The sequence below is a fragment of the Streptomyces tuirus genome, from assembly GCF_014701095.1.
In the GTDB taxonomy this organism is placed as follows: domain Bacteria; phylum Actinomycetota; class Actinomycetes; order Streptomycetales; family Streptomycetaceae; genus Streptomyces; species Streptomyces tuirus.
The window spans coordinates 7,075,415-7,301,859 of the sequence record NZ_AP023439.1; the positions used below are offsets into that span (position 1 = coordinate 7,075,415).

General features: G+C 72.6%; 207 protein-coding genes and 7 pseudogenes (2 of these 214 running past the window's edge). 100 read left to right on the forward strand and 114 right to left on the reverse strand.

Annotated elements, in window-relative coordinates; all coding sequences use genetic code 11:
- The 4 genes from IGS69_RS32135 to IGS69_RS32150 form a co-directional block, all read left to right on the forward strand.
- Positions 1–305 carry the 3' portion of an Hsp20/alpha crystallin family protein gene (locus tag IGS69_RS32135; protein ID WP_190903956.1) on the forward strand. Its footprint begins 193 nt before the window's first position, so the window shows 305 of its 498 coding nt (coding positions 194–498); the start codon falls outside the window, past its left edge; the stop codon is at positions 303–305.
- Positions 306–773: 468 nt separating this feature from the next.
- A complete protein-coding gene (locus tag IGS69_RS32140) occupies positions 774–2,705 on the forward strand; it encodes an MFS transporter (protein WP_190903957.1) in 1,932 nt (643 codons plus the stop codon).
- Positions 2,706–2,726: 21 nt separating this feature from the next.
- A complete protein-coding gene (locus IGS69_RS32145) occupies positions 2,727–3,119 on the forward strand; it encodes a DUF2267 domain-containing protein (RefSeq protein WP_190903958.1) in 393 nt (130 codons plus the stop codon).
- Positions 3,120–3,154: 35 nt separating this feature from the next.
- Complete coding sequence (locus IGS69_RS32150) at positions 3,155–3,583, forward strand: DUF2267 domain-containing protein (RefSeq protein WP_190903959.1); 429 nt, start codon at positions 3,155–3,157, stop codon at positions 3,581–3,583.
- A gap of 80 nt (positions 3,584–3,663) precedes the next feature.
- On the opposite strand, the gene IGS69_RS32155 is transcribed toward IGS69_RS32150, so the two are convergent.
- Positions 3,664–4,113, reverse strand: a complete 450-nt coding sequence (locus IGS69_RS32155) for a DUF1931 family protein (RefSeq protein ID WP_190903960.1) — start codon at positions 4,111–4,113, stop codon at positions 3,664–3,666.
- A gap of 297 nt (positions 4,114–4,410) precedes the next feature.
- Between IGS69_RS32155 and IGS69_RS32160 the strand changes: the two genes are divergently transcribed.
- From IGS69_RS32160 to IGS69_RS32170, 3 genes are all read left to right on the forward strand, one after another.
- Positions 4,411–5,502 carry a hypothetical protein gene (locus tag IGS69_RS32160; RefSeq protein WP_232543699.1) on the forward strand — a complete coding sequence of 364 codons (1,092 nt, stop codon included), beginning with the start codon at positions 4,411–4,413 and terminating at the stop codon, positions 5,500–5,502.
- Between the two features lie 319 nt (positions 5,503–5,821).
- The gene (locus IGS69_RS32165) at positions 5,822–6,997 is read left to right on the forward strand and encodes a glutathione-independent formaldehyde dehydrogenase (RefSeq protein ID WP_190903962.1); all 1,176 of its coding nucleotides are present in this window, start codon (positions 5,822–5,824) and stop codon (positions 6,995–6,997) included.
- Between the two features lie 230 nt (positions 6,998–7,227).
- Positions 7,228–9,402, forward strand: a complete 2,175-nt coding sequence (locus IGS69_RS32170; protein WP_190903963.1) for an FUSC family protein — start codon at positions 7,228–7,230, stop codon at positions 9,400–9,402.
- Here IGS69_RS32170 and IGS69_RS32175 read toward each other — a convergent pair.
- On the reverse strand, positions 9,376–9,912 hold the full coding sequence (locus IGS69_RS32175; RefSeq protein WP_190903964.1) for a phosphate-starvation-inducible PsiE family protein: 537 nt from the start codon (positions 9,910–9,912) through the stop codon (positions 9,376–9,378). The two genes, IGS69_RS32170 and IGS69_RS32175, sit on opposite strands and share 27 nt — an antisense overlap.
- 322 nt (positions 9,913–10,234) lie before the next feature.
- On the opposite strand from IGS69_RS32175, the gene IGS69_RS32180 reads away from it, so the two are divergent.
- Both IGS69_RS32180 and IGS69_RS32185 read left to right on the forward strand, forming a co-directional pair.
- Positions 10,235–11,287, forward strand: a complete 1,053-nt coding sequence (locus IGS69_RS32180; RefSeq protein ID WP_232543700.1) for an acetate/propionate family kinase — start codon at positions 10,235–10,237, stop codon at positions 11,285–11,287.
- An 87-nt stretch (positions 11,288–11,374) separates the two neighbouring features.
- Positions 11,375–13,105 (forward strand): GAF domain-containing sensor histidine kinase, encoded by a 1,731-nt coding sequence (locus tag IGS69_RS32185; RefSeq protein WP_190903966.1) that lies wholly within the window; start codon positions 11,375–11,377, stop codon positions 13,103–13,105.
- A gap of 21 nt (positions 13,106–13,126) precedes the next feature.
- Here the strand turns inward: IGS69_RS32185 and IGS69_RS32190 are convergent, their stop codons facing one another.
- Positions 13,127–13,828 (reverse strand): response regulator, encoded by a 702-nt coding sequence (locus IGS69_RS32190; RefSeq protein ID WP_190903967.1) that lies wholly within the window; start codon positions 13,826–13,828, stop codon positions 13,127–13,129.
- 284 nt (positions 13,829–14,112) lie between these two features.
- On the opposite strand from IGS69_RS32190, the gene IGS69_RS32195 reads away from it, so the two are divergent.
- The 3 genes from IGS69_RS32195 to IGS69_RS32205 all read left to right on the forward strand — a co-directional run bounded on the left by IGS69_RS32195 (position 14,113) and on the right by IGS69_RS32205 (position 16,384).
- The gene (locus IGS69_RS32195) at positions 14,113–15,018 is read left to right on the forward strand and encodes a universal stress protein (RefSeq protein WP_190903968.1); all 906 of its coding nucleotides are present in this window, start codon (positions 14,113–14,115) and stop codon (positions 15,016–15,018) included.
- A gap of 109 nt (positions 15,019–15,127) precedes the next feature.
- Positions 15,128–15,859, forward strand: a complete 732-nt coding sequence (locus tag IGS69_RS32200) for a CBS domain-containing protein (protein ID WP_190903969.1) — start codon at positions 15,128–15,130, stop codon at positions 15,857–15,859.
- A gap of 15 nt (positions 15,860–15,874) precedes the next feature.
- A complete protein-coding gene (locus IGS69_RS32205) occupies positions 15,875–16,384 on the forward strand; it encodes a flavodoxin domain-containing protein (RefSeq protein WP_190903970.1) in 510 nt (169 codons plus the stop codon).
- A 19-nt stretch (positions 16,385–16,403) separates the two neighbouring features.
- On the opposite strand, the gene IGS69_RS32210 is transcribed toward IGS69_RS32205, so the two are convergent.
- Complete coding sequence (locus IGS69_RS32210; protein WP_190903971.1) at positions 16,404–16,799, reverse strand: STAS domain-containing protein; 396 nt, start codon at positions 16,797–16,799, stop codon at positions 16,404–16,406.
- Positions 16,800–16,992: 193 nt separating this feature from the next.
- Here IGS69_RS32210 and IGS69_RS32215 point away from each other — a divergent pair, with 193 nt between their 5' ends.
- The gene (locus tag IGS69_RS32215; RefSeq protein ID WP_190903972.1) at positions 16,993–18,066 is read left to right on the forward strand and encodes a zinc-dependent alcohol dehydrogenase family protein; all 1,074 of its coding nucleotides are present in this window, start codon (positions 16,993–16,995) and stop codon (positions 18,064–18,066) included.
- Positions 18,067–18,089: 23 nt separating this feature from the next.
- Positions 18,090–18,767 (forward strand): helix-turn-helix domain-containing protein, encoded by a 678-nt coding sequence (locus IGS69_RS32220; protein ID WP_190903973.1) that lies wholly within the window; start codon positions 18,090–18,092, stop codon positions 18,765–18,767.
- Positions 18,768–18,942: 175 nt separating this feature from the next.
- Here the strand turns inward: IGS69_RS32220 and IGS69_RS32225 are convergent, their stop codons facing one another.
- Entirely contained in the window at positions 18,943–19,401 is a 459-nt protein-coding gene (locus IGS69_RS32225; protein ID WP_190903974.1) for a Crp/Fnr family transcriptional regulator, read from the reverse strand.
- Positions 19,402–19,652: 251 nt separating this feature from the next.
- On the opposite strand from IGS69_RS32225, the gene IGS69_RS32230 reads away from it, so the two are divergent.
- Together IGS69_RS32230 and IGS69_RS32235 are read left to right on the forward strand one after the other, a co-directional pair.
- Complete coding sequence (locus tag IGS69_RS32230) at positions 19,653–20,528, forward strand: universal stress protein (RefSeq protein ID WP_190904740.1); 876 nt, start codon at positions 19,653–19,655, stop codon at positions 20,526–20,528.
- A pseudogene (locus IGS69_RS32235) lies at positions 20,525–20,910 on the forward strand (glycoside hydrolase family 65 protein); the annotation flags it as partial. The gene IGS69_RS32230 and the pseudogene IGS69_RS32235, both read left to right, overlap by 4 nt.
- A 42-nt stretch (positions 20,911–20,952) precedes the next feature.
- On the opposite strand, the gene IGS69_RS32240 reads toward IGS69_RS32235, so the two are convergent.
- Positions 20,953–21,555, reverse strand: a complete 603-nt coding sequence (locus IGS69_RS32240) for a 3'-5' exonuclease (RefSeq protein WP_190903975.1) — start codon at positions 21,553–21,555, stop codon at positions 20,953–20,955.
- A gap of 101 nt (positions 21,556–21,656) precedes the next feature.
- Between IGS69_RS32240 and IGS69_RS32245 the strand changes: the two genes are divergently transcribed.
- From IGS69_RS32245 to IGS69_RS32260, 4 genes are all read left to right on the forward strand, one after another.
- A complete protein-coding gene (locus IGS69_RS32245; RefSeq protein ID WP_190903976.1) occupies positions 21,657–22,505 on the forward strand; it encodes an oxygenase MpaB family protein in 849 nt (282 codons plus the stop codon).
- A gap of 60 nt (positions 22,506–22,565) precedes the next feature.
- Entirely contained in the window at positions 22,566–24,797 is a 2,232-nt protein-coding gene (locus IGS69_RS32250) for a serine/threonine-protein kinase (protein ID WP_190903977.1), read from the forward strand.
- Between the two features lie 62 nt (positions 24,798–24,859).
- Positions 24,860–26,437, forward strand: coding sequence for a phytoene desaturase family protein (locus IGS69_RS32255; protein WP_190903978.1), 1,578 nt, complete (start codon positions 24,860–24,862; stop codon positions 26,435–26,437).
- A 92-nt stretch (positions 26,438–26,529) separates the two neighbouring features.
- On the forward strand, positions 26,530–26,721 hold the full coding sequence (locus IGS69_RS32260) for a DUF2795 domain-containing protein (protein WP_190903979.1): 192 nt from the start codon (positions 26,530–26,532) through the stop codon (positions 26,719–26,721).
- An 82-nt stretch (positions 26,722–26,803) separates the two neighbouring features.
- On the opposite strand, the gene IGS69_RS32265 is transcribed toward IGS69_RS32260, so the two are convergent.
- Complete coding sequence (locus tag IGS69_RS32265) at positions 26,804–28,582, reverse strand: serine hydrolase domain-containing protein (RefSeq protein ID WP_232543701.1); 1,779 nt, start codon at positions 28,580–28,582, stop codon at positions 26,804–26,806.
- 159 nt (positions 28,583–28,741) lie between these two features.
- Here IGS69_RS32265 and IGS69_RS32270 point away from each other — a divergent pair, with 159 nt between their 5' ends.
- Positions 28,742–29,854 carry an NAD(P)H-dependent flavin oxidoreductase gene (locus IGS69_RS32270; protein WP_190903981.1) on the forward strand — a complete coding sequence of 371 codons (1,113 nt, stop codon included), beginning with the start codon at positions 28,742–28,744 and terminating at the stop codon, positions 29,852–29,854.
- Positions 29,851–31,401 (forward strand): acyl-CoA synthetase, encoded by a 1,551-nt coding sequence (locus IGS69_RS32275; protein WP_190903982.1) that lies wholly within the window; start codon positions 29,851–29,853, stop codon positions 31,399–31,401. Before IGS69_RS32270 ends, IGS69_RS32275 begins: the two co-directional genes overlap by 4 nt.
- Positions 31,402–31,478: 77 nt before the next feature.
- Here the strand turns inward: IGS69_RS32275 and IGS69_RS32280 are convergent, their stop codons facing one another.
- Positions 31,479–33,905, reverse strand: a complete 2,427-nt coding sequence (locus tag IGS69_RS32280; RefSeq protein ID WP_190903983.1) for a penicillin acylase family protein — start codon at positions 33,903–33,905, stop codon at positions 31,479–31,481.
- Between the two features lie 212 nt (positions 33,906–34,117).
- On the opposite strand from IGS69_RS32280, the gene IGS69_RS32285 reads away from it, so the two are divergent.
- The gene (locus tag IGS69_RS32285) at positions 34,118–35,620 is read left to right on the forward strand and encodes an acyl-CoA synthetase (RefSeq protein ID WP_190903984.1); all 1,503 of its coding nucleotides are present in this window, start codon (positions 34,118–34,120) and stop codon (positions 35,618–35,620) included.
- Between the two features lie 104 nt (positions 35,621–35,724).
- Here IGS69_RS32285 and IGS69_RS32290 read toward each other — a convergent pair whose 3' ends face one another.
- A complete protein-coding gene (locus tag IGS69_RS32290) occupies positions 35,725–37,533 on the reverse strand; it encodes an alkaline phosphatase family protein (protein ID WP_190903985.1) in 1,809 nt (602 codons plus the stop codon).
- Positions 37,534–37,647: 114 nt separating this feature from the next.
- Complete coding sequence (locus IGS69_RS32295; protein WP_190903986.1) at positions 37,648–39,267, reverse strand: acyl-CoA synthetase; 1,620 nt, start codon at positions 39,265–39,267, stop codon at positions 37,648–37,650.
- Positions 39,268–39,442: 175 nt separating this feature from the next.
- Between IGS69_RS32295 and IGS69_RS32300 the strand changes: the two genes are divergently transcribed.
- From IGS69_RS32300 to IGS69_RS32335, 7 genes are all read left to right on the forward strand, one after another.
- Positions 39,443–40,243: a crotonase/enoyl-CoA hydratase family protein gene (locus tag IGS69_RS32300; RefSeq protein WP_190903987.1), complete on the forward strand. Its 801-nt coding sequence runs from the start codon at positions 39,443–39,445 to the stop codon at positions 40,241–40,243.
- A gap of 118 nt (positions 40,244–40,361) precedes the next feature.
- Positions 40,362–41,312 carry a Zn-ribbon domain-containing OB-fold protein gene (locus tag IGS69_RS32305; RefSeq protein WP_190903988.1) on the forward strand — a complete coding sequence of 317 codons (951 nt, stop codon included), beginning with the start codon at positions 40,362–40,364 and terminating at the stop codon, positions 41,310–41,312.
- Positions 41,309–42,373, forward strand: coding sequence for a thiolase domain-containing protein (locus IGS69_RS32310; protein ID WP_190903989.1), 1,065 nt, complete (start codon positions 41,309–41,311; stop codon positions 42,371–42,373). The genes IGS69_RS32305 and IGS69_RS32310 overlap by 4 nt, the downstream gene beginning before the upstream one ends.
- Positions 42,370–43,536, forward strand: coding sequence for a thiolase domain-containing protein (locus IGS69_RS32315; RefSeq protein WP_190903990.1), 1,167 nt, complete (start codon positions 42,370–42,372; stop codon positions 43,534–43,536). The genes IGS69_RS32310 and IGS69_RS32315 overlap by 4 nt, the downstream gene beginning before the upstream one ends.
- Before the next feature lie 82 nt (positions 43,537–43,618).
- On the forward strand, positions 43,619–43,861 hold the full coding sequence (locus tag IGS69_RS32320) for a DUF397 domain-containing protein (RefSeq protein ID WP_010033039.1): 243 nt from the start codon (positions 43,619–43,621) through the stop codon (positions 43,859–43,861).
- Between the two features lie 163 nt (positions 43,862–44,024).
- Positions 44,025–44,927 (forward strand): universal stress protein, encoded by a 903-nt coding sequence (locus IGS69_RS32325; protein WP_190903991.1) that lies wholly within the window; start codon positions 44,025–44,027, stop codon positions 44,925–44,927.
- 484 nt (positions 44,928–45,411) lie between these two features.
- Positions 45,412–45,909 (forward strand): glycosyltransferase family protein, encoded by a 498-nt coding sequence (locus IGS69_RS32335; RefSeq protein ID WP_142166004.1) that lies wholly within the window; start codon positions 45,412–45,414, stop codon positions 45,907–45,909.
- 69 nt (positions 45,910–45,978) lie between these two features.
- On the opposite strand, the gene IGS69_RS32340 is transcribed toward IGS69_RS32335, so the two are convergent.
- The gene (locus tag IGS69_RS32340) at positions 45,979–47,118 is read right to left on the reverse strand and encodes an aminoglycoside phosphotransferase family protein (RefSeq protein ID WP_190903992.1); all 1,140 of its coding nucleotides are present in this window, start codon (positions 47,116–47,118) and stop codon (positions 45,979–45,981) included.
- 232 nt (positions 47,119–47,350) lie between these two features.
- Between IGS69_RS32340 and IGS69_RS32345 the strand changes: the two genes are divergently transcribed.
- The gene (locus IGS69_RS32345) at positions 47,351–48,844 is read left to right on the forward strand and encodes a DNA-binding protein NsdB (RefSeq protein WP_190903993.1); all 1,494 of its coding nucleotides are present in this window, start codon (positions 47,351–47,353) and stop codon (positions 48,842–48,844) included.
- A 5-nt stretch (positions 48,845–48,849) separates the two neighbouring features.
- On the opposite strand, the gene IGS69_RS32350 is transcribed toward IGS69_RS32345, so the two are convergent.
- From IGS69_RS32350 to IGS69_RS32360, 3 genes are all read right to left on the reverse strand, one after another.
- A complete protein-coding gene (locus IGS69_RS32350; protein WP_190903994.1) occupies positions 48,850–50,250 on the reverse strand; it encodes a PP2C family protein-serine/threonine phosphatase in 1,401 nt (466 codons plus the stop codon).
- 328 nt (positions 50,251–50,578) lie between these two features.
- Complete coding sequence (locus IGS69_RS32355; RefSeq protein WP_190903995.1) at positions 50,579–51,673, reverse strand: baeRF3 domain-containing protein; 1,095 nt, start codon at positions 51,671–51,673, stop codon at positions 50,579–50,581.
- A gap of 50 nt (positions 51,674–51,723) precedes the next feature.
- Positions 51,724–53,295, reverse strand: coding sequence for an alpha/beta hydrolase (locus IGS69_RS32360; RefSeq protein ID WP_190903996.1), 1,572 nt, complete (start codon positions 53,293–53,295; stop codon positions 51,724–51,726).
- 256 nt (positions 53,296–53,551) lie between these two features.
- On the opposite strand from IGS69_RS32360, the gene IGS69_RS32365 reads away from it, so the two are divergent.
- On the forward strand, positions 53,552–54,217 hold the full coding sequence (locus tag IGS69_RS32365) for a chaplin (RefSeq protein WP_190903997.1): 666 nt from the start codon (positions 53,552–53,554) through the stop codon (positions 54,215–54,217).
- Positions 54,218–54,226: 9 nt separating this feature from the next.
- Here IGS69_RS32365 and IGS69_RS32370 read toward each other — a convergent pair whose 3' ends face one another.
- From IGS69_RS32370 to IGS69_RS32380, 3 genes are all read right to left on the reverse strand, one after another.
- A complete protein-coding gene (locus IGS69_RS32370; protein ID WP_190903998.1) occupies positions 54,227–54,961 on the reverse strand; it encodes a class I SAM-dependent methyltransferase in 735 nt (244 codons plus the stop codon).
- A 6-nt stretch (positions 54,962–54,967) separates the two neighbouring features.
- Complete coding sequence (locus IGS69_RS32375; protein WP_190904741.1) at positions 54,968–59,248, reverse strand: aminotransferase class I/II-fold pyridoxal phosphate-dependent enzyme; 4,281 nt, start codon at positions 59,246–59,248, stop codon at positions 54,968–54,970.
- Between the two features lie 169 nt (positions 59,249–59,417).
- Positions 59,418–59,903, reverse strand: a complete 486-nt coding sequence (locus IGS69_RS32380; RefSeq protein ID WP_190903999.1) for a nucleoside deaminase — start codon at positions 59,901–59,903, stop codon at positions 59,418–59,420.
- Positions 59,904–60,051: 148 nt separating this feature from the next.
- Here IGS69_RS32380 and IGS69_RS32385 point away from each other — a divergent pair, with 148 nt between their 5' ends.
- Complete coding sequence (locus IGS69_RS32385) at positions 60,052–60,825, forward strand: GNAT family N-acetyltransferase (protein WP_190904000.1); 774 nt, start codon at positions 60,052–60,054, stop codon at positions 60,823–60,825.
- A gap of 197 nt (positions 60,826–61,022) precedes the next feature.
- Here IGS69_RS32385 and IGS69_RS32390 read toward each other — a convergent pair whose 3' ends face one another.
- A complete protein-coding gene (locus IGS69_RS32390; protein WP_190904001.1) occupies positions 61,023–61,463 on the reverse strand; it encodes an SPW repeat protein in 441 nt (146 codons plus the stop codon).
- Positions 61,464–61,692: 229 nt separating this feature from the next.
- Here IGS69_RS32390 and IGS69_RS32395 point away from each other — a divergent pair, with 229 nt between their 5' ends.
- The 3 genes from IGS69_RS32395 (at position 61,693) to ssuE (ending at position 62,905) form a co-directional block, all read left to right on the forward strand.
- Complete coding sequence (locus IGS69_RS32395) at positions 61,693–61,869, forward strand: hypothetical protein (RefSeq protein ID WP_179878739.1); 177 nt, start codon at positions 61,693–61,695, stop codon at positions 61,867–61,869.
- A 214-nt stretch (positions 61,870–62,083) separates the two neighbouring features.
- Positions 62,084–62,161 carry a putative leader peptide gene (locus IGS69_RS35280; RefSeq protein ID WP_351405193.1) on the forward strand — a complete coding sequence of 26 codons (78 nt, stop codon included), beginning with the start codon at positions 62,084–62,086 and terminating at the stop codon, positions 62,159–62,161.
- A gap of 189 nt (positions 62,162–62,350) precedes the next feature.
- Positions 62,351–62,905 carry an NADPH-dependent FMN reductase gene (gene ssuE / locus IGS69_RS32400; protein ID WP_190904002.1) on the forward strand — a complete coding sequence of 185 codons (555 nt, stop codon included), beginning with the start codon at positions 62,351–62,353 and terminating at the stop codon, positions 62,903–62,905.
- Between the two features lie 103 nt (positions 62,906–63,008).
- On the opposite strand, the gene IGS69_RS32405 is transcribed toward ssuE, so the two are convergent.
- Both IGS69_RS32405 and IGS69_RS32410 read right to left on the reverse strand, forming a co-directional pair.
- Complete coding sequence (locus IGS69_RS32405) at positions 63,009–64,058, reverse strand: acyl-CoA dehydrogenase family protein (protein WP_190904003.1); 1,050 nt, start codon at positions 64,056–64,058, stop codon at positions 63,009–63,011.
- 70 nt (positions 64,059–64,128) lie between these two features.
- Positions 64,129–65,238: a substrate-binding domain-containing protein gene (locus tag IGS69_RS32410; RefSeq protein WP_190904742.1), complete on the reverse strand. Its 1,110-nt coding sequence runs from the start codon at positions 65,236–65,238 to the stop codon at positions 64,129–64,131.
- Between the two features lie 81 nt (positions 65,239–65,319).
- Between IGS69_RS32410 and IGS69_RS32415 the strand changes: the two genes are divergently transcribed.
- The 4 genes from IGS69_RS32415 to IGS69_RS32430 all read left to right on the forward strand — a co-directional run bounded on the left by IGS69_RS32415 (position 65,320) and on the right by IGS69_RS32430 (position 69,314).
- Positions 65,320–65,760, forward strand: a complete 441-nt coding sequence (locus IGS69_RS32415) for a MarR family winged helix-turn-helix transcriptional regulator (protein WP_190904004.1) — start codon at positions 65,320–65,322, stop codon at positions 65,758–65,760.
- A gap of 275 nt (positions 65,761–66,035) precedes the next feature.
- Positions 66,036–66,926 carry a glycoside hydrolase family 19 protein gene (locus tag IGS69_RS32420; RefSeq protein ID WP_190904005.1) on the forward strand — a complete coding sequence of 297 codons (891 nt, stop codon included), beginning with the start codon at positions 66,036–66,038 and terminating at the stop codon, positions 66,924–66,926.
- Between the two features lie 69 nt (positions 66,927–66,995).
- Positions 66,996–68,363: a phospholipase gene (locus IGS69_RS32425; protein ID WP_190904006.1), complete on the forward strand. Its 1,368-nt coding sequence runs from the start codon at positions 66,996–66,998 to the stop codon at positions 68,361–68,363.
- A 42-nt stretch (positions 68,364–68,405) separates the two neighbouring features.
- The gene (locus IGS69_RS32430) at positions 68,406–69,314 is read left to right on the forward strand and encodes an oxidoreductase (protein ID WP_190904007.1); all 909 of its coding nucleotides are present in this window, start codon (positions 68,406–68,408) and stop codon (positions 69,312–69,314) included.
- Between the two features lie 6 nt (positions 69,315–69,320).
- Here IGS69_RS32430 and IGS69_RS32435 read toward each other — a convergent pair whose 3' ends face one another.
- Positions 69,321–69,779, reverse strand: coding sequence for a pyridoxamine 5'-phosphate oxidase family protein (locus IGS69_RS32435; protein WP_190904008.1), 459 nt, complete (start codon positions 69,777–69,779; stop codon positions 69,321–69,323).
- Positions 69,780–70,024: 245 nt separating this feature from the next.
- Here IGS69_RS32435 and IGS69_RS32440 point away from each other — a divergent pair, with 245 nt between their 5' ends.
- Together IGS69_RS32440 and IGS69_RS32445 are read left to right on the forward strand one after the other, a co-directional pair.
- On the forward strand, positions 70,025–70,417 hold the full coding sequence (locus IGS69_RS32440; RefSeq protein WP_190904009.1) for a VOC family protein: 393 nt from the start codon (positions 70,025–70,027) through the stop codon (positions 70,415–70,417).
- A 45-nt stretch (positions 70,418–70,462) separates the two neighbouring features.
- The gene (locus tag IGS69_RS32445) at positions 70,463–71,542 is read left to right on the forward strand and encodes an adenosine deaminase (protein ID WP_190904010.1); all 1,080 of its coding nucleotides are present in this window, start codon (positions 70,463–70,465) and stop codon (positions 71,540–71,542) included.
- Here IGS69_RS32445 and IGS69_RS32450 read toward each other — a convergent pair.
- Genes IGS69_RS32450 through IGS69_RS32460 form a run of 3 tightly spaced genes read right to left on the reverse strand, consistent with a single transcriptional unit; the run spans position 71,524 to position 73,231 of the window.
- Complete coding sequence (locus tag IGS69_RS32450) at positions 71,524–72,039, reverse strand: mycothiol transferase (protein WP_190904011.1); 516 nt, start codon at positions 72,037–72,039, stop codon at positions 71,524–71,526. The genes IGS69_RS32445 and IGS69_RS32450 overlap by 19 nt on opposite strands.
- Positions 72,040–72,066: 27 nt before the next feature.
- Positions 72,067–72,231 (reverse strand): carotenoid oxygenase family protein, encoded by a 165-nt coding sequence (locus tag IGS69_RS32455; protein WP_332836582.1) that lies wholly within the window; start codon positions 72,229–72,231, stop codon positions 72,067–72,069.
- The gene (locus IGS69_RS32460) at positions 72,215–73,231 is read right to left on the reverse strand and encodes a LysR family transcriptional regulator (protein WP_232543702.1); all 1,017 of its coding nucleotides are present in this window, start codon (positions 73,229–73,231) and stop codon (positions 72,215–72,217) included. The genes IGS69_RS32455 and IGS69_RS32460 overlap by 17 nt, the downstream gene beginning before the upstream one ends.
- A gap of 117 nt (positions 73,232–73,348) precedes the next feature.
- On the opposite strand from IGS69_RS32460, the gene mgrA reads away from it, so the two are divergent.
- Complete coding sequence (gene mgrA / locus IGS69_RS32465; protein WP_190904012.1) at positions 73,349–74,341, forward strand: L-glyceraldehyde 3-phosphate reductase; 993 nt, start codon at positions 73,349–73,351, stop codon at positions 74,339–74,341.
- Between the two features lie 41 nt (positions 74,342–74,382).
- Here mgrA and IGS69_RS32470 read toward each other — a convergent pair whose 3' ends face one another.
- Positions 74,383–74,670: a DUF1905 domain-containing protein gene (locus tag IGS69_RS32470; protein WP_190904013.1), complete on the reverse strand. Its 288-nt coding sequence runs from the start codon at positions 74,668–74,670 to the stop codon at positions 74,383–74,385.
- A gap of 332 nt (positions 74,671–75,002) precedes the next feature.
- Here IGS69_RS32470 and IGS69_RS32475 point away from each other — a divergent pair, with 332 nt between their 5' ends.
- From IGS69_RS32475 to IGS69_RS32490, 4 genes and pseudogenes are all read left to right on the forward strand, one after another.
- Entirely contained in the window at positions 75,003–75,413 is a 411-nt protein-coding gene (locus IGS69_RS32475; protein ID WP_190904014.1) for a hypothetical protein, read from the forward strand.
- A 90-nt stretch (positions 75,414–75,503) separates the two neighbouring features.
- Positions 75,504–77,843, forward strand: coding sequence for an FHA domain-containing protein (locus tag IGS69_RS32480; RefSeq protein WP_190904015.1), 2,340 nt, complete (start codon positions 75,504–75,506; stop codon positions 77,841–77,843).
- Between the two features lie 9 nt (positions 77,844–77,852).
- Positions 77,853–78,407, forward strand: a pseudogene (locus IGS69_RS32485) (hypothetical protein); the annotation flags it as partial.
- Between the two features lie 773 nt (positions 78,408–79,180).
- Positions 79,181–80,176, forward strand: coding sequence for a serine/threonine-protein kinase (locus IGS69_RS32490; protein WP_190904016.1), 996 nt, complete (start codon positions 79,181–79,183; stop codon positions 80,174–80,176).
- A gap of 18 nt (positions 80,177–80,194) precedes the next feature.
- On the opposite strand, the gene IGS69_RS32495 is transcribed toward IGS69_RS32490, so the two are convergent.
- A complete protein-coding gene (locus tag IGS69_RS32495; RefSeq protein WP_190904017.1) occupies positions 80,195–81,493 on the reverse strand; it encodes a streptophobe family protein in 1,299 nt (432 codons plus the stop codon).
- A 179-nt stretch (positions 81,494–81,672) separates the two neighbouring features.
- Between IGS69_RS32495 and IGS69_RS32500 the strand changes: the two genes are divergently transcribed.
- Positions 81,673–82,872 carry a DUF6777 domain-containing protein gene (locus IGS69_RS32500; protein WP_232543703.1) on the forward strand — a complete coding sequence of 400 codons (1,200 nt, stop codon included), beginning with the start codon at positions 81,673–81,675 and terminating at the stop codon, positions 82,870–82,872.
- 56 nt (positions 82,873–82,928) lie between these two features.
- On the opposite strand, the gene IGS69_RS32505 is transcribed toward IGS69_RS32500, so the two are convergent.
- The 3 genes from IGS69_RS32505 to IGS69_RS32515 are packed head-to-tail and all read right to left on the reverse strand — an operon-like array spanning position 82,929 to position 84,063.
- Entirely contained in the window at positions 82,929–83,345 is a 417-nt protein-coding gene (locus IGS69_RS32505) for a PRC-barrel domain-containing protein (RefSeq protein WP_190904019.1), read from the reverse strand.
- Complete coding sequence (locus tag IGS69_RS32510; protein ID WP_190904020.1) at positions 83,342–83,926, reverse strand: PRC-barrel domain-containing protein; 585 nt, start codon at positions 83,924–83,926, stop codon at positions 83,342–83,344. Before IGS69_RS32510 ends, IGS69_RS32505 begins: the two co-directional genes overlap by 4 nt.
- A complete protein-coding gene (locus tag IGS69_RS32515; RefSeq protein WP_190904021.1) occupies positions 83,923–84,063 on the reverse strand; it encodes a hypothetical protein in 141 nt (46 codons plus the stop codon). Before IGS69_RS32515 ends, IGS69_RS32510 begins: the two co-directional genes overlap by 4 nt.
- A 186-nt stretch (positions 84,064–84,249) precedes the next feature.
- On the opposite strand from IGS69_RS32515, the gene IGS69_RS32520 reads away from it, so the two are divergent.
- Positions 84,250–84,714 carry an ATP-binding protein gene (locus IGS69_RS32520; RefSeq protein ID WP_190904022.1) on the forward strand — a complete coding sequence of 155 codons (465 nt, stop codon included), beginning with the start codon at positions 84,250–84,252 and terminating at the stop codon, positions 84,712–84,714.
- Positions 84,715–84,813: 99 nt separating this feature from the next.
- On the opposite strand, the gene IGS69_RS32525 is transcribed toward IGS69_RS32520, so the two are convergent.
- Positions 84,814–85,701, reverse strand: a complete 888-nt coding sequence (locus tag IGS69_RS32525; RefSeq protein WP_190904743.1) for an RNA polymerase sigma factor SigF — start codon at positions 85,699–85,701, stop codon at positions 84,814–84,816.
- 204 nt (positions 85,702–85,905) lie between these two features.
- Here IGS69_RS32525 and IGS69_RS32530 point away from each other — a divergent pair, with 204 nt between their 5' ends.
- Positions 85,906–86,319, forward strand: coding sequence for a helix-turn-helix domain-containing protein (locus IGS69_RS32530; protein WP_190904023.1), 414 nt, complete (start codon positions 85,906–85,908; stop codon positions 86,317–86,319).
- A 21-nt stretch (positions 86,320–86,340) separates the two neighbouring features.
- Here IGS69_RS32530 and IGS69_RS32535 read toward each other — a convergent pair whose 3' ends face one another.
- The 3 genes from IGS69_RS32535 to IGS69_RS32545 all read right to left on the reverse strand — a co-directional run bounded on the left by IGS69_RS32535 (position 86,341) and on the right by IGS69_RS32545 (position 88,925).
- A complete protein-coding gene (locus IGS69_RS32535) occupies positions 86,341–86,943 on the reverse strand; it encodes a ClpP family protease (protein ID WP_190904024.1) in 603 nt (200 codons plus the stop codon).
- Positions 86,943–87,584, reverse strand: a complete 642-nt coding sequence (locus IGS69_RS32540) for an ATP-dependent Clp protease proteolytic subunit (protein WP_190904025.1) — start codon at positions 87,582–87,584, stop codon at positions 86,943–86,945. Before IGS69_RS32540 ends, IGS69_RS32535 begins: the two co-directional genes overlap by 1 nt.
- Positions 87,585–87,719: 135 nt before the next feature.
- A complete protein-coding gene (locus tag IGS69_RS32545; RefSeq protein ID WP_190904026.1) occupies positions 87,720–88,925 on the reverse strand; it encodes an epoxide hydrolase family protein in 1,206 nt (401 codons plus the stop codon).
- A 124-nt stretch (positions 88,926–89,049) separates the two neighbouring features.
- Here IGS69_RS32545 and IGS69_RS32550 point away from each other — a divergent pair, with 124 nt between their 5' ends.
- Positions 89,050–89,532, forward strand: coding sequence for a VOC family protein (locus IGS69_RS32550; RefSeq protein WP_190904027.1), 483 nt, complete (start codon positions 89,050–89,052; stop codon positions 89,530–89,532).
- A gap of 78 nt (positions 89,533–89,610) precedes the next feature.
- Here IGS69_RS32550 and IGS69_RS32555 read toward each other — a convergent pair whose 3' ends face one another.
- Positions 89,611–90,501, reverse strand: a complete 891-nt coding sequence (locus IGS69_RS32555) for an aminoglycoside phosphotransferase family protein (RefSeq protein ID WP_190904028.1) — start codon at positions 90,499–90,501, stop codon at positions 89,611–89,613.
- 17 nt (positions 90,502–90,518) lie between these two features.
- Positions 90,519–91,418: an SGNH/GDSL hydrolase family protein gene (locus IGS69_RS32560; protein ID WP_190904029.1), complete on the reverse strand. Its 900-nt coding sequence runs from the start codon at positions 91,416–91,418 to the stop codon at positions 90,519–90,521.
- 186 nt (positions 91,419–91,604) lie between these two features.
- Between IGS69_RS32560 and IGS69_RS32565 the strand changes: the two genes are divergently transcribed.
- Together IGS69_RS32565 and IGS69_RS32570 are read left to right on the forward strand one after the other, a co-directional pair.
- Positions 91,605–92,402 (forward strand): VOC family protein, encoded by a 798-nt coding sequence (locus IGS69_RS32565; protein WP_190904030.1) that lies wholly within the window; start codon positions 91,605–91,607, stop codon positions 92,400–92,402.
- Between the two features lie 39 nt (positions 92,403–92,441).
- Positions 92,442–93,155, forward strand: coding sequence for a ribonuclease H family protein (locus IGS69_RS32570; RefSeq protein WP_190904031.1), 714 nt, complete (start codon positions 92,442–92,444; stop codon positions 93,153–93,155).
- Here the strand turns inward: IGS69_RS32570 and melC2 are convergent, their stop codons facing one another.
- Together melC2 and melC1 are read right to left on the reverse strand one after the other, a co-directional pair.
- A complete protein-coding gene (gene melC2 / locus IGS69_RS32575; protein WP_190904032.1) occupies positions 93,156–93,977 on the reverse strand; it encodes a tyrosinase MelC2 in 822 nt (273 codons plus the stop codon).
- A 32-nt stretch (positions 93,978–94,009) separates the two neighbouring features.
- Positions 94,010–94,378 (reverse strand): apotyrosinase chaperone MelC1, encoded by a 369-nt coding sequence (gene melC1, locus IGS69_RS32580; protein WP_190904033.1) that lies wholly within the window; start codon positions 94,376–94,378, stop codon positions 94,010–94,012.
- Positions 94,379–94,719: 341 nt separating this feature from the next.
- On the opposite strand from melC1, the gene IGS69_RS32585 reads away from it, so the two are divergent.
- From IGS69_RS32585 to IGS69_RS32595, 3 genes and pseudogenes are all read left to right on the forward strand, one after another.
- The gene (locus IGS69_RS32585) at positions 94,720–95,931 is read left to right on the forward strand and encodes an FAD-dependent monooxygenase (RefSeq protein WP_190904034.1); all 1,212 of its coding nucleotides are present in this window, start codon (positions 94,720–94,722) and stop codon (positions 95,929–95,931) included.
- Positions 95,932–96,021: 90 nt separating this feature from the next.
- A pseudogene (locus IGS69_RS32590) lies at positions 96,022–97,511 on the forward strand (MFS transporter).
- Positions 97,508–98,092, forward strand: a complete 585-nt coding sequence (locus tag IGS69_RS32595) for a TetR/AcrR family transcriptional regulator (RefSeq protein WP_190904035.1) — start codon at positions 97,508–97,510, stop codon at positions 98,090–98,092. The pseudogene IGS69_RS32590 and the gene IGS69_RS32595 overlap by 4 nt, the downstream one beginning before the upstream one ends.
- Before the next feature lie 4 nt (positions 98,093–98,096).
- Here IGS69_RS32595 and IGS69_RS32600 read toward each other — a convergent pair whose 3' ends face one another.
- Complete coding sequence (locus IGS69_RS32600) at positions 98,097–99,821, reverse strand: cholesterol oxidase substrate-binding domain-containing protein (protein WP_190904036.1); 1,725 nt, start codon at positions 99,819–99,821, stop codon at positions 98,097–98,099.
- 139 nt (positions 99,822–99,960) lie between these two features.
- On the opposite strand from IGS69_RS32600, the gene IGS69_RS32605 reads away from it, so the two are divergent.
- Entirely contained in the window at positions 99,961–100,944 is a 984-nt protein-coding gene (locus IGS69_RS32605; RefSeq protein WP_190904037.1) for an aldo/keto reductase, read from the forward strand.
- Positions 100,945–100,953: 9 nt separating this feature from the next.
- On the opposite strand, the gene IGS69_RS32610 is transcribed toward IGS69_RS32605, so the two are convergent.
- The 5 genes and pseudogenes from IGS69_RS32610 to IGS69_RS32630 form a co-directional block, all read right to left on the reverse strand.
- Positions 100,954–101,301: a hypothetical protein gene (locus IGS69_RS32610; RefSeq protein ID WP_190904038.1), complete on the reverse strand. Its 348-nt coding sequence runs from the start codon at positions 101,299–101,301 to the stop codon at positions 100,954–100,956.
- 570 nt (positions 101,302–101,871) lie between these two features.
- Positions 101,872–102,584, reverse strand: a pseudogene (locus IGS69_RS32615) (DUF2238 domain-containing protein); the annotation flags it as partial.
- An 82-nt stretch (positions 102,585–102,666) separates the two neighbouring features.
- Complete coding sequence (locus tag IGS69_RS32620) at positions 102,667–103,092, reverse strand: SsgA family sporulation/cell division regulator (RefSeq protein ID WP_190904040.1); 426 nt, start codon at positions 103,090–103,092, stop codon at positions 102,667–102,669.
- A 62-nt stretch (positions 103,093–103,154) separates the two neighbouring features.
- Positions 103,155–104,192: a hypothetical protein gene (locus IGS69_RS32625; protein WP_190904041.1), complete on the reverse strand. Its 1,038-nt coding sequence runs from the start codon at positions 104,190–104,192 to the stop codon at positions 103,155–103,157.
- Between the two features lie 146 nt (positions 104,193–104,338).
- On the reverse strand, positions 104,339–105,310 hold the full coding sequence (locus IGS69_RS32630) for an LLM class F420-dependent oxidoreductase (RefSeq protein ID WP_190904042.1): 972 nt from the start codon (positions 105,308–105,310) through the stop codon (positions 104,339–104,341).
- A gap of 72 nt (positions 105,311–105,382) precedes the next feature.
- On the opposite strand from IGS69_RS32630, the gene IGS69_RS32635 reads away from it, so the two are divergent.
- Complete coding sequence (locus tag IGS69_RS32635) at positions 105,383–106,834, forward strand: serine hydrolase domain-containing protein (protein ID WP_190904043.1); 1,452 nt, start codon at positions 105,383–105,385, stop codon at positions 106,832–106,834.
- On the opposite strand, the gene IGS69_RS32640 is transcribed toward IGS69_RS32635, so the two are convergent.
- The 5 genes from IGS69_RS32640 to IGS69_RS32660 all read right to left on the reverse strand — a co-directional run bounded on the left by IGS69_RS32640 (position 106,826) and on the right by IGS69_RS32660 (position 113,057).
- Positions 106,826–108,454: a serine/threonine protein kinase gene (locus tag IGS69_RS32640; protein ID WP_190904044.1), complete on the reverse strand. Its 1,629-nt coding sequence runs from the start codon at positions 108,452–108,454 to the stop codon at positions 106,826–106,828. The genes IGS69_RS32635 and IGS69_RS32640 overlap by 9 nt on opposite strands.
- 349 nt (positions 108,455–108,803) lie before the next feature.
- Positions 108,804–109,763 (reverse strand): threonine/serine dehydratase, encoded by a 960-nt coding sequence (locus tag IGS69_RS32645; RefSeq protein ID WP_190904045.1) that lies wholly within the window; start codon positions 109,761–109,763, stop codon positions 108,804–108,806.
- 123 nt (positions 109,764–109,886) lie between these two features.
- Complete coding sequence (locus IGS69_RS32650; RefSeq protein ID WP_190904046.1) at positions 109,887–110,912, reverse strand: polyprenyl synthetase family protein; 1,026 nt, start codon at positions 110,910–110,912, stop codon at positions 109,887–109,889.
- Positions 110,913–111,148: 236 nt separating this feature from the next.
- Positions 111,149–112,207, reverse strand: coding sequence for a tetratricopeptide repeat protein (locus IGS69_RS32655; RefSeq protein WP_190904047.1), 1,059 nt, complete (start codon positions 112,205–112,207; stop codon positions 111,149–111,151).
- Positions 112,208–112,379: 172 nt separating this feature from the next.
- Positions 112,380–113,057: an AIM24 family protein gene (locus tag IGS69_RS32660; RefSeq protein WP_190904048.1), complete on the reverse strand. Its 678-nt coding sequence runs from the start codon at positions 113,055–113,057 to the stop codon at positions 112,380–112,382.
- Positions 113,058–113,370: 313 nt separating this feature from the next.
- Between IGS69_RS32660 and IGS69_RS32665 the strand changes: the two genes are divergently transcribed.
- Complete coding sequence (locus IGS69_RS32665; protein WP_190904049.1) at positions 113,371–114,606, forward strand: SGNH/GDSL hydrolase family protein; 1,236 nt, start codon at positions 113,371–113,373, stop codon at positions 114,604–114,606.
- A 4-nt stretch (positions 114,607–114,610) separates the two neighbouring features.
- On the opposite strand, the gene IGS69_RS32670 is transcribed toward IGS69_RS32665, so the two are convergent.
- The 5 genes from IGS69_RS32670 to IGS69_RS32690 form a co-directional block, all read right to left on the reverse strand.
- Entirely contained in the window at positions 114,611–117,547 is a 2,937-nt protein-coding gene (locus IGS69_RS32670) for a helix-turn-helix transcriptional regulator (RefSeq protein WP_190904050.1), read from the reverse strand.
- Between the two features lie 91 nt (positions 117,548–117,638).
- Entirely contained in the window at positions 117,639–117,992 is a 354-nt protein-coding gene (locus tag IGS69_RS32675; protein ID WP_190904051.1) for a UBP-type zinc finger domain-containing protein, read from the reverse strand.
- On the reverse strand, positions 117,989–119,434 hold the full coding sequence (locus IGS69_RS32680) for an ATP-binding protein (RefSeq protein WP_190904052.1): 1,446 nt from the start codon (positions 119,432–119,434) through the stop codon (positions 117,989–117,991). The genes IGS69_RS32675 and IGS69_RS32680 overlap by 4 nt, the downstream gene beginning before the upstream one ends.
- A complete protein-coding gene (locus IGS69_RS32685; protein ID WP_190904053.1) occupies positions 119,431–121,107 on the reverse strand; it encodes an FAD-dependent oxidoreductase in 1,677 nt (558 codons plus the stop codon). The genes IGS69_RS32680 and IGS69_RS32685 overlap by 4 nt, the downstream gene beginning before the upstream one ends.
- Positions 121,108–121,214: 107 nt before the next feature.
- Positions 121,215–121,568, reverse strand: a complete 354-nt coding sequence (locus IGS69_RS32690; RefSeq protein ID WP_190904054.1) for a VOC family protein — start codon at positions 121,566–121,568, stop codon at positions 121,215–121,217.
- 63 nt (positions 121,569–121,631) lie between these two features.
- On the opposite strand from IGS69_RS32690, the gene IGS69_RS32695 reads away from it, so the two are divergent.
- Positions 121,632–122,513 carry a universal stress protein gene (locus IGS69_RS32695; RefSeq protein WP_190904055.1) on the forward strand — a complete coding sequence of 294 codons (882 nt, stop codon included), beginning with the start codon at positions 121,632–121,634 and terminating at the stop codon, positions 122,511–122,513.
- 13 nt (positions 122,514–122,526) lie between these two features.
- Here IGS69_RS32695 and IGS69_RS32700 read toward each other — a convergent pair whose 3' ends face one another.
- The 3 genes from IGS69_RS32700 to IGS69_RS32710 all read right to left on the reverse strand — a co-directional run bounded on the left by IGS69_RS32700 (position 122,527) and on the right by IGS69_RS32710 (position 125,335).
- The gene (locus IGS69_RS32700; RefSeq protein ID WP_190904056.1) at positions 122,527–123,798 is read right to left on the reverse strand and encodes a DUF4032 domain-containing protein; all 1,272 of its coding nucleotides are present in this window, start codon (positions 123,796–123,798) and stop codon (positions 122,527–122,529) included.
- Positions 123,799–123,839: 41 nt separating this feature from the next.
- On the reverse strand, positions 123,840–124,586 hold the full coding sequence (locus IGS69_RS32705) for an MBL fold metallo-hydrolase (RefSeq protein ID WP_190904057.1): 747 nt from the start codon (positions 124,584–124,586) through the stop codon (positions 123,840–123,842).
- A 122-nt stretch (positions 124,587–124,708) separates the two neighbouring features.
- Entirely contained in the window at positions 124,709–125,335 is a 627-nt protein-coding gene (locus IGS69_RS32710) for an alpha-ketoglutarate-dependent dioxygenase AlkB (protein WP_190904058.1), read from the reverse strand.
- Positions 125,336–125,444: 109 nt separating this feature from the next.
- Between IGS69_RS32710 and IGS69_RS32715 the strand changes: the two genes are divergently transcribed.
- On the forward strand, positions 125,445–126,083 hold the full coding sequence (locus tag IGS69_RS32715) for a TetR/AcrR family transcriptional regulator (protein WP_190904059.1): 639 nt from the start codon (positions 125,445–125,447) through the stop codon (positions 126,081–126,083).
- A gap of 17 nt (positions 126,084–126,100) precedes the next feature.
- Positions 126,101–127,774, forward strand: a complete 1,674-nt coding sequence (locus tag IGS69_RS32720) for an FAD-binding dehydrogenase (protein WP_190904060.1) — start codon at positions 126,101–126,103, stop codon at positions 127,772–127,774.
- A 19-nt stretch (positions 127,775–127,793) separates the two neighbouring features.
- Here IGS69_RS32720 and IGS69_RS32725 read toward each other — a convergent pair whose 3' ends face one another.
- The 3 genes from IGS69_RS32725 to IGS69_RS32735 form a co-directional block, all read right to left on the reverse strand.
- Positions 127,794–128,144: a DUF488 domain-containing protein gene (locus tag IGS69_RS32725; protein ID WP_190904061.1), complete on the reverse strand. Its 351-nt coding sequence runs from the start codon at positions 128,142–128,144 to the stop codon at positions 127,794–127,796.
- 118 nt (positions 128,145–128,262) lie between these two features.
- Positions 128,263–128,517 carry a WhiB family transcriptional regulator gene (locus IGS69_RS32730; RefSeq protein ID WP_030844076.1) on the reverse strand — a complete coding sequence of 85 codons (255 nt, stop codon included), beginning with the start codon at positions 128,515–128,517 and terminating at the stop codon, positions 128,263–128,265.
- Between the two features lie 103 nt (positions 128,518–128,620).
- Positions 128,621–129,838 (reverse strand): saccharopine dehydrogenase family protein, encoded by a 1,218-nt coding sequence (locus tag IGS69_RS32735; RefSeq protein ID WP_190904062.1) that lies wholly within the window; start codon positions 129,836–129,838, stop codon positions 128,621–128,623.
- 103 nt (positions 129,839–129,941) lie between these two features.
- Between IGS69_RS32735 and IGS69_RS32740 the strand changes: the two genes are divergently transcribed.
- On the forward strand, positions 129,942–130,649 hold the full coding sequence (locus IGS69_RS32740; protein WP_190904063.1) for a TetR/AcrR family transcriptional regulator: 708 nt from the start codon (positions 129,942–129,944) through the stop codon (positions 130,647–130,649).
- A gap of 4 nt (positions 130,650–130,653) precedes the next feature.
- Here IGS69_RS32740 and IGS69_RS32745 read toward each other — a convergent pair whose 3' ends face one another.
- Positions 130,654–131,553, reverse strand: a complete 900-nt coding sequence (locus IGS69_RS32745; RefSeq protein WP_190904744.1) for a LysR family transcriptional regulator ArgP — start codon at positions 131,551–131,553, stop codon at positions 130,654–130,656.
- A 69-nt stretch (positions 131,554–131,622) separates the two neighbouring features.
- Between IGS69_RS32745 and IGS69_RS32750 the strand changes: the two genes are divergently transcribed.
- Both IGS69_RS32750 and IGS69_RS32755 read left to right on the forward strand, forming a co-directional pair.
- Positions 131,623–132,240, forward strand: coding sequence for a LysE/ArgO family amino acid transporter (locus tag IGS69_RS32750; RefSeq protein ID WP_190904064.1), 618 nt, complete (start codon positions 131,623–131,625; stop codon positions 132,238–132,240).
- An 83-nt stretch (positions 132,241–132,323) separates the two neighbouring features.
- Complete coding sequence (locus tag IGS69_RS32755; RefSeq protein ID WP_190904065.1) at positions 132,324–133,616, forward strand: MFS transporter; 1,293 nt, start codon at positions 132,324–132,326, stop codon at positions 133,614–133,616.
- A gap of 4 nt (positions 133,617–133,620) precedes the next feature.
- On the opposite strand, the gene IGS69_RS32760 is transcribed toward IGS69_RS32755, so the two are convergent.
- The 3 genes from IGS69_RS32760 to IGS69_RS32770 all read right to left on the reverse strand — a co-directional run bounded on the left by IGS69_RS32760 (position 133,621) and on the right by IGS69_RS32770 (position 136,150).
- The gene (locus tag IGS69_RS32760; RefSeq protein ID WP_190904066.1) at positions 133,621–134,076 is read right to left on the reverse strand and encodes a cyclic nucleotide-binding domain-containing protein; all 456 of its coding nucleotides are present in this window, start codon (positions 134,074–134,076) and stop codon (positions 133,621–133,623) included.
- Positions 134,077–134,352: 276 nt separating this feature from the next.
- Positions 134,353–135,822, reverse strand: coding sequence for an aminotransferase class I/II-fold pyridoxal phosphate-dependent enzyme (locus tag IGS69_RS32765; RefSeq protein ID WP_190904067.1), 1,470 nt, complete (start codon positions 135,820–135,822; stop codon positions 134,353–134,355).
- 106 nt (positions 135,823–135,928) lie between these two features.
- A complete protein-coding gene (locus tag IGS69_RS32770) occupies positions 135,929–136,150 on the reverse strand; it encodes a hypothetical protein (protein ID WP_190904068.1) in 222 nt (73 codons plus the stop codon).
- Between the two features lie 278 nt (positions 136,151–136,428).
- On the opposite strand from IGS69_RS32770, the gene IGS69_RS32775 reads away from it, so the two are divergent.
- The 5 genes from IGS69_RS32775 (at position 136,429) to IGS69_RS32795 (ending at position 139,764) form a co-directional block, all read left to right on the forward strand.
- On the forward strand, positions 136,429–136,857 hold the full coding sequence (locus IGS69_RS32775) for an ATP-binding protein (protein WP_190904069.1): 429 nt from the start codon (positions 136,429–136,431) through the stop codon (positions 136,855–136,857).
- 199 nt (positions 136,858–137,056) lie between these two features.
- Positions 137,057–137,920, forward strand: coding sequence for an RNA polymerase sigma factor SigF (locus IGS69_RS32780; RefSeq protein ID WP_190904070.1), 864 nt, complete (start codon positions 137,057–137,059; stop codon positions 137,918–137,920).
- 29 nt (positions 137,921–137,949) lie between these two features.
- Positions 137,950–138,213 carry a DUF5133 domain-containing protein gene (locus tag IGS69_RS32785; RefSeq protein WP_190904071.1) on the forward strand — a complete coding sequence of 88 codons (264 nt, stop codon included), beginning with the start codon at positions 137,950–137,952 and terminating at the stop codon, positions 138,211–138,213.
- A 251-nt stretch (positions 138,214–138,464) separates the two neighbouring features.
- Entirely contained in the window at positions 138,465–139,301 is an 837-nt protein-coding gene (locus IGS69_RS32790; protein ID WP_190904072.1) for a DUF1206 domain-containing protein, read from the forward strand.
- Between the two features lie 28 nt (positions 139,302–139,329).
- Entirely contained in the window at positions 139,330–139,764 is a 435-nt protein-coding gene (locus IGS69_RS32795; RefSeq protein WP_190904073.1) for a hypothetical protein, read from the forward strand.
- Positions 139,765–139,795: 31 nt separating this feature from the next.
- Here IGS69_RS32795 and IGS69_RS32800 read toward each other — a convergent pair whose 3' ends face one another.
- From IGS69_RS32800 to IGS69_RS32840, 9 genes and pseudogenes are all read right to left on the reverse strand, one after another.
- Positions 139,796–142,039 (reverse strand): FUSC family protein, encoded by a 2,244-nt coding sequence (locus IGS69_RS32800; protein ID WP_190904074.1) that lies wholly within the window; start codon positions 142,037–142,039, stop codon positions 139,796–139,798.
- Between the two features lie 84 nt (positions 142,040–142,123).
- Entirely contained in the window at positions 142,124–143,491 is a 1,368-nt protein-coding gene (locus IGS69_RS32805) for an NAD(P)/FAD-dependent oxidoreductase (RefSeq protein ID WP_190904075.1), read from the reverse strand.
- A gap of 217 nt (positions 143,492–143,708) precedes the next feature.
- The gene (locus tag IGS69_RS32810; RefSeq protein ID WP_190904076.1) at positions 143,709–145,436 is read right to left on the reverse strand and encodes a PP2C family protein-serine/threonine phosphatase; all 1,728 of its coding nucleotides are present in this window, start codon (positions 145,434–145,436) and stop codon (positions 143,709–143,711) included.
- Positions 145,433–146,038: pseudogene (locus IGS69_RS32815) on the reverse strand (SpoIIE family protein phosphatase); the annotation flags it as partial. The pseudogene IGS69_RS32815 and the gene IGS69_RS32810, both read right to left, overlap by 4 nt.
- A 624-nt stretch (positions 146,039–146,662) precedes the next feature.
- Positions 146,663–147,166: pseudogene (locus IGS69_RS32820) on the reverse strand (ATP-binding protein); the annotation flags it as partial.
- Positions 147,166–147,606 (reverse strand): anti-sigma regulatory factor, encoded by a 441-nt coding sequence (locus tag IGS69_RS32825; protein ID WP_190904746.1) that lies wholly within the window; start codon positions 147,604–147,606, stop codon positions 147,166–147,168. The pseudogene IGS69_RS32820 and the gene IGS69_RS32825, both read right to left, overlap by 1 nt.
- The gene (locus IGS69_RS32830) at positions 147,606–148,025 is read right to left on the reverse strand and encodes an STAS domain-containing protein (protein ID WP_190904077.1); all 420 of its coding nucleotides are present in this window, start codon (positions 148,023–148,025) and stop codon (positions 147,606–147,608) included. Before IGS69_RS32830 ends, IGS69_RS32825 begins: the two co-directional genes overlap by 1 nt.
- A complete protein-coding gene (locus IGS69_RS32835) occupies positions 148,022–148,909 on the reverse strand; it encodes an STAS domain-containing protein (protein WP_190904078.1) in 888 nt (295 codons plus the stop codon). The genes IGS69_RS32830 and IGS69_RS32835 overlap by 4 nt, the downstream gene beginning before the upstream one ends.
- Positions 148,910–149,173: 264 nt before the next feature.
- The gene (locus IGS69_RS32840) at positions 149,174–149,566 is read right to left on the reverse strand and encodes an STAS domain-containing protein (protein WP_190904079.1); all 393 of its coding nucleotides are present in this window, start codon (positions 149,564–149,566) and stop codon (positions 149,174–149,176) included.
- Positions 149,567–149,914: 348 nt separating this feature from the next.
- Here IGS69_RS32840 and IGS69_RS32845 point away from each other — a divergent pair, with 348 nt between their 5' ends.
- Entirely contained in the window at positions 149,915–150,286 is a 372-nt protein-coding gene (locus tag IGS69_RS32845) for a PRC-barrel domain containing protein (RefSeq protein WP_190904080.1), read from the forward strand.
- A gap of 55 nt (positions 150,287–150,341) precedes the next feature.
- On the opposite strand, the gene IGS69_RS32850 is transcribed toward IGS69_RS32845, so the two are convergent.
- The gene (locus IGS69_RS32850; protein WP_003987862.1) at positions 150,342–150,776 is read right to left on the reverse strand and encodes an ATP-binding protein; all 435 of its coding nucleotides are present in this window, start codon (positions 150,774–150,776) and stop codon (positions 150,342–150,344) included.
- Between the two features lie 117 nt (positions 150,777–150,893).
- Entirely contained in the window at positions 150,894–152,792 is a 1,899-nt protein-coding gene (locus tag IGS69_RS32855; RefSeq protein ID WP_190904081.1) for an AMP-dependent synthetase/ligase, read from the reverse strand.
- A gap of 151 nt (positions 152,793–152,943) precedes the next feature.
- On the opposite strand from IGS69_RS32855, the gene IGS69_RS32860 reads away from it, so the two are divergent.
- Entirely contained in the window at positions 152,944–153,177 is a 234-nt protein-coding gene (locus tag IGS69_RS32860; protein WP_190904082.1) for a DUF6480 family protein, read from the forward strand.
- 27 nt (positions 153,178–153,204) lie between these two features.
- Here the strand turns inward: IGS69_RS32860 and IGS69_RS32865 are convergent, their stop codons facing one another.
- The 6 genes from IGS69_RS32865 to IGS69_RS32890 all read right to left on the reverse strand — a co-directional run bounded on the left by IGS69_RS32865 (position 153,205) and on the right by IGS69_RS32890 (position 162,170).
- Positions 153,205–154,293, reverse strand: a complete 1,089-nt coding sequence (locus IGS69_RS32865) for a glutamate--cysteine ligase 2 (protein ID WP_190904083.1) — start codon at positions 154,291–154,293, stop codon at positions 153,205–153,207.
- A gap of 111 nt (positions 154,294–154,404) precedes the next feature.
- Positions 154,405–156,612: a 1,4-alpha-glucan branching enzyme gene (glgB, locus tag IGS69_RS32870; RefSeq protein WP_190904084.1), complete on the reverse strand. Its 2,208-nt coding sequence runs from the start codon at positions 156,610–156,612 to the stop codon at positions 154,405–154,407.
- A gap of 3 nt (positions 156,613–156,615) precedes the next feature.
- Complete coding sequence (locus tag IGS69_RS32875; protein ID WP_190904085.1) at positions 156,616–157,986, reverse strand: maltokinase N-terminal cap-like domain-containing protein; 1,371 nt, start codon at positions 157,984–157,986, stop codon at positions 156,616–156,618.
- A gap of 28 nt (positions 157,987–158,014) precedes the next feature.
- On the reverse strand, positions 158,015–159,733 hold the full coding sequence (gene treS, locus IGS69_RS32880; RefSeq protein ID WP_190904086.1) for a maltose alpha-D-glucosyltransferase: 1,719 nt from the start codon (positions 159,731–159,733) through the stop codon (positions 158,015–158,017).
- Positions 159,730–161,727 (reverse strand): alpha-1,4-glucan--maltose-1-phosphate maltosyltransferase, encoded by a 1,998-nt coding sequence (locus IGS69_RS32885; RefSeq protein WP_190904087.1) that lies wholly within the window; start codon positions 161,725–161,727, stop codon positions 159,730–159,732. Before IGS69_RS32885 ends, treS begins: the two co-directional genes overlap by 4 nt.
- A 74-nt stretch (positions 161,728–161,801) precedes the next feature.
- The gene (locus IGS69_RS32890; RefSeq protein ID WP_190904088.1) at positions 161,802–162,170 is read right to left on the reverse strand and encodes a DUF5133 domain-containing protein; all 369 of its coding nucleotides are present in this window, start codon (positions 162,168–162,170) and stop codon (positions 161,802–161,804) included.
- A 361-nt stretch (positions 162,171–162,531) separates the two neighbouring features.
- Here IGS69_RS32890 and IGS69_RS32895 point away from each other — a divergent pair, with 361 nt between their 5' ends.
- Together IGS69_RS32895 and glgX are read left to right on the forward strand one after the other, a co-directional pair.
- On the forward strand, positions 162,532–163,044 hold the full coding sequence (locus IGS69_RS32895) for a pep a2 (RefSeq protein ID WP_190904089.1): 513 nt from the start codon (positions 162,532–162,534) through the stop codon (positions 163,042–163,044).
- Positions 163,041–165,194 carry a glycogen debranching protein GlgX gene (gene glgX / locus IGS69_RS32900; protein WP_190904090.1) on the forward strand — a complete coding sequence of 718 codons (2,154 nt, stop codon included), beginning with the start codon at positions 163,041–163,043 and terminating at the stop codon, positions 165,192–165,194. The genes IGS69_RS32895 and glgX overlap by 4 nt, the downstream gene beginning before the upstream one ends.
- 40 nt (positions 165,195–165,234) lie before the next feature.
- Here glgX and IGS69_RS32905 read toward each other — a convergent pair whose 3' ends face one another.
- Complete coding sequence (locus IGS69_RS32905) at positions 165,235–166,038, reverse strand: VOC family protein (RefSeq protein ID WP_190904091.1); 804 nt, start codon at positions 166,036–166,038, stop codon at positions 165,235–165,237.
- A gap of 246 nt (positions 166,039–166,284) precedes the next feature.
- Between IGS69_RS32905 and IGS69_RS32910 the strand changes: the two genes are divergently transcribed.
- Positions 166,285–166,605: an ANTAR domain-containing protein gene (locus tag IGS69_RS32910; RefSeq protein WP_190904092.1), complete on the forward strand. Its 321-nt coding sequence runs from the start codon at positions 166,285–166,287 to the stop codon at positions 166,603–166,605.
- A 19-nt stretch (positions 166,606–166,624) separates the two neighbouring features.
- On the opposite strand, the gene IGS69_RS32915 is transcribed toward IGS69_RS32910, so the two are convergent.
- A complete protein-coding gene (locus IGS69_RS32915) occupies positions 166,625–167,416 on the reverse strand; it encodes an RNA polymerase sigma factor SigF (RefSeq protein ID WP_190904093.1) in 792 nt (263 codons plus the stop codon).
- A 678-nt stretch (positions 167,417–168,094) separates the two neighbouring features.
- Between IGS69_RS32915 and IGS69_RS32920 the strand changes: the two genes are divergently transcribed.
- A complete protein-coding gene (locus IGS69_RS32920; RefSeq protein WP_190904094.1) occupies positions 168,095–168,616 on the forward strand; it encodes a hypothetical protein in 522 nt (173 codons plus the stop codon).
- Between the two features lie 24 nt (positions 168,617–168,640).
- Here the strand turns inward: IGS69_RS32920 and hemC are convergent, their stop codons facing one another.
- The 3 genes from hemC to ligD form a co-directional block, all read right to left on the reverse strand.
- Positions 168,641–169,576 (reverse strand): hydroxymethylbilane synthase, encoded by a 936-nt coding sequence (gene hemC, locus IGS69_RS32925; RefSeq protein WP_190904095.1) that lies wholly within the window; start codon positions 169,574–169,576, stop codon positions 168,641–168,643.
- Between the two features lie 139 nt (positions 169,577–169,715).
- Entirely contained in the window at positions 169,716–170,492 is a 777-nt protein-coding gene (locus IGS69_RS32930) for an NPP1 family protein (RefSeq protein WP_190904096.1), read from the reverse strand.
- A 142-nt stretch (positions 170,493–170,634) separates the two neighbouring features.
- Positions 170,635–171,615 (reverse strand): non-homologous end-joining DNA ligase, encoded by a 981-nt coding sequence (ligD, locus tag IGS69_RS32935; protein ID WP_190904747.1) that lies wholly within the window; start codon positions 171,613–171,615, stop codon positions 170,635–170,637.
- A gap of 115 nt (positions 171,616–171,730) precedes the next feature.
- On the opposite strand from ligD, the gene IGS69_RS32940 reads away from it, so the two are divergent.
- A complete protein-coding gene (locus IGS69_RS32940) occupies positions 171,731–172,246 on the forward strand; it encodes a MarR family winged helix-turn-helix transcriptional regulator (protein WP_190904097.1) in 516 nt (171 codons plus the stop codon).
- A 107-nt stretch (positions 172,247–172,353) separates the two neighbouring features.
- Here the strand turns inward: IGS69_RS32940 and IGS69_RS32945 are convergent, their stop codons facing one another.
- Positions 172,354–173,502: an MFS transporter gene (locus IGS69_RS32945; RefSeq protein ID WP_190904748.1), complete on the reverse strand. Its 1,149-nt coding sequence runs from the start codon at positions 173,500–173,502 to the stop codon at positions 172,354–172,356.
- Between the two features lie 90 nt (positions 173,503–173,592).
- Here IGS69_RS32945 and IGS69_RS32950 point away from each other — a divergent pair, with 90 nt between their 5' ends.
- From IGS69_RS32950 to IGS69_RS32965, 4 genes and pseudogenes are all read left to right on the forward strand, one after another.
- The gene (locus tag IGS69_RS32950) at positions 173,593–174,354 is read left to right on the forward strand and encodes an AraC family transcriptional regulator (RefSeq protein ID WP_190904098.1); all 762 of its coding nucleotides are present in this window, start codon (positions 173,593–173,595) and stop codon (positions 174,352–174,354) included.
- A 50-nt stretch (positions 174,355–174,404) separates the two neighbouring features.
- The gene (locus IGS69_RS32955) at positions 174,405–174,785 is read left to right on the forward strand and encodes a DoxX family protein (RefSeq protein WP_190904099.1); all 381 of its coding nucleotides are present in this window, start codon (positions 174,405–174,407) and stop codon (positions 174,783–174,785) included.
- Positions 174,782–175,249 carry a peroxiredoxin gene (locus IGS69_RS32960; RefSeq protein WP_269783198.1) on the forward strand — a complete coding sequence of 156 codons (468 nt, stop codon included), beginning with the start codon at positions 174,782–174,784 and terminating at the stop codon, positions 175,247–175,249. The genes IGS69_RS32955 and IGS69_RS32960 overlap by 4 nt, the downstream gene beginning before the upstream one ends.
- 363 nt (positions 175,250–175,612) lie before the next feature.
- Positions 175,613–176,303: pseudogene (locus IGS69_RS32965) on the forward strand (ATP-binding SpoIIE family protein phosphatase); the annotation flags it as partial.
- Between the two features lie 9 nt (positions 176,304–176,312).
- On the opposite strand, the gene IGS69_RS32970 reads toward IGS69_RS32965, so the two are convergent.
- On the reverse strand, positions 176,313–176,927 hold the full coding sequence (locus tag IGS69_RS32970; RefSeq protein ID WP_190904100.1) for a DNA polymerase ligase N-terminal domain-containing protein: 615 nt from the start codon (positions 176,925–176,927) through the stop codon (positions 176,313–176,315).
- A gap of 38 nt (positions 176,928–176,965) precedes the next feature.
- Positions 176,966–177,796, reverse strand: coding sequence for an aldo/keto reductase (locus tag IGS69_RS32975; RefSeq protein WP_190904101.1), 831 nt, complete (start codon positions 177,794–177,796; stop codon positions 176,966–176,968).
- Between the two features lie 98 nt (positions 177,797–177,894).
- Between IGS69_RS32975 and IGS69_RS32980 the strand changes: the two genes are divergently transcribed.
- Positions 177,895–178,959, forward strand: coding sequence for a LacI family DNA-binding transcriptional regulator (locus IGS69_RS32980; protein ID WP_190904750.1), 1,065 nt, complete (start codon positions 177,895–177,897; stop codon positions 178,957–178,959).
- On the opposite strand, the gene IGS69_RS32985 is transcribed toward IGS69_RS32980, so the two are convergent.
- Genes IGS69_RS32985 through IGS69_RS33000 form a run of 4 tightly spaced genes read right to left on the reverse strand, consistent with a single transcriptional unit; the run spans position 178,922 to position 183,529 of the window.
- Positions 178,922–180,298, reverse strand: coding sequence for a glycoside hydrolase family 32 protein (locus tag IGS69_RS32985; RefSeq protein WP_190904102.1), 1,377 nt, complete (start codon positions 180,296–180,298; stop codon positions 178,922–178,924). The two genes, IGS69_RS32980 and IGS69_RS32985, sit on opposite strands and share 38 nt — an antisense overlap.
- Positions 180,295–181,149 carry a carbohydrate ABC transporter permease gene (locus tag IGS69_RS32990; RefSeq protein ID WP_030853770.1) on the reverse strand — a complete coding sequence of 285 codons (855 nt, stop codon included), beginning with the start codon at positions 181,147–181,149 and terminating at the stop codon, positions 180,295–180,297. The genes IGS69_RS32985 and IGS69_RS32990 overlap by 4 nt, the downstream gene beginning before the upstream one ends.
- Positions 181,150–181,166: 17 nt before the next feature.
- Positions 181,167–182,123, reverse strand: coding sequence for a carbohydrate ABC transporter permease (locus tag IGS69_RS32995; protein ID WP_190904103.1), 957 nt, complete (start codon positions 182,121–182,123; stop codon positions 181,167–181,169).
- Positions 182,120–183,529, reverse strand: coding sequence for an extracellular solute-binding protein (locus IGS69_RS33000; protein WP_190904104.1), 1,410 nt, complete (start codon positions 183,527–183,529; stop codon positions 182,120–182,122). The genes IGS69_RS32995 and IGS69_RS33000 overlap by 4 nt, the downstream gene beginning before the upstream one ends.
- A 162-nt stretch (positions 183,530–183,691) precedes the next feature.
- Here IGS69_RS33000 and IGS69_RS33005 point away from each other — a divergent pair, with 162 nt between their 5' ends.
- Together IGS69_RS33005 and IGS69_RS33010 are read left to right on the forward strand one after the other, a co-directional pair.
- A complete protein-coding gene (locus IGS69_RS33005; RefSeq protein WP_190904105.1) occupies positions 183,692–185,233 on the forward strand; it encodes a glycoside hydrolase family 32 protein in 1,542 nt (513 codons plus the stop codon).
- A gap of 108 nt (positions 185,234–185,341) precedes the next feature.
- Positions 185,342–186,316, forward strand: coding sequence for a TauD/TfdA dioxygenase family protein (locus IGS69_RS33010; RefSeq protein WP_190904751.1), 975 nt, complete (start codon positions 185,342–185,344; stop codon positions 186,314–186,316).
- A gap of 19 nt (positions 186,317–186,335) precedes the next feature.
- Here the strand turns inward: IGS69_RS33010 and IGS69_RS33015 are convergent, their stop codons facing one another.
- From IGS69_RS33015 to IGS69_RS33030, 4 genes are all read right to left on the reverse strand, one after another.
- Entirely contained in the window at positions 186,336–187,364 is a 1,029-nt protein-coding gene (locus IGS69_RS33015) for an LLM class flavin-dependent oxidoreductase (RefSeq protein WP_190904106.1), read from the reverse strand.
- Positions 187,365–187,445: 81 nt separating this feature from the next.
- Positions 187,446–188,951, reverse strand: coding sequence for a metallophosphoesterase family protein (locus tag IGS69_RS33020; RefSeq protein ID WP_190904107.1), 1,506 nt, complete (start codon positions 188,949–188,951; stop codon positions 187,446–187,448).
- Positions 188,952–189,152: 201 nt separating this feature from the next.
- Positions 189,153–189,908 carry a dienelactone hydrolase family protein gene (locus IGS69_RS33025; protein ID WP_190904108.1) on the reverse strand — a complete coding sequence of 252 codons (756 nt, stop codon included), beginning with the start codon at positions 189,906–189,908 and terminating at the stop codon, positions 189,153–189,155.
- A gap of 158 nt (positions 189,909–190,066) precedes the next feature.
- On the reverse strand, positions 190,067–190,687 hold the full coding sequence (locus IGS69_RS33030) for an L-threonylcarbamoyladenylate synthase (RefSeq protein ID WP_190904109.1): 621 nt from the start codon (positions 190,685–190,687) through the stop codon (positions 190,067–190,069).
- A 173-nt stretch (positions 190,688–190,860) separates the two neighbouring features.
- Here IGS69_RS33030 and IGS69_RS33035 point away from each other — a divergent pair, with 173 nt between their 5' ends.
- Positions 190,861–192,354 (forward strand): helix-turn-helix domain-containing protein, encoded by a 1,494-nt coding sequence (locus IGS69_RS33035; RefSeq protein ID WP_190904110.1) that lies wholly within the window; start codon positions 190,861–190,863, stop codon positions 192,352–192,354.
- Positions 192,355–192,585: 231 nt separating this feature from the next.
- On the opposite strand, the gene IGS69_RS33040 is transcribed toward IGS69_RS33035, so the two are convergent.
- Genes IGS69_RS33040 through IGS69_RS33065 form a run of 6 tightly spaced genes read right to left on the reverse strand, consistent with a single transcriptional unit; the run spans position 192,586 to position 198,150 of the window.
- Positions 192,586–193,812: a cytochrome P450 family protein gene (locus tag IGS69_RS33040; protein WP_190904111.1), complete on the reverse strand. Its 1,227-nt coding sequence runs from the start codon at positions 193,810–193,812 to the stop codon at positions 192,586–192,588.
- Entirely contained in the window at positions 193,809–195,047 is a 1,239-nt protein-coding gene (locus tag IGS69_RS33045) for a cytochrome P450 (protein WP_190904112.1), read from the reverse strand. The genes IGS69_RS33040 and IGS69_RS33045 overlap by 4 nt, the downstream gene beginning before the upstream one ends.
- Positions 195,044–195,670: a GTP-binding protein gene (locus IGS69_RS33050; RefSeq protein WP_190904113.1), complete on the reverse strand. Its 627-nt coding sequence runs from the start codon at positions 195,668–195,670 to the stop codon at positions 195,044–195,046. The genes IGS69_RS33045 and IGS69_RS33050 overlap by 4 nt, the downstream gene beginning before the upstream one ends.
- Entirely contained in the window at positions 195,642–196,004 is a 363-nt protein-coding gene (locus IGS69_RS33055; protein WP_190904114.1) for a DUF742 domain-containing protein, read from the reverse strand. The genes IGS69_RS33050 and IGS69_RS33055 overlap by 29 nt, the downstream gene beginning before the upstream one ends.
- Positions 196,001–196,423: a roadblock/LC7 domain-containing protein gene (locus IGS69_RS33060; RefSeq protein WP_190904115.1), complete on the reverse strand. Its 423-nt coding sequence runs from the start codon at positions 196,421–196,423 to the stop codon at positions 196,001–196,003. The genes IGS69_RS33055 and IGS69_RS33060 overlap by 4 nt, the downstream gene beginning before the upstream one ends.
- Positions 196,420–198,150: an ATP-binding protein gene (locus tag IGS69_RS33065; protein ID WP_190904116.1), complete on the reverse strand. Its 1,731-nt coding sequence runs from the start codon at positions 198,148–198,150 to the stop codon at positions 196,420–196,422. Before IGS69_RS33065 ends, IGS69_RS33060 begins: the two co-directional genes overlap by 4 nt.
- Before the next feature lie 341 nt (positions 198,151–198,491).
- Between IGS69_RS33065 and IGS69_RS33070 the strand changes: the two genes are divergently transcribed.
- Positions 198,492–198,728, forward strand: a complete 237-nt coding sequence (locus IGS69_RS33070) for a hypothetical protein (protein WP_190904117.1) — start codon at positions 198,492–198,494, stop codon at positions 198,726–198,728.
- Positions 198,729–198,819: 91 nt separating this feature from the next.
- On the opposite strand, the gene IGS69_RS33075 is transcribed toward IGS69_RS33070, so the two are convergent.
- Positions 198,820–199,434: a hypothetical protein gene (locus IGS69_RS33075; protein WP_190904118.1), complete on the reverse strand. Its 615-nt coding sequence runs from the start codon at positions 199,432–199,434 to the stop codon at positions 198,820–198,822.
- 291 nt (positions 199,435–199,725) lie between these two features.
- Between IGS69_RS33075 and IGS69_RS33080 the strand changes: the two genes are divergently transcribed.
- On the forward strand, positions 199,726–201,384 hold the full coding sequence (locus IGS69_RS33080) for a catalase (protein ID WP_190904119.1): 1,659 nt from the start codon (positions 199,726–199,728) through the stop codon (positions 201,382–201,384).
- A gap of 4 nt (positions 201,385–201,388) precedes the next feature.
- On the opposite strand, the gene IGS69_RS33085 is transcribed toward IGS69_RS33080, so the two are convergent.
- Entirely contained in the window at positions 201,389–202,243 is an 855-nt protein-coding gene (locus IGS69_RS33085; RefSeq protein ID WP_190904120.1) for a fructosamine kinase family protein, read from the reverse strand.
- 234 nt (positions 202,244–202,477) lie between these two features.
- Between IGS69_RS33085 and IGS69_RS33090 the strand changes: the two genes are divergently transcribed.
- On the forward strand, positions 202,478–202,801 hold the full coding sequence (locus IGS69_RS33090) for a hypothetical protein (RefSeq protein ID WP_190904121.1): 324 nt from the start codon (positions 202,478–202,480) through the stop codon (positions 202,799–202,801).
- A gap of 15 nt (positions 202,802–202,816) precedes the next feature.
- Here IGS69_RS33090 and IGS69_RS33095 read toward each other — a convergent pair whose 3' ends face one another.
- On the reverse strand, positions 202,817–203,350 hold the full coding sequence (locus IGS69_RS33095; RefSeq protein ID WP_190904122.1) for a hypothetical protein: 534 nt from the start codon (positions 203,348–203,350) through the stop codon (positions 202,817–202,819).
- Positions 203,347–203,979, reverse strand: coding sequence for a hypothetical protein (locus tag IGS69_RS33100; RefSeq protein WP_190904123.1), 633 nt, complete (start codon positions 203,977–203,979; stop codon positions 203,347–203,349). The genes IGS69_RS33095 and IGS69_RS33100 overlap by 4 nt, the downstream gene beginning before the upstream one ends.
- A 644-nt stretch (positions 203,980–204,623) precedes the next feature.
- On the opposite strand from IGS69_RS33100, the gene IGS69_RS33105 reads away from it, so the two are divergent.
- From IGS69_RS33105 to IGS69_RS33115, 3 genes are all read left to right on the forward strand, one after another.
- Positions 204,624–205,151: a hypothetical protein gene (locus IGS69_RS33105; RefSeq protein WP_190904124.1), complete on the forward strand. Its 528-nt coding sequence runs from the start codon at positions 204,624–204,626 to the stop codon at positions 205,149–205,151.
- Between the two features lie 215 nt (positions 205,152–205,366).
- Entirely contained in the window at positions 205,367–206,332 is a 966-nt protein-coding gene (locus IGS69_RS33110; RefSeq protein WP_190904125.1) for an NAD-dependent epimerase/dehydratase family protein, read from the forward strand.
- Positions 206,333–206,511: 179 nt separating this feature from the next.
- The gene (locus IGS69_RS33115) at positions 206,512–207,585 is read left to right on the forward strand and encodes a glycosyltransferase family 2 protein (RefSeq protein WP_190904126.1); all 1,074 of its coding nucleotides are present in this window, start codon (positions 206,512–206,514) and stop codon (positions 207,583–207,585) included.
- A gap of 102 nt (positions 207,586–207,687) precedes the next feature.
- Here the strand turns inward: IGS69_RS33115 and IGS69_RS33120 are convergent, their stop codons facing one another.
- From IGS69_RS33120 to IGS69_RS33130, 3 genes are all read right to left on the reverse strand, one after another.
- Positions 207,688–208,251, reverse strand: a complete 564-nt coding sequence (locus IGS69_RS33120) for a hemerythrin domain-containing protein (RefSeq protein ID WP_190904127.1) — start codon at positions 208,249–208,251, stop codon at positions 207,688–207,690.
- 77 nt (positions 208,252–208,328) lie between these two features.
- On the reverse strand, positions 208,329–208,862 hold the full coding sequence (locus IGS69_RS33125; RefSeq protein ID WP_190904128.1) for a DoxX family protein: 534 nt from the start codon (positions 208,860–208,862) through the stop codon (positions 208,329–208,331).
- Between the two features lie 63 nt (positions 208,863–208,925).
- Positions 208,926–210,101: an amidohydrolase gene (locus IGS69_RS33130; RefSeq protein WP_190904129.1), complete on the reverse strand. Its 1,176-nt coding sequence runs from the start codon at positions 210,099–210,101 to the stop codon at positions 208,926–208,928.
- Positions 210,102–210,351: 250 nt separating this feature from the next.
- Here IGS69_RS33130 and IGS69_RS33135 point away from each other — a divergent pair, with 250 nt between their 5' ends.
- The 6 genes from IGS69_RS33135 (at position 210,352) to IGS69_RS33160 (ending at position 215,763) form a co-directional block, all read left to right on the forward strand.
- Entirely contained in the window at positions 210,352–211,830 is a 1,479-nt protein-coding gene (locus tag IGS69_RS33135; protein ID WP_190904130.1) for an aminotransferase class I/II-fold pyridoxal phosphate-dependent enzyme, read from the forward strand.
- A 107-nt stretch (positions 211,831–211,937) separates the two neighbouring features.
- The gene (locus IGS69_RS33140) at positions 211,938–212,126 is read left to right on the forward strand and encodes a hypothetical protein (protein WP_030853640.1); all 189 of its coding nucleotides are present in this window, start codon (positions 211,938–211,940) and stop codon (positions 212,124–212,126) included.
- Positions 212,127–212,142: 16 nt separating this feature from the next.
- Positions 212,143–212,844, forward strand: coding sequence for a hypothetical protein (locus tag IGS69_RS33145; RefSeq protein ID WP_190904131.1), 702 nt, complete (start codon positions 212,143–212,145; stop codon positions 212,842–212,844).
- Complete coding sequence (locus IGS69_RS33150) at positions 212,841–213,752, forward strand: DUF6895 family protein (RefSeq protein ID WP_232543705.1); 912 nt, start codon at positions 212,841–212,843, stop codon at positions 213,750–213,752. The genes IGS69_RS33145 and IGS69_RS33150 overlap by 4 nt, the downstream gene beginning before the upstream one ends.
- Complete coding sequence (locus tag IGS69_RS33155; protein WP_190904132.1) at positions 213,749–214,666, forward strand: DUF6895 family protein; 918 nt, start codon at positions 213,749–213,751, stop codon at positions 214,664–214,666. Before IGS69_RS33150 ends, IGS69_RS33155 begins: the two co-directional genes overlap by 4 nt.
- On the forward strand, positions 214,663–215,763 hold the full coding sequence (locus IGS69_RS33160) for a serine hydrolase domain-containing protein (RefSeq protein WP_190904133.1): 1,101 nt from the start codon (positions 214,663–214,665) through the stop codon (positions 215,761–215,763). Before IGS69_RS33155 ends, IGS69_RS33160 begins: the two co-directional genes overlap by 4 nt.
- 61 nt (positions 215,764–215,824) lie before the next feature.
- Here the strand turns inward: IGS69_RS33160 and IGS69_RS33165 are convergent, their stop codons facing one another.
- From IGS69_RS33165 to IGS69_RS33185, 5 genes are all read right to left on the reverse strand, one after another.
- On the reverse strand, positions 215,825–217,192 hold the full coding sequence (locus IGS69_RS33165) for an alpha-lytic protease prodomain-containing protein (RefSeq protein WP_190904134.1): 1,368 nt from the start codon (positions 217,190–217,192) through the stop codon (positions 215,825–215,827).
- Between the two features lie 156 nt (positions 217,193–217,348).
- Complete coding sequence (locus IGS69_RS33170; protein WP_190904135.1) at positions 217,349–219,013, reverse strand: alkaline phosphatase D family protein; 1,665 nt, start codon at positions 219,011–219,013, stop codon at positions 217,349–217,351.
- A gap of 225 nt (positions 219,014–219,238) precedes the next feature.
- Positions 219,239–220,003, reverse strand: coding sequence for a metallophosphoesterase family protein (locus tag IGS69_RS33175; RefSeq protein WP_190904136.1), 765 nt, complete (start codon positions 220,001–220,003; stop codon positions 219,239–219,241).
- On the reverse strand, positions 220,000–220,287 hold the full coding sequence (locus IGS69_RS33180; protein ID WP_190904137.1) for a BON domain-containing protein: 288 nt from the start codon (positions 220,285–220,287) through the stop codon (positions 220,000–220,002). Before IGS69_RS33180 ends, IGS69_RS33175 begins: the two co-directional genes overlap by 4 nt.
- A 10-nt stretch (positions 220,288–220,297) precedes the next feature.
- Complete coding sequence (locus IGS69_RS33185; protein WP_190904138.1) at positions 220,298–220,975, reverse strand: nucleotidyltransferase family protein; 678 nt, start codon at positions 220,973–220,975, stop codon at positions 220,298–220,300.
- Between the two features lie 263 nt (positions 220,976–221,238).
- Here IGS69_RS33185 and IGS69_RS33190 point away from each other — a divergent pair, with 263 nt between their 5' ends.
- From IGS69_RS33190 to IGS69_RS33200, 3 genes are all read left to right on the forward strand, one after another.
- Positions 221,239–221,448 (forward strand): hypothetical protein, encoded by a 210-nt coding sequence (locus IGS69_RS33190; protein ID WP_190904139.1) that lies wholly within the window; start codon positions 221,239–221,241, stop codon positions 221,446–221,448.
- A 107-nt stretch (positions 221,449–221,555) separates the two neighbouring features.
- Entirely contained in the window at positions 221,556–222,107 is a 552-nt protein-coding gene (locus tag IGS69_RS33195) for a hypothetical protein (protein WP_190904140.1), read from the forward strand.
- 16 nt (positions 222,108–222,123) lie between these two features.
- A protein-coding gene (locus IGS69_RS33200; RefSeq protein ID WP_190904141.1) for a cation-translocating P-type ATPase crosses the window boundary here: on the forward strand, positions 222,124–226,445 show its 5' portion. The gene runs 7 nt beyond the window's last position; only the first 4,322 of its 4,329 coding nucleotides appear in the window; it begins with the start codon at positions 222,124–222,126; its stop codon lies off the right edge, out of view.

Sequence of the window (226,445 nt, forward strand, 5' to 3'; positions counted from 1 at the left end):
TCCACATCGAGATCGAACTCCCCGGCGTCAAGAGCAAGGACATCGACGTCGAAGCCAACGGCCAGGAGCTCGTGGTCACCGGAGAGATCAAGGAGAAGGAACGCAAAGGTGTCCTGCGGCGGAGCACGCGCCGCACCGGAGCCTTCGAGTACCGGCTGCGGCTGCCCGGAGAGATCGACACCGACAAGATCAACGCGCAGATGTCGGACGGCGTGCTCACCATCACCGTCCCCAAGGCCGAGGTCGCAAAGCCCCGGCGCGTCGAGATCAGCGAGGCGAGTGAAGGCACCGGGAGCAGCGGCTGAGAAGCGACCGCGGTTCCGGACACACGTCCGGTTCCGCGGCCGGGCCGGCGAGGCCCGGCATCCGGGGTGACTCATGGACGACGTCCCGTATCACGACCCCTCACCGCGGCGGCTCGGCACCTGGCCCGCCACCGGCTTCCTTTCGGCGCCGCAGACGCCAGGCACGCAGCAGCCGAAGGGGGAGCAGCCCCAGCGGTGCTCGCCGGCCCAGGTCCGCCTGGTCCTCCCGGTCGAATGCCCGTGCGTAACGCTCGGCGTCCTGGGCCGTCGGATATCGCTTGCTTCCCCCCGCTCCGCACCCACGGGCACAGCGCCAGAGCATCGTGTCGCCCTCATGGCGGAAGCGGAAACGGTGTCCCAGAAGGTCGCAGCGCAGCACAGCACACCACCCTAGGCGGACCGGTTCATTCCGGCCTGTTCTGTCCCTCTCCAGGCAACAGCCCATGGCCCTGAACGAGGAGGCATGGCATGACCACCACCAGCGAGCTCGGTGTCGTCACCACCAAGGTCCCCGCTCGGCTCGACCGGCTGCCATGGTCCCGGTTCCACTGGCGGATCGTCATCGGTCTGGGAACCGTCTGGATTCTGGACGGACTCGAAGTGACGATCGTCGGGGCAGTTGCCGCCCGAATGACCGAGCCGGGCAGCGGCATCGACCTGACCAGCGCCGACATAGGCACCGCCGCCGCCATCTACGTGGCAGGCGCCTGCGTGGGCGCTCTGCTGTTCGGGAGGCTCACCGACCGCTACGGGCGCAAGAAGCTGTTCATGCTCACGCTCGGCATCTACATCCTCGCCACGGTCGCGACCGCGTTCGCCCACGACGCCTGGTATCTCTACCTCGCCCGCTTCATCACCGGTATGGGCATCGGCGGAGAGTACGCCGCGATCAACTCGGCCATCGACGAGCTGATTCCCGCCCGCAACCGCGGTCAGGTGGACCTGGCCATCAACGGCAGCTACTGGGTCGGTGCCGCGCTCGGCAGCCTGGTCGCCGTGCTGCTTCTCAACGAGAGTCTGCTGCCGGACAACCTCGGCTGGCGGCTGGCCTTCGGCCTGGGCGGCGTCCTGGGCCTGGGGATCATGCTGGTACGCCGCCATGTGCCGGAGAGTCCGCGCTGGCTGTTCATCCACGGGCATGAAGAGGAGGCTGAACGCATCGTCGACCGGATCGAGGCGGAGGTGCGCCAAGAGATCGGCCGAGAGCTGCCGGAACCGGGCGAGGCGGTCACCGTACGGCAGCGCGACGTCATCCCGTTCAGGGAGATCGCCAGCGTTGCTGTGCGGCGGTACCCGCGGCGCGCCATTCTCGGTCTGGCGCTCTTCGTCGGACAGGCGTTCCTGTACAACGCGATCGTCTTCGACCTGGGCACGATCCTGAACGGCTTCTTCGACATCGGCTCCGGCTCGATCCCCTACTTCATGGCCCTCTTCGCCATCGCCAACTTCCTCGGACCACTCCTTCTCGGCCGGCTGTTCGACACCGTGGGCAGAAAGCCGATGATCGCGGGCACCTACTTCGGCTCGGCGGTCGTGGCGGCAATCCTCGCCGTCCTGCTGGTCAACGGCTCCCTGACGACATGGTCGTTCTTCCTGCTGGTCTCGCTGACCTTCTTCGTGGCGTCCGCCGGAGCGAGCTCGGCCTACCTGACGGTGAGCGAGGTCTTCCCCATGGAGACCCGAGCCCTGTCCATCTCGCTGTTCTTCGCGATCGGCACGGCCGTGGGCGGAATCACCGGCCCGCTGCTGTTCGGCCACTTGATCCACAGTGGCGATGCGGACCTGGTGGCCATCGGCTTCCTCGTCGGAGCGGCGGCCATGGCGCTGGGCGGGCTGGCCGAGGTCTTCTTCGGTGTCCGGGCCGAACAGCAGTCGCTGGAGAACATCGCCCGGCCGCTCACCGCCGAGGAAGCCGAGGCAGCCTTGCGCAACGAGCCCGCGCCGCAGGACGCACGAGACAGCCGCCGGCCCGAGCACGTCCGGCGGGCGGCGGACGAGCGGGAACGGCGGATCGCCGACCGTACCGCCCGCCGCCGGGAGCGGGAGCGCACCGGAGCCCGCCGCTACCGCCCGGGCACCGGACAGGGCAGCAGGATGTACTCGCCGGGGATGGTGGGCACCGCGGGCACGGCAAGCCGTACCTCCGCCATGGCCGAACGACGCCTCGACGAGGAGATCGAACAGATCACCCACGCGCTCCGGGAAACCGGCCCGACGAGCCGCGACCGACTCGAACAGGCCGTGGACGGCCGTTCCTGGGGCCCCGGACGCTTCCGCCGTGCCCTGCGTGAGTCCGAGCAGGAGTCCAGGGTCAGGAGCCTCCCCGACGGCAGCTACGCGCCGGCGGACGGACACGGCCCGACCGGCAGCGCACCGGACGACCCCCGCGACCAGCGGTGACCGGGGCAGAAGGAGGCAGCGATGAAATACGACGGATTCCTCGCCCATGTACGCGAGCGAGGCGAGTACAAGGACCAGAAGGAAGCCGCGGAGGTCACGAACGCCGTGCTGGAAGTGCTGGCCCAGCGGATCAGTCCGGGAGAGGTCAAGGACCTCGCATCCCAGCTGCCCGGCCCGCTGCGTGAGGTTCTGGACCGTGCCACGCCGCAGCAGGCGGAGAGCTTCGGGATCGAGGAGTTCTACCGCCGGGTCGCCGAGCGCACCCAGGCCCGGCCACGTACGGCGCAGTGGGACGCGAGCGCGGTCCTGAGCACCGTTGCCGACGCTGTGACCGGCGGAGAGCTGAATCAGGTCATCAGTCAACTCCCCTCCAGCTACGCGGTCCTGTTCGGCAAGGCCGACCTCGCGGACTGAGCCCTCGAGGCGCCCGGAACGAAAGGCCCACGCAAATGGTTGATACAGGTTTCTCCTCGTTCGACACCATGGTGGACAAGGCCAACCGGCTCCTCAAGGACGTCGAGGAGGCTTTCGGGTGGCCCAAGGAACGGCGTAAGCAGTCGTACGCGGCAGTGCGGGCCGTGCTGCACCCGCTTCGGGACCGTCTCCCGGTGGAGACGGCCGTGCAGTTCGGCGCCCAACTGCCGACCCTCGTCAGAGGCGTCTACTACGACGGCTGGAAACCGGCCGACACGCCCGTGAAGATGAGCAACGAGGAGTTCTTCGCCCGGGTCCGCAGTGAATTCCCCTATGCGGTCGAGGGTGGCACCGAGCAGCTGGTGCGCACCGTGCTGAAAACGCTGGAGCGCCATGTGAGCGCCGGCGAATGGGAGCACCTCAAATCCCGGGTGCCGAACTCGTTTGCCGCGCTCCTGCCGTGACCCCGGTGGCTTGAGATGGCATGACAGCGGAGCGGCGCCGCCGTTGGGCAGCGCCGCTCCGCTTCGTCGGCCAGGGGCAGTCACAACAGGAGGTCGAAGACGGCTCGAGCCTCGTCCCAGTGCTGGGTCTGGGGGTTCTTCAGGTCGGGATGGAGGATTTTGAAGCTCTGAGCAAGGGCCAGGCTGAGTCCGCCGATGATGTCCGGATACGCCGCCTCGGTCTCCTCATCGGGCGTGCGGTCCAGGGGGGGATGGGTGGCGAGCTGCTCCAGGATCGGCTTGAGTTCCACTTCCTGGTCGAGCTTCCGGAAGTTGTGAATGCTCTCCTGCAGGCCTTTCGTGATCGGCAGGTCAGACGTCTGGATGATGTCGCGCCCGTTGGCTTTGGCGGTGGCCTGGGCGACGGTCAGCAGATCGTAGAGCTTGGCGTCCACGAAGTCGCTGTAGCGCTTGAGATCGTTCTTGTCCACGTCCAGCCCTGCGGCCGCGCGAAAGAACCTCTCGAACCTGGCGATGGACATCACGGTCATGACGGCAACCTCCGGCTGCGGGAGCCGGGTGGTTCCCGGCCCCTGGGCTTCGAAGGCCAGCCTGGCCGATGGGGGCGCGCGATCGCTTGCGCACGCCGGGCCCAATTGGCCTCCCTGTATTGCCCTGCCAGGCCCATGCGTCCGACTGCCCGGGTTGCCGTGCACCCGCCGCCGGCGGAGGCCGCCGTGTCACGTGGCGTGCACGTTACCGCTGCGGCGTCCGTGGGCACCCGGGACCGGCGGGGCAGCCGACGAGAGGGTCCGGTCATGCAGGGGTCGTCCGAGGGCGTTACGGTCGTGGCTCTCCTGGCGGATCCGGACGCACCGACGGAGATCGCGCGGCGCATGGCCCGGACACTTCCTGATCGGCTCACCGACAAGTCGGGCCAGGGGCGACGGTTCGAGGTCGAGGTGGTCAGTGAGCCCTTCACCTCGGGGACGGAGGACCCGCCCACCCTGATGCGCAGGATCAGGGACCGTGGCAGTACGCAGAACTGGGACATCGTGGTGGCCCTCACCGACCTGCCGCTGCACTCCGACGGGCGCAAGCTGGCCGTGAATCTGAATCACGAACACGGCCTGGTACTGCTCTCTCTTCCTTCACTGGGGGGCCTGCGGCTGCAGACGAGGGCAAGGCGGGCCGTCGAAGAGGCCGTGCTCGGCATGGCGGGTCCGCAAACGGACGGGGCTGAGGAAGCTCCGCCAAGTGAGCCACTCCCGGGGCCCTCCGCCGATCGCCCCGCCCCTTTTCATCCGGGCCGGACCGCTGAGAAGGAGAGCGACGATCTTCGCTACGTCGCCGGCGGGCCGCGCGGTTACCTGCGGGTCCTCGCCGGTATGGTCCGCGCCAACCGGCCGTGGCGGTTGGTGCCGGGCTTGTCGAAAGCCCTGGCGGCCGCACTCGCCACGGGAGCGGTCGCCACCGTGAACTCCACCGTCTGGACCCTCGCCGCGTCCCTCGGCACGCCACGCCTCGTGATTGCCACCATCGGATCTGTCGCGATCATGATCGGCTGGCTGATCATAGACGCGGATCTGTGGCACACGGCGACAGAGAGCTCTCCGGAGGCCAGGCAGAGGGCGCGGCTGTACAACGCCTCGACGGTCCTGACCGTGGGTATCGGCGTGCTCGTCTGCTACGCGGGTCTGATGGTCATCAACTTGGCGTGGGCGCTGTTCATCCTCAACGGCCAAGCCTTCAAAGCCGTGACGCGAATTCCACTGGACGCTGAGCAGTACTTGACGCTGTCCTGGTTCGTCGCTTCGGTCGCCACCGTGGGCGGCGCGCTGGGATCAGGCCTGGAGAGCGACGATGCGATCCGGGCAGCCGCCTACTCCAAGCGCGAACAGGAACGTCGCCAGTGGCTCCAGGACGACCACAAGGACTAGCCCGGCCCGAGCCGGAGACACGGCGGTGGTCGGTGGCCGTCCGGACGGGAGGGTTTCGCTGATCGGTGCGCGCGTGCCCGTTTCGCGTCGAGGCCGAAGGGGGACCCGGACGGCACGCCGCCGGGGCGCCGGCGCTCCGCATCGCAAGCCGCCGGCGGCCCCGTTGCACCTGACCCGGGTGAACGACCCGCAGAGGCATGCCGGAGCCACGGAGCGCGAACACCAACCCCACGCGTGCAACTCCCGGGAGTCAGGCTCCTCGCGCCGTCTCCATCACCGCCATGGTGCGGTCATGCCGCGACAACAAGGGATCGCCATCATGAAAGCAGCGGTATACGAAGGCCCGCGAACGGTCGCGGTGAAGGACGTACCGGACCCGAAGATCGAGCACCCCTGCGACATCATCGTCAAGATCACCACCACCAACATCTGCGGTTCGGACCTGCACATGTACGAGGGCCGCACCTCGTTCGAGTCCGGCCGCACGCTGGGACACGAGAACATGGGCCAGGTCGTGGAGGTCGGCTCGGCCGTGCGCAAGGTCCAGGTCGGCCAATACGTGGTTCTGCCCTTCAACATCGCCTGCGGCTTCTGCAAGCAGTGCGAACGGGGGCTGACCAACTACTGCCTGACCATGCAGCCGGAACCGGCCCTCGCCGGAGCCGCCTACGGGTTCGCCGACATGGGCCCCTACCAGGGCGGCCAGGCGGAACTGCTGCGCGTGCCCTACGGCGACTTCAACGCGCTGCGCCTGGGCGAGGACGCCGCCGAGCGGCAGACCGACTACGTGATGCTCGCCGACATCTTCCCCACCGGCTATCACGCCACCGAGATGGCCCACGTCAAACCGGGCGACCAGACCATCGTCTTCGGGGCCGGTCCGGTCGGGCTGATGGCCGCCTACTCCGCCGTGCTCAAGGGCGCCGGCCGTGTCTGGGTGGCCGATCACCAGCCCGACCGGCTGCGCAAGGCGGAGGAGATCGGGGCCATTGCGATCAACATCGCCGAGCAGGACCCGGCGGAGGTCGTCAAGGAGGCCACCCTCGGCCTGGGCGCCGACAACGGCTGCGAATGCGTCGGCTACCAGGCGCACGACCCCGAGGGACACGAGGACGCCAGTCTCACCGTCAACGGACTCATCGACACGGTCAGGTTCACGGGCCACATCGGCGTGGTGGGCGTGTTCCTGCCCGAGGACCCCGGAGGCGCGGAGGCACAGGGGGAGCTGGAAGCGCAGGGCAAGGTGCCGATCGACTTCGGCATGATGTGGTTCAAGGGCCAGGGCATGGGCACCGGGCAGGCGCCCGTGAAGAAGTACAACCGGGCACTTCGGGATCTGATCGCCGGCGGAAAGGCGAAGCCCAGCTTCGTCGTCTCGCACGAACTCGGCCTGGACGACGCCCCCACCGCCTATGAGCACTTCGATGCCCGCGACGAGGGCTGGACCAAGGTGGTCCTGCATCCCGACGGACACGGGAACGGCAGCAAGCGATAGCGACCCACGGCCGCCGCCCGTCCGCGGCCCCGCATGCCGGCCGGCCCGGAGGGGAACACCCCGCCCGGCATGCGCGCGTGGAAACCCTGGGACTGGGGAGGCCGCATGCTGATGTGCCGCGTACGCACCGACGCTCAGCTCTCGGCCCCTGCGGGAGGCTTCCTGACCCGGCGGCCGCACCTCGAGCAGCCCGTCGCGACCCGGCACGGCCATTCGACCGGGCTCACACCGTGACGTGGCTGCGGATCTTCCGGGAGATCGTGCGATCCGGGCTCACGATCGAGGAGACGCGGCTGGAGCCCCTGCTCGCGCTGCGTACGGCTGCCGGGGTGGCCCTTGTCATAGGGCCGGCGCTGTGGCTGGTCTCCCCCGAGTACGCCGCGTCCGCCGCCCTCGGCGCCTACTCCGCGGGCGCTGCCACCTTCCAGCGCACCTGGCGTCCGCGCAAGGTGATCGCGCTCGCCGCGGGCGCGGGTCTGGCGCTCAGCACCTTCGTGGGCTACCTGGCCGCCGGGCGACTCGTGACGTTCCTCCCGCTGCTGGCCGCATGGGCCTTCGCCGCGGGGATGGCATGGGCCCTCGGATCGACCGCCGGGATCGTCGCGGCCACGACGGTCGGCAGCATGCTGGTGACCATCACCCTGCCCACCAGCGTCGGGCGGGCCCTGGAACACGCCGGGGTCATCGCGCTCGGCGGCGTGGCGCAGGCCCTGCTGATCCTGCTGTTCCCGGTCCGCCGCTGGGGGGCCCACCGTGACGCGCTGGCCGACGCGCTGGCCGCCGTGGCCGACCACGCCCGCCGGCTGCGGCACGACCCGACCGCGCCGTTCGACCCGGAGCCGCTGATGACGGCCCGGGACGCGGCCGCCGTGACACCGTCACAGGCCCGCACCCGTCCCCCCGTCCTGCACGGCCCCCGGGGCCTCGCCGAGCGCATTCTGCCGGTCGTCGCCGCGCTCGCCGACCCGGACGTCGGCGCCCCGGCGGAGGGACCGGGGCGGGACCGCGCACGGGAGTTGCTCGGCGCGGCCGCCGACGTCCTGGACGCGGCCGCCCGTTCGATCCGCCGCGGAACTCCCGCCGAGGTGCCGCCCGGGAGCGCGGACGTCCTGCGCATCGACGAGGAGGACGAGGTGCTTCAGGGCCCCGCCCGGCAGGCCGCCGAACGGCTCGTGGAACTGCTCGCCGAGGCGCTGGAGATCGCCCGGAGCGGCGGGGCGCGCGACCAGGCGCCTACGCCGCCCGGCCCCGCGAACGCCCAGTTCCTGGTCCGCCCGACCATGCTCCGGCTGCTCCCGGTCGTCGTCCGGGCGGTCCGCCGTGAACTGTGCCGGGACTCGCCCGTGTTCCGGCACGCCGTCCGCCTGGCCGCGGTGGCCACCATCGGCTACCTCATCGCTTCCCGGCTGCCCGTGGGCCACGGCTACTGGGCGCCCATCGCCTCGGTGATGGTGATGCGGCCGGACTTCCACCGCACGTACGCGCGTGCGGTGGGCCGTCTCGCCGGCACCCTGGCGGGGGTCGCGCTCGCCACCGGGATCGTGCGTGCCCTGGGCCCGGACGCCCATGTCTTCGGCGCGCTGGCCGTGGTCTCGGCGGCCCTGGCGTACACAGTGCTCCGTACCGGCTACGCCTACTCCCAGTGCTTCACCGCCGCGTACGTCGTCTTCCTGCTCGGCATGGGCGGCCAGGCATGGGAGCAGACGGTCCCGGAGCGGGTGGTGCTCACCCTGCTCGGCGGGGTCCTGGCCATGCTGGCGTACGTGGTGTTCCCCGCCTGGGAGACCCCTCGGCTGCCGGATCGGCTCGCGGACTGGCTCGCCGCCGACGGTCGCTACGCGGCCGCAGTGCTCCGCAGCTACGCCGAACCGACCCGGGAGCACCGCGCCGACATGCGCAGGGCCCTGCTGGCGAGCAGGGAGGCACGCGCCGCCTGGCAGGACGCCTACGACCGGGCACGGCAGGAACCGGTCCGCCCCAGGGGGCTCACGTCGCGCGAGGCGGAGGATGCGCAGGAGGCGCTCAAGGGGTTCGACCGGGCGGCGATGCTCATGGAGAGTCACGTCCCGCGGGCCGACAGCCGTTCGGTCCCCGGGGCGGAGGAGTTCGCCGAGGCCCTGGAGGCGGACACCGCGCAGGCGGCGGACGCCGTACGCGAGCACAGGAATCCGGACTGGAGGCGCACGAGGAAGGCGCTCCACGCGTGGGAAGGCGCCACCGGGGACCGGAGCCCGGTGCTGCGGCGCGGTGTCGAACTGCAGAAGAGGGCCCTGGACGACCTCGCGACAGCCGTGAGCCGCACACCCCTCGAACGGGACGTCGGCTCTGCCCGCGAGGAGCAACGGGTGCGGGCTGCCGGGGCCGCGGAAGACGACGGATCAGGGCCCGCGCACGGGGGTGGGTGAGGGCTCCGGCGACGGTGGGCGCCGTGCCTCCTGGAGCGGGAAGTAGTCTCCCGGCCGTGTCGAGCGCCGCCACACGTACACCGCTGTCGCCATCACGAGGATCAGCCCCGCGAGGACCAGCAGTTCGATCCCCTGTACGTTCCACCGGAAGGACTTCTCCGCCTCGGCCGTCACGATGAGCACCTTGCGGATGCCGGCAATCAGGCCGACGACGAGGAACGGCTCCGCGTCCAGGGTCCGGTTCCTGATGGTGAGGCGGACGGTGTGGAGCAGCTCGGCCACGATGAACAGCACCAGGCCGCTGTCCAGGGCGGAGAGAACGACCGTCTCCTCGCGGTACGGCCCCTGGACCGACCGGATGACGTCATGGACGACCCCGACGGTCAGGATCCCCGCGAGCAGTACGAGGAGTGCCGCGACGACGAGGTGGATGCCGTCCTCGATGAGCTGCAGGAGGCCCTGTACCCGGCCGCCCTCGATCTTCGGGAGAATGGGTCGCACATTCAGCATGCTAGGGCTGCCGCGGCCCGCAGGCGCGGCGTGCTGCCGAACGAGTGGACGAGCGGACTCCTCCCTGCGGTGACAGCCTTGGGGAAGCGCCGACCCGGGATCTGCCCTCCCGTTCGGCCCGGGACCTGGCCTCCGGCCTGCGGGAAAACGGCGGCACCCGCCTGGAGGACGGCGACTGGGACATCAGTGTCGGACACGAGTGCGCTGGAGGTGTGTGATGGGTGCCGACCGCTCCCACGACAGCCGTGACGGTCACGTACTGGTCCTCGACGCCGGCTCTTCGAGCCTTCACATGACTCTGTTCGCGGCGGACGGTGAACGGGTGGCGGATCGAAGCGCCGCACAGCCCCCGGGGCCCGCTGCGGCGGCGGAACTGCGGGACCTTCTCAGCGAGGTGCCCGCTCCCGCGGCGGTCGGTCACCGCATCGTCCACAGCGGTCCCCACCTGACCGGACACACGCTGATCGACGCACGCGTACGGGCTCTGCTGGCGGACGTCGCCGATCTCGCGCCGCTGCACGTCACCCCTGCCCTGCGCATGGTCGACGCCGCACGAGAACTCCTGCCCGACGTTCCTCATGTCGCCTGCTTCGACACTGTCTTTCACAAGGATCTGCCGGCACCGGCGCGCACATACGCCGTGCCGGAGCGATGGCGAGCCGAGTACGGGCTGCGCCGGTACGGCTTCCACGGGCTTTCCTACGCGTGGGCACTGCAGAGGACGGCGCAGGCCCTGGGCCGGCCCGTCGACGACCTCCAGGTCGTGCTCGCGCACCTGGGAGGCGGCTGCTCGGCCTGCGCAGTCCGCAACGGACGCAGCGTGGACACCACCATGGGCTTCACTCCGCTGGAAGGCCTGGTGATGAGCCGGCGCAGTGGCAGCCTCGACCCGGGCGCGCTGCTGTGGCTGCGGCGGCGGCACGGTCTGAGCACGGACGAACTGGATGACACCCTCCACCGGCATTCCGGTCTGCTCGGCCTCTCCGGTACCTCGGGAGACACCCGGGACCTGGTGCGCGCCCGCGCGGAGGGCGACGCCGCGGCCGCGCTGGCGTTGGCGACGTTCACACTCAGCTGCCGCAGGGGCATCGCCTCGATGGCCGCCTCGCTGGACCGGCTGGACGCGCTGGTCTTCACCGGGGAGATCGGTGAGGACCAGCCCGAGGTACGCGAGGAGATCTGCTCGGACCTTGCCGTTCTCGGTGTGCGAGGCGGGCTGTTCGTCCCCGAACTGGACGATCTGATGCGGGAAGGCCTCCGACGCGTCGACCAGGCGGCGGGAGGTGTCCCGGTCCTCGTGGTCGCAACCGGCGAGACACAGCAGATCGCCGTCGAGACCAGGCGGGCGCTCGCCGACGCCGACGGGACGCGGTAGCTGTCACCACGTGGGCGTGACCCCACTATCGTGAGGCGAAGAAGGCGCCCTTCCGGGTGCGTCCGCAGGGACCGGTCGGAGGAGACGATGAGCGGGGAACGGCCCGGGCGGTCCGAGCAGCGGCTGCCCAAGCTGCGGCTGGACGAGCTGCTGGACGAACTCCAGGCGCGGATCGACGCGGCGCGCGGCACCCAGGACCGGGTGCACAACCTGCTCGAAGCGGTGCTGTCGGTCGGCCGTGAGCTGGATCTGCCGCAAGTGCTCCGGCGCATCGTCGAAGCGGCGGTGGTGCTGGTGGACGCCGAGTACGGGGCTCTGGGAGTCATCGGCGACGACCGCATGCTCTCCGAGTTCCACACCGTCGGCATCAGTGGCGAGCAACGGGCCCGGATCGGCGACCTGCCCAGCGGGCACGGCATCCTGGGCGAGCTGATCCGGCACCCGGAGCCGCTGCGGCTGGCGGAGATCTCCGAGCACTCGTCGTCGTACGGCTTCCCGGCCCACCACCCGCCGATGCACTCGTTCCTGGGGGTGCCCATCCGGGTGCGCGACCAGGTGTTCGGCAACCTCTACCTCACCGAGAAGCGCGGCGCGGCCGAGTTCGACGCCGAGGACGAGTCGGTGCTCTCCACGCTCGCGGTGGCGGCGGGCGTGGCGATCGAGAACGCCCGGCTGTACGAGGAAACACGGCTGCGCGAACGGTGGCTGGGAGCGAGCTCCGAGGTCACGCGGGCGCTGCTGTCGGGCGCGCCGAGCACGGACGTGCTCGAACTGATCGTGGAGCAGGCCCGGCAGATCACCGACGCCGATGTCGGGATGATCGCCGAGCGCGTGCCGGAGGAGAACGCGCTGCGGCCCCTGCTCGCCGTGGGGCTGGACGCGGACCGGCGCAGCGGTCTGGTGATGTCGGGCCAGGACGGGTTCGTGGCGGCCGTCCTGACCACCGCCGAACCGGTGGTGAGCACCGACATCCAGGAAGACGCGCGGACCAGCAGCGACGCCGCACAGTGGGCCGGGGTCGGGCCCGTGGTCGGGGTGCCGCTGGAGGCCGGCGGCAAGGCGGGAGGGGTGCTGCTGCTGGGGCGCGCGGTGGGCCGTACGCCCTTCACGGACGCCGACACGCGCCCCTTGCTGGGGTTCGCCGGGCAGGCGGCGCTGGCCCTGGAGCTGGCCGAGCGGCGGCGGGACGCCGAGCAGATCGCGCTGCTGAGGGACCGTGACCGGATCGCCCGGGACCTGCACGATCTGGCCATCCAGCGGCTGTTCGCGGCCGGGATGACCTTGCAGAGCGCCCAGCGCTTCATCGACCACCCGGAGGCCGAGGAGAGGCTGTCGCGGACCGTCGACGACCTGGACGAGACCATCAAGATCATCCGCTCCACGATCTTCGGACTGCGGGCCCAGAGCGGCACCCGGGAGGGCAGCGGCCTGCGCGCCCGGGTGTCGGACACGGTCACGGCGGCGACGTCGTCCCTCGGCTTCGCCCCCGCCGTACGGATCGAAGGGCTGGTCGACACGGACGTGCCGGGCGAGGTCGCCGATCACGCGCTCGCGGTGCTGGGCGAGGCCCTGAGCAACGCGGCCCGGCACGCCGGGGCACACTCCGTGGAGGTGCACCTGCGCTACGCCCAGGGCGAGTTGACCCTCACGGTGATCGACGACGGGCGCGGGATCCCCCGGGACGCCGTGCGCAGCGGACTCAAGAACATGGAGGAGCGGGCCACCGCGCTCGGCGGCGATCTCCTGCTCGGCGAGGGGCCTGACGGCGGCGGCACCCGGGTCGAGTGGCGGGTACCGGTGCGGCCGGCGAAAGACTGAAGTACCGCCCCGGCGCCCGGCCTAACGCCCGGGACGCTCGCTCGGCTCCGGCTGCTCGACCTGGGACGCCAGGACCGCGGCCTGGACGCGGCGCTGGACGCCGAGCTTGGCGAGCAGCCGGGAGATGTGGTTCTTGACGGTCTTCTCGGACAGATAGAGCCTCTTGCCGATCTCCCGGTTGGTCAGACCGTCCCCGATCAGGACGAGGATCTCCCGCTCGCGCGGCGACAGATTCGCCAGCTCCGGGGCGACGGCCGGTTGCTCGGCCGGGTCGGCGCGCAGCGAGCGCATCAGCCGGGCGGTGGTCTCCGGGTCGAGCATGGACTTCCCGGAGGCGACCGTGCGCACGGCCGAGATCAGGTCGGAGCCCTTGATCTGCTTGAGGACATAACCGGAGGCGCCGGCCATGATCGCGTCGAGGAGTGCCTCCTCGTCGTCGAACGAGGTCAGCATCAGGCAGGCCAGCCCGGGCATGCGGTCGCGCAGTTCGCGGCAGACGGTGATGCCGTCGCCGTCGGGCAGGCGCACGTCGAGCACCGCCACATCGGGGCGCAGCGCCGGGCCCCGGGCCAGCGCGTGCTCGGCGTTCTCGGCGTCCCCGACCACCGCGATGTCGGGTTCGGAGTCCAGCAGATCGGCCAGACCACGCCGGACGACCTCGTGGTCGTCGAGCAGGAAGACCCGGATCGGGTGCTCCTCGGTGAAGCTGCGCGGCTCGGTCATCAGGACCCCTCGTTTCCCGGAGCGCTGGAAGCACGGACTGCGGAACCGCCCGTGCTCACGATCATCACGGGCGGGGACCGGATGCACCAGGGCCGACCGGCCCCGGTCATACCGATGGCGCACCTCTCCCGCGCCTCCGCATGAACCGGCGGTCCCCGGGGCGCACCGCTCCGGAGCCCCGCGGTAGGGCCGGTCGGCCCCGGTACGGGACCTGTGGCATCTCCACGGCGGGGGCCGGTCGAGGCGACGCTGGAACCAGTAGAGCCGCTGCGGAGGTGGAGAGAATGTCCCGCACGATCACCGTGGGCCTCGATGGTTCGCCCGAGAGCCGGGCCGCCGCGGAGTGGGCGGCACGCGAGGCGAAACTGCGCGGTCTGGGTCTGAGGCTCCTCCACGTGTACGAGCCGGTGCCGGAACCCATGGCGCAGGCCCCGCTGCTCGGTGCCGAGACCCACCAGCACTGGAGCGAGAAGATCCCCCGCGAGACCGCCGGAGGGCTGCGGCTGCGGCACCCCGGGGTCGAGGTGAGGGCCGAGCTCGAGGCGGGCAGGCCGGCCGAGGTCCTCGGGGCGGCGGCCCGCACCACGGAGCTCCTGGTCCTGGGGTCGCGGGGGATGAGCGGCATCGGCGGATTCCTGGTGGGTTCGGTGGGTCTCGCCGTGGTGGCGCGCGCGGAGTGTCCGGTGGTCCTGGTCCGCGCCGGTGAGCAGGCCGCGGACGAGCACCAGAGGGACCCGGTCGGCATTCCGTCGGCCGCCACCGCGTACCGGCCCGTGGTGCTCGGTCTCGACACCGGCCATCCCGACGCGACCATGATCGAGTTCGCCTTCGACGCGGCCGCCCGGCGCGAGACGGCCCTGCGGGTCGTACACGGGTGGAGCCGGCCCTCGTACTACTCCTACGGCGGTGCCGCCGAACTGTGGCGGTACGAGGAGCTCGCACGAGGCGAGGCGATGGCTCTGGCCGACGTGCTGCGGCCGTGGCGGGAGAAGTACCCGGCAGTCGACGTGGCCGAGGCGTCCCGTCCGGGCAACCCGGCGGAACAGCTGATCAACGCCTCGCGCGAGGCCTCCCTGGTCGTGGTGGGGCGGCGGATCCGCCGCAAGCCGTTCGGCGTGCACATCGGCTCGGTGACGCACGCCGTACTGCACCACGCCACCGCCCCGGTCGCCGTCGTCGCACACGACTGACGCGGAAGGACGAGGGCGATGGACCGGCCCATGGTCGTCGGTGCGTCACGCACGCCGTGCCGCACCACGCCCTGGGCCCCGTCGCGGTCGTTCCCGAGGAGGAGGCGCCATGAAACACGACAAGGTCGGCTCCCTGATGGCGATGGACGTGGTGCGAGCCGAGTACGGCACGCCGGCCGAAGAGGTCGCGCGGCTGCTGGCCGACCACCGGATCGGCGGACTGCCCCTGTTGGACCAGGACGACCAGGTCATCGGCGTCGTCTCCGCGAGCGACCTCACGGCGCAGGAGGCCGAGAGGCCGGACCCGCGCCGCTCGCGGAGCCGCTTCGGGATCCCTGGGCTGTCTCCCGCAGCCCGCAGGCGCAGCGCTCGTGCGCCGGCCCGCACGGCCGGTGAGCTGATGAGCGCGCCGCCGGTCGCCGCGCACGCCGAGGACACCATCGTCGAGGCCGCACGGATCATGGCCCGGCGGGGTGTGAAGAGGCTGCCCGTGCTCGACGAGGAGGACCGGCTGGTCGGCATCGTCACCCGGCGGGACCTGCTCCGGGTCTTCCTGCGGCCCGACGCGGAGATCCGGGAGGAGGTGATCGAGGAGGTGCTGGTGCGTGTGCTGTGGCTGATGCCCCGCAGTATCGAGGTGGTCGCCGTGGACGGGGTGGTGACGCTCGCCGGACGGCTGGAACGCCGTAGTGAAGCGGAGATCGCCGTCGCCATGACCCGGCAGATCGACGGTGTGGTCGCGGTCGTCGGGGAGCTCACCTGGCGTCTGGACGACACGCGTGAGCGATCGGACGAGCAGGCGCTGCACGGCGTGGCCGACGACCGGCTGCGCAAACTGTGAAGGAGGCGGACCGGCATGCCGACGAACGTGCTCGTCGCCTACGGAACGACGAACGGATCGACCGCGGAGATCGCCGAGACCATCGCCGAGGTCCTGCGCAAGGAGGGGCTGACGGCCGAGGCCCTCCCGGCCGCCGCCGTGCCGGATGTGGCGGCGTACGACGCCGTCGTCGTGGGGGGCGGCCTGTACGCCGGCCACTGGCACAAGGACGCCCGGCGCTTCGTCCGGCGCCACGGCAAGGCCCTGGGGGAGCGCCCGCTGTGGTTTTTCAGCAGCGGTCCGCTGGACCCCTCGGCGTCGGAGCGGGACATCCCGCCCGTGCCCGGAGTGAAGAAGGCCGCCGACCGGCTCGACGCCAGGGAGCACGTCACCTTCGGCGGCTGCCTCCGGGAAGGTGCGAAGGGCTGGGTCGCCCGGATGATCCTGCGCAACGGGAAGGGCGGGGACTTCCGGGACTTCCCGCGGATCGAGGCATGGGCGGCGAAGATCGGCCACGAGCTGACCTCACGAGCTGACCTCGTGTGACGCGATCCCACGAGCCGACTCACCTTGACGCGATCGGAGCACCGCCGTCGGGGGCGTCCACCGCGGTCCTGCCGTCGACCCCCACCGGCATCCCGGGAAGCAGCTCGAAGACCCCCGCCATGCCGGTGTACCGCAGGACGCGCCGCAGGGACGTGCTGTCCGTCACCAGACGCAGCCGGCCCTGCCGCGCGCTGACGCGGTTCCGCACCCGGCACAGGACCCCCAGCCCCGAGCAGTCGATGAACGACACCGGGCGCAGATCCAGCACCAGATCGGGGCAGGGGCCGGCGCTCAGCATGTCGAGGCGGGCCCTGAGGGCCGGTGCCGCGAACAGATCGAGCTCGCCGCGCAGCGTCACGACGTGTGCCGTCCGCTCCTGGAGCGGCTGCGCGGACCTGTCGAGGATGTCGGACATGGTCCGAGCAAAGCGTGCCGGCGCGGCGTGCGGTAGGGCCGATCGGCCCTAGTCCGCGGGGAGGAAGGACCGTCGGGCCCCGGTCGGCCCGCGGACGGGACCGGCCGGCCCAAGCGCGTCGCACCGATCCGCGTCAAGCTGGAACTGCGGTGCGCACCGGTCACACCACCCGTCCCAGGAAGGTGGGGACTCCATGAAGGCCTACGTGTTCCACGGCCCTGGACAGTCCGCATGGGAGGACGTCCCGGACCCCGGCGTCAAGGAGCCGACCGACGCCATCGTCCGTGTCGACGCCGTCACCATCTGCGGAACGGACCTGCACATCCTCAAGGGCGACGTCCCCGAGGTGCGCCCCGGCACGGTGCTGGGGCACGAGGCGGTCGGCGAGGTCGTCGACGTCGGCGGTGACGTACGCACGGTGCGGCCGGGCGACCGGGTACTGGTCTCCTGCATCACCGCCTGCGGCCGCTGCGACTTCTGCCGGGAGGGGACGTACGGCCAGTGCCGGGGCGGTGGAGGCTGGATCCTGGGCCACCTGGTCGACGGCACCCAGGCCGAGTACGTCCGCGTGCCCTTCGCGGATCTCTCGGCGCACCCGCTGCCCAGCGCCCTGGAGAGCAAGGACGCCGTGCTGCTGGCCGACATCTTCCCGACCTCCTACGAGGTCGGCGTGCTCAACGGGAATGTACGGCCTGGAGACACCGTCGCCGTCGTGGGCGCCGGCCCCGTCGGGCTCGCCGCGGTCGCGACCGCGCGGCTGTTCGCTCCGGAACGCATCGTCGCGGTCGATATCGCCGCCGCGCGGCTGGAAGCGGCCCGGAACCTCGGCGCGGACGCCGTGGCGGACGCCCGGGAGGCCCCCGAACAGCTGGTCGAAGACCTCACCGACGGACTGGGTGCGGACGTGGTCGTCGAGGCGGTCGGCCTGCCGGAGACGTTCGAACTGTGCACGCGGATGGTGCGGCCCGGCGGCCACGTCGCCAACGTCGGCGTGCACGGCAAGCCCGTGACGCTCCATCTGGAAGACCTGTGGATCAAGGACGTCACCATCACCACGGGGCTGGTGGACACGTGTTCCACCCCCACCCTGCTCCGGATGGCGGCCGCGGGCCGCCTGCCCACCGGGGAGCTGGTCACGCACACGTTCCCGCTGACGCACATGGAGGAGGCGTACGACGTCTTCGCCCGGGGCGCCGACACCGGGGCGCTCAAGGTCGTCCTGGGCGAGGAGCCGCACGAGGAAGTCGTCCCGTACCGGGCGGCCTGACGAAGGAGAGAGGTGAAGGGGTCATGACCGAACGGGCCTCGTCGCATGCCGTCGAAGGACGCCCGATGGGTGACCTCGGGCGGCGGATCACCCGGCGGCGTACGGAACTCGGCCTGAGCCGGCAGGAGGCGGCCACCCGGGCGGGCATGGCGCCCGCCTACCTCCAGTACCTGGAGGAGCGGCCGACCGCCGACCCGGGCGCGGGCACCCTCCTGCGGCTGGCGGGAGCGCTGAAGACCACGGTGTGGCACCTGACCGGCGGCGACACCGAGCTGCCGCCCGGGCTCGGCCGGGCCGCCCGCACACCCCGGTTCACGGAGCTGACCGAGGCCGAGTGCCGCTCCCTGCTGTCGGCCCACGGAGTGGGACGCCTCGCCGTGCCCACGGATTCCGGACCGGTCGTCGTACCGGTCAACTACAGCGTCGTCGACGGCGGGATCGTCTTCCGCACCGAGCCCGGCACGATCCCGGCACAGGCGGACGGCCACCAGGTCGCCTTCGAAACCGACCGCATCGACGAGGCGTTCAGCGAGGGCTGGAGCGTGCTGGTGCGGGGCCCCGCGACGACGGTGACGGACCCGGACGAGGCCGCCCGTCTCGAGGAGCAGGCCTTCAGCACACCCTGGGCGGGAGGCCGGCGTGAACTGTGGCTGCGTGTCGAGCCCGTCGCCGTCACCGGGCGCCGGATCACGGTGGCCTGAGCGCGGTGGCCCGAGCGCGGTGGCCTGAGCGCGGGTGCCGCGAACCAACAGGCCGGCCGCGCAGCAACAGGCTGGCCGCGCAGCACCCGGCCGCCCGCGCAGCAACAGGCCGCCCGTCCAACCCGGCACCCGGCCGTGAAGCGGGCGCAGTGGGGCCGGACCGGCGGGCCGTCTCTCACATGTGGCTTCCGCTGCCGTAGGGGGCGTACAGGTCGAGCAACCGGACACGCGACGCGTGCAGCCGGTGGGCGACCACCCGGCCGACCCAGTCCGCGATCGCACGGCCGAATTCGGGGTCGCGCGCGCACATCCCCCGTACCGCCTCCGCGTCGAACTCCCAGGCCCGCACCGGACTCATGGCCTCCGCGCCCAGATGCCACACGTGCGGCGGGAAATGCCACGACCAGCCGATCAGCTCCCCGTGCCCCAGGGACTCGACGACGGCCGCCCGCCGGCCGGGGACACGCAGGTCGAGCGCGACCGTCCCGGTCCGCACGATCCAGAACCGGTCGGCGCGCCGCCCTTCCTCGAAGATGCGGGTGCCCGTGTCGAAGGACACCTCGCGGGCCACGCGCATCAGCCGCTCGCGATGCCCGGCTGTGAGGCCCGTGGACAGGTTGGTGGTGGAGGTCATCGCCCGGCTCCCTTCAGCTCCCGCCCGGTCGGACGGCGAGTCCGTCGCGCGGCGCCGTGCTCCTCCGTGTGCCGAGGCGCCCTGGGCCGCCGACTCCAGCCTGAGCCCGGTCCGTTCGGCGCACCACGGGCCGAACGGCCCCCGCGAGGGACCGATCGCCCCTCGCGGGCGGCAGCCGCGGGTGCGACGGTGAGAGTGGGCCCGCATTCTGCCCGCACCACGCCGTGCACGAGGCGGTGGGAACGATGACCATGGAACGTCCCCTGGTCGTGGGGGTCGACGGATCGGACGGCAGCCTGTCCGCGGTCGACTGGGCGGTGGACGAAGCGGCCCGGCACGGCCTGCCCCTGAGGCTGGTCCACGGCTCCCTCGGGCAGCGGTACGAGGGCCTCACCCCGTCGATCGGTCCGGACCGCCCCGCCGGGCAGGAGAGGGCCGATCACGTCGTCGCCGCCGCGGCGGAGCGGGCCGAACGGCGCAATCCCGGAGTGAAGGTGTCCACCGACGTCGTCCCCGCCGACGCGACGGAAGCCCTCCTGACGGAGAGCGACAACGCCACCGCCCTGATCACCGGTTCGCGGGGCCACGGCGAGCTGAGGGGACTGCTCCTCGGCTCCGTCGGCCTGGCCGTCGCGGCACGGGCCCACTGCCCGGTGATCGTGGTACGCGGTGACAAGGCCGGCCTGGCCGGTACCCACCAGCGGATCCTGCTCGGCGCCGGCAGCCCGGCCACCGGCGGCGAAGCGGCGCGCTTCGCCTTTCAGGAGACCGAGGTCCGCGGGTGCGCCCTGGACGCGGTCCGGGCCTGGCGCCGCCCCGTGCACGCATCCGCCGAGGCGTCCGACCGCGGCCACGAGGAGCGCGCCCGCACCGAGCTCGACGAACTGCTGCGCGACGCCTCGGCCGCCCACCCCGGTGTCCGGGTGAACCGCACCGCGGTCGAGGGCCCGGCCCGCAAGGTGCTGGTGCACCGCTCGGCCGCGGCCGATCTGGTCGTCGTCGGCGCCCGGCGCCGGCAGGGCCACTTCGGGCTCCAGCTCGGCACGGTGGCCCACACCCTGCTGCACCACGCCGAGTGCCCCGTGGCCGTCGTGCCGCAGGGCGTCCCGGCGGAGACGCTCCCGTGACGGACCGCACCTGGGCGTACGAGGGATACCGACCCGCGGAGGCACGGCTCCGGGAGTCGCTGTGCACCCTGGGCAACGGCTACTTCGCCACCTGCGGGGCCCTGCCCGAGTGCGCGGCGGACGACGTGCACCACCCGGGCACCTACGCGGCGGGCTGGTGCGACCGGCTCACCTCCGAGATCGCGGGACGCCGCGTCGAGAACGAGAACCTGGCGAACCACCCCAACTGGCTCCCGCTGCGCTTCCGCGTCCCGGCCGGGCCCTGGCTCACCCCCGACACGGCGACCGTCCTCAGCACCGCCAGACCCTCCACCTGGACCCGGGCCTGCTGGAGCGCCGCACCCGGTACGCCGCAGGTGCACCAGCCGCTGCTGCCGCACGGACAGCGTCCGCCCCTCGCCGAGGGGCCCGTGAGCGGATCCCCTCAGGGACGCGGCAGGCACCCCTCGGGCAGCACCGCTCCCGCGTGGCACAGGTGCGCGAGGGCCGCCGCGAAGGAACGGCAGTCGAAGAGCGCCGAGTGCTCCTGCCCGCCCGCGGGCCGGGGGAGGCCGAGCACCTGCCACAGGCGCCCGACGTTGGCCGTCGCCGTCGCCGGTGCCAGGGCGTTCAGCCACGGGCGGATGTTCAGGAAATGGGCGGGCAGGAAACCGTTGTTGACCTTCTCCCCACGGGCGCGCGCCCAGCCCAGGTTCTCCCCGAGCACGACCATGTCGTTGCCGTAGGACAGGACGGACTGTCCCCGGCAGAACCCCAGGAAGTCGCCCAGTGCCTCGGCCGGGGGGACTCCCTCCCGGTCCACCCGTTCCTGGTCGATGCCGGTGAGACCGGTGAAGTAGGCGGACAGCCGCGGATTGACCACGGGCCGCACCAGTGCCTCGAACTCCTCCGCGACGGAGAAGTCCTCGCGCAGCCGCAGCGCCCCGATCTGCACGATCTCGCGCAGCTGCCCCGGCGCCCCCCAGTCCTCCTCCAGCGCCCCCTGCCAGGACGTGAACTCGAGGTCGAACACGACGAACGTACGCAAGACGTCTCCCTGGGGCACGGTGGCCGCCAGGCTACTACCGCCTGCGTATCGACCGGCTGTCCGGCCTGTGCCATCGTGTCCGCCGGGCGGAGGTGAGGCGCATGACCGGCGCGGACCCGGGGCTGTTCGGTCCGGACTCGGTGACCTGGCAGGTGCACAGCGACCCGGTGATGTGGATAGCGGGCGTCCGTGCGCTCTACCTCCAGGCCCTGCACCCCCGTGCCGTCCGCGGGGTGATGCAGAACTCCGACTTCCGGCGGGACGCCTGGGGCCGGCTGCTGCGCACCGCGAGCTTCGTCGGGACGACGACGTACGGCACCACCGACGCCGCCGAGCGCGCCGGTGCCCGCGTCCGGAAGATCCACCGCATGCTGACCGCGACCGACCCGGACACCGGCGAGCGCTACGGCGTCGACGAACCCGCCCTCCTGATGTGGGTGCACTGCGCCGAGATCGACTCGTATCTGCACGTCGCACACCGTTCCGGACTCCGGCTCACCGGCGCCGAGGCCGACCGGTACGTCGCCGAACACCGGGAGAGCGCACGCCTGGTGGGCGTCGACCCCGACGCCGTACCGGCCAACCGGGCCGAGCTGGCCGAGTACTTCGAGAAGGTGCGCCCGGGCCTCGCCGCCGGACCCGAGGCACGCGCGGTGGACGACTTCCTGCTCCGCCCGCCGACGCACCCCCTCCTCGTACCGGCGCGCGACGTGCTGTGGCGGCGCGTGGCGCATCTGGCGTACGCCTCCCTGCCGCCGTACGCCCACGAGTTGTACGGCAGAGCGGCCCCCGACCCCGCCACCGTCACCCGCCAACTGCGCCTCGCGGGCCTCCTGCTGCGCCGCATCCCCGCACGTGTGCGCTGGCAACTCCCGCCCAAACACATTCTGCGGGCCATGGCGAGGCTCGGCCCCGACGCGCGCCCGGCACCGTACAAACTCGGACGATAGGCCGCCATACTGGGTGGGCCAGGGGCGGGCGGACAGCTACCGGGGGGAGCGTCGCGCGACATGGGGGACAGCAGGCTCATCCAGGGCCGGTACCGGCTGCTCGATCTGATCGGGCGCGGCGGCATGGGCGAGGTGTGGCGGGCCCGGGACGAGTCCCTGGGCCGGCACGTCGCCGTCAAGTGCCTCAAACCGCTGGGTCCGAACCACGACCACGCCTTCACGCGAGTGCTGCGGGAGCGGTTCCGCCGCGAGGCCCGGGTGGCCGCCGCGCTGCAGCACCGCGGCATCACCGTCGTGCACGACTTCGGCGAGTCCGACGGCGTCCTCTACCTCGTCATGGAACTGCTGGACGGCCGCAACCTCAGCCAGCTCCTGGAGGACAACAAGCAGCACCCGCTGCCGGTCGCGGACGTCGTGGAGATCGCCGAGCAGGTCGCCGCGGCCCTCGCCTACTGCCATGAACAGGGCATCGTCCACCGGGACCTCAAACCCGCGAACATCGTGCGGCTGGGCGACGGCACGGTGAAGATCTGCGACTTCGGCATAGCGCGACTCGGGCACGACATCGGCTTCACCTCCCGGCTGACCGGCACGGGCATCGCCATGGGCACCCCCCACTACATGTCCCCGGAGCAGATCAGCGGCACCGAGGTCGACCAGCGCAGCGACCTCTACTCGTTCGGGTGCGTGCTGTACGAGATCGCCACCGGCGTACCGCCGTTCGACCTCGGCGACGCCTGGGCGATCCTCGTCGGCCACCGCGACACCCCGCCCCGCCCGCCGCGCGAGCACCGCGCCGAACTGCCCGAGTACCTGGAGCGGGTCGTCCTCGACCTGCTCGCCAAGGAACCCGCGCAACGGCCCGACGACGCCCGCGAGCTGGCCCGCCGGATCAGCGCCCACCGGGGCGCGCCGGCGTACGTCACCGCCGTCGCCGCGGCCCGCCCGGCCCCCGGCGGGCGGGCCGGCCCGCCCCGGCTGCCGTCCTGGACCCGCGGCATGACCACCGGCCGCAAGGCGACCGGCACCGCACTGCGCACCACCCCACCGGACCCGGCGGCCGGGCTGTCCGGCGAGTGGATCGCCCGCCCCGCCACCGGTCCGGTCGTCGCCGAACCCGTCCCCGCCGAGCGGCCCGCCCCGCCCACGGAGGTCCTGACCGCCCTGGCCGGCCGGCACAACGCGGGCCTGAGCCTCGGCCGGCTCGGCCGCTGGACGGAGGCGGGCGAGGTGCACCGGGGGGTCGCCGCCGAACGCGAACACCTCCTCGGCCCCGACCACCCCGACACCCTCTCCAGCCGCTACGAGGTGGCGTTCACCCTCAGCCGCACCGGCCGCGCCGCGGACGCCCTGCGCGAGTACAAGCACGTCACCGAGGCCAGGATCCGCACCCTCGGCGCCGATCACCCCGACACCCTGGCCGCCCGCCAGGAGATGGCCTATGTGCTCGGCCAGCTGGGCCGCGCCTTCGACGCCCACCGCGTCTACACGTCGGTGCTCACCGCCCGCGAGCAGCTCATGGGCCCCGACCACCCCGACACCCTGCGCTGCCGCCACAACCTCGCCTTCAACCTGAGCCGCCTCGGCCGCCTGGAGGACTCGTACCGCATGGCGCGCGAGGTGGCCCGGGCCCGCTCCCGTGTGCTCGGCCCGGACCACCCCGACACCCTCGTCACCCGCTACGAAGTCGCCTACGCCCTGGGGCAGTTGGGCCGGTGGGCCGAAGCCCTGCAGACCTACCAGGAGGTCGCCGGGGCCCGCGCTCGCGCCCTCGGCCCCGACCACCCCGACACGCTCGCCGCCCGGCACGAGATCGGCATCAGCCTGGGCCGCCTCGGCCGCAGCGCGGAGGCCCTGGACCTCTACCGCGTCCTGGCCGGCGACCGCAGCCGCAGCCAGGGCCCCATGCACCCCGAGACCCTGCGCGCCCGCCACGGCCGCTGCGTCAACCTCGGGCGGCTCGGCCGCTGGGAGGAGGCCCTCGCGGAATCCCGTGAAGTGGCCGCCCAGCGCGAACAGGTCCTCGGCCCCGAGCACCCGGACACCCTCGTCAGCTGCCGCGAGGTCGCCGTCGGCCTCGGCTGGCTGGGCCACTGGGCCGACGCGCTGACCGAGTACCGGCGCGTGGCCGCCGCCCGCGAACGCGTTCTCGGCGCCGACCATCCCGACACCCTCGCCAGCCGCAACGACGAGGCCCACTGCCTGGAGCAGCTCGGCCGCGGCGCCGAGGCCGTGGCCCTGTACCGAAGAGTCGCGGCCCTGCGGGAGCAGCGGGCCGCGGCGGGGCACTGACCTCCGACGGAGCAGGCAGGCACCCTCTGGCCGATCCGGATCACCCCGTGTTACCAAGAACCATGACCGCACCCGAGGCACCCCGCGCACACCGGACCTACGACGCCGTCATCGTGGGCGGCGGCCACAACGGCCTGGTGGCCGCCGCCTATCTGGCCCGGGCCGGCCGCTCCGTGCTCGTCCTGGAGCGGCTGGACCACACGGGCGGCGCGGCGGTGTCCACCCGGCCCTTCGCCGGTGTCGACGCCCGGCTGTCCCGCTACTCGTACCTGGTCAGCCTGCTGCCCAGGAAGATCGTCCGGGACCTCGACCTGGACTTCCGGGTGCGCACCCGTACCGTCTCCTCCTACACCCCCGCCGAACGCGGCGGCAGGCCCACCGGACTCCTCGTCGGCGGCGGCGAACGGCGCACCCGGGAGGCGTTCGCCCGGCTCACCGGCTCCGACCGCGAGTTCCGGGCCTGGCAGGAGTTCTACGGCATGACCGGCCGCGCCGCCGAGCGGATCTTCCCGACCCTCACCGAACCGCTGCCCACCCGCGAGGCGCTGCGCCGCCGCCTCGACGACGAGGAAGCCTGGCGGGTGCTGTTCGAGGAACCGATCGGCGTCGCCGTCGAGGAGCGCTTCGCGGACGACCTGGTGCGCGGCGTCGTCCTCACCGACGCACTCATCGGCACCTTCGCCGACGCGCACGACTCCGCCCTGAGACAGAACCGCTGCTTCCTCTACCACGTGATCGGCGGCGGCACCGGCGACTGGGACGTGCCCGTCGGCGGCATGGGAGCCCTCACCGACGCCCTCGCCGACGCCGCCCGCGCGGCGGGCGCCGTCCTCGCGACCGGACACGAGGCGCTGCGCATCGCCACGGACGGCCGGACCGCCGAGGTCACCTACCGCACGGCCGACGGCGAAGGCATCGTCGCCGCCCGGCACGTCCTGGTGAACGCCTCCCCGCAGGCCCTGGCCGAGCTGACCGGCGACCCGGCCCCGCCTCCGGCCGAGGGCGCCCAGCTCAAGGTCAACATGCTGCTGAAGCGGCTGCCGCGGCTGCGCGACGACTCCGTCGACCCGCGCGAGGCCTTCGCCGGCACCTTCCACATCGCCGAGGGCTACGAGCAGCTGGCCACCGCCCACGCCCAGGCCGCCGCCGGTCACCTGCCGGCCGCGCCGCCGTCCGAGATCTACTGCCACTCGCTCACCGATCCGACCATCCTCGGACCCGACCTGGCCGAGCGGGGCTACCAGACGCTCACCCTCTTCGGCCTGCACACCCCGGCCCGGCTGTTCGAGCGGGACAACGACGGCGTGCGCGAGGACCTGCTGAAGGCGACCCTCGCCCAGCTCGACGCCCACCTGGCCGAGCCCCTCGCCGACTGCCTGGCCACCGACGCCGACGGACGCCCCTGCATCGAGGCCAGGACCCCGCTCGACCTGGAGCGGGATCTCGGCCTGCCCGGCGGCAACATCTTCCACCGCGAGCTGAGCTGGCCCTACGCCCAGGACGGCACCGGCCGCTGGGGCGTGGAGACCGGGCACGCCAACGTGCTGCTGTGCGGGGCGGGCGCGGTACGCGGGGGCGGCGTGAGCGGGGTGCCGGGACACAACGCGGCGATGGCGGTGCTGGAAAGCGGAAACGACTGAATCGCACGCCGATCCAGGGGCACTCCGACAGGACGAAGGATCCGTACCCGCGGCCGCCCCGCGCGGACGGTCGCACCACCCCGGGAGGCCCTATGGCCGAGCTCAGCCCGACCGATCTCCAGAAGGCCCTCAAGGGCATGGACTACCCCACGGACAAGCAGCACCTGGTGGAGCGTGCCCGCAGCAACCACGCCGACGAGAAGATCGTCAGGACCCTCGACGGCCTGAAGGAGAGCCGATTCGACGGCCCCAACGAGGTGCAGAAGGCCGTCTTCAACCAGTGACCCGGAGCCCGTGACCCGGAGCCCGTGACCCGGAGCCCGTGACCCGGTCCTGAACCGGGTCCCGGTCCCGGGTCCGTCCGTCTCAGTCGGCCGACGGCGTCCAGCCCACCGCTTCGATCCGCGCCGCGTCCGCCGGGTGTGCCTCGTCGAACAGGACGCCGCCGGCCGCCGTCACGCGCGGCGCGTCCACGTAGCAGCCGCGGCCCACGTACAGCCGGTCCGTCGTGTACCGCCAGCGCAGCGTCAGAGCCCGGGCGGCGGGGAGGCCGGCGGTGAGCCGGTGCCAGACGCGGCCGGACCAGCCGGTGACCGAGCCCGAGGGGTGCTGCTCGGGCTCCTGGCCGCGGCGGGAGGTCGTGAAGGGCACCGGCTGCCAGGTCGTGCCGCCGTCGGTGGTGGCCTCCAGGACCAGTACGTCGGCGTTCGGCTCGGTGTCCCACCACAGCGCGCAGCTCAGCCGCGCACCCCCGGAGGTGGTGTCGAGCGCGGGGAGGGTGAGCGTCGCCGTCGTGGCGACCGCCATTCCGGAGAACCAGGCCGTGCGGCCCCGCGCGGGACGCACCGGCACGGCCCGTGCCAGGTGGTTCGCGGCGGCCACCCGCGGTGCCGAGCCGGAACGCCAACTGCGCATCGGGTGCACGGAGTTGCCGAGCACCACGAGGAACGAGTCGGTCGTCGGATCGAGCACCAGCGAGGTGCCCGTGAAGCCGGTGTGCCCGGCGGTGCGCGGCGTGGCCATCGCGCCCATGTACCAGTGCTGGTAGAGCTCGAAGCCGAGGCCGTGCTCGTCACCGGGGAAGGCGGTGTTGAAGTCGGTGAACAGCAGCTCCACCGACTCCGGTTTCAGGATCCGCTCCCGTCCGTAGACACCGCCGTTGAGCAGCGTACGGCCGAGGACCGCCAGGTCCCACGCGTCGGAGAAGACGCCCGCGTGACCCGCGACGCCGCCCAGGCTGAAGGCGTTCTCGTCGTGCACCTCGCCCCACACCAGGCCCCGGTCCAGGCCGGACCACGGGGCCCGCGCGTCCTCGGTGGCCGCGACCTTGGGCCGCCAGGACGCGGGCGGGTTGTAGCGGGTGCGGCGCAGGCCGAGCGGCGCGGTGATCTCGTCCGGGAGCAGGACGTCCAGGGCGCGGCCCGTGATCCGTTCCAGCACGAGCTGGAGCGTGATGAGGTTCAGGTCCGAGTACAGATACGCCGTGCCGGGCGCGCTGACGGGCTGCTCGTTCCAGATGAGCTGGAGCTTCTCCTCGTACGTCGGCGCGCTGTACAGCGGGATCCAGGCGCGGAAGCCCGAGGTGTGGGTGAGCAGTTGACGGATCGTGATGTCCTGCTTGCCCGCGCGGGAGAAGTCCGGCAGGTACGAGGCGACCCTCGCCTCCAGCTCCAGCGCGCCCCGCTCGATCTGCTGCACGGCGAGGATCGAGGTGAACAGCTTCGACACCGACGCCAGGTCGAACACGGTGTCCTCGGCCATCGGGATCTGCTCGCCGGGCGGGAACTCGACGCCGGTGTCGGTCTTCTCGTCGTAGGCCCGGTAGCGCACCGCCATGCCGATGGGCCGGTGCAGGGCGACCGTGCCGCCGCGTCCGGCGAGCAGGACGGCGCCGGCGTACCAGGGGTGCTTGGGGGAGGGGGCGAGGAACGCCTCCGCGTCGGTGACGAGCCGGCGCAGGTGGGAGGAGAGCAGTCCGGCGCGTGCGGCGGAACCGTGCCGCAGGGTGGGGTGGTGGTTGGCCGCCGGGGAGGCCTCGGCGGGCCCGGCGGGCAGCGGGGCGAGTGCGAGCGCACCGCCCAGGGCCAGTCCCGCTCTGCCCAGTTGACGCCGGGTCAGTTCGCCGCTCGCCGCTTCGTCGGTCACCGGGTACCCCTTCGCCTCTGCCTGCTCGTCTGTCCCATGAAGTATGTCCGCCGGCGGCCTCCGCCCATAGACCGCACGCGTCAACCGACCGAGCCGTGAATCTGACGGAGCATCAGAGAAACCCTTCCGTCCTCCGGGGGACTCCGGCATCCTGCGCCCATGCAGACGGAGCTGAGCCGGCAACTGGGAATCGAGCACGCCGTCTTCGGCTTCACGCCGTTCCCGGCCGTCGCCGCGGCCATCAGCCGGGCCGGCGGCTTCGGCGTGCTCGGCGCGGTCCGCTACACCGACCCCGACGAGCTCACCCGCGACCTGGACTGGATCGAGGCACACGTCGGCGGCCGGCCGTACGGCCTGGACGTCGTGATGCCGGCGAAGAAGGTCGAGGGCGTGACGGAAGCCGATGTCGAGGCGATGATCCCCGAAGGGCACCGGCAGTTCGTCCGGGACACCCTCGCCAAGCACGGCGTGCCCGAACTCGCCGAGGGCGAGGCGGCCGGCTGGCGCATCACCGGCTGGATGGAGCAGGTCGCCCGGAGCCAGCTGGACGTCGCCTTCGACTACCCGATCCGGCTCCTCGCCAACGCCCTCGGCTCCCCGCCCGCCGACGTCATCGCCCGCGCCCACGACCGGAACGTCCTCGTCGCCGCACTCGCGGGCAGCGCCCGGCACGCCCGCAAGCACCGGGACGCCGGGATCGACATCGTCGTGGCGCAGGGCTACGAGGCGGGCGGCCACACCGGCGAGATCGCCTCCATGGTGCTCACCCCCGAGGTCGTCGACGCCGTCGCCCCGATGCCCGTCCTGGCCGCCGGCGGCATCGGCAGCGGCCAGCAGGTGGCCGCAGCGCTCACCCTAGGCGCCCAAGGGGTGTGGCTCGGCTCCATGTGGCTGACCACCACGGAAGCGGACCTCCACTCACCCGCCCTGACCCGCAAACTCCTCGCGGCCGGCTCCGGCGACACCGTCCGCTCCCGCGCCCTGACCGGCAAGCCGGCACGCCAGCTGCGCACCGAGTGGACCGATGCCTGGGACGACCCGGCCGGGCCCGGCACTCTGCCCATGCCCCTGCAAGGGCTGCTGGTCGCCGAGGCCGTCTCGCGCATCCAGAAGTACGAGGTCGGCCCGCTGCTCGGCACCCCGGTCGGGCAGATCGTCGGCCGGATGAACAGCGAACGCAGTGTCCAGGCCGTCTTCGACGACCTCACCCGCGGCTTCGAGCAGGCCGTGGACCGCGTCAACCGCATCGCCGGAAGGAGCGGACAGTCGTGAGCACACCCCCCGTGGGCTTCTGGGCCCAGGCCGCACAGCACCCCGCCAGGAAGGTGCTCGTCGCACCCGACGGCGAGGAGTGGACCGCCGGACGTCTGCACGCCGCCGCCAACCGGCTCGTGCACGGCCTGCGCGACGCCGGGCTGCGACGAGGCGACACCTTCGCCGTGGTCCTGCCCAACGGTGTCGAGTTCCTCACCGCCTATCTCGCGGCCAGCCAGGCCGGGTTCTACCTCGTCCCCGTCAACCACCACCTGGTCGGACCGGAGATCGCCTGGATCGTCTCCGACTCCGGCGCCAAGGTGCTCCTCGCCCACGAGCGCTTCGCCGGCGCGGCCCGCGCCGCCGCCGACGAGGCCGGTCTGCCGGGCACCCACCGGTATGCCGTGGGCACGGCCGAGGGATTCCGCCCGTACGCCGAACTCCTCGACGCACAGCCCGAGTCGGCGCCCGCTGACCGCACCCTCGGCTGGGTCATGAACTACACCTCGGGCACCACCGGCCGCCCCCGAGGCATCCGCCGCCCGCTGCCCGGCAAACCGCCGGAGGAGGCCTACCTCGGCGGCTTCCTCGGCATCTTCGGCATCCGGCCGTTCGACGACAACGTGCACCTGGTGTGCTCGCCGCTCTACCACACGGCCGTCCTGCAGTTCGCCGGCGCGTCCCTGCACATCGGCCACCGGCTGGTCCTGATGGACAAGTGGATGCCCCAGGAGATGCTCCGCCTCATCGACGCCCACGGCTGCACCCACACCCATATGGTCCCCACCCAGTTCCACCGCCTGCTGGCGCTGCCCGGCGAGGTGAAGGACCGCTACGACGTCTCCTCCATGCGGCACGCCATCCACGGGGCCGCCCCGTGCCCCGACCATGTGAAGCGGGCGATGCTCGACTGGTGGGGGCCCTGTGTGGAGGAGTACTACGCGGCCAGCGAGGGCGGCGGCGCCTTCGCCACCGCCGAGGACTGGCTGAAGAAGCCCGGCACCGTCGGCAAGGCCTGGCCCATCAGCGAGCTCGCGATCTACGACGACGACGGCAACCGGCTGCCGCCCGGTGAACTCGGCACCGTCTACATGAAGATGAACACCGGCGGCTTCGCGTACCACAAGGACGAGGCCAAGACCCGAAAGAACCGCATCGGAGACTTCTTCACCGTCGGCGACCTCGGACACCTCGACGAGGACGGCTACCTCTTCCTGCGCGACCGCAAGATCGACCTCATCATCTCCGGCGGGGTCAACATCTACCCGGCCGAGATCGAATCGGCCCTGCTCGCCCACCCGGCCGTCGCGGACGCCGCCGTCTTCGGCATCCCGCACGACGACTGGGGCGAGGAGGTCAAGGCGGTCGTGGAACCGGACCCCGGACACCGGCCCGGACCCGCCCTCGCGGCCGGCCTCCTCGACCACTGCGCCCACCGGCTCGCCGGGTACAAGCGGCCCAGATCCGTCGACTTCATCGCCGAGATGCCCCGCGACCCCAACGGCAAGCTGTACAAGCGGCGGCTGCGGGAGCCGTACTGGCAGGGCCGGACGCGACCGGTGTGAGGCGGCGGCTGATGTACGGCTCCCGCCGGGCCTGACCGGGGGTGCCGCCCTCACAGGGCGGCACCCCGCGCCCCGTGTCAGCGGCGCTCGTGCACCCGCAGGACCTTCAGCTCCGGCGAGGACAGGATGTCCTTCTCGCAGAAGCGCGACGCCACCCACTTCTCACCGGAGAACAGCCGCGTCTGATCGGCGAAGTGCGGCGACTCGGGGTTCGACGACTGGGCGTACGTCAGCAGCGTGCGCGCCACCGGGCAGCGGCTGCCGTCCCAGCCGACCGCCTGCAGATGGCTGGTTCCGAACGGCACCTCCGTGTAGCCGCCGGAGGCCGCGTCCCACGCCGGCTCGATCACGTTCCACACACCGAGCCGGCCCGCGCCGCCCGGCACCGGCAGGCGCTGCCCGTCGCGGACGACGAACTGGTGCGCGCCGAGCGGCGCGTCGAGCGCGATCCCCGCGCCCCGCAGCTCGGCGACCGTGTCGGCGAGGGCCGTGGGGAGACCGGGTGCGTCCGTGTTCAGGGTGTTCGGGGTACGGACCGGGTCCGCCGCCGAGAACGGCACCTTCCACAACCGGTCGGCCGGCACCGCCTGTTCGAGCCTGCGCCAGAACCGGTCGAAGAGCAGCGCTCCCCGGCTGCCGGTGTCCATGGTGCGGTCCCACGTCTTCAGCACGCCGCAGGCGGCGGACACATCGACGGCCTTGCCGTCGCTGCCCGTCGCCGTACCGCCGGGCAGCGCGGCGCACGCCCGTGCCACGTCGGCGGCGGCGAGATCACCCGCGGGCACCCGGTTGGCGAACTGCTGCCGTTGCAGGTCCCCTACGGTCAGGTTGCCGCGGTCCGCCATCGCCGCCACGTCCTCGATCGCGCCGCGGGTGCGCAGCCCGAGCTGTGTGCCCACCGTGCCGAAGATCCGCTCGTATCCGGTGAGCGGCCGGTCGGCGTTGGTCATCCACGCGGTGCCGTTGGAGTTCTCCACGTAGGGGGCGTCCTTCAGCGTCGGCATCCTTGCCGGCCCGAAGATCCCCGGCACGACGGCGCCGGGGTCGCTGCCGAGCGCGCAGTCGCCGCGCGAGCCGTCGAGGATCGCGATCCCGGACGCCGGGTAGGTCGTCCTGCCGAGTTCCGTCGAGCAGCGCCCGGCCAACTCGTCGGTGATGCGGGGGAGTACCTGGGACTGGGTGTAGAGGGAGTGCCCCGCGCGGTCGGCGGCGATCGTGTTCACCCAGGGGATGCCCTGGTGCCGGTCGAGGGAGGCGAGGACGTCGCCCGTGCCGCGTGCCTTGCTGAAGCCGAGCGAGGTGTCGGCGAAGCGCAGGTTCGCGGCGTTCGGGTCGTTGAGGGCGTACGCCGTCTTCCCGGTCCACAGCAGCGGGACCTGGGAGCTGAGGGAGGTGACGACGGGGCCGTAGCGGGTCCACCACTGGGTGCGGGTGACCGGTGCGCCGTCCTTCACGGCGACCGTCACCGTCCGCTTCTTCATGCGTTCCGGCCTGCCGTCGACGAGGTACGTCGTGGGATCGGCCGGATCGAGCGTCAGCCGGTGGAAGTTGGCCGGGATGCCGGTGGAGACGGTGTGGCTCCACGCCACATGTGCGTTGAACCCGATGGAGATCGCCGGCGTGCCGAGCAGTGAGCCGCCGGAGACGTTCAGCTCGCCCGGGATCGTCTGCTGCGACTGCCAGAAGCGGCGGCCGCCGTCCCACGGGTAGTGCGGGTTGCCCAGTAGCAGGCCACGGCCGCCCGCCGTCGTGTCACCGCGGAAGGCGACCGCGTTGGAGCCCATGCCGGGGTCGCCCCACAGCTCGTCCGCCGCCTTCGCCACCGCCTTCGCACCCGGCGTGCGGACGGACGGAGCGCCGGAGGCGGCCGTGCCCCCGGCCGGAGGCTGCGCGGCCGTGATCGTGTCCACGAACCGCCCCTCACCGGAGATCGAGGCGATGGCCAGACCACGGGCCGCCACGTCCAGCTCGGTGACCGGCCGGACCCAGGAGGCGCCCGCACAGGCCGGGTCCGTGACCTTCTTCTGCCTCAGCCACGCGTTGTAACCGGCGGCCCAGCCCCGCATCATGCTGCGGACCTCACGGCTCGGCCCCACGGGTGCCCGCTCGGCCAGCAGCTTCTCCAGGGTGCCGCTCTCACGGACCCCGCGGAAGTACAGGTCGCTGGCGAGGTTCGTCCTGGCCGCCGAGAGGTCGCCCCCGGCGGGCGCGTCGGCCCCGAAGTACCGGGACCGTTCGCCCCGCAGGGTCACGAAGCCGTCGGCGAGCGTGCACACCTCGTCGGCGGCCTGCGCCCAGCCCGTACCGAAGCCCAGGTCCGCGTAGTTCTTCGCGAGGATGTGCGGAATGCCGTACTCGGTGTAGCGGATGACGGCGGACAGGCCGTCGCGGGACGGGTGCTGCTCTGCTCGCTGTCCGGTCGTGGCGGCCGCCGCGGGTAACGCCGACGCGGCGGTGACCAGGGCCGTGGCCCCGAGAACAAGTCGTCTCAGACGACTGCGCATCGTGCCCTCCAACATCGTCGAGGGAAAGGAGTGTCGAGTGAACACACCTGAATCGAACGTTCGTGGGTTTCATGACAGCGGACGCCGTCGACGGCGGCAGGGTTGCCCGTGGCCGGTCCTCGCCCCCCGGCTCCGGTCCGGTCCTCCCCCTCGGCCCCCGCCCTGTCCCAGGTCCTTGACCTCTTCGGGCGGTGAACCGAGGATCATGTGTCATGACGACGCCCGGACACGGCAGCACGGTCGACGGAGTCCTGCGGCGCAGCGCCCGGCGCACACCGGCGCGCGTCGCGGTGGAGTACGGCGAACGGACCTGGACCTACGACGAACTCGACACCGCCGTCTCCCGCGCGGCGAGTGTCCTCCTCGACCAGGGACTGACCCGCGGGGACCGGGTCGGCGCCTACGGCCACAACTCCGACGCCTACCTGATCGCCTTCCTCGCCTGCGCCCGCGCGGGTCTGGTGCACGTACCCGTCAACCAGAACCTGACCGGCGACGACCTCGCCTACATCGTCGGCCAGTCCGGCAGCGCCCTGGTCCTCACCGACCCGGACCTGGCCGCCCGACTCCCGGACGACGTACGGACCTTGCCGCTGCGTGACGCGGACGACTCGCTGCTCGCACGGCTGCCGCAGGCACCCGCGTACGACGGCCCCGAGCCGCGCACCGAGGACCTGGTGCAACTGCTCTACACGTCCGGCACGACCGCCCTGCCCAAGGGCGCGATGATGACGCACCGGGCCCTGGTGCACGAGTACCTGAGCGCGATCACCGCCCTCGACCTCAGTGCGGGCGACCGCCCCGCGCACTCCCTGCCGCTGTACCACTCGGCGCAGATGCACGTCTTCCTGCTGCCCTACCTCGCCGTCGGCGCGACGAACGTCATCCTCGACGCACCCGACGGGGACCGGCTCTTCGACCTGATCGAGGCGGGCCGAGCGGACAGCCTGTTCGCGCCGCCCACCGTCTGGATCGCCCTGGCCAACCGCCCCGACTTCAGCACCCGCGACCTGAGCGGCCTGCGCAAGGCGTACTACGGCGCGTCGATCATGCCGGTCCCGGTACTCGAACGGCTCCGGGAGCGCCTGCCCGGCCTGGCCTTCTACAACTGCTTCGGCCAGAGCGAGATCGGCCCGCTGGCCACGGTTCTCGCGCCCGGCGAGCACAAGGGCCGCCTGGACTCCTGCGGCCGGCCCGTCCTGTTCGTCGACGCCCGTGTGGTGGACGAGGACGGCAAGGACGTTCCCGACGGCACGCCCGGCGAGATCGTCTACCGCTCCCCCCAACTGTGCGAGGGCTACTGGGACAAGCCCGAGGAGACCGCCGAGGCCTTCCGCGACGGCTGGTTCCGCTCCGGCGACCTCGCGGTACGCGACGCGCACGGCTACTTCACGATCGTCGACCGGGTCAAGGACGTCATCAACTCCGGCGGTGTCGTCATCGCCTCACGCCAGGTCGAGGACGCCCTGTACACCCACCCCGGCGTCGCCGAGGCCGCGGTGGTGGGCCTGCCGGACGAGCGCTGGATCGAGGCGGTGACAGCCGTGGTCGTGCCGCGTGGCGAGGTCTCGGAGACGGAACTGATCGACCACGTCCGCGAACGGCTCGCCCCCTTCAAGGCCCCGAAACGCGTGGTGTTCGTGGACGAACTCCCGCGCAACGCCAGCGGGAAGATCCTCAAGCGCGAACTGAGGAACGACCTCGGGAACGGCTAGCGCACGGGCCGGAGAACCGCCGCGCGCCGTGCCGGCGAACGGCATCACACAGGCGTACCGCGTCTGGGGGCCGCGGGACGCGGAGCCCCTCGTCCCGGACTTCCTCAGCCTTGCGGCCCGTACGCCGTCATGAAGCGGTCGCGGAACTTGTCCATGCCCCATCGGGGCGCGTTCGCGGCCGGCTTGAGGCCGTCCGTCCAGCCCCAGTCGGCGACCCGGTCCAGGACCTTCTTGTCGTGGGCGACGATCGTCACCGGCACGTCCTTGCCGGTGTCCCCGGCGGTGACGGTCGGCACCGGCTGGTGGTCGCCGAGGAAGACCAGCACCGTGTCGTCGTCGCCGTAGCGCTCGACCCATTCGGTGAGGCTGCGGATCGAGTACTCGATGGCCTTGCGGTACTCGGCGCGCACCTTCTCCGGGTCCTTCCAGACCTCCGTGGGGTCGGTGCCCTCCTTCTTGATCCGGTGGAACACCGAGCCGTCGCCGAGGTCGTTCCAGTCGATCATGTGGGCGATGGGGGACCAGGGGTTGTGGCTGGAGGCCAGGATGATCTCCGCCATGATCGGCTCGCGGTTCTTCTTGCCGTGCTCCAGCCGCTGGAACGCCTCCATGCTGAACTGGTCGGGCACGGGCGTCCAGCTGAAGTACGGGCCGTGGTAGCCGAGGTGCTCGGAGTCGTAGATGTGGTCCAGGCCGAAGTACTTCCCCTCCGGCCAGGCCCGCCGCACCCCCGGCACGACACCGACGGTCCGCCAGGCCCCGGTCTTGCCGAAGTAGTTCGTCAGCGTCATGCGGTCGCTCGTGGTCAGACTGCGGTACCGCTGCTGGTTCTTGATCCACAGCCCGGACAGGAACGTCGAGTGGGCCAGCCAGCTGCCCGCGCCCGTCACCGGCGACTGCAGCCAGCCGCTGCGCGACTCGAATCCGGCCGCCTTCAGCCTGCCGGTGCCCTCCTTGAGCACGGCGTCGGTCTGCTGCGCCATCGCCGGGTCGTCGATCGCCACCCTGCCGTAGCTCTCGATGAAGGTGAACAGGACGTCCTTGCCCCGCAGTCCCGTGAGCAGCTGGTCCGGCGGTGTCTTCGCGAAGGCGTCCTTCGAGGCCTGCTTCTCGAAGACCCGGGCGTCCGCGAGCCCCGCGCGCACCTGCTCCACCCGGTTGCCCAGGAACTCGGCGTTGCCCTTGGTGGCGACCGGCACGGTACCGATCTCGACGCCGAGGGTCATGCAGGTGATCCACGCCGTGCCGAGGATCAGGACCGTGCGGCCGGCGACGGGCCGGTGCCGGACCATCAGGTTCGTCAGGCGCACCACCGCGAGCGTGGTGAGGACGAGCAGCGCGACGAACAGGACGATCACGCCGGTCACGGCCAGCACCTGGCCGGTGCGGCCGAACGTCTCCTTCAGGAAGTCCGTGCCGTTCTCGATCAGGATCCAGTCCAGGACCAGGTCGAAGGGCCGGGCCAGGATCTGGTAGAAGCCCATGTCGACGAACTTCAGCACCGTGACCAGGCCCAGGAACACGCCCGTGACGACCGCCGTGACGCGCCGGGGCTTGGGCGGCAGCGCGAGCAGCAGCCCGGCGAGCAGCACGCCCTCGGCAGGGATGCGCACGAACGACATGAACTCGATGCGCTCGATCCGGTTCGGCACGAGCAGCGCGAACAGCACCAGGGCACCGGCCAGCACGGTCGTACCGACGGAGACGCCGCGTGCCGCACGGGGGTAGCGGCGCCGCCAGCCGAACCAGCCGGGCTTCGCCGCCGGGGGCTGCTGTGCCGGGGCGGCGTTCTCCGAGGCGTCGTCGGTGGCGGTGCTGTCCACCGGATCCGCCGTGCCGGTGTCCCCATCGGGTTTCGCCCCGTCCTCGGCCGTGTCGTCCGAGAGCTGACGGGAGCGAGTGAAGAGCGACACCCGGTGGTCCTTCCGTGCGGTCCTGCTGGCATGGCGAACGGAGCTCGGGTGAGCGAGCCCGCCACCACCAGTACGTCCGCAGGTCACCTTAGGTTCAATGGCCGGGCCGGAGAATCACCCGTCCGCCGTCACCGCCACCTCCCGCGCCCACCGGTAGTCCGCCTTGCCGCTCGGCGACCGCTGGATCGACTCGGTGATCACCAGCTGGCGCGGGATCTTGTAGCCGGCGAGCCGGTCACGGCAGTGGGTCCGGATGTCCTGCAGCGAGGGCGGCGCCGCGCCCGCGCGCAGTTGCACCACGGCCGCCACATGGTGGCCCCACCGGGCGTCCGGCACCCCGGCCACCAGCGCGTCGTAGACGTCCGGGTGGGATTTGAGGGCCTGCTCCACCTCCTCCGGGTACACCTTCTCGCCGCCGGTGTTGATGCACTGCGAGCCACGGCCGAGGACGGTGACCACGCCCTCCTCGTCGACGGTCGCCATGTCGCCGAGCAGCACCCAGCGCTCGCCGTCCTTCTCGAAGAAGGTCGCGGCGGTCTTGGCCGGGTCGTTGTAGTAGCCGAGCGGCACGTGTCCGCACTGCGCGACACGGCCCACCTCGCCGGCCGCCACCGGCTCACGGGTGGCCGGGTCGACCACCTGGGTGCGGGCGTTGACCCGCACCCGGAAGCCCCGCTCCGGGCCGGAGTCCTCGGTCGCCGTCCCGTTGAAGCCCGACTCCGAGGATCCGAAGTTGTTCAGCAGCACGGCGTCCGGCACCAGCTCCTGGAACTGCCCGCGCACCGTGTCCGACATGATCGCGCCGGACGAGGACACGCTGAACAGCGACGAGCGGTCGATGTGCCGCAGCGGTCCGCTCAGCGCGTCGATCAGCGGCCGCAGCATCGCGTCGCCCACCAGCGAGATGCTGCTGACCCGCTCCTTCTCCACGGTCCGCAGTACCTGCTCGGGCACGAACTTGCGGTGGATCACCACCCGCTGCCCGAAGTTGAAGCCGATGAACGCGGTGAGGGTGGAGGTGCCGTGCATCAGCGGAGCCGTCGGGAAGAACGTGATCCCCGCACCGCCGGCCGCGACCCGCTCCGCCAGCTCCTCCGGCTTCTTCACCGGCTCACCGGTCGGGGCACCGCCGCCCAGGCCCGCGAAGAACAGGTCCTCCTGCCGCCACATCACACCCTTGGGCAGACCGGTCGTGCCGCCGGTGTAGATGATGAACCGGTCGTCGCCCGAACGGGCCGGGAAACCCCGCCCGGGCGCCCCCAGGGCCTCCACCTGCGCGAACTCCACACAGGCGAGCTCCGCCGCCCCCGCCGCCGGATCCCCCACCCGGATCAGATGCCGCAGCTTCTCCGCCCGGGGCCGCGCTGCCGCCACCCGGTCGGTGAACTCCGCGTCGAAGACCAGCGCCGCCAGGTCCGCGTCCCGGTAGAGGTACACCAACTCCTCTTCGACATAGCGGTAGTTGACATTGACGGGGACGATCCGCGCCTTGAGGCAGCCCAGCACCGTCTGCAGGTACTCCACGCCGTTGTAGAGGTGCAGCCCGAGGTGCTCACCGGGGCGTATCCCGCTGTCGAGCAGATGGTGGCCGACGCGGTCGGCCGCCGCGTCCAGCTCCGCGTACGTCAGGCGGCGCTCCGCGCCCGTGCCGGGATGGTCGGCGTACACCAGCGCCTCACGGCCGGGAACGACGTCGACGACCGACTCGAACAGGTCGGCAAGGTTGTACTCCACCGCTCCTCCTGACCCCGGGCGTGCCTGGTATCGGACGGTTCGCCGGTCATCAGAGCAAAGGGCGGTCCAACTGTGAAGGGCGCGCGCGAAAGAATCTGACTGCCTGTCAGAAAACCCTTGAAGTGCCACCCGCCCTACTGCAACCTGTTCTCGTTCCATGAGAGGGGAGTTCGCCATGGGTGGGACGGAACACCTCACCGTGCAGCGCGAAGGCGCCACACTGGTGCTCACGCTCAACCGGCCGGAAGCCAGGAACGCGCTCTCACTGCCGATGCTCGTCGGCCTCTACGACGGATGGCTGGAGGCCGACGCGGACGACTCCGTCCGCTCGGTGGTCTTCACCGGCGCGGGCGGCTCGTTCTGCTCCGGCATGGACCTCAAGGCCCTCGCCGGCAACGGCATGGCCGGCGAGGAGTACCGCGACCGGCTCAAGGCCGACCCCGACCTGCACTGGAAGGCGATGCTGCGCCACCACCGCCCGCGCAAGCCGGTGATCGCCGCCGTCGAGGGGTACTGCGTCGCGGGCGGCACCGAGATGCTCCAGGGCACCGACATCCGGGTCGCCGCCGAGTCCGCGACCTTCGGCCTGTTCGAGGTGAGGCGCGGCCTGTTCCCCATCGGCGGCTCCACCGTCCGCCTGCCACGCCAGATCCCGCGCACCCACGCCCTGGAGATGCTCCTCACCGGCCGCCCCTACACCGCCCGTGAGGCCGCCGCGATCGGCCTGGTCGGCCACGTCGTCCCCGACGGCACCGCACGGGACAAGGCGCTGGAGATCGCCGAACGGATCAACGCCTGCGGCCCACTGGCCGTGGAGGCCGTCAAGGCCTCGGTCTACGAGACCGCCGAGATGACCGAGTCCGACGGCCTGGCCGCCGAACTCACCCGTGGCCGGCCCGTCTTCGACACCGCCGACGCCAAGGAAGGCGCCCGGGCCTTCGCCGAGAAGCGACCGCCCCTCTACAGGCGCGCATAGCGCTGTGCCGGTGGTGGCCGGTTGTCGAGCTGCGGGTCGTCGGTGGCCGAGCGCGCAGTTCCCCGCGCCCCTTCAAGGGGGTCCCGTGCACGCCGATCACGAAGGAGGCAGGCCCTCGATGTCCGCAGTTCTCAAGGCGCCGCTGGTCGTTGAATTTCCCTTCACCCGCTCCCTCGGCCCGGTCCAGAGCGCCTTCCTGACCGGCTTGCGGGAACGGGTGATCCTCGGGGTGAGAACCGGCGACGGCCGCACCCTCGTCCCGCCCGTCGAGTACGACCCCGTCACCGCCGAGGAACTCCACGACCTCGTCGAAGTCGCCCCGACCGGCACCGTCACCACCTGGGCCTGGAACGCCGCCCCCCGCCGCGGCCAGCCCCTCACCACCCCCTTCGCCTGGGTCCTGGTCCGTCTCGACGGCGCCGACACCGCCCTCCTCCACGCCCTCGACGCACCCGGCCCCGCCGCCGTCCACACCGGCATGCCGGTCCGCGTCCGCTGGGCGGGCGAACGCACCGGCGCCATCACCGACATCACCTGCTTCGAACCCTGCGACGGCCCCCGGGCCGAACCGGCGGGCCACACCGGCGAGTTCGAGAACCCCGTCACCGGCATCGTCGCTGCCGCCCGCCTCGACTACACCTACTCGCCCGGCCGCGCCCAGACCGCCTACATCAACGCCCTCTCCGGCCGGCGCACCGTCGGTGAACGCTGTCCGTCCTGCCACCAGGTGTACGTCCCCCCGAGGGGGGCGTGCCCCACCTGCGGGGTGGCCACATCGGAACAGGTCGAGGTGGGTCCACGCGGCACGGTGACCACGTTCTGCATCGTCAACATCAAGGCGGCGCATACGGCGAATCTCGGCATCGAGGTGCCGTACGTCTACGCCCACATCGCCCTCGACGGCGCCGGCCTCGCGCTGCACGGCCGGATCGGCGGCATCCCCTACGACGAGGTCCGCATGGGCCTGCGCGTCGAACCCGTGTGGACCGACGGCGCCCGCTACCCCGACCACTACCGGCCCACGGGCGAACCCGACGCCGACTACGACACCTACAAGGAGCTGCTGTGACGAGCGCACCGCGGGACCGCGAGATCGCCGTCGTCGCCTTCGCCCAGACCGACCACCGGCGCACCAGCGACGAGTTCTCCGAGGTGGAGATGCTGATGCCGGTGCTGCACGAGGTCCTCCACGCCACCGGACTGAAGACCGCCGACATCGACTTCACCTGCTCCGGCTCCAGCGACTACCTCGCCGGCCGCGCCTTCTCCTTCACCCTCGCCCTCGACGGCGTCGGAGCCTGGCCCCCGATCTCCGAGTCGCACGTCGAGATGGACGGCGCCTGGGCCCTGTACGAGGCCTGGACGAAACTCCTCACCGGCGACGCCGACACCGCCCTGGTCTACGCCTACGGCAAGTCCTCGCCCGGCTCCGTCCGCGACGTCCTGACCCGCCAGCTCGACCCCTACTACGTGGCGCCGCTCTGGCCCGACTCCGTGGCACTCGCCGCCCTCCAGGCACAGGCCCTCATCGACGCCGGCGACACCGACGAGCCCGCCCTCGCCGCCATCGCCTCCCGCAACCGCGCGGCGGCGACCGGCAACCCCCACGCGCAGCTTCGCGGCCCCGTGCCGCAGGGCGACCACCTCGTACAGCCCCTGCGCACCGGCGACTGCCCGCCCATCGGCGACGGCGCCGCCGCCGTGATCCTCGCGGCGGGGGACCGGGCCCGTGAACTGTGCGCACGCCCCGCCTGGATCCGCGGCATCGACCACCGCATCGAGGCGCACGGCCTCGGCGTGCGCGACCTGACCGACTCGCCGTCCACCCGCCTGGCCGCCGAGCGGGCCGGAGCCTTCGAGCGGCCCGTCGACACCGCCGAGCTGCACGCGCCCTTCACCGCGCAGGAGGTCGTCCTGCGCAAGGCCCTGCGGCTGGGCGAGGACGTGGACGTGAACCCCTCCGGCGGAGCCCTCGCCGCCAACCCGGTCATGGCCGCCGGCCTGATCCGCATCGGCGAGGCCGCCGCCCGTATCCACCGCGGCGCGTCCGACCGCGCCCTCGCCCACGCCACCTCCGGCCCCTGCCTCCAGCAGAACCTGGTCGCCGTACTCGAAGGGGAACCCCGATGAGCAAGGAGCCCGTGGCCGTCGTCGGCATCGGCCAGACCAGGCACGCCGCCGCACGCCGGGACGTCTCCCTCGCCGGACTGGTCCGGGAAGCCGCCCGGCGGGCGCTCCGGGACGCGGAGCTGACCTGGGCCGGCATCGACGCCGTCGTGATCGGCAAGGCCCCCGACTTCTTCGAGGGCGTCATGATGCCGGAGCTCTACCTCGCCGACGCCCTCGGAGCCGTCGGCAAACCCATGCTCCGCGTGCACACCGCCGGCTCGGTCGGCGGCTCCACCGCGCTCGTCGCGGCGAACCTCGTCGCGGCCCGCGTCCACGGCACGGTCCTCACCCTCGCCTTCGAAAAGCAGTCCGAGTCCAACGCCATGTGGGGCCTGTCCCTGCCGATCCCCTTCCAGCAGCCCCTGCTCGCCGGGGCCGGCGGATTCTTCGCACCGCACATCCGCGCCTACATGCGCCGCAGCGGAGCGCCCGAGACGGTCGGCGCCCTCGTCGCCTACAAGGACCGCCGCAACGCGCTCAAGAACCCCTACGCCCACCTGCACGAACACGACATCACCCTGGACAGGGTCATGGCCTCGCCCATGCTGTGGGACCCGGTCCGCTACTCGGAGACCTGCCCCTCCTCCGACGGCGCCTGCGCCATGATCCTCACCGACCGCGCCGGAGCCGCCCGCGCCCCGCACCCGCCCGCCTGGATGCTCGGCGGCGCGATGCGCAGCGAACCGACCCTCTTCGCAGGCAAGGACTTCGTCTCCCCGCAGGCCGGGCGGGACTGCGCCGCCGACGTCTACCGGCAGGCCGGAATCACCGACCCCCGTCGCGAGATCGACGGCGCGGAGATCTACGTGCCGTTCTCCTGGTACGAGCCCATGTGGCTGGAGAACCTCGGCTTCGCCGGCGAGGGCGAGGGCTGGAAGCTCACCGAGGCGGGCGTGACCGAACTGGACGGGGACCTGCCCGTCAACATGTCGGGCGGCGTGCTGTCCACCAACCCCATCGGCGCCTCCGGCATGATCCGCTTCGCGGAAGCCGCCCTTCAGGTGCGCGGGCAGGCCGGAGAACACCAGGTGGACGGGGCTCGCAGGGTCCTCGGACACGCCTACGGCGGCGGATCGCAGTTCTTCTCCATGTGGCTGGTGGGCGACCGGCCCCCGGACTCCTGAAAGGTCCGCCTCACGTGCCCTGTTGGCCGTGGGACACGATCGCTAGGCTGGCCGCGGACGACGAATCGGGAGGAGCACGGACGTGGCCGAGACCACCACCCAGCAGCGCCCGCTCACGGGCTGGGACAAGCCGGAGCTGGACCTCACCAACGCACAGTGGCAGTCCAGCAGCCGAGGGCGGGGGGATGTCCAGATCGCCTTCGTGGAAGGCTTCATCGCCATGCGGAACAGTGCCCGCCCCGAGAGCCCTTCGCTGATCTTCACGCCCGCCGAGTGGGGCGCGTTCGTGTCGGGAGCGCGGGAAGGAGAGTTCGACCTCACCTGACGGCGGGGGGCGTTCCGTTCCGGACGGCCGGGATCCGACGGCCGATCCGGGGGTGTTCCGCCCGCATTTCCGGACACGCGACCGGAGGCATCTTCCCGGAGCCACCGCCTGAGTCAGGCTGGCCCCCGGGAGGGGACGGTCGAATCCCGGAGGTGAGGACCCCATGAGCACCCTGCCTGTCGTCGCGGCGGTCGACGGTTCGGACGACAGCCTGCGCGCCCTGGAGTGGGCCGTCGACGCCGCCCGCCGGCGCGCGGCACCCCTGCGCGTGGCGCACGTACGCCAGTACGCCCACTGGGTGCAGCCCGAGGTGCTCACCGCGGGGCCCGCGGACTCGCGGGACGACTCCGTCCTCGATCGGGCCCGCGCCCAGCTGGAGGGCCGCCCCGACCTGCCGGACACGCAGTACACGGCGCTATTGGGCGCGGCCGGTGCGGTGCTGCCCGAGCTGGGGTCCGGCGCCCAGCTGCTGGTGCTCGGCTCCCGGGGCCGCGGCGGCTTCGCCAGCCTGGTGCTCGGCTCGAACAGCATGGCCGCCGCCCGCGATGCCGAGTGCCCGGTCGTCGTGGTGCCCCGGCCCGGACGCGAGGTCCATGGCCAGCCAGCGGGCGGCCCTGGCTCCCGCGTGGTCGTCGGCCTGAAGGTGGACGGCCCCGACGAGGCCACGCTCGAGTTCGCCTTCGCCGAGGCCACCCGGCGTGGTGCCCGGCTCCAGGCGGTCGCCGCCTATCCGTGGCCCGCGCAGCCCTGGATGATGCCCGGGGAGATGCCCCCGACGATCGTCGACCAGGACGTCATCGAGGACGAGACCCGCGTCCTCGCCGACGGCTTCCTCGCCCCGTACCGCGAGCGGCACCCGGATGTCCCGGTCGAGCTGGTCCCCGCGGCGGGCGACGCGGCCGGCCACCTCGTCGCGGCCTCCCGGGACGCCGACCTCGTCGTGGTCGGCCGGCACCGGCGGCGTCTGCTCTCACCCGTCCGCATGATGGGCTCGGTCACCCACGCCGTGCTGCTGCACGCCGTCGCCCCCGTCGCCGTGATCCCCCCGTCGCCCGCGCAGGACTGACCCGGCCGTCATGGACGCGGTCGGCCCTACCGTCGGCCGCATGCGGGAACCGATCGGCAGGGACGCCCGGCTCGCCCTGGACCTGGCCCTCACCATCCGCCACGACGGCAACGGCGGCGTCACCGACTGACCGACCCGGCGGGCCTGAACGGGTGGGTCCGGGCCCGTCCCGCACTCCTGCCGGGCACCGCCACCGATCGGGCCGACGATCACCGCGAGGACTCCGGCATCGGCACGGCACGGCGGTCGGCCGAGGGCGCCGCGGGTGGGTTCACCGTCGACGCCGCGCAGCTCACCGCCGTCCGCGAGCCGCGGGCCGCCGTCCGCGCGCTCTTCGCCCGGGCCGTCCGCCCCGGCGCACCGAGCCCCGCGGACGCGGCCCGCCTCATGCCCGAACACCAGCCCGCCACAGGACGACCATGCTGCCCCTCCGGTGCGCCTCCCGCCCCGCACTTCGCAGGCCGGGCCACGTACCATGGGCGACATGTCGTTCCTCCGCCGCCGCAGCGCCACCCCCGCCGGGCCCGACTTCGACGTACTGGCCATGGACCCGGGCGACTGGCCCGGCAACCTCGGTGCGGGACTGCTGCCCGCGCCCGACGGCACCTGCCAGGGCGTCTTCCTGCGCTACGACCTCTTCGGCGGCCGAGGCCCCGCGATGATCATCGGCAATCTGCCGGAGGGCTCGCCGGCCCGCGAGGTCGAAGAGGGCCAGGTCCCCTTCGAGGTGGCCCAGCTGCTGCTGGCGCTGGAGAACGACGAGGAGGTCACCGTCGTCAGCACCGAGGACGTACCGGTGATGCAGGGCGACAACCTTCTGATCGTGCGCCGCGTCAAGCTCTCCGAGAGCCGGATCTCCTGCGTGCAGTTCGACCGCAGTGACAACGTCCTGGTGACCATCGCCGCCTGGGACCGCCCCATCACGGACGACCTCTACGCCCTCCTCAAACCGCTCCCGGCGGAACTCTTCCAGCAGGGCTGAGCCGGAACCGGCCACACGCGAAAGGGCCGCTGTACACCAGGTCGGTGTCCAGCGGCCCTTTCGTCCCCGTCAGCGAGTGCCGACCGCCGCGCGCACGGCGCGCCGGGCCAACTGGCAGTCGTCGTGCAGCCGCCGCAGCAGCAGCCTCTGCTCCTCGCCGGTCGGCGCGGCACCCGGGTGGGCCGTGCCCGGTGCCGCCGGGGCCGCGTCGTGCATCGAACGCTGCACGGCCGTCTCGTAGGTACGGATCTCACGGGTCAGCACCAGCATCAGGTTCACCAGGAAGGCGTCCCTGGACGCCGGCCCCGCCGACTGCGCGATCTGGCTGATCTGACGACGGGCGACCGGTGCGTCCCCGAGCACCGACCACAGCGTCGCCAGGTCGTAACCCGGCAGGTACCAGCCCGCATGCTCCCAATCCACCAGCACTGGACCGGCCGGTGACAGGAGAATGTTCGACAACAGTGCGTCGCCGTGGCAGAACTGGCCCATGCCCTGCCGCCCGGCCGCCTGTGCGATGCCGTGCAGCAGCTTCTGCAGGTCGCCCAGGTCCCGGTCGGTGAGCAGGCCCAGCTCGTGATACCGGGAGATCCGGGCCGCGTAGTCGAGCGGGGCGTCGAACGTGCCCGCCGGCGGCCGCCAGGCGTTCAGCCGGCAGATCGCGCCGAGTGCCGCTCTGATGTCCGACCGGGGCGGCGCCTCGGCCGGGTGCCGGTGGAGCGCCGCCACCCGGCCGGGCATGCGCTCGATCACCAGTGTGCAGTTGTCCGGGTCCGCCGCGATCAGTCTCGGCGCCCGCACGGGTGGGCGGTGCCGGACGAACGAGCGGTATGCCGCTATCTCGTGGCGGATCCGCTCGGACCAGGCGGGGGAGTGGTCCAGTAAACACTTGGCGACAGCCGTACTGCGACCGGTCGTGCCGACCAGGAGCACGGACCGTCCGTTGCGGCGCAGGACCTGCACCGGGGCGAACTCCGGGCAGATGCGGTGCACGGACGCGATCGCCGTGCGCAGCTGCGCGCCCTGGGGGCCGGACAAGTCGAGTCTCCCGCTGAGCGGTTGGGTACCGAGGACCGCGCCGCGCCGAGCCCTGCCCGCACCGAGCACGGGGGCCGCCGGCCGCGCGGGGGCGAGGTAGGGGCCGCTGTCCGTGGGACGCGGGTGCAGCGACCGGGGCGGTGCGGACACGGAGGACGATGCTGCGTACATGGGCGAAACAGATCCCTTCGTGTGCCTGCGACGACAGTGCACCACCCGGCCCGGACGCCCGGGGGAACCCTGGGGAGTGCCCCTGGCGACCGGGTCGGGGTGGCGCTTTCCTACCTGACACCGCATGGCCCATGGCACACCATCTGGCGCACCCTGGCGAACCCTGGCGAATAGTCGCCCGGCAAGTCTCTGCGGGCTACTGTCAACTCAGCCGAGAACCTGGGGGCTTGACGTGAGTGGACAACCCAACACCCGGCTCGCGGACCTGTTCGGCCTGGCCGGCTGGTCCAAGGGCGAACTTGCGAGGCTGGTCAACCGGCAGGCGGCGGCCATGGGCCATCCCCAGCTGTCGACCGACACCTCCCGGGTGCGGCGGTGGATCGACACGGGAGAGATCCCGCGCGATCCGGTGCCGCGGGTGCTGGCGGCTCTGTTCACCGAGCGTCTCGGCCGTGTCGTGACCATCGAGGACCTCGGTCTGGTCCGGCACGGGCGTGCGGGGAAACGGCAGGGCGGCGGGAGCGCCGATGCTCCCGACGGCGTGCCGTGGGCGCCCGAGCGGACGGCTGCGGTCCTCACCGAATTCACGGGAATGGACCTCATGCTCAACCGACGCGGCTTGGTGGGCGCGGGCGCCGCGCTCGCCGCGGGATCCGCACTCAGCAACGCCATGTACGACTGGCTGCACTCCGACCCTTCCCTGGCTGCCGACGCCCCCGACCTCGACCACCCCCTGCACGCCGACCCCGCTGGGTTCGACCGTTACGAGGCCGCCCCCATCGGGTCGCAGGAGATCGAGGAACTGGAGCGCTCGGTCGAGGTGTTCCGCGCCTGGGACGCGGCCCGCGGCGGCGGGCTCCAGCGCAAGGCCGTGGTGGGCCAGCTCAACGAGGTGGGCGGCATGCTCGCCTACCGCCACCCACCCCACCTCCAGCGGCGCCTGTGGGGCGTCGCCGCCAACCTCGCCGTCCTCGCGGGCTGGATGTCGCACGACGTCGGTCTGGAGCCCACGGCCCAGAAGTACTTCGTCATCGCCGCGCACGCGGCCAGAGAGGGCGGGGACCGGCCCCGCGCGGGCGAGGCACTGTCCCGCGCGGCCCGCCAGATGGTGCACCTGGGCCGGCCGGACGACGCCCTGGACCTGATGAAGCTCGCCACCTCCGGCTCCGGCGACGAGGTGCTGCCCCGCACCCGGGCGATGCTCTACACCATCGAGGCCTGGGCGCAGGCCTCCATGGGCAAGGGCCAGGCGATGCGCCGCACACTCGGGCGGGCGGAGGACCTGTTCGTCTCCGACAAGGCCGACGTGCCGCCACCGGACTGGATGCAGACCTTCAAGGAGGAGGACCTCTACGGCATGCAGGCCCTGGCCTACCGCACGCTCGCCGAGTTCGAGCCGGGCGCGGCCGCCCATGCCCAGCACTACGCGGAGAAGGCCCTGGCCCTGCGGATCGACGGCCGGCAGCGGTCGAAGATCTTCGACTACCTGTCGATGGCGTCGGCCTGCTTCATCGCCGACGACCCCGAACAGGCGGACCGGTACGCGCGGCTGGCCCTGGTGTCGATGGGCTCCAACTCCTCCCACCGCACCTGGGACCGGCTCCGCCAGATGTACCGGCTCACCGCGGAGTACTCCGGCTACCCGAGGATCCAGGAGCTGAGGGAGGAGATCAAGCTCGCCCTGCCCAAGCCGAAGGGCAGGGGCGGCAACCGCGCACAGGCCTGAGATTCCTAAGACATGACCCTGGCGACGAGCACACAGGCGTTGTCCTCGCGCTCGCTCTGACCGAACTCCTCGACCACGGTCCGTACGCAGTCCTCCGCGGTGCGGTTCCCGGCCAGGCGTGGTGCCAGGCCGAGGAGGAGGTTCGCGGCCGCCGATCCGGTGTGCCCGGGTACCAGCCCGTCGGTGTGCAGGAGCAGCAGGTCGCCCACATGGAGCGGCTCTTCGGCCTGCCCGTAGACGGCGCCCGAGGTGGCGCCGAGCAGGACGCCGTCCGGTGCGTTCAGCGTGCGCCCCGTTCCGTCGCGGAACAGCAGCGGGGCGGGGTGTCCGGCCTGCGCCCACACCAGGGTGCGGGTGGCGGGCCGGTAGCGGCAGCAGACGGCGCTGCCCAGGGCGGGTTGCACGGTGGCGTCGAGTAACTGGTTCAGCCAGGCCATCAACTGCCCCGGCCGGGCACCGGCCATGGCCATGCCGCGTACGGCGCCGAGCAGCATGGTCATGTTCGAGGTGACGCCGACCCCCTGGCCGGTGAGATCACCGACGCTCAGGAGCGTTTCGCTATCGGTCAGTTCGAGCGCGTCGTACCAGTCGCCGCCGGTCATCGTGTGCGCGGACGCAGGCAGGCGCTGGGACGCGAGGTCGAGGGCCCCGGTGCCTCGGTGCGGGAGCCGCAGGGAGCCGCGCCACGGCGGCAGCACGGCCTCCTGCAGCTCGACCGCGAGCCGGTGCTCGCTCCGAGCGGCCTCCTGCCGGTGGCGGAGCGAGTCACGGGTCTCGCTCACCGCCCGCTGGCTGCGGCGCAGTTCGCTGACGTCGCGCAGCACGGCCCACATCGAGGCGGTGCTGCCGTCGGTGTCGAGCACCGGTTCGCCCATCATGTGCACGGTCCGCACGTCGCCGCCCGGGCGGACGATGCGGAACTCACCGTCGATGGGCCGGGCGTCGATGAGGCAGTCGGTGACCATCGAGGTCAGTCTGGGCCGGTCCTCGTCCACGACCAGCGACGGCAGTTCGTCGAGGGTGAGCGGGTCTGCGGCCGGATCGCGGCCCAGGATCTGGTAGAGCTCCCCGGACCAACTGGCCTCGTCCGTCAGCAGGTTCCACTCGGCGCTGCCGACCCGGCTGAGCAGGGAGCCCGGGGCGGGGGATTCCGGGGCCGCTGTGGGCAGGGGGCCGTCCCGCAGCTGGGCCAGGTGCTCGTCGAGGTCGCTGAGCTGGTGCAGGGCGAGGTCGTACAGGGCACGCTGCCAGCGCTGGCGCGGGTGGTCCGATCCCTCTCCGGCGGCGTCGCGGCGCACCGCGTCCACGTCGCCCTTGAGCCGCCGCGTCTGCGATATGAGCTCGTCGACCGAGCCCCGTCCGGGCGGCTGGGCGGCTGGACGGTCCGCGGAGAGGTGGGACGGCATGACGCACTCCGATGCGGGGACGGTACGACCAAGGCGGACGGAGGGACCGTTACGACTGTTGCACAGCCCGCGACGCCCTGTAAGGGATTCGGCGACACACGATACGGTGGTGCTTCTGGCATATGCCACAGTCTCGCGGAGTTACTCCGGGGTAGGCGCGGAGTGCCCCACCCGGGGACCCAAATCGTAGATTACACAGGTCATTTGACGGTCCGTCGGGACGGTGGCGGCGTGCTGCTCCGGGTGTTCGACGGTCCTGCGTTCGAGCCTGTTGCGCAGGGGGCTCCAGGGCCGTCGCCTGCCACCCGGGGGCCGGCCGGTGCTTCGGTCAGAACCGCAGCACCCCGGCCATGCCGTCCGCCTCCCCGAGGGTGCCGTCCGGTACGAAGCGGACGTCGGCGCCGGTCTCCAGGCACTGCTCGACGATCTCGTCCACGATGTCCTCGCGGGAGTCGAGGTCGCCGCTCTCGGCGAGGATCAGATGGTCCCCGGCGGCGCGGACCGTCACGCGGTAGTTCTCCTCGACGGCCAGCAGCCGGACCCGGCCGTCCCGGGCGCTCTGCCACAGCTCGTCGACGCCGGCGGCGAACTCCCGCCGTCCGCGGGCCGTTTCGAGGGCCCGGTTCACGGCGTCCGTGCTTCTGCGGGCCTCCGCCTCGGCCATCGGGCGCACGGCCTGCCACACGGCCTCGGGGGTCGCGTGCGCGAGTCCGCCGTGCGGGATGTGCACGGCGCTGCGGGCGGTGCCGCCGACCTCGTCCAGCAGGGAGAGGGCGGCCGGTTCACCGGTGACGTACAGCTGCCTCGGGTGGTCGCGCAGTACGGCGCTCATCGCGGTGTCGATCTCGCGGAGGAACCGGCGGGTGCGCTCCTCACGGAACGCGCTCGGCGTGTTGCCGATCCGCTGCTGCCGCTCCGGGTCGAAGTTCTCCGCGCGCCGGGTCAGCGGGAAGCCGCCGATTCGGGCCTCGGTGACCCGGTCGACCCCGCCGTTCCACAGGGTGGCGCGGTCCGCGGCGAGCGACAGGACCCAGGTGGGGCGCCCGGCCGTCTGGGCGGACACCAGGTTGCGGGTGAGGAAGGTGTCCGAGAGCACCACGCGTTCGGGTACGGGCCTGGCCAGTGACCACACCTGATGCTCGCCGGGGGCGGCGAAGATCGCCAGGCCGTCCTCGGCGTGGGTCAGGTCGACCTCGGACAGGGCGCGGTCGAGCTCTCCGGCGACCTCGGTGCGTCGCCTGCGGGTGACGGCCGGATCGGCCTCCAGCTGCCTCTTCGCCTCGGCCACCGCGTTGCGCAGCCGGACCTGGTCCTGGGCGTTGTAGGGATCGCGCCGGTGTGTCGGCGTCAGCACGGAGACCGCGGGATAGGGGCGCGGGCGCCGCAGCTCGGCAAGGGTCGCGGGACTGAGAACGCTCTCCATGACAGAACGATAGAGCGAATTCGCCATTAGGGCATTTGGGGTAATCGATCTCATTCGTCTTCGCGGTCGGAGCCGCAGGAACTGCCGTCCGGCGGGAGGGTTCCGTACAGCAGGAAGGCGTCGACCTTGCTGTGCACGCACTTGGAGGAGCCGTAGCCGGTGTGGCCCTCGCCCCGGTTGTCGAGCACCACGGCCGACGAGCCGAGCCGCTCGGCGGTTTCCAGTGTCCAGCGGTACGGCGTGGCCGGGTCGCCGCGGGTGCCGACGAGCAGCATCCTCGGCGTGTCGACGTCCTTGACGTCGTCGCGGATGTAGTCGGTGCCCTTGGGGCGGCCGTAGCACATCAGCACCTGGGTGAGGCGGTAGCGGCCGAACACCGGTGACGCCTGCTCGTAGCGGGCGCGCAGCCGGCCGAGGTCCTCGGTGACCTGCCCGGCGGCGGGGCGGTCGGGATCGTCCGCGCAGTTGACCGCCATCAGCGCCGCCGGCAGGTTGTCGAGGGGCACGTCGGCCGGGTCGGTGAGCCCCGCGTGCGGGCCGCGCCGCGACGGGACGGTGAAGCCCCCGGACAGGAACGTCTCCAGGCCGCGCGTGTCACCGTCCTCGAGCAGCTGGCCGATGGCCCGCTGCAGCGAGGGCCACAGCTCCCTGCTGTACAGGCCCTGCCCGAGGGCCCCGGCGAAGTCCTGGCCGGTGAACGCCTCGCCGAAGTCGGTCGGCAGCGGGTCCTTGTCGAGCGATTCGACCACCTCCACGACGTGTTCCCGGGCTTCTCGGGGATCGCGTCCGAACGGGCAGGCGATGTCCTCGGTGCACCAGGTCAGGAAGCTCTCCAGGGCGGTCTGCTGCCCCTGGGCGCTCACCACGCCCTGGTCGGCCAGCGGCTCGGTCAGCGTGTCGACGCCGTCCAGCACCATCCTGCCGACGTTCTCGGGGTACTGGGCCGCGTACACCGCGCCGAGCCGGCTCCCGTAGGAGAAGCCCAGGTAGTTGAGCTTGTCGTCGCCGAGCGCGTCCCGCATGACGTCCATGTCGCGGGCGGCGTTGACCGTGCCGATGTGGGGCAGGACGGGGCCCGAGTGCTCGGTGCACTCGGTGGCCGCCGCCCGCAGCTCTTCGAGCACGGCCTCGGGGTCGGTCACGTCGGCGTTGCCGTCCGTGGCGTCCAGGGCGTTTTCCGAGGCGTTTCCGCAGCTGATGGGCGAGGAGCGGCCGACGCCGCGGGGGTCGAAGGAGACGACGTCGTAGCCGTTCGTCAGGCCCATGAAGTCCTTGCCGCCCATGCCGAGTTGGGCCACGCCCTGGCCGCCCGGACCGCCGAAGTTCAGCAGCAGCGAGCCCCGGGACTTGCCGGTGGCCCGGTAGCGGGCGACGGCGATGTCGAGGGTGCCCTTGCCCGGCTTGGCGTAGTCGAGCGGGACGGTGACCTTCCCGCACTGCAGGTCCTTGGGCATGTCCATGCCCGGGCATCTCGACCAGGTGACCTTCTGGTCGTAGAAGCGGGTGAGGCCGGGCGGCGGGTCGTCGGCGGCCGGCAGTGCCGTGCCCAGCAGGGCCAGCCCGGCCGTGCCGGTGACCGCGCAGCGCCGTATCGAGGGACGCGTGGACAGCTTGGCCAGCATCGGTGCCTCCAGGGACGCGGGGCGCCCCGCAGCGGACCGGGATCGGCGCCCTCGCCCACCATAAGCGGGCCCATCGAGCCGCGCCTCCGGGCGGCCGGGGCTCCCGGGGTCCGCATACGAGGGGCTTTACCGCTAGTTCGACAACCGGGCCGCTCGATGGAGTGAAAGGCGGATAAGCCATAACTCGCACCGGATCCGGCGCGTTCTCCCGGATGCGGGTGAGTGCCCGCGATGATGTCTGGAAGGCAGGGGTCCCATGAGACGGGTTACCCGAAACGGAGTGATCGCCGTCGCCGCCGCCTCGGGCGCGATGGCCGTGACCGTCCCCGCGTACGCCGCGTCCGGTGCGGACGGCGCGACGGCCGGTTCGCCCGGGGTGGTCTCCGGCAACACCGTCCAGCTGCCGGTGCACGTTCCGGTGAACGTGTGCGGCAACACCGTGAACGTGGTGGGGCTGCTGAACCCCGCCGCCGGCAACCGCTGCGCCAACCAGGACGACGGCCGGGGCGGACCGCCGGACCGGTCCGGCGGCGCGGTCGCCGGGAGCCGCGGAAAGGATTCACCGGGCGTGATCTCCGGCAACGGCGTACAGCTGCCGGTCGACCTCCCGGTCAACGTCACGGGCAACTCGGTGAACGTGGTCGGCATCGGCAACGCGTCCACCGGCAACGCGTCCTCGAACACGCCCGGCGACCAGCGCCCCGTGCGCCCCCAGCACCCGCCGAAGCCGGTCCCGAAGCCGACCCCGCCACCCCGGCCGAACCCGGCCCCCGAACCCGCCCCGCACACCGTCCCGCACGCCAGGGGGGCCTTGGCGCACACGGGTACGGACCACACCCTCCAGGCCGTCGCGGCGAGCGCGGCCCTGGTCGCCGGGGGAGTGGTGCTGCGCCGGAGGTTCCGTCCCGGTTCGGACGGCTGACCCGCACGGCTACACCGCCTCCGCCACCCCCGTGAGCAGCACCATCCCCGAGTCCCCGTAGTCCGGCAGGGTCGGGTCCACGTCGATGTGGGTCACGTCCAGGTCCCGGGTCAGGGGGGTGAAGACCTCCGTGACGGCCGCCGGGCTCACCGGACAGCCCGGCCAGCGGGAGGCGGGTCCGATGCGGTACGTCGGCATGTTCTCCATGAACGCGGCGACCAGGTAGCCGCCCGGCCGGGCCGTGCGGACGAAGGTGCGGCACAAGTCGGCGAACTCGGCGAAGTCCTCCGTCACGCTCTCGGCGACGAAGTGCATGGAGGCCAGTTCGTATGTGCCCGGCGGCAGCGCCCGGACGTCGGCGTGCACGATGTGCACCGGGGCCAGCGCGCCGGCCAGCGTTGCGGGCAGCTCGGGGTTGAGTTCCCGGCACAGCGCGTGGAACGGGAGCCAGCTCGCGTCAGGACGGTGACAGATTTGGTCCGTGAGGTAGGCGACGTTGCCCGCTCCCGCCTCCACTGCGTCGATCTCACGGCTCGCGGCGGACGCGAGCATCAGCGGGTAGAGGTTGGGACCCGCCCCGAACTCCACCGAGCGGGAGATGCCGCCCGGCGGAAGACGCCGGTAGCCGGCACTGTGGTGGGCGATGACCGCCGCGTCCCAGGGATGTACCTCGCGGTAGTGCTCCGCGAGGTAGTCGGCGACCGGCCAGCTGTCCCAGTCCACGTCGTCGTTGTACGTCGTCATGGCCGGCTAGTCCTTCATCCGCAGCGGGAAGCGCTCGGACAGCCGGGTCAAGGTCCCGTTCAGGCGGCTGATGTCCTCGTCGGAGTTGATCGCGGTGAGCTGCACCCGGAAGCCCACCCGGTCGCGCGGCACCAGGGGGTAGGCCGCCAGCGTGACGTAGATGCCTTCCTGCCACAGGTACGCCGCCACAGCGTCGAGGTCCGCCGGGTTGGCCAGCGGCACCTCCACGATGGGCAGCCGGTCCCTGTTCAGGGTGCTCACCCCCATGGCGTCCAGGTGATCGAGCACCCGCACCGTCTTGCGGTGCAGGTCGGCCCGGATGACATCACCCCGGCGCTCGTTGACGTCCAGTCCCGCCAGCGCCGTCGCCAGGGACGCCGTAGGGGACGGCCCCGAGTAGAGGTAGGGGGCCGCGGCCGTCTTCAGCCGGTTCTTCACCTCCGACGGCAGCGCCAGGAAGGCCAGCAGCGACGAGTACGCCTTGGAGAACCCCGCGGCCAGCACGATCCCGTCGTAGGACTCCCCGGTGTGGCGCACCACGCAGTTGCCGCGCATGCCGTACGGACACGGTTCGTCCGGTCCGCGTTCGCCGATCACGCCGAAGCCATGAGCGTCGTCGACGTACAGCGTCGCCCCCTCGGCGCGGCACACCGCCGCCAGCGCAGGCAGGTCGGGGACGTTGCCGCTCATGCTGTTGACGCCGTCCAGGCACACCAGCCGGGGTGTGCCGCTGGGCACGCGGGCGAGCAGGCCGCGCAGTTCGTCGAGGCGTTCGGCGTGGAAGCGGTGCAGGGTGGCGCCCTGCGCGCGGGCCACCACACAGCCGTCGTAGATGGTGCGGTGCGCGGTCGCCTCCACGAAGACGTGGCCGTCCTCGGCCAGCACGGGTATCACAGACGAGTGCACCAGTGTGAGCGTCGGCAGCAGCAGCGTGTCCGGCGCGCCGAGCAGCGCGGCGAGCCGCTCCTCGATGTCGGGGTAGAGCCGCGGACTGCCCAGCAGCCGTGACCAGCTCGGGTGTGTGCCCCACTCGCGTACCGCGGGATCGACCGCGGCCATGACCTCCGGGTCCCAGTCGAACCCCAGATAGTTGCAGGACGCGAAGTCGATCAGCCACTGGTCGCCGCTGCGGATGTGCCGGCCGCGCACCTCGTCCAGGACTGCGTCACTCATCGGGCTGGTGCGCCGCAGATGCTCAAGGTCCTCCCATCGGGCCTTCCGGCGTCCCTGGGCGGCGGAGTCGATCTGCGGCCGCCGCGTCCGCGGTGGCGCGAACGGACGGGTGCTCGGCTCTCGCAGCACGTGCGCGCTCTGCTCCACGGTCAACGGCCGGGCGAACAGGAATCCCTGCCCGAACCGGCACCCCATGCTCGCCAGCAGATCCCGCTGCGCGGCGTCCTCGATGCCCTCGGCGATGACCTGGAGGCCCAGCGTGTCGGCGATCCGCACGATGCCCTCGACCAGGGCGACCTGCTGGGCGTCGCGCGCGATGTCGTCGATGAACGACTTGTCGATCTTCAGCACGTCGATGGGGAAGTCCCGCAGGTAGCGCAGCGAGGAGAAGCCCGTGCCGAAGTCGTCGACGGCGATGTGCACCCCGAGGTCCTTCAGCGTGGTCAGCACCGTCTGGAGCCGGTCGTCGCGGTGCAGCAGCACCGTCTCCGTCAGCTCCAGCTGCAGCGATCCCGGTTCGAGGCCCGGTGTGCTCACTGCCTCCCCGACCTGCTCGATGAACCCGGCGTCGCGGAACTGGCGGGCGGAGACGTTCACGCTGACGTACGGCGGACGGGCGGGTCCGGGCAGTCGCTGCAGGTTCACGATGTCGCTGACCGCGTTCTCCAGCACCCACGAGCCCAGCGGCGCGATGTGCCCGGTCTCCTCGGCCAGGCCGATGAACTGCTCCGGCATGACGGGCGGCCGCTGCTCGTGCGGCCAGCGGACCAAGGCTTCAAAGCCGACGACCTCGCCCGCCGTGATGTCCACGACGGGCTGGTAGCGCAGCGCGAACGCCTTGTCGGCGACCGCCTGGGCCAGCTGCGACTGCAGATCGTGCCGCTCTACCATGCGGCTGCGCAGCAGCGGCTTGAAGCGGCGCCACTGCCGCTTGCCCGCCGCCTTCGCCGCGTACAGCGCGAGGTCGGCATGGCCCAGCAGCTCCTCCGCGTCCGTGCTGTCGCGCGCGGTGGCCACGCCCACGCTGGCGGACACCGGCACCGACTCGTCGGCCAGGTCGAAGGGCCTGCTCAGCGTCTGGATCACCTGGGCCGCCAGCAGTTCGGCGTCCAGGGGCTGCTTGGCGTCCTCCATGAGCACGGCGAACTCGTCACCACCGAGCCGGGCGGCGGTGTCGGTGCGCCGCAGCGTCCTGGACAGCCGGTTGCCGACCGCGACCAGCAGCTGGTCGCCCGCACGGTGTCCCATCGTGTCGTTGACCAGCTTGAAGTCGTCGAGGTCGATGAAGAGCAGACAGGTCAGGGAGGACTCGCGGCGCCCGCGCAGCAGGGCGCGTTCGATCCGCTCCAGCAGCAGCGTCCGGTTGGGCAGGCCGGTGAGCGAGTCGTGGAAGGCTCGCTGGGTCAGCTCTTGCTCCAGCCGCCGCTGCTCGGTCACGTCCCGCAGGGTCACCACCAGACCGGACACGGTCCGCTCGTCCCGGAAGTCGCTGAACCGGACCTCCACCTCGACCCGTGCCTCCCGGCGCCGCACCCACCAGTGGTCGTGCCCCGCTCCCGGCCCTCGTTCCCGTACGGCGGTCAGCCCTCGCGCCGCCCGCTCCCGGTCCCCCGGGTCCACCAGCTCCGGCAGCGACACGCCCACGAGCTCCTCGGTGCCGAACACGGACCGTGCGGACGGGCTGGCGTACCGGATGGTGTCGTTGTCCTCCAGGATCAGGATCACGTCGGAGGTGTTGCGGACGAGGGTGCGGAAGTACGCCTCGTTCTCCCTCCGGACGACCTCCTGGCGCAGCGCGACGCGCTCCATGGCCAGGCCCGCGTGGGAGGCCAGGATCTCCAGGGAGCCCCACGTCTCGCTGAGCTGCCGCTCGGGGGCGGCGACCAGCAGGGTGCCCGGCACCTTTCCGGTCGGACGGTCCGGCTGCATCATGGGGCACACCAGGACCGACGGCAGGCCGTTCAGCCGGGCGGCGATCGCGGGATCGAGGGCGGCCGGGCTCACCAGCCGGGTGCCGCCGGCGCCCAGATCCGCCGCGTGTTCCGTCGGCAGCAGCATGGTCCGGTGCGGGATGTCCGGGCCCATCAGCCGGCCGACCGCCTCACGGCAGGACTGGTCGACCTCCTCCTGCCGGAAGGCGGAGACCAGCGACGCGGCCGCTCCCCGCAGGGCGAGTTCGCGACTGACCGCGTGGCGATGTGCCACGACCATCCCCGCCAGCCGAAGGATCACCAGGAGGAACAGCACGCCCGAGAAGACCGCGATCACGGCGGCGTCCCGGGTCTGACCGCTCAGTCCCTCCCAGAGCAGGATCCCCGGCGCGATGAGTGTGGCCACGGCGAGCATGACCAGCCGGCGCGGCGGCGGCAGCAGGGACTCCCGCTGGGGCACGGAGGCCGTCAGCTCGACCATGGACGGATGCAGCGCGGCCAGGCCCCAGGCGGTGTAGAAGACGACCCAGCCGAGATCCAGCAGGCTTCCGGTCTCCCACACGTCGTACAACTGCAGGATCCCGTAGGCGATGTCGGTGACCAGAAGGGTCACCGTGCCCGCGACCAGCAGGCGTACCGCGCGATTGGACCCGTTGAGCGGGCTGGAGGTGAGCAGCCGGACCAGCAGGGCCAGCACGAGGATGTCGCCGAGGGGGTAGGCGATGCTGATGGCCCGCTGCTGCCAGGTCATGCCCTGCACCACGGTCAGCGGTTGCACCAGGTACACCCACACGGGCAGCGCGAGACCGGCGGTGACGATCAGGGCGTCGAGCAGGCTCGGCAGGTCGCGGTCGGCCCACCTGTGCCGCACCAGCCCCCACAGACCGGTGGCGAACAGCGGATAGGTGGCGAGGTAGCAGGCGTCGGCGGGGGAGGGGAACGGGTTGGAGGCGTGGAAGTACTGCTCCATCACGTTGTAGTACGTGTCGCCCGCAATGAAGGTGAAGAGTCCGGCGGCGAGGAACCACCAGGGCCACGGATGGGCGGGGCGGTGGATCCGCGTGCCGATCAGGATGGCGGCAACGCCCGCCAGCCCTATGACGGCCCACAGCGCTGTGAAGGCCGCGGGCACAGTCATGTACACGATCGTGACAACCGCAACCAACGCGATGTAGACGGCCATGAGCCGACGTGCCGGCAGCGAGGACATGTGCCTCCCCCCGTCAGGGGGACCGGGGCGTACGCCTGGTGTTACACCTGGTCCAATTGGAATCGATCATAGGTTCGCCGGAGTGGCCCTGCATCTCGAGCGGCTGCCCGTCGGGGCGGAATCACCCCTCCCGACCGGTGTCTCAGGCGCTACCGCTGTGGAACCTGAAGTGCAAATCCCTGATCCGCTCGGTCAGTTCGGGCACCGGACCGTCCACGGTCACACCGGGTGCTACCTCGTGCACGGGGAGTGTCCGCACCGGCGGGGAGGGGGCTCCCAACTCCGACAGCCACGAGCCGAGTTGCTCGGACGAGGCGATGTAGACGATGCGTCCGAGGCCGACCCAGGCGTGCGCGGCGGCACACATCGGGCAGTGCTCGCCGGAGGTGTAGACCGTGGCGGTCGCCCGCTCCCCGGGCGTGAGGTACGCCGCCGCCCAGCGCGCCAGCTCGAACTCGGGGTGCCGGGTGCGGTCGCCCGAGGCCACCCGGTTGTGGTCCTCGGCGAGGACGGTGCCGTCCCAGCCCACCAGGACCGACCCGAACGGCTCGTCCCCGGACTCCAGGGCCTCGGCGGCGAGTTCCACGCAGCGGCGCAGATGCGGCAGATCCGTGTCCTTCACGACCATGGGGCCGGCCTTTCCCGTGACGACGTGATCAACAGGACCCTATGGCGCCGAGGCACCGGGGCAAAGGAAGGGGGCCGCGGGCCGTGGTGGTGCCGCCGGGCCGGGAAAACCCTTTGCCGTGAGGCCCGGCGGCTGCTGGGGTCCGTCCATGGATCATGCGGAGCTGCTCACCCTGTTCGACCGCGACCTGCGTGAGGGAGCGCGGCCGGACGGTCCCGACGCCCGTGTCGAGCGGACCGGCGACGTCGTCCGCCAGGTGGCCCCGGCGCCGGGCTGGAACGGCGTGCTGTGGTCCGCCCTGGACGAGGCCGGAGCGGACGCGGCGATCGCCGACCAGGTCGGTCACTACACCGGGCTCGGCCTGGACTTCGAGTGGAAGCTGTACGGGCACGACCGGCCGGTGGACCTCGGGCTGCGGCTGCGCGCGGCCGGGTTCACGCCCGGCCCCGAGGAGACCCTCCTGATCGGCGAGGCCGCCGGTCCGGCCCGAGCCGCCGCACCGCCCGAGGGCGTGCGCGTCGTGCAGGTCACCGACCCGGCGGGCGTCGATCTCGTGGCCGACGTGCACGAGAAGGCGTTCGGCGCGGACAGCTCCTGGCTGCGCCACCAGCTCCTCGCCCGGCTGTCCGACCCGGACAGCGTGGTCGCCGTCGTGGCGCTGGCCGGCGACGAGCCGGTGAGCGCGGCGCGCATGGAACTCGTGCCCGGCACACCCTTCGCCGGCCTGTGGGGCGGCGGCACCGTCCCGGGCTGGCGGGGCCGCGGCATCTACCGCAGCCTCGTGGCCCACCGGGCCCGGGCTGCGGCGACCCGTGGCTACCGCTACCTCCAGGTCGACGCCTCCAGCCAGAGCCGGCCGATCCTGGAACGGCTCGGATTCCTGCCGCTGACGACCACGACGCCGTACGAGTACGCGTCCTAGCCGTCGGCTGGAAGCCGCTTCACGCGTCGCGCGGCGAGGGCTCCCCGCGATGCGGGCGGCGAGCCGCGGCAGAGCCTCGGTAATGGGGGGGGGCAACAGGCGCGTCGGAAGTGAGGGAGAGGGGGCCGGCCGGCGCGGCCCACGTGAACGGGCCGGTCCAGTGCGCGGACCGGCCTTCTGCTCCTTTCCGGCGGGCGTTACGGCCTGGGCGAGGCCTTCGCCGCCGTTCCGGCGCACACCAGCCCGAGGACCACGGCCAGTGCACCGATGATGATGTTGTTCCACACGACACCGGCGTCCGGGCTTTCGCCGACGACCCACGGCGAGACGATCATCCACACCCCGAGCGCGCACATGGCCCAGCTCAGGCCGTACATGCGCTCCGGAGCGCGAGTGAACCCGAGCGCCAGCAGGCCGATAGCGATGCCCATGATCAGGTTGTGGGTCGCGAGGGCAGGCTGGCTGGTCGTGTAGTGGACGATCCACGGGGAGGCGGCGCAGTACAGACCGAGCAGGAACACCGGTCCGTCCACGAGCGCCACATCGCGGCCGCCGAGCATGCGGGCGTACCGGTCCCGCATCTCGGAGGCATCCGGATGGCTGGTGATATCCCCTCTGGTGGGCGAGACGTGGGCCATGATTCGTCTCCTTCGTGGTGCAGGGCGACCGCGTCTGGTGGGGCATGCGGTAAACGCCGCGTAAGCGCCATTCTGCTCTTATCTTTCCTTTATGTGTAGAGGTCGGCGAAGGGTACCGGGATCTACCCGGCAGTACATGTCCGGGCGGATCGGGGGCATCCGCATGTCTACGACATGCGACCGATCGACGTCGCCCCAGGGCGGCGCGGGACAGGGGAGGGCAGCGGACGTGACTGCGGCCATCAGTGCGAAGGTGTTGGAACGGTTCCCGGCGGGGTCTCCGCGCGGATCGTGGCCCGCGGAGGAGTACGCGGCGCGCCGCCGCGCCGAGGGTGAACCCGCAACCGTCGTGATGGACCTGGAATCGGACGCCTTCCTCGTGGTCGTTCCGGCGGACGGCGACTGAGGCGGCCCCCCCCGCATCGCAACGAGATCCGCCCCTCGCCCGCACCGCAACGAGATCCGCGCCCCCGGGCCGCGCCGGTCCGCGTCGGCCGAACCGGGGGCGCCCGCAGGCCTTTCCAGGGCGCCACTCGTGAAATGGCCGGTCCGGGATACGAGATGAGCCGCGAATTCCTTGACGGCCCTCGACGTCCACTGCCACGATCCATGGCATGACCATGCGACTGGACCTCACGCGGCGACGCCACGTCGACCTCGCACGCGTCTCCAGCGCTTCCTGTCGCGCAGCAGCCTGAGTCCTTCGGCTCGCCGCTCCCTCACACCGCCGGTTTCCGCCATCGGCCGGCCATTGCCGTGCCGACGGGATGCCACGCGCGGTGCATTCCCCTCACGCCTGAATTCGCCACTTCGGCACGCCCTTTCACCTGTGCCCCCGAATTCGGCGGTGCCCGCGCAGTCGCGCCTCATTTCGGAAAAGAGAGCCCATGGCCACCGTCCTGTCCGTCTCCGGCAGCCCTTCCGCCTCCTCCCGTACCAGCCGACTGCTGCGCCACCTCGACAAGCGGCTGGCGGCCCAGGGGCATGACGTGATCCCGCTCGACGTCCGCACCATCCCCGCCGAGGCCCTGCTCGGCGCCGACTTCCGACACTCCGCGATCGTCGAGGCCGCCGAACTGTTCGCGCGGGCCGACGGCGTCGTCGTCGGCACACCCGTCTACAAGGCGTCCTACTCCGGTGTCCTGAAAGCCCTGCTGGACCTGCTCCCGCAGTACGCGCTGACCGGCAAGACGGTACTGCCGCTCGCCACCGGCGGCAGCGTCGCCCATGTGCTGGCCATCGACTACGCCCTGCGCCCGGTGCTCACCTCCATGGGCGCGGCCCACATCGTGCAGGGCTGGTTCACCCTCGACAAGGACATCACCGTGCAGGACGACGGCTCCCTGACCGTCGCGCCGGCCGCGACCGAGGCGCTGAGCCAGGTGGTCGACCAGTTCTCCACGGCGCTCGGCCGCGTCCCGCTGCTGGCCGCGGCGGTCTGACACCGCACGCCGACCGGCCACCGCACGCGAAGGTCGACCCCTGGAACGGGACTTGGGCGTACTGGCGTTCGTGGGACGGGGCGCCGGACGCGCCCCGCCTCGGCTAGCCGGACGCCAGCGCGCCGAGGTGCGCCCGGCGTGCCTCGGACGTCTGGCCCTGCACCAGCAGGAACATGCCCTCGCGCGCCAGCCGTTGGGCCCGGCTGTCCAGGGCCATGGAGCGGCCGCCACCGGCCACGATCGCAGCGGTCGTGGCCGCGCGCAGGAGGTCGTACGCCCGCGTCTTGACGGCCAGTCGTTCCGGCACGGAGTCCTGCCGGGCGGGCCGGTCGGCCAGGGCGTAGGCCTCCTGCCGTACCTCGTCGAGCCTGGCCCGCAGCGACCGGGCCGTCTCCCGGCCCTCCGGCGTCTGCGCCACCAGGTCCAGCGCCGCGTCCGCCACCCCGAACACGGCCGGACTGGCGTTGGCGGCCCGGGGGAGGTCGACCAGGGCGAACTCCTGCTGCGGGGTGCGCAGCACGACCGACTCGTCCGGAACCCACAGGCCGTCCAGCTCCAGGGACACCGTCCGCGCGGCGGTGAGGGCCGCGAGCCGCATCGGTGCCGACGGCGTCAGCCCCGGCTGCGCGCGGGCCTCGGCGAACGCGAACACCACCTCGGCCGAGTCCGTCACCCCGGCCAGCAGCATCACGTCGTTCAGCCCCCAGCCCGTGTACCAGGGCACCCGGCCCTCGAACCGCCAGCCGCCCCCGTCGGCGGCGGCCCGCACGGGCACCCGGGGGAAGGCACGGACATGGGCGAACGCGATGCCGGCCATCAGCTCGCCGGTCGCCAGTGGGCGCAGCAACTTCTCCCGGACGGGGGAGTCGTAGGTGGCGAGCAGCTTCACCGGTGTGTGGTGCTGTGTCTGCACGAACCATGTGGAGCAGCACGCCCCGGCCAGGATCTCCGCGGTCTGCCGCGCCACGGCCACGGGCGCGTCCGCCCCGCCGTACTCCCGCGGCGCGACCACCCCCAGCAGCCCGGCCCGCTTCACCGCCTCGACATGGCTCGCGGGCACCCCCTCCTGGTCGACGCGCTCGGCCTGCGGGACGAGGAGGTCGCGCGCCAGTCGCTGTGCGCCGGTGACGAGCGGATGGGGTGTGGTGGTCATGGGAGGGATTCTCGCGGTCGAGCGGCGCGGGGCGCCGATCCGGGGGCGTGTCGTCGGCCGGCCCGCGCTGTCAGGGCCGCGCTTTCAGCTCCGTGAGCACGTCGAAGTCGAGCCCGTCCGCCCGCGCCAGGTAGATCCGCTGGCGCACATGGGCGTCGCGCAGGTGCAGCAGCCCGCGCGGGCCCTCGTACGACACCGCCCCCGCCCCGGCCGCCGCGCCGATCGCCGCGACGTCCAGCGTCCCGGCCCTCTTCAGCAGCGCGGCCAGCAGCAGCACACCCTCGTAGCAGGACTCGCCGAGGCTGCCGAGGGCGGGCGCCTGGACGCCGTAGCGGGCGGCGTACTGCCCGTGGAAGTCGAGCGTGTCGCGAGTGGCCAGCGAGGCGAAGAACCCGGCCGTGCTGTAGAGGTCCTCGGTGGCCTCCGGGCCGCTCGCCACCAGCATGTTCTCGCCCATCAGCGTACTCAGCCGCAGACAGCGCGCGGGCAGGCCGTACGCCGCGAACGCCCGGTTGAAGCGCACCGCGTCACTGCCGACGAGCAGCATCAGCACGGCGTCGGCGTCCGAGCGTTCGACGCGGCGCAGCGCCGGCTCGAAGTCGTGGGTGCCCAGCGGCAGGTACGCCTCACCGGCGACGCACCCGCCGCGCTCCCGGGCGTACCGTCGGGCCGAGCGGGCCGTGTGCCGCGGCCACACATAGTCGTTGCCCACCACGAACCAGCGCCGCACTCCGCGCTCGCGGGCCAGCAGATCCATCGCCGGCCGGAGCTGGTCGCGCGGGGTCTCGCTGGTCAGGAACACCCCCGCCGTGTCCTCCCCGCCCTCGTACAGCGCGGTGTACACGTACGGGACGCGGTGTGCGATCCGCGGTGCGAGCGCCCGCCGCACGGAGGAGATGTGCCAGCCGGTGACGCCCTGTACGGCGCCCAGGTCCACCAGCGCCTCGACCTCGTCGGCGATGTCGTGCGGCGCGCCCGAGCCGTCGACCGGCATCAGCCGGAGCTGTCTGCCGAGCACGCCGCCGTCCCGGTTGACCTCCTCGGCGGCCAGCCGCGCGCACAGCTCACAGGTGGGCCCGAAGATCCCGGCCGGCCCCCGCAGGGGAAAGACGAGGGCCACGCCGAGCACGGAGTCGTCGGCCGTGAACCACTCGGGCCCGGGAAGGTCGCGCCGGAACATGACGTCATGATTCAGGCTCGCGGGGACGAACTCCAGTGCGTCTCCTAGGATGGACACCCCTCGGCACCTAGGAGAGCAGGGATGCCCAGCCCCACCCCGCCGCGTCGGCCCGACGACCTCGTGCAGTTGCTGACGCGGGCCGTACGGCTCGCGGCGCGCCGGTTGCAGGGCGTGCTGGAGGCGGAGGGCTGCTCGCTGGACGCGTGGCGGGTGCTGGCCTCGCTGTCGGACGGCGAGGGGCACCACATGACGGGGCTCGCGGAGGCCGCCTTCCTGCCGCCGCCGACGCTGACCAAGCTGGTCGACCAGCTCGTCGACCAGAACCTCGTGCACCGCAGGGTCGATCCCTTCGACCGCCGCCGCATCCTCGCCCATCTCACCCCGCGCGGCCAGGAGTACTGGCGGCGCGTCGACCGGGCGGTCCGCGCCGGCCGGCCCTCGCTCGGCGACGGCGACGACGACCTCCTGCGGTCCCTGCTCCACCGGCTGGCGGCGACGCTGGAGGATCCGGCGCGCGTGTGAGCGTTCCAGGACGCCGGGCAGCACGGACGGGTCTCCGGTCGCGCCGGGCCGACCGAGGATTGACGGGCCGTCGACCAGCACGGACGCCAACAGGTCTATACCTGACTGGTCTACACCCTTGACTGGTACAGACCAACGCGGTTGAGTGTGGCTTCCACAGCCCCCCACCACGGCCGCCCCCACGCCGTGACCGGACCTCCGGTGCGTGCGGTCGAGGGCCCGCTTCGCCCTGCCCTCGTCAGGGAGCGGCCGTGTCCCGCGAAGGAGTTGAACCCGTGTCGAGACGCCGTATCTCCGCAGTCCTGGCCACCCTCGCCCTCGCCGGCGCAGCGCCGGTTCTGCTGCCCGCCTCGAACGCCTCGGCCGCCGCCTGCTCCAGCTACCCGAACTGGACGGCCGGGAAGTCGTACAACGCCGGCGACATCGTCCGCTACACCGACGGCAAGGCGTACATCGCCGAGCACGCCAATCCGGGCTACGACCCGGTCATCAGCACCTGGTACTGGGAGCCGTACGCCTGCGACAGCGGTCCGGGCACGCCCAACGCGCGCTTCGTCGTGAGCGAGGCGCAGTTCAACCAGATGTTCCCGAACCGGAATTCGTTCTACAGCTACAGCGGTCTCACCGCGGCCCTGAGCGCCTACCCCGGCTTCGCCAACTCCGGCAGCGACACGGTGAAGAAGCAGGAGGCCGCCGCCTTCCTCGCCAACGTCAGCCACGAGACCGGCGGTCTGGTGCATGTGGTGGAGCAGAACACCGCCAACTACCCGCACTACTGCGACTGGGGGCAGCCCTACGGCTGTCCGGCCGGACAGGCCGCCTACTACGGGCGCGGCCCGATCCAGCTGAGCTGGAACTTCAACTACAAGGCCGCGGGCGACGCGCTCGGCATCGACCTGCTGAACAACCCCTGGCTGGTGCAGAACGACTCGGCCGTCGCCTGGAAGACGGCCCTGTGGTACTGGAACACCCAGACCGGCCCCGGCAGCATGACCCCGCACAACGCCATGGTGAGCGGCGCCGGGTTCGGCCAGACGATCCGCAGCATCAACGGCTCCCTGGAGTGCGACGGCAAGAACCCGGCCCAGGTGCAGAGCCGTGTGAACAACTACCAGCGGTTCACGCAGATCCTCGGGACGTCCCCCGGAGGCAACCTGTACTGCTGACGCGGGACCGTGCGGCGTGGTGTCATGCGAGATGTCATGAACCTGACGATTGACCGAAGGGCATCCCTCATGCGCCTACGCACCCCCCACGCCCTGCTCGCCACGACCGCGGCACTGGCCGCCGCGGTCGTGGCTCCGCAGCCCGCTGCCGCCGCCGTTCCGGCACCGGGCCCGTACTACGTCCAGAGCGCCACGACCGGCCTCAACGCGGCCGACAGCGGCGGCGCGGTGGAGCAGCACAGACCCCGCGGCAACGAGGACCGCCAGCAGTGGCAGTTGAAGCCGAGCGGGTCCTCCTACCTGCTGGAGAACACCGTCGCGCCCGGCAGCTGCCTCGGCCGCAGTGGCGACCAGGCCGCGACCGTCGCCTGCGCGAGTGCCGACGCCGGGTGGGAGATCAGCCCGACCGGCGCCGACCGCTACACGCTCAAGGTCCCGGGAACCACCCGCCACCTCACGGTCGCGCCCAAGCCGCCCGGCGCCACCTACCCCGCCCGGCTCGTCCTCGGCGGATCCGGTGACCTCGCCGCCTGGTACCTCACCCCGGTCACGCCCGCCACGCGGCCCATGCCGCCGCAGGACCGGCGCACCCTGGACCAGGTCACCTTCCTCACCACGCACAACGCCTACGCCAACGGCGTCGACGGCGGCTTCGCCCCGCCCTTCGTCAACCTCGCGCCCAACCAGAGCCGCGGCATCGAACGCCAACTCGCCGACGGCGTACGCGGATTCATGCTGGACATCCACCAGACCCCCGACGGCGCGATCCTCTGCCACAACAGCTGCACCCTCGTCAGCAGGCCCGTCGCCCTGTGGGTCGACCTCCAGCGCATGGTCGACTTCCTCAAGGCCCACCCCGACCAGTTCGTCACCGTCTTCCTGGAGGACTACGTCGATCCGGCCGTCCTGCGCGCCGAACTCGCCCGTGTCAACGGCCTGTCGGACGTGCTCTACCGGCCCGATCTCACCGGCGTCCGGCAGAGCGGCTGGCCGACCATGGCCGACCTGGCCGCCGCCGGCGACCGGCTGCTGATCTTCACCGACCACAGCCGCTCCGCCGACCAGGCCGCCGGCCTGACCCGGGACAGCTTCGGCGTCATGTACCAGTCCGAGTGGACCGTCGAGAACTACTGGTCGATGGGCTCGGGCCTCGGCACCTCCGACTGGTCCTGCTACAGCCGCTGGTACGGGGCCGACACCAACATCCCGCTGACCCGCACCGAACCCGGATTCCGCCCGCTGTTCGTCATGAACCACTTCCGTGACGTCCCGCTCACCGGCACGGCCGGCACGGACAACACCAAACTCGCCGACCGCGCCCAGAGGTTCTGCCAGCCGGCCGCCCGCAAGAAGCCCAACTTCCTCGCCGTGGACCACTACGACCGCGGCAACCCGGCCTCCGCCGTCACCACCCTCAACTCCTACACGTATCCGTAAACCGGCTTCGCCGGCCCGTGTGCCGTGTGTGAGACTCCGCCGATGAGCTCACAGACGATCACCGCGGACATCGCGGGCACCTGGAAACTCGGCGACCTGCCCGTCCACCGCCTCGGTTTCGGCGCGATGCGGCTGACGGGCAGCGCCGCCTTCCACCACGGCACACCGAGCGACCGCGACCGGTCGATCGCCGTCCTGCGCAGGGCGATCGACCTGGGCGTCAACCACATCGACACGGCGGCCTTCTACTTCTCGTCGCTGCGCTCCGCCAACGAGCTGATCAACAGCGCCCTCGCGCCCTACTCCGACGACCTGGTCATCGTCACCAAGGTGGGCCCGTACCGCGCCTACGACGGGGAGTGGGGCACCTCGGCCCGCCCCGAGGACCTGCGCGGCCACGTCGAGGAAAACCTGCGCCAGCTCGGCCGCGACCACCTGGACGTCGTCAACCTGCGCCGGATGCCGGCGTACGACTCCATCGCCGAGCACTTCGGCGCCCTCGCGGAGCTGCGCGAACAGGGCCTGATCCGCCACCTCGGCATCTCCAACGTCACACTCCGCCATCTCGCCGAGGCCCGGGCCATCGCCCCCGTGGTCTGCGTCCAGAACCGGTACGCCCTCGACCGCCCCGACCCCGGCAGTGACGAACTGCTGCGCGTCTGCGGCGAGCAGGGCATCGCCTTTGTGCCGTTCTACGCCGTCGCGGGCGACGCAGGTGAGCAGGGCGCCACCACGGCCCACGACGAGGACGTCCGCGCCGTGGCCCGGGCCCACGGCGCGAGCCCGGCCCAGATCCGCATCGCCTGGACCCTGCACCAAGGTCCCCACGTCCTCGCCATTCCCGGCACCGGCAACCCCGACCACCTTGCGGAGAACGTGGCGGCGGGCGCGATCCGCCTCACGGACGAGGAACTGAGCCGGCTCGGCCGGGCGGACCACCAGGCCGGTTGACGGGCGCTACACGGCCCAGACACCCTCCCGCATGAGATGCCTGCCGGGCAGTTCCCGCACGTCGCACCACGCCTGCACCGCGCGCGGCCGCACCTGGAAGAACGCGTACGACGCGTGGTCCTCGCGCGGATCCCAGCCGGTCTTCACCCGGAACGCCTCGGCCGCCGCCGAGGGAACCTCCCGCATCGGGTGGGTCCGCACCTCACCGTCGACGAGCACGACGTCCCGGGTGTCCCCGAGGGCCAGCCGGGCCCGCCCGCCGTCGCGCAGATTGCGGCCGGTGGGATTGGTCAGCCGGGTGCACAGCCACACGGCCTCGTCGTGCCAGATGAACCACAGCGGGACCAGACACGGCCCCCCTTCGGCGTCCGTCGTCGCGACCCAGATGTCGATCTCCCGCTCCAGCCGGCCGAGCAGGTCCGCCTTGCGCTGCTCGGGGGTGCGGGGCGGATCGGTGATCTTCATGGAGGGGACGCTAGCGGCCGGAGAGGCGTGGCCGCCTCGGGCCGCGGTCCTAAGCCCTCGGCCTAGGACCGCAGGTACTGCGCCGTGTCTCCGAACGACCGGTCCGCCGACTCGTTCTCCGTCAGGCGAAGCGAGTGTACGTACCAGTAGTTACAGCCGTGGACCCGGAAGTCGGCCAAGCAGTTGTCATCCCCCGAGTTTTACGTATAACCTCTCCGGTCAACCGCCCGCTCCGAGAGGCTCCGATGCGACGTGTCGCCCTGGTCACCCTCGTCGTCGACGACTACGACGAGGCGATCCGCTTCTACACCGACGCCCTCGGGTTCCGGCTCGCCGAGGACGCGCCCCGGCCCGACGGATCCCGCTGGGTCGTCGTCGAGCCGGGCACCCCGGGCGCCGGTATCGGGCTGCTGCCGGCCCGCGCCAAGGGCCAGGCCCAGGCCGCCCGGGTCGGGGACCAGACGGGCGGCCGCGTCGGCTTCTTCCTGCACACCGACGACTTCGCCCGGGATCACGCCCGGATGACCGCCGCGGGCGTGACCTTCCTGGAGGATCCGCGGCACGAGCCGTACGGCACCGTCGCCGTCTTCCGGGACCTGTACGGCAACCGCTGGGACCTGCTCCAGCCCGCCGGCTGACCCCTCCCCACCGCTTCGAACCACCCGCCCGAGGAAAGACCCGCCATGACTGCTACGCGCGTAGACGCCGATCTGATCCGCCGCCTCCCCAAGGCCGTGCTGCACGACCATCTCGACGGCGGCCTGCGCCCCGCCACCGTGGTGGAGCTGGCGGAGGCGGTCGGCCACACCCTGCCCAGCACCGACCCGGACGAGCTGGCCGCCTGGTACTACGAGGCCGCCAACTCCGGCGACCTGGTGCGCTACATAGCCACCTTCGAGCACACCCTCGCCGTGATGCAGACCCGCGAGGGCCTGCTGCGCACGGCCGAGGAGTATGTGCTCGACCTGGCCGCCGACGGTGTCGTGTACGGCGAGGTGCGCTACGCCCCGGAGCTGAACACCAACGGCGAGCTGACCATGGCCGAGGTCGTGGAGACCGTCCAGGAGGGCCTCGCGGCGGGCATGGCGAAGGCCGCCGCCGCGGGCACGCCCGTGCGGGTCGGCACCCTGCTGTGCGGGATGCGGATGTTCGACCGGGTGCGCGAGGCGGCCGACCTGGCCGTGGCGTTCCGCGACGCCGGGGTCGTCGGCTTCGACATCGCCGGTGCCGAGGACGGCTTCCCGCCCGCCGACCACCTCGCGGCCTTCGAGCACCTGCGCCGCGAGAACGTACCCTTCACCATCCACGCCGGAGAGGCGCACGGCCTGCCCAGCATCCACCAGGCCCTCCAGGTGTGCGGCGCCCAGCGCATCGGTCACGGCGTGCGGATCACCGACGACATCCCGGACCTCGCGGGGGGCAAGCTCGGCCGGCTCGCCGGCTGGGTGCGCGACCGGCGCATCGCACTGGAGATGTGCCCGACGTCCAACCTCCAGACGGGCGCCGCCACCTCCATCGCGGAGCACCCGATCACCGCGCTCAAGGACCTCGGCTTCCGCGTCACCCTCAACACCGACAACCGGCTGGTCTCGGGCACGACGATGACCCGCGAGATGTCCCTGCTGGTGGAGCAGGCCGGCTGGAGCGTCGAGGACCTGCGCACGGTCACCGTGAACGCCCTGAAGAGCGCGTTCATCCCGTTCGACGAGCGCAACGCCCTCATCCGTGACGTGGTGCTGCCCGGTTACGCCGCCGCGCTCTGAAGCAGCCCCCGCAGGTAGGCGGCCTGTCCGACGTGCTGGAGATCGTCGGACAGGACGCTGACCAGCCGGACACCCAGGATGACCGGCGGGTCCCAGCGTTCGTCGACGACCCGCTCCAGATCCTTGGCGGTCAGGCCCCGCAGGGCGTCCAGGCTCTGGTCGTGCACGGCGTCGTAGTAGCCGGTCAGCAACTCGCCCGAGTCGACCCGGACCTTGGCGACCTGGGCGGGGCTGTGGCCGTAACCCGTGTCCCTGCGCGGCAGGCCGAGACCGAAGCGCTTCTCCCACCCCTGGGACAGCCACACCTGCTCATGGCCGAAGGCGTCGGCCATGTGGTCGTCCTGGACGCGGGTGAGGTGCCAGATCAGCCAGGCGATCGAGTTGGTGTCGGGGGAGGGGCGGGCGTTCAGCTCGTCGGGCCCGAGGCCCTCGACCGCGGCGTGGACTTCTTCGCGGATGCGGCTGAAGCCGTCGATGAGGATGTCCTTCGCATGCATAGGACCACCATCACCCATCGCCGGGGATCACGCGTCGGGAATCCGGCTCCCGTGGAAGCCCAGCCGCACCCGCCCCGGGAGCTGGATCCGGGCCACCGGCCCCCCGGTGACCTGGGCCGCGAGGATCACCAGGTCCGGCGCCCCTGACCGGCTCGAATGGGTGCGGCGGGTCGGGTCAGGAGGGGTGGACACCCTCCTGGGGTGGGGCGAGAGCCCCTGTGTCCAGCTCCCGGGGTGGGGCGAGAGCCCCTGTGTCCAGCTCCTGGGGTGGTGCCAGAGCCCCTGTGCCCAGCTCCTGGGGTGGTGTCAGGTCCCCTGTGTCCAGCAGGCCCATCAGCGCCCGGGCCGCCGGACTGGTCGCCTGCTCGGGCGGCAGCAGCGCCACCGTCTCGTACACGGCGTCTCCCGCACCCTTCACCGGCAGGGCCGTCAGCGAGGCGCGCTTGTGCCGGAAGTGACGGGGCACCACGGCGATGCCGAGATCCTCGTCCACGAGGTCGAGGAGGCTGTGCACGTCATTCACCTCCAGGGCGACGCTCCGGCGCACGCCCGCCGCCGCGAACGCCGCGTCGGTGGTGCGCCGCGGCCCCCAGTCCGGGTGGAAGTCGACGAAGACCTCACCGCCGAGATCCTCCGGCGTCACCGCGACACCGGCCGCCGCGAGCCGGTGGCTCGGATGGCACAGCACGGTCATCGGCTCGCTGGTCAGCGGCACCGCCCGCAGCTGGTCGGTGTCCTCCTGGGCGGTGCGCACGGCGAACGCCAGATCCAGACGCCCGGCCGCGACCTCCTCCGCCAGAGCCCCCGAGCCCGCCTGGCGCAGACAGATCTCCACGTCCGGGTGGCGCCGCCGGAACGCCGCCAGCAGCCCCGCCACATGCACCCCGGCGATGCACTGCTCCGACCCGAGCGCGAGCATCCCGCGCAGCACGCCCTGCACCGCCGCCACCGCCTCGTGCGCCGAGCGGACCTGCGCGAGGATCCGCTCCGCCTCGCCGAGCAGCGCCCGCCCGGCCGGGGTCAGCGTCACCCGGCGGGTCGTGCGCACGAACAGCGGCGTCTGCAGCTCCCGCTCCAGCGCCCGGATGGACGCCGACAGGCCCGACTGGGACACCAGGAGGCGTTCCGCCGCCCGGGTGAAGTGCTGGTCCTCGGCGACCGCGACGAAGTGCTGCAAGTGGCGCAGTTCCATGACTGAGAAGCGTAGTCGCTGAATTCCATCGGATTCTTCTGTTGGACGCATGGACGCAGGTCACGCCAGAGTGGACACCGGTTTCATCCCGACCGTGCCAACCCCTCTGGAGTCGCGTTGTACACCGCACACCCCGACCGCTACGCGGACATGCCCTACCGGCGCACCGGACGCAGCGGCCTGAAGCTCCCCGCGCTCTCGCTCGGCCTGTGGCACAACTTCGGCCCGGACCGGCCCGCCGAGACGCAGCGCGCCGTCCTGCGCCGCGCCTTCGACCTCGGTGTCACCCACTTCGACCTGGCCAACAACTACGGCCCGCCGCCCGGCGCCGCCGAGTCCGCGCTCGGCCAGTTCCTGAAGACGGACTTCGCGCCGTACCGCGACGAGCTGGTGATCTCCACCAAGGCCGGCTACCTGATGTGGCCCGGACCGTACGGTGAGTGGGGTTCCCGCAAGTACCTGCTGTCCTCGCTGGACCAGAGCCTGAAGCGGATGGGCCTGGACTACGTCGACATCTTCTACTCGCACCGCCCCGACCCGGAGACGCCGCTCGAGGAGACGATGGGCGCCCTGCACTCGGCGGTGCAGCAGGGCAAGGCGCTCTACGTCGGCGTCTCGAACTACTCCGCGGAGCAGACCCGCGAGGCCGCCCGCATCCTGGGCGAGCTGGGCACCCCGCTCCTCATCCACCAGCCGCGCTACTCGATGCTGGACCGCCGTCCCGAGGACGAGGGCCTGCTCGACGCGCTCGACGAGCTCCAGGTCGGCTCCATCGTCTACTCCCCGCTGGAGCAGGGCGTACTCTCCGCCCGCTACCTCGACGGCATCCCCGAGGGCTCCCGGGCCGCGAGCGACAGCCCCTTCCTCAACTCCGACGCGCTCACCGAGGACCTGGTGGGCCGGCTGCGCGAGCTGAACGACATCGCGAAGTCCCGCGGCCAGACCCTGGCCCAGATGGCACTGGCCTGGGTGCTGCGGGGCGGCCGGGTCACCTCGGCGCTGGTCGGCGCGAGCAGCGCACGGCAGATCGAGGACAGCGTCGGCGCGATCCGCAACCTGGACTTCGACGCGGACGAGCTGGCCCGTATCGACGCCATCGTCAGGCGGTAGCACCATCGCGACGCCCGGGGCGCCCGCCCCGGGCCCACGCGTCAGGAACCGATCCGTTCCTCCAGGCGCACGCTCACCGTGTCGCCCTCCTCCTTGCCGATCGCCTTGCGGATGTCGGCCTTGACGGGCAGCTTGTGCGTGCCGTCCCCCAGGGCCATGAAGGAGCTGCGGAACGGATGGCCGTCGATCGTCCCGCGGACCTTGACCAGGCCGCGGGTGCCGAAGAACTCGACGGACCGGGGCCAGACCAGATAGGTCCAGCCGCCCTCGGCGGGGCTCTTGCGCAGGACGGCGGTGAACTCCGCGTCCAGTTCTCCCGTGACGGCCATGACGTCCTCCGGTGCTCGGCGGTCCCTTCCTCGTGCAGACTGCCGGACACCGGGGAACTCATCGCGGTGCGCCCTCGTCATGGCGGGCGGTTGCGGAAAAGGGCGATCAGCCTGTGGGCCCCTGCGCCCCTCGCCGGATTCAGGCCAACTCCGGGGGGTGAATATGCCAGGAGAGTGGCCGGAAAGTCGTGGTGACAGTGATTCAGTAGTGAACATACTGACCTGCGAGAGCGCTTTTCACATCGAGCGACCGCGCCCTCACGCACAGCACGCGAGCCGCAGCAGAAGCGAAGCCGGGCCGGCAGACGGGCAGGGCAACGGGGGAGGGTCACGTGCACGACGAGTTTCTGTGCCACGTCACGGCGTACGGAGTCTGCGACGGCCGCCGTATCGGGGTGCCCCTCGGAACCTACCGGGCCCCCACCCTCGCCCTCGCCCTGTGGTGGCTGCGCGACCGCGCCTCCTGGATCGCCCAGCGTCTCGATCCCCAGCCCGACGCCGAGCACTTACCGCCGGGCGCGCTCGTGCCGGTCGCCCACACCGTGCCCGACGTGCCCGGGCTGCTGCGCGCCTGGTGCGCCGATCCCGCCCAGCAGGAGCGGGTCGCCGAGGAGTTGGCGGCCGGACGGCTGGTACGCATCGCCACCAGTGACGAGACCACCGAGTACGAACTGCTCGCCGAGTCCGTGGACACCCTGCGGATGCAGCGCGCCGCTCCCTTCGTCGGCATCACCGTCGGCTGACCCGCAGGCCGCCCGCCCGTCGGCCGCTGGAGCCGCTCATCGCCCCGCTCGCCCAGGCGCAGAACAGGGCAAATCGGTAGAATCTTGACCATGGCGCAACCCTCGGTAGCACCAGAGCTCGTGCTGGAGACAGAGACGGGCACCACCGTGATGATTCCGGGCCGCGACTACCACGTGGGGCGCGACCCGATGTGCGACATCGTCATCGACGACGACCGGGTCTCCTGGCACCACGCGGTGCTGAAGCCCGAGGACGGCCACTGGACCATCGAGGACGAGGGCAGCACCAACGGCACCTACGCCGACGGCCGGCGCATCCACGAGCGGGACGTCGGACCCGGCAGTGTCATCCGCTTCGGCAACCCGGCCGACGGGCCGCGCCTGACCCTCACGGGCCGCCCCGCACCCCGCGCCCGCACCCCCCAACGCCCCTCCGCCGTCTCCATGCCGGCCCACACCGGCACCTACCGGCAGCCCACGACCGTACGGCCGCTGCCCTCCCGCACCGTCCGCATCGGCCGCGCGCCCGACAACGACCTGGTCATCGACGACCTCTCGGTCTCCCGGCGGCACGCCGAACTGCGCGCCCTGCCCGACGGAACCTACGAGATCGCCGACCTGGGCAGCCACAACGGCACCTACCTCAACGGCGGCCCCGTCACCAGCGCCCCCGTCGGCCAGGGCGACATCGTCGGCATCGGCCACTCGGCGTTCTGCCTCGTCGGCGACCAACTCCAGGAGTACGTCGACACCGGCGAGGTCTCCCTCGACGTGCAGGACCTCGCGGTCTCCGTCGACCGCGGCCGCAAGACGCTCCTCGACCACGTGTCGTTCCCGGTGGGGGAGAAGTGCCTGCTCGCCGTCGTCGGCCCGAGCGGCGCCGGCAAGTCCACGCTCCTCAACGCCCTCACCGGCCAGCGGCCCGCGGGCCACGGCACCGTCCTCTACGACGGCCGCGACCTCTACCGCGACTACGCGGAACTGCGCCAGCGCATCGGACTGGTCCCGCAGGACGACATCCTGCACGCGCAGCTGACCGTCCGCAAAGCCCTCTCCTACGCCGCCGAACTGCGCTTCCCGCAGGACACCGCCAAGGCCGAGCGGCGCGCCCGGGTCGACGAGGTCATCCGCGAACTGGGCCTGGAACAGCGCGCCGACCAGCCCGTGCACAGCCTGTCCGGCGGTCAGCGCAAGCGGGTCAGCGTGGCCCTGGAACTGCTGACGAAACCGTCGCTGCTGTTCCTCGACGAGCCGACCTCCGGCCTCGACCCCGGCATGGACCGCTCGGTGATGCACATGCTGCGCGGCCTCGCCGACGACGGCCGGACCGTCATCGTCGTCACCCACAGCGTGCTCAGCCTCGATGTGTGCGACCGGCTCCTCGTCCTCGCGCCCGGCGGGAAGATCGCCTACTACGGGCCGCCCGAGGACGCCCTGCCGTTCTTCGGCTTCGAGGAATGGCCGGAGGCCTTCGAGGCCTTCGACCGGGACACGGACCGGGACTGGGCGGGGGAGTACCTCGCCTCGCCCCTGCACGGCCGGTACGTGACCGACGCCTCCGCGCAGCCCCGGCAGCCGCGGTCCGAGCCCGTCGTCATCACCGCCCCGCCCCGGCCGCGCAGCCGGGGTGCCCAACTCGGCACGCTGGTACGCCGGTACGCGGCCGCGCTCAGCGCCGACCGGACCTTCCTGATCATCATGATCGCCCTGCCGTTCGTGATGGGCGCGATGGCCCGCGCCCTGGCGGGCGGCAAGCTGACCGCCGACACGGCGATGAACGCGCTGCTCATCCTGTGCGTCGGCGCGGTGCTCACCGGGGCCGCCAACGCCGTCCGCGAACTCGTCAAGGAACGCGTGATCTACCAGAGGGAACGGGCGGTGGGCCTGTCCAGATCCGCGTATCTGATGTCCAAGGTCATCGTCCTGGGCGTCATCACCGTGCTCCAGGCGGTGGTGCTGACCCTGGTCGCCCTGTTCGGCGTGGACCTCAACGCACCGGGCGGCGAAGGCGTGCTGATGCCGCCGCTGGTGGAGATCACGGTCGCCGTCGCCCTGCTCGCGTTCACGGCGATGATGCTCGGCCTGCTGGTCTCCGCGCTGGTGCGCAAGGAAGAGGTGACGATGCCGCTGCTCGTGCTCATCGCCATCGTCCAGGTCGTCTTCTGCGGAGCCCTGCTGAAGCTGGCCGACACCCCCGGACTCGAGCAGCTGGGCTGGCTGGTGCCGGCGCGCTGGGCGCTGGCCGCGATGGCGGGCACGGTCGGACTGGGCCGGATCGTGCCCGACGACCTGACGAAGGACCCGCTGTTCGAGCATGCGGCGGGCACGTGGCTGCTGGACGTGGGGATGCTGGTCGTGCTGTCGGTGCTCTTCGGGTTCCTGGTGTCCCGCATGCTGCGCCGGCACGAACCGGCCGTCATGCGGAAGTAGGGAGCGCCTATGACGACCCCCGGCTTCCGGCCCACGCACGTCGTCCCGCAGCACGGGATGCCCGCCTGGGAGGCCCCCGACCCGTCCCGGCCCACCGTGGACCTCGACCCCCTGCTGCCGGTGCAGCTTCTGGAACGGCAGGGCGACTGGGGGCACGTGCTGTGCTTCAACGGCTGGTCGGCCTGGGTCGACGGGCGCCGCCTGGTCGCCGTACCGCTGGATCCGCCCGCCGCGGACGGGCCTCTCACCCGTTCAGCCGATCCGCGGCCGCTGCTGGGCCGGGCGCAGGAAGCCCTCGCGCGTTACCGCTCCGCGGTGGAGGACCTCGCGGGTGGCCTCGACCGCGAGTCGTTCCGCACCCGCACCCACGGCATGCGGGTCGGCGTCGTCGTCGACGGCGAGTCCGTGTGGCTCTACGACTCCGCCCACGGGCACTGGGTGTACGCCGACGGCAGCCGGACGACCACGTACGCGACGGACGAGACCCCGGCCGCCGAGCCGGAGCCGCGCCCCGCCGAGACGCCCGTGCACCCGCCCACGCGAGTGGTGCCGCCCGAGGGCCCCGCCGACACGCCCCCATCAGCCCGGAGCGCACCGGCCGGACCGACGCGGGTGGTACCACCGGAGTCCCCCGAGCCGACGGGGGCTGCCCCACTGGAGGCGCCGGAGCCATCGAAGGCGGCCCCGCCCGAGGCGCCCGAACCGGAGGGGACCGTGCCTGCCGCCCCGGAGCCGACCCGAGTGGTGTCTTCGGGTACTCCTGAACCGACCCGAGTGGTGTCTCCGAGTGCTCCTGAGCCGACCCGGGTGGTGTCGCCCGAAGGGCCCAAGCCGCAGGGGAGTGTGTCCCCGGACGCTCCCGAGCCGACCCGGGTGGTGTCTCCGGATACTGCTGAGCCGACCCGTGTGGTGTCTCCGGGTACTGCTGAGCCGACCCGTGTGGTGTCGCCGGAAGGGCCCGAGTCGCAGGGTGGTGTGTCCCCCGAGGCCCCCGAGCCGACCCGGATGGTGGCCCCGGACGCCCCCGAACCCGAACGGGCGGCGCCTCGCGAGGCTCCCGAGCCCACACGTGTGGTGGCGACCGATGCCCCTGATCCCACACGTGTGGTGGCGCCCGATGGCCCCGAGCCGACGCGTGTGGTGGCGCCCGGTGCCCCCGAGCCCACTCGCGTCGTGCCTCCCGATGCCCCGGAACCGACGAGGGTCGTCTCCCCCGATGCCCCCGAACCCACCCGCGTCGTGTCCCCCGAGGACCGGGAGGGCACGGCCGAGGGTGAGGCGGAGCGGTCGGCTGCGGCGCCGCCCACCCGGGTCGTCTCGCCCGAGGGTGACGGCCGTTGAACCGCGAGACGAGCCTGTTCTCCGGGCGGCCCTCCGAGCTGGTCGGGCAGCAGATCGCCGGGTACCGGATCGAGCAGGAGATCGGACGCGGCGGCATGGCCGTCGTCTACCGGGCCCGGGACCTGCGCCTGGAACGCACCGTCGCCCTGAAGCTGCTCGCCCCGGAACTCGCCCGCAACGACACCTTCCGCCGCCGCTTCACCCACGAGTCACGGGCCGCCGCGGCGATCGACCACCCCCACATCGTGCCGGTCTTCGAGGCCGGCGAGACGGACGGCGTGCTGTACATCGCGATGCGGTACGTCGCCGGCAGCGACCTCCGGCACGTCCTCGACCGCGAAGGCCCCATGACACCCGTCACCGCCCTGCGCGTCGCCGCCCAGGTCGCCTCCGCGCTCGACGCGGCCCACGACCACGGACTGGTCCACCGGGACGTCAAACCAGGCAACATCCTCGTGTCCCGCGGCACCGACAGCGACCACCCCGAGCACGTCTACCTCACCGACTTCGGCCTGACGAAGAAGTCGCTGTCCCTCACCGGCTTCACCACGGTCGGCCAGTTCGTCGGCACGCTGGACTACGTCGCACCCGAGCAGATCTCCGGCAAGCCGGTCGACGCCCGCTGCGACGTGTACGGCTTCGCCTGCGTCGTCTTCGAGACTCTGGCCGGCCACCCGCCCTTCATCCGCGACGACGACATGGCCCTGCTCTGGGCCCACCAGTACGACGAACCGCCGCCGCTGACCGGTGAACGGCCCGACCTCGACCCGCGGGTCGACCCCGTCTTCGCCCAGGCCCTCGCCAAGAGCCCCGACGACCGGTACCCGTCCTGCCTCGCCTTCGTCGCCGCCCTGCGCGCCGCGACGACCGGCGGCGGGGCCGGGGGCACCAGAACGCCCACGCGGGTCGACCGGCAACTGCCGGCCGCGGGGGAGGAGCGGCCCAAGCCGCCGCCGCGCTGGGCCGAACCGGTCTTCGTGCAGCGGATGTAGGGCGGCCGTAGAGGGGCGTCAGCCCTTGCCGTCGGGGCGCACCTCGCCGCGCCGCCGTACGTGGCGCGCCAGCAGCGCCCCGGCGAATCCGGTCACCAGCCCCCAGGGGACGGCCAGACCGACGGCACCCCACAACTTGGGTCTCAGGAACAGCTCGCCCCCGAGACCGCCGCCCAGATCACCGATGCCGAGCACGGACAGACCCAAGTGCGCCGAGATGCGTCCGACGAGGCAGATCATGAACACCGTGAGCACGAGGGCGACCGCCATGTGTACCGCGTGCTGCCAGGCCCGCACCCGGGCCGGTGACCGGGCCGCCATCACGAACGCGGCGGCCAGCAGCAGCACGACGTCGACGACCAGCAGCCACCACACCCGGCCGTCGTGCTCGGCGAGGGTGCGCAGATTCAGCTCGGAGACGTCCGGGGTGCGCAGCACCTCGTCCAGCACATGCGGCATGGGCAGCCCGAAAGGCCCCTCCACCCGCCCGTTCCAGGTCGCGCCGAGCCCGATCGTCAGCGCCAGCCACACCAGGTTGGGGATGCCCAGCAGGATCACCGCGAACGTCTCCCGCGCGTGCCCCTTGGTCATCGCGACGATCAGGGCGACGACCACACCGATGACGACGCAGGCCAGCAGCAGCGCGACCATCGCGTACGCGGCCGGGCGCACCGACGCCTGGAAGCGCAACAGCCGCGCGGGCAGCGGAGCCCCGCGCGACACCAGCAGCGCCAGCACCAGCACACCGGCCAGCCAGACCACGCCGACGAACACGGACAGCGGGACGTCGGTGGTGAAGCCGATCCGCGGCGAGGCGCCGAACAGGTCGCCGAGGTCACCGAGCGCGTCGTCCCCGAGGGAGATCTCGAAGGTGTGGCGGGCGGCGAGCGTCAGACCGATCAGCGCGAGCAGCCACAGGGCCACCACCCGCCCGGCCCAGCCGGCCAGCTCCCTGGCGCCGGCCACCGCGCGGTGCCGCAGCGGACGCAGGAACCCCCAGGCGATCACCAGCGCCCCGGTGAGGGTGACGGACAACGGAATCACCGTCAGGCCCGCCCGCGTCTCGGCGAGGTCGCCGGCGCCTCCGGCGACTTTCACCGTGCCGCCGACGGCGGTGACCATGGTGGCCGCGACGACGGGGCCGAAGGAACCGTCCGGAAGGTCCGCGGCCCCGGCCGCCCACAGCCCCAGGGCGGACACCAGCGCCATGGCGAGCAGCCCGCCGAGCACCGTGACGAGGGCATGCGCCCAGCCGTGGCGGGCGACGGCCCGCTCGCCGGGGGTACGTGCCTGGCCGGAGGGGGTGCGCGAACTCACGGTGTCACGCTAAGCAGTCCCCGGGCCGGACGCCCGCCGGAGAGGTCCGTCCGCGTCGGCTTGCGGGGCGTACGGGACCGGAGCACACAATGAACTCGTAGTGGAAAAAGCGGCATACACCGGTATGAATCACCCCGGCTGTATGGAGGCCGCAGAGAACCCACGCGGGAGAAGAGCTCGTGAGCGTCGATCCACCGTCGTCCGGCCGCCCCACAGGACCTCCCTCGGGCCCGCTGTCGGGTCCTTCCCAGCCTCCCTCGGGCGGCGGCGGCCCGCCCTCCGAACCGCCGAGCGGCGGCGGCAGGGAGCCGGAGCCCCGCCGACCGTGGTGGGGGTCCGTGCCCCGTGTCGCGATCATCGCCACCGCCGTGGTGGCCGCCGTGGTCCTGGCCGTGGTGCTCTCCCGGCCCGACAACGGCGGCACCGGCGCGTCCGACGGCGGCACCAGCACATCGAGCGGCGAGATCTTCCTCCAGCCCGCGGCCGACACCGGACCGGACCAGTTCACCGAGTCGACGGCCCAGGAGGACAGCTCCGCCTCCCCGGTCACGCCCTCGGGGGACACCGAGTCGGCCCCGCAGAACGCCCTGCGCGGTGTGAACGGCGACGCCCCCGGCCTGTACGGCGGCACCCGCAACGTCGCCAGCTGTGACGTGGAGAAGCAGATCAAGTACTTCGAGGACGCCCCGGACAAGGAGCGCGCGTTCGCCTCGGTCCTGCGCATCCAGCCGTCCGAGGTCCCCGACTACCTGCGCTCCCTCACCCCCGTGCAGCTGCGCATGGACACCCGCGTCACCAACCACGGCTACAAGAGCGGCGCCCCCACCAGCTACCAGGCCGTCCTCCAAGCCGGCACGGCCGTCCTGGTCGACGACCGCGGCGTGCCCCGGGTGCGCTGCGCGTGCGGCAACCCGCTGACCCCGCCGGTCGCCCAGCAGAGCGCACCCAAGACGACCGGCAACGCGTGGCCGGGGTACAAGTCGTCGAACGTCGTCATCGTGACGCCCGCTCCGCGGCCCGTCGACGAATTCGTGATGTGCGAAGCCGACGGCGAGTGGTTCAAGCGTGAGGCGGGGGACACCGGCAACAAGGACCGCAAGACGAAGAAGCCCGACAAGCCCTCCCCGTCGGCCACTGTCACCACGCCCACGTCGCCGACCGACTCGACGTCGTCGCAACCGCCCACGAGCGAACCGCCGACCTCGGACACGGACACCTCGGGGCCGACGACGGACGAGCCGCCGTCGTCCGACACCCAGCAGCCGCCGCCCGACAGCGATACCGGCAACAACACCGGCAACAACACCGGCAACAACACCGGGAGCCACACGGGGAGCGACACCGGCGGCGGCACGACGGAACAGGCGCCGGCCTCGTGATGACCGACCCGATCGGCCGAAGCGAACGCGACTCGAGCCGGCCCGCGCGGCACGACTCAAGCGGCGCGGACCACCAGGGCGTAGTCGCCGAGCCCGAGCAGCCGGTCGGCCGGCAGGTCGCCGTGGGTGGTGACGACCGCCTCGACCCGGCCCGTCCCCGGCTCGAACACGACGTCCTGGACCGTGCCGAGCGTGTCGCCCGTCTCGGTGAGGATCCTCAGGCCCGGCAGCTCGTGGTGCGGCGGCACGTGGGCCGGTTCGGCGGGCGTGCGGACCAGCACCGCGTCCGGGCCGATGGCGTGCAGCGCGCCCCAGGCCAGCACGGTCTCCTTGCGGGAGTGATGGCCCCGTACCCGGACATGGGTGACCACACCGGACGCCGCGTCCACCGTCAGCGACTTCACGGTCCCGAGCTCTTCCGCCTCGGTCAGGGTCAGCACCGGCAGGCCCCGCGCCTCGGAGAACAGCATCATGGCGCCGTCCCCTCCCGCCCGGCCTGGAAGGCGCCGATCCGGGCGACGAAGGCGGGCAGGTCGTCGGCGACGAAGCGGATGGCGTCCGCCGGGATGACCAGGGCGCGTCCGGAGACGGCGAGCGTCTCGCCCCGCGGCACGTACACCCGGTGCCGGCGGCGTCTGGAGCCCTGCACCAGGGCCTTGCCCGCGGCGATCCGGAAGCCCACGACCCGGCCGGTGGTTCCGCTCTCGACGATGACGTCGAGCACCGTGCCGACCTCGGCGCCCTCGTCGGTCAGCACCTTGGCGTGCAGCACCCGGCCCTGCTGTGCCTCACGCCGTGCCACCACGACGGAGGTGTCCGCCAGCGCGCGGGCGTCCCGGACCATGACCGCGTACGGGCCCAGGGCGTGCACCGCCGACCAGGGCAGACTCTGTTTCAGCGGGCCCGACAGCAGACCCCGGCCGCTGAGCGTGAAGCCGGTGATCCGCCCGGCGGCGGGGTCGAAGACGGTGTCCTTGATCTGGGCGACGGCGTCGCCGCCCAGCGTGACCACCGGCAGGGTCGTCAGACTGCGTGCGGCCAGCAGCTCGTTCATCGCAGGCCCTTTCCGCCGGGGCGGCGCCGGACCGCGATGACGGTCCCCGACCGCCGGCCCGCCTGCACGGCGAGCGTCACCGCCGCGACGGCGGCGAGCGCCGCGAGCACCACGACCAGCCATGTCCACCAGGCCACCGCGCACCTCCGGTGATCCGGCCCGGCCGCCCTCGGCCGGCCCTGATTCCTTCCGGGTGCCCCGCGAAGGGGGGACAATGCCCCGGGATCGAATGGGGGAGAATCTGTCAGGACTGTGAAGACGGGCCCGGGGTACGAGCACTGGTGCAGAGCGTCCGGCCAGTCCGGCTTCCGAGAGAGAAAAGAATGATCGACCACCTGGACGGGGCAGTGATACCGACTGGTTTCGACGTGCCCGTGGAACCGCTGCGGCGGGCGGCACACTACACCGGCGAGCAGGGCTGCATCGCCGAGGCGCGGTCCTTCGCCGCGCTCTTTCTCGACCAGCTCAGGACCGAGTGGTGCGCACAGATCGACGAGCGCGTCGACGGCGCCGTGCTGCTGGTCGTGAGCGAACTGATCACCAACGCCGACCGGCACAGCAACGGGCCGTACATCCTGGAGCTCGTCGGCACCGACGCCGCGGTGACGGTCTCCGTCTACGACAGCAGCTCCGCACTGCCCCGGATCTTCCCCCGCAACCCCGAGCGCATCGGCCGGCACGGCCTGGAGATCGTCCACGCGCTCGCGGAGCAGGTCAGCGTGGAACGGGTGCCGGTGGGCAAGCGCGTGCGCGCCGTGCTGCCGCTCTCCGGCACGAACCAGGGCTGAGACACCGTCGCGGCCGGGCGGAATCCGGAGGCGGCTCACGGTCGCGGGTGCCGCCCCACTCCCGCGTGGGGGACGGCACCCGCTGGTCGGACGAGGCGGTCAGGCGCAGCCCAGCTCGCCCAGCATGCCCTCGCGCAGTCGCATGATGATCCGCTTGATCAGGCGGGAGACGTGCATCTGTGAGCAGCCGAGCTGCTCACCGATCTCCGCCTGGGTGGCCTCCTCCACGAACCGCATGTGGATGATCTGCCGGTCGCGCTCGCTCAGCTCCGCCATGAGCGGCGCCAGCGAATGGAAGTCCTCGACGAGCCGCAGCCCGTCCTCCTCCACACCGATGAAGTCGGCCAGGACCGCCTCGCCGCCCTCCGGGCCGTCGCCGGTCAGGGCGGCGTCCAGCGACGACGAGTTGTACCCGTTCGCCGCGATCTGCCCCTCCACGACCTCGCGCTCGGAGATGTTCATCAGGGTCGCCAGCTCGGCGACCGTCGGCTCCCGGTCCAGACGGCTGGCGAGCTCCTCACGGGCCTTGGCCAGCTCCACGCGCAGCTCCTGGAGGCGCCGCGGCACGTGCACCGCCCAGGTGGTGTCCCGGAAGAACCGCTTGATCTCGCCGACGATGTACGGCAGCGCGAAGGAGGTGAACTCGACCTCGCGCGAGAGCTCGAACCGGTCGATGGCCTTGATCAGGCCGATCATGCCGGTCTGGACGATGTCCTCCATGTCGTCGCCGCGCCCCCGGAACCGGCCGGCGGCGAAGCGTACGAGCGACATGTTCATCTCGATCAGGGTGTTGCGCGCGTACTGGTACTCGTGCGTTCCCTCTTCGAGTTCCGTCAGGCGCTGGAAGAACTGGCGGGACAGCTGCCTCGCGTCCCGCGGGGCCACGGACCGCGGGTCCACGATGCCCGGCAGTGCTCCGTCACCCGCGCCGGCCTCGGTGTTCTCCTCGACGACCTGTGCCTTCGACCGGATCACGGCGGTCTCCATTACCTCTCCCACGAACGTCGCGGCGGACATCTGCATAGGTACTCCCGGGTTGCGGGTACCCGGGTTGACGCGCACCATGCCCTCCGATTGTGCCCTGGGCGAAATCGGGCGGAATGTTCCCTTCCGTCTCCTGTGGCAGGTGATTCCACCCAGGGCGGAACGCCGGGCCCTTCCCCCGGCGGCCGGGATTCCTAGGCTGGAGAAGTGAGCAACCACCTGCCGAACGAAGCCCGAGTCATCCCCCTGCGCCCGCACGGTGCGCGCCCCTCCGGCGCAGCGCCGCGCCAGGCGCGCCCGGCCCCCGCCGCGAAGGAGCCGCTGTGGCGGGACCTCGTGGGCGACGTCCTGCGCCGTGAACGCCTCGCTCAGGAGCGCACCTTGAAGGACGTCGCCGATGAGGCACGGATCTCCGTGCCCTATCTCTCGGAGGTGGAGCGCGGCCGCAAGGAGGCCTCCTCGGAGGTCCTCGCGGCCGCCGCCCGCGCCCTCGGACTGGGCCTCGGCGACCTGCTCACGAGGGCGCAGGGCGAACTGACCCGCGTCACCTCGCGCTACACGGCCGGCAGTCGCCGCGGGGCCACCATGTCGTCGCGCGACGGCATGTGCCTGGCCGCCTGAGCCGTATCTCCGGCCGGCGCCTCAGACCTTGACGAGGCGCCGGCTGAGCACCTCGTCGGCCAGCCCGTAACCCACCGCCTCCCGCGCGGTGAACACCTTGTCGCGGTCCATGTCGGCCCGCAGGGCCGTCACGTCGTGGTGGGTGTGCCGCGCCAGCACCTCCTCCACCTGGGAGCGGATCCGCACCATCTCCTTGGCCTGGAGCGCCAGATCGGACACCATGCCGCGCTGCCCGCCCGCGGCCGGCTGTCCGAGCAGCACCCGCGAGTGCTCCAGCACGAACCGCCGCCCGGGGTCCCCGCCGGCCAGCAGCACGGCCGCCGTGGAGGCCGCCTGCCCGACGCAGAACGTGGAGATCGGCGCCTGGACGAACGTCATGGTGTCGTAGATCGCCATGAGCGAGGTGAACGAGCCGCCCGGCGAGTTGATGTAGATCGCGATCTCGCTCTCCGGGGAGGACGACTCCAGGTGGAGGAGCTGGGCGATGACGACGTTGGCGACGCCGTCGTCGATCTCGGTGCCGAGGAAGATGATCCGCTCCGACAGCAGCCGGCTGAACACGTCGTAGGACCGTTCGCCCTGCGGGGTGCGCTCGACGACGTTCGGAATCGTGTACGTACCCATCACTGCAGCCCCATCCTGCGCCGGGTGGCCGCCGGGCGGACGTCCGCGAGGGACTCCACCACCCGGTCCACCATGCCGTACTCCCTGGCCTCCTCGGCCGTGAACCAGCGGTCGCGGTCACCGTCCCGGGAGATGGTCTCCGGGCTCTGGCCGGTGTGCTCGGCGGTGATCCGCTCGATGGTCCGCTTGGTGAACTCCAGGTTCTGCGCCTGGATTTCGATGTCGGCGGTCGTGCCGCCGATGCCCGCCGACGGCTGGTGCATCATGATCCGCGCGTTCGGCAGGGCGTAGCGCTTGCCCGGCGCGCCGACGCTCAGCAGGAACTGGCCCATGCTGGCCGCGAAGCCCATGGCCAGCGTGGAGACGTCGTTGGGGATCAGCCGCATCGTGTCGTAGATGGCGAGGCCCGCGTGCACCGCGCCGCCCGGGCTGTTGATGTACAGACTGATGTCGGTGTGGGCGTCCTCCGCGGACAGGATGAGCAACTGGGAGCAGACTCGGTTGGCGGAGACCTCGTCGACCTGGGTGCCCAGCAGCACGATGCGCTGCGCCAGCAGCTGGGCGGCCAGATGGTCGTCGAACCGGGTCGGAGGGGTGTCGCCCTCCTCCGCCCGGGGGGCGAGTGTCGTGAGTGGAGTCATCGGTTCTCCTCGTCGCGGCGACAGGTGCCGCGGACAGGTCGGGGATGTGCCGTCGACTCCACTCTTGACCCAGGGCGATGCCCGCGAACGGTTTCTCTGCCCTCGGCAGATCCGCTACCGGCAGAGTCCGAACGCTCAGCCCTTCTCGCGCAACTGCCGGAAGAACGCCCGCACATCACCGACCAGCAGGTCCGGCTTCTCCATCGCCGCGAAGTGCCCGCCGTGGCCGAACTCCGTCCAGTGGACGAGGTTCTCCGTCCGCTCGGCCCTGTGGCGCAGCGGGATCTGGGGATCGCCGAAGAAGGACGCCACCCCGGTCGGCGTGGTGGACGGCTCCTGCGGGGCGGCGATCCGCTCGCCCCGGGCGTGGGCACGCTCGTGGTAGAGCCGGGCGGAGGAACCCGCCGTGCCCGTCAGCCAGTACAGCATCACGTTCGTGAGCATCAGGTCCCGGTCGACGGCCTCCTCGGGCACCTCCCCGGAGTCCGTCCACTCCTGGAACTTCTCGACGATCCAGGCCAGTTGCCCCACCGGGGAGTCCGTGAGCGCGTAGGACAGGGTCTGCGGCCGGGTGGACTGCACATGGAAGTAGCCCGTCCCGTCGCGGGACCATTCCCGCCACCGCCGCCACGAGGTGAGCGTGCGCTCGCGCTCCGCGGGGCCCAGCGCCTCCAGTTCCCCGGCGGTCGGCTCGGTGGCGGCCTGCGCGCCGGGCAGCAGATTGAGGTGGACGCCGACGACCCGGCCGGGGTGGACGCGCCCCAGCTCGCGGGAGATGGCCGCACCCCAGTCGCCGCCCTGGGCGCCGAACCTCTCGTAGCCGAGGCGGGTCATCAGCTCGGCCCACGCGTCGGCGATCCGGCGCGCCTCCCAGCCCGTCTCCCGGGTGGGGCCGGAGAACCCGAAGCCGGGAATGCTCGGCAGTACCACGTGGAAGGCGTCGGCCGGATCGCCGCCGTGGGCGGCCGGGTCCGTCAGCGGCCCCACGATGTCGGTGAACTCGACGATCGACCCCGGCCAGCCGTGCGTGACGATCAGCGGGGTGGCGTCGGGCTCGGGGGAGCGGATGTGCGCGAAGTGCACCCGGGCGCCGTCGATCTCGGTGGTGAACTGCGGCCAGGCGTTCAGCCGCGCCTCGGCGGCCCGCCAGTCGTACGCGTGGCGCCAGTACCGCACCAGCTCGTGCAGATAGTCCGACGGAACGCCGTACGTCCAGCCCACGCCGGGCAGCTCGTCCGGCCACCGGGTCCGGTCGAGGCGGTCGTGGAGGTCGTCGAGGTCGCTCTGCGGTACGTCGACACGGAAGGGACGGATGCCGTTGTCGGCGGGCGTGGACGTCATGGCGGGGAGCCTAGTTCCGAACGGTGTAGCGGCCACGTGGATTTTGCCGGCCGCCCGGCCGATGAGTTCCAGGGCCCTGGCCGGTCGACAGTGGTGACAGCGTTCCACTCCTGGAGGAGGACTCATGACCACCGACGGTTTCACCACGTGTCTCTGGTTCGACGGCCAGGCCGAGGAGGCCGCCCATTTCTACGTCTCGGTCTTCAAGAACTCCAGCGTCGGCAAGATCGCGCGCTATCCCGAGGGAGCGCCCCAGGCCGCCGGCACCGTGATGACCGTCGAGTTCACGGCCAACGGGCACCGCTTCCTCGGGCTCAACGGCGGCCCCGAGTTCACGTTCAGCGAGGCCACCTCCTTCATGCTGTTCTGCGAGAACCAGGAGGAGATCGACTACTACTGGACGAGGCTCACCGAGAACGGCGGCGAGCCCGGCCCCTGCGGCTGGCTCAAGGACCGGTTCGGCGTGTCCTGGCAGGTCGTCCCGGACCGGCTCGACGCGATGATCACCGACCCGGATCCCGAGAAGGCGGCCCGCGTCACCCAGGCGTTCATGGCGATGAGCAAGTTCGACATCGCGGCCCTGGAGAAGGCTTACGCGGGCGAGTGACGTGCCGCCCACAGGGGCGGAAGCGCCTCCCACAGGGGCGGACCCGGCTCCGCCCCGGCTCCTACGCCGCCCCCGCCCCTACGCCGTCTCGGCCAGGATCTCCCCGATCACATGCCGGGAGTTCTCCGCGACCGGCGGGTTCGTGTCCCAGTAGTACGGCAGGGCGATGACCGCGATCGACAGGGCCCAGCCCCGGGCCCGTGCCCACTCGGCCTCACCGGCGCCCACGGCCTCGCGCAGGACACCGCGGGCCTCGGCGGGCAGCACACACCAGGCGCCGATGAGGTCGACGGCCGGATCGCCGACCCCCACCGTGCCGAAGTCGATCACGGCGCTGAGCCGTCCGCCCGTGACCAGGAGGTTCCCGGCCATCAGGTCGCCGTGGGCCCACACCGGCGGCCCCGTGTGCTCCGGGGCGCGCAGGGCCGACTCCCACGCCTTCGTCACCGCGGCGGTGTCGACCCGCCCCGCCAGCCGCGCGAGCGCCTCGCGCAGGAACGGCTCCCGTGCCGCCAGCGGCACTCCCCGGTAACCCGGCGGGCCCTCGGACGCGTCGATCGCGCGCAGGGCCGTGACATACGCCGCCAGGTCCTCGGCGAGCGGCACGGGTTCCTCGAGCGCGCCGGGCACCGGGTTGTGGCCGTCCAGCCAGCCGTACACCGACCAGGGCCAGGGAAACCGGCCGTCGGGCTCGCCCCGCCCGAGGGGCTCGGGGGAGGCGGCGGGCAGCGCGGGGGCCAGCCGGGGCAGCCAGTACAGCTCGTGGGTGATGGCGTCCACGGCGCGGGGGTGCCGGGGGAGCCGTACCACCTTGTCCGCACCGAGGCGGAACATGGCGTTCTCCGTCCCGGAGGACTCCAGGCGCCGCAGGGGCAGTCCGGCCCACTGCGGGAACTGCTCCGTGATCAGCCGGCCGACCAGCGGGACGTCGACGGCCAGCTCGTCCTCATGCATTCGCACCGCGCACATGGCGCCCATTCGAGCGGTCAACGCGCCGCCTGTCGAACGGTTTTGGTGACCTCCCGGGCCAGCCGCAGGATCCCCGGGGAGCGGACCGGGCAGGGCTTCGGCCTGCTGGTGGTGGGCGCCAGACAGAAGTGCAGGTAGTCGTCGTCGCGGTGCAGGGCGGTGCGGTCGCGGCCGGGCTGGGTGCACAGGCCGCGGTGGGCACGCTCGTAGGCCGTGCACGGCAGGGACCGCGTCCAGGTGTAACGGCCGCCGGCCGGGCTCACCGCCTTCCCGGCGTCCGCCACCAGGTCCCCCGAGGCGGCGGCCCGCTTCTCGTAGAGCGCGTTGACACGCCGGACCCGGTCGGGGGTGATCGGATCCGGGCCCTGCGCCACCCAGACGATCCGCGGCCGGCTGCCGCCCCCGGCCGCGGCGATCTGCTCGGTGAGCCGCCGGGCGTCGGCGTCGTAGCGGCTGAAGTACCGGGCCGGGGACTTGTCGTAGGTGATGCCGTCCATGCACGGCGTGTAGCCCCAGGAGTTCCCCCAGAACTGCAGGACCACGACGTCGGGCCGCAGCCTGCGCACCAGCGCGGCGGCCTTGTCCGCGGCCGGGACCAGGGAACGGTCGGCCGTGCCCTCCAGGTAGTCGCACAGGGTGGTGCCGGAGTACGGGGCGCCGGTGTACTTCGCCCTCAGATCCCGGCGCAGCTCCTCGCCCAGGACCTTCTGGCCCTCCATCGCCAGCGAGTCGCCGAGGTACAGCACCGTCGGCGCCTTCCCCGGCCGCGGGCCGGGGGAGGCGGGGGCGCGCTGGTGGGTGGTCGTCGACGCGTGCGGCGCTGCCGGTGCCGGCTCCTCGGGTGCGGACGCGGGATCCCCGCACCCGCCGAGGAGCATCCCGGCCAGCAGTGCTCCCACGACCCACGGCTTGCGCATACGGCAACTCCCGCCCCGGCCACCGAAAGGGCACTCAGGCAAGCACAGCCGGGCGCCGGAGGGAAGACGCCCGCCGTGCGGCGGCCCACTCGACGCGCGAGCAGGCCCCCGGGTGACTAGCGTGAGGAAGCGGACGATTCCACTCAGACCCCACTCAGATCCACTCATTCGGAGAGGGCCGCAGCCATGGCCGTGCAACCTGAAGGAACCCCGTGCTGGGCCGACGCGATGTTCAGTGACCTCGAAGGGGCCAAGAGCTTCTACGGCGAGGTCCTCGGCTGGACCTTCGCCGAGGCGTCCGCGGAGTTCGGCAACTACACGGAGGCCTCCGTGAACGGCAAGGCGGTCGCCGCCGTCGTCCCGCCCATGCCCGGCCAGGAGGGCCTGTCGCAGTGGTGCCTCTACTTCGCGTCCCGGGACGCCGCCGCCACCGCTGCCAGGATCCGTGATCACGGCGGCGAGGTGCTGATGGAGCCGATGCAGGTCGCCGACTTCGGCACCATGTGCCTGGCCCGCAGCCCCGATGGCGTCGTCTTCGGCGTCTGGCAGGCGGGCACCCACGAGGGCTTCCAGGCGATGGGAGAGCCCGGCGCCTACACCTGGGCGGAGGTCTTCACCCGCGAGCCGGAGAAGTCCGACGCGTTCTTCCCCGCCGTCTTCTCCTACCGGCAGCGGGACATGCGGGACGGCGAGATGGACTTCCGGATCTACGACCTGGGCGACCGCACGGTGCTGGGCCGGATGAAGATGGGCGAGGAGTTCCCGCCCGAGGTGCAGCCGTACATCAACGTCTACTTCGGCGTCGAGGACTGCGACGAGGCCGTGGCGAGGGCCGGCAAACTCGGCGGCGTGCTGCGGTTCGGCCCGATGACCACCCCCTTCGGCCGGTTCGCGGCGATCAGCGACCCGCAAGGGGCGAACTTCTCGGTGATCGACACCGCGACGACCGAGGGCGAGATGCCGAAGCTGACCGACGTGGCGTAGGGCCCGGACCTCTCGGCCGGGGGGCCCGCGCGGCATGGCATGATCGAGCGCATGCGTGAACGTGTAGTGGCCGCGTGTGACGGGGCTTCGAAGGGAAATCCCGGGCCCGCCGGCTGGGCCTGGGTCGTCGCCGACGCTTCCGAGACGCCGCAGCGGTGGGAGGCGGGGCCGCTCGGCAAGGCCACCAACAACGTCGCCGAACTCACCGCGCTGGAGCGCCTGCTGGCGGCGACCGAACCGGACGTGCCGCTCGAGATCCGCATGGACTCGCAGTACGCGATGAAGGCCGTCACCACCTGGCTGCCCGGCTGGAAGCGCAACGGCTGGAAGACCGCTGCCGGCAAACCGGTCGCCAACCAGGACCTCGTCGTGCGCATCGACGAACTCCTCGACGGCCGCTCGGTCGAGTTCCGGTACGTCCCGGCCCACCAGGTCGACGGCGACCGGCTCAACGACTTCGCCGACCGCGCCGCCAGCCAGGCCGCCACGGTCCAGGAGGCCGCGGGCAGCGGCCTCGGCTCCCCCGAGCCGCCGCCCTCCCCGGACACCCCGGTCAAGGCCCCGCGGTCGCGCCCGCGTGGCGGAGCCGCCCGCGGCGCCAAGACCGCGGGCGGGAAGGGCTCCGCGCGCACCATCAAGGCGAAGTTCCCCGGCCGGTGCCAGTGCGGCCGCTCCTACGCGGCCGGCGAGCCCATCGCCAAGAACGACAGCGGCTGGGGCCACCCGGAGTGCCGCACGGGCGCGACCGTCTGATCAGACGTCGAACGTGTAGTGCGGTGTGTGGTCCAGCAGGTCCGCAGGGGTCATGTCGTGCCACGGCCGCATCGTCTCGTCGAGGTCGATCACGTTCGGCGTGCCCGCGGCCGGCAGATAGCCGGAGCCGGGGTGCCGGCGCTGCCACTCGGCCCACAGCTTGTCTATGTAGGCGTGATGCAGCCAGAACACCGGGTCGTTGGGGGACACCCCGGTGGCCATCTGCCCGCCGACCCAGACATGGACGCGGTTGTGCAGGTTGACGCCCCGCCACCCCTCGAGGTGGTTGCGGAAGCCGTCCGAGCCGCTGTTCCAGGGCGCCATGTCGTACGTGGACATCGACAGCACCGACTCGACGTCGGCCCGCGTCGGCAGCTCGCGCGTCCCGGAACCGAGGGAGCGCCGCAGGAACGTACGGCTGTCGACCCGCACGTTGATCGGCCAGTCGCCGCCGGACGCGGAGAACGCCCCGTCCGTCACCCGGCCGTCCCGCTCCCGCCCGGTGCCGCCGAGGAAGTCGGGCGCCCACAGCGAGGCGCGTGGCGTACGGTCGACGGTCCAGTCCCAGTACGGCAGCGACACCGACGCGTCCACCGACTGCAGCGCCCGCTCGAACTCCAGGAGGAATCTTCGGTGCCAGGGCAGGAAGGACGGTGAGCGGTGCCCGGTCCGCTCGCCGTTGTCGGTGTCGGAGACGATGAACGCGTTGTGCGTCGTGACGAACGCGTCGTAGCGGCCGCTGCGCTTCAGCTCCAGCAGCGCGGCGACGAAACGCCGCTTCTCGTCGGCGGTCAGGGTGGACTGGTTCTTGCGGACAGCCATGTGCGGGTGCTCCAGATGCCTTGCGGGGCGGGTCAGTTGGCGGGGAAGGGCAGCAGGGGCGCGCCCTGCAGCTCGTCCACCGCGGCGCGGGCGGCGGCGCGCGGGGTGGCCACCGGGTCGTAGTGGCTGACGACGCTGATCCAGCTGCCGTCGGCGTTGCGCATCACATGCAGCTCGACCCCGTCGACGAACACCGCGTAACCCCCGCCGTGGTGCCCGTGGTGACCGGACCCGGTGGCCGGACGGCCCTGTATCCGGCGCCCCTTGTAGACCTCGTCGAAGGCCCCGGGGGAGTCGTGGTGCCCGGCGGCCGAGGCCGGGACGACGGCCGGCAACGTCCCCGCGCCGGCGGCGAGGACGGCTGCGGCGGTGAGCGCGCTGCGACGGCTGAGTTCCGGCATGCGGACCTCCTGAGTGGATCGGGTTGATGACCCCGCAATGCCTACCGGCCCGCCCGCTACCGGGAGAAATCCACCCGAGCCGGTTGGCTGCGATCCGGGCAATTCCCCTTATGTCGTGCAAGGTTGAACAAAGATGATCTTGCCGTGCGGGGGCTGCGCGCCCGTACGGAAGGGGAAATTCCACCCACGAGGGGTGTTGTGGCGGATGTTTCTGCCCGTGCGGTCCGAGGCTCGTGGTGCGCGTCACGCCGCGAAACTGGCGCGATTCGGCGGACCGGTCGGAGGGGTCCGGCTCCTGCTACTCTGCGTCCGCAATCGACAGCGCTCGGTAATTCTCAGGGGTGTTCGTGAAGGTCGCCTGTGTCGGCGGCGGGCCCGCCGGTCTGTATCTCTCGATCCTGCTCAAGCGGCAGGACCCGTCCCACGACGTCACCGTCCACGAACGCGATCCGGAGGGTTCCACCTACGGCTGGGGCGTGACGTACTGGCGCCATCTGCTCGACCGGCTCCGCGAGCAGGATCCGGAGTCGGCGGACGTCCTCGACGCCGACTCGGTCCGGTGGAGCGACGGTGTCGCCCACGTCCGCGACCTGACGACCCGGCACAGCGGCGACCAGGGCCACGGCATCGGCCGCCACCGGCTGCTGGAGATCCTCGCCACCCGGGCCCGCGACCTCGGGGTACGTCTGGAGTACGAGCGCGAGATCACCCCCGGCGACCTGCCCTCCGGCACCGATCTGATCGTCGCGGCCGACGGCGTCCGCAGCGCCCTGCGCACCCGCCACGCCTCGCACTTCGGCAGCCGCCTCACGCCCGGGCGCAACCACTACGTCTGGCTCGGCACCACCAAGGTCTTCGACGCCTTCACCTTCGCCTTCGTGGAAACCGGCCACGGCTGGATCTGGTGCTACGGCTACGGCTACGGCCCCGACCGCAGCACCTGCGTCGTCGAATGCGCGCCCGGGACCTGGACCGGACTCGGGCTCGACCGCGCGAGCGAGGCCGACGGCCGTGCCCTGCTGGAGAAGCTCTTCGCTGACGTCCTGGACGGACACCCCCTGCTGGGCCGCCCCGGCGGCACCCCGTGGCAGACCTTCCGCACCCTCACCAACGACAGGTGGCACCACGGCAACCTCGTCCTGCTCGGCGACGCCGCACACACCACCCACTACTCCATCGGCGCCGGCACCACCCTCGCCCTGGAGGACGCGATCGCCCTGGCCGCCGCGCTGCGCGAGCACCCCGGGCTCCCCCAGGCCCTCGCCCACTACGAGCGGGAACGCAAGGCGGCCCTCCTGCCCGTGCAGAGCGCGGCCCGCTACAGCGCCCAGTGGTACGAGAACCTGCCGCGCTATATGCACCTGCCGCCGGAGCGCATGTTCGCCCTGCTCGGCCAGCGCCACTCGCCGCTGCTGCCCTACATCCCGCCCCAGCTGTACTACCGGCTCGACCGGGCGGCCGGGCAACTGGAACCGCTGCGGCGGTTCAAGCGCTGGCTGGGGCCGAAGCTCGCGGGAACCGTGCACGCGCGGTCGCTGGCCTCCCGGGAATAGCCCGCGCACTATTGGGTGAATTGCCATTCACCAGCTACGGTGAATGGCAATTCACCCGCGCCTCACCCGGCGCTGCCCGCTGGAGAGCCGATGGACCAGACCGCCGCGATACCCGAGCCGCCCGGTGCGAGCACCCTCCGGGAACGGCTCACCGTCCCGTGCTCGCGTTCGGCGGCATCCTCATGGCCGTCATGCAGACCGTCGTCGTGCCCCTGCTGCCCGACCTGCCCCGGCTCACCGGCGCCTCGGCGGCCACGGTCTCCTGGATGGTGACCGCCACCCTGCTCTCCGGCGCGGTCCTCACCCCGGTCCTGGGCCGGGCCGGCGACATGTACGGCAAGCGGCGCGTCCTCATGGCGGCCATCGGGCTGATGACGGCCGGCTCGGTCCTGTGCGCCCTGACCTCCGACATCGCCGTGCTCATCGCCGCCCGCGCCCTGTCCGGAGCAGCCGCCGCGGTCGTCCCGCTGTCGATCAGCATCCTGCGGGACGAACTGCCGCCGGAGCGCCGGGGATCGGCCGTGGCGCTGATGAGCTCCACCGTCGGCGTCGGCGCCGCGCTCGGCCTGCCGCTCGCCGCGGTGATCGTGCAGTACGCGAACTGGCACACCATGTTCTGGGTGACCAGCGCCCTCGGCGCCGCGGGCGTGACCCTGGTGTGGTGGGCGGTGCGCGAGTCGCCGGTGCGCGAGCCCGGCCGCTTCGACGTCCCGGGCACGATCGGGCTGGGCACCGGGCTCGTCTGCCTGCTGCTCGGGGTGTCGCAGGGCGGGCAGTGGGGCTGGGGCAGTGCCCGTGTCGTGGGGCTGTTCGCCGCGGCCGTCGTCGTGCTCGCGGTGTGGTCGTGGCAGCAGCTGCGCGCCGAACGGCCGCTGGTGGACCTGCGGTTGGTGGGGCAGCCCCGGGTCGGCCTGTCCCATGTGGCCGCGCTGCTCGCCGGGTTCGCGTTCTACGCCAACACCCTCGTCACCGCCCAGTTGGTGCAGGCGCCCGCGGCCACCGGGTACGGACTCGGGCTGTCCATCGTCGCCACCGGCCTGTGCCTGCTGCCCGGCGGCATCGTCATGCTCCTGCTCTCGCCCGTCTCCGCCCGGATCTCGGCGGCGCGGGGGCCGCGCATCACCCTGGCCCTCGGGGCGGCGGTGATCGCCGCCGGATACGCCGTGCGCATCGCCGACAGCCGCGAGCTGTGGATGATCATCGCGGGTGCCACGGTCGTCGCGGTCGGTACCACGCTGGCCTACTCGGCGCTGCCCACCCTCATCCTGCGGGCCGTGCCGCCCGAGCAGACCGCCTCCGCAGGCGGGGTCAACGTCCTGATGCGCACGATCGGCCAGGCCGGATCCAGCGCCGCCGTGGCCGCCGTGCTGGTGCACCACACCAGCCCGGTCCGCGGCGTTCCGGTGCCCACCCTGCACGGCTACCTGCTGGCGTTCGCGATGGCCGGCGCGGTCGCGCTGGTGGCCGCCGCGGCGGCGCTGTGCATCCCCGGCGACGTGTCGCCCGACGCGTACGACGGTCCGCATCAGGGCCGCGTCCGCCCCCGGGGCGCGCGCGACGAGGCGATGGAGGGAGCATGAGTGCCGTGAGCACTCCACACGACACGCCCACACCCGCCCGCCGGGACGCCGAGTCGACCAGGGCGGCCATCCTGAAAGCGGCCCGCCATCTGCTGGCCCGGCACGCGCACGGCGACATCACCCTCAAGGCCGTCGCCGACCGCGCCGGGGTGAGCCCGCCGCTGATCCTCAAGTACTTCGGCAACAAGGACACGCTGTTCGCCCGGGTCATGTCGTTCGAGACCGACGCCGACGCCCTGCTGGCAGCGCCCCTGGACGACCTCGGCCCCCACATGGTCCGGCACGTGCTGGTCAGCCAGTCCGAGCAGGGCGCCGACCCGCTGCTGCGGATCGTCTTCGCGCCGCTGCACGGAGAGCAGGGCGACATCCTGCGCGCCAACTTCCGCACCCAGGTCACCGACCGGCTCACCGCCCGGCTCACCGGCCCGGACGCGGGCCTGCGCGCCGAACTCGCCGTCGCCACCCTGCTCGGCCTCGGCGTCATGTACGGCATCGCGCGCGGCACCGCGGTGCGGGCGCAGGCCGTCGACGCCCTGGTGGACCGCTACGCCCCGGCCGTGCAGACGTACCTGACGCCCTGACGCCCTAGCCGAACAGCCGGTCCAGGAAGGCGTTGCCGTACACGCGGTGCGGATCGAGCCGGTCCAGCGCCGCGTCCGCCTCCGCCCACGCGTCCCGGCCGACCGCGTCCGGGACGACGCCGCCCAGCACCTCCTCGTCGTCCCACACCCCGTCGTCCGTGTACGCCCACCCCTTGGACCACTCGACCCGGGTCAGCGCGAACCCGCCGTCGAAGGTGCCCAGCAGGAACCGCTCGATCTCCCGCAGGAACGCCTCCGCGTCCGGTGTGCCCGGCAGCGTCAGGATGTCCAGCCACACGGCCGTGTCCCACCCGGGGTGGTCCTCGGGCGGCCGGAGCGCCGACAGCAGCGGCGGACGGGCCCCGGCCACCCCTGTGTCACCCGGGTCGTCCACGCCGGTCACCCGGATCTCCACCGAGCCGTTGACCGGGAAGCTCCCCCGGGCCGCGTAGGCCGTCAGCCGCTCCCGGTAGAACGCGGCGAATTCGGAGACGACCCGCTGCACCCGGTCCCGGGAGGTGAGGACCGCGTAGCCGTTGGCGTGCACCCGCAGCGTGGTCGGCCTCAGATACAGCAGCGTGTTCTTGGACGGCCCCCAGAGGTCGGCGGACAGGGTCGTCACCAGCCCCAGCGCGGCGGCCTCGTACTGCGCGGTGCCGAGCAGCGGCGCCAGGTACCAGGCCGCGTCCGACGTCATCCGGCCGACCAGCTCCGCCACCGGCCCCGGGATGTTGTCCGAGAACGGGTAGTTGTACGGCCGTGTCACCTTCCGCGAGGTCAGCGGCCGGGTGGGGGAGACGCTCCACACCTTCAGCCAGGGGTGCTCGGTGAAGGCGAACCAGATCGCCTCGACCCGCCCCGCCGCGTCCAGGTAGCTCGCGAACGTCCGCCCGCCGCCCGAGCCGGGCGCGGCGAACAGCTCCCCGGCCGGGATGTCCGTACGGCTCACGCACCTGAGGTCGGTGTTCGCGCCCACCCGCAGCACCACCTCGGTCACCAGGGCCCGCCCGAGATGGGTCAGCAGCGCGGCGCAGTCCGCCTCGTCACGGTGGAAGGTGCGCAGCACGTACGCGCCGGCCCGGGCGTCCCACACGACCGCCGTCAGGGACAGGACCAGATTGCTGAGCGAGCCGTACGTGTGCCCGGGCAGCCGCCGCTCGCCCCGCGCGGGGACGGCGGTGCCGTGCGCGTCGACCGCGAGGGCGCCCCCCAGGGTCAGCACGCCGGGCGCGGGGGCCGCCGTGACGCCGAGGCCGTGCTCCTCCAGGAAGGTCAGCAGAGCTTCCGAGGTCACGCCGGTACCCGCGCGTACGGCGGTGGGGGAGTCCAGGGCCAGACCGGTGAGGTGGGGCGCGGTGTCGACGAGGAGGACCGGCGCGCCGGTCGGCGTCCCCTCCGTCACCGTCAGGGGCGACCAGCCGTGCGAGGCGCCCCGGGCGCGCACCCGCCACCCCTGCCGCCACGCCCAGTTGACGACGTCCACCAACTGCTCCGGGCTGCCCGGCGCACAGGCCCACAGGCCGTCGGCGGTGATCTCGCCGACCCAGTTCCGGTAGGCCGAGCGGTACAGCGCGACGTCCGCCGGGAAGTCCGGCAACTCCTCGGCCGCGACCGCCGGATCCGCCGGCAGGCCGGGCACCACGGCCAGCGCGGCGGCCGTGAGGAGGAAGCCCCTGCGGGTCCAAGCGGAGGCGGCCGACGGGTGGTTGTTCGTTGCACCAGTGGTCACGTGGAGTCACGCTAGGAGCCGCTTGACACGTGCCGCGTTCCCGCCGCATTGATTCACTCGTGTGAGTGAATCGGGCGGGCTCGACGAGCCGGATCGACACGTTCCGCGCGACGCCGTGACGGATGACAGACTGACGCCCATGGACGAGCGCACATTCGACAGGTCGGACCAGCACGCCTCCGTCATCGGTCTGGGCACCTGGCAGCTGGGGGCCGACTGGGGAGACGTCGACGACAAGGAAGCCCTCGCGGTACTGGAGACGGCGGCCGAGTCCGGGGTGACCTTCTTCGACACCGCCGACGTGTACGGCGACGGCCGCAGCGAGCAGACCATCGCCACGTTCCTCAGCGGCCGCCCGGACCTGCACGTCATGGTCGCCACGAAGATGGGCCGCCGGGTCGACCAGATCCCCGCCAACTACGTGCTCGACAACTTCCGCGCCTGGAACGACCGCTCCCGGCGCAACCTCGGCATCGACCGCATCGACCTGGTGCAGCTGCACTGCCCGCCGACGCCCGTCTACTCCACGGACGAGGTGTTCGACGCGCTCGACACCCTCGTCGAGGAGGAGCGCGTCGCCGCCTACGGCGTCAGCGTCGAGACCTGCGAGGAGGCGCTGACCGCCATCGCCCGGCCCCATGTGGCGAGCGTGCAGATCATCCTGAACCCGTTCCGCATGAAGCCGCTGCGCGAAGTGCTCCCGGCCGCGCGCGAGGCGGGCGTCGGCATCATCGCCCGCGTTCCGCTGGCCTCCGGCCTGCTGTCGGGCAAGTACACCCGGGACACCGTCTTCCCGGAGAACGACCACCGCACCTACAACCGGCACGGCGAGGCCTTCGACCAGGGCGAGACCTTCTCCGGCGTCGACTACGCCACCGGCGTCGAGGCCGCCGCCGAGTTCGCGGCGCTCGCCCCCGAGGGATACACCCCGGCCCAGCTTGCCCTGCGCTGGATCGTCGAGCAGCCCGGCGTCACGACCGTGATCCCCGGCGCGCGCTCACCCGAACAGGCCCGGGCCAACGCGGCCGCCGCCCGCCTCCCGCAGCTGCCCGGCGAGACGCTGACGGCGATCCGCGACCTGTACGACCGGCGCATCAAGGACCAGGTCGAATCCCGCTGGTGAGGCCGCCTCTCACGGCTCCAGGAGCAGCTGCCTCTCCTGCTCCTGGTCGCCGGAGGCGGCGCCGTCGTCGCGTGCCGTGAAGGCCCGGCTCAGCGTGTCGCTCGCCCGCCGCACGGCCTCCGGGCTGCCCTGCACGGTGACGGTCACCGGTGCGGACAGCCGCCCGGCGGCCGTTCCGCCGCCGCCGGAGGGACCCGCGTCCCCGTCCCCGTCGAAGGTCGCCGTGTGGACCGTCGCGTTCTCGTCGGCGGGAAGCTCGTCGGGAGACCCGAACGTGCCTTCCAGGGCCCGGACGACCGCTCGGGCGTCGTCGGCGCCTCCGCCGCTGAGCGTCACGGTGAGCTGCGTACCGGACATGAGTCCACGACCTCCTCGGTTCTGCGTCGTTCGCGCCGTCCGTGTAACCGTCCCCTGATCGCTCAAACCGCCCCCGGGCGGACGACGACTCCTTCCGGGGAACCCGGGAAGTTGGGAAGGAGGAGGGCTCAGGTCTCACACCGGGAGGAACAGTGGTGGACGCGGCAGAGGGCGGGGCCATGCGCCGGGGGCGCAACGAGACGGAGGAGGAGAGAGCGGACCGGATGTGGGTGGAACTCATCCAGGAGGTCCGCGTGGCGCAGATGGGCGTCCAGATCCTCTTCGGCTTCCTCCTCACGGTGGTGTTCACCGAGAAGTACGACGACCTCTCCGGCACCGACCAGACGATCTATCTCGTGACGGTCGTCCTCGGCGCCTGCGCGACCGGGGCGCTCATCGGCCCGGTCGCCCTGCACCGCATCGTCGCCGGGCGGCGCGTCAAACCCCAGGCCGTGCGGCTGGCCTCCCGGCTCACCCTGCTCGGCCTGGTGCTGCTGCTCGCCACGACCACCGCCTCACTGCTGCTCATCCTGCGCGTCGCCACGCACGACGGATTCGTGCCCTACCTGGTCGCCGGTGTGGTCGGCTGGTACCTGCTGTGCTGGTTCGTCCTGCCGCTGTGGACCCGGCACCGCTACACGTCGAAGTGACGGCACCGCCGCCAGCTGCCGGTCGTGCACCCGGCTGAGCAGCAGCAGCGAGGCGATGGCCCCGGTCAGCGCGCAGAACATGTCCCACTGCGTGTCCCACACATCGCCCTGGGTGGCGAGAAAGGCGTCCGCCGCGTGCCCCCCGGCCACGGCGGCCGCCCACTCGAGCATCTCGAAGACGGCACTGAAGGCCAGGCACGCGCACACGGTCAGCGGAGCGAGCCAGCGGCTGCCGCGCAGCGGCGAGGTGCGCACCAGCAGTTCGCGCACCAGCACGGCCGGGACGAAGCCCTGCATCAGGTGGCCGAACCGGTCATAGGGATTGCGGTCCAGACCGAAGACGTCCCGGACCCGGTCGCCGAGCGGCACCTCGGCGTAGGTGTAGTGGCCGCCCACCATCAGGACCACGGCGTGGAAGGCCAGCAGGCAGCACAACAGGCCCGTGAGCGGGAAGCGGCGGCGGGTCAGCACCAGCACCGGCAGGCCCACGACGACCCACACGACCTCCAGGAACCAGGTCATACGGTCGTGCGGGTTCCACCCGGACAGCGCCAGGACCGCGACCACACCCCAGGCGAGGGCGGCGGGCAGGGACGGCCGGGGACCCTGACGTACGTCGGACACAGCGGACATGGCGGGCTCCTCTCGAGGCAGCCCATCGTCCGGCCGGAGGCGGGTCCTGGGCATGAGTACGCCTACTCAGACCGGCCGCGCCTCAGCCCCCGGCGAGCACGCCCGCCAGGAAGTCGTCCACATGGACCTCCTCGCTGCCCGGCCGCACCACCTCGTAGGTCTCGCGAAGGAACGCCGCGAACCCGGGCGCCCAGCCGAACACCACGGCGTGGTGGCGCCCGCCGTCGGCGCGGGCGTCGCCGAGGAACTCCAGGCGCAGCTCCTGCCACATCCCGCGGGACACCGGGCGCATCCGCACGTCCCCCACCCCGACCGGACGCCGCAGCGCGTCACCGAGCATCTCCCGGTCCAGCTGCCACCGGGCGAGAACACGGCCGTCATGGCTGAAGACCACGGTGACGGCGAACGGGTCCGCGGCGTCGTAACTCAGGTGGGCGAGCACGGAGAAACGGTCCGTGTCGCCCGCCTGGAGCTGCACCACCAGGGTCTTGTGGACGAACGAGTTCACGAGGGGGCCTCCGGGAAGAACCGACGTAGAGCCCTCTAGTACCCCCGATTTCGACGGAATGCTCAGCCGACCGGGTGATTCCCGCGAGCACCGCGCAGTGATGCGATGCACACCGCGACGGCCCGCTGCAGATCCTCCAGACGCTGCACCATGTCGTCCTCGTAGAACTCCCCGGCGTCGTCGAAGGTCAGCTCCTCGAACACCTTGGTCGCCTTCTGCAGGCTGCTGTAGAACTTCGTGCGCCGCTCCTGCACCCGCAGCCCCGGGTCGGCCTCCACCACCTCGACGACGAGGGACTTCATCGTGTCGTACGCCTCGGCTGCCCACTCGCCGGCGTCCTCGCCGTCGTCGAGCTCGTCGATGAGCGACAGGTGCCGCTCGGCCTCCTGACGCAGGTCGGCGGGGGCGTCGACGGTCTGCCCGGCGGGCGTCTTGATCTGCCCCGACTCGGCGATCTGGCGCACGTACCCGATCCGGTCGGCCGCCCTGCTCTCCCCGGCGACGGCCTTCTTCAGCTCGTCGGTGCGCACCACGTCACGGGCCAGCTCCGACTGCAGGTCCGGGTCCTCGCGGACCCGGTCCAGCAGGGCCTGGCGGGCGGCACGGGCAGTGGAGGGGTCGGCGAGGATCGCGGCGCGCAGGGCGGTGGGGTTCTCCGCCACCTCCAGGGCCTTGGTGGGCCGGATGCCCTCCGCCTCGGCGGCCTCCGCGATGGCCGTGCCGCGCTCGGACGTGGCGCTGGTGCGGGAGACGTAGTAGCTCAGCCACACGTCGGCGTCCGGCAGGTCCACCTCCTGACCGGGCGTCAGCGCCTCGAAGTGCGGAACCATGCCGTCGTCCGCCGCCCGGTCCCACGCCTTGTAGTAGCGCATGACCCGCTCCGGGGAGCAGCCGGCGAGTTCCGCGAACTCCTTGGCGGACACCTTCGGCGTCTCGTCCGCGCCCTGACCGCCGGGCCGCACACTGCGTGCCACCTTCAGCCCGAAGGCCCACCCTCCGGTCCGGGCGTACGCCCCGAACTCCCGCGCGTCCCGCGCGACCAGGTCGGAAACGGGCACCGCGGCGACGGGGGTCTCGGGCGGGGTGAGGGCAACGGTCACGGACGACTCTCCGGAGGCGGGGCGGATCGGACTGCACATCGGACTGCACGAGGTGCGCACGGAAGCCTAGCGGCACCCGCTGACCTCGCCGTTCACCGCCCGCGCGGCCCGTGCGAAAACCGTCGTCGGAGACAATGGCCGGGGCTTCAGCCGAACGCGTCGCGCAGCGCGGGCAGCAGGGTCTTCTCCGACCAGTCCAGGTACGCCGGCTGCGACTCCCCGCCGATCTGGACGAGCGCGATCTCGGTGAACCCGGCCTCGGCGTAGGGGCGGACGGCCTCGACGAACGCCTCCGGGTCGTCACCGCACGCAATCGCGTCGGCGACGTCGTCCTGCGTGACGAACTGGGTGGCCGCGTCGAAGGAATCGGGGTGCGGCAGCTCCGAGTTGACCTTCCAGCCGCTGCCGAACCAGCGGAACTGGGAGTGCGCCCGCTCGACGGCCGCGTCCCGGTCGGGGTCGTAGCAGACCGGCAGCTGGCCGATGCGGGGCTTGCCCCGGCCGCCGTGCCGGTCGAAGGCCTCCAGCAGGCCGGCCTTGGGCTCCGTGGCGATCACCAGGTCACCGAGCCGGCCCGCGAGTTCGCACGACCGCTCACCGGAGACGGCGATGCCGATGGGCGGGGCCTCGCCGGGCAGGTCCCACAGCTTGGCCGACTCCACGTCGAAGTGCGTGCCGCGGTGGTTGACATGGCCGCCCTCGAAGAGCGCGCGGATGATCTCCACGGCCTCCTCGAACATCTCGTGCCGCACATCGACGGACGGCCAGCCGCCGCCCACCACATGCTCGTTGAGGTTCTCGCCCGACCCCAGCCCCAGCCGGAACCGGCCCTCGGACAGCAACTGCAGCGTCGCCGCCTTCTGCGCCACCACCGCCGGGTGGTAGCGGAACGTCGGGCACGTCACATACGTCATCAGCGGGATACGTGACGTCGCCTGGGCGGCCGCGCCGAGCACGGCCCACGCGTACGGCGAATGACCCTGCGAGCGCAGCCACGGGAAGTAGTGGTCGGAGGTCACCGAGAAGTCGAAGCCCGCCTCCTCGGCCCGCACCACATGGTCGACGAGGGCTCGCGGGCCGGCCTGCTCGGTCATCATCGTGTATCCGATTTGCACCATAACCGGCGAGTCCCCTGACAGCGGGCCCGGAAACGGCTCGATCAAGGTCGCCGACGGGTGCAGGATGCATCCATGAGTGCTTCCCCCCTGCCGACTTCCGGTCCGGCCGCCCAGGGTGTCGACGCCTGCGGCGTCCACGCCTTCCTCGACGCCCTCGAAGCCGCCCCCGAGATCGAGCCGCACAGCCTGATGATCATGCGGCACGGGCAACTGGTGGCCTCCGGCTGGTGGGCGCCGTACACCCCCGAACGCCTCCACCTGCTGTACTCGCTCAGCAAGAGCTTCACCGGGACCGCGGCGGCCCTGGCCGAGGCCGAGGGACTGATCGACTTCGACGCGCCGGTGATCTCGTACTTCCCGGAGTTCGAGGCCGGCATCACCGACCCGCGCAGCCGGGCCATGCTCGTCCGGCACGTGGCGTCCATGGCCAGCGGCCACCGGCGGGACACCGTCGACGAGGCATTCGGGCGGGATCCCGCCGAGCCCGTACGGGGGTTCCTGCGGCTGCCGCCCGACGAGGACCCCGGCACGGTCTTCGCCTACAACCAGCCCGCCACCTACACGCTCGCCGCGATCGTCCAGCGGGTCACCGGGCAGTCGCTCAGCGACTACCTGCGGCCCCGGCTGCTGGATCCGCTGGGCATCGGCGAGGTGGCCTGGCGCCGTGACCGTGCCGGCCGCGAGCTCGGCTTCAGCGGCCTGCACGCCACCACCGACGCCGTCGCCCGGCTCGGCCGGCTGTATCTGTGCGACGGGCTGTGGGAGGGCAGGCGGCTGCTGCCTCAGGGATGGGCGGCCCGCGCCTCGCAGCCCCGCATACCGACCGCGGGGGCCATGGGCGACGTGAACCGGCAGGACTGGGACCGGGGTTACGGCTACCAGTTCTGGGCGTCCCGGCACGGCTACCGGGGGGACGGCGCGTTCGGCCAGTTCTGCCTGGTGCTGCCGGAGCACGACGTGGTGATCGCGGCGACCTCAGCGACCGAACGGATGCAGGAGTACCTGAACCTGGTCTGGGAGCACCTCCTGCCCGCCTTCGGGCCCGAGCCGCTGACCGGCCGAGAGGCCGCCGACGCGGAGCTGCGCGAGCGCCTCGGCCGGCTGGCGCTGCCGCCCGCCCCGGGCCGCGCCGCACCCCAGGAGCGGGAGCAGGACTGGACGGCCGCCGCGTTCACCCCCGCCCAGGAAGACGGACCCGTCCGGGCGGCCGGGCTCACCCGGGACGCGGACGGCTGGACCCTCACCCTCACCGGGGAAGGGGACAGGCCGGACCGCCCGGACCGGCTCGCCCTGCCGCTCGCGGGGGAGGGCTGGAGGGTCGCCGAGGAACCCGCGCCGACCGCGGCGAGCGGCGGCTGGACCGATGCCGGCACGCTCGCGGTGGAGGTGGTGTTCCTGGAGACCCCGCACCGCCTGGCACTGACCTGCTCCCTCGCGGACCGGACACTCACCGCGCACTGGCGCACCCAGCCGCTGCACGGCGGCCGGCTCACCACCCTGCGGGCACCGCGCAGCTCAGACTGAGCCCGGTTGGAAGGTCGTGAGGAACGTCCGCAGCGCCTCCTGGTTGGCGGCGTCCTCCCACTCGGCGTCCGGGGTCGTCCAGCGCAGCGAGAAGCTCCGGCCCTCACCCAGCAGGACGCCCCGGCCGAAGGTGTGCACCCGGGTGCCGTCGGCGTCGGTGGTCCACTCCATGTCGGCGGCCTTGCGGGCTTGGTACGTCGTCGCGCGGATCGCGCCGATCCGGTCGTAGCCGTCCGCCTGCTTGAGGTTGGGCTCGACGTCGTCCCGCCACACGGCCACGGGGTCGGGGCCGGCCTGATCGCTGAAGGTGACGGCCAGCGTGCGGTCGTCCCCGTCGGCGCCGAAGACGGCCCGGTACGCCCCGCCGTCGCGGTCGGTGTCCAGGCGCTTCCAGCCCTCGGGCAGCGCGACCGAGAAGCCCTCCGCCGCCCGGTAGCGCTGGAAGCCGGGCGGCAGGGCCGTGGCCGGGGCGGACGGGGTGGGCGTGGGAGCCGGGGACGACGGAGTGGGGGAGGGGGACGTGGGCGGCCCGGACGGATCGGTGCCGCCACCCGCGCCCTCGCCCGGCGTGGCGGCGGAGGCCGGCGGCCGGACCGGTGATTCGGCCGTGTCGTTGCCGCTGTCCGTGCCGGGCAGCCCCTGGGTCGCGGCGAGCACGGCGACCGCGACGGTGATGACGGCCAGGGCCGTTCCCGCCACCATGGTCCGTCTGCTCCACGCCGGGCTCCCCGGCCGCATCGCGGCGTACACGCCGCGCAGCCGCGGGACCGGTGCCGCGGCCAGGGCCGCCTGGGGATCCTCGGTCAGTGCCCGGGTCAGCGCCTCACGCACCACCTCGCGGGTCAGCCGCTCCCGTGAGTCCTTGCGGAGCATCCCCTGCACGGCCTGGGTGAGCGGCCCGGCGCGCACCGGCGTGCGCAGCGGCAGCCGGTCCACGCCCTTCAGGGTGTTCTCCGGGCGTCCCCGGTCCCGGAAGGGCGGGCGCCCCTCGACCATGGTGTACAGGATCGACCCAAGGGCCCACAGGTCGGCCGCGGGGCCGATGCGCTGATCCCGGGCCTGCTCGGGGGCGGCGTACGCGGGTGCCGTGAGCCGGGGCGCGAGGGTCGCGCCGGCCAGGCCGAAGCCGGTGATGACGACCGAGTGGTCCTCGCGCACGAACACCTGGCCGGGACTGAGCTCGCCGTGTGTGATGCCCCCGGCGTGCGCGGCGTCCAGCACGTCGAGCAGCTCCAGGCCGATCCGCGCCGCCCGCACATAGTTGAACGTGCCCCGCTCCGCGAGGAGCTCGGCGAGCGGGGTGCCGTCGATCCACTCGTTCACGGTCCACAGGGCACCGGCCTCCTCGACGGCGTCGACAACCGTGGCGATCCGGCCCGGGCACAGCAGTGCCATGTTCTCGGTGGTGCGCAGCAGGCGGGCGGCGGCCCGGCGCTCGGCCCCGCCCGGGTCCTCCGGAAGCCCGACCTGGGTCACGAGGCACGGGCGGGAGATCTCACCGGCCCCGGTGTCCTCGGCATACCAGCAGATGCGGTTGGTCTCGCGCTGGATGATCTCTAGCAGCCGGTACCGGCCGGCGACCAACTGGTGTGTGGAGACGTGCGCCCTGCCCATGGCCATCCCTCGCTGGAAACCTGGCTCTGACCTTTTCCTGAGGTACGGGGGATGAGGCGCCCTGCGTTCAAACGGATCGCAACTCCGTGTTCATTTCTGTCTTTTGTTCAAGAGAAGCGAGCAACTGTGCGAGGAAAAACGGTCTTTCGCCGCCTCGGGTACGGTCTCGGGCACGCTTCACCTCGGCCGCCGAGGCCGTGGCGGCCCGAGATGAATTCGCCCGCCGACGCCCGCGGATTCGCAAATTCCCGCCCGGCCTGGGGGTAACCGGCGGTAAATGCGGACGTGTGCAACGTCTGAACTCGAAGCCCTCCGATGAATTCCGCGCCGGATTCCCCCGAGGACCGCCGCAAGGTCAACGCAGACCGAAGCGACGTGACCAGGCGAACAGATCGCCCGTCGTCGCGTTGCCCCCGCACACCACCAGGCCGAGCCTGGCCCCGTCGCCGACCCGCTCCAGGACCTGCCGGGCGGCGGGCAGCAGGCAGCCGGCCGCCGGTTCGGCCCACACCTTGGCGTGGTCGGCCAGCTCCAGCGAGCCCCGCACGGCCTCCCGGTCGGGAACCACGAGGACCTCGGTGACCAGGGCGGAGACATGGTCGTACGTCAGCTGCGACACGGACGGCGCGCTGAGGGTCGAGACGATCGACGACAGGGCGACCGGCAGCGGGCCACCCGCCGCCAGCGCCTCGGACATGGCCTGCGCGCCCTCGGTCTCCACGCCCCACACCCGCACCCCGGGCCGGCAGGCACGCAGCGCGGCGGCGACGCCGGCGATCAGGCCACCGCCCCCGATGCTCACGAGGACGTCCGTGAGCTCACCGGCGTCGGCGGCGAACTCCAGCCCGACCGTGCCCTGTCCGGCGATCACCACCGGGTCGTCGAAGGGGTGGACCAGGGTCAGCCCCTCCTGCTGGAGCCGCGTCATGAGCGCGAACGCGCCGTCCATGTCATCGGTCAACCGGACCGACGCGCCGGCCGCCTCCGCGATCTCCACGGCACGGGCGGGTGCCGAGCGCGGCATCACCACCGTGGCCTTCACATCGAGGGCCGCGGCCATGACCGCGAGGGCGATCCCGTGGTTGCCGCCGCTGACCGCCACCACGCCGGCGGCCCGTTCCGCCTCGCTCAGCGACAACAGCTTCGCCGTGGCCCCGCGCGACTTGAACGAACCGGTGCGCTGCAGCAGTTCGAGCTTCGCGGTGACCGGGGCACCGAGCAACGCCGACAGCCCCGGGCTGTCCACCGTCGGGGTGCGCACCACGTGCCCGGCGATCTGCTCCGCCGCGGCTTCGATCTCCGAGACGCCGATCATGGCAGCCCTCCTTCCGGCGCGGGATCGCGGAACGCGCCGTGTCGAACCCTGACGCGCGCGGGGGGCCCAGGTCAACGCGGCGTCGGGGTGACGGCATCGGCGTGGCGCACCCGCTCGCGTCGCTCAGACGTCGCGCCGCACCAGGTAGCCGAGCAGCGAACGCAGTTCATCGGCCGCCCCCGCGGTCGACGGCACGTCGGCGAGCGCCGTCTCGACGGCGGTGATGTGCCGCCGGGCCTCCGCCAGGGCCGCCGAGCGGCCGCCCGCCTCCTCGATCAGGGCCGCCGCCGTCTCCGGCGCGTCGCCCGCCTCCAGAAGGCCGGCGATCCGGCCTCCCATCGGGGAGCCGAGCGCCACCAGCACGGGGAACGTCTTCTTCCGCTCGCGCAGATCGCCGTGGACCGGCTTACCGGTGACGCGGGGATCACCCCAGATGCCCAGCACGTCGTCGACGATCTGGAACGCGACCCCGAGATGCCGGCCCGCCCGGTCGAGCGCGGCGACCGTCCCGGGGCCGGCACCCCCGAGCACGGCACCCAGGGCTGCCGCGCAGCCCAGCAGCGCACCCGTCTTGTGCTCCGCCATCGCCCGGTACGCGTCGGGCCGCACCCGCTCCGGCCCGGTCCACGGACGGTCGGCGAACAGCAGGTCGTCCGCCTGCCCGCGCACCAGGTCGCCCAGCGCCACCGACAGGGTCCGCACGGCTCGGGCCCCACCCGGCTCCGCGGCCAGCGTCTCGACGGCCAGGGCGAACAGGGCGTCGCCCGCGAGCACCGCGGGCCCCGTGCCGTAGGCCTTCCACACGGTCGGGCGGCCTCGCCGCTCCCCGTCGCCGTCCATGATGTCGTCGTGCAGCAGGGAGAAGGTGTGCACCAGTTCCACGGCGACGGCCGCGGCCACCCCGGCCCGCTCCGGCGCACCGGCCGCCTCGGCCCCGAGCACCGCGAGCGCCTGCCGTACGCCCTTCCCGCCGGAGGCGACGGCCGGCGCACCGCCTGCCTCGCACCAGCCGAAGGAGTAGGCGGCCATCTCGCCGACCCAGGGGTGCAGCCGCCCCACGGCCTCCTCCAGGGCAGGCCGGACCAGGGCCCGGCAGCGCTCGAGCACACGGGGGACGTCGCCGGCAGCGGACGCGCGGGCACCGGACACGCCGGCACCGGACGCGCGGGCGCCGGCTGTGAGAGTTCCGGCCGTGCGAGCGTGCGGCTCACCCTGCCCTGTCGGCCGTGGCGTACGGGGAGCCTCCCGCGCCGCGTCCTGCGGCGCCGGCCGTGCCGCATCGGAAGCCTCGTGCGCCGCGTCCCGCCGCCGTGGCCCGCCGGTTGCCGGGGGCGACGCCGTCGTGGCGGCCCGTCGTGCCGTGTCCACCGTCGTGGGCGGCGCCGTCACCGTGCCGCCTCCGTCGCCGCCGGCTCGGTGGCCGGTATGCCGAGTTCCTCATGGGCCCGGGCCACCATCCGGCGGGCGTGCTGGAGGCCGATGCGCTCCAGCAGTCCGGCGAGGTCGGCCAGTTCGGCCGCCGTCTCGGCACGGTCGCGGCCGAGGCGGGCCAGGGACTTGGCGAGTCCCAGGCGCGACAGGGCCTCCCCGCGCGGCTCGCTCATCTCGCGGAACTCCGCGAGCGCCTGCTCGTACAGCTCCCGTGCCTCGGCGTAACGCCCCGCCCGGTACAGCACGTTGCCGCGCATCTTGTGGTTGTAGGCCAGCGCGCTGGACAGCCGCATCGCACGGCACGCCGTCTCCGCCTCGCTCAGCAGCTCCAGGGCCCGCCCGGTGTCCCCGTCGCGCACCGACACCACGTCGGCCAGCCCCCGCAGCGCCCACGCGTGACCGCGCCGGTCGTCCGCGCGAGCGGCGATCTCGGCGGCCTCCTCGAACAGCGCGTACGCCGTGTCGTAGCGCCCGGTGTTGCGGTGCATCTGGGCGATGCCCTCCAGCGCCCACACCGTGTGCCGCGCCTCCCCGCGCCGCCGGGCCTCGGCGAGCAGCTGCTCGTGCAGCCGGCCGACGGCCTCGTAGTCGCCCTGGATGCGGCCGGTCTCGGCCAGGCCGGCCAGAGAGTAGCCGCGGACGACGATGTCCCCGCCGCGGTCGCCGAGGTCGGCAGCCAGCTGGAGCAGTCTGCGGGCCAGCCGGAGCGCGCCGCGCTGCCGGGCCAGGGTGCCGCCGCTCCACAGGGCCCAGGCCATCGCCCCGACGTCCCCGGCCCGCCGGGCCGCGCGGTAGCTCGCCTTCCAGGCCCGGTCCGCGTCCTCGACCCGGCCCAGCCGGCGGTGCGCCTCGGCCACCGCGAGTCCGGAGCGCGCCGCCTCCCCGGGCTGTCCGGCCCGCTCGGCCGCTCTCAACTGCTCGGTACCGGCGGCCAGGACGTCGGTCAGGGAGGAGTTGACGGACAGAGTGGTGAGCGCGCCCTGGTACTCCGGGGCGAATGCCTTGCCGTACATCGATGCCTTTCGGTCCGTATGCACCCCATCTATACATAGCGCGTATACATGGTGTGCATAGAAGGGTGAAAACCTGCCCTGGCCACTGGGGCCAGGGCAGCACCTGTTGCCGATCAAGACGTCGGCGGAACGGACCGGGTTGCCTCTGAGGCGCAGATCACCTGAGAGGTGTTCAGTGCTGCCCCGCTTTGTGCGGTGTCGCCTCGCTCGGCCGGACGACGACGTACCCCTCGCCCTGGAGCAGCAGTTGCACGGCCTCGCCGGAACCGCCGCGCAGCATCGACCCGATGGACTGGGAGCGGTGCAGGGAGGTCTGCAGACCCGCGGTCCAGCCGACGATCGCGTCGGTGTCGACGTACACCGGGTACTGCGGCGAGACCGGGATGACGAGTGGACTGCCCTCGCAGACCAGGCCCAGCTTGCCGTGCCCCGTGAAGACGCTGTTGAAGAGGCCGCCGCCGGTCATGCCCGCGCCTTTCACCGTCGCGATGCGGTACGACAGCGTGGCGTCGAAACACAGCACGTTGCGGCCGTTGACGGTGAACTCGTCGCCGGGCTCGACGTCGACGATGAAACAGTTCTGCGCCTCGTGCGCGAACCAGGCCTCACCCTGCCCGCGCACCGCCATCAGCGGCAGCCCCTCGCCGGTGACGGCGCGCTTGAGCATGCCGCCCATGCCCTGGCCTTTGCGTTCGAACTGGAGGTTGCCGCGGTAGGAGATCATCGCGCCCTGCCGGGCGAGCATGTCGCCGTTCACCGTGTACCGGATGCATTTGGCGTTCTCGACCGCCATGCCCGGCGCCACGGCCGGCTGCACCATGTGCTCATTGGAAAAGAGGTCACCCTTCATACCGGCATCCTCGCCCGGAGCGATTCCCTCCGCCAGGATCGCGCAGGAGTCCCGGCCGTGAAGCGGCCGGGCGTCAACCCGGTACCGACCAGGCCCAGATCACCCACGTCAGCGGCGAGGCCCGCCCGTTCGAGGTCTGCGCGGAGGGAGGCCCCGCCACCTCCCGGTCGACGTCCCGAAGCCGCCCTGACCGGCACGGACGGCCGGCCCGTCGGGCCCACCTGCGCGGCGCCGCCGACCGCACCACTACGGTGGCCTACGCCGGGACGACCCCCTCCCGCACCCGACCGACCGGCCGAAGGAGCGCCGCCGCATGTCCCGCACCGCACGTCCCCGTGCCGCCCTGGCCGCCCTCTCCTGCTGCGTCGCACTGGGCTGCGGGACCGGCACGGTGCCGCAGGGGGACCGGCCGAGCCCGCCGTCCAGCGCCCCCGGGGCAGCCGGGCACGGCGTGGTCACCTGGGCCTCCTCCGCCGGCCACATCGGCGAGGCGGCCGACGGCCGCGGCTACCGGCTGATGGTGCACACCAGCGTCGGCGGCAGCGGCCTCAGGGTGCGGCTGACCAACGCCTTCGGCGACGAGCCGGTGACGTTCGGCAACGTCCACGCGGGCCTGCAACGGGACGGCGCCGCCCTCGTCCCCGGCAGCAACAGGCGCCTGACCTTCGGCGGCGCCCGCTCCGTCACCGTCCCCGCCGGCGGCATCGTCTACAGCGACCCGCTGCCCGGCCACGTCCCCGCCGGGCGCACCCTCGCCGTCAGCCTGTACGTCCCCCGGGCTGGCGACACGCTCACCGGGCACTGGATGGCGATGCAGACGTCGTACACCACCGACGGCGACCACACCGCGGAGGAGGGCGCGGCCCACTGGAAACAGCGGACCGGCTCCTATGTCTACCTCGACGCCGTCACCGTGCGCCCCCGCAAGGGCACGGGTGCCGTGGCCGCCCTCGGCGACTCCATCACCGACGGCTGGCACTCCACGGTCGACCGGAACCGCCGCTGGCCCGACTACCTGGCCCGCCGGCTCGGCGCCTCCGGCACCTCGGTCAAGGGCGTGGCCAACGCGGGCATCGCCGGGAACAAGGTCCTCTTCGACGGCCCCGGCGAGAGCGCCCTGAACCGCGTCCAGCGCGACGCGCTGTCCCTGCCGGGCGTGCGCACGGTCTTCCTCTTCCAGGGCGTCAACGACATCAAGGCCGAGCCCGGCGCCACGAGCGCCGGGCTGATCGCCGGGTACCGCCGGCTCATCGACCGGGCGCACGCGGCAGGGAAGTGCGTCGTCGGTGCCACGATCGCCCCCTACAAGGGCTGGCAGGAGTGGGACCCCGCCGGGGAGGCGATACGGCAGCGGGTCAACACCTTCATCCGCCGCAGCGGAGAGTTCGACGCGGTCGCCGACTTCGACCGGGTCCTGCGCAGCCCCTACGACCCCGAGCGGATCCTGCCCGCCTTCGACGGCGGTGACCATCTGCACCCCAACGACAAGGGCATGCGGGCGATGGCCGACGCCGTCGACCTGCAGAGCCTCGACTGCGGGACCGGCTGAGCCGTCAGCCGGACGTCGAGGGCTCCGGGGTGATCAGGCCCTCGCGGTAGGCGATCGCCACGGCCTCGCCGCGGCTCGACGCGCCCAGCTTGGCGAGGATGTTGGAGACGTGGACGCTCGCGGTCTTGCCGCTGATGAACAGCTCCTCGCCGATCTGCCGGTTGCTGCGGCCGAGGGCGAGCAGCCGCAGCACGTCCTGCTCGCGCGCGGTGAGCGTGCCGGCCCGGTCGGCGTCGCCCGACGCGTCCGACAGCCGGCTGCGCCGCACCAACGCGTCGACCTGCTCCCGCAGCGGGGTGGCGCCGAGGTCGTCGGCGGTCTCACGGGCCGCCCGGGCCTCGGCGGCCGCCTCCTCGCGGCGCCCGGCCACCACCAGAGCCTCTGCGTACCGCACACGACAGCGCGCCAGCTCGTAGACGTCGCCGTAGCCGAACGCCGTCACCGCCTCCGACCAGGCCGCCGCGTCCGGTCCCTTCGTGGCCCGGACCCACTCCGCCTCCGCCCGGGCCAGCCAGGCCTGCCCCTCCGGCCCCTGGGGTGTGCCGTCCTCGCCGTGGGTGGCGACGGCCCGCGCCAGTTCCACCAGTTCGGCCGCGGTGCCGGTCCAGCGGCGGGCCCCCGCCTCGTCACCGGTCAGCCGCAGCCCGGCGGCAGCGTCGGCCACCGCGGACAGCGCCAGTGCGGCCAGCCGGACCGTGACCCCCGGGCGGGGGACCGCCTCGTCGGCCAGGGCCGTGACCGTGGACCGCATCCACCGCACCGCGTCCTCGGGATCGCCGCGCAGCGCCGCGGCGTCCGTGAGCACGATGCCCGCGACCAGGGTGGCCATCCAGTCGAAGGGACCCTCCAGCAGGGCACGTGCCCGGTCGGCGGCTGCCAGATCGCCGCGCGCCAGCGCCACGTACAGGGCGGGACCGACCGTGTAGCCGCCGGCGGCCGGCGGCTGCTCGGGGTCGGCCTCCGCCGCGCGCACGCACTCGTCCCAGCGGCCCAGCACATGCAGCACCAGCAGCCGCAGGTACCGCATCTCCAGCGGGTACGTGGAGGACAGCAGCCCCGCTTGCCGGGCCCGGTCCAGGCCCTCGGTCAGCCAGGGCACGCACTCCGACAGGGCACCGGACTCGTAGCAGCCCATGGCCAGGTTGAACAGGGCCCGCAGCTCCACGGGCGCGTTGCCCGAACTCCGTGCCAGGTCACGCGCCTTGACCAGCCGCTCACGGCCCTCCGGGCCGCGCCGCCCGGCGCCGTCGAAGACGGCCAGGGAGATCAGCAGGTCCGCCTGGGCGTCGGTCACCCCCAGTCGCTCCGCCACGCCCAGGGCACGGCGGGCGACCCGCAGCGCGGTCTCGTTCTCCCCGACGTGGCGTGCGGCCAGGACATGGGTGGCCGCCGCCCACACCCATGTACGCGACGGAGGATCCTCCGGGATCATCGCCAGCGCCTCGCTGCTGTAGGCGAACGCCGCCGTCTGGCTGTCCACGCTCAGCAGGTTGCCCGCGAGCGTGTAGCGGACCCGCGCGGCGAGTTCGGAGTCGGCGTCCTGGCCGAGCTCCGCCAGCGCGGACCGGGTGAGGGCGACCGCGCGGTGCTGCCGGCCGGCGTGGGCGGCGGCCGCCGACGCCCGCAGCGTCAGCGTGACCCGGTCGACGCCCCCGCCCGAGGGCCGGCTCTCGGGGGTCACCGCGGCCCAGAGGTCCAGGGCCGCTTCGAGGTGCCGCTGCTCCTCGGCCGGTGCCCCGACGCCCTGGGCGTGATCGGCTGCCTCCAGGGACGCGGCCAGCGCCTCGGCCAGGTCGTGGCTCTCCCGGTAGTGGTGGGCGCGCTCTGCGGCACTCTCGGCGAGGCTCCCGCGCCCGGCGAGCAGCCGCGCGAACGCGCCGTGCAGCCGCGCCCGCTCTCCGGGCAGCAGATCGGCGTAGACGGCCTCACGGGCGAGGGCGTGCCGGAAGGAGTAGGTGTCGTCGTCCCGGGCGACGAGCAACTGCCGTCCCACCGCCTCGCGCAGCGCCGACTCGAGCTCCGTCTCGGGAAGCCCCACCGCCTCCCGCAGCAGGTCGTGCTCCACCCGGCGTCCGGCGACCGCTGCGGTCCGCAGCACCTGCTGCCCGGTCTCGGACAGCTGCTCGAAACGGATCAGCAGCACATCGGCGAGTCCGCTGGGCACTCCGCCCGACTCCGTGTCGGTCGCGGCGAGCAACTCCTCCGCGTAGAAGGCGTTGCCCTCGGCCCGTTCCACGATCCGGCGCACCGTGGCGTCCGGCAGCGGCCCGGGCTCCAGGGCCCGCACCAGCCGGTCCACGTCGGCATCGGCCAGCGGCCGCAGCTCCAGCCGCTCGACCGGGGGCAGCCGGATCAGCTCCGCGAGCAGCGGCCGCAGCGGATGCCGGCGGTGCAGGTCGTCGGCCCGGTACGAGGCGAACACCGCCAGCCGGTGCCGCAGCACGCCCCGGCCGAGCAGGAAGCGCAGCAGGTCACGGGAGGACTGGTCCGCCCAGTGCAGGTCCTCCAGCACGAGCAGCAGCGGCGCGACCTCGGCGACCCCGGCCAGCAGCCCCGCCATCCCCTCGAACAGCCGCAACCGCCCGTCCACGTCCCGCACGGAGTCGGATCCGGCCCCCAGCAGCCGCTCGACCACGGGATGAGCGGCGAGAGCGCCGGCGAACCGCTCGTCGGCGGCCAGCACCCCGAGCACCTCGGTGAACGGCAGATAGGGCAGCCCGACATCACCGAGATCCACGCAGTGCCCGGTGACCACGGTCATGCCCGTCGCGGCGGCCTTACTCCCGACCTCGTCGAGCACCCGGGTCTTGCCGACGCCGGCGTCCCCGGCGATCAACACGGCCCTGGCCTCACCGCCTCGCGCACGATCCAGTACGCCGGAGAGTCGCTTGAGTTCGGCGTCCCGTCCAACGACGGGCGTGGCCGATGAAGCCTGCTGCACAGAACCAACCTTCTTGCTTCAGGGGCGCGGGGAACTGCGCGATCAACCAGACACAACCCGCGGCCGCCACCGGACAGCGAGCCTGGAGCTCCTAGGCCCGCAGAATCTTCGCCCAGTCCGCCGGTACGCGCCCCGCCGGCCCCGGCGCGGGCTGGTCGGCCGGATGACTCACCGGCGCGGCCAGCTCCGGGCCGCCCTCGTACAACTCGTTCGTCGCATAGTCCCAGTACCAGTCCTCACCCGGCTCGAAGCTCTGCACCAGGGGATGCCCGGTCTCCCGGAAGTGTCCCGTCGCGTGCTTGGCCGGTGAACTGTCACAACACCCCACGTGCCCGCACTGCGCACAGCGCCGTAGGTGGAACCACCACCCCCCGGCCGCATCGCACTCCGCGCACCCGCTGCCGCTCGGCGGCACGCTCGGGTCGATGCCGTTCACGCCACTCATGCAGACTCCTCCTCGACCGCCGTCAGCGGAAGCAGTACCTGAAAACGCGTGTCCCCCGGCTCCGACTCCACCTGGATGTTCCCGTGGTGCTTGTTGACCACGATCCGCCATGAGATGTCGAGCCCGAGCCCGGTCCCCTGACCCACCGGCTTGGTGGTGAAGAACGGATCGAAGATCCGGCCCCGGTCCTCCGCCGGGATCCCGACGCCCGTGTCACGGAACTCCACCAGCAGCCGGTCGTGGTCGGCGGCCGTCCGCACGGTCAGCGTCCCCTCCCCGCCCGCGCCGTTCATCGCCGCGACCGCGTTGTCGATGAGGTTCGTCCACACCTGGTTGAGCTCGGCGGGGTACGCGGGGATCCTCGGGAGCGTCCGGTCGTAGTCCTTGACGACCTTGATGTGCTTGCCGATCTTGGCCGACAGCATCAGCAGGGTGGAGTCGAGGAGTTCGTGCACGTCGGCGTTCTGGAAGGGCGCCCGGTCGAGCTGGGAGTACTGCTTCGCCGCGTCCACGAGGTGCGAGATGCGGGTGGTCGAGTCGTTGATCTCGTCCATCAGCAGCTCGGTCTCGACAGTGTAGTTCAGCCATCCGATCGCGCTGGGCAGGATGTCCTCGTCCACCGCCGCCGCGATCTGGTCCAGCCAGTCCACGTCGAGCCCGGCCTGCACGAACGTGGGCGCGATCCGCCAGCCCTCCGCGATGCCCTGGTCGTCCAGCCAGTCCGTCACGGCGTCCTCCCGGTCGGAGGCCTCCAGCGGACTCAGCACCGGTGCCTTGGCGACCCGTTCGGCCGTGCGCTCCTGGATGTCGATGAGGTTCGCCATGACCTCGGGGGAGTAGGACCCCTGCGCGATGACCGCCAGCTTGTGGCGCATCTTCCCGACCCGCTCCCGCAGCGTCGCGGTCGCCCGTACCGCCGCGGCGGCCGGATTGTTCAGCTCGTGCGTGAGGCCGGCGGACAACGAGCCCAGCGCCAGCAGCCGTTCACGCTGCCCGATGGCCCGCTGGGTGCTCTTCGAACCGAAGAACAGCCCCTCCAGCAGATGCACCGCCATCGGGAACCACTCCTGCATGATGCCCGCGAAGGTGTCGGCGGGCAGCACGAAGAACCGCGTCGGCTCGGTGACGCGCATGGAGTTGTTGTAGACCTGCCGCACCCGGTCGCCCAGGTACGCCTGCATGGACCCCGCGTACACCCCCCGCTGGGAGGTCCGGGTGACCTCCACGTCGTCCCCGCCGACCCGGCGGTAGAGCACCACCGAGCCCTCGAGCATGACGTAGAAGCAGGTGGCGGGCTCGCCCTCGGTGTACACCGGGCCGGGCTCGAACCGCTCCACACGCCCCTCGCCGCACAGTCTGCCGAGCTGCTCGGGCGTGAGCTTCTCGAACAGGAACAGCGAGCCGATCTCCTGCGGGTTGCAGGGTGCCGCCTGCCCGCTCATGACTGCTCCAGATACCGGTGGACGAGCATCACGGCCATGGCTCCCTCTCCGACGGCGGACGCGACCCGCTTCGCGGACTCCGAGCGGGCGTCGCCCGCCACGAACACGCCGGGCACGTTGGTCTCCAGGTGGTACGGCGGCCGGTCCAGCTCCCAGCCCTCCGGCGGACGGCCGTCCAAGCTCAGGTCGGGGCCGGCGAGGATGAACCCGCGCCCGTCCCGCAGCACCGTGCCGTCCAGCCAGCCGGTCAGCGGGGCCGCGCCGATGAACACGAACACCCACTGCGCGTCGACCTGTTCGGTCTGCCCGCCGTCCACGTCCCGCAGGGTCAGCCGCTCCAGGTGGCCGTCGCCGTGCGCCGACTCGACGACCGTGCGGGCCCGGACCTGGATGTTGGGCGACTCCTCGATCTGCTGGACGAGGTAGTGCGACATCGACGCCGACAGCGACTCCCCGCGCACCAGCAGGGTCACCGACTTGGCGGCCCGGGACAGGTACATCGCCGCCTGCCCGGCGGAGTTGGCGCCGCCGACGATGAACACGTCCTGGCCCTGACAGGACGGGGCCTCCGTCAGGGCGGACCCGTAGTACAGGCCGCAGCCGGTCAGTTCCTCGCAGCCGGGCGCCTCCAGCTGCCGGTAGGACACGCCGGTCGCGAGGATCACGCTGTGCGCGGCGACCGCCGAGCCGTCGGAGAACCGCACGATCCGCGCGGCGCCGTTGACCTCGAGGGCCGTCACCTCGCGCGCGGTGAGGATCTCGGCGCCGAACTTCGCCGCCTGCCGCCGCGCCCGGTCGGTGAGCTGGGCCCCCGACACGCCGTCGGGGAAGCCCAGGTAGTTCTCGATGCGCGAGCTCTGCCCGGCCTGCCCGCCGGTCGCCGACCGCTCCACCAGCACCGTCCGCAGCCCCTCGGAGGCCCCGTAGACCGCCGCGCCGAGCCCGGCCGGGCCGCCGCCGATGACGACGAGGTCGTAGAAGTCGGCCGTCGGGGTCGTCGCCAGCCCGACCCGGGCGGCGAGGTCCACGGCCTCCGGCTCCACCAGCGGTGTCCCGTCCGGCGTGATCACCACCGGCAGCCGCAGCCCGTCCTCGCCGGCCGCGGCCAGCAGCCGCCGCCCCTCCGGCTCGTCGGAGGAGTACCAGCGGTAGGGCACCTGGTTGCGGGCCAGGAACTCCCGCACGTCCGAGGAGCGCGACGACCACCGGTGCCCCACGACCTTGGTGCTGGGCACGGGCCGGAAGTCACTGGTCCGCCAGGCCTGGAGCAGATCGTCCAGGACCGGGTACAGCTTCTCCTCGGGCGGGTCCCACGGCTTCAGGAGGTAGTGGTCGAGGTCGACGACGTTGATCGCGTCGATCGCCGCGTTCGTGTCCGCGTACGCGGTCAGCAGCACGCGCCGCGCGCCCGGGTAGACGTCCAGGGCCTGTTCGAGGAACTCGATGCCGTTCATCTGCGGCATCCGGTAGTCGGCCAGGATCACCGCCACGAGATCGCCGCGCAGCTTCAGCTCGCGCAGCGCGTCCAGCGCCGACGCGCCGGACTCCGCCCGCACGATCCGGTACGACGCGCCGTACCGCCGTCTCAGGTCCCGGGCCACCGCCCGGGAGACACCCGGGTCGTCGTCCACGGTCATGATCACGGTCCGCGCCGTATCGGCGGCCTGTGCCATACGTCCCCCACACCGGGCGGTCGGTTCACGGCACGGCGCCCCGGGACACCGCGCCGACCTCCGCCCATCGTATGTTCGATAGCGGCGCGGTGCCCGGACACGGGGACTCAGCCGTGGGAGGCGCCCAGCACGCAGAACTCGTTGCCCTCCGGGTCGGCGAGCGTCACCCACGGCTGCTCGCCCTGCCCGATGTCGGCGTGCCGCGCACCGAGCGCCAGCAGCCGGGCCACTTCGGCCTTCTGGTCGTCGGGCCGGAAGTCGAGGTGGAGACGGTTCTTGATCGTCTTGCGCTCCGGCACCGAAGTGAAGAGCAGTCCCGGCGTCCGGTCCGGGGCGGGCCGGATCTCGAACTCGTCGGGTTCGTCGTTCACCACCACCCAGCCGAGAGCCTCCGCCCACCAGCGGCCCAGGGCCTCGGGGTCGGCCGAGTCCACCATTACCTGCTCCCAGTCCAGTGACATGCGGGCAGTTTAGTGAAGACTGATCATGAGCACGTAGTGATTTCGATGAGGGGAGACAGCCGGATGACACGCCCGATCATCGCAGGGGTCGACGGATCGCAGGAGAGCCTCGCCGCCCTGGCGTGGGCGGCGCGGGAGGCGGTGCGGCGCGGGCTGGCGCTCCGGGTGGTGCACGCCTGGCGGGTCCACGCCCAGGAGGTGATCGAGGCGGGGATCGGCGGGGACGCGGACAGCCAGGCCGAGTGGGTGCACGGCGCGGTGACCGACGCCGTCGGGACCGTCACCGCACGGCACCCGGACCTCGCGGTGACGACCGATGTCGTCGAGGGTCCGGTGGCCGACACCCTGGTCGCCGCCGCGGCGGACGCCGAGATGCTGGTCCTGGGCTCGCGCGGGCACGGCCGCATCGTCGGCTTCCTGCTCGGCTCGGTCGGCCAGCAGGTGATCGCCGCGACCACCTGCCCCGTGGTGCTCGTCCGGGCCGGAGACCAGCCGTCGTCCGAGGCCGCCGGGCGGGAGGTCGTCGTGGGTCAGCAGGGCGACCCGGAGGACAGCGCCGACGCGCTGCGCTTCGCCTTCGAGACGGCCGCCGCGCGCGGGGCGACCGTGCGGGTCGTACGCGCCTGGAACCTGCCGCCCGTCTTCGCCTACAGCCCGGGCTCGCTGAAGCTCCTCGACGAGGCCGGCGGGCTGGAGCCGTACGAGAGGAAGAGCCTGGCCGCCGCGGTCCGGCCGTGGCGGGAACGCTTCCCCGACGTGCCGGTCGAGGAGCACGTGGAGATGGGCAGCGCGAGCCAGGTGCTGCTGTCGGTGGCCGGGACGGCCCAGCTGATGGTCGTCGGCCGCCGGGCCCACCGCACGGCCGTCGGGGCCCGCATCGGCTCGGTGGCCCACGGGATGCTGCACCACGCCGACTGCCCGGTGGCGGTGGTGCCCCACGCGTGAGGGCTCCGGCCCCTCACTCCGCCGTCGGCTGCAGTGTCCTGCCGGCCGTGGGCAGGACGGTCCGGATGTAGTCCTCGACCACCGCGTCGAGGCCGATGTCGTGCTGGGCCCGCTCGGACAGGTACCAGCGGTGCTCGAGGAGCTGGTGGTAGATCTCCGCCGGGTCCATCGCACCGCGCAGTTCGAGCGGCACGGCCCGCACGGTCGGCCGGAACACCTCCCGCACCCAGCGGTGGGCCAGCACCTCGGGCCGGGCGCCCTGGGGGTCCCCCCTGTTCGAGCGAAGCCGAGAACTTGGGGGAGGGTCGCCGGGCGCGTAGTCGTCCTGGGTCGCCATCCAGCTCTCCAGGTCGTTCAGCAGCCGCCGGGCCTGGTTCTCCTCGGTGTCGAGACCGGTCAGGCGCAGGAGCTGGCGCTGGTGGTGGCCCGCGTCGACGACCTTGGGCACGAAGCTGACGGTGTCGCCGTTCGTGGCGTGCTCGATCTGCATCTCGGCGACGTCGAAACCGAGGTCGTTGAGGCGGCGGATCCGGCGTTCGATGTAGTGGTACTCGCCGGCCGGGTAGACGGAGGCCCGGGTCAGCTCGTCCCACAGGCCGCGGTAGCGGGCGCAGATCTCCGTGCCGAACTCGATCGGGTCCACGGACGGGTGGAGTGCCCCGGACGCCTCCAGGTCCAGCAGCTCCCCGCTGATGTTCACACGGGCGAGATCGAGGTCGTACTCCCGCTGCCCCGTGCTGAGCTGCGGATGCAGGTCACCGGTCTCGGCGTCCACGAGATACGCGGCGTAGGCGCCCGCGTCGCGCCGGAAGAGGGTGTTGGACAGTGAGCAGTCGCCCCAGGCGAACCCGGCCAGGTGCAGGCGCACCAGGAGCACGGCGAGCGCGTCCATCAGCCGGTGCATGGTGGCGGGCCGCATGGTCGTCTCGAACATCGAGCGGTACGGCATCGAGCCGCCCAGGTGCCGGGTGACCAGGACGCTCTCCAGCGGGGCGCCGCTGGCGTCGGTGCGGCCGGTGACCACGGCCAGCGGATCCACCGACGGGATGCCGAGCCGGTCCAGGTCGCGCAGCATGTCGTACTCGCGCAGCGCCGGGCGCTCGGCCAGCTCCTTGACGGCGATCACCTCGTCGCCGGCCCGGGAGTAGCGCACCACGTGCCGGGAGATGCCGCGCGGCAGCGGCACCAGGTACTCCTGCGGCCACTCCTCCAGGGGCACGTCCCACGGCAGTTCCAGCAGGAGCGCGGGGTGCTCGGGATTGGTCGCGCTGATCTGCAGTGCCATGGGACGGGTGTCCTTGTCTCGCCGCCGGTCGTCACCTCAGATTAGAGGGCGCGTTCCCGGGCGAGCCGGGCGGCGTCCCGCACCGGGCCGCGGTGCACCGGCCCGTGTCCGGGAAGCAGCAGGTCGCCGTCCAGCTCCGCCAGGACGTCCAGCGAGGCCAGGGCACGGGGCCGCTCGCGGTGGAACATGTCCGGCAGCAGCTGCGGCCCCTCGACCCGCGAGGTGGGGTGCCCGCTGACCAGGGCGTCCCCGGAGATCAGCACTCCGGTGCCGGGCAGGTGGTAGGCGCAGTGCCCGTCGGTGTGACCCGGGGTGTGCACCGGTACCGGCCGTCCGGGCAGGTCCAGCGCCCCCGCCGTCGGGAACGCCTGTGGAGACGTCACCGGCACGGGGGTCGTGCCGCCCGAGCGCAGCGCGTGCACCGCCCACGGCAGCACCCCCGGCCGCCAGCCGTTGCGCAGCACCGTCCCGACGGACACCTGGTGCAGGAACTTCCGGCGCGCGTGCGGCACTTCGGCCTCGTGCAGGTATACGGGCGTGCCGTACGCGGCGCGCAGGTACTCGGCGCTGCCCAGGTGGTCGTTGTGCGCGTGCGTGATCAGCACGGCCGCCACCGCCTCCGGGGAGCCGCCCACCTGCGCGAGTGAGGCGAGGACCTGGTCCCGGTCGCCGGGGTAACCGGTGTCGACCAGCGTGAGGGTGTCCCCCTCCGTGAGGATCACCCAGTTGGTGTCCGAGCCGTGCACCAGGTAGGTGCCGTCCGCGACTTGCCGTACGTCCGCCCGCATGATCGCCCGCCTCGTGTGGTCCCGGTACCGGCCCGACGGGAGAAGAAAAGCAGATCCCGCGGCCGGCGGAAGCGCCGGGTCCGCCTTAACGGAGCCGGGCGGCGGGGGCGTTCGGGCCGCCCTCAGCGCACGCCGTGCGGACGGAACTGGATGCTGATGCGCGGCTCCGTCGCCCGGGCGCTCTTGGGGATCGAGTGCTCCCAGGTGCGCTGGCAGGAGCCGCCCATCACGACGAGGTCGCCGTGGCCCAGTGGACGGCGCACGGTGTCCCGGCCGCCTCGCATCGGGCGCAGCAGCAGGTCACGGGGTGCTCCGACCGACAGGATCGCGACCATGGTGTCCGCGCGCGCCCCGCGTCCGATCCGGTCGCCGTGCCACGCGACGCTGTCCCGGCCGTCGCGGTAGTAGCACAGCCCGGCGGTGGCGAACGGCTCGCCCAGCTCCTCGCCGTAGTGGGCGCTCAGCGCGTCCCGTGCCTCGTCCAGCACGGGGTGCGGCAGCCGGTCGTCCGCGCCGTAGAACGCGAGCAGGCGTGGGACGTCGACCACGCTGTCGTACATCGTGCGCCGTTCCGCCCGCCACGGGACCTCGGCGGCCAGTCGTTCGAACAGTTCGTCCGAGCCGCCGAGCCAGCCGGGCAGCACGTCGAGCCAAGCGCCGAAGCCGAGGTGGGTACGGCTGATCCCGTCCAGAGAGCCGAGTCGGAGCTCGTCGGCCTGGTCGAAGAGGGAGCCCTGGAGGTGGTGCATGCAGTCAGCGTACCTCTAAATCGAAAATGTGTTCCATCGAAAGTCTCTGCCCCACTCTTTCGATACATCGGTGTATCCAATACAGTCCCGTATCGAAAGGGGGCCGGGCATGGCTGCCGAGGGAAGGACCGGGCGCGTGACGAGACGTCGAGCCCACACCCGCGCCAACCTCCTGGACGCCGCGTTCTCCGTGTTCGCGGCCAAGGGCTTCGGGCACGTCTCGATCGAGGAGGTCTGCGAGGCCGCCGGCTACAGCAGGGGCGCCTTCTACTCCAACTTCTCCAGCCTCGACGAGCTCTTCTTCGCCCTCTACCGCGAGCGGGCCGACCTGATCGCCGAGCAGGTCTCCGGCGCCCTCGCCCTCGACGGACCCGACCTCGACGTGCCGGCCGCCGTCGACCGCGTCACCGACGTGCTGCTGCTCGACCGCGACTGGCTCCTGGTGAAGACGGACTTCCTGGTGCACGCCGCCCGCGACCCGGAGGTGGCGCGCAGTCTCCTCGAACACCGCGCGCGGCTGCGCCAGGCCATCGCCGAGCGGCTGGGCCGGGCCCGCGGGCACACCGCGCTGCCCGCCGTAGTGGGGGACACCGACGGCGCCGCCCACGCCGTGGTCGCCGCGTACGACGGCGTCACCACGCAACTGCTGCTGGACCGGGACCTGGAGCACGCCCGCGGCTGGCTGAAGCAACTGCTCACGGCCCTGCTGACCGATGGCAGCGGCACCCTCGATCACACCAAGCACTGAAGAAGGGAACGGTCGCCATGGATGCCGATGTCATCGTCGTCGGAGCGGGCCTCGCCGGCCTGGTCGCGGCGCACGAACTGACCAGCAGGGGACGGCGGGTCGCCCTCGTCGACCAGGAGAACGCCGGCAACCTCGGCGGCCAGGCCTTCTGGTCCTTCGGCGGGCTGTTCCTCGTCGACTCGCCCGAGCAGCGCCGCCTGGGCATCAAGGACTCCTTCGACCTCGCCTGGAGCGACTGGCGGGGCAGCGCGGGCTTCGACCGGCTGGAGGACGAGGACTCCTGGGCCGTGCGCTGGGCCCGCGCCTACGTCGAGTTCGCCGCGGGGGAGAAGCGGTCCTGGCTCGACGGGCACGGCATCAGGTTCCTGCCCACCGTCGGCTGGGCCGAGCGGGGCGACCTCACCGCACACGGACACGGCAACACCGTGCCCCGCTTCCACATCGCCTGGGGCACCGGCACCGGCGTCGTCGAACCGTTCGTGCACTACGCCAAGCAGGCCGCCCGCGACGGCCTGCTCACCTTCCACCACCGGCACCGCGTCGACGCACTCGTCGTCGAGGACGGCACCGCCCGGGGCGTGCGCGGCACGGTCCTGGCCGACGACCCCGCACCCCGGGGCGTCGCCTCCAGCCGCGAGGCGATCGGCGCGTTCGAACTCACCGCCCAGGCCGTCATCGTCACCAGCGGCGGTATCGGCGCGAACCACGACATCGTCCGCCGCCACTGGCCCGAGCGCCTCGGCACCCCGCCCCGCGAGATGGTCACCGGCGTTCCTGCCTACGTCGACGGGCGGATGCTCGACATCAGCGCCGAGGCGGGCGTCCGGCTGGTCAACCGCGACCGTATGTGGCACTACACCGAGGGCCTGCAGAACTGGGACCCGATCTGGCCCGGCCACGGCATCCGCATCCTGCCCGGACCGTCGTCGATGTGGTTCGACGCGCTCGGCCGCCGCCTGCCCGGGCCCTTCCTGCCCGGCTACGACACCCTCGGCACCCTGAAACACCTGCGCACCACCGAGGACATCGCCGGGTACGACCACTCCTGGTTCATCCTCACCCAGAAGATCATCGAGAAGGAGTTCGCCCTGTCGGGCTCCGAGCAGAACCCCGACATCACCGCCAAGGACCGCGCCGGATTCCTCAAGGAACGCATCCTCGGCAAGGGCGCGCCCGGCCCCGTCGACGCGTTCCTGCGCAAGGGCGCCGACTTCGTGACCGCGTCCACCGTCGAACAACTCGTCGCGAAGATGAACGAACTCACCGACAAGCCGCTCCTCGACGCGGCCGGGATCAAGCGCCAGATCGAGGCGCGCGACCTGCAGATCGCCAACCCCTACGCCAAGGACGCCCAGGTGCAGGGCATCCGCAACGCCCGCCGCTACATCGGCGACCGCCTCGGCCGGGTCGCCACCCCGCACCGCATCCTCGACCCGGCGGTCGGCCCGCTGATCGGCGTCAAGCTGCACGTCCTCACCCGTAAGACCCTCGGCGGCATCCAGACCGACCTGGACTCCCGCGCCCTCGGGACCGACGGCCGGCCGGTCGAGGGGCTGTACGCGGCCGGCGAGGTCGCGGGTTTCGGCGGCGGCGGCGTCCACGGCTACAACGCCCTGGAGGGCACCTTCCTCGGGGGCTGCCTCTTCTCGGGCCGGGCGGCGGGCCGCGCGGCGGCGCAGCAGACCGCCTGACGGACGCGGGCCCGTCTCCTCAGCCTTCGAGGAGGCGGGCCAGCACGCCGGCGTGGCTGCGCTCCGGCGTCTTCGACGCGGTCAGCAGGGTCACGTCGCCCTTGCGGACCAGATCACGCACGCTGTCGAGCGCCTCGGCGGCCTCGCCGGAGGCCAGTTCCGCTTCGTACCGCTCGGCGAACTCCTCGTAGGAGCCCTCGTCCGCGTGGTACCAGCGGCGCAGCTCCGTCGACGGGGTGAGCGCCTTCGGCCACTCGTCCACCCGGGCCGCGTCCTTCGCCAGTCCGCGCGGCCACAGCCGGTCCACCAGCACCCGCACCCCGTCCTCCGGCTCGGCGGGATCGTAGACACGGCGCACGCGCACACTCATGGTCGGCTCCTCTCCGCGGCGATACGGACGCGTGCCGCGAGCCTAACCCCCGGCCGGACGCCCGCACCCCTGGGGACCGCCGGGTCGCGGCGAGGATCCCCAGGGGTGCGGGCCGATGTCAGCCGGAGCGGCGGCGGGCGGCCGTGCGGCGCTTGAGGGCACGCCGTTCGTTCTCGCTCGTCCCGCCCCACACGCCGATGGACTGCCCCGTGTCCAGGGCCCATTGCAGACACTGCTCCTGCACGGGGCAGCGTCGCCGGCACACCGCCTTGGCCTGCTCCGTCTGCAGCAGAGCCGGGCCGGAGGTGCCGATCGGGAAGAAGAGCTCGGGGTCCTCGTGCCGACAGGCAGCGTGGTCTCGCCAGTTGTCCATCGAAGTCACCTGCATCGCAGTAGAAACGTGCTCTCTCGTCTGCTTACTCCCTTTCGGGTGACCTGTCGATGCGCACTGAAACAGGGCGTTCCCGGACAGTCGTTCACTGCTCCCGCATGCCCCAGGGAGAGCCGTAGTCCGTCAGCAGGTCCAGGAACGGCCGGGCCGGGAAGGCCTCCGGGCCGAGCACGCCCGTACCGGACCAGGCCCCCGTGGCGAGGAGTTCGAGCGCGACGACGGGGTTGATCGCCGTCTGCCAGACCACCGCCTGGGAGCCGTACTCCGCCATCGACCACTGGTTGTCGACCACGTGGTACAGGTACACCTCACGGGGCTCGCCGTCCTTCACGCCCCGCACCCAGGTGCCCGCACACGTCTTGCCGTGCATCCGATCGCCGAGGCCGGCCGGGTCGGGCAGACACGCGGCGACCACGTCACGCGGCGAGACCTTCACCGGTCCGTCCGGCCCGGGCACGGCCACCGGGTCGGTGCGGTCCAGGCCCAGCAGGTGGAGCGTCTTCAGCGTCTCGACGAACTCCCGGCCCAGGCCGTACTTGAAGGTCACCCGGCGGGCGTCGACCCAGCGCGGCACGAGCAGCACCTCCTCGTGCTCCACGTTCACGCACTCGACCGGGCCGATGCCCTCGGGGAAGTCGAAGACCTCGGGCTCGCTGAACGGTTCGGTGGTGAACCAGCCCTTGCCCGACTCGTAGACGACCGGCGGGTTGAGGCACTCCTCGATGGTGGTCCAGATGCTGAAGGAAGGCGCGAAGTCGTAGCCGTCGACGGTCAGGTTCGCGCCGTCGCGAATGCCGATCTCCTCGATCTCGTCGAAGAGTTCGTCGGCGGCGTACCGCGCGAAGACGTCCGACAGGCCCGGCTCCACTCCCATGCCGACGAGCGCCAGCAGCCCCTCCTTCTCCCAGTCGGCGGCCTGTGTGAACTGCTCGTCGCCCAGCTTGACCCCGCAGTCCTCGTAGGGCCGCTCGGCGTGCGGGCGGGACAGCGACATCGCCATGTCGAGATAGGTGGCGCCCGCGGCGCGGGCCGCGCGGAACAGGGGCATCACGAAGCGGGGGTCCGTGGCATTGAGCAGGACGTCACAGCGGTGCCACTGAAGAAGACGGGCCACGGCCGCTTCGTCGGCCGCGTCCACCTGCTCCGCGGTGAACCGCGCGTCGCCGCCCAGGGCCGCGACCGCCGCCTCGGCCCGGTCCGGGTCGTAGTCCGCCACCACCATCGCCTCGAAGAACGGCCGCCGGGCCGCGATCCGGGTGATCGCCCCGCCCACACCACCGGCACCCACGAGCAGTACACGCATGACAGAAACTCCCTATATGCGAAGAACATGACGCGTCCTTGCAGCGATGAAACGCCGCCCCGTGTCATAAGGTCAATGGCGTTGGCATAAGGAGGGAGACGTCGTGCCCAAGCCCGTGGTGCCCGAGGAGAAACGCCGCCGGCGCCGGCCCACCAAGAGCGGCACCGTGCTGTCCGAGGAGCTGATCGTCGAGACCGCGCTGCGCATGCTGCGCGAACACGGCAGCGCCGGACTCACCGCCCGCCGGCTGGGTCTCGCCCTGGACGCCGACCCCAGCACGCTCTACCGGTACTTCCGCGGCATGGACGACCTGACCCTCGCCATCGGCGACGCGCTCATCGGCCAGGCCCTTCAGGGCTGGCGGCCCACGGGCGAGTGGCGGGCGGACCTGCGGTCGTTCGGGCTGCGCATCCATGCCGCGTACCTCGCCCATCCGCAGGCCGCCCTGCTCACGACCAACCGCGTCACCGGCCGGGCCCACGAACTGGCCGCGGACGAGGCCGTCCTGGACGTCCTGCGCAGGGCCGGTTTCCCGCTGCCCGACACCGTCCGCATCTACCACGCCTTCATCGACCAGACCCTGGCCTTCGCCGCGCTGGACGCCGCCTCGCTGGCCCTGCCCAGCGACTCGCTGCACGCCGACGAGGACATGTGGCGCTCGACGTACGCCCGTCTGCCCGCCACCACCCATCCCCGCATCGCCGAGGCGGCGCCCCTGCTCGCCACCCGCATGCTCACCAGCGCCTACCCGACGGCCCTGGAGATGCTGCTGGACAGCGCTGCGGCCCGGCTGGAGGGCATCCGCGACTGAGACCTCAGCCCCGCAGCATCTCGGCCGCCGTCGCCGTGACCGTGTCCGCCACCTGCGCCAGCGCAGGCGAGTCGAGCTTCCACTGCTGCCAGTACAGCGGCACGTCGACCGGGCGGCCCGGGGTGATGCCGACGAGCCGGCCGTCGCGCAGCAGCGGATCCGCCTGGGGCTCCGGCACCAGCCCCCACCCCAGCCCGGCGGCCACGGCCTCGACGAACCCCTCCGAGGTCGGCACATAGTGCCGGAGCGCGCTCGCGCCGCTCCGCCCCCGGGTGAGCCTGCGGACGAAGCCGTCCTGGAAGTCGTCACGCCGGTCGAAGACCACCACGGGCACCTCCGTCAGCACCTGCGCCAGGGGCCCGCCGAGGTGGTGCGCGGCGAAGTCCGGCGCGGCCACGGGGAGGTAGCGCATCCGCCCGAGCGGCCGCACGGAGCAGCCCGGCACGGGGTCGGGCGACGAGGTCACCGCGGCCATCACCACACCTTCCCGCAGCAGGGCCGCCGTGTGGTCCTCGTCCTCGCGGCGCAGTTCGAAGCAGAGCCGCGGCTCCTGCGGCACGCGCGAGAGCACGGGCAGGAACCAGGTGGCCAGCGAGTCCGCGTTCACCGCGACGGACACCCGGACCGGCTCGCCGGTGTCGGCCAGCCCCAGCTCCGCGCAGGCGTCGTGCTCCAGCCGTGCCACCTGGCGGGCCAGCCGCACCAGCACCTCGCCCGACTCGGTCGGCCGCACCGGCTTGGTCCGCAGCAGCAGGACCCGGCCCGTGCGCTGCTCCAGCGCCTTCACCCGCTGGCTGATCGCCGACGGTGTCACATGCAGCGCGGCCGCCGCCGCGTCGAAGGTCCCCTCGTCCACGACGGCGAGCAGGGTCCGCACCTGGTCCAGCGGGAGATCGGTCATCATCACGCGTGCTGATGATACGTAAGAATCTTTAGCTGGACCCTGGTGAGACGCGTCCGTAGCGTCGACGCCATGACCAGCACCTTCACCGCCGGCGCCGCCGGATTCGGCACCGGACTGTCCCTCATCGTCGCCATCGGCGCCCAGAACGCCTTCGTCCTGCGCCAGGGGATCCGCCGCCAGGCCGTCCTCGCCGTGGTCGCCATCTGCGCCCTGTCGGACGCGGCGCTGATCGCGCTCGGGGTCGGCGGGGTCGGCGCGGTGGTGGTGAGGTGGCCGGGCGCCCTGACCGCGGTCGGCTGGATCGGCGGCGCGTTCCTGCTGGTCTACGGCGCACTGGCGGTCCGCCGGGTGCTGCGGCCCGGCGGGGACGGGCTGCGGACGGAGGGAGAGGCGGCCGGATCGGTGCGCCGGGCCGTGCTCACCTGTCTGGCGATGACCTGGCTCAACCCGCACGTCTACCTCGACACCGTCTTGCTGCTCGGTTCCGTCGCAGCCGACCACGGCGAGCTGCGCTGGACCTTCGGTCTCGGCGCGGTGCTGGCGAGCCTGTGCTGGTTCACCGCCCTCGGGTTCGGCGCCCGGATGCTCGGCCGTTTCCTCGCCAAGCCGGCCGCATGGCGCGTCCTGGACGGCCTCGTCGCCGCCACGATGATCGTGCTCGGCGCCGTGCTCGTCGTCGGAAGCTGACACCTCGGCTGCGGGGCCCCGGCAGGCTGGTGCGATAGTGATCCACGCCCGGAAAGATGTAGCGAGCATCGAGGAAGCGGCGCGTGGACGCGAGCGAGAGCACGACCGAAGAGGGGGAACCCGAACCGCGGGCGCCCCACCGCCGGGGCCGGCGGCGCTGGGCCATGGACACCCGCCCCCTGCGCCGCCCCGCCTACCGGCGGCTGTGGGTCTCGACCATCGTCACCGCCGTCGGCAGCCAGCTCACCGCCGTCGCCGTCCCCAAGCAGATCTACGACATCACCGGCTCCTCGGCATGGGTCGGCGCCGCGAGCCTGGCCGGGCTCGTGCCCCTGATCGTGTTCGCGCTGTGGGGCGGGGCGATCGCCGACATCATGGACCGGCGCAAGCTGCTGCTGATCACCAACAGCGGCATCGCCGTCACCTCCCTGCTGTTCTGGCTCCAGGCCTTCCTGGGGCTGGAATCGGTGGGCGCGCTCATGCTGCTGCTCGCCGTGCAGCAGGCCTTCTGGGGCCTGAACGCGCCGGCCCGCACTGCCTCCATAGCCCGGCTGGTCCCTGAGGACGAACTGCCCGCCGCGGGCGCTCTCGGCTCGACCGTGATGCAGACCGGGCAGGTGGCGGGCCCCCTGCTCGCCGGCGCCCTCATCCCCGTCATCGGGCTGCCCGAGCTGTACCTCATCGACGCCCTGGCCCTGTGCGTGACGGTGTGGGCGGTGTACCGGCTGCCGGCGCTGCCGCCCCTGGCCGGTTCGGCGGTGCGGCGCGCGGGGGTGAAGGAGATCGCCGCCGGTTTCCGCTACATCTCCGGGCACACGGTGCTGCTGCTGTCGTTCCTCGCCGACATCATCGCCATGGTCCTCGGCATGCCGCGCGCCCTGTTCCCGCAGCTCGCCTCCCAGACCTACGCCCCGTACGGCGAAGGCCTCGCGCTGGGCCTGCTGTTCGCGGCGATCCCCATCGGGGCCGTGCTGGGCGGGCTGTTCTCCGGCACCTTCTCCCGGGCCCGGCGGCACGGCTGGATGGTGATCGGGGCGGTGGTCGCCTGGGGCGTGGCGATCGCGGGCTTCGGGCTGAGTCGCAACCTCTGGGTCGCGGTGGCGTTCCTCGCCCTCGCCGGGGTGGCCGACATGGTCTCCATGGTCTTCCGCGGGGCGATCCTGCTGTCCGCCGCCACCGACGAGATGCGCGGACGCATGCAGGGCGTGTTCACCGTCGTCGTCGCGGGCGGCCCCCGTCTCGCCGATGTGCTGCACGGCACCGCGGGATCCGCCTTCGGCCCCCGCACCGCCGTCGCGGGCGGCGGGCTCCTGGTCGTCGTGACGATGCTGGTGCTGGCCGCCTCCGTACCGGCGCTGCGGCGCTACCGCGTCTGACGTCTCACAGCACGCCGCGCCGGTGCAGGGTGTACTGCTCCATCAGCTTGCCCCGGGTCATCTCCAGCCGGTGCGCGAGCACCTCGGCGACGTTGCGCAGCAGCATCACCCCGAGCTCCGGCTCCTCCTCGCACAGCTTCAGCACGGCCCGCGCGTCGAACTCGTAGGCCCGCACCGGGCTGAAGGCCACCGCGCCGAAGTCCCAGACGTACGGCGGGAACAGCCACGACCAGCCGAGCAGGTCGCCCGCGCCGAGGCTGGCCACGGTCACCCGCTGCAAGGAGTTCACCTGCTGGTCGAGGGAGACCGCGCCGGAGCGGATGACCCAGAAGCGGTCGGCCGGGCCGTCCTCCTCGAAGATCCGGGCGTCCTCGGGAAAGGACACCTCCCGGGCCAGCGTCATCAGGCGCTGCCGCTGCGGAGGAGGCAGGGCGGTCAGGAGTTTGATCGCTTTGGTCATGCGGAGCTCCTCGCCGGGCGGTCGACTGCGGTGCTGTCCCCATCCCATTTCAGCGGCTGGTGGGGCCCTGGGCACCTCGGCGTACGAGACTTCTTGCGACGGACCGTCCGGGCATGAAAAAGCCCTGGCTGGACGGGGGAGACCAGCCAGGGCCGTACTGCGGTGATGCACGGAGGACGAGGGGTCGACTCCGTCACCACGTATGAGTGAACGATAAACCATCTGGCGGGTGTATGCACCCGGGACCCGGTGGCGTGACCCGTTTCACTTCCACCGTCACTCCGCGAGCACCCGGATCGTCTCCAGCTCCGGATCCTCCGGGTCGGGCAGGTTCATGCCCGCGTCCAGCCCCGTCCGCAGGTACGCCAGCACCGGCTCCGTCAGGCGCTCGCCCGGGAGGACCGCGGGGATGCCCGGGGGATACGGCGTGATCATCTCTGCCGCGATCCGCCCGGCCGCCTCGCCCAGCGGCGCGGACTCGGCCGCGCCGAAGAAGGCGTCGCGGGGCAGCACCGCCTGCTCCATGCGCAGCTCCGCCGGGGAGGGCACCTCCACCCGCGGAGCGCTGGGCAGGTCCGGTGCGGCCCGCACGAGGTCCCGCAGCGCCTCCAGCAGCTGCCCGGTGGTCTCCCGGTCGTCGCCGTGGGTGATCTGGGCGCCGATGCGGCGGTGGTCCACCAGGTGCGCGTCGATGTGCCGGTGCTCGCGCAGCCAGTCCGCCGCCTGGAAGCCGGTGATCCCGAGTCCGGTGAGGTCGATGACGCCGGGCAGCGGGTCGAAGTCGTCGGCCAGGCCGGGGCCGCAGAAGTCGTCCCGGTCGTTGACGTGCAGTCCGTCGATCTCCTCGATGGCGGCGCGGACCCCGGCGGCGAGATCCAGCGCACCGCCCATCAGTTCCTCGCCGTGCAGCGCCATCTGCCGCCGCCAGCCGTCCAGGCCCGCGTAGATCAGCACCGAGGGGCTGGTGGTGCCGAGCAGGTCCGCCCGCATCCCGAGCAGCTCCGGCGGCACCAGGTCGCCCTGGAGATGGAAGACCGAACCCTGCTCCAGACCGCTGCCCATCTTGTGGATGCTGGTCACGCAGATGTCCGCGCCCGCGTCCATCGCCCAGGACGGAAGATCCGGGTGGAAGGGCAGATGCGCGCCCCACGCCTCGTCGACGATCAGCGGCCGCGAGCGCCCGTGACAGACGTCGGCGATCGCCCCCAGGTCCGCGCAGCCTCCGTACGGCGTGGGGCTCGTGACCAGCGCGCCGCGCGCGTCCGGATGCGCCTCGAAGGCCCGGTCGAACTCCTCGGCGGACGGGGGATGGGCCAGGTTCCGCTCGGCGTCCCACCGGGGCTCGACCCAGACCGGCTCGATACCGGAGATGATCAGCCCCGCCACCACGGACTTGTGGGCGTCGCGCCCGATCAGCAGCTTCTCGTGCGGCCCCGCGGCCGACAGCATCGCGGCCTTGACCGACAGGGAACTCCCGCATGTGCTGAAGAACGTGTGCTCGGCGTGCACCGCGTCGGCCATCAGCTCCTGGGCCCGTTGCAGCACCCGGCCCCGGGTGAGCCGGTCGTCCAGACCGCCCGAGGCCAGCACGTCCCCGTGGAACACCGCGTCACCGAGGATCTCCCGGACCGCCGGATCGGCGCCGCGGGCCTGCTTGTGCCCGGGGGGAGTGAACGACAGATGCCCCTTGCGCCGGTACTCGTCCAGGGCTTCCAGAACCGGTGCTCGCGTGTGGTCGGCAGTCATGCGCGCCGGGTTCCCGGCGTGTGCCCCCGCAATCCGGCTCCGCCCGCACGGGCACCGGCCCCGCGATCCGGTGCTCCGCAGGCCACTTGCCGGCCGTCAGGCCCGGTCATTCCTCCGGTACCTGCTTCCCCGGGGCCACGATCTCGTCCAGCACCCGCAGCACGGCCTCGTAGGAGATCTGCCGCACGGCCGCGTCCCGCGCTCCCTGCGGGTCGGTCGCGTCCAGCTCCTCGCTCCGGGTCCGCCAGGTCCGCTCCTCCTGCATCGCGCACTCCCTCGCACGCTGGATGCGCCGCAGCAACTCGTCCGAATCCACCACATCGGTCATGCACACCGCGTACCCGCCCAGTGGCCGGAGATGGCACCGCCCCACGACCGTTCGAGGTCTTTTTGAGCCTTGCGGCCGCACCCGAGGTTTGCAGTTGCGGGGAGGGGTGAGCCGAAGAGTATGACCGCGGCGCTCGCGCGGTGCGCCCCCCGGACGCCGTGGCGGGTCCAGCGAGCAGGGGGTCCGTGAGCCCCGGCCAGGCCCGTGCGAACGGCCCGCGAAACGCGGTCCGGACCCGGTATCCGTCTGTGCTGTCAGTGCTGTCAGGGAGCTGCAGAATGTGCGAGGAGCACATGATCGAATCGGTATTCGAGCCGCCCGGCGCTCACCGGCCGTGCAAACCCGCCGAGGCGCGCCGGGCCGTGGAGCGGGCCGTGGCCGAACGCTGCCGGGCCACCCACACCCCGTGCGACACCGACGCCCTCTCCGACGCGCTGCTCGTCGTCTCGGAGCTCACGACCAACGCGATGCTGCACGGCGGCGGGGTCACCGACTTCCAGGTGGACGTCGACGGACCCGGCGTGCGGGTCTCGGTGAGCGACCGCAGTGACGCGCTGCCCGTAGTCGCGCCACGCACCGACCCGCACGGACGGCTGCGCCACGGCGGCCACGGCTGGCCCATCGTCTGCCGGCTCTCCCGCGACGTGCGGGTGTCGGATCTGCCCGCCGGGGGCAAGTGCATCACCGCTGTCGTACCCCTGTCCTGAACGCCCGTGAGCCGGTGCCCGACAAATTGCACTGCAAAGCGGAGTTTGTTCCACCGGGTCAAGGGCAGACGCACATTCGTGCTTCGGACCGGAGGCGCCCCAGCGGGAGCGGTATCGCTACCCCGGAGGCCTCCAGGCGGTCCGGGCGGCGACCTTCCCGCGGTCAGTCCCTGAAACCACCGTTCAGGAGCGAATCCGCATGCTCATCGAAACGCCCACCCATCGTCCCGGCACGCCCGAAACGACGACCACCGCGCCCCGGCGGCGTCACGACGACGCCCCCGACACCGCCGCCCTCTTCGTCCGGATGGCGGAACTGGAAGAGGGCCCCGAGCGGGAGGCCGTCCGCGACGAACTGGTCACCCTGTGGCTGCCCATGGCCCACCGCATCGCCGGCCGCTTCCGCGACCGCGGCGAGTCCATCGAGGACCTCCGGCAGGTCGCCGCACTGGGCCTGGTCAAGGCCATCGACCGGTTCGACCCGAGCCGGGGTGCCTTCGAGAGTTACGCCGTCCCCACCATCACCGGCGAGGTCAAGCGGCACTTCCGGGACCGCATGTGGGCCCTGCGGGTCCCCCGCCGTGTGCAGGAACTGCGCAACAAGGTGCGGGTGGCACGCCGCGAACTCACCCAGCACCCGGGCAGCCCCGAGCCCTCCGTGGCCGACCTCGCCACCCACACCGGCCTGACCGAGGAAGAGGTCAACGCCGGGCTCGAGGCCCTGGACAGCTTCAGCACCCTGTCGCTGGACGCCGAGCTCTCCGCCGACGACGACGGCTACAGCCTCGCCGACACCCTCGGCGCGGCCGACTCCTCCTACGACGTCGTCGTGGACCGCGAGTCCGCCAAGGAAGGCCTGCGCCGGCTGCCCGAGCGGGAACGGGCCATCCTCTACATGCGCTTCTTCGAGGACATGACCCAAAGCCGCATCGCCGACCACCTCGGCATCTCGCAGATGCACGTCTCCCGCCTCATCAGCCGCAGCTGCGCCCGGGTGCGCAACGAGGTCCTGGGGCAGCGGACGGGCAACCGGGGCGGCGGCGGCCCCTCCACGACGGCCTGACCATCCGACCCCACGAGGAGCGAACGACCATGCTGAGGCCCCACCCCGCCGTGCTGCGCCGACTCGTCGACGAGTACGAGGCCCTGGTGACCGCCGAGGCCGCGCGCGGACCGGCGGAGCTGAGTCCCAGGGCACGCGACCTGGCGTACACGCTGTGCGTCTCGACCGGCACCCGGGATGTCGAGCACGCCCTGGAGGCCGCCCACCGGTGGCTCGCGGCCGCACCCGCACCGGCCCGCGACACGGCCGTTCCGGCGACCGGACAGCGCATGCCGACCCCCGAGCCCGCCTGAGGCGCGTACCGCTGACACCACGGGGAAGGCGAGGCAGAACGAGGGCCCGGCCGACGGCAGAAGCCACGGCCGGGCCCCTTCGCGTCACCGTCGGCGACACAGGAGCACCTGCACACGCCCTCGGCCGCGCCGGCCGCGGAGTGACGCTCCGGCGGGCCCGAGGCGGAACAGGAACCGGAACCGCCTGGTCCGGGGGCTGTGGAGGGTGTGTGAACGGCGACCCGGGGCATCCGCACTGCCGGGAGGTCGACATGAACACGAGTGCGATGGCACAGAGCGGTCGTCTCCGGGCCCGGCGGATGGCACGGGGTTCGGTGACCGAGGGGGCGGCACGGGCGGGGTTCGCCGCCCGGGGCGTGATCTATCTGCTCGTCGGAGCGCTGGCCCTGCAGATCGCCTTCGGCGGCACCGGCCGGCAGGCCGACCGCGGGGGAGCCCTGCAGGAACTGGCGCACAAGCCCTTCGGCGCGGTGCTGCTGTGGGCCCTGGGCACCGGGCTCGTCGGCATGGCCCTGTGGAGGCTGTCCGAAGCGCTCTTCGGCTCGGTGGGCAAGGACGGCCGCAGCGCCCGCAAGCGGCTGATGGCGACGGTCCGCTTCGCCTTCTACGTCTTCGTCGCCTACTCGGTGCTGTCGTTCGCCGTCAGCCGCCACCAGAGCGGCGGATCCAGCGACCAGCAGTCCCGGGACGCCACGGCCAGGGCCCTGGAGATACCCGCCGGACAGTGGCTGGTCGGCGCCGCCGGCATCGGGATCGTCGTGGCCGGCGGCTGGATCGCCGTACGCGCGGTGCTGCGCAAGTACCACGACAAGCTCCGGCTCGGGCAGATGGGCCGGCGGACGCGGCAGCTGGTGGACGTCACCGGCGTGGCCGGGGGCGCCGCCCGCGGGCTGGTGTTCGCCGTGGCCGGGGTCTTCGCCGTGCGCGCCGCCATCGACTACGAACCCGACAAGGCCAAGGGCCTGGACGACACCCTGCGCACCTTCGCCGACACCCCGCTCGGCCCCTGGCTGCTGGTCTGCGTCGCCGCCGGGCTGGTGCTCTTCGGGCTGTTCTCGTTCGCCATGGCTCGGTGGCGACGCGTCTGAGCCGCGTTCTGCGGGGAACACGAAGCCAATGAGCGATTCCGAGATTCCGCATGGCGACGGCCGGCCCGTGGACGCGTACCTGGACCTCCTGCGCATCCGGATGGACACGGAGGACTACCGCCTTCTGATGCGCGCGGTGGAACCCGTCCTCGAGGCGATCGAAGAGGAACGCCTGTCCAGCCTCGACTTCGCGCTCGATCCCGAGGGCGACGACGAATTGCCCCAGCAGGTGCGTGACGAGGTGGCCCTCGTCATCGCCACCGCCGTCACCGGCCGCCTGGACAACGAAGTGGTCGAACTCGACGTCGACGACACCGGCCCGGTCAGGATCGTCACGGACGCCACCACCGCGTCCGACCCCGTCCGCCTCGGCGAGATCGCCGACTACATCCGGGACCGGCACAAGCAGACCGAGGAGCTGCGGGGCATCGCCAAGGTGAGCGGACTGCCCACGGACTTCTGAGGGGCCGCGGCCCGTACTCCGGGAACGGCCCTCACCCCCGGGGCGCCGCCACCGGCACACCCAGCGGCCGGGCGAGACCCACCACGGCCTCGTCCAGCCGCTCCAGATGCCGCAGCACGCGGTCGGTGATGCGGCCGTAGCGCGGTTCGCCGGCGTCCGATCCCAGCAGGGACGCGATGGTCGGCCCGACCTCGACCTGCGCGCCCGCGTGCTCGTCGGCGACCCGGGCCGCGATGGTCCGGATGTTGCGCACCGTACGCCCGGCGGCCCCGCGCAGTCGCGGATCCGCCGCGATCGAGGGATGCGTGGGCAGCAGCTCGGCGGTCGCCGCCAGCGTCCGCGCGTGATACGCGCACGTCTCCAGCAGCGCCACCACGTACCGGGCCGTGTCGCGCCGGGTCCGCAGCGGCGTGACGGGGTGGGTCAGCGGCTGGGTCGCGGCCCGCAGATCCGCCAGCGCCTGGTCCAGGTCGCGCGCCTTGTCCAGCAGCTCGGCCGCCGGCCCTCCGCTGAGCTGGCCGACGGCGGCCTCCGTGACCTCGGCCAGCCGCTCCAGCACGGTGCCGAGCAGCTCGTTCGTACGGCGGTCCGTCCGCACCGGCAGCACCAGCGCCGCGGCCACCACCCCACAGGCCACGCCGAGCGCCGTCTCCTCGATGCGCAGCACGAGCACATCAGGGCTGTAGGTGTGCAGCAGCGTGTACAGCAGCCCGAGCATCGCCGTGACGAAGAACGACATCAGGGTGTACGACAGCGGCGCCGAGTAGAACATCGCGAAGATCAGCACCAGCACCAGGGCGAACGCCGTCCAGGTGTTGTTGCCGACCAGACCCGCCAGCACGATGCCGGCCACGACGCCGAACACCGTCCCGAGCAGCCGCCGGTACCCCTTGACCAGGATCTCGCCCGTCGACGACGTGTTGATGAAGACGATCCAGCACGTCAGCACCGCCCAGTACCAGCGCTGCGTGGACAGCAGCTCGCCGCCCACGATCGCCAGTGACGAGCCGACGGCGACCTGCACGGCGGCACGGGTGGTGAGCCGCCGCAGTCCGGTCTGGTCCTCCTGCCCGGCCTCCTCGCCGCCGCCGTCGATCGCGGCGTCCTCGGCGTCCAGTTCCTCGCGGGAACGGGCCGTCGCCGGGGAGTCGTCCGACTCGTCCTGGGGGCCGTCCAGCGCGATCCGCAGCCCGAGCACGGAACGGGCCGACTCGCCGATGCCGCGGAAGACGTCCTGGAGCGCCGCCGACGCGGGCGGCAGGTTCTCCTCGTCCCGGTAGCCGAGGAGCCGGTTGCGCACATGGGCCAGCCCGGTGCCCGCGTCGCCGCTGCCCGCCCGCAGCACCAGGGTGTGCAGCGCCAGCAGATCGCGGCGGAGCGTGGCGCCGGTCTCGTCCGGCATGTCCGGGCCGGCGATCGCCGGGGCGGGCGCGCCCGGCAGGTGCAGGGTCAGTGTGTCGGCCCGTTCGGCGGTGCGGGCGGTCAGCAGCAGCAGGCCGAGCCGCTCGGCGGCGATCTCGGCGTCGGCGATCCTGCGCTGCACGAGCCGTGCCGCCGACTCGTCCGGGGTGCCCTCCTCGAGGCGCCCCTGGATCATCATGGCCGTCTCGTGCAGCCGCGCGGTGCCGTCGCGCAGCGCCTTCAGCACCTTGTCCATCTCCTCCGCGGGGGCGTCGAGGAGTTCTGCTTGCGCCGACACCAGCTGGGCCAGCCGGGCGCGGAAGGCCAGGCGCAGCCGCTGCAGCACACCCGTCGGCGTCGCGGGCACGACCGCGAAGCGCATCAGGGCACTGGAGCAGAACGCCAGCGCGATGGCACCGCACAGCTCGGGCAGCCTCTCGACGGTGGCGCCGACGAACAGCGACAGGAAGTAGACCTGGAAGCCGATCAGCCCCAGCGCGGTGCCCCGGTCGCCGAACCGGCGGCTGTAGACCGCGCAGAAGATCAGGACGACGAAGAAGACGTCACCGACCACGACGTGCGAGCTGAGCACCGCCCCCAGGGACACCGAGGCCAGGGCCACCGGAAGTCCCAGCGCCAGCGTCACGGCCTGGGGCCCGAGCTGCTTCTCCCGGATGGCGAAGGTGGCGACCATCGCCGCGATGGCCCCCGCCACCAGAATGTGCACGTCGGCGCCGAGCAGGGAGAGCACGGCCACGGTCAGTGCGATCGCGCCGACCGTTCGCAGCCCGGCCGTCAGACGCAGCAGGCCCGGGTCGGACGCCGCGATCCGGTCCCGCAGTCGTGCCCGCACCGCGCGTCCCGCTGCCCTCACGCCGCCGCACTCTCTCCCGACTCACACCAAGATCCGCATCTCAGCATGACATGCCACGAGCGGAGGCTTCCGCCCGGCCCGGCGCTACTCCGACCGGGATCCCGCCACCCGCTCCCGCACCTGCTCCGGCGTCAGATAGGCGTCGGTGTACTCGAAATCCTTCAGCCGCGCGGCCTTGCGGGTCTGGAACCCGGTCCGTACGAAATCGTCGCCGGCGACGGCGTTGAGCAGCCAGTTCGTCATCACCCGCGTCTTGGCCACGTTGGTGCGCAGCGCCGACCAGTGGTAACCGCGGGCCACGGCCTGGGCGGGCAGCCCGCGCAGTTCGATGCCCAGCGGCTTGGACACCGCATCGGTGCCGCCGAGGTCGACGACGAGCCCGAGGTCCTTGTGGACGTACGGCTTCATTGCCTGGCCCCGCAGGGAGGCGATGACGTTGTCGGCGACGTGCTTGCCCTGCCGCTGGGCGTGCTGCGCGGTGGGCGGGCACACGGCGCCGTCCCCCTTGGCCAGGTCGGGGACGGCGGCCGAGTCGCCGAGCGCGAACACCCCGTCCTCGCCCGGCAGGTTCATCTCGGCGGCGACCGCGAGCCGCCCCTTGACGGTCTCCGCGCCGAGCGTGGCGATGAGCGGGCTGGCGGCGACGCCGGCGGTCCAGATGAGCGTGCGGGTCGGGACCACGCGCCCGTCGGTGAAGGTGACCTCCTCGGCGCCCGCCTTGGCGATGGAGGTACCCAGCGAGATCTCGATGCCCCGCCGGCGCAGGATCTCCTGCGCGCTGCTGCCGAGCTTGTCGCCCAGCTCCGGCATCAGCCTCGGGGCGATGTCGATCAGGTGCCACTTGATGAGACCCGGGTCCAGCCGCGGATAGCGCTTGACCGCGGCGTGCGTCAGCCGCTGCAGGCACGCCGCGGTCTCGGTGCCCGCGTAACCGCCGCCGACCACCACGAACTGCAGCCGCGAGGCCCGCTCCACGGGGTCCGGGCTCGCGTCGGCCAGATCCAGTTGCGCGATGACGTGGTCACGGATGTACGCCGCCTCGGCGAGCGTCTTCATCCCGAACGCGTGGTCCGTCAGCCCCGGGATGTCGAAGGTCCGGGTAATGCTGCCGGGCGCCAGCACGATGTAGTCGTACCGCTCGTCGATGATCTGGTCGGTGATGGTGCGGATGACGCAGACCTTCGACTTCAGGTCCACGCCGATGGCGCCGCCCGGAATGATCCGCGTGCGGTACTTCTTGCTGCGGCGCAGGGAGACGGCGATCGACTGCGGCGTCAGCACGCCGGAGGCGACCTGGGGGAGCAGCGGCAGGTAGAGCTGGTAGGCGAACGGCGTCACCAGCGTGACGTCCGCCTCCTCCGGGGAGAGTTTCCGTTCCAGGCGGCGGACGCACTCCACGCCGGCGAAGCCTGCGCCAACCACCAGGATCCTGGGTCGTGTCACGGTGTTCATCCCTTTCTGCGGCTCCAGGCGGTCTGCCTCGAACGCCTTCCGACTGCCCCTGGATCGCCGGTTCGCACCCTTTCGATCCCACCGTGTGTCCCGCCGGTGCGCCAGTCGGACGCGGCAGGCAGACGAACGCGTCGATCACCACCCTGCCCGCACCGTGGCCGAAAAGCACCGGGCGGGAGTGAATCACGCGTGCAGACCGGGCCGGCCGGAGCCGCCGTCAGGAGTCGGCGCCGCCCTGGAAATGACACAGCAGCAGACACACGTCGTCGTCCCGCTCGGAATCGCTCAGCAACGGATGCAGAAGCCGGTCCGCCGACCCCTCCAGATCCGCGTCCAGCTCCGCGGAACGGAACCCGCCGAGCGCCGTGGCCAGCCGCTCGATCCCCGGGTCTATGCCCTGCGCACGCCGCTCCACCAGCCCGTCCGTGTACAGCGCGAGCGTCGAACCGGGCGCCAGCTGCTCCGTGTGGTCGGCGATCTCCTGGGTGAGCGGGATGCCGAGCATCGCGCCGGGCTTGGCGTCGAGGGTGCGCACGGTGCCGTCGGGCAGCCGCAGCACCGGCGGCGGATGCCCCGCCGCGGCCCAGGTCAGCGTGGGCTCGTCCGGGTGGAACCGGGCGATGACGGCGGTGGCGTACAGGTCCGGCTGGAGATGGTGCAGGAACCGGTGCAGCCGGGTCAGCAGCCGGCCCGGGCTGTCGCCGTCGACGGCGTACGCCCGCAGCGCGGTGCGCAACTGGCTCATCATGACCGCCGCGTGCAGACCGTGGCCGGTCACGTCGCCGATGACCGTGATCAGACCGCCGTCCCGCTGGGGGAACGCGTCGTACCAGTCGCCGCCGATGTTCAGCCCGTGTGTGGCCGGAAGGTACCGTGCGGCCAGGCTGAGGCCCGGCGTGGTCGGCAGGTCCGTCAGCAGGGCGCGCTGCAGCGTCTCGGCGATGTCGCGGTTGTGCTCGAAGCGCCGGGCGTTGTCGATCGCGATGCTGGCCCGCCGGGTGAGCTCGATCAGCATCACCGCGTCGTCCGGGTCCCAGCGCGCACCGGGCGGCGACAGCGTCAGGACCCCCAGCGGCGCACGCCGCGTCGGCAGCGGCACACACAGCAGCGGCCGCCCGGGTTCCAGCGCCGACGGCGGCTGGTCGTCCACGCCGGGCAGGTTGCCGGGATGGCCGGCGGCGTACTGGGGCCGCCCGGTACGGGCCGCGACCACGGCGGCGGCCGGATGCGGCGCCGAGCCGTGTCTGTCCTCCTCGTGGTCGAACAGCCATACGTCGACGCTGCTCGCGTACTCCGGTACCAGCAGGTCCGGCAGCCGGCGCACGATCTCCTCGTGGTTCAGCGACGCCGTCAGCACGGCGCTCGCGTCCGCGAGGAACATCAGCCTGCGCCGGGCGCTCTCCGCCTCGTTGCGGGCGGTGCGCTCGGCGGCGAAGGCCTCGCGCTGGGCCCGCCCGGCAGCGTCCAGCTCGGCGTGCAGGGCCAAGACGCCCTGGTTGGTCTGGTGCAGCTCCTCGCGGTGGAAGAGGACCAGGTCCTCCTGCTCGGTGAGCTTGTCCAGCACCACGGCGGTGTCCTCGTCGGCGCCGAGGAGCGCCTCCGACAGGGCGGCGGGGTCGTCGGCGACGGTGCCGTCCTCGGCGGCCTCGGCCGCCTCGGGGCAGGGGACGGTGACCTCCCAGAGCGGTTCCCCGGCGGCGCACGCCTCCGGCGACGGGGTCACCACGACGTGCAGCAGCCCCTCCTCGGTGGGGGAGCCCGCCAGGTCCATGGTGAGGCGCCAGGTGCCGCCCTTGGTGAGGCACTGGCGCAGGTGGGCGCTGAGGGCGGCGGCGAGCCGGGTCCGTTCGACGGTGGGCACACCGTACGCGGCGGCCAGACGCGCGAGTGAGATGCGGGCGCGGGCCGCGTCGGTGACGGTGGTGATCTGCCAAGTGCGCATCATGGGCGTTCCGGCGGGGTCGAGGTCAGCACGGCCACGGCGGTGTCGTCCCGCACCGGCAGGGCGGGACTGCTGGCGTCACGTATCGTCACGGCGGCCGTCACGGCCGGGTCGGCCGCGGGCAGGCCCGGGCCGGACGGCGGCGTCCAGCGGCTGGGCAGGCCGTCGGTGTGCAGGATCAGCAGCGGGTCGTCCGTCCAGTCGGCCTCCTCCTCGCGGAGGGTGGCGGGCCGGTGCACCCCGACGATGCCGGGCCGCGACAGCAGGTGATGCCAGGTGCCGGCGGTGTGCAGTCGTGCCCCCACGTTGCCGATGCCGGCGAAGCGCAGCCGTCCGGCGGACAGATCGAGCTGGGCCATCGCGACGGCCGCGCCGCGCGTGCCCTTCAGCGCGTCGTGCAGGCGCCCCAGCGACTCGGCGGGGGAGAGGTGAGCCCAGCGGTACAGTGCCGCGACCGCGGCGGACGAGGCCCGCGCGGCCTCCGGCCCGTGCCCCAGCCCGTCCGCCAGCAGCAGCGTCACCCGGTCCCCGGCCCGGACCCAGGCCCAGGCGTCCCCCGAGTACTCGGCTCCGCCGTAGGGGATGTTGACCCCACCGGCCCGTACTCCGGTGACCGGCAAGGAACGGTCCTGCGGGCCGGCGCCGGGGCCCGGGGCGCCGCCGGCCGGTGCCGCACGGCGGACCGGGCCGGCCCCGGCGTCCGCGAGGCCGTGGGACCCTGCCGTCCGGGAAGCCCGGTCCGCCCCCGGGGTTCCCACGCCCGCGACGCCCTCAGCCGACGCCGCACGAGGGGCCGACTCGCCCGCGCCCGCGAGGCCGTGAGCCGATGCCGTACGAGGGGGCGGCGTGCCCGCGTCCGCGGGGCCGTGAGCCGATGCCGTACGAGGGGGCGGCGTGCCCGTGTCCGCGAGGCCGCGACCCGACGCCGCAGGAGGGGCCGGCGCGCCCGCGACGCCCTCAGCCGACGCGACCCGAGGGGCCGGGGGCGTGCCCGCGTCTGCGAGGCCGTGAGCCGATGCCGTACGAGGGGGCGGCGTGCCGGTGTCCCGGAGGGCGTGGTTCGGTGTCGTCGGAGGGACCGGCGCGCCCGTACCGGGGTGGGCATGGCCCGGCGTTCCGTACGGCCCCTGCGCACGGTCTGCCGCAGGTGCGAGAGCGCCGGTGGCGCCCTGAGCCTGCCCGGCGAGGCCCGCCGCCGCGTGGCCGGTCAGACCGCCGCACGCCACCGCGCCGAACGGCGGCTCGCCGCCGGGCCACCGGCCGCCGGCGGCGACCCCGTCCTCCGGCCGCACCGACGCCTCACCGCCCCAGGGCGCCGTGCCCACGCGGGCCACCGCGACCGTGCCGCGGCCCGGGACGCTGTGCAGGGCGAAGTCGTCGCAGAGGCGCACACACGTGCCGAGGCCCGCGCCGAGCGAGCGGCTCGTGGAGAAGCCGTCGCGCAGCGCCGCGGGCACGTCCGCGATGCCCGGGCCGTGGTCGATCGCCGCGATCTGCACCGTCCGGGACCCCTCCCGGCCCTCCCGAAGCACCGGCGGAGCCACGACGTCGATGAGCACCTGCCCGCCCTCGGCGTGCTTCAGCAGATTCGTGGCCAGCTCGGTCGCCACCAGCGCGGCCGCCGCGGCGCGCCGCTCGTCCAGCCCGGCCAGCGCGGCGGCCTCCTCCGCCGCGACCCGCACGTCGCGCACCCGGGTCGAGTCGCGCACCGGCACGTCCCACACGCGCGGCATCAGACCTCCTCGCGCGGACGCGGCGGCCGGCCCACCCAGCAGGTCACCCGCACCGTGGTGCCCGAACCCGGCGTGGTGTCGATGTCGAAGTCGTGCACCAGCCGCCGCGCGCCGCTCAGCCCCATCCCCAGACCGCCGCCGGAGGTGTAGCCGTCGCTCAGCGCCAGGTCGAGGTCGGCGATGCCCGGCCCCTCGTCCGTGAAGACCAGCCGCAGCCCCCGCGCACCGGCCCCGCCCACCTGGGTCGCCTCCATCTGTCCGCCACCGCCGTGCACCAGGGTGTTGCGGGCCAGCTCACTGGCCGCGGTGATGAGCTTGGTCTGGTCCACCAGACCGAAGCCGAGCCGGGCGGCGGCCTGCCGTACGTGCTGTCGCACCCACACCAGGTCCATGTCCGACCGGATGGGCAGGCAGGCCTCGACGCCCGCGGCGGTGTGCATCACGGACTCTCCTGACGCGGACTGCCGGGACGGGGCACCGGGGTCTGCCGCGCGAGGAGCTCCATGCCCGCCTCGGTACTGAGTGCGGTGCTCAGCCCCGGCAGCGTCAGACCCAGCTCGACCAGGGTGATGGCGACCGCCGGGTTCATGCCGGCCACCACGGTGCGCGCGGCCAGCAGTCCGGCCTGCGCGGCGATCTCGGCCAGCACCCGGCCGAGGAAGGAGTCGACGATCTCCACCCCCGAGATGTCGATGAGGACCCCGCGCACCCCGGTGCGGGAGATCGTCTCGGCGAGATCCTGCTGGAGCTGCTGCGCCGTGCTGTCGTGCAGGTCCCCCTGGAGCGTGACCAGCAGGACGTCGCCGAGCCGGAGGACCGGCACATGGCCGGTCACGGGACGGGGATGGGCGTCGTTCACCGCTGACCCGCACCCGGGGTCACGATGTCCGCGCCGAGCTGGTGCAGCGCGTACCCCAGCGCGTCGGCGAGGCTCGCGCGGGTGATCACGTCCAGATCCAGGCCGAGGTGCACGATGGTCTGCGCGATGGCGGGGCGGATGCCCGAGACGATGCACTCGGCGCCCATGAGGCGCGCCGCGGCGACCGTCTTCATCAGGTGCTGCGCCACCAGCGAGTCGACCGTCGGCACCCCGGTGATGTCGAGGATCGCGAACCGCGCGTGCTGGTCGACGACGGCGTTCAGCAGCGTCTCCATCACGATCTGGCTGCGGGCGCTGTCGAGGGTCCCGATGAGCGGCACGGCCACGATGCCGTCCCACAGCCGGATGACGGGCGTGGCCACCTCCATCAGCTGCATCCGCTGCCGGTCGCTGAGCGCCTGCCACTCGCTCAGCGCGGTTTGCATGGCCACCAGTCGCAGGGTGCCCGTCAGCACCGTCAGCGCGGTCGAACAGGCCCGCAGGTGCTCGGGTGGCGCCTGCTCCAGATCGGCGGCCAGCAGGTTCTCCACGGGCGGCCGCAGAGCGGCCAGTTCGCTGGAGACCTGGGTGTTGCTCAGCCCGGCACGGGAGCGGGCCGCGCCCATCCGGCCGAGCTGCTCGCGCACGGTGCTGAATCCGGCGGCGTCCGGGTCCTCCACCTGGCCCGAGTCGGCCACCTGGGCCAGCGCGTCCACGACGGCCTTGCCCGCTTCCACCGCCTCGTCGCGCGAGACGGTGAACACGGTGCGGAACAACGGCTCGTCCGCCCACCGCTGGGCGATCTGCTCGCGCCGGCGGTGCAGGAAGTCCCTGACCTCGTCGGTGGGCGTGGCGAGCTGTCCGTCCGCTTCGTGCTCCGGCACCTGGTTCTCTCCTCATCCGCGTTGCGTCGACCGAGCCCGCTTCTGGCAACGAGACGGCGATGTGACACTTGCCGGGCGACAACTCTAACCATGCGCCGACCTCGCACGACACCTGCTCCGGGGCAAGCGATCCGGTTCGGCGGAACGGCGATGGGCGCCCGCCGTTTCCGGCGTGCGGAGGGTGAGCCGTCGTCCGGGCACGGCGGAGCGAGGGCACCGGACCACCGGTCTTCGCCGGCGCCGTGCCCGAGGGGATCCGGACCGTCAGACGCTCGGCTCCTGGGGGAGGTCCGGCCCCGCGTCGACACGGGCCAGGGCCTCGTCGACGCTCTCCGATATCGGCACCGTGATGCTCACGCCGGTCAGATCGAGGATGCGCCGCACGGCCGGCGTCGGGCTGATGACGTGCACGCTGCCCTCGGTCTTGCGGGTCTCCTGGTACACCCGGAGAACGATGTTCATCCCGGACGAGTCCATGAAGGGCACGGACGAGAGGTCGATGAGGAAATGCCGTCGGCCGTGGTGGAGTTGGTTGGCCAGATGGGCCTGGAACTCGGTCGCGGTGTCGACGTCCAGGTAGCCGTCGACCGTGATCAGGGCCACGTCCTCACGGGGCAGTTCGACTTCCACGGACAGCGGGTTCTGGGCGAGGGGCACGGATACCTCCAACAAGTGCTACGGCCTGGGCTGGTCACCTCTGGGGATGACCGCGGTGCGAGGGGATCCCGGTCGTTCTCCGGACTCGAGTGCCGATTCTCATGCGTCTCCCTTCACTGACGGGCTTCGGATGTCACCGCGCACCCGCGATTACCCCGGAAACCACCCTCCATGCACCGCCCTCCGAAACATCGTCGGGACCGGCCCCGCGGAAGCCGCCCGCGGTCGCAGGTGTGTGCGCCGAATGCGCTTGCGGCAGCAGGGTAATTGCTGCTGTGGAACGGGCCGGGCGCGAGGCGTCCGGCGGAACGATCGCGATCAGCGCATCGCCAGGGAGGATGGAGCAGCGTGGCCATCGACAGAATCTGGTCGTACGGGCCGGACAGCGGTCACACCGAGGGGCAGGACCTGACCGGGTACGCCGTCGCCGCGACCGACGGCACGATCGGGCACGTGGACCGGGAGGCCGCCCCGCACGGCATGCGGCATCTGGTCGTCGACACCGGCGTCTGGGTGTTCGGCCGCAGCGTCCTGATACCGGCCGGAGTGGTCACCGGCATCGACCCACAGGGGAGGAAGGTCACACTGGCCTGCAGCAGAGCGGACGCGAAGGCGGCGCCCCGCTTCCAGACCGACAGCGAGACGAGGGACCAGGAGTACCTGCGGGCGGTGGGGGACTACTACGACCGGCTGCCGCCGTACGAGACGGCCTCGGTCTGAGCCGGTCACGGGCGCACAGCGCCCGTGACGCTCCCGGCTCGTCAGGGTGCGAAGCTCACCAGGGCAAGAAGACGTGCACGTCCTTGCCGCGGTCGTCGGCCACCACGCTCACCTGGTCGCACAGCGTGTGGATCAGGTGCCAGCCGATGCCCCCGCCGCCGCTGCGCGGATCGAAGGGGCGGGGGGCGGGCTCCGTGCTGCTGGTGTCGTGCAGGACCACATGCACCCCGTCGAAGGTCCGGCGCATCCGCAGCGCGAACGGACCCGGGGCGTACTGGACCGCGTTGGCGGCCAGTTCCGTCACCACCAGCAGGATGTCGTCCCAGTACTCGGGGGCAGAGGGCGGGGCGGAGCGTGCCAGGTCACGCAAGAACTCCTCCGCGGCCAGCCGCGCACCTGTCACGTCGTGCGGCTCGCCCACGAAGCTGTTCGTGCGGCTCGGGATCTCCTCGGAGGTCAGGGCGTCGTCCCCACGCGGCTCGGTTGACATATCGCCTTTCCGGCCCGGGCGTCAGCGAGGGCTGTCGTCAGGGCTGTCGTCCTTTCTCTTGCGTCGCCACTGTTGCGTGTTCCCGAGTGGGCGTGGCCTACGCGTCAGTCCGCGGGCTCACCGGAACACGTTGTCCGAATCGTCCCAGCTCGAAGGTTGGTCCGGGGCGCCCGGCCGCCCCGGACGCCTGCGTGACTGGTACATCGCGTCGATCTCGGAAGCGTAGTGCCGCACGATCTCGTCCCGGCGCAGCTTCATCGACGGCGTGAGCAGCCCGTTGGTCACGTCGAACGCTTCCGGCAGCACCCGGAAGACCCGGATCGACTCCGACGGCGACACGACGCTGTTGGCCGCGGCCACGGCCCGGGCGACCTCCTCCCGCAGCGCGTTCTCCTCCCGGGCCTCCCGCATCTCGCCCTGCAGCGCCAGCCCGGCCCGCCAGTGCGCCAGGAACTCCGGGTCCAGCGTGATCAGGGCGCCGACACAGGGCCGGTTGTCCCCCACGACGACGGCCTGGTGGATGAGCGGGTGCATCCGCAGCCGTTGCTCCAGCGCCAGCGGGGCGACGCTCTTGCCGCTGCTGGTGATGATGATGTCCTTCTTGCGGCCGGTGATGGTCAGATAGCCGTCCGCGTCCAGCCGCCCGAGGTCCCCGGTGGCGAGCCATCCGCCGCGCAGCGCGGCCCGGGTGGCGGCCTGGTCGCCCACATACCCCTGGAACACCGACGGGCCGCGCACCAGGATCTCCCCGTCCTCGGCCACCTGGATCTGCATGCCCGGCAGGGCCTGCCCGACCGTCCCCGACTTCTCCCGGCCGAGCGGCTGCATCGTCACCCCGCCGGCGGTCTCCGTCAGGCCGTACCCGTCATGCACATAGATGCCGATGCCCTCGTAGAAGAGGGTCAGGTCGCGGCTGAGGGAGGAGCCGCCGGACGTCGCGCGCTGCACCCGCCCGCCCAGCGCCGCCCGCAGCCGGCGGTACACCGTGCGTTCGTACAGAGCGTGCTGGATCCGCAGGTCGAAGCCGGGCCCGCGGCCGCGGCCCAGCCGCTGGCGTTCCAGGGCGGCCGCGAAGTCCCGGGCCGTCTCCGCGGCCCGCTCGAACAGTCCGCCGTGGCCCCCCTGCTGCGCCGTGCGCAGGAAGTTCTTGTAGATCTTCTCGAGGACCGACGGCACCGCGTAGAGGTACGTCGGCCGGAAGGTGCGCAGCGCCGACGCCAGCGCCTCCCCGCTCAGATCGCCCTGGTGTCCCATCAGCAGCCCGCCGCGCACGCACAGCCCCTGGATCATCAGCCCGTACACATGCGAGAAGGGCAGGAACGCGAGGACGGAGCCCTGCTCCCCGCGTGGCGCCGCCGTGTGCCCCCAGCCCGCCAGCAGCGTGTCGCAGGGGCCGGCCAGGTTGCGGTGGCTGAGGGCGCAGCCCATGGCGTGCCCGGAGGTGCCCGAGGTGTAGGCGATGACGGCCGTGGAGTCCGGCAGCACGATGCGCCGCATCGAGTCGACCGTGGCGATGGGGATGAACTCCCCGCGGGTCGCCAGCTCCTCCAGGGCGCCGGCGTCCAGCTGCCAGACGTGCCGCAGCAGCGGCAAGGACGCGCACACCGAGCCGACCGTCATGACGCCCTGTTCGTCCTCGACGACCACGGCCACGCAGCCGGCGTCCCGCAGGATCCACTCCACCTGGTCGCGTGAGGACGTCGGGTAGACCGGGACCACCTCGGCGCCCACGGCCCACAGCGCGTAGCACAGGATCGTCCACTCGAACCGGGTGCGCGCCATGATCGCCACGCGGTGGCCCGGAGCGATCCCGGAGGCGATCAGCCCCTTGGCCACGTCCACCACCTGGTCGCGCAGCTCGATCGCCGTCACCTCCTCCCAGGTCGTGGCGACGGGGTCGGCCCGGCGGGCGAGCATCGGCCGGGCCGGCTCGCGGTCCGCCGTCTCGAAGACGCTGTCGGCGAGCCCGCCGGTCAGGGGCGCCACGGCCGGGGGAGCGAGGGCGAGGTCGCGCATGCACTGCTCCTGACGTGTACGGGGTGTGACATTGCCGACGGGTACCGTCATCGGCGGTGCTCGAATGTAGTCGAGTCAGGACCCTTCGGGGTCGGAAAATACGGAAGTGGACCCGCTGATGATCCCGGCGTGATCGGGGGACCCGGACGACATGACTCACATCAGCCCCGATCCCGAACCAGAACGCACCCCCGGTCTGGAGCCCGGCGGCGGTGTGCCGCCGGGCGAGACACCGCCCGCGGAGAGCAGCATGCCGGAAACGCTGCCCCGGGAGACCCACAATCCGACCAAGGGCTGGGCCAAGGCCCCGCTGGCCGTGATCATCGTCATCACGGTGCTGATCGCGGCGTTCTTCCTGGCCTACGCCCTCGTCCTGATCCTTTGAACCCCCGGCCCGAGCAGGGCGGAACGCTTACGTCTGCGTCCGGCGGACGCACTCGGTGACGACGTCCCGCAGACTCCCCGTGCGCTCCATCAGCGCGCGCTGCACCTGGGCGCCGTTGCCCTCCCGCAGCAGTTCCTCGCAGGCCGCGCCGGCCGGCTTAAGGTCGCCCGTACTGTCGAGGGCCTCCCCGACATGGTCCAGCAGGGCACGCACGACGGCCTCGGCGGGCATCCGCCGCATGGTCTCGGGGTGCAGCAGCTCGCCCGAGAGGCCGGACCGGGCGGCCTGCCAGTCGGCCAGCCGCAACAGGCTGACGCTGTGGCCGAGCGGCTCGCGCCCGGCCCGCCACTCGCGCGCGGCCGTCTCCACCAGCCCGCGGACGAGCGTGGCGATCAGCACGGCCGTGCCGGAGTGCAGACAGACGTCCGAGACCCGGAGCTCCACGGTCGGGTACTGCCGAGACAGCCGGGCGTCGAAGTAGATCATCCCGTCGTCGAGGATCGCCCCGGTGGCCACCATGTCCGCGATCAGCCGGTGGTACCGCTCGGCCGAGCCGAAGATCTCGGTCGGGCCGGCCGACGGCCAGCGCAGCCACACCCGGCTGCGGTAGCTGCTGTACCCGGTGTCCTCGCCCTGCCAGAACGGCGAGTTCGCGCTGAGCGCCCGCAGCACCGGAAGCCACGGCCGCAACCGGTCGACGACGGCGACGCCCTCCTCGTCGGACTCCACCGACACGTGCACATGACAGCCCATGACGAGCTGCTCCCGGGTGGCGATGCCGTACTGCTCCGCCATCCACCGGTAGCGCCGGTTCACGCTGACAGCGGGGCTGACGGGCAGCGGTGAGGTGGCGAGCGCCGCCACGGTGCAGCCGATCTCCTCCGCGTGCCGGGCGGCCTCCTTGCGGCACCGGACGATCTCCGCGCGCAGGCTCTCCATGGACGACTGCGGATGGGTGGCGAACTCCAGCATCTGCTCGTGGAGTTCCTTCTCGAAGACGTCCTGATCCGCGTCGACCTTCTCCGCCCGGGCGAGCACCGCTGCGGACAGCGCCCGCGGTTCCCCGGTCTCCGGATCGACCAGGAGGAGTTCCTCCTCCACTCCCACGGTGCGCACTTGATGCCCGCCCTTCTGTGCCCTGCCGCGCCGTACCACCGGGTGTTCCCGGTGGTACGACCCCCAGTGCCCCTCACAGGCGGGTGGGACACCTGCCGGGGCGGCAGGACTTCACATCGCGAACGGCGTCAGCCACACCGTGGCGAGCGGAGGCAGCGTGAGGTGGACCCGGCCGTCCTCCGGCTTGACCGGATCCGGGTTGGTGACGCCGCTGCCGCCGTAGCGTGTGTCGTCGGTGTTGAGGCGCTCCTCCCAGGCGACGACGTCACCCGGCACCCACAGGCCGTAGTCCTGCCGCACCACGGGGGAGAAGTTCGACACCGCCAGCAGCGGGGTGCCCTCGGCGTCGTAGCGCAGGAACGCGAGGACGTTGTCGTCGGCCGAGTCCACCGCCACCCAACGGAAGCCCTCCGGGCGGGTGTCGCACTGCCACAGCGCCGGCATCTCCCGGTAAGCGGTGTTCAGGTCGCGCACCAGATCGCGCACGCCCCGGTGGTCACCCGCCGAGTGGTAGCCGTCGTCGAGCAGCCACCACTCCGGCCCCTGCTCCACCGACCACTCGGCCCCCTGCGCGAACTCCTGCCCCATGAACAGCAACTGCTTGCCGGGGTGGCCCCACATGAACCCGAGGTAGGCACGGTGGGTGGCGCGCCGCTGCCACCAGTCGCCGGGCATCTTCGACACCAGCGCCTGCTTGCCGTGCACGACCTCGTCGTGGGAGATCGGCAGCACGTAGTTCTCGCTGTAGGCGTACACCATCGAGAACGTCATCTCGTGGTGGTGGTACTTGCGGTGCACCGGCTCGTGGGCGATGTACTCCAGCGAATCGTGCATCCACCCCATGTTCCACTTCAGCCCGAACCCGAGCCCGCCGGTGTCGGTCGGCCGGGTCACGCCGCCCCAGGCGGTGGACTCCTCGGCGATCGTGACCACGCCCGGGGCCCGCCGGTACACGGTCGCGTTCATCTCCTGGAGGAACCCCATGGCCGCCAGGTCCTCCCGGCCGCCGTAGGCGTTGGGCTCCCACTGGCCGTCCTCGCGCGAGTAGTCCAGGTAGAGCATCGAGGCGACCGCGTCCACGCGCAGCCCGTCGATGTGGAACTCCTCGCACCAGTACACGGCGTTCGCGACCAGGAAGTTGCGCACCTCGGTGCGGCCGAAGTCGAACTCGTACGTGCCCCAGTCCGGGTGCTCCGCGCGCCGGTCGTCACCGGGCTCGTACAGCGGCTCCCCGTCGAACCGGGCCAGTGCCCAGTCGTCCTTCGGGAAGTGCGCCGGCACCCAGTCCATGATCACGCCGATCCCGGCCCGGTGGCAGGCGTCGACGAAGAACCGGAAGTCGTCCGGCGTGCCGAGCCGGGACGTCGGCGCGTAGAACCCCGTCACCTGGTAGCCCCACGACCCGTGGAAGGGGTGCTCGGCGACCGGCATCAGCTCCACGTGCGTGAAGCCCAGGTCCTTGACGTACGCCGGGAGTTCCTCGGCGAGCTGCCGGTAGGTCAGCCCCGGCCGCCACGACGCCAGGTGCACCTCGTACACCGAGAACGGCGCCTCGTGCACGGGCCTGTCGGCGCGGTGCGCCATCCACTCGGCGTCGCCCCACTCGTAGTGCGAGGCCGTCACGATCGACGCCGTGTTGGGCGGCTCCTCGCAGCGCCGGGCCATCGGGTCGGCCTTCAGGAAGCGGTGCCCGTACCGGGAGTGGATCTCGAACTTGTACGCGGTCCCCTCGCCGACGCCCGGCAGGAACAGCTCCCACACGCCCGAGGCGCCCAGGGACCGCATCGGGAACTGCGTGCCGTCCCAGTGGGTGAAGTCCGTGGCGACCCGCACGCCCTGCGCGTTCGGCGCCCACACCGTGAACCGGGTGCCGCTCACGCCCTCATGGGTCATGGGCTGCGCGCCGAGCGCCGTCCACAGCTCCTCGTGCCGGCCCTCGCGGATCAGGTGCAGATCGAGCTCGCCGAGCGCGGGCAGGAAGCGGTACGGGTCGTGCGTCTCCTGCTCACCGCCCTCGTACGCCACGTGCAGCGAGTAGGCGGGGATCTCATCGAGCGGCAGGACGCCCGAGAACAGGCCGTCGCCCTCCGAGACGAGCGCCGTGCGTCTGCCGTCGATCACCACGCTCACCGCGCGGGCGAAGGGGCGCAGCGCCCGGAACACGATCCCGCCGGGCACCGGGTGGGCACCCAGCAGCGCGTGCGGATCGTGGTGGGCGCCCGCCAGCAGCCGCCCGCGGTCCTCGGTACTCAGGGCGGGGGCGGTCGTGCTCGGGACCGGGCCGGACGGCTCCGGGATTGAGGTGTCGCGCAGGGCCACGGCTCAGTCTCCTCTCACGGCGAGGCGCTCGATCGCCGCCATCGGTACAGGCAGCCAGTCGGGGCGGTGCCGTGCCTCGTACAGCACCTCGTACACGGCCCGGTCCGTCTCATAGGCGCGGAGCAGGCCGTGCTTCTTGCGTGGGTCCCATCCGGCGCGGGCCGCGTAGCCCGCGCAGTAGGCCTCGCGACAGCGGCGGGCCCACTCCGGGCGCCAGGGGCGGCGCTGCCGGGCGGCGTAGTCGAAGGAACGCAGCATCCCGGCGATGTCCCGCACGGGGGAGTGGGCGCTGCGCCGTTCGGAGAGCGGCCGGGACGGCTCGCCCTCGAAGTCGATGACGAACCACTCGCGCCCCGCCCGCAGCACCTGACCCAGGTGCAGATCACCGTGGATGCGCTGGGCGGGCGGCCCGGGGTCGCAGCTGGTGAGCGCCGCGAACGCGGTCCGCAGCCCCGGCACGAACGGCTGGAGCGCGGGCACGCAGTGCGCGGCGGCGTCCAGCCGCTCGGTCATCGCGGCCGCCGTCTGCCCGTTCTCCCCGGGCCCGCCGACGGGGAACGCCGACGCCAGCGCGAGGTGCACCTCCGCCGTGGCCGCGCCCAGCGCCCGGGCCTGGACCGTGAAGTCGTCCCCGGCGGCCAGCGCGTTCAGCCCCAGCGCCCAGCCGTCGGAGGCGTCCCGCAGATACGGCTGGAGCACGCCGAGGGTGGCCTTGAACGGATGGTTCGTCTGGAACCAGGCCACGGGCGCGGGCACGCGGTGACAGCCCTGGCGGGCCAGCGCGCCCGGCACCTCCAGGTCCGGGTTGACGCCCGGCTGGATGCGCCGGAAGACCTTCAGGATGTACTCGTCGCCGTAGACCAGCGAGGAGTTGGACTGCTCTGCGTCCAGCAGCCGCGGCACCAGTCCGGCGGGCACCCGCTGGTCCGGGTCGCAGTCGAAGCGCAGGGGGCCCGCGGTGCCCGGTTGCCGCAGCCGCTCCAGCAGCAGCTGGGCCGACCGGGGGTCGTGCAGCGCGTCGTAGACGGTCAGGCCGGCCAGGGACCCGTCCTGCACCCGCCCGATCAGCGCCCGCCCGAGCCGCGGCGAGGGGTGCTCGCGCACGCCGAGCAGCAGCTGGTAGCAGTCACCGGCCGGGGGAGCACCGCCGGGCGAGGGGACGCCCGTGTGGCCGGCATGACCGGCGTGGACCAGCAGATGCAGACAGCCCGGGAAGAGCTCGGTCATCGACAGCAGGCCGAGCTCGGTGACCGGCCGGTCCTTGCCCGCGAACCAGCGCTGCCGGGGCAGCCAGTCGCGGAGCAGCGCGCCGAGCGACTCCATGGGCTCGGCCAGACGCGGGAGGTCCGGGCGCAGGGATGCGGTCTTCGGCATGGTCACGCCTCCTTGTCTCGGCGCAGGCTCACAGTCGCCGGCCGATGCGGGATGCGACTCGAGTGAGCCGGAACCAGTAGAAGCCGTGGCCCCCGAGGGTCAGCAGGTACGGCAGCTCGCCGATGGCGGGGAAGCGGACCCCGCCGAACAGCTCCACCGGGTGCCGCCCCGCGAACTCGCGCAGGTCCAGTTCGGTGGGCTGCGCGAACCGCGCGAAGTTGTTGACGCACAGGACCAGGTCGTCCTCGTACTCGCGCAGGAACGCCAGCACCGCCGGGTTGGAGGAGGGCAGTTCGGTGTACGAGCCGAGTCCGAAGGCGGGGTTCTGCTTGCGGATCTCGATCATGCGGCGGGTCCAGTGCAGCAGCGACGACGGCGACGACATCGACGCCTCGACATTGGTCACCTGGTGGCCGTAGACCGGGTCCATGATCGCCGGGAGGAAGAGGCGGCCCGGGTCACAGGTGGAGAAGCCCGCGTTGCGGTCGGGCGTCCACTGCATCGGTGTGCGCACCGCGTCCCGGTCGCCGAGCCAGATGTTGTCGCCCATGCCGATCTCGTCGCCGTAGTACAGGATCGGCGAGCCGGGGAGGGCGAGCAGGAGAGCGGTGAAGAGCTCGATGGTGTGCCGGTCGTTGTCCAGCAGCGGGGCCAGGCGCCTGCGGATGCCGATGTTGGCGCGCATGCGGGGGTCCTTGGCGTACTCGGCCCACATGTAGTCGCGCTCTTCGTCGGTGACCATCTCGAGCGTCAGCTCGTCGTGGTTGCGCAGGAACATCCCCCACTGGCAGCCCGAGGGGATGGCCGGGGTCTTGGCCAGGATTTCCGAGACGGGGTAGCGCGACTCGCGGCGTACGGCCATGAAGATGCGCGGCATGACCGGGAAGTGGAAGGCCATGTGGCACTCGTCGCCGCCGCTCGCGTAGTCGCCGAAGTAGTCCACGACGTCCTCGGGCCACTGGTTGGCCTCCGCCAGCAGCACCGTGTCCGGGTACTGCGCGTCGATCTCGCGGCGGACGCGCTTGAGGAACGCGTGCGAGGCGGGCAGGTTCTCGCAGTTGGTGTCCTCGGCCGCGTAGAGATAGGGCACCGCGTCCAGCCGGAACCCGTCGATGCCCAGGTCCAGCCAGAACTTCAGCGCGGCCAGGATCTCCTCCTGGACGCGCGGGTTCTCGTAGTTGAGGTCCGGCTGGTGGGAGAAGAAGCGGTGGAAGAAGTACTGGCCGCGCACCGGGTCGAAGGTCCAGTTCGAGGTCTCGGTGTCGACGAAGATGATCCGGGCGTCCGGGTAGCCCTTGTCGTCGTCGGCCCACATGTAGTAGTCGCCGTAGGGGCCGTCGGGGTCCTTGCGCGACTCCTGGAACCACGGGTGCTGGTCGCTGGTGTGGTTCATGACGAAGTCGATGATCACGCGCATGCCGCGCTGGTGGGCGGCGTCGACGAACTCCACGAAGTCGGCCAGGTCGCCGAACTCGGGCAGCACGGCCGTGTAGTCGGAGACGTCGTAGCCGCCGTCGCGCAGGGGGGACTTGAAGAACGGCGGCAGCCACAGGCAGTCGACGCCGAGCCACTGGAGGTAGTCCAGCTTCGCGGTCAGGCCCCTGAGGTCGCCGACGCCGTCTCCGTTGCTGTCCTGGAAGGAACGGACGAGCACCTCGTAGAAGACGGCGCGCTTGAACCAGTCAGGATCCCGGTCCCTCGCGGGGGTGTCCTCGAAGGTGTCCAGCACGGGCTCGTTCACGGTCATGACGTTCCTGCCCCTGGGGTCGCGTGTGCGGCGGGCGGGGACTGGACGTGAAAGACGTGCGCGGGAGCCCGCCCCGGTTCCAGCCGCACGTAGTTGTTCCTGCTCCAGTGGTAGGTCGCGCCGGTGAGCTCGTCGCGCACCGGCACCGACTCGTGCCAGTCCAGGCCGAGTTGCGGCATGTCGAGCGAGACCGTGCCCTCCTGGGCGTGATGCGGGTCGAGGTTGGCGACCACCACGACGACATCGGATCCGCTGCGCTTGCTGTACGCGATGAGCGCGTCGTTGTCGGTGTGGTGGAAGCGGAGGTTTCTGAGCTGGTGCAGTGCCCGGTGTTCCCGCCGGATGGTGTTGAGGCGGGTGAGCAGCGGGGTGATGGTGCGGCCCTCGCGTTCGGCCGCCGCCCAGTCGCGATGCCGGAGCTGGTACTTCTCCGAGTCGAGGTATTCCTCGCTGCCCTCGCGCAGCGGGGTGTTCTCGCACAGTTCGTAGCCGGAGTAGATGCCCCAGGCCGGTGACAGCGTCGCGGCGAGCACGGCCCGGACCTCGAAGGCGGGACGGCCGCCGTGCTGGAGGTAGGCGTGCAGGATGTCGGGGGTGTTGGGGAAGAAGTTGGGCCGCATGTAGGAGGCGGCCTCACCCGACAGCTCCGTCAGGTACTCGGTCAGTTCCTGCTTGGAGGTGCGCCAGGTGAAGTAGGTGTAGGACTGCTGGAAGCCGATCTGGGCCAGGGTGTGCATCATCGCCGGCCGGGTGAACGCCTCGGCCAGGAAGATCACATCGGGGTCGGTGCGGTTGATCTCGCCGATCACCCGCTCCCAGAACACCACCGGCTTGGTGTGCGGGTTGTCCACCCGGAAGATCCGCACCCCGGCGTCCATCCAGTGCCGCAGCACCCGCACCGTCTCCGCGACCAGACCGTCCATGTCGGCGTCGAAGGCGATGGGGTAGATGTCCTGGTACTTCTTCGGCGGGTTCTCCGCGTAGGCGATGGTGCCGTCGGGGCGGTGGTGGAACCACTCCGGATGCTTCTGCACCCACGGATGGTCCGGTGAGCACTGCAGCGCGAAGTCCAGCGCCACCTCCATGCCCAGCTCCCGCGCCCGCCCGACGAACCGGGTGAAGTCCTCCAGCGTGCCCAGGTCGGGGTGCACGGCGTCGTGCCCGCCCTCCGGCGAACCGATCGCCCAGGGCACGCCGACGTCGTCCGGGCCGGGGGAGAGGGTGTTGTTCCTGCCCTTGCGGAACGTCGTCCCGATGGGGTGGATCGGCGGCAGGTAGACCACGTCGAAGCCCATCGCCGCGATCGCCGGCAACCTGCGGGCGGCGGTGCGGAAGGTGCCGTGGGGCTGCTCGGGCGTGCCCTCCGAGCGCGGGAAGAACTCGTACCACGAGCCGTACAGGGCCCGCTCCCGCTCCACCAGCAGCGGCAGCGGCTCACTGCTGGTCACCAGGTCCCGCAACGGATGCCGCTCCAGGACCGCGTCCACCTCCGGCGTCAGCGCCGCCGCGAGTCTGTCGGCCGTGGGCAGCGAGTCGTCGCGCAAGGCCTCCGCGGCGGCGAGCAGCACCTCGCGGCCGGCTTCCTTCGGCACGCCGGCCGCCGCCCGCTCGTAGAGCTCCGCGCCCTCCTCCAGGACCAGGCCCGGGTCGATGCCCGCCGGGACCTTTATGCCCGCCGTGTGACGCCAGGTGGCCACCGGGTCGCTCCAGGCCTCCACCCGGTACGACCAGCGGCCGACGGCGTTCGCGCTGACCTCGGCGCCCCACCGGTCGCTGCCGGGAGCGAGCTCGCGCATCGGCGTCCACGGGCCGGGACGGCCCTCGGGGTCCTTCAGCACGACATTGGCGGCCACCGCGTCGTGCCCCTCCCGGAACACGGTGGCGGTGACCTCGAACGTCTCACCCACGACCGCCTTCGCCGGCCGGTTGCCGCTCTCCACGGCCGGGCGGACGTCCCGTACCGGGATACGGCCGATGGCCCGGGTCCTACTCATGGTCCTCACCTCCACCGTGCTCGAAAGCCGGGCCGCGGGGCCCGGTTCAGGGGACAAGAAGTGCGGAAAGGGCGCTACCTCCCCGCGGTGGATCTCCGCTCGGCTGCCGGAGGTCTCCGCTCCGCCGCCGAAGGTCTGCGTCTGACCGCCGCGGCCGGACGAGGCCGTTCCACGGGTTCCTGCAGACAGGTGACGTGCTGCTCCTGGAGGCAGGTGATCTGCTGCTCCTCCAGATACGTGACCTGGTTGGTGCGCAGGTACCGCTCGGCCGCGTCCGCCGCCTCCCGTGCGCAGCGCTTGCCCATCAGCACGCAGAGCGTGTAGCCGGAGTCCTCGAACGTGGTCCGCACCGTGCGGTCGTTCGGTGCCGCGAGCATCACGCGTTCCCAGGCCCGGTAACGCCGCAACTGCCGGGCGACTTCGGCTTTGGCGGGTAGCAGCATGGCGCCGATCACCTTTCGGGGCTCGAGGGGCACGGTCTCCCGACGGTCGGACGGCGACCGTGCGCACAGCGGCACGGATTCCGTAACGGCGATCGAGTTCTTCACACATGGTGCACGCGTGACGACGCAGCGTCTTGTTGGATCTTCAACCAGTGGCGGCTCTGCTGCGCCGTTCGGGCCGCCTCGACCGCTCACCTGTGGGCCACACCGCCTCAACCGTGCGCTCGTGTTGCACGAACGGGCTAGCACCCTCAGGCTGAGGGTGACTCAGAAGCGATAGGCGCTCACGTTCCGTGTTCGGGGCTCGCCCGCACTCCGCGGGAGCGAGAAGGAGCTGAGCTTCGCGGTGAGGAGCCGACCGATGAAGACCGCAGTGCCCTGCTACTACCACCTCGACGTGGAAGTCAGCCCGGAACGCGTGGGACAGGTCAGCCGCATTCTGGCCGCTCACCTGAAGTTCTGGGACCTGGACAACCTGGTCCAGCCCGTCTGCGGCGGTGCCGAGATGCTGCTCAAGGCCATCGACGAATACGCCACGGACAAGAACACGTCGATCGAGATGTGGTGGAACGGGCAGCACCTGATCACCGCCATCGGGGACAACGACCGTGCCCTGCGCCCGGACCAGGAGCTCCGTGGCTGCCTGGAGCACCTCGCGGCGATGAGCGACGGCTGGGGCTGCTGTGCGACCGAGACCGGCAGCAAGGTCATCTGGTTCTCGCAGCGTGCCCGCGCCGGTGAGCGCGTCCCGCTGGTGCCGACCGCTCCCGCGCCGCGGGAGAGCGAGGGTCTCGACGTGCCCCGCGAGGAGCGCGTCGCGCAGCTCGCCGGACCGGCCAGTACTCCGGGCGACGTCCTGGAGGACGCCCGGTGACGCGCCGGCAGACTCGGAAAGGGGTGTCCGCCTGGAGCGGGCGCCCCTACCCGCTGGGTGCGGCCTACGACGGGGAGGGCACCAACTTCGCGCTCTTCAGCGAGGTCGCCGAACGCGTCGAGCTGGTCCTCGTGGACGACGACGGCAGGCACACCCAGGTGCCGCTGAACGAGGTCGACGGCTTCGTGTGGCACGGCTACCTCCCCGGCGTCGGCCCCGGCCAGCGCTACGGCTACCGCGTGCACGGGCCGTGGGCCCCGGCCGCGGGGCACCGCTGCAACCCGGCGAAACTCCTGCTCGACCCGTACGCCCGTGCGGTGGACGGACAGATCGACAACCACCCCTCGCTCTACGAGCGCAACCCCGACGGCCCCGACCCGGCCGACAGCGCCGGGCACACCATGCTCGGCGTCGTGACCGACCCGGCCTTCGACTGGGGCGACGACGCCCGGCCCTGCCGGCCCTACGCCGACACCGTGATCTACGAGGCGCACGTCAAGGGCATGACCCGCACCCATCCCGAGGTGCCCGGGGAACTCCGGGGCACCTACGCCGGGCTGGCGCACCCCGCGGTGGTCGAGCACCTGACCTCCCTGGGCGTGACGGCCGTGGAGCTGATGCCGGTCCACCAGTTCGTCCACGACGGGGTGCTGCACGACCGCGGCCTGGCCAACTACTGGGGCTACAACACCATCGGCTTCTTCGCGCCCCACAACGGCTACGCCGCCCACGGCACCCGCGGGGGCCAGGTCGCCGAGTTCAAGCAGATGGTGAAGACCCTGCACGCGGCCGGACTCGAAGTGATCCTCGACGTGGTCTACAACCACACCGCCGAGGGCAACGAGAGGGGCCCCACGCTGTCCTTCCGGGGCATCGACAACTCCTCGTACTACCGCCTGGTCGACGGCGACTGGGAGCACTACTACGACACCACCGGCACCGGCAACAGCCTGCTGATGCGGCACCCCTACGTCCTTCAGCTGATCATGGACTCGCTGCGCTACTGGGTGACCGAGATGCATGTCGACGGCTTCCGCTTCGACCTCGCGGCGACGCTCGCCCGGCAGTTCCACGAGGTGGACCGGCTGTCGGCGTTCTTCGACCTCATCCAGCAGGACCCGGTGATCAGCCGCGTCAAACTGATCGCCGAGCCGTGGGACGTCGGCGAGGGCGGCTACCAGGTGGGCAACTTCCCGCCGCTGTGGTCGGAGTGGAACGGCATGTACCGCGACGCGGTCCGCGACTTCTGGCGCGGCGAGGACCACACCCTCGGCGAGTTCGCCTCCCGGCTCACGGGCTCCTCCGACCTGTACCAGCACAGCAGGCGCCGGCCCCGCGCCAGCGTCAACTTCGTCACCGCGCACGACGGCTTCACCCTGCGCGACCTCGTCTCGTACAACGACAAGCACAACGAGGACAACGGCGAGGACAACCAGGACGGCGAGAGCACCAACCGGTCCTGGAACTGCGGCGCCGAGGGCGCGACCCGCGACCCGTCCGTCAGGGAGCTGCGCACGCGCCAGCAGCGCAACTTCCTCGCCACGCTGCTGCTGTCCCAGGGGATCCCGATGCTCTCGCACGGCGACGAACTCGGGCGCACCCAGGGCGGCAACAACAACGCCTACTGCCAGGACAACGAGATCTCCTGGATCGACTGGCGGCTCACCGAGGAGCAGCGCGACCTGCTGGAGTTCACCCGGTACCTCATCCGGCTGCGCACGGGACACCCCGTACTGCGCCGGCGCCGCTTCTTCCTCGGCGAGACCCTGACCCGGGCGGACCAGCCGCTGCCCGACCTGATGTGGCTGGCGCCGGACGCCCGCGAGATGACCGACGACGACTGGCAGCGCGGCGACGCGCACTCCGTCGGCGTCTTCCTCAACGGCGACGCCATCGCCGAACCCGACCCGTGGGGCCGCCCGGTCGTCGACGACTCGTTCCTGCTGCTGCTCAACAGCCACTGGGAGCCGGTCGACTTCCGCCTTCCGAAGGCCTCCTACGGCGAACGGTGGACGGCCCTCATCGACACGGCCGACCCGGAGGGCACACCCGACGAGGCGGAGCACAAGGCGGGGACGGGCCTCACTGTCGACGCCCGCAGCCTGGTCCTGCTGTCCCGGCCGTCACGGGCGGCGCGCGGGACGGAATGAGGGGAGCGGCCCGGGCCGGCGCTCGTGGAGCGGGCCCGGGTCAGCGCTCGCGGCGCGCGGTCACCGTGAACTGCGCGCCGTCGTGGTCCCGCAGCACCGCCTCGTCGCTGCTCTGGGACAGGACGCTGCCGCCGTGCAGTTCCGCCGCGCGGGCGCAGCCCTCCACGTCGTCGACGGAGAAGTGCACCTGCCAGTGCGGCCGGATCGCGGGGTCGGGGGCCGCCTCCAGGGCGCCGGACTCGATCCGGGCCACCACGTCCCCGCGGCTGCGCAGCACCACCTCCCCGCCCTCGTAGTGGACCTCGCAGCAGCCGGGCCGCTCCGTCGCCCATTCGAGGATCTCGCCGTAGAAGATCGCCGCGTCGAAGGCGTCACGGGTGTGGAGCGTGATGAAGGCCGGCTGGGCGTTGCGCCAGGTCTCCCAGTCGGTGAAGAGGTCGCCCTCCCAGATGCCGAAGGTCGCCCCGTCCCGGTCGGCCAGCAGCGCCGCCCGCCCCGGCGGCAGGGAGATCGGACCGACCGCGACCGTGCCCATGCGCTCCTGCACCCGCGCGACCGCCGCGTCCGCGCTGCGCACCGCGAAGTACGGCGTCCACGCCACGGCCATCTGCCACATGGCCGCCACCCCCGCGATCCCGGCCACCGGCGAGCCGTCGACCAGCGCGATCCGGAACCGGTCGCCGAGCTTGGCCGGCCGCCACTGCCAGCCCAGCACGGCGCCGTAGAACTCCTCGGTCGCCTGGACGTCACGGCTCGTCAGGCTGACCCAACAGGGCGCGCCGAACACGGACTGTGATGAGACGACGTCCTTGGTGCCGGAGGAGGTGGGCATCTCGTGGTTCATGGCAGTCGCGTCCTGATCTCGTCGGCCTGGCAGCCACCGGAGGATTGACACCAGTGTCCAACCGGAACCCCTGTGGGCGCCTGCCGAGTACCCCGGCGGGGGCGCCGAAACGGCGTCCGGCCTGGTCCGCCCCGGTGGCACCGGGCGGGCCGAGTGACGACGATGGATGGGACAGACACTGCGTCAAGGTACTCAAGCACCCGCTGGGGCCTCCGGCGCAGCGGCGCACCGGACCCGGAGGTGACCATGCCCACGGACGGAGGCTCGGATCGGATCGTCGCGCTGCAGGAGGAGGTCCAGCAGCTGAAGGAGGCGGTCGCCTCCCACGCCGTCGTGGACCAGGCGATCGGCATGGTCGTCGCGCTCGGCCGGATCTCCCCCGACCAGGGGTGGGCCGTGCTGAAGGAGGTCTCCCAGCACACCAACATCAAGCTGCGCAACGTCGCGGAACTGATCCTCGTCTGGGGGCGCACGGGCGTGATGCCCGAGGAGATCCGGGCCGCCCTGGAAGAGGCCCTGGATCGCGCCGGACCGACGCAGATCCCGGGCTCGCCGCCACAACTGTGATCCCCGGCGGCGCCCGCTTTCACCGGGCCTCGGCCAGCAGTTCCTCACGCAGATGGGCGAAGCAGCTGCTGAGCAATCGGGAGACGTGCATCTGTGAGATGCCGAGCTGCTCCGCGATGCGGCTCTGCGTCATGCCCTTGAAGAACCGCAGATAGAGAATGATCCGCTCGCGCTCCGGCAGTGCCTCGAGACAGGGCCTGACGGCGACGCGGTTGACGACGGTGTCGAAGGCCGGGTCGGGCCCGCCGATCGCGTCCCCGAGGGCGTACCCGTCGGTCCCGGGCATCTCCGCCTCCAGCGACAGCGCGGAGAAGCACTCCAGGGCCTCCATGCCGGTGCGCACCTCGCCCTCGGTGAGCTGGGCGTACTCGGCGATCTCGGCGATCGTGGGGGAGCGCCCCGGGGTGGTCTGCGCCAGCTCCTTGGAGGCGTGCCGCACCCGGTTGCGCAGGTCCTGGACCCGGCGGGGCACGTGCAGTGTCCACATGTGGTCACGGAAGTGGCGCTTGATCTCGCCGGTGACCGTCGGTACCGCGTACGCCTCGAAGGCGTTGCCGCGGGCCGGGTCGTAGTGGTCGACCGCCTTCACCAGGCCGAGAGCCGCCACCTGGTACAAGTCCTCCAGGGCCTCGCCACGGCCCCGGAAGCGGACGGCGATCCGCTCGGCCATGGGGAGCCAGGCCTCGACAAGCTCGTCCCGCAGGGTTTTGCGCTCGGGCCCCTCGGGCAGCCGCGCGAGGCGCGCGAACGCCGCGGCGGTGTCGGGGGCGTCGTCGTGGGGGTGCGTTCGGGTGCTGCCGGCGATACGCATGGTGCGTACCTCCCTGAGCAGGTGCTGAGTATGGACAGACACCGTGGGAAACGCGGCCTCGGACTTCTCGGAAAAGCACCGGGGGCCCGGGCGGCCGGCTCCCCACGCACGTGCCTCCTGTCCGAAGCACTAGTAATTCAGACAATACGGCATTTGGGGGACGTGGGCGCTCTCGCGGTCGCGGCAATTCCGGGGCGCCTCCTGACCTCGCTCGACCTCACCCCGGGCCGATCGGCTCTGCCGCAGAGCCGATCGGCCGCATGGAGCGGAGACCTTCCCCGACGAGCCGGCCGACGCGCTCGCCGGCGTCCGGCGGCCGATCCGGCGGCGCCTACGACGGCAGCCGCCCGGCCCGCGGCCCCCCGGCGGGCCGCCGACGCCCTGCACGGGCTCCTTCTCGGCACCCCTCACCACTTCCGGGTCCTGTTCGTCGCGGCCGCGCTCGGCGTCACCCTGGCCTCGGCCGCTGGGCTGTCCGGCCCATGGATCTTCACTCGTGGAAGTGATGTGCGGCACGCCGGTGCAAGCGCTTTCTCCGTCCGGTTCCGGATAATTGCTGGGCACGGCTTGATCACCGATCAAAAAGGATGAACTGCCTGGCCACAGCGCATTCTGCTCATTTGACAGTGCGCTGAGACCACAGATAGGAAGCAGCTTCAGAGGTCGAGAGGGTGCAGCGTGTACGAGCCGAACGTGGTCGGGGACTGGCAGGAGTACGACGAGCATGCCGGTCTGCGCGTCCGCGTCCACCGTCTGGAACTGGCCGAGCCGCCCCGCGGCCGGGACGACGCCGCCGACGGGCTGACGTACTTCTGCCTCCGGGTGACGGTCGAGAACCGCGGCAACCGCCATCTCGGCGTCCACCTCGAGGACGGCCAGATCGACGTCCGGCTCGGCCCGGACGGGGAGAGCGCCTTCATCGACTGGCGCAACTCACAGTTCATCGAGGGCTTCGACGTCTATCCGCTGCGCCGGGCCACCGCCGTGCTCTACGCGGCGGGTGCCGAGGCCGCGTTGAGCCTCGTCGACGTCCAGGTGCAGTTGCGCGTCGAGGAGGAGTGGACCGAGCGCCGGCTGTGGGCGGGCGGCATCGGGGCGCACGAGGGAGCCGTCGGCGGCCAGCAGGGCGCGGTGCGGGACAGCCTGGCGCACCAGGTGAGCGTCTTTTTGCGGGACCAGGCGGAGGAAGGCACCGCCTGATCCGGCGTCAGGGCGTCGCGGAGGTCAGTGCGGGATGCCGTCGATGATCTCGCGGGCACCCTGTCGCAGCAGGGCCACGGCGACCGAGGTGCCGAGCGTGGCCGGGTCGAGGCGGCCCGCCCACTCGTGGGCGTTCAGCCGCGTCTTGCCGTCCGGGGTGAACACACAGGCCCGCAGGGACAGTTCGCCGCTGCGGTCCACCTGCGCGAACCCGGCGATGGGGCTGTTGCAGTGTCCCTGGAGCACATGCAGGAACATGCGCTCGGCGGTGGTCTCCCGGTAGGTGTCCGGGTCGCCGAGACCGCTCACCGCGTCGATCAGCGCGGCGTCGTCCTCGCGGCACTGCAACGCCAGGACACCCGCGCCGATGGGCGGCATCATCGTCTCGGTCGAGAGGGTCTCGCTGATCACGTCCTCACGGCCGATGCGCTCGAGGCCGGACACCGCGAGCAGCAGGGCGTCCGCCTCCCCGGCGGCCAGCTTCGCCAGACGCCGGTTGGCGTTGCCGCGGAACGGCACGCACTCCAGGTGCGGATGCGTGGCGGCCAGCTGGGCGACGCGGCGCACCGAGGAGGTGCCGATCCGCGTCCCGGCCGGCAGCTCGTCCAGGGTCAGCCCGCCCGGGTGGATCAGGGCGTCACGGATGTCGTCCCGCTTGAGGAACGCGGCGAACACCGTCCCCGCCGGGAGCGGCCGGTCGGCGGGCACGTCCTTCACGCAGTGCACGGCGAGGTCGGCCTCGCCGGCCAGCAGCGCCGCGTCGACCTCCTTGGTGAACGCGCCCTTGCCCTCGACCTGGGAGAGATCGCCCATCCACTTGTCGCCGGTGGTCTTCACCGGTACGACCTCGGTGCGCACTCCGGGATGGGCGGCGGCCAGCTCGGCCCGGACGCGCTCCACCTGGGCGAGGGCCATGGGGGAGTCGCGGGAGACGATACGAATCAGTTCGGGGACGGACATGCGGCCACGATAGACCCTTTCGCGGGGGCGTTCGTGCCGTACCTCCTCCGACTGCCGGGCGTCGGGCGTCAGTTCGGAACGGGTGGATCACGCGGCGGAGACCCGGTCCGGCCGGAGGTCCGGACCGGGCCCGCAGGCGTCAGGCGTACGGATCGAAGGCGATGCCGGAGGGCTTGGCCGACGCCAGATGGTTGGCGAAGCCGGCGTCCTTCAGGCCGAAGTTGGCGCTGCCGAAGTTGTGGGACGTGAGCTTGTCGCGCACCCCGGCCGGGTAGCCGTTCCAGCCGACCAGCGCCGGGTACTGCCAGGTGCGCTTGTGGTTCTCCGGCGGTTCGTCGTTGGCGTTGGCCGCCCGGAAGCAGTGCGTGCTGATGCCGTCCTTGTGGTAGACGATCTTCGCGTGCGTGCCGTCGAAGCGGATCGCGGACGCCGCGTGCACGGTGAACGAGCCGTGGTTGGACGTCGACACGTACTTGACCTGGTTGTCCTGCACGAACACGGCGACGTGCTCGAAGTCGTGCCGGTGGCCGCCGATGCTGCTCCCGGCCACGGCCTGGTCCTTCTCGAAGTAGAGCGCGTACAGGATCGCGCACCAGCCGTTGTTGCACTTGGAGCGCGCGTAGCCGTTGGTGTTGTCGAGGTCCGAGGCGTCCCGGCAGTTGCCGTTCAGGGCGCCGGTCGGATTGAGCCCGCCGTTCACGGTGCCGTCCGGTCCGATCGCGGGCGTGGAGTAGCAGCCGTCGGTGTCGTAGTCGTAGGCGGGCTGGTACGTCTGCTCCAGCGTGTCCGCGTTGGCGGGCAGCGCCGAGGGCGGGGCCGCGTAGGCCGTGGCGGGGACCGCGAGGACGAGGGCGGCGGCACCGGCCGCTCCGGCGAACCATCTCCTGCGGTGGTGGGCGAACGGGCGTGACGACACTGCGTCCTCCTCGGTCCGGGCGCAGCCCAACGGCTGTGGGGGAAAGGGAGGTTCAGCTTCCAGGCTGAACGCGTCCATGCCAAGAGGGGTGGCGGGTCTCAACGGTGAATCACAGACCAACAGTTGGCCGTCGGCCGCCGTTTCAGGCCAGGTCGTCCGGGATGTCGGCCGCCGCGTCCTCGGGTGCCAGGTCGGGCCGGAGCCGCAGCCAGGACGGCTGCCTCAGCATCCCCTCCCGGGTGCGGGTGCTGTAGCGGACCTCGCCGACCAGGCGGGGCAGGACCCAGTGCGCACCCGGAGCGCGCGGGGCGGGATCGAAGGGGCACACGTCGGTCGCGGCGGCCCGCAGCAGCCCGGCCAGTTCCGTGCGTTCGGCCTCGCTCCAGCCGGTGCCGACGCTGCCGACGTAGCGCAGCCGTCCGGCGGCACGCTGCCCGACCAGCACCGCGCCGGGCAGGCCGGTGAGCCGCCCCTTGCCCGGCTGCCAGCCGCCGACCAGGACGTCCTCGGTGCGCATGTTGCGGATCTTGATCCAGGCCCGGGAGCGGACGCCCGGCTCGTACACCGAGTCCAGCCGCTTGCAGACCAGGCCCTCCAGACCGTGCTCCCGGGTGGCGCGCAGGGCTTCGGCGCCGTGTCCGACGAGGGCCCGCGGGGTCGACCAGGAGGGGCCGGAGAGGCCGAGGTCCTCCAGCGTCGCGCGGCGTCGTACGTAGGGGACCCTGAGGAGGGATTGGCCCTGCAGGTGCATCACGTCGAACAGCACGAGATGGACCGGGACCTCCGCGGCCCGCCGGGCGGCCCTCGCGGGTGCGTGCGCCAGACCCATCCGGGACTGGAGCAGCTGGAAACTGGCGCGGCCCTGGTCGTCCAGCGCCATGATCTCGCCGTCCAGCACGGCGGATGTGGTGCCGAGCGCGGTGCCCAGCGGCCGGAGTTCGGGGTAGGCGGCCGTGATGTCGTCCCCGGAGCGGGCACGCAGCCGTACGCTGCCGTCCCCGGGCAGATAGACCACCACGCGCTGGCCGTCCTGCTTGGTCTCGTAGGCCCAGCGCGTGTCCTGCGCGGCGGGCGGCAGGGTGCCGGACGTGGCGAGCATGGGCGGGATCAGCGGCAGGTCCACGGGTGAGGTGTCGACGAGCCGGCCGGCGCTCACGCGTGTTCGCGGCCTGTTTCCCCTGAACGGCGCCCCGCGACGATTTAGTTGAGTTACGCAACGAGATGGTAGTCTGGTGCTCATGTCCACACCACTGCTCCCCGGCGCCCCCTCCCCGGAAGTGATCGAGATCGAGCGCGCGCTCACCCGCATCACCTACCTGAGCACGCGCGCCCGGCAGCACGACCGGCTGATGGCCCTGGCGGGGGTGCCGCTGGACCGTGCCGCCGTCGCGCTGCTCCGGCAGATCGCCGACTCCGAGCCGCTGCGGCCCGGGGAGCTCGCCGTCCGGCTGGGCGTGGAGGCCTCGCACGTCACGCGCACGGTGCAGCAGTTGCAGAAGTCCGGGTACGTCACCCGCGTCCCCGACCCGGACGACCGCCGCGCCCAGCGCATCGAACTCACCGACGCCGGCGGCGAGGCCATCGCCAAGGTCCGCGACGCCGGGGTCCGCGGCATGCAGCTGGCCCTCTCGGACTGGTCGCCCGAGGAGCTGCGCCACCTCGCGACGCTCTTCCACCGCATGGTCGACGACTTCCTCGCCCACTCCGTCGACGAGGAGGGCGAACCCCAGTCGGCCCGAGCCGGCACGGTGTGAGCCCCCGGCCGGGCCGGGCCCGTCACGGCGTGCACGGCGCGGCACCGCCGGAGCCCCGCCCCCGGTCGGACGCGCCGTCTGGCCGTTCCTGAGCGCCCGTCACCCCTTCATGGCGCCACCGGATCCCGCGGATCCGCCCGCTCGGCCACCGCCGGCGCCGGCTCGCGCAGACGGCACAGCAGCAGCCGGCCCAGCGCGGGCAGTGCGACGAGGGGCAGCAGGGCCGTGCGCAGAGACGTCGCGTCGGCCAGGGCGCCGAGCGCGGGGGCCGCGAGGCCGCCGACGCTCACCGTCAGGCCCAGCGTGACCCCGCTCGCGGTGCCCACGCGCCGGGGCAGGAAGTCCTGGCCCAGCGTGATGTGCAGCGAGAACGGCACATACAGGCCCGCCGACGTCAGGGCCACGAACACGTACACCGGCGGCCCGGGCACCAGGACCAGCCCGGCCACGGCCAGGACCGTCAGGGCGTACGACCGGCGCACCACCGCCGTCCGCCCGTACCGCTCCGCCAGCCGGCCCCCGGCCAGCGTGCCGACCGCGCCACCGGCGTAGAGCACGAACAGGGCCGCCGTACCGGCCCCCTCCCCGCCACCGGTGCGCTCCCGCACATAGAGGGAGACGAACGTGCTCAGGCCGACGAACACCACCGAGCGGCAGACCACGGCCCCCGACAGCCGCAGGAAGGACGGCCAGTCGTCCTCGCCGACGGCGGTGGACGCACCGGAACTCCCGGCGCCGGACCCCGCCGAGCGCACCGCCGCCGCGCACAGCGCCGCCCCCGCCAGGGCGGGGACGACCAGCAGGGGAGAGGCGCCCAGCCCGCCCGTGCCCACCACGGCGAGGACCAGCAGAGGTGCCAGGGCGAAGCCGGCGTTGCCGCCGAAGGAGAACCAGCCCATGGCCGTGTGCCGGCCCCGGGCGGCGACCCGCGCCACCCGCGCGGCCTCGGGATGGTAGGCGGCCACCCCCACCCCCGACACGGCCACCACCGCCAGGGTCAGCGCGTAGGAGCCGGTCACCCCGCTCAGGGCGACACCCGCCCCGGCCGTCAGCGCGCTCAGCGGCAGCAGCCACGGCATCGCCCACCGGTCGGTGAGCACCCCGAACAGCGGCTGTACCAGCGACGACAGCAGGGACGCCGCCAGGACGACGCCCGAGGCGGCGGCATAGGAGTAGGCACGCTCGGCGACGAAGTACGGGACCAGGGCGGCCACGGCCCCCTGGTACACATCCACACAGGCGTGCCCCGAGGACATCAGGGCGACGGGTCGAACGCGTCTCGAAGTGGTCACCCGGCGATCGTCTTCCGCCGGCCGTGTGGCCCGCTTCCGATAATCTGCCGGACTGTGCCGAACATCCGCCACACTCCCACGGCCCCCACCCGCGCCCAGCGGCTCACCGCCGGCGAGCGCATCGACGCCCACCGCCACGACGACCACCAGATCGTCTACGCGGGCACCGGCGTCGTCGCCGTCACCACCGACGCCGGCACCTGGTTCGCCCCCGGCACCCGCGCCATCTGGGTCCCCGCCGGCACCGTCCACGCCCATCGCGCCCACGGCCGGCTCGACCTGCACCTGGTCGGCCTGCCCGCCACCGACAACCCCCTCCGCCTGGACCACCCCGCCGTCCTCGCCGTCAGCCCCCTGCTGCGCGAGCTGATCCTCGCCTACACCCGCGACCCCGGCGACGACAGCCCCGAGCGCCGCCGGCTGCGCGCCGTCCTGCGTGACCAACTGCGCCACTCGCCCCAGCAGCCGCTGCGCCTGCCCACCCCCGCCGACCCGCGCCTGGCCGCCGTCTGCGCCCTCGTGCACGCCGACCCGGCCGACGTGCGCACCCTCGCCGAACTCGGGGCCGCGACCGGGGTGGGGGAGCGGACCCTGAGCCGGCTCTTCCGCGGCGAGTTCGGCATGACGTTCCCTCAGTGGCGCACCCAGTCGCGGCTCTACCACGCCCTGCGGATGCTGGCCGACGGCCTGCCCGTCACGACCGTGGCCCACCGCTGCGGCTGGTCCTCTGCCAGCGCCTTCATCGACGTCTTCCGCCGCGCCTTCGGCTACACCCCGGGCAGCCACCACCGGCACTCCCGGGACCCGGTGAACTGACCCGACTACCGACCGGTAATAATGCGCGGCAGGCCTTCAGAGGAGGAACCGTGTCCCGGTCCGAACGCTCGCCCCTGCTGCTCGCCGGCCTCCTGGCCACCGCGGGCGTCGCCCACTTCGCCCGACCACGCCCGTTCGACGCGATCGTCCCGCGCGGCCTGCCCGGCACGCCGAGGGCCTGGACCTACGCGAGCGGCGCCGCCGAGCTCGCGCTGGCCGCCGGCCTGGCCCTGCCGCGCACCCGCAAGGCCGCCGCGCTGGCCACGGCGGCCTTCTTCGTCGGGGTGTTCCCCGCCAACGTCAAGATGGCCGCCGACTTCCGCCACCACCCCACCCCGCAGAAGGCCGCCGCCTTCGGACGCCTGCCCCTGCAGGTGCCGCTCGTGCTCTGGGCCCGCGGCGTCGCCCGGAACGCCGGGGGCAGGTCGTGACCGCGCGCGTGGAGACCGGGGACAAGGCCGAGGACTTCGCCCTGCCCGACGAGACCGGCACCGTCCGCAGCCTGTCCGAGCTGCTCGCCGAGGGCCCCGTCGTGCTCTTCTTCTATCCGGCCGCCCTGACCCCCGGCTGTACCGCCCAGGCCTGCCACTTCCGTGACCTCGCCGCCGAGTTCGCCGCCGTCGGGGCCCGCCCCGTCGGCATCAGCGGCGACGACGTCGAGCGCCAGCAGGAGTTCGCCGGACGGCACGGCCTCGGCATGCCGCTGCTGTCCGACGCCGACGGCGCGGTCCGCGAACGGTTCGGGGTGAAGCGCGGGTTCTCCCTGGCGCCCACCAAGCGCACCACGTTCGTCATCGCCCAGGACCGCACCGTCCTCGACGTCGTCCGCAGCGAACTGCGCATGAACGCACACGCCGACCGGGCGCTCACCGCACTGCGCGCCCACCGGCCCTGACGCCTTCACGCATACCGCCTCGCGGTTGATAGCGGGCGGTAAAGGGATGATCCTGGACGAATGGAGGACGCCTCCGCTGCTGCGACCATCGACGCACGCGGCATTCTGACGGGGTGGAGCGAGGGTGCCCGGCGGCTGACAGGCCATCCGGCCCATGAGGCCGTGGGCCGCGCCGCCCGGGAGCTGCTCGCCGAGGCCGTGCCACCCGAGGCCGTGGCCCCGCGGGCCGGCACGGTCACAGTGCGGCACCGCGACGGCCACCAGGTCGGACTCCGGGCCAGGGCCTGCGCCCTGACGGGCCCGGACGGCGAGGCGAGCGGATACGTGATCACCGCCGCGCCGCCCGGCCGCGGGGAGACCTCCCTCCCCTCGACGGCGACCATGGGCCGGCTGGTCACGGCCGTCCGCACCTTCGCCGACGTGGACCTCCCGCCCGACGAGCTCCTCACCCACCTCGACGACCTGATCACCCATCTCGCCTCGGACGACCAGGGCGACGGGGTCGCCGAACTCGGCGCGACCTGCCTCTACGCCGTCTACGACCCCGTCACACGCCGGCTGAAATGGCCGCCGCCGGGCACCCCGCGCCCGCCCTGGTGCTGCCCGACGGATCCGCCCGGCTGATCCCCATGAGCGCGGGCCCCCCGCTGGGCGTGGGAGGCCTGCCGTTCGAGGCGACGGAGCTCCAGCTGCCCGAGGGCTCCGTCGTCTCCCTCTCCACCGACGGACTCGTCGAGGACCGCGCCCGCGACGTCGACCACGCCACCGCCGAGCTGTGCCGCGCCCTGACCGCGCCCGCCGCACTGGTCACCAACGCCATCCGGTACGGCGCCCCGCCCATCCAGCTCCGCCTGATCCGGGACAGGGACCAGACCCTCATCTGCGAGGTGTCCGACGGCAGTTCGACCTCCCCCCACCTGCGGCGGGCGCACCAGGACGACGAGGGGGCCGGGGGCTGCTGCTGGTCGCCCAGCTCACCCAGCGCTGGGGCAGCCGGCAGACCACCCGGGGCAAGACGATCTGGTGCGAACGGTCCCTCGCACCGCTGTTCTGACCGGCCGGCTCAGTCCCCGGCCGCCTCCGAGGCGACCTGCCCGAGCGTGCGGCCGGACATGGCCGAGCGGGCTCGCCGGGAATCGGGAGCCCCGTGCGTACGGGCCGAGCCCTCGGCCCGCTTCACCAGCAGCCAGGCCTGCTCGCCCTCGCCGTCCCGCCCGCCGCGGAACCGGGTCAGGGCGTACTCGCCGTGCAGCTTGGAACCGCTCAGCCGGAACGTGGCGTGCCCGCGCTCCAGCGACTGAGCGAAGTCGACGGGCCGGCCCGCGCGGTCGTGGCTCAGCGGCTCGTACGTGCCGTGGTCCCAGACGATCACCGTGCCGCCGCCGTACTCACCGCGGGGGATCACGCCCTCGAACTCCTCGTACTCCAGCGGATGGTCCTCCGTGGGCACGGCCAGCCGCTTGTCCTTCGGGTCGGCCGACGGGCCCCTGGGGACCGACCAGGACTTCAGCACGTCGTCCACCTGCAACCGGAAGTCGAAGTGCATCGTGCTCGCGTCGTGGATCTGCACCACGAACCGGGGCCGCTCACCCGCGGACCCACCGTGTCCCCGGGGCTCGCCGGTCCGCTCGAAGTCGCGCTTGCCGCGGTAGTCCCGCAGCCGGTCCCGCTCGGCCACCTGCGGCTCCTTCCTGCTTCGGGCGCCCCGGGTACCCGTCAGAACTCCTCGTGCACCTCGGGGTCCCCGCCGAGCCTGCGCCGCGGCCTGTCCGCGACGGCCCGCATCTCGTCCTCGCTCAGCTCGAAGCCGAAGATGTCGATGTTGGCGCGCTGCCGCTCCGGGTTCGCCGACTTCGGGATCGGTACCGCGCCCAGCTGGACGTGCCAGCGCAGCACGACCTGCCCCGGCGACACCCCGTGCGCCTCGGCGATCCGCGCCACTGCGGGGTCCTCCAGCAGGTCCGTGCCCCGCCCCAGCGGGCTCCAGCTCTCGGTGACGATGCCCTTGCCCGCGTGGAAGGCGCGCAGCTCCTCCTGCGGCAGCATCGGGTGCAGCTCGATCTGGTTGACCGAGGGCAGCACCCCGGTCTCCTTCTCCAGCCGCTCGATGTGCCCGGCCGTGAAATTGGAGACGCCGATCGACCGGACGAGTCCCTCCTCGCGCAGCTTGATCATGGCCTTCCAGGAGTCGACGTACCGGTCCATCCGCGGCAGCGGCCAGTGGATCAGGTACAGGTCGACGTACTCCAGGCCCAGGCGGGCCCGTGACTCCTCGAAGGACGCGAGGGTCTCCTCGTAGCCGTGGTGCCGGCCCGGGAGCTTCGTCGTCACGACGATCTCCTCGCGCGGCACCACGCCGGAGGCCACGGCGCGGCCGACCCCCGTCTCGTTGCGGTAGTTCGTCGCGGTGTCGATCAGGCGGTAGCCCACCTCCAGGGCCGAGAGCACCGCCTGCTGCGCCTCGTCGTCGCCGAGCGGCCAGGTCCCCAGCCCCAGGGCGGGGAGCGTCGTTCCGTCGTTGAGCGTGTATGTCGGGATGCTGATCACCGTCGGACCTTCCCGTTGACTGTGTCGTCCCTCCAGCGTCACGGATAGGGTGAGCAATGATCAACCGGACGGGTGGGGGAATGAAGGCGGCGGACGGCATGGGCAGCGCCGAGGAGAAGCAGGCGACGGGATCGGGACGACCCACCTCACGGGACGTCGCACGGCTCGCCGGCGTGTCGCACACCGCCGTGTCCTTCGTGTTCAACGGCCGGGCCGCCGGCAACCTCTCGCCCGCGACCCAGGAACGCATCCGGCAGGCCGCCACCCAGCTGGGCTACCGGCCCGACCCCGTCGCCCGCGGCCTGCGCCGCAGCCGTACGGCCGTGATCGGACTGGTCACCGACGAGATCGCCTCCTCCCCGTTCGCCGGACGACTGCTGCGCGGCGCCATGGACACCGCCTGGGCCAGCGAGCACCTGGTCCTCACCGTCGACTCCGGGGGCGACCCGGACAAGGAGGACGCCGCGGTCGCCGAGCTCCTCGACCGGCGCGTCGACGGCATCATCTACGCCGCCATGTCGCTGCGCAGCGTCCGGGTCCCCGAGGGCCTGCACCGCACCCACTCCGTCCTCGCCAACTGCCTGCCCGAGGACGACTCGCTGCCCGCCGTCATCCCCGCCGAGCGCGCCGGCGGCCGTACGGCGGCCCGGCTGCTGCTGGAGCAGGGCCACCGGCGGGTCGCGCTCGTGGGCGGGCAGGACGACATCGCCTCCGCGGAGCGGCTGCGCGGCTTCCGCGACGCGCTGCGCGCCGAGGGCATCACCGTCCCGCGCGACTGGGTGGTGCGCACCGGAGGAGAGATCTCCGGCGGCTACGAGGGCGCCGCACGCCTCCTGGACAACGCCCCGCCCGAGCTCAGGCCCACCGGGATCTTCGCCTACAACGACCGGGTCGCGGCGGGCGTCCTGCACGCCGCGACCCGGCTCGGCATCACCGTCCCCGGCGACCTGTCGGTGGTGGGCTACGACGACCAGGAGCACATGGCCGCGCACCTCGCGCCGCCCCTCACCACCATTGCGCTGCCCCACCGGGCGATGGGGGAGGCCGCCGCGCGGCTGCTCCTCGACTCCCTCGCCACCGGCCGGACCCCGCCCGCCACGGTGCGGCGCCTGGCCTGCCCGGTGATCAGCCGCGCGTCGGTGGGACCAGCGCCCATCCGGTGACGGTCGCGCCGGGTGGCACGCTCAACTCCCCGATGTCGTCCGCGCGGGCGTAGACGCGCTCGGTGACCGTGGCCCGGTCGCCCACGAACAGCTCGTACAGCGAGCCGTCGACGAGGACGCGCAGGGTGAGTTCCTCGCCCGGCGGCACCGGGACGACGACCGGTGCCGCGGCCTCCTCGCGGGGCCACCCGTCCCGGTTCAGCGTCACCGTGCCCGCGTCCGGGTCCAGGGTGACCGTCAGCTCGTCGCCCGCGGCCGACCTCAGCAGACCGACCGTGGTGCGGGTGCGGGCGCCGACCGTCAGGTCGTAGGCCGCCGGGAGCGCGGTCCGGCCCGGGGCGGTGACGAACGGCTCGGCGGCCCGCAGCCGGTGCAGTTCCGGCGCCGGGGACACCCGCAGCGCCCCGTCCGGATGGACGTCGACGACACGGGGAGCGGTGAGGACACCGGCCCAGCCGGCCTCGCCCTGCTCACGGGCCTCCCACGACCAGCCCCACATCAGGGCCCGGTCCGGCTCCTGGAGCACGGCGGGGGCGTAGAAGTCACGGCCGTGGTCGAGCAGTCCGCCCGTGCGGGCTCTGAAGCGCAGGTCCGAGTCCAGGCGGCCCGTGAGGTAGCCCGTGGTCCACGGGTGGCCGTCCCACAGGGACACCACCAGCACCCACCCGCCGTCCCGCGCGGCGTACAGCTGGGGGCACTCCCAGCCGGTGGCCCGGCCGCCGAACGTGGCCCGGGCGGCCGGGTCGTGGCCGTCCAGGAGCACACCCGCGAACCGCCAGTCGGTGAGGTCGTCGCAGTCGTAGAGGAGGACCGACGGCGTGCCGTCGGCGTGGCCCGCGCCGACCAGCGCCCAGCGCCGGCCCTCGTGGCGGAAGACGAACGGGTCGCGGAACATCACCACGTCCAGGTCATCGGGCGGCCCCGTGACCACCGGCGTGGGCAGGGGCGTCCACTCGGTCAGCGCGGGATCGTCCGGGTCCGCCGCGTGGGCCAGACAGATCGTGCCGAGCCCGGTGTGGTCGCGGTCGACCCCGGTGTAGACGGCCGTCGGCACGCCCCCGTCGTCGACCACGCACCCCGACCAGCAGCCCGCCTCGTCCGGGCCGCCCGGGGTGGGGGTGAGCGCGATCGGATGGTGCTCCCAGTGCGCGAGGTCGGCGCTGGAGGCGTGGCCCCAGTGGACGTTGGCGTGCACCGGGGCATCCGGGTTGTGCTGGTAGAAGAGGTGATGGCGGCCGCGCCAGCGGAAGGGCCCGTTGGGGTCGTTCATCCAGTTGGCGGGCGGGCGGACCCGGAAGCGCGGGGCGTGCGGGTCGTGCGGGGGAGCGGCGAGGCTCAACGGTTGACTCCAGCGGACGTGATGCCCTCACGCAGAGGGCGCTGGCCGACGACGAACACGGCGACGGCGGGGATCATGGACAGGACGACACCGGCGAGCACCACGGAGATGGAGCCGGTGCCGAGGTTGCCCTGGAGGGAGACCAGCCCCAGCGGCAACGTGTAGTTCTGGCCCGAGGTCTCCAGGATCAGCGGGCGGAAGAACTCGTTCCAGTGGTAGTTGAAGGCCAGGACGCCCACGATCGCGAGGCCGGGCGCGGCCAGCGGGGCGTACACCGACCGGAAGGTCCGCCAGGGCCCGGCCCCGTCCAGCATCGCCGCCTCACCAAGGTCCTTGGGCATGCCGAGGAAGTACTGGCGCATCAGGAACGTGCCGAACGCGGTCGGGAAGGCCGGGATGATCAGCCCGAGCAGGGTGTCGGTCAGGCTCATCGACTTCAGCACCAGGAACACCGGCACGATGGTGACCTGCAACGGCACCATCATCGTCGCCAGCACCAGGCCGAACAGCGGCTTCTTGAAGCGGAACTCCAGCCGGGCGAAGGCGTAACCCGCCAGGCCCGCCGTGATCATCTGGCCGACGGCGATCAACGCCGTGACCAGCGTGGAGTTGAGCGCCAGCAGCCAGACGTCGATCTGGTCGAAGACCCCGCGGTAGGCCTCGGTGGAGGGGTTCGACGGGATGAGCTGCGGCGGCAGGTCGAATGCCTCGGCGGGGGTGCGCAGCGAGGTGGACACCGTCCACACCACCGGGCCGAGGGTGAGCAGCGCGCACACGGCGAGACCGGCGATCCGCGCCCACGGCGCCAGCCCGTGCCGCACACGGCTGGAGGAGAGGGTTGCTTGGCTCATGGGAGGACTCACCCGGCTCACTGGTAGTGGACGAAACGCCGGCTGAGCCGGAACTGGAGGGCGGTGACCGCCATGATCAGCACGAACAGCAGCACACCCACCGCGGACGCCTCACCGAAGCGCAGCTGCTCGAACGCCGTCTCGTAGATGACCATCACGACCGTGCGGGTGGAGTCGCCGGGACCGCCGTTGGTGAGGACGTACGGCTGCTCGAAGACCTGGAGGGCGTTGATGATGCCGACGACCGAGGCGACCAGCAGCGTCGGAGAGAGCAGCGGCAGCGTGACGGTCAGGTGCTTGCGCAGGCCCGTCGCGCCGTCGAGGGCGGCGGCCTCGTGGATCTCCTTCGGGATGTTGTTCAGCCCGCCGACGAACAGCAGGAAGGAGAAGCCGAACTGCTGCCAGACGTAGACCAGGACCACCGTCGCCATCGCCGCGTTCTCCGACGTCAGCCACGGCACCGGCGCGATCCCGACGAACCCGAGCAGCCAGTTGATCACCCCGAAGTCCTGGTTGAACAGGTACTTCATGACCACCGAGATCGACGCGGCGGACAGCACCAGCGGGAAGAAGAACGCCGAGCGGAACACCGACCGCAGCCACACCGGCATCCGCCCGTTGAGGGTCAGCGCGAGGGCCAGCGCGACGAGCAGTTGCAGCGCCACCGCGAACACCATGAACACCAGCGTGTTGCGGAAGGAGACCAGCACGGTCTCGTCGCCGAACACCTCACCGTAGTTGGAGAGCCCGGCGTAGGACGGCGAGTCGATGACGTTCCAGTGGAAGAGGCTCAGGATCACCGAGCCGGCGATGGGCACGACCGTGAAGACCACGATGCCGACGATGGTCGGCGTCAGGAACAGCGTGGCCAGCAGCCGGGTGCCGCGGTCGCGGGCCGAGGGGCCCTTCGGCGCCGGGGCGGGCGGGGCCGTCGGGCGTTCGGCACGCGCGGGCGGTGTCTGGGTGTTCGTCATACGTCACGCTCCATGGCCTTCTCCAGATCGCCCTGCATCCGGCGCAGCGCGGGACGCACCGAGCGCGCGGAGGCCAGGGCCGTGCCGGTGTGCTTCAGCAGCACCTGCTCGACCTCGGCGACCTGCGGCGGCGCCGGGATGGGGCCCGTGTCGGGGAACCGGTCGAGGGTGTCGTAGAAGACCGGCCAGTGCGCCGGGCCGGTCTTCGCGTAGCGGCCGGCGGTCAGCAGGGAGCGGCGGGCCGGGGTGGTCTGGTTCGTGGCGAACAGCCACTCCAGGGTGTCCTTGCGGGCGGCGTACTTGATGAACTCCCACGCCTCGTCCTGCATCGTCGAGGTGCGCAGCAGCGCGTAGCCCGCCGCGCCGTACTGCATGCGCTGGGTGCGCCAGCGCGGGAAGTACTGCACGTCGAAGCCGTCCCGCTCCATGCCGGCCAGGTGCAGTCCGCCCGCCCAGAAGCCGCCCGCCGGGGTGACGCCGACCCGGCCGGTGGAGAACACCCCGATGAGGTTCTGGCCGTTGCCGCCCTCGGGGCGGGTGCACAGACCGTCCTGGATCAGGGAGGCGAGGTAGTCGTAGACCTCCTCCACCCGGTCGTGCGTGACCTGCGGTGTCGTCCAGCGGAAGCCACCGCCGCGGCCCTTGCGCTGCGCGGCGGGGTAGAAGCCGTCCCACAGCCAGGCGCCGCCGGGTGCCCTGGACTCGGTGAGCAGATTGGTGTCGTTCGCGAACAGCCAGGGCACCACCCCGCCCCAGAGCCGGTTGGTCCAGAAGTACGGCGTGAAGCGGGCGCCGCTCGACCTCTTCATGTCCCGCAGCAGCGCCGTGAAGTCGTCCCGGGTCCAGTCGGCCGGCGGGAAGTCCGCCCCCGCCCGGCGCAGCACCTGCCGGTTGACGTACATGTCGGCCGCGTTGAACTCCACCGGCAGCTGGTAGAGGCTGCCCTCGTACATCATCGACTCCACCAGCGAGGGGTGGACGTCGGTGAAGTACTCCTTGAGCTCGGCCGCGTCCCTCTTGACCCACTTGTCCAGGGCGACCCCGAGCCGCTGCGCGAACAGCTGCACGCCCTCGGTGGCGACGTAGACGAGGTCGGGGGCGGTGCCCGCGGCGACCTGGGTGAGGATCTTCGCGAAGAAGTCCGACCAGTCGACGGCCTGGACCGCGTTGATCCGGAGCTTGATGTCGGGATGCAGCTCGGCGAAGCCCTCCTGGAGCGTGCGGATGGCCTCCGGCCCGTAGGCGGGGCCCAGCGTGGCGACGACGAGGGAGCCGTCGTCCCGGCCGGGGATGTCGGCTCCGGTGAGCCGGTCCCAGCTCGCGGCGGTGCCGGCCAGGGCGGCGGCGCCCGCGCCATAGGCGCCGTACCGCAGCAGAGAGCGGCGGGTGAGGTGCGAGTCGGTCATCGTGTGTGGGGCCTAACTCGTGTTAGCCGTGGGTTGATGCCCCAGATGATGTGAGGGCGCAACGAACCTGTCAAGGTGTGCGGGCGCTTGACCTTTAACGAGTTAGGTCCGAGAGTCCTGATCCCATGGGCCGCGGTTTCCGAGAGAGGGACGAGGTGTGTGATGCGCGGGATCACCAGGAGAGCTCTGTTCGCAGGTTCGGCCGTGGGCGCGGCCGGCGCTCTGCTGCCGGTGGCGGGCCCGGCGGTGGCCGGGCCCCGGGCGGCCCGCGCGAGCTACCGCGCCGGGTACCACTTCACCGTCCCCGAGCAGTGGAAGAACGACCCGCAGAGGCCGGTCTGGATCGACGGCAGCTATCACTACTACTACCTGCACAACGCCGACTACCTCGCCGGTGAGATCGGCACCGCCTGGCGCCTGGCCACCAGCACCGACCTGGTCTCGTTCACCGACCGGGGGATCGCCGTGCCCAAGGACACGACCCCCAACGGCGACGTCTGGTCGGGGTCGGCCGTGGTGGACACGCACGACACGGCCGGCTTCGGGGCGGGCGCGGTCGTCGTGCTGGCCACGATGTCACCGCACGACGGCCCGGCCGACCAGGCGCAGTACCTGTACTACTCCACCGACGGCGGTCGCAGCTTCACCCCGCACGGCACCGATCCCGTGCTGCCCAACCCCGGCGTGCGCGACTTCCGCGACCCGAAGGTGATCCGCGACGAGGAGCGCGACCGGTGGGTGATGACCCTCGCCGAGAACGACAAGGTGGGCTTCTACCACTCCGCCGACCTCAAGTCCTGGACCTATGTGAGCGGGTTCGTCAGGGGCGGCATCGGCGTGCTGGAGTGCCCCGACCTGTTCCGGATCCGCGCCGGGGACGGCACGCCGAAGTGGGTGCTCGGGGTGAGCGCCAACGGCAAGGGCGCCGGGCTGCCGAACACGTACGCGTACTGGACGGGCTCCTTCGACGGCACCGCCTTCACCGCGGACGCGGCCGATCCGCAGTGGCTCGACCACGGCTGGGACTGGTACGGCGCGGTCACCTTCGACAAGCGCGGCACCGACGGCGCCCTCGACGAGGGGACCCGTTACGCGATCGGCTGGCTGAACAACTGGGACTACGCCCACATCACGCCCACGATCGACAGCGACGGCTTCAACGGCACCGACTCGATCGTCCGCGAGATCACGCTGAAACGCGGGGGCGACGGCACGTACTACCTGGCGTCCCGGCCGGTCGCGGCACTCGACCGGTACGTCTCGCGCACGGTGACGCTCGGCGACCTGGAAGTCGAGGGCACGCGCCTGCTCGACTACCGGGGCACCGCCTACGAGCTGACCTGCGAGATCACCTGGGACCAGCTGACGGGTGCGGGGATGCAGCTGCGGCGCTCCCCGGACGGCGTCCGGCACATCGACGCGGGCGTCCACCGCGACTACGCCTACCTCAACCGCCGCCCCACCGTGTCGCCCGACCTGACGGGCAGGTGGCAGGAGAGCCACAGCCCGTTCGACCCGGCCCGGCGTTCGGTGCGGTTGCGGATCCTGGTCGACCGCACCTCCGTGGAGATGTTCGTGGACGACGGACGGTACGTGCACTCGTCGGCGGCCTTCCCGTACCTGGTCGACACGGGGCTCGCGCTCTTCACGGTCGACGGGAAGGCGGTGTTCCGGAACACCGTGATCCGCGAGTTCAGGGTGTAGGGCGGCCAGGGCGCGGGACCGGACCGACGAGGCGTGGTCGCCCTCGGCGGGGATCGCTGCCACGATCTTCGGGGAGACCGGACCATGGCCACGACCAGCGGAGCGCTCATGACGACGGACAGCGGGATGACGGACGAGGCGGCGCGGAAGGCCGGGCTGGAGGTGAAACCGGTCGCCGGGTACATCGGGGCCGAGATCGGCGGGGTCGATCTGGCCGGGGATCTCGACGACGCCGTGGTCGCCGCGATCCGGGCGGCGGTGCTGCGGTGGAAGGTGGTCTTCTTCCGGGGGCAGCGGCTGGACCACGCCGGGCACCTGGCGTTCGCGCGCCGGTTCGGCGAGATCGTGGAGCTGCCCAGGCGGGGCAAGGCCTCGCCCCCGGACTTCCCCGGGATCGAGACGACCGCCGACCGGCTGGAGCTGGGCGGGCGGTTCGGCATGGAGCACGACGAGTGGCTGCGGCGCAGGCGGCACACGCTGCTGCGCGGCTGGCACTGCGACCACGGCGCCCGCGTCGACCCGCCCGCCGCGACGATCCTGCGCGCGGAGACCGTACCGCCCTACGGCGGCGACACCACCTGGGCGAACCTGGCGGCGGCGTACGCCGGACTCTCCGCGCCGCTGCGGCGGTTCGTCGACGGACTGCGGGCCGAACACCGCCTCGGCGTCGGCTACCAGCCCCGTCCCGGCGACGACGCCTACGTCCGCCACCTGCTCGACCGTCAGGTCGCCTCCCTGCACCCCCTGGTGCGCGTCCACCCGGAGACGGGCGAGCGGATCCTGTACGTCAACGGCTATTACGTCGAGCAGATCGCCGGCCTCTCCCGGCCCGAGAGCGCCGCGATCCTGGACATGCTGCTGGAGCAGGCGGTCCGGCCCGAGTACACGGTCCGCTTCCGCTGGGAGCCGGGTAGCGTGGCGTTCTGGGACAACCGCGCCACGATGCATCTGGCCCCGGGCGACACGTCCCGGCTCGACCATCCGCGCATCATGCACCGGGTGATGCTCGCGGGGGACGTGCCCGTCGGGGTGGACGGCACGGCGTCGGAGCCGATCACGGGGACCAGCCCGGGCCACTGGTGACCCGGGCCCGCCTGGAGGCCTACGTGCCCGGTCGCCACCCCAGGGCCGGGCCCAGCCTGGTCGCCATGTCGGTGAGGATCTGTTCGTAGTCCTCGTGCCCGAAGTCGAAGGGCAGGGCGAACGCGACCTCGTCCACCTCCCGGAACGCGGCGTGCGCGCGCAGTCGTTCGGCGATCTCGGCCGAGGTGCCCACGAGGTCCGGGGCGAAGAGCAGCCGTCCCGGGCCCTGGGGCGAGGCCGTCCGAGGGGTGCGCCGGCCGGCGTAGGCCTCGTAGCGTGCGCGCTGCTCGGGCGAGGCGGAGTCCGTGGGGATGACGACCAGGCCCTGCGAGACCCGGGCGGCCTCGCCGTCGGGGTGGGCGGCGCGGAAGGCGCGGATCTGGGCGAGCTGGATCTCCGCGAAGTCGTAGGGGCCCTCGGGCTGTTCGGCCTTGACGACACTGCTGGTGAGGAGGTTCATGCCGTGCTCGCCGGCCCACCGGGCCGACCGCAGGCTGCCGCCGCCGTACCAGAGGCGGCGGCCCAGGCCCGGGGAGTGCGGCTGCACCCGGTCGGAGAAGACCTCGAAGCCCTCGGTCCCGCTGAAGTCCGTCGCCGGTTTGCCCCGCACGAAGTCGAGCAGCCGTTCCACCCGCCCGTAGCCGAAGTCCTCGGCGTCGGCCGTGTCCGGGTAGAGCGCCCCCTTGACCTCGTCGAAGTGCATCGGCGTGCCCACGCTCACACCCGGGTTGAGCCGGCCCCCGGACAGCAGGTCGACCGTCGCCAGGTCCTCCGCCAGCCGCAGCGGGTTCTCCCAGCCGAGCGGGATGACCGCCGTGCCGAGTTCGATGCGGCGCGTGCGCTGGGAGGCCGCGGACAGGACGGCGACGGGGGAGGAGATGCCGTACTGCAGATGCCGGTGACGCACCCAGGCGCTGTCGAAGCCGAGCCGCTCGCCCAGCTCGATGATCTCCAGCGTGGACTCGTGACCCCGGCGCGGATCCGCCTCGTCGAACAGCCCGATGGTCAGGAAACCCAGCTTGCGCAGCGGTCGCGGGGTCGGCGGCACGAGCCCTCCATCATGGAACCTGCAATGAACCTACGGTGGTGCCAACCCGGCGGCGGCCCGTGCTGTTCCCGTTCCGCCCGGTCAGCGCAGCGGAATCGTCACCTCGTCCTCGACGGGCGGGGCGACTTCCTGGGCGCGGTTGCCGGTGGCGGCATGGCAGCGCAGCCGGACCGACTCCGGGGAGACGTCCAGACGCAGAAAGCACTTGAAGAACGGTGGGCTGTACGTCGCCGAGCTCGGTGAGAACAACGACGTGTAGATCTTGCGCACCGGCAGCCGGAACCGCCTGGCCCTGTCGGGGCGGCGGCCGGTGCCGAGCAGTCCGGCGACCAGCCGGACCCGCCGGGTGACACGGGCCGGGGCGCCCGGCGCGCGGGTGGGCCCGATGCCGAGGCGCTCGGCGATCACGGCCGTCGCCTCGGCCTCCGTCAGCGTGAAGAAGCGGGGCAGGCGCAGCCGCCGGCCGTAGAGGCGGCTGTAGAAGGCCAGGGAGTCGCCGCGCAGCGGGTAGCAGCGGAAGTCCTGCTCGGTGACGCCCGCGACGTTCACGCGGGGGATCGTGTGCGTGGCGTGCATGAACGCGCCGCCGCCGCCCGCGACGACGTACTGGAGCGTGCGCCCGTCGTCCAGCCGGACCGGGTAGCGCTGGTAGTTGTGGATGTCGCCGCCGATCGCCGCCACATAGTGGTGGTCGGGGTCGCGGACGATGTCGTCGACGGTGCCGCCGCCTTCGATGGCGCACGGCTCGCGCCGGCCGTCCACGTACAGGGGCGAGCCGGTGACCAGGATCTTCGGGCGGGGCCCCCGGGAGACCTCGCGCAGCCAGGCGCCCTGCTCGGCGTCGAGGGTGCCGAGCAGACCCGTGTCGATGCCGATGACGCGCACCGGGCCGGCGTCGATCGCCCAGTACGGGCCCGGCTGGACGGCCTGTTGCTCGGGGGCGGAGCGCAACGTGCGTGCCTCGGGCAGGTGTTGCCCCGCGTCGGGGCTCGGCCGGTGCCACAGCAGGGAGCGCAGCCAGGCCCGGGTGAGCGGGCGCGGCCGGGGCTCGGGCGGCAGGGGCGGGGCGTCGTCGCAGAAGACGCGCATGAAGCCGCCGAGGTCCTCGTACCAGTCGTGGTTGCCGGGTATCGCGTAGATCGGCGCCCGGTAGTCCCGGTACGGGCGGAAGAACTTGGTGCCGTAGTCGTCCGCGCTGCCCACCGGGTAGATCACGTCGCTGGCCAGCACGGCGAACCGGGTGTCCTGACCGGCCTTCAGAAGGCCCGGCACGACGGCGTACTGGGGGTCGTCGCCCTCACCGGTGTCGCCGATCACCAGGAACGAGAACCGGTCCGGGTCGTCGCGCCGGATCACCTTGTCGGCCGGTGCGCCGGACGCCGCCCGCTGCGCCACCCACCGGCTGCGCGTCCGGCTGGTCGGATCCCCGAACCACGAGGCGAGCACACCGTTGCGCGCGACCCACAGCATCTTCGGGTCCAGCCAGGAGATCTTCTCGGCCTTCGGCGGCATCAACCGCCGGTACGCGCCCCGTTCACTGGTGCCCCAGCCGGCGCCTTCGGCGGTGTCGCGTGAGGAGTCAGACATCGGGGCACCGTAACAATCGATCGCCGGCCCGTCCGCAGGCGGGCCGCTCACCGCTGGCGTGCGGGTGAGGCCGACGCGCGCCACGAAGGGCGGTGCGCAGGCGCCGAGTTGGCGGCAGGGGAGTCCGGCCGGGAAGCCGGAGCGGCCCCTCCCCGGCAGGCCATCAGATGGCCACTCGCGCTCCCACGCGGTCGTTCGGGGTCAGAAGGTGCGCTTCAGCAGGTCGAGCAGCGCCGACCAGTGCCGCTCGTCGCCCTCGCGGTGGTACGACGCGGTGTCGGCCTGCGTGAAACCGTGGGGCGCGCCCGTGTACACCTCGCACCGGTGGCGGACGCCGGCGGCCGTCAGGGCCTCCTCCAGGCGCTCGATCTGCTCCTCGGGCAGGGAGGGGTCCTGGTCGGCGTGGCCGAAGTACAGCTCGGCGGTGACCTTGCCGGCCACCAGGTGGGGGCTGTCCGGGGCGTCCGTGGCCAGCCGTCCGCCGTGGAACCCGGCCGCGGCGGCGACCCGCTCCGGGTGGGTGCCGGCGGTGAGCAGCGAGAGGCGGGCGCCCATGCAGTAGCCGGTCAGCGCGACCGGGCCGTCGGCCACGGCCGGGTGTCGGTCCAGCCAGTTCAGGTAGGCGCCGGCGTCCCGCATCGCCAGGTCGGGCGTCAGGGCCTGCATGGCCGGGACGATGCGCTCGAATATCTCCGGGCGCGCCTCCGGGTCGATGAACTCGGGCAGGTCGAACAGCGGGGCGCGACCGTGCCGGTGGAACACGTTTGGCACCAGCACCGTGTAGCCCTCGGCGGCCAGCCGGTCGGCCATGGACCGCAGCTGCGAGCGAAGGCCGAAGGCGTCCATGAAGACCAGGACCGCCGGATGGGCGGCGCCGTCGTCGGGGTGGACCAGGTAGGCGTCGGCGGTGCCGTCCGCGGTGGGGATGTCGACGGAGGTTCCCTGTACGGCGGTCATGGCTGGGCTGCCTCTCTGCGGGGGGTGGGGTCCAGGGACCCGTCCGCGTGCGTGACCGGGCGGATCATGCTCATCGTGACACGCCCGTTCCGGGGGCATTTCGCCCGCCCCCGGCACATGGTTGAACCGTGAATCACCCTTGGTTCCCGCATTACCGACTACTCGAACCGTGAGGCGTCTCCCGCGCCGTACCGCACGATCTCGGCCTCTCCGCCGGAGAAGTCGACGACCGTCGTCGGCTCGGTGCCGCAGTCACCGGAGTCGACCACACCGTCCAGCACATGGTCGAGCAGGTCCTTGATCTCCCAGCCCTGCGTCATCGGCTCGTCCTCCCCGGGCAGCAGCAGGGTGCTGGACAGCAGCGGCTCACCGAGCTCCGCCAGCAGGGCCTGGGTGACGACATGGTCGGGGATGCGCACGCCCACCGTCTTCTTCTTGGGGTGCTGCAGCATGCGCGGCACCTCCTTCGTCGCGGGCAGGATGAACGTGTAGCTGCCCGGCGTCGACGCCTTGATCGCGCGGAACACGTCGTTGTCGATCCGCACGAACTGGCCGAGCTGCGCGAAGTCCTGGCACACCAGGGTGAAGTGGTGCCGGTCGTCCAGCTTGCGGATCGTACGGATCCGGTCGATGCCGTCCCGGCTGCCGAGGCGGCAGCCCAGTGCGTAGCAGGAGTCCGTCGGGTAGGCGACAAGAGCGTCGGCACGGATGCTGTCGGCGATCTGGCCGATGGTGCGGGGCTGGGGGTTGTCGGGGTGCACGTCGTAGTACTTCGCCATCCGCCGAGCTTATGCCGCCGGTGCGGGTCGCCGGCGCAGGAGGGGGCCGGGCCCGGGGCGCGGACCGCCCCCGCCCGTCCGCGTGTCCGGTCGGCGCGGGGGCCTCGGGGACGTGAGGTAACGTCCCCGACCGGTGCGCCGGAGGCGGCGCGAGGAGCGAGGGGAAGGCCGAGGTGACAGGCCGAGAGGACGACAACCGGCAGCGGGAGACGCGGGCCGGCACGGATCCGGCATGGGCGGAGGAACTGCTCGAGCACCTGCGCCCGGCAGGGCGGGACGTCCGCAGGGTCGTCGCCTGGCTCGCCGGCACCGTGGGCGCGACCGTGGCCCTGCAGGACGCCGCCGGGAACCTCGTCGCCGGAAACCGGCTCCCCCTGGACGAGGACCTGGTCACGGACATCACCGCCGGCCGGCTCGCCTCCGCGGCCTGGCAGAGCCGCGATCGCCATCTGCGTCTGGTCAGGGTGGAGCACCCGTCCCACACCCGCGTGCTGGCCGTCTCCCGGCAGGACCCCTTCGACCGGCGGGCCTCCGAGGTCGTCACGCACACCGCCCAGGTGATCGAGCTGCTGCTGGCGGCGGGCGAGTCGACCGCGGCCGGGCACCGGCTGCGCCGGGCCACCGCCGACCTGCGCCTGGCGATCCTGCAACTGCTGATGGTCGAGGACACCATCGCCGCCCGCCGCGTCGCCGCCGGACTCTGGCCCGGCCTCCTCGACGCCGAGACGGCGTGTGTGTACGTCGTCGAGTCCCCACCCGCCGTACGCGACCGCGTCGCCGAGGAGTGCCTGGACAGCACCCGGGAGGACGCCCTGGTCGTGCGCTGCCCCGCCATGGACGGGCACGTGATCGTGGTCAGCCCCCGGGAGGCCACGGGCGACACCCTGCGGTCCCTGGTGGGACGGCACCCGGACCTCTTCCTCGGCGGCAGCGTCCGGCAGAGCCTCGCCCGGACCGCCACCGCCTACGGGCAGGCCGTCAGCGCCCTGGCCGTAGCGCACTTCCGGCCCGACAAGACGGCCGTCTACGCCGAGCGCACCCACCCCGAGCGCCTCATGGACCCGGTGGCGCTGCGCGGCTGGACCTCCCGGGTGCTGCGCCCGCTCGACACCCTGCCGCACCACACCCGGGCCGAACTCCTCGCCACCAACCGGCTCGGCCTGGAGTTCACCGCCGTCAACGCCGCCAAGGTCCTCGGAGTCAGCCGCAACACCGTCCGCGCCCGCATGGAGCGCGTCGAGACGCTGCTCGGCACCGACTTCTCCGACCTCACGGTCCGGGCCGTCGTCCACCTGGCGCTCAACACCCAGATCGCCCTGACCGACGCCCGGTTCGACGACGGCACCGACGACCCGGGGCTGCGGCTCGCCGACCTGCTGTCCGGCCCCGGCGTCCGCACCTGGGCGCAGGACCTGCTGAGCCGGCTGGACGCCGACGCCAGGAACCCGCGCCGGACGCTGCGCACCTGGATCGCCGCCGGCGGAAACGCCGAGCGGGCCGCGCAGGCCCTCGGTGTGCACGCCCAGACCGTGCGCGAACACGTCCGCAGCGCCGAACCCGTCCTGGAGCGCCAGCTGCTCGCCGCGGGCACCGACCTCTACGAGGTCGTGCTGGCACACCTGGCCGTGGGCGACCTCGACGTGCCGGACTTCCGGCGGCCCGCGTGAGCCGGATTTGCCTCCCGGGCAACGGATTGGCCCGGTCCGGGCGGGACGAATCAGGGCCATCCGGACTCGGTTGTGCACGGGTGAGTCCCGCTGAGCCCGTGGCGGGCATCGACACGGTTCACAAGGGCTCGGCCGTGGACGTAGGTTCAACTACCGCGGGGGCACGACCGGAACGGGGGACCGGTCGCGCTCCCGCCCGCCGCCCCATGAGGCGGCTCGGCCCCGGTGGCGTCAGCCCCGCAGCCGCACCGGGATCTCCTGCCAGCCGAACGCGATGAACGACGGCACCTGCCGCAGGCCCCCGTCACCCTCGGCCAGCCGCAGGCCCGGGAACCGGTCGAACAGCGCGGGCAGCGCGGTGAGGGCCTCGAGGCGGGCCAGCGGCGCCCCGATGCAGCGGTGGACGCCGATCCCGAACGACAGATGGTCGTCGGCGGCGCGCGCGGCATCGAACCGGTCGGCGTCCGGCCCGTAGTGCTCCGGGTCGAGCCCCGCGGCGGCATATGTGGTGATGATGGCGTCGCCCGCCGGGATCGTGACGTCCCCGACGGTGAGGTCGGTGACGGCGAACCGCAGCGGCAGCGACGCGATGGACGGGTGGGCGCGCAGCGTCTCGTCCACGACGGCGTCCCAGCCGATCTCCCCGGCGCGCACGGCCGCCAGCTGCTCGGGGTGGCGCAGCAGGGCCACGACCGCGTTGCCGATGAGGTTCACGGTGGTCTCGAACCCGGCGCCTATCACCAGCAGCAGCGTGTACAGCAGTTCCTCGTCGCTCAGCCGGTCGCCGTCCTCGTCGCGGACCCGGATCAGCTCGGTCGTGATGTCGTCCCCGGGATGCTCGGCCCGGTGGGCGATCAGCGCGGGCAGCACCGCCCCGATCTGACGCTGCACGGACGCCGCGTGCTCCGGGCTCGGGTCGGTGGTGTCCATGATGGCCGCGATGAGCCGGGCGGTGTCCTCCCACAACGCGTCCGGCACGCCCATCAGTTCGCAGATCATCCGCATCGGCAGCGGATGGGCGAGGCCCGCCTTCACATCCACGACCTCGCCGTCGGCGGCCTCCAGCGCGGCCAGCAGCTCCGCCGTGATCGCCTCCACCCGGGGCCGCATCGCCTCGGTGCGCCGGTGCGTGAAGCTGGGCGCGACCAGCTTGCGCAGCCGGGTGTGGTCCGGGCCGTACGTGGAGAGCATGTTGACCACGCCGACCCAGCCGAGGATCCAGCCCCAGGAGGGGTGCTCGCCGATCTCGGGCCACAGCCGCCAGTGCAGCCGCGGGTCCCTGCTGACCCGGGGGTCGAGGATGAGCTCCTTCAGCGTGCCGTAGCGCGTGGGCGCCCAGGCGGGGATGCCGCCGGGCAGTTCCACGGGCACGATCGGGCCTAACGCGCGCAGGCGGGCGCTCTCGGCGGGGATGTCGGCGCCGAACGGGTCCAGAGCGATGCGGTCGGTGACGGTCACGGTCGTCCTCCAGGCTGGTCGGGGGAGCGGGGGCTGAAACGGACGGGCAGCGCCGTCAGCGAGCGGTGGAACGGGCCCGGCCGCCACGTCAGGCGCTCGCGGGGCAGCACGGGCTCGAGGTCGGGCAGCCACTGGGTGAGCCGTTCGATCGCCTCGGTGGCGATGAGCAGGGTGTGCTGCTTGACCGGACAGGCGTGCGGGCCCGCCGACCAGGACAGGTGCGAGGCGTCCGAGGGGTGGCGGTCCGCGCCGCGCTCCCGCTCGGCGGCCTGCGCGAGCGCCCCGTAGGAGATCACCACCGGCACCGCGGCCCTGATCCACGCACCGTGGAAGGTGACGGGCGTACGGGCGTAGTGGATGCCGTAGTTGGCGAGCGGCGTCTCGTGGTGCAGCACCTCCAGCACCGCGTCCGTCACCGGGCGGGCGCCGCTGGTCAGCGTCGAGTAGTAGGCCGGGTTACCGAGGATCCGGGAGAGCGCGTTGGAGACCAGGTTGGCCGTCGGCTCGTGCCCGGCGCCGAGGGTGAGGAACACCTGCCAGGTGACCTCCTCGGGGGTCAGCCCCGCCGGATGGTCCAGCAGCCAGCTCGGCAGGTCGTGGCCCCGCTGCTCGCTCTTGGCGGCGATCAGCTCCAGCACGTACCCGCCGAACTCGGCCTCGCCCCGGGCGGCCTGGGCGCCGCCCTCGATCAGCTTGCCCAGGGCGGCGTCGAGCCGGTCGCTCGCGCTGTCCGGCAGCCCGAACAGGCTGTTGAACACCAGCGCCATCAGAGGCCGGGTGAACTCGCCCACCAGGTCGGCCTCGCCGCGCGGCCCGATCCGGCTCACCAGCAGGTGCACCGCCCGGTGCACCCGGGCCCGCAGATCGTGCGGTTCCACCAGGTCGAAGGCGTCGATCAGCGACGTGCGGTAGCGCAGGTGGGCGCCGCCGTCCGCGAACAGGGTGTTGGGCCGCCAGCGCATCATGCCGAGCACCGGCGAGTCGTCGGGGACGGTCGCCTCCCACGGCCGGGGATCGTGCGAGAACGTCTCCGTGTCGTGCAGCAGCTCCAGCGCCGCCCGCCGGTCGGTGACGACGTACGCCGGGACACCGGGGGCGAGTTCCGCCCAGCCCACCGGGCCGTGGGCGCGCAGGGCGGCGTAGTAGGGGTGGGGGTCCTGGGCGAAGCCGTCCTCCCACAGGCGGACGGGCGCCGCGAGGGAGAAGGCCTGCTCGGCGGGGGACGGGTGGGTCACCGGGGCTCCGGGGGGTGGTGGTCGATCAGGTGCTGCACCAGCGCGAGCAGGGCGTCGATCGAGGAGTCCGCCTCCCGCGCGTCGCAGGTCACCATCGGGGTCGTGGGTTCCAGGTCGAGGGCGGCGCGCAGCTGCTCGGGCGTGTGGTGGCGGGGCGCGTCCGGGAAGGTGTTGAAGGCGACCGCGTACGGCAGCCCGGTCTCCTCCACCAGCTCCAGCACGTCGAACGAGGCGTCGATCCGGCGGGCGTCCACCAGGACGAGCGCGCCGAGCGCCCCGTAGGCGATGTCGTCCCACAGCGACCGGAACCGCTCCTGGCCGGGCGTGCCGAACAGGTACAGCACGACGTCGCCCGGCAGGCTGATCCGGCCGAAGTCGATGGCGACCGTGGTGGTCGACTTGTCCCGTACGCCGGCGAGGTCGTCGACCTGCGCGGACGCCTCGGTGAGCTGCTCCTCCGTGTGCAGCGGGCGGATCTCGGAGACCGAGCGGATCAGGGTGGTCTTGCCCACCCCGAACGGCCCGGTGACCAGGATCTTCACCAAGTCCTGGGCGGTGTCGGGAAGGTGGACGTCCGTGGCGCCGGGAAGGTCGTCAACGGTGCTTGAGGTCGCGGAGGCCATCGGCCACTCTCTTCAGCAGGTCGGGGTCGAAGCGCCGGGCGGGCGGGATCGGCGCGCGGGCCAGTACCAGGTCGCGGTCGAGGAGGTCGGCGGCCAGCACGAGCAGCGCGGAGACCGGCAGCCGCAGCAGGGCCGCGGCCTCCTGCACCGTCAGCGCCCCGTACGCCAGCTCCTCCAGCAGGGCCGCCTGGGCGGCGGGCAGGTCCGCGGGGGCCTGCTCGCCGCTGCCGGTGAGGACCGACAGCCGCTCCAGATGGGCACGGCTGGGCCGCGCCACGCCGCCGGTCGACAGGTACGCGGGAACCAGGGGACGGCCGCCTCGGCGGCCCGTCATGCCGGCGTGTCGCCGTCGGCACCTCGGGGCCCGGCGGCCATGGCCTTCTCACCCAGCCGCGCCACCTGCGAGTGCACCCGGTGGGCGAGCAGGTCGAGGCGCACCTCGGGGTCACCGTAGGCGGCGACACAAGTTCCGTGGTCCGTCGGCACGATGAGCACATAGCCGTGGTCCGACTCGATGACGACCTGCCGGATGTCGGCCCGGTCGGTGTTCGCGAACGCGGCCGCCGCGGTACGGCAGGCACCCTGCACGGTGCTGGTGATGGCCGCGACCCGCTCGGCCGACGGCCGCGACAGCGCGTCGGTGTAGCCGGTGACGAGCCCGTCCCGGGTGAGCAGGACGGCGGCCACGACGTGCGGCACCTCCAGAACCGGTTCGAGCACCCATGCCGTGTCCCCCGCTGCGCGGCTGGTCATCGAGCCGTTCCCCCTTCGTGGTCGTTGCTGTCGGCGTCCTCGGACGCCCCGTCGGCCGTGGTGGTGGCCTGGACACCCTCAGATACGGCTGGGACGGCTGCGGTGTTCGGCGCGACGGCGGTCCGTGCCGCGGCGGTGCCGGACTGGAGGGCGCCGAGGGCGGCGGCGGACTCCTCGGGGCGGCGGGCACGGCGCTGTGGTGCCGCTTCGGCCGCGGGCCGGGGTGGTGTTGCGGGTTCGGCCGCGGCGGGGCCGCCCGGGCTCGTGGCGCGGCCGCGGCGACGCCGCTGCGGGAGGCCGCCGCTCTCGCGCGGGCCGTGGTGGCCGGCCGCGGGGGTGTCGCCGTCGGAGGCCTGCTCCGAACCGTAGCCGTGATCGTGGCTCGGGGGGACGGGGCCGGGGACGGGGCTGGGCGCGGGGAGCGGTTCGGGGTGGGCGGGGGCGGCGGCGGGCGCGGAGCCGTCGGACGGGGTGTCCGGGGTGGGTTGGGGCTCGTGGGGCGGGGTGTCCGGGGTGGGTTCGGGCTTGTGCGGCGGGGTGGCCTGGGCCGGCTCGTGCGGCGGGGCGGCGGGCACGGGCCGGGGCGTGGCGGGCGGGCCGGCGTCCGAACCCCGGGATGCGCCGGAACCGCTTCCCGAGGCTCCCCCCGCCGCCTTCCGGGTCGACCGGGGGGCGCTGGCCGCCGGAGGCAGTTCCTCGGGGTCGATGCGCGTCAGCAGATGGCTGTCGACCCGCAGCACCGCCCGCACCCCGCCGTACGGCGACGGGGAGGTCAGGTCCACGGACAGATCGAACTGCCGGGTCAGCTGACCGATGGCCGCGAGCCCCATGCGCGGCGGATCGCCGAGCTCGGTCAGCAGGATCGGATCCGTACCGGCCACCATCCGCTGGGCCCGGGCCCGCTCGTCCTGCGTCATGCCCAGGCCGGAGTCGTCCACGGTGACACAGACACCGTGGTGGACCGCCTCGAGATTGACCACGACGTCCGTGTCGGGCGCGGAGTGCCGCAGCGCGTTGTCGAGGAGCTCGGCCACGATGATGGCGACCGGCTCGACGGCGTGGGAGACCAGGGCCGTACCGGCGTCCAGATGGTTGCTGACCCGGACGCGCCGGTAGCCCGCGAGCCGGGCCTGGCCGCCCGTGACCGCGTCCACCAGGTGGGACTCCTCCCGGGCGAGCCCCACCCAGGCCCCGCACACCACGGCGGCGATCTGCGCGCGTCGCAGTGACTGCTCGTTCTCGTGGTCCAGCTCGAACAGGGTCTGCGCCAACTCGGGATCGTCGTAGCGCTGTTGCAACCCGCGCAGGGCGTCCTGCAGCCGGTACAGGGCCGCCTGGATCTCCCGGGTGGCCCCGCGCATCCCGGCCTGCGCCGCCGCGTCGATCCGGGTGCGCTGCGCGGCCAACTCGGCGTGCAGCCCGTTCAGGACCTGGTCCAGGGCGAAACCCAGGGGCGAATCGGCCAGTTGGGGGTTCAGCGGGCCCGGCACGGTGATGTGGGAATGTGCGGCCTGCCGGGCCGCGGCGGGCAGCCGCCGCGCCGCCAGATGCTCGACCTCGGAAGTGAACGTCCGCGAGGTGCCGTCGAGTTGGGCGCGCAGCGCGGTCGCCTTGGCGCGCTGCGCGGCCAGTTGCCGTCGAGAGCGCAGCAGCCCGCCGCCGAGGGCGAACGCGGACAGTGTGCCGAGGGTGAGGGCGCCGACGGCCAGGTCCGGTACTTCGATCATCGAGTCGATTCCAGGAGGGAGTCGGGCAGGGAGTCGGGCAGGGCTGGGTCCGAGGGGCTCTGGCGAACCACCCGCAGCACAGTACACACCGTCATCGACCGGTCTCGCACGGTGGAGCGCCACTTCGTTCCGAAAGTGACCGGTGTCTGTGGGCTTCCGGGGCAACTGTCTGAATTGCCGTGCAGGAGAGGGGAGTTGGTGATGCATGGGGGTCTGGCCGACCGGTCCGGTGTCGTGACGGGGAGGTCACCGCACGTGACGGGCGCAGGCTGTGTGTCCGACCGGAGGGCGGGTACCCGTCCGGCGCCTGAAGAGGTCCGCTCCGCGAGAAGGAGGCCCGCATGAGCAGTGCATCGGAGACCGGCGGTGTGACCGGTACGCAGGACAAGGACTACAACCTCATCTGGTATGTCGAGGCGTGCCTGAGCAATGCCCTGCGCCTGGAGAGCTACATCCAGGACGCGGAGCGCGCCAAGGACACCGAGGTCGCGGACCTGTTCCGCAAGGCCCAGGCGGACAGCCGCAAGGGCGCCGAACTGGGCAAGGGGCTGCTGCGCGCACGCCTCGACGGTGGCTGAGACTCACCGGCCCTGGCAGGCCCGGACCCCGCAAGGGCCCGGGCCTGTCTCTGTCTCGGAGCAGGTCTCAAAGCCGGTCTCAGACCAGGTCTCAGAGCCGGAAGACCTCGCCGACCCGCCCGGCGAGTTCGTCCGCCGTCATCGTGCCGTCCACGGTGAGGGCGGGCAGTCCCCGGCGCGCGGTCTCCTCGCGCAGCCGCTGCGTGAACAGGGCGTCCCGGACGGCGAGGTTGCGATCGGCCCGCGCGGGATCACGGGTCCGCCGCGTGAACCCGCCCTCCGGTGTGGCGCGGCTGGTGAACGCGAACTGGCGGAATTCCGGGGTGGGAAGCAACCAGGCGGCGTGTCCGGGGCCGGGGAGCAGCGGCTCCACCAGGTGCGGCAGCAGGCGGAACCCCTCGACGACGACAGGCGTCCCCGCCGGCAAGCGCGCGAGATCCTCGACGATCAGGCCGAAGGCCTCGCCCCGGAACCAGTGGAACGTCTCGAGCATGGTCTGCGGCGACCGGTCGACCCACCGCTCGTCCATGTCCATGGCCATGAACGCGTGCAGGAAGGGCGCCTCCTCGGCGGTGGCCCGGCGCGCGTGATCCGCCATCACGTCGTCGGTGGAGTAGAGGCGCCAGCCGTGCCGGTCGGCGAGCCGGCGGGCGACCGTGGACTTGCCCGCGCCGCTCCCGCCGCCGATCCAGTAGACGTGCCGCATGGCCCTCCGCTTCCGTGGTCACCGTCGGCTGTCGGTGCCGGATGTCACGACGCCGACAGCTCACCATCCTTCTGTGAGGAGCGGGCCGCGTCACCGGCTCGGTTCCCAACGCGGCGGGCGCAGGCCCCCGTGTGACGGAGCGTAGCGGCGGCACCGTCGACCGATGAGGTCCGTGGGACGTGAGTGACTCCGTCCCTGCGGGTACTCGGCCCGTGCCGCCAGGACCGGCCGCGCGCCGCTCGAGGCACCGACCCGGCAGGCCGCGGCCACGAGCCGAAGGAGCCTACGCACATGACGGACGTATCCGGCACCGGCCCCGCACCGGGCGACGACCGCGAGATCCTCACCAACCGGCAGGGCCATCCGGTCCACGACAACCAGAACCAGCGCACCGTCGGCGCCCGCGGCCCGGCCACGCTGGAGAACTACCAGTTCCTCGAGAAGATCAGCCACTTCGACCGGGAACGCATCCCCGAACGCGTCGTGCACGCCCGCGGCGTCCTGGCCTACGGCCATTTCGAGGCCTACGGAACCTGGGGCGACGAGCCGATCGACCGCTACACCCGGGCCAAGCTGTTCCAGGAGCGGGGCAAGCGCACGGATGTCGCCGTCCGCTTCTCCACCGTGATCGGCGGTCGGGACTCCTCGGAGGCCGCCCGCGACCCGCGTGGTTTCGCCGTCAAGTTCTACACCGAGGACGGCAACTGGGACCTGGTCGGCAACAACCTCGGCGTCTTCTTCATCCGCGACGCCATCAAGTTCCCGGACGTCATCCACGCCCTCAAGCCCGACCCGGTGACCTTCGAGCAGCAGCCGAACCGCATCTTCGACTTCATGTCGCAGACCCCCGAGGCCATGCACATGCTGGTCAACCTGTTCAGCCCGCGTGGCATCCCCGCCGACTACCGCCACATGCAGGGCTTCGGCGTCAACACCTACAAATGGGTGAACGCCGACGGCGAGACCAAGCTGGTCAAGTACCACTGGATGCCCAAGCAGGGCGTGCGCAGTATGACCGAGGAGGACGCGGCCAACGTCCAGGCCGACACCCTCGGCCACGCCACCAAGGACCTGTACGAGGCCGTCGCCCGCGGTGACCACCCGGAATGGGAGCTGCTCGTCCAGATGATGGACGACCACGACCACCCCGAGCTCGACTTCGACCCGCTGGACGACACCAAGACCTGGCCCGAGCAGGACTTCCCGCCGCGACCGGTGGGCCGGATGGTGCTCGACCGCATGCCGGAGAACTTCTTCGCCGAGAACGAGCAGATCTCCTTCGGCACCGGCGTCCTCGTCGACGGCCTGGACTTCTCCGACGACAAGATGCTCGTCGGCCGGACCTTCTCCTACAGCGACACTCAGCGCTACCGGGTCGGCGCGAACTACCTCCAGCTCCCCGTCAACCAGGCCAAGAACGCGGAGGTGCACACCAACCAGCGCGATGGCCAGATGGCCTACCACGTGGACGGCGGAAGCGAGAACCCGCACGTCAACTACGAGCCGTCCATCACCGGTGGCCTGCGCGAGGCCCGTTACCCGACCCTCGACGAGCAGGGCCCCGAGATCCACGGCCGGCTGACCCGCAAGCGCATCCCCCGCACCAACGACTACCTCCAGGCCGGTCAGCGCTACCAGCTGCTGGAGGAGTGGGAACGCGACGACCTGGTGAAGAACTTCATCGGTCAACTGTCCGCGTGCGACCGGCCGATCCAGGAGCGCATGGTCTGGCACTTCCTGCTGGTCGACAACGACCTCGGCCTGCGGGTCGGTGAGGCGCTGGGTATCGGACCGGAGGACGTGACCTCGCTGGAGCCGCTGGCGAGCCAGGACCTCACGGACGACGACCGCGAACGCCTGGCCGACCTGGGCAGGAACAAGCCGCGCGACGTCGAGGGCCTCACCATGACCCACTGCGTCCCCGACGCACGGCACGTCGTGACCCGCTGACCGCTCACCCCGCCAGGGCCGTACGGGCCACCGCGAGGGCCTGTTCGGCGTAGCCCCGGCCGAACAGCACGGCGTGCACCAGCAGCGGAAACAGCTGGTGCACGCCGACGCGCTCCACCCAGCCACCGGCGAGCGGCGCCTGCTCCTGGTAGCCGTCCAGCACCTGCTCCAGATGCGGACAGCCGAAGAGCCGCAGCATCGCCAGATCGGTCTCGCGATGCCCGCCGTGCGCGGCCGGGTCGATCAGCCAGACCTGCCCGTCGTCCGCCCACAGCACGTTGCCGCTCCACAGATCGCCGTGCAGCCGTGCGGGCGGCTCGGCGGGCCCCGCCAGCTCCGGAAGCCGCTCGCACACACGCTCCACGACGACCGCTTCACCGGTGCGGACGGTTCCCTGTTCGACCGCCCGTCGCAGATAGGGCAGCACGCGCTGCTCGGCGTACCAGCGCGGCCAGTCGGCAGCGGGCTCGTTGCGCATCGGCGCGAGCCCGATGAACGCGTCCACCGGCCCGTCCGGCGGCGGCGCGCCGAACGCGGGCGCCCCGGCGGCGTGCAGCGCGGCCAGGTCCCGGCCGAACCGCACTGCCGCCTCCGGGCCCGGGCGCCCCCGCGGCACCCGGTCGATGACGAGCCAGCCCTCCTCCTGGCCGCGCACCGCCGGCACCCGTACGCTGCCCGCGGCGGCCAGCCAGCGCAGCCCCGCCGCCTCGGCCCGTGCCGCCCCCGGCGCGTCCGACCGCTTGACGACCACGACCCGCCCGTCGTCGAGAGTGACTTCGGCGAGAGCCCCCGACAGCGGCCTCTCGTTCCTGACGGCCCGGCCGGTGTGCCGGGCCACGACCTCCGCACGGGCGGCCATTCGTACCCCATTTCAGCGTCGTGCCCGACCGGCCCCCAGCGTAGGACGACGGCTCGAACCGGGGTTGCCGGCGACCTTCTCTTCAGCTGCGGCGAGAGGCCGTACGTGCGGGCGAAGTCGCCGCCCCGAGGGCCGTTTCGGGTTCTGGACATTCGGCACGTGCCGCTCACGCGGGGCGGTGAAATCCCGCCGCCTGCCGACAGAACAGGCCATCGCCGGGGAAGCAGTGGCGTCATGACGAGTTCACCGTTCCAGCGCACCATCGCCCTGCCCGCCCCCGTCTGCGAACAGGCCGCACAGCACCTGGAGCAGGCCGCGCACCGGGCCATCGACGGCGTGGCGATCCCCCTGAAGGCGTTCCGCACGGCCGCCGACAACGACTTCACCCTGCCCGTGTCGGTCGTCGAGCAGGCGGCGGCCTGTCTGCTGGTCCTCGCCACCGAGACCGCCCAGACCATCCCTCCGTCCGCGCTGCGCGCCACCATCAGCGTCGCGCTGCGGCTGCGCGACGCCGTGCAACTGGCCCACCAGCCCGCCCTCAGCAGCAGGTTCTGGTGAGCCGGGCCCGGCCGCTCAGGTTCCGCGGAAGGCGACCTCAACCTGCCTGTGACGCAGCCCCTCCAGCGTGGCGTGCTGCCGCCGGGCGCGTTCGATGAGCTCGTCGAGCTCTCGCGGGTCGAGACGCGTGTCCGTGGCGGACAGATCGCGGAGGGTCTCCCAGCCCGCCAGCTTGCCCTCCACCCCCAGCGCCAGCGCCTCCAGCTCCCACAGCGTGCTCAGCGGGGACCGCCGTACCAGGCTGCCGTTGCTCTTCAGCCGCCCCACCTGCTCGGCGGCGCGGCCCGCGTAGACCTTGTAGCGGCGAACCGGGACGTCGAGGCGCCGCATGATGCGCAGCAGGCTCCTCCGGTCCTCGGCGATCTCTGCGGCGACCGGGGCCACCGCATCGGCGAGCGGGGTGCCACCGCACGACCGCACCAGATGGTGCACCCGCGCGGTCGCGGCGGTGGCACCGGCGAGATGGTCGTTGAGGTAGATGCCCAGCAGGGACGTGTCGGTGGCCGGGGCACGCCGGGCGTCCGGGGAATCCGCTCGCTGTTCCGTCATGACGCAGCTCCTGTCGTACTCCGGTCCTGCCCCACGGCCACCGTCGTGGTGATCCGTACGAGGCAGGGACGGCGGGGTGTCGAGCCGGATCCGAAGCGCACCGGGGGCTCGACCGGGGCGAGGGCGCCGAGGTCGTCGCCCTGGTAGGTGACGGCGGCCGAGGTGACCGGGTGCAGGTCCCGGGCGCCGTACCACTGGTGCCGTCCGGTCCGGGCGCTGGCGTGGGTGTGCGCTCCCAGCAGCAGCCTGGCGGGCCGGTCCCACAGCGAGATCCAGCCCGGGCGGGTGGCGAGCGCGCCCGGGACCGCCCGCAGCGCCAGACCCGGCAGGCTCCGGCGGCCCGTCCCGAACCGCAGGTGGAGCGGCGGGGCGGTGACGGTCCACTGGCGGCGGCCCGCGACCCGCACCTCGACCGGTACGACCCGCACCTCGTCGAACACGTAGGTGCCGGCGACGAAGTCAGCCGTCTCGCGCGTCGGCGCCAGCAGCAGCCGGCGTCCGCGGGCCTCCTCGACCATCACGTCGCTGAACGGCCCGAACGGCGAGCGCGGCCAGTGGCCGAGCACCACGCGGGCGCCGGACGCCGTGCCGATCCCGGCGATCCAGCCGTCGAAACGCAGCGCCCGCACCGGAGGCCGGTTGCCCGCACGCGGGGCCGGACCTGCGGATCCGGGTCGGTGGGAGAACACGCGGGCCGGGTGCCCGGCGCCCCTGCGGCGAAACGGACCCCGACACCGCGCGCGACGCCCAAGGGACGGGCGGCCGGCCCTCCTGGGCGGCGCCGGGGGTCGGTCCGGGTTACCTCTGCCCGGGCGGTTCCGGGGGTCGGTCCGGGTTGCCTCTGCCCTGTCGACGTCCGCGCGGCGGGGGAGCGGCCGGGCACTGGACGATTCGGCGGACGAGGCCGGGCGGCGCCGGTCCGCGCACCGCGGCGGATTCGGCGGACGAGGCGGGGTGGCGCCGGTCCGTGCACCGCGGCCGCCCGGCGCTCCAGCTCCCGGACGTCGGACGGCGACGGCGCTCCTGAGCTGTCCCGCCGGCCGGCCCGGATGGTGGCGTTCGGCCGACGCTGGAGAAGACCTACCGGGGGGGGCGGCGCGGCGCGTCCCCCGGCCCGGCTCCGACGAAAGCGCCGAGGTCCGTCCGGGCCCGCCTCCTCGGCTATGTGGCCGAGGCCACGTCCTGGACGAGGCCCCGGTCACGTCCGGGGGCGGGAAGCGGCGGTTACCGTCTACGACCAGATCCCCGCCCCCTTCCCTCGGACGGCCCGGCAGTGCAAGCAGATCTCTCCCCTGTCATCGCGGCGACCGCCCAGTGGCTGACCCGCGCCTTCCCCGCCTCCGGCGGCGCGCTGGCCTCCGCCCTGTGCGAGGTCCAGGCCCGGCAGGCCGTGACGGTCGCGGCCTGGCTCAGGTACCCGACCGCGATGGACGCCGCCCTGCTCGGCGTGTCGGGCCCCGGCGGTTCCGGGCGGCTCGACTGGGTCACCGGCGCCGACGCGGCCCTCGGCGACGACATGGACGCACACGCCTGGCGCACCTGGGTGGACGAGGTCGTGGCCAGCTGGGCGGCCTGCCTGCTCACCGACCCGGAGCTGGCGGACCGGGCCGTGGACGCCCTCGCCGACGGCAGCCACGGCACCGGCAGCCGCGCCGAGTTCCGCCGGCTCGTCGCCCCCGACGACAGCGACCGGGACGCCGCCGCGCTGCTGCGCCACCCCGACCTGCTCGCCCCGGTCGCCGGTCTGCACCAGGCCCAGCTCCTCGACCGGCTGAACCCGGGCCGCACGCTGATCGCCTGACGAACACCGCGCGAGGCTCCCACCGCCGCGCCGGCCGCCTCACCCTCTGTGACTCACCGGTTTGCCGTACGCGACCGTGCCGTGCCCGCACGGTGGGCGGAGGCTGAGCGTGGCTCGACGGCCCTCCGGCCCGTGTTCAGCCGGCCGCGGCCCTTTTCCGCCGGCCCGGGGCGCGGCCGTCGTGCCGCGCCGCCGCCGACGGAGGAGAGACCGACATGACCACCGCCCTCTCGCGCAGCTGGGAACACGCCGTCGTCACCGGCGGCGCCGGGTTCGTCGGCTCCCATGTGTGCGCCGCCCTGCTGGGCGCGGGCGCGGCCGTCACCTGCGTGGACGACTTCAGCAGCGGCCGGCCCGAGAACATCTCGCCGCTGCTCGAACAGCCCGGCTTCACGCTCGTCCAGGCCGACGTCGCCGAGGGCCTGCGGATCAAACGGCCACCGGACCTCGTCCTGCACCTGGCCTCCCCCGAGTCCCCGGCGGACTACCTGCGCCTGCCGCTGCACACCCTGGAGACCGGCAGTACCGGCACCCGCAACGCCCTGGACCTCGCGCACTCCTCCGGCGCCCGCTTCGTCCTCGCCTCGAGCTCCGGCGTCTACGGAGACCCGCGGCAGAACCCCCAGGACGAGCGCTACCGGGGCAACGCCGACCCGGTCGGCCCGCGCAGCACCCACGACGAGGCCAAGCGCTTCGCCGAGGCGCTGACCACCGCCCATGCCGACGCCCGTGGCACCGACACCTGCGTCGTGCGGCTGTTCACCACCTACGGCCCCCGGATGCGCGGCCACGACGGGCGCGCCGTGCCGACCTTCGTACGGCAGGCCCTCGCCGGCGAACCCCTCACCGTGACCGGCGACGGCCGCCAGACCCGGTCGCTGTGCTACGTCGACGACGCCGTGCGCGGCATCCTGGCCGCCGCCGCCCACGGCATGCGCGGCCCCGTCAACATCGGCAACCCGACCGAGACCACCGTGCTCGACCTGGCACGCCTGGTCGTCGAACTCGCCGAGTCCTCCTCGGAGATCCGCCACATCGACCGCCCGGCGGACGACCCGGCCGTGTGCTGCCCGGACATCACACTGGCCCGCGACAAGCTCGGCTGGGACCCGCAGGTGCGTGCCGAGGAGGGGCTGCGGCGCACGATCACGTGGTTCCGCGAGGCCGGTACCGACAACTGACCGCCCGCACACCCCGTTTCGCCGAGCCCTGGTGCCTCCCGACCGCCGAAAGGCCGCCTCCCCATGCGCGTCCCCCGAACCAGCGCCCTCCTCCACGACCCCGCTGCCACCCTGGTGACCGAGGGGCCGCCCCTCGCCGCCCTGGCCGGCCGCCCGTCCGACGACGCCGGAGTCCGGCGATGATCCGATCCCACACCCCGGCCCGAGACGTCGCGTACGCCGTCGTCGTCTCCACCCTCGGCGGACCCGGTCTGCGGGTCTGCCTGCACGCCCTCGCCGAGGCGACCGGGCCCGGCCCGGTCCGGGTGGTCCTGGTCGACGACCGGCCGGAGGCCACCCGGAGACCCCTCACCGCCGCCGTCCCCCCGTCCCTGCGCGAGCGCACCATCGTCGTGCCCGGCGGCGCGCGCGGCCCCGCCGCCGCCCGCAACCTCGGCTGGCGGGCCGCCGGTGACGTGCCCTGGATCGTCTTCCTCGAGGACGACGTCGTCCCCGGCCCCACCTGGGGTGACGACCTGACCCTCGACCTGGCCGCGGCGACCGGGCGCACCGCCGGGAGCACCGCCCGCATCGACGTGCCCCTGCCCACCGACCGGCGCCCCACGGACTGGGAACGCGACACGGCCGGACTCGCCGGGGCCCGCTGGATCACCGCCGACACGGCGTACCGCCGCACCGCGCTGGTCGCCACTGGGGGATTCGACGAACGCTTCGGGCAGGCCTTCCGGGAGGACGCCGATCTCGCCCTGCGCATGCTCGACGCCGGCTGGACGCTCACCGGCGGCCGGCGAACCACCACCCACCCCGTGCGGGAGGCCGGGCGCTGGATCTCCGTCCGGCTCCAGGCAGGCAACGCCGACGACGTGCTGATGACCCGGCTGCACGGCCGGCACTGGTGGCGCCGCGCGGAGACCCCGCGCGGGCGTCTGCCCCTGCACCTGGCGGTGACCGGAGCGGCGGTGACGGCTGTCGGCTGCGCCCTGCTCGGCCGGCACCGGGCCGCCACGGCCTGCGCCGCGCTGTGGCTGGCCGGCACCACCGAATTCGCCCTCGCCCGCATCACGCCCGGGCCGGGCACCCGCGACGAGGTGCTCACCATGACGGTGACCAGTGCCCTCGTCCCGCCCGCCGCGACCTGGCACTGGCTGCGCGGGCGGCTCGTGCACCGAAGGGCCCGGCCGCACACCCCGTTCCAGAGCGCCGCGCCGGCGCCCGAGCCCCGCCCGGCGGTCAGGGAACCGCAGCGGTCATGACACCGACGCTCGGCCCCAGGCGCAGGCGCTCGGCCCCAGGCGCACGAAAGCGGGGCCCGTCACCCGGAAGGGAGACGGGCCCCGCACAGTGCGGTGACCGGGCTACTCGAACTTGCCCCGGCCGCTCAGGGCGTCACGCAGCCGGTCCACCAGCCCGGCGCCCGGAGCGAGGAGTTTGTTCGCCGGTGGCTTGTCCGGGGCAGCCGGGTGCGGCCGGGTCGGGGCGATCTTCTTCGCCCTGCGTACCTTGTCGCCCAGCTCGTTGAGCGCGTCCATCGGGCAGGCCTGCCGCAGCCGCGGGAAGAGGTTGCCCTCCTCGTCGGCGACATGCGCGCGGATCTCGCTCATCAGCATGCCCATCAGGCGGTCGAAATCGGCGTCGCCCGCGTCGCAGCGCTCCAGGTCCTTCATGATCTGCTCGGCCGTGGCATGGTCCTTGAGCTCCTGGTCGGCGAGGGCGTCGCCACCCGCCACGTGCTCGCGTACGGCCGGGTAGAGATAGGCCTCCTCGGCCACCGAGTGCCGTACCAGCTCGATCGTGACCTGGTCGGCGTACACCTTGCGGTCCTGGTGGCCGGACGGCAGGGCCTCGATTCTCCCGAACATCTCCTCGACCTCGCGGTGATCGGTCACCAGCTCGTCGATGACGTTTCCTCCGTGTCCCATGTCCTTCACCTCCTGCGCTCGGGTCCCCCCGGCTCAGGGGGGTTAACGTGCGGTCCCGCCGGTGCTGTACCGGCGGTTCAGGCGGGGAGCTTGGCCCGGACACGCCCGGCCGCGGCGGCCGGCCGTGCGGTGGCGCGCACGGAGCGGCGCACCAGACCGGCGTCGCGCCGCACATCGCGGGCCGCGTGGGAGCCGCGCCACACCACCGAAGGGCGCGCCCCGGTGTCGTCGGCCGTGATCAGCAGCCCGCCGAGCATGGACATGTTCTTGAAGAAGTGGATGCGCTGCTGTGCCCGCTCCTCGGGGTCCTCCGCCTCCCAGAAGCGGTGCCCCGCCAGCGTCGTGGGCACCAGCGTGGCGGCGATGGCCAGCGCCGCCGGGCGCGGCATGCGCCCCGTGGCCAGCATCAGCCCCGCGACGACCTGTACGGCGCCGCTGAGCCGTACGACCTGCTCGGTGCGGTCCGGCAGCGCCGGGATGCGTTCGGTGACGGGTCGGACGACAGGCTCGGCGGCGTCGGCGACCTGTTTCGGGTCGCGGACGGAGTTCATGCCGCCCGTGAGGAACATCGAGGCCAGCAAGGGGCGGCCGAGCACACGCAACAGACTCATGGCGCTCTCCAGGGAGTCGGTGGGTAGAGCGCTCGACGGGTTCCCCCGTCGGGGACGAAACAGTCACCCCGCACGGTGCCGTGCCCACGCCTCGTCGCGCAGCTCCCCGGACAGCAGGACGTCGGCGGCGGTGCGGGCGAGCGCCCGGGCCGCGGCCAGGAGCACCTCGCGGGCCCGGGGCGAGGCGGCCGCCTCGGCGAACTCTGGGGTGTGGTCGGAACCGTCCTCGTCCATGATCGCGACGAACGGGTGGATGGCCGGTACCCGTGCGCTGACGTTGCCGATGTCGGACGAGCCCAGGTACACGCCGGGCGCCGGCGGCGACAGCGCGATGCCGTCCCGGGCCAGATGCGCGGCGAACCGCTCGGACAGCACCTCGCTGTCCCGGAAGTGCTCGTAGCGCACGGTGGCCTGCTCCACCTCGGCGGTGGTGCCGGTGGCCCGGGCCACCCCGTCCGCGCACACCCGCAGCCGCTCCGTCAGGTCCTCCAGGGCGGCCGTCGTCGCCGCGCGCAGACCGAACAGCCCCGCGGCGTACTCCGGGACGATGTTCGTGGCCGTGCCGCCGTGCGTGACGATGCCCTGCACGTGCGAGCCCTCCGGCAGCCGGCGCCCCAGCACGGCCAGCACGTTGAACAGTTCCACGAGCGCGGCCAGCGCGTCGACGCCCTCCGTGGGATTGCCGGTGGGGTGGGCGGCCCGGCCGTGGAAGGCCACCCGGTACTGCACCTGCGCGGTCAGCGGTGCCCGCACCCAGTCGTGCACCCCGGGGTGGAACATCAGCGCCGCGTCGACGTCGTCGAACACCCCGGCCTCCACCTCGATCGCCTTGCCGCCGCCGCCCTCCTCGGCGGGCGTGCCGACCGCCAGCACCGTCCCGGCGGAAGCCTCCGGCACGGCGGCCACCGCCAGGGCGGCGCCCAGTCCGGCGGCCGCGATGAGGTTGTGGCCGCAGGCGTGGCCGAGGCCGGGCAGGGCGTCGTACTCCATCAGCAGCGCCACGGCGGGCCGGCCCCGGCCCGAGCGGGCGGTGAACGCCGTCGGCATCCCCGCCACGCCGCGCTCCACGGCGAACCCGACACGTTCCAGCTCGCCCGAGAGCAGGGCGGACGCCCGCTGCTCGGCGAAGGCGATCTCGGGGTCGGCGTGCAGGTGCCGGGCCACCCCCCACAGCAGGTCGGCCCGGGCCGTCACCTCCTCGTCTACGGCCTGGTGCACGGCGTCGAGCGGACGGGTCACGGGGTCTCCTGCACGTCGGCTGCGGTGTGCGTCCCCGGGAAAGGGGCCCCACCCGCGACGGGGCGGGCCTCGCCACGGGTGCCGGTTCGGTTCCCCGCCCGGGTTTCACCCCACGCCGTCGCGACACCCCCGTCGTCGCGCCACAGCGTTTCGGCGGGTGCCCGGGGTCAACACGGTCGGCGTACCCGCCGGGCCACGACAGCGTGGACGCCGCGGCGGCGGCTCGGGCGGGCCGGAACCGGGAGGAACCATGGACCACTCGCGCGTGCCCGTGCTGGAGGCGCTGGAGGACTTCCGGCGCCGCGGCGACATCGCCTACGGCCCGCCCGGCCACAAGCAGGGCAGGGGAGTGGACCCACGGGTCGCGGAGATCGTCGGCCTCGACGTGTTCCGCTCCGACGTGCTGTCCCTCGACGGGCTCGACGACCGCCGCCAGTCGCAGGGGGTGCTGCGCCGGGCCCAGGAGCTGATGGCCGACGCGGTCGGCGCCGAGCACGCCTTCTTCTCGACCTGCGGCAGCTCCCTGTCCGTGAAGACCGCCATGCTCGCCGCGGCCGGCCCGGGGGAGAAGCTGCTGCTGTCGCGCAACGCCCACAAGTCCGTCGTCGCGGCCGTCATCGTCAACGGCGTCGAACCGGTGTGGGTCCACCCGAAGTTCGACCCCGAGCGGCATCTGGCCCACCCGCCCGAGCCCGACGACGTCCGCCGGTGCCTCGAGGAGCACCCGGACGCCAAGGGCATGCTGCTCATCACCCCCACGGACTGGGGCTCCTGCGCGGACATCGAGGGGGTGGCCCGGGTGTGTCACGCGGTCGACGTGCCCGTCATCGTCGACGAGGCCTGGGGCGCCCATCTGCCGTTCCACCCCGACCTGCCCGTCTGGGGCATGCACGCCGAAGCCGACCTGGTGGTGACCAGCGTGCACAAGATGGGCGGGGCGGTGGAGCAGAGCTCCGTCTTCCACCTCCAGTACGACCGCGTGTCGCCCGAGGCCCTCGCACAGCGTGAGGACCTGCTCGGCACCACCAGCGCCTCCTCCCTCGTCCACGCCACGCTCGACGGCTGGCGACGCCAGATGGTCGAGCAGGGATACGACCTCCTGGACGGGGCGATCCGCCGCGCCCATCGCATCCGGGCGGCGGTCGCCGACCTGCCGGGGCTGCGGCCCATGGGGCGCGAGATCGTGGAGGAGGGGCTCGCCGCCGACCTCGATCCGCTCAAGATCGTGATCGACGTCCGCAAGCTCGGCCTGAGCGGCATACAGGCCGTGGAGTGGCTGCGGACCCACCGCCACGTGGACGTCGGCGGCTCGGACAGCTGCCGCCTCAGCGCCTCGATCACCCACGCGGACGACGACGAGACCGAGGAGGTCCTGCTGGACGCCCTGCGTGCGCTCACCGAGCACGCGGACTCCGTCGAACGCCGCCCGCCGGTCCGGCTGCCCGAGCCGTCCGCACTGGAGCTTGAGCAGGCCATGCTGCCCCGCGAGGCGTTCTTCGCCCCGGTCGAGCACGTGCCCGCCGAGCGGGCCGCGGGCCGGATCGCGGCGGAGACGATCAGCCCCTACCCACCCGGCGTCCCCGTGGTGGCACCCGGCGAGATCATCACCGACGAGGTGCTGGACTACCTGCGCAGCGGCGCCGACCACGGCGTCCTGATCCCGGACGCGGCCGACTCCTCCGTACGCACCCTGCGGGTCGTGGCACGGGGAGCGAACACACGTGCGTGAGATGTTGAAGAAGTTATTAAAGTGAATTCTGAGAAAGTTGGCATGCTTTGTCCGATTCCGGTGATCCGGAAGGTGAAGGTACTCGCTCTGCTCAAGGAGATGGTGCTATGCCTTCCAAGGAAAAGGTCATCGAGGAACTGACCGGCGTCCCGAGTGTCGACATCGAGGCGGCGCTCGACCCGACGGAACTCGACGGCGTCTACCGCGACAGCCGCGAGTGCGCGGCACTGGCACTGTCCTCCGGGGCAACCAAGCTGCTGCTGTCGCCGCCGACCCCGCGCCCGAAGAAGGGCTAGTCGACGGGAGTAGTCAATGGAGCAGTCTGGCACTTCGACCCTCTTGCAGGGCGCGGTGCAGGACCTCGCCTCCAGTGTGGTCTCCGCCCTCCGGGGCGGAGACCACACGCGAGTCGACGCCCCCGGGCCGGTCGACGTGGAGGAGGGAGGCCTCGTACTCGCGGCCGTCCGCGTGCTGGGAGCCGACGCGCTGCTGCCGGCCGTCCTGCTGGGCACCCCGCCCGACCCGGACGAACTCGCGGTGTTCCGCAAGTCCGTGGAGTCCTATCCGCCCCGCGCCGACGCGGCGCCCGCCGTGCTGTGGAGCCACTGGGCCATGGCGCGCACCCTGCGCCGGCTCGACCCGCCGTCCGCCGCCGCGACCGCCGACGGCACGGAGCCCGGCGCCCAGTGGCTCGACGACGCGAGCTGGCAGGTCCTGACCCATCAACTGGCGGTGCTGGCCCCCCTCGCCCTGCCCGGCGAGGACAGCGCCGTGGCCCGCGCGGCCCAGGGGCGTCCCGTGGACGTCGCCCGGGGCTTCGTACGGGCGGTACGCCGCAGGGACTGGCGGCAGGCCGCCGGCGCCGGCCGCTGGCTCACCCTGCTGCACGGCGTCCCCGGCACGCTGGGACTGGAAGCGGGCCTGGACTTCGTGGAACTGATGGGCGGCCACGACCCGCTCGTCGAACTCCAGGTCCGGGCGGCACGCCGCCTGCGCACCGGAGCGCCGGTGTGACGACGACACAGGCCACGGAGATCCGGCAGGTGGCGCGGGCCGCGCTGGCCTGGGCGTCCGCACACCGCGCGGACTTCGCCCTCGGCGAGGACGCCCTGGCCGCCGACGGCCGGGTCGACAGCAGCTGGAAGCCGCTCGGCGAGCTGGCCCAGGTCTGTGCGAGCGTCACCCGGCATGCGCCTCCCGCCGACCCCCTGCACACCTGCGCCCGCGACCTGCTGGCCTTCGCCTGGCGGCAGACCGGCGACGGCGAGCTGTTCCTCCTGCTGCAACGGCTGGAACCCTTCGCCACCTACCCGCTGGAGGTCTACGCCGCCCTGGCCGCGGCCGGATTCCGGCACCCCGGCTACGAGGCCGCCACCGCCACGGTGGCCCGCACCCGCGGCTGGCAGCTCACCGAGCAGGAACCGACCCGCCGCCTGGGCGTCCTCAAGGCCGAGGAACGGGGCGGCATCCACCGGGACGGGCCCGGGGAGCAGCTGCTGCGCCGCACCTGGCTGGGCGGCCTGCCGGAACCCTGGACCTTCGAGCGGTCCGCCGGGTACGCGCTCACCCACGTCGTCTTCCACCTCACCGACTGGGGACGCGCGTCCGGGGGAGTCCCCGCCGACCTGGCCTCCTACCTCGCCGACTGGCTCCCGCCCTGGCTCGACACCTGCCTGGACGCCAGGATGTGGGACCTGTCCTGCGAACTGCTCGCCGTGGCCGCGAGCGTGCCCGGACTGCCGCACGACGCCGTACCGGGCGACGCCTGGGAGCGGATCGCGGCGGCACGGGACGCGACCGGCGCGCTCCCCGAGGAGGGGGACGCGGGCGACCCGGACGCGTACTTCGCGCACCACTACCACTCCACCCTCATGGCGGCCTTCGCGGCGGCGCTCACCGCCGGACAAGGAGCACCGGTATGACCGACACCCGCCTGATCCACGCCGTCGGCGTGGGCGCCATCGAATGGCTGTGGGCCCACCGGGACGGATTCCGCCTGGAGCCGGACGTCGACCCCGAGATCGGCTTCCTGGAGCGTTTCAAGCCCGTCGGTGAACTGGCCCTGATCTGCAAGGTGCTGTTCCGCGAGGGGGTGGCCGGCTCACGGCAGGCCCAGCTCGCCCGCCAACTGCTCGACCACGCCTGGCGCGAGACCCTCGACGGCGGCACCATGCTGGTCCGCGGGCAGCGGACGGAGCCCATCTCACCCATCCCCTTCGAGGTGTACGTCCCCTTCAGGGAACTGGGCTACAGCCAGCCCGACGTCGAGCGGGCCGCCGTGCTCAACCACCGGCTGGACAGCTGGATCGCGTTCGAGACGACCCCGACCCGACGGCTCGGCCTCTCCGCCTTCCAGCGCCGCCACGGCCTCACCCCCCGCCCGCCCGAGACCGACCTCGTGGGCGAGACCTGGCTGGCCCGCACCCCGGAACCCTGGACCGTCGAGGGCCACATCGCCTACGACGTCACCCACACCGTCTTCCACCTCACCGACTGGGGCGAGAACCCGGACGGCCTGCCGCCGGACATAGCCGACTACCTCGCCACCTGGCTGCCCGTCTGGATCGACGACTGGCTGGACCTGGAACGCTGGGACCTGCTCGGCGAACTCCTCGTGGTCGACGCCTGCCTGCCCCGCCCCACCCTGGACGAACGCGCCTGGCAGGCCTTCGCCTCCGCGCAGCAGCCCGACGGAGCGATGCCGGCGATCCGCACGATGCCCGAGGGCACACCCGACGAGGTGTTCGACGTCGTCTACCACCCGACGCTCGTCGCCGCCTTCGCCTCGGTCCTGGCGACGTCGCGCGCCCTGGCCGGCCTGGCCCACGCGTCATGACGACCCGTCCGCTGCCCCCGTGGCCGGGCGAACCCGGACCACCCGACGCCGGGGACCCGATCCGTCCCCCGGCCGCCCCGCCCGCCGAAGTCCCCCCGGACGACCGGCTGCTCGCGGACGCCGTCACCGCGTCCGACGCCCCCGACGTCGTCTTCGCCCTCTCGCGCCACGGCCGACGCACCCTCCACAGTGGCGGCACCGCACCGCCCCCGCCGCTGCCCCGTGCGGACCTGCGCTACGAGATCGGCTCGGCCACCAAGACGTTCACCGGTCTGCTCCTGGCCCGGCTGATCCACGCCGGCGCGCTGTCCGGAGGCGAACCGGCCACCACCCTCCTGGACGGCGGACGGCCCGCCGGCGCGACCCCGGTGACGCTCGCCCACCTGATCACCCACACCTCCGGACTGCCCGCCCTCCCGGCCGGCTTCTTCCTCCGGGGCCTGCCCGCCTGGCACACCAACCCCTACGCCCGCTTCCCGGCCTCCCGGGTCGTCGACTCCTACCTGCGCCACCGGCAGCGGCACCGCCCCGGCACCCGCTGGCGCTACTCCAACTACGGCGTCGCCGTCCTCGGACACGCCCTGGCCGCCGCGACCGGCACACCGTGGGAGGAGCTCGTCACCGACGGGGTACTGCGCCCGCTCGGCCTCGACGCCACGACCCTGTGCGCGGACGACTCGGGACTCGACGCCGTCGGACACGGCAGGGACGGCGAGTCACCCGTGCCCCCCTTCGACGCGGGCGGCTTCCAGGCGGCCGGCGCCGTACGCGCCACGCCGCGGGACCTGCTCGCCTTCCTGGAGGCGCATCTCTACCCCGGCGAGGCACCACCGGACCTCGCGCCCGCCCTGCGCGCGGTGCGCCGCCCCGTGCTGCGCAGGGGGCTGACGCACCGCCATGTGCACACCGTCGCCTGGTTCCGTCACCCCACCGACGGCGGACCGCTGTACTTCCACAGCGGCGCGACCCTGGGCCAGCAGGCGTTCCTCGGTTTCCGCCCCGACACCGGCACGGCACTGGCCGCCGTCTGCACCCGCCGCTTCCGCGCCCACGACCCGTTCGTCGCCACCGCGTACGCGTTGCTGGCCGGGCAGTGACCGGGCCCGCCCGGCGCCGGCGGCACAGGCCGCTCCGGCGCCGGACAGCCCTGACCCTTCGTCACACCCGCTGCCACAGAGCAGGGGTGCCCTCGGGCGCCCAGGGGCCCTGGGCCTGGTGGGTCTGCAGGCACTGGTAGCGCACACCCGCGTGCGTCACGGTGACCCCGGCCTCGTAGACGCGGCCCGCGGCCCAGGTCTGCGCGACGTTGCCCTGCGGCGCCGGGGTCTCGGCCTCGGCGGTCTTCAGGGTGAGTCCGAAATCGCCGAGCAGCGGATTGATCGGCTGGTAGAACGTGGTGCCGCCGGACGTGCAGTCACCGGAGCCGCCGGACGTCACGCCCTGCGCCTGGACGCCCGAGACATACGGCCCGCCCGAGTCGCCCGGCTCGGCGCACACCGTCGTCTGGGTCAGCCCGTCCACCTTGCCCTCGGCGTAGCTGACACTCGTGTCGTGCTGCTCGACCTTGCCGCAGTGCCACCCCGTGGTGGAGCCCGAGCGGCAGACGGCCGCCCCGACGAGCGCCTGGACGGAGCCGGTGATCTCCACCGTCTGCCCGCCCTCGCCCTTCACGTTGGGCGTGGCCTTCCACGGGTCGTCGACGGCCACCCACGACATGTCCTTGCCGGGGAAGGTGGACGCCTGGAACGAGCCCTGCGCCGCCTGGTTGTACCCGGTCGTCTTGGCGCCCGGCTTGCCGCAGTGGCCCGCCGAGGCGAAGCCCTCCTGCTCGCCCTTGGTGACGGAGAAGCCGATGGAGCAGCGGGCGGTGCCGTCGATGTAGTAGGCGTCGCCGCCGGTCACATCCTCCATGAGCCGCGGCCGGTTCTTCGTGACCTTCACGCTCACGCTCTTGCCGTCGAGGCCGGCGGCCTTGACCAACGCGGCCGCGGCGGCCTTGCTCCCGGCCTCCACCACGACCCGGTTGGCCGGGATGTCGACGTACCACAGGGGCGTCTCGCGGGTGCTGACGCGGGCGGCCGCCGCGTCCAGCTTCTGCTTGGCGGCCCGCAGGTCGGCCAGCGGCTTCTTCACGACGGCCGCCTTGGCGCCCTGGGCCTTGATGGCGGGCACGTCCGCGGCGTCCGTGGTCGCCACCATGAGCTCCTGCGACGTCGTGCCGCGCAGCCAGGCTCCCGCGAAGCGCTCGCCCAGGGCGTTGCGCAGGCGCCCCGCCCGGGTCCCCGCCTCCGCCTCGTTGACCAGCCGCCGGGACGCCTGGGCCGGCGTCAGCCCCAGGTCGCGCTCCAGGGCGCGCAGCATCGGGGCCGACGGCCGGTCGGCGCCCAGGGTCTGGGCGGCCGAGGGCAGGGGGCCCGCCGCGGGCGTCGGCTCGGCCGCCACGGCGGCGGGGATGCCGGTGGCGACGAGCGCGCCGAGCGCGGTCAGCGCCACCCGGCGGCCGGTCACGGCATGTCTGTGGACCATGCGATGCGTCTCCTTCGATCACAGCGTTCGATACGGGTCTCGATAGCGGTCTCGATACGAATGGCCTAGCCGGAACGGCACGGTGTGATGTCCCGGGCCGCCCCGGTTCGCGCTTTGGTGCGGGCAGGCGGCGCCATGTGCAGTACGGCGGCCGCCTCACGCGGACTTCAGGCCGGGCGCACCCACCTCCGTGACGAAGGACGCGGTCGTCGAGATGCCGCCGCCGGGCGTCGTGATGGCCGGGACGGTCCGGAAGTCGACCTGCGAGAGCTCGCGGTCCATCTCGACGCGGACGTATCCGCGCCGGCCGTCGAAGTACTTCATGTGGGGGTTGGCCTTCATGTAGGTGTCCCACTCGGCGGGCTTCGCGGTGCCGTTCCCGCCACTGGCGACGGAGGTGCAGGTGAACTCCGTGCCGACCGTCCTGGAGGCCGGGTCGTCGAAGTTCTCCTTGATGTCGAAGGCGTATCCGACGTGGACGTCACCGGTGAGGACCATCAAGTTGTCGATGCCGGCGGCCTTCGCGCCCGCCATGACCCGGCCGCGGGAGCCCCGGTAGCCGTCCCAGGCGTCCATGGAGACCCGGGCCGGTTCGGTCAGGTCGAACTTGCGCTGGGAGAAGCACACCTGCTGGGGCAGCACGTGCCACAGCGCGGTCGACTTCTGCCAGCCGTCCAGCAGCCAGCTCTCCTGCTCGGCACCGGTGAGGGTGCGGGCCGGATCGTCCGACTCGGGGCCCGGCGCGTGCGGCCGGTCGCTGAAGGCCTGGTCGGAGCGGTACTGGCGGGTGTCGAGGATGTCGAACTGGGCGAGCGAACCCCAGGTCAGCCGGCGGTAGAGCCGGGCGTCGGGCCCGTTGGGCAGCTGCTCGGCGCGCAGCGGCTGGTTCTCCCAGTACGCCCGGTAGGCCGCGGCCCGCCGCACCAGGAAGTCCTCCGGGGCGCTGCCCTTCTCGTCGTAGGCGCCCGCGTAGTTGTTCTCCGTCTCGTGGTCGTCCCAGGTGACGACGAACGGGTGCTGGGCGTGCGCGGCCTGGAGGTCGGCGTCGCTCTTGTAGAGCGAGTAGCGCAGCCGGTAGTCCGCGAGCGTGGTCGCCTCGCGGTTGAACACGTCGGGCAGCTTGCGGTCGGTGTAGCGGCGGGCCCCGCCGGCGGAGTCCACGGCGTACTCGTACAGGTAGTCGCCGAGGAAGAAGACCACGTCGACGTCTTCCTGCGCCAGATGCCGGTGGGCGGTGTAGTAGCCGTCCTGGTAGGCCTGGCAGGCCACGGCGGCCAGCCGCAGGCTGTCGGTGTCACTGCCCGGCGCCGGGGCGGTGCGGGTGCGGCCCACGGGGCTGATCCATGTGCCCACCCGGAACCGGTAGTAGTACTCGCTGTCCGAGCGCAGGCCCTTGACGTCGACGTGCACGCTGTGGGCGTACTCCGGATGGGCCGTGGCCGTGCCCTCCTGCTCCACGATGACGAACCACTCGTCCAGGGCCACTTCCCAGGACACCTCGACCCGCTCCTGGCCGAGGCCGCCGTCCTCCGCGAACGGCTGGGGCGCGAGCCGGGTCCACAGCAGCACCGAGTCCGGCAGCGGGTCCCCGGAGGCCACGCCGAGGGTGAACGGGTCGTCGGTGATCCGGGCCGCGGGGAGTTCACGGGTGGCGGTGGCGCCGCGCGCCGGGCGGTTGGTGCTGAAGGCGAGCATCGCGGCGGCCGCGGTGACGGTCAGGAAGCGACGGCGGGCGACATGCGGCGCCGCGCTGCGCAGGACGGCGTCGTGCGGGGAGAAGGCATGCTCGGACGGTGGTCTTTGACGGCCCGTCAGCGCCATCTGATGTCCTCTCGTACGGGGCACGTGCGCCCCGGACGGACGCGTGGGGACATCGCCGATGTGCGGAGCGCGGAGTTCGCATGCTAAGCAGACAAAATGCCTGAAACGGGCACGACGTGCGGGGGGTTCACACCACAGGCGGTACAGGGGTGGCTCGGTGCGCGCGGCGGCGGGCAACGCAAACCGCCGCCGGTGTTCACCGGCGGCGGAGGGGAAGAGGCGTGCTCAGTGGGCCTGTTGCGCGGCGGCCCCGGTCGCGGCGGGCTCCCGGACCGGCAGGTGGTACACGTGGAAGGCCCGTCCGATGACCGGCTGGGCCACATTGCGCACCCGCACGCCGCCGCTCGTCATGCCGTGCTCCGTGCCGGCGTGCGCGTGCCCGTGCACCGAGAGGTCGGCCCCGGCGGTGTCGATCGCCTCGGCCAGCAGATAGCTCCCCAGGAACGGGTAGATCTCCAGCGGCTCGCCCGCCAGGGTGTCCGCGACGGGGGAGTAGTGGGTCAGGGCGATCCGCGCGTCGCAGCCCTCCTCGCCCAGCTGCTCCAGTGCGCCCCGCAGACCGTCGGCGCACCGGCGCGAGTGGCGGACGAACTCCTTCATCACCGTCTCGCCGAACTCCCCGGCGCTGCGGCCCACGAAGCCGCCGCCGAACCCCTTCGTCCCGGCGACGCCGATCCGCGCGCCGCCGCTCTCGACGACCGTCGCCTGCCCCTCCAGGACGTGGGCTCCGGCGTCCCGGAGGATGGCCGTGACCTCCTCCGGCCGGTCGTCGTGGTGGTCGTGGTTGCCGAGGACGGCGACGACCGGGACGGCGAGACCCTCGACCTCCCGGGCCACCACCCGCATCTCCTCGGGCGTGCCGTGCCGGGTGAGGTCCCCGGCCAGCAGCAGGAGGTCTGCGCACTCGGGCAGGGTTTCGAAGGCGGGGCGCAGCACGCCCTGGCTGTCGGGCCCCATGTGGATGTCCCCGACGGCTGCGATACGGATCATGAGAGCTCCTCCGCGTGGTCGGGGGAGGACGCCTCGGTGACCACGAGGTCGCTGTGCACGGGGACCCCGGCGAGCTCCTCGTGGACGGTGCGCAGGATCTCGTCGCGGCAGGGCGCCGAGGGCACGGTGCCGGCGAGCAGCACCGTCCGGCCGCGGGCCTCGACGCGTAGGCCCAGTTCACCGAGCTCACCGGAGGCGAGGCGGTCCTGGAGGTGGGCGATGCGGTAGTCCAGGTTCTCGGCAGGCGGTCCGCCGCCCGCGTCCTTGGAACCGTGGGTGCTCATGGGTGCTCCTTCAGATGACGTTCAGGCGCTCCAGCAGGAAGAAGAAGGCCGCCGGCATGGGCTCGTCCCCGCAGTCGCGCCGTACCCGCTCCCAGTCGACCTTCTCCCGCAGGGCGCGGGCGATGGGCAGGGCGGCCCCGAAGTCGCAGTGGTGCTCGGAGAACGCGGCGGTCAGACTCCACAGCAGATCGGTCGGGGCGAGCACGGGCATGCGCACCGAGTCGACCGGCAGCTCCACCGCCCGCTCCAGCATGTCCGCGCCGACCGGCCGGTGCGCCAGCTCGAAGATGATGTCGACCGGCTGACCGAAACAGGTGGCCTTGATCAGCCAGTCCTCCGGCGGCGTGTAGACCGTCAGCCCGGCTTCGTGGAGCGTGGCCGCCACCGCTTCCGCGTCCTCGGGACGGATCGCGAAATCGACGTCGTGCTGCAGGTTCTTCTCGCCGCCGTGGGCGTAGGCGGCCACGCTGCCGGCCAGCGCGAACAGATGCCCCTTGCGCTTGAGCAGGGCACCGACCTGCTTGGCCGCCTCCAGAAGCGCCTGGTTGCGGTCCTGGGGGAGTTCCTGCAGGGGCTGGTCCGCCTGCGGGTCCTGTGGTGGCGCGGGCTCGTCCCCGTCCGGTGCCGTCCGGAGGTCGGGGATCCCCCGTCGCCGGACGAGCGTCGCGTCATCACCGTTCTGCGTCATGACCACTCCTTCGCCGAACCGGACACTCCGCTCCCGTGCGGTGTCCGAACCCGAGACGGCCTGTTTGCCTGCACTGGTACCCGGCGCGCCCACCCCGACACGGACGGTTTCCGAAGAGCGCCGGGCCGGTCGGTCACCGGCCGGGGTTGCCCGTTCGGGCAGGCTCGCAGCAGGTCTCTCCTCTCCGGGTGGCGCCACCCGCGCGCCCTCGCGAGGCTGATACCGGCCGGACCGCCCGGCCGACCAGCCCTGGAGGAGCCCCGATGCCCAAGCTGCCGTACACCCTGCTCGCCGCCCTGGCCGCGTCCGCACTCGCCGTGCCGGTGTCCGCCTCCGCTCTGCCCGCCGACGTCACCGCGAGCCAGTGCGTCGCGGGCGGCGGCATGATCGTCATCTCCGCCGTGGGCGACGGCTCGCAGGGGTACACCAAGCGCTGCATGGGCGGAGTCCACGACGGCCAGACGGTCCTCTGACACCCCGGCCGAACAAGACAAGCGCATAACCCGCCCAAGACGGAATATGGGGCAAAGGCGTGGGAAACCGGATGACGCCACTGGACGACGCGCTTGTGGAGGTCGGCATGAACCAGGAGACATCACGCTCGTCCGGACTTCCGCAGCCGCTGCGGGCCGTGGCCTCGGGCCTCGGCCATCTGCCGGGTGCGGAGCAGGTGGGCAAGGTGGCCACGGACGCCCTGGACAGGATCGGCGCGGTCTCGCCGCGAGGCCGCCGGATGGCCGTCTACGCGGGCGCCGGGGTGCTCGGCGTGGCCGGAGTCGTGGAGTGGCCGGTGGCGGTGACCGGCGCGGCCGTGGCCTGGCTGACCCGGCCGAGGCCCGCACAGCGGCCCGACGGCCCCGCACCGAACGGCGGCACACAGACCGCCGAGGCCGGGGGCCACCGCCCCGCCAGGACGGGCAGCGACGACGAGGACACCTCCGAGCACGGCCCGGGCGGCAGACTCACCCCCTCCCACCACCGCCAGGAGCAGCCGGAACAGCACGTTCACGAACAGCCCGCCAAGGTCGGGGACACCGCCACCGCCTCCGCGCTCAAGCAGGTCGCCGAGGCCACCGCGCACCACGAGGAGCAGTCCAACGGGCACGCGGGCGACAGCCGCCCCACCGGCTGAGTCGGGACGGCAGCAGATGCTCGCACTCTTCGACGTCACCCCGCTCACCGGCGCCGTGGCCGAGGCGGCCGCGGGCGCCGCCCGCAGCGCCGCCCGGTCGGTGACGTCCGCCTACGACACCACGCGCCGCGTCCGCAACGTCGCGCGCAACGCCCTGACCGGCGGACAGCACTGGAAGGCCGGGCAACGCCTCCACCTCGCGCTGCGGCGCCCCGACGGCGACGCGGCGGCCCTCGCCCGCCGGATCGCCGAGGAACTGATCGAGCACCCGGACGTACTCACGGCCTACTGGGACGGCGGGCTGTCCCGCCTGGTGGTCACCGTGGCCGAGGACGCCGTCACCGACCGCGTCACCGAGCGGGCCACCGAGCTCGCCACCCGCTTCGGCCTGGTCGAGGGAGCCGATCCCAACATCCGGGACACCAGCCACCCCGGGGATCCCACCGAGGTGCGCGTCACCGCCGCGGCGATCCTGATGGACGTCGCGGGAACGGCCGGTGCCCTGGCCGGCCGGTCCCTGCGACTGCCGCCCGCCTCGCGCATCATCACCGCCACCGTCACGCTGCTGCGCGAGAACCCCCGCTTCCGGGCCCTGCTCCGGCAGCGCTTCGGCACGTCCGGCATGGAACTCGTCCTCGCCGCGGCCAACGCCGCCGCCCACGGCATCGGCCAGACCCCGCCGGCCCTCGTCCTCGACGGCATCCTGCGCGGCAACCAGCTCACCGAAGCCGTGGCCAGGGCAGCGGCCTTCGAGAGGCTGCACGACGACGTCTGCCACCAGCGCCGCACCAGCCTGCCCTGCCCCGTCGACACCAGGCCGCCGCTCAAGGTGACCCCCGCCGCTGAGTACGCCTCCCACGCCAGCACCGGCAGCCTCGCCGGCGCCGCCGCCACCCTCCTCGTCACCCACAACGCGAGGGACGCGGCCGAAGCCGTCCTCGCCGGATCCCCGAAGGCGGCCCGGTACGGCCCCGCCGCCTTCGGCGCGACCCTCGGCACCTTCCTCGCCCACGCCGGGATCCTCCTGCGCAACGGGGAACGCCTGCGACAGCTCGAGATCGCCGATGCCCTGGTCCTGCACGCCGACGCCCTGCGCAGCCTGCGGCCCGACACCGACGACGACCTGCCCGACGACCCGGTTCACCCCTACGCCGAGGCCGTGCTGGACGCCGCCCGCAGGGCAGGACTGCACGTCGTCATCGCGGGCGGCACCGACCTCAAGGACATCACCCGCCTCGCCGACGAGGTCGCGCCGAGCGCCAAGCCGTTCGGAGACGTCGTCCGGGCCCTCCAGGACGAGGGGCGCGTCGTCGTCACCGTCGCCCGCCTGGACGAGTCCGGCGACGGACACGTCGCGGCCGGGCTGCCCGCCGGAGACGTGGCCATCGCCCTCGCCGACGGACGGGGAGCCGTCTCCTGGGGCGTCGACGTCCTGGCACCGGGCGGCCTCGCCGACGTCTGGCGGCTGCTCACGGCGATCCCCTCGGCCCGGCGCGTCGGACGCCGGTCGCAGACCCTGGCCCGCGCCGGCGCCGCCCTCTCCGGGCTCCTCGTCGCCCGCGGCGGGCAGCCCCCGGGCCGTCACCTCCTGTGGCCCCTCACCCGGCACGCCCCCGTCAACATCGCCGCCGCCAACGCCCTGCTCACCGGCTGGCTCGAAGCCGTCCGGGTCGCCCGGGCGACCCCACCGCCCCCCCGGCTGCACATCCCCTGGCACGCCCTGGAACCCCACGAGGCACGCGACCGGTTGCAGCACGCCGACCGCGACGGCGAGCCCCGCGGACTCGCCCTGCTCGCCGACCGCTCGAAGCAGCGGGCCGCCCGCCTGACCGGGCACCCGGCCCTCGCCCCCGCCCGCTGGACGTGGCAGGCGGCCGGTGCCGTACGCCGCGAACTCGACGACCCGCTCACGCCCGTCCTCGCCACCGGCGCCGTCGCCTCGGCCCTGCTCGGTTCGGTCGTCGACGCGCTGCTCGTCGTCGGCGCCATGGACCTCAACGCGGTGACCGGCGGCCTTCAACGGCTGCGCGCCGAACAGGCCCTGGCCCGGCTCGCCGCCCGGCAGCAGCCCAAGGCCCGCAAGCAGAACGGCGGCACCGGCACCGTCACCGTCGACGCCGCCCGGCTGCGCCCCGGGGACGAGATCACCCTCGGCGCCGGCGACGTCGTCCCCGCCGACGCCCGGCTGCTGGACGTCGACGGCCTGGAGGTCGACGAGTCGGCGCTCACCGGCGAGTCCCTGCCGGTGACCAAGTCCGTCGACGCCACCCCCGGCCTGCCGGTGGCCCAGCGCACCTGCATGGTCTTCGAGGGCACCACCGTCGTGGCCGGACGGGCCACCGCGCTCGTCGTCGACACCGGTGACCAGACCGAGGCCGGCCGGGCCGTCACCCTCGCCGCCCGCACCCCGCCCCCCGCCGGCGTCCAGGCCCGGCTCCAGGAACTGACCCGCAAGGCCCTGCCCGTGACCTTCACCGGCGGCGCGGCCGTGACCGGGCTGTCCCTGCTGCGCGGCAGCCCCGTCCGGCGCGCCGTCAGCGGTGGTGTCGCGGTCGCCGTAGCCGCCGTCCCCGAGGGCCTGCCGCTCGTCGCGACCGTCGCACAGATGGCGGCGGCGCGCCGGCTGTCCCGCCGCGGCGTCCTGGTCCGCACCCCGCGCACCCTGGAGGCGCTCGGCCGGGTCGACACCGTCTGCTTCGACAAGACCGGCACCCTCACCGAGAACAAGCTGCGCCTGGTCCGCGTCGCCACCGCCGACGGCACCGTCGTCGCCACCGACGACGACCGGGCCGCACCGGTCCTGCGCCTGGCCGCGCGGGCCTGCCCGCAGGAGGAGACAGGGCAGGGCCGCCGCGTCGCGCACGCGACCGACGAGGCCGTCCTCGACGTCGCCCCGCCCGACCCGGGCTGGGCACCCACCGGCGAACTGCCCTTCGAGACCCGCCGCGGCTACGCCGCCGCCGTCGGCCGCGACACCGACCCGGACATGCGGGAACTGCTCGTCGTCAAGGGCGCCCCCGAGACGATCCTGCCCGCCTGCCGGGACCTTCCCGGCGACACCTGGGACACCGCCCACGAACTGGCCGGGCAGGGACTGCGCGTCCTCGCCGTCGCCCGCCGGCCCTGCCGGGCCGACGACGCCGAGGCCGAACTCGACCTGCCGCTCGCGGACCTGGAGTTCAGCGGCTTTGTCGCCCTCGCCGACGTCCCGCGCGACACCTCCCACGCCCTGCTCGCGGAGCTGCGACGCTCCGGCATCCTGCCCGTCATGCTCACCGGCGACCATCCGGAGACCGCCCGCGCCATCGCCCTGCAACTGGGCTGGCCGGAGGAGACCGAGGCGGTGACCGGAGACGAACTCGTCGCCATGGAACGCCGCGAACGCGTCCGGGTCCTGCGCGGCGCGGGCGTCATCGCCCGGGTCGCCCCCGAGCAGAAACTGCACGTCGTCGAGGCCCTGCAACAGGCCGGGCGGGTCGTGGCGATGGCCGGCGACGGCGCCAACGACGCCGCCGCCATCCGGGCCGCCGACGTCGGCGTGGGCGTGGAGTCCCGCGGCTCCGCCGCCGCCCGCAACGCCGCCGACCTCGTGCTCACCACCGGCGACCTGTCCGTCCTCGTGGACGCGGTCGCCGAGGGCCGGGCCCTGTGGCGCAGCGTCGCCGACGCGGTGAGCATCCTCATCGGCGGCAACGCGGGCGAAGTCGGCTTCAGCGTCCTCGGCACCCTGCTCGCCGGCTCCTCACCCCTGTCGACCCGTCAGCTGCTGCTGGTCAACCTGCTCACCGACATGTTCCCGGCCATGGCCGTGGCCGTCACACCGAGCAGCGACCCCTCGACCGCCGAGCACGCCGCGACCGGCCCGATGGGCCTCGACGTCCTCGGCGCGCCCCTGCTGCGTTCCATCCGCCGCCGCGGCATCACCACCTGCTTCGGCGCGGTCGCGGCGTACCTCATCGGCCGCCTCACCCCCGGCACCGAACGCCGGTCCACCACCATGGCCCTGTGCGGCGTGGTCGGCGCCCAGCTCGTCCAGACCCTCTCCGGACGGCGCCACAGCACCCTGGTGTGGGTCACGGCCCTCGGCTCCGCCGCGGTCCTCGCCGCCCTCGTCCAGACCCCGGGCGTCAGCCACTTCTTCGGCTGCACCCCGCTCGGCCCCGTCGCCTGGGCCGGCGTCGCCCTGGCCATCGCCCTGTCGGCCCTGGCACCCCGTCTGGAGCGCCTCGCAGCCGTGCACGCCCTCTACGACGCCGCGGCACAACTCGCCCTGCGCCTGGGCGACCTGAGCGGGCAGGCCCGGCGGCTCTTCCGCAGCGGTATCGCCGCGCCCGTGGT

Bases quoted from the DNA above. Each gene is read 5' to 3' on its own strand.
- IGS69_RS32140 (WP_190903957.1), top strand. From the start codon at position 774: ATGACCACCACCAGCGAGCTCGGTGTCGTCACCACCAAGGTCCCCGCT.
- IGS69_RS32145 (WP_190903958.1), top strand. From the start codon at position 2,727: ATGAAATACGACGGATTCCTCGCCCATGTACGCGAGCGAGGCGAGTAC.
- IGS69_RS32150 (WP_190903959.1), top strand. From the start codon at position 3,155: ATGGTTGATACAGGTTTCTCCTCGTTCGACACCATGGTGGACAAGGCC.
- IGS69_RS32155 (WP_190903960.1), bottom strand. From the start codon at position 4,113: ATGACCGTGATGTCCATCGCCAGGTTCGAGAGGTTCTTTCGCGCGGCC.
- IGS69_RS32165 (WP_190903962.1), top strand. From the start codon at position 5,822: ATGAAAGCAGCGGTATACGAAGGCCCGCGAACGGTCGCGGTGAAGGAC.
- IGS69_RS32175 (WP_190903964.1), bottom strand. From the start codon at position 9,912: ATGCTGAATGTGCGACCCATTCTCCCGAAGATCGAGGGCGGCCGGGTA.
- IGS69_RS32185 (WP_190903966.1), top strand. From the start codon at position 11,375: ATGAGCGGGGAACGGCCCGGGCGGTCCGAGCAGCGGCTGCCCAAGCTG.
- IGS69_RS32190 (WP_190903967.1), bottom strand. From the start codon at position 13,828: ATGACCGAGCCGCGCAGCTTCACCGAGGAGCACCCGATCCGGGTCTTC.
- IGS69_RS32195 (WP_190903968.1), top strand. From the start codon at position 14,113: ATGTCCCGCACGATCACCGTGGGCCTCGATGGTTCGCCCGAGAGCCGG.
- IGS69_RS32200 (WP_190903969.1), top strand. From the start codon at position 15,128: ATGAAACACGACAAGGTCGGCTCCCTGATGGCGATGGACGTGGTGCGA.
- IGS69_RS32205 (WP_190903970.1), top strand. From the start codon at position 15,875: ATGCCGACGAACGTGCTCGTCGCCTACGGAACGACGAACGGATCGACC.
- IGS69_RS32210 (WP_190903971.1), bottom strand. From the start codon at position 16,799: ATGTCCGACATCCTCGACAGGTCCGCGCAGCCGCTCCAGGAGCGGACG.
- IGS69_RS32215 (WP_190903972.1), top strand. From the start codon at position 16,993: ATGAAGGCCTACGTGTTCCACGGCCCTGGACAGTCCGCATGGGAGGAC.
- IGS69_RS32220 (WP_190903973.1), top strand. From the start codon at position 18,090: ATGACCGAACGGGCCTCGTCGCATGCCGTCGAAGGACGCCCGATGGGT.
- IGS69_RS32225 (WP_190903974.1), bottom strand. From the start codon at position 19,401: ATGACCTCCACCACCAACCTGTCCACGGGCCTCACAGCCGGGCATCGC.
- IGS69_RS32230 (WP_190904740.1), top strand. From the start codon at position 19,653: ATGGAACGTCCCCTGGTCGTGGGGGTCGACGGATCGGACGGCAGCCTG.
- IGS69_RS32245 (WP_190903976.1), top strand. From the start codon at position 21,657: ATGACCGGCGCGGACCCGGGGCTGTTCGGTCCGGACTCGGTGACCTGG.
- IGS69_RS32250 (WP_190903977.1), top strand. From the start codon at position 22,566: ATGGGGGACAGCAGGCTCATCCAGGGCCGGTACCGGCTGCTCGATCTG.
- IGS69_RS32255 (WP_190903978.1), top strand. From the start codon at position 24,860: ATGACCGCACCCGAGGCACCCCGCGCACACCGGACCTACGACGCCGTC.
- IGS69_RS32260 (WP_190903979.1), top strand. From the start codon at position 26,530: ATGGCCGAGCTCAGCCCGACCGATCTCCAGAAGGCCCTCAAGGGCATG.
- IGS69_RS32270 (WP_190903981.1), top strand. From the start codon at position 28,742: ATGCAGACGGAGCTGAGCCGGCAACTGGGAATCGAGCACGCCGTCTTC.
- IGS69_RS32280 (WP_190903983.1), bottom strand. From the start codon at position 33,905: ATGCGCAGTCGTCTGAGACGACTTGTTCTCGGGGCCACGGCCCTGGTC.
- IGS69_RS32285 (WP_190903984.1), top strand. From the start codon at position 34,118: ATGACGACGCCCGGACACGGCAGCACGGTCGACGGAGTCCTGCGGCGC.
- IGS69_RS32300 (WP_190903987.1), top strand. From the start codon at position 39,443: ATGGGTGGGACGGAACACCTCACCGTGCAGCGCGAAGGCGCCACACTG.
- IGS69_RS32305 (WP_190903988.1), top strand. From the start codon at position 40,362: ATGTCCGCAGTTCTCAAGGCGCCGCTGGTCGTTGAATTTCCCTTCACC.
- IGS69_RS32315 (WP_190903990.1), top strand. From the start codon at position 42,370: ATGAGCAAGGAGCCCGTGGCCGTCGTCGGCATCGGCCAGACCAGGCAC.
- IGS69_RS32325 (WP_190903991.1), top strand. From the start codon at position 44,025: ATGAGCACCCTGCCTGTCGTCGCGGCGGTCGACGGTTCGGACGACAGC.
- IGS69_RS32335 (WP_142166004.1), top strand. From the start codon at position 45,412: ATGTCGTTCCTCCGCCGCCGCAGCGCCACCCCCGCCGGGCCCGACTTC.
- IGS69_RS32340 (WP_190903992.1), bottom strand. From the start codon at position 47,118: ATGTACGCAGCATCGTCCTCCGTGTCCGCACCGCCCCGGTCGCTGCAC.
- IGS69_RS32350 (WP_190903994.1), bottom strand. From the start codon at position 50,250: ATGCCGTCCCACCTCTCCGCGGACCGTCCAGCCGCCCAGCCGCCCGGA.
- IGS69_RS32355 (WP_190903995.1), bottom strand. From the start codon at position 51,673: ATGGAGAGCGTTCTCAGTCCCGCGACCCTTGCCGAGCTGCGGCGCCCG.
- IGS69_RS32360 (WP_190903996.1), bottom strand. From the start codon at position 53,295: ATGCTGGCCAAGCTGTCCACGCGTCCCTCGATACGGCGCTGCGCGGTC.
- IGS69_RS32365 (WP_190903997.1), top strand. From the start codon at position 53,552: ATGAGACGGGTTACCCGAAACGGAGTGATCGCCGTCGCCGCCGCCTCG.
- IGS69_RS32370 (WP_190903998.1), bottom strand. From the start codon at position 54,961: ATGACGACGTACAACGACGACGTGGACTGGGACAGCTGGCCGGTCGCC.
- IGS69_RS32375 (WP_190904741.1), bottom strand. From the start codon at position 59,248: ATGGCCGTCTACATCGCGTTGGTTGCGGTTGTCACGATCGTGTACATG.
- IGS69_RS32380 (WP_190903999.1), bottom strand. From the start codon at position 59,903: ATGGTCGTGAAGGACACGGATCTGCCGCATCTGCGCCGCTGCGTGGAA.
- IGS69_RS32385 (WP_190904000.1), top strand. From the start codon at position 60,052: ATGGATCATGCGGAGCTGCTCACCCTGTTCGACCGCGACCTGCGTGAG.
- IGS69_RS32390 (WP_190904001.1), bottom strand. From the start codon at position 61,463: ATGGCCCACGTCTCGCCCACCAGAGGGGATATCACCAGCCATCCGGAT.
- IGS69_RS35280 (WP_351405193.1), top strand. From the start codon at position 62,084: ATGCGACTGGACCTCACGCGGCGACGCCACGTCGACCTCGCACGCGTC.
- ssuE (WP_190904002.1), top strand. From the start codon at position 62,351: ATGGCCACCGTCCTGTCCGTCTCCGGCAGCCCTTCCGCCTCCTCCCGT.
- IGS69_RS32405 (WP_190904003.1), bottom strand. From the start codon at position 64,058: ATGACCACCACACCCCATCCGCTCGTCACCGGCGCACAGCGACTGGCG.
- IGS69_RS32410 (WP_190904742.1), bottom strand. From the start codon at position 65,238: ATGTTCCGGCGCGACCTTCCCGGGCCCGAGTGGTTCACGGCCGACGAC.
- IGS69_RS32415 (WP_190904004.1), top strand. From the start codon at position 65,320: ATGCCCAGCCCCACCCCGCCGCGTCGGCCCGACGACCTCGTGCAGTTG.
- IGS69_RS32425 (WP_190904006.1), top strand. From the start codon at position 66,996: ATGCGCCTACGCACCCCCCACGCCCTGCTCGCCACGACCGCGGCACTG.
- IGS69_RS32430 (WP_190904007.1), top strand. From the start codon at position 68,406: ATGAGCTCACAGACGATCACCGCGGACATCGCGGGCACCTGGAAACTC.
- IGS69_RS32435 (WP_190904008.1), bottom strand. From the start codon at position 69,779: ATGAAGATCACCGATCCGCCCCGCACCCCCGAGCAGCGCAAGGCGGAC.
- IGS69_RS32440 (WP_190904009.1), top strand. From the start codon at position 70,025: ATGCGACGTGTCGCCCTGGTCACCCTCGTCGTCGACGACTACGACGAG.
- IGS69_RS32445 (WP_190904010.1), top strand. From the start codon at position 70,463: ATGACTGCTACGCGCGTAGACGCCGATCTGATCCGCCGCCTCCCCAAG.
- IGS69_RS32450 (WP_190904011.1), bottom strand. From the start codon at position 72,039: ATGCATGCGAAGGACATCCTCATCGACGGCTTCAGCCGCATCCGCGAA.
- IGS69_RS32460 (WP_232543702.1), bottom strand. From the start codon at position 73,231: ATGGAACTGCGCCACTTGCAGCACTTCGTCGCGGTCGCCGAGGACCAG.
- IGS69_RS32470 (WP_190904013.1), bottom strand. From the start codon at position 74,670: ATGGCCGTCACGGGAGAACTGGACGCGGAGTTCACCGCCGTCCTGCGC.
- IGS69_RS32480 (WP_190904015.1), top strand. From the start codon at position 75,504: ATGGCGCAACCCTCGGTAGCACCAGAGCTCGTGCTGGAGACAGAGACG.
- IGS69_RS32505 (WP_190904019.1), bottom strand. From the start codon at position 83,345: ATGATGCTGTTCTCCGAGGCGCGGGGCCTGCCGGTGCTGACCCTGACC.
- IGS69_RS32510 (WP_190904020.1), bottom strand. From the start codon at position 83,926: ATGAACGAGCTGCTGGCCGCACGCAGTCTGACGACCCTGCCGGTGGTC.
- IGS69_RS32520 (WP_190904022.1), top strand. From the start codon at position 84,250: ATGATCGACCACCTGGACGGGGCAGTGATACCGACTGGTTTCGACGTG.
- IGS69_RS32525 (WP_190904743.1), bottom strand. From the start codon at position 85,701: ATGGAGACCGCCGTGATCCGGTCGAAGGCACAGGTCGTCGAGGAGAAC.
- IGS69_RS32535 (WP_190904024.1), bottom strand. From the start codon at position 86,943: ATGGGTACGTACACGATTCCGAACGTCGTCGAGCGCACCCCGCAGGGC.
- IGS69_RS32540 (WP_190904025.1), bottom strand. From the start codon at position 87,584: ATGACTCCACTCACGACACTCGCCCCCCGGGCGGAGGAGGGCGACACC.
- IGS69_RS32545 (WP_190904026.1), bottom strand. From the start codon at position 88,925: ATGACGTCCACGCCCGCCGACAACGGCATCCGTCCCTTCCGTGTCGAC.
- IGS69_RS32550 (WP_190904027.1), top strand. From the start codon at position 89,050: ATGACCACCGACGGTTTCACCACGTGTCTCTGGTTCGACGGCCAGGCC.
- IGS69_RS32555 (WP_190904028.1), bottom strand. From the start codon at position 90,501: ATGTGCGCGGTGCGAATGCATGAGGACGAGCTGGCCGTCGACGTCCCG.
- IGS69_RS32560 (WP_190904029.1), bottom strand. From the start codon at position 91,418: ATGCGCAAGCCGTGGGTCGTGGGAGCACTGCTGGCCGGGATGCTCCTC.
- IGS69_RS32565 (WP_190904030.1), top strand. From the start codon at position 91,605: ATGGCCGTGCAACCTGAAGGAACCCCGTGCTGGGCCGACGCGATGTTC.
- IGS69_RS32570 (WP_190904031.1), top strand. From the start codon at position 92,442: ATGATCGAGCGCATGCGTGAACGTGTAGTGGCCGCGTGTGACGGGGCT.
- melC2 (WP_190904032.1), bottom strand. From the start codon at position 93,977: ATGGCTGTCCGCAAGAACCAGTCCACCCTGACCGCCGACGAGAAGCGG.
- melC1 (WP_190904033.1), bottom strand. From the start codon at position 94,378: ATGCCGGAACTCAGCCGTCGCAGCGCGCTCACCGCCGCAGCCGTCCTC.
- IGS69_RS32595 (WP_190904035.1), top strand. From the start codon at position 97,508: ATGAGTGCCGTGAGCACTCCACACGACACGCCCACACCCGCCCGCCGG.
- IGS69_RS32605 (WP_190904037.1), top strand. From the start codon at position 99,961: ATGGACGAGCGCACATTCGACAGGTCGGACCAGCACGCCTCCGTCATC.
- IGS69_RS32610 (WP_190904038.1), bottom strand. From the start codon at position 101,301: ATGTCCGGTACGCAGCTCACCGTGACGCTCAGCGGCGGAGGCGCCGAC.
- IGS69_RS32630 (WP_190904042.1), bottom strand. From the start codon at position 105,310: ATGGTGCAAATCGGATACACGATGATGACCGAGCAGGCCGGCCCGCGA.
- IGS69_RS32635 (WP_190904043.1), top strand. From the start codon at position 105,383: ATGAGTGCTTCCCCCCTGCCGACTTCCGGTCCGGCCGCCCAGGGTGTC.
- IGS69_RS32640 (WP_190904044.1), bottom strand. From the start codon at position 108,454: ATGGCCATGGGCAGGGCGCACGTCTCCACACACCAGTTGGTCGCCGGC.
- IGS69_RS32645 (WP_190904045.1), bottom strand. From the start codon at position 109,763: ATGATCGGCGTCTCGGAGATCGAAGCCGCGGCGGAGCAGATCGCCGGG.
- IGS69_RS32655 (WP_190904047.1), bottom strand. From the start codon at position 112,207: ATGTACGGCAAGGCATTCGCCCCGGAGTACCAGGGCGCGCTCACCACT.
- IGS69_RS32660 (WP_190904048.1), bottom strand. From the start codon at position 113,057: ATGAAGGGTGACCTCTTTTCCAATGAGCACATGGTGCAGCCGGCCGTG.
- IGS69_RS32665 (WP_190904049.1), top strand. From the start codon at position 113,371: ATGTCCCGCACCGCACGTCCCCGTGCCGCCCTGGCCGCCCTCTCCTGC.
- IGS69_RS32675 (WP_190904051.1), bottom strand. From the start codon at position 117,992: ATGAGTGGCGTGAACGGCATCGACCCGAGCGTGCCGCCGAGCGGCAGC.
- IGS69_RS32680 (WP_190904052.1), bottom strand. From the start codon at position 119,434: ATGAGCGGGCAGGCGGCACCCTGCAACCCGCAGGAGATCGGCTCGCTG.
- IGS69_RS32685 (WP_190904053.1), bottom strand. From the start codon at position 121,107: ATGGCACAGGCCGCCGATACGGCGCGGACCGTGATCATGACCGTGGAC.
- IGS69_RS32690 (WP_190904054.1), bottom strand. From the start codon at position 121,568: ATGTCACTGGACTGGGAGCAGGTAATGGTGGACTCGGCCGACCCCGAG.
- IGS69_RS32695 (WP_190904055.1), top strand. From the start codon at position 121,632: ATGACACGCCCGATCATCGCAGGGGTCGACGGATCGCAGGAGAGCCTC.
- IGS69_RS32700 (WP_190904056.1), bottom strand. From the start codon at position 123,798: ATGGCACTGCAGATCAGCGCGACCAATCCCGAGCACCCCGCGCTCCTG.
- IGS69_RS32705 (WP_190904057.1), bottom strand. From the start codon at position 124,586: ATGCGGGCGGACGTACGGCAAGTCGCGGACGGCACCTACCTGGTGCAC.
- IGS69_RS32710 (WP_190904058.1), bottom strand. From the start codon at position 125,335: ATGCACCACCTCCAGGGCTCCCTCTTCGACCAGGCCGACGAGCTCCGA.
- IGS69_RS32715 (WP_190904059.1), top strand. From the start codon at position 125,445: ATGGCTGCCGAGGGAAGGACCGGGCGCGTGACGAGACGTCGAGCCCAC.
- IGS69_RS32720 (WP_190904060.1), top strand. From the start codon at position 126,101: ATGGATGCCGATGTCATCGTCGTCGGAGCGGGCCTCGCCGGCCTGGTC.
- IGS69_RS32725 (WP_190904061.1), bottom strand. From the start codon at position 128,144: ATGAGTGTGCGCGTGCGCCGTGTCTACGATCCCGCCGAGCCGGAGGAC.
- IGS69_RS32730 (WP_030844076.1), bottom strand. From the start codon at position 128,517: ATGGACAACTGGCGAGACCACGCTGCCTGTCGGCACGAGGACCCCGAG.
- IGS69_RS32735 (WP_190904062.1), bottom strand. From the start codon at position 129,838: ATGCGTGTACTGCTCGTGGGTGCCGGTGGTGTGGGCGGGGCGATCACC.
- IGS69_RS32745 (WP_190904744.1), bottom strand. From the start codon at position 131,553: ATGATGACCGATCTCCCGCTGGACCAGGTGCGGACCCTGCTCGCCGTC.
- IGS69_RS32750 (WP_190904064.1), top strand. From the start codon at position 131,623: ATGACCAGCACCTTCACCGCCGGCGCCGCCGGATTCGGCACCGGACTG.
- IGS69_RS32760 (WP_190904066.1), bottom strand. From the start codon at position 134,076: ATGACCAAAGCGATCAAACTCCTGACCGCCCTGCCTCCTCCGCAGCGG.
- IGS69_RS32765 (WP_190904067.1), bottom strand. From the start codon at position 135,822: ATGACTGCCGACCACACGCGAGCACCGGTTCTGGAAGCCCTGGACGAG.
- IGS69_RS32770 (WP_190904068.1), bottom strand. From the start codon at position 136,150: ATGACCGATGTGGTGGATTCGGACGAGTTGCTGCGGCGCATCCAGCGT.
- IGS69_RS32775 (WP_190904069.1), top strand. From the start codon at position 136,429: ATGTGCGAGGAGCACATGATCGAATCGGTATTCGAGCCGCCCGGCGCT.
- IGS69_RS32780 (WP_190904070.1), top strand. From the start codon at position 137,057: ATGCTCATCGAAACGCCCACCCATCGTCCCGGCACGCCCGAAACGACG.
- IGS69_RS32785 (WP_190904071.1), top strand. From the start codon at position 137,950: ATGCTGAGGCCCCACCCCGCCGTGCTGCGCCGACTCGTCGACGAGTAC.
- IGS69_RS32790 (WP_190904072.1), top strand. From the start codon at position 138,465: ATGAACACGAGTGCGATGGCACAGAGCGGTCGTCTCCGGGCCCGGCGG.
- IGS69_RS32795 (WP_190904073.1), top strand. From the start codon at position 139,330: ATGAGCGATTCCGAGATTCCGCATGGCGACGGCCGGCCCGTGGACGCG.
- IGS69_RS32805 (WP_190904075.1), bottom strand. From the start codon at position 143,491: ATGAACACCGTGACACGACCCAGGATCCTGGTGGTTGGCGCAGGCTTC.
- IGS69_RS32810 (WP_190904076.1), bottom strand. From the start codon at position 145,436: ATGATGCGCACTTGGCAGATCACCACCGTCACCGACGCGGCCCGCGCC.
- IGS69_RS32825 (WP_190904746.1), bottom strand. From the start codon at position 147,606: ATGCACACCGCCGCGGGCGTCGAGGCCTGCCTGCCCATCCGGTCGGAC.
- IGS69_RS32850 (WP_003987862.1), bottom strand. From the start codon at position 150,776: ATGTCAACCGAGCCGCGTGGGGACGACGCCCTGACCTCCGAGGAGATC.
- IGS69_RS32855 (WP_190904081.1), bottom strand. From the start codon at position 152,792: ATGCGCGACCTCGCCCTCGCTCCCCCGGCCGTGGCGCCCCTGACCGGC.
- IGS69_RS32860 (WP_190904082.1), top strand. From the start codon at position 152,944: ATGACTCACATCAGCCCCGATCCCGAACCAGAACGCACCCCCGGTCTG.
- IGS69_RS32875 (WP_190904085.1), bottom strand. From the start codon at position 157,986: ATGCCGAAGACCGCATCCCTGCGCCCGGACCTCCCGCGTCTGGCCGAG.
- treS (WP_190904086.1), bottom strand. From the start codon at position 159,733: ATGACCGTGAACGAGCCCGTGCTGGACACCTTCGAGGACACCCCCGCG.
- IGS69_RS32885 (WP_190904087.1), bottom strand. From the start codon at position 161,727: ATGAGTAGGACCCGGGCCATCGGCCGTATCCCGGTACGGGACGTCCGC.
- IGS69_RS32890 (WP_190904088.1), bottom strand. From the start codon at position 162,170: ATGCTGCTACCCGCCAAAGCCGAAGTCGCCCGGCAGTTGCGGCGTTAC.
- IGS69_RS32895 (WP_190904089.1), top strand. From the start codon at position 162,532: ATGAAGACCGCAGTGCCCTGCTACTACCACCTCGACGTGGAAGTCAGC.
- IGS69_RS32905 (WP_190904091.1), bottom strand. From the start codon at position 166,038: ATGAACCACGAGATGCCCACCTCCTCCGGCACCAAGGACGTCGTCTCA.
- IGS69_RS32910 (WP_190904092.1), top strand. From the start codon at position 166,285: ATGCCCACGGACGGAGGCTCGGATCGGATCGTCGCGCTGCAGGAGGAG.
- IGS69_RS32915 (WP_190904093.1), bottom strand. From the start codon at position 167,416: ATGCGTATCGCCGGCAGCACCCGAACGCACCCCCACGACGACGCCCCC.
- hemC (WP_190904095.1), bottom strand. From the start codon at position 169,576: ATGTCCGTCCCCGAACTGATTCGTATCGTCTCCCGCGACTCCCCCATG.
- IGS69_RS32940 (WP_190904097.1), top strand. From the start codon at position 171,731: ATGTCCACACCACTGCTCCCCGGCGCCCCCTCCCCGGAAGTGATCGAG.
- IGS69_RS32945 (WP_190904748.1), bottom strand. From the start codon at position 173,502: ATGTCCTCGGGGCACGCCTGTGTGGATGTGTACCAGGGGGCCGTGGCC.
- IGS69_RS32980 (WP_190904750.1), top strand. From the start codon at position 177,895: ATGGGCAGCGCCGAGGAGAAGCAGGCGACGGGATCGGGACGACCCACC.
- IGS69_RS32990 (WP_030853770.1), bottom strand. From the start codon at position 181,149: ATGAGCCAAGCAACCCTCTCCTCCAGCCGTGTGCGGCACGGGCTGGCG.
- IGS69_RS32995 (WP_190904103.1), bottom strand. From the start codon at position 182,123: ATGACGAACACCCAGACACCGCCCGCGCGTGCCGAACGCCCGACGGCC.
- IGS69_RS33000 (WP_190904104.1), bottom strand. From the start codon at position 183,529: ATGACCGACTCGCACCTCACCCGCCGCTCTCTGCTGCGGTACGGCGCC.
- IGS69_RS33005 (WP_190904105.1), top strand. From the start codon at position 183,692: ATGCGCGGGATCACCAGGAGAGCTCTGTTCGCAGGTTCGGCCGTGGGC.
- IGS69_RS33010 (WP_190904751.1), top strand. From the start codon at position 185,342: ATGACGACGGACAGCGGGATGACGGACGAGGCGGCGCGGAAGGCCGGG.
- IGS69_RS33020 (WP_190904107.1), bottom strand. From the start codon at position 188,951: ATGTCTGACTCCTCACGCGACACCGCCGAAGGCGCCGGCTGGGGCACC.
- IGS69_RS33025 (WP_190904108.1), bottom strand. From the start codon at position 189,908: ATGACCGCCGTACAGGGAACCTCCGTCGACATCCCCACCGCGGACGGC.
- IGS69_RS33030 (WP_190904109.1), bottom strand. From the start codon at position 190,687: ATGGCGAAGTACTACGACGTGCACCCCGACAACCCCCAGCCCCGCACC.
- IGS69_RS33050 (WP_190904113.1), bottom strand. From the start codon at position 195,670: ATGGCCTCCGCGACCTCAAGCACCGTTGACGACCTTCCCGGCGCCACG.
- IGS69_RS33055 (WP_190904114.1), bottom strand. From the start codon at position 196,004: ATGACGGGCCGCCGAGGCGGCCGTCCCCTGGTTCCCGCGTACCTGTCG.
- IGS69_RS33060 (WP_190904115.1), bottom strand. From the start codon at position 196,423: ATGACCAGCCGCGCAGCGGGGGACACGGCATGGGTGCTCGAACCGGTT.
- IGS69_RS33065 (WP_190904116.1), bottom strand. From the start codon at position 198,150: ATGATCGAAGTACCGGACCTGGCCGTCGGCGCCCTCACCCTCGGCACA.
- IGS69_RS33070 (WP_190904117.1), top strand. From the start codon at position 198,492: ATGAGCAGTGCATCGGAGACCGGCGGTGTGACCGGTACGCAGGACAAG.
- IGS69_RS33075 (WP_190904118.1), bottom strand. From the start codon at position 199,434: ATGCGGCACGTCTACTGGATCGGCGGCGGGAGCGGCGCGGGCAAGTCC.
- IGS69_RS33080 (WP_190904119.1), top strand. From the start codon at position 199,726: ATGACGGACGTATCCGGCACCGGCCCCGCACCGGGCGACGACCGCGAG.
- IGS69_RS33085 (WP_190904120.1), bottom strand. From the start codon at position 202,243: ATGGCCGCCCGTGCGGAGGTCGTGGCCCGGCACACCGGCCGGGCCGTC.
- IGS69_RS33090 (WP_190904121.1), top strand. From the start codon at position 202,478: ATGACGAGTTCACCGTTCCAGCGCACCATCGCCCTGCCCGCCCCCGTC.
- IGS69_RS33095 (WP_190904122.1), bottom strand. From the start codon at position 203,350: ATGACGGAACAGCGAGCGGATTCCCCGGACGCCCGGCGTGCCCCGGCC.
- IGS69_RS33110 (WP_190904125.1), top strand. From the start codon at position 205,367: ATGACCACCGCCCTCTCGCGCAGCTGGGAACACGCCGTCGTCACCGGC.
- IGS69_RS33115 (WP_190904126.1), top strand. From the start codon at position 206,512: ATGATCCGATCCCACACCCCGGCCCGAGACGTCGCGTACGCCGTCGTC.
- IGS69_RS33120 (WP_190904127.1), bottom strand. From the start codon at position 208,251: ATGGGACACGGAGGAAACGTCATCGACGAGCTGGTGACCGATCACCGC.
- IGS69_RS33125 (WP_190904128.1), bottom strand. From the start codon at position 208,862: ATGAGTCTGTTGCGTGTGCTCGGCCGCCCCTTGCTGGCCTCGATGTTC.
- IGS69_RS33135 (WP_190904130.1), top strand. From the start codon at position 210,352: ATGGACCACTCGCGCGTGCCCGTGCTGGAGGCGCTGGAGGACTTCCGG.
- IGS69_RS33140 (WP_030853640.1), top strand. From the start codon at position 211,938: ATGCCTTCCAAGGAAAAGGTCATCGAGGAACTGACCGGCGTCCCGAGT.
- IGS69_RS33145 (WP_190904131.1), top strand. From the start codon at position 212,143: ATGGAGCAGTCTGGCACTTCGACCCTCTTGCAGGGCGCGGTGCAGGAC.
- IGS69_RS33155 (WP_190904132.1), top strand. From the start codon at position 213,749: ATGACCGACACCCGCCTGATCCACGCCGTCGGCGTGGGCGCCATCGAA.
- IGS69_RS33160 (WP_190904133.1), top strand. From the start codon at position 214,663: ATGACGACCCGTCCGCTGCCCCCGTGGCCGGGCGAACCCGGACCACCC.
- IGS69_RS33165 (WP_190904134.1), bottom strand. From the start codon at position 217,192: ATGGTCCACAGACATGCCGTGACCGGCCGCCGGGTGGCGCTGACCGCG.
- IGS69_RS33170 (WP_190904135.1), bottom strand. From the start codon at position 219,013: ATGGCGCTGACGGGCCGTCAAAGACCACCGTCCGAGCATGCCTTCTCC.
- IGS69_RS33175 (WP_190904136.1), bottom strand. From the start codon at position 220,003: ATGATCCGTATCGCAGCCGTCGGGGACATCCACATGGGGCCCGACAGC.
- IGS69_RS33180 (WP_190904137.1), bottom strand. From the start codon at position 220,287: ATGAGCACCCACGGTTCCAAGGACGCGGGCGGCGGACCGCCTGCCGAG.
- IGS69_RS33185 (WP_190904138.1), bottom strand. From the start codon at position 220,975: ATGACGCAGAACGGTGATGACGCGACGCTCGTCCGGCGACGGGGGATC.
- IGS69_RS33190 (WP_190904139.1), top strand. From the start codon at position 221,239: ATGCCCAAGCTGCCGTACACCCTGCTCGCCGCCCTGGCCGCGTCCGCA.
- IGS69_RS33195 (WP_190904140.1), top strand. From the start codon at position 221,556: ATGAACCAGGAGACATCACGCTCGTCCGGACTTCCGCAGCCGCTGCGG.